205 protein-coding genes, 9 tRNA genes, 3 rRNA genes, 1 other RNA gene and 1 other annotated feature (1 of these 219 cut by a window edge) are annotated in these 230686 nt (G+C 42.2%); of the genes, 116 read left to right on the forward strand and 102 right to left on the reverse strand.

The annotated features are described in order from the left end of the window. The 8 genes from cyoE to LDO73_RS03540 all read right to left on the reverse strand — a co-directional run. Positions 1–373: the beginning of a heme o synthase gene (gene cyoE / locus LDO73_RS03505; protein WP_224060213.1), read on the reverse strand. 515 nt of this gene lie to the left of the window's left edge; the window shows 373 of its 888 coding nt (coding positions 1–373); the start codon lies at positions 371–373; its stop codon lies beyond the left edge, outside the window. A gap of 12 nt (positions 374–385) precedes the next feature. Further along, the gene (locus LDO73_RS03510) at positions 386–718 is read right to left on the reverse strand and encodes a cytochrome o ubiquinol oxidase subunit IV (RefSeq protein WP_224060214.1); all 333 of its coding nucleotides are present in this window, start codon (positions 716–718) and stop codon (positions 386–388) included. Further along, the gene (locus tag LDO73_RS03515; protein ID WP_224060215.1) at positions 719–1333 is read right to left on the reverse strand and encodes a cytochrome o ubiquinol oxidase subunit III; all 615 of its coding nucleotides are present in this window, start codon (positions 1331–1333) and stop codon (positions 719–721) included. Next, positions 1323–3314 carry a cytochrome o ubiquinol oxidase subunit I gene (gene cyoB / locus LDO73_RS03520; protein ID WP_224060216.1) on the reverse strand — a complete coding sequence of 664 codons (1992 nt, stop codon included), beginning with the start codon at positions 3312–3314 and terminating at the stop codon, positions 1323–1325. Before cyoB ends, LDO73_RS03515 begins: the two co-directional genes overlap by 11 nt. A 4-nt stretch (positions 3315–3318) precedes the next feature. Beyond that, entirely contained in the window at positions 3319–4311 is a 993-nt protein-coding gene (gene cyoA / locus LDO73_RS03525) for a cytochrome o ubiquinol oxidase subunit II (protein WP_224060217.1), read from the reverse strand. 426 nt (positions 4312–4737) lie between these two features. Continuing rightward, positions 4738–5511: an outer membrane protein OmpK gene (locus LDO73_RS03530; protein WP_224060218.1), complete on the reverse strand. Its 774-nt coding sequence runs from the start codon at positions 5509–5511 to the stop codon at positions 4738–4740. Between the two features lie 276 nt (positions 5512–5787). Beyond that, positions 5788–7314, reverse strand: coding sequence for a muropeptide MFS transporter AmpG (ampG, locus tag LDO73_RS03535; protein WP_224060219.1), 1527 nt, complete (start codon positions 7312–7314; stop codon positions 5788–5790). Positions 7315–7486: 172 nt separating this feature from the next. Continuing rightward, entirely contained in the window at positions 7487–8068 is a 582-nt protein-coding gene (locus LDO73_RS03540; RefSeq protein WP_224060220.1) for a YajG family lipoprotein, read from the reverse strand. A gap of 262 nt (positions 8069–8330) precedes the next feature. Between LDO73_RS03540 and bolA the strand changes: the two genes are divergently transcribed. From bolA to LDO73_RS03585, 9 genes are all read left to right on the forward strand, one after another. Continuing rightward, positions 8331–8669 (forward strand): transcriptional regulator BolA, encoded by a 339-nt coding sequence (gene bolA, locus LDO73_RS03545; protein ID WP_224060221.1) that lies wholly within the window; start codon positions 8331–8333, stop codon positions 8667–8669. A 333-nt stretch (positions 8670–9002) separates the two neighbouring features. Then, positions 9003–10307 (forward strand): trigger factor, encoded by a 1305-nt coding sequence (gene tig, locus LDO73_RS03550; RefSeq protein WP_224060222.1) that lies wholly within the window; start codon positions 9003–9005, stop codon positions 10305–10307. Positions 10308–10808: 501 nt separating this feature from the next. After that, a complete protein-coding gene (gene clpP, locus LDO73_RS03555; RefSeq protein ID WP_006657219.1) occupies positions 10809–11429 on the forward strand; it encodes an ATP-dependent Clp endopeptidase proteolytic subunit ClpP in 621 nt (206 codons plus the stop codon). A gap of 117 nt (positions 11430–11546) precedes the next feature. Next, on the forward strand, positions 11547–12824 hold the full coding sequence (gene clpX, locus LDO73_RS03560; protein ID WP_006657220.1) for an ATP-dependent protease ATP-binding subunit ClpX: 1278 nt from the start codon (positions 11547–11549) through the stop codon (positions 12822–12824). Positions 12825–13057: 233 nt separating this feature from the next. Beyond that, the gene (lon, locus tag LDO73_RS03565; protein ID WP_224060223.1) at positions 13058–15487 is read left to right on the forward strand and encodes an endopeptidase La; all 2430 of its coding nucleotides are present in this window, start codon (positions 13058–13060) and stop codon (positions 15485–15487) included. A gap of 238 nt (positions 15488–15725) precedes the next feature. Next, positions 15726–16001 carry a nucleoid-associated protein HU-beta gene (gene hupB, locus LDO73_RS03570; RefSeq protein ID WP_181478026.1) on the forward strand — a complete coding sequence of 92 codons (276 nt, stop codon included), beginning with the start codon at positions 15726–15728 and terminating at the stop codon, positions 15999–16001. Positions 16002–16174: 173 nt separating this feature from the next. Further along, positions 16175–18043, forward strand: coding sequence for a peptidylprolyl isomerase (gene ppiD, locus LDO73_RS03575; RefSeq protein ID WP_224060224.1), 1869 nt, complete (start codon positions 16175–16177; stop codon positions 18041–18043). 163 nt (positions 18044–18206) lie between these two features. After that, on the forward strand, positions 18207–18578 hold the full coding sequence (locus LDO73_RS03580; RefSeq protein ID WP_224061127.1) for a ComEA family DNA-binding protein: 372 nt from the start codon (positions 18207–18209) through the stop codon (positions 18576–18578). A 213-nt stretch (positions 18579–18791) separates the two neighbouring features. Then, entirely contained in the window at positions 18792–19220 is a 429-nt protein-coding gene (locus LDO73_RS03585) for an acyl-CoA thioesterase (protein WP_224060225.1), read from the forward strand. A 72-nt stretch (positions 19221–19292) separates the two neighbouring features. Here LDO73_RS03585 and queC read toward each other — a convergent pair whose 3' ends face one another. Continuing rightward, positions 19293–19994 (reverse strand): 7-cyano-7-deazaguanine synthase QueC, encoded by a 702-nt coding sequence (gene queC, locus LDO73_RS03590; RefSeq protein WP_224060226.1) that lies wholly within the window; start codon positions 19992–19994, stop codon positions 19293–19295. Between the two features lie 229 nt (positions 19995–20223). Here queC and LDO73_RS03595 point away from each other — a divergent pair, with 229 nt between their 5' ends. The 3 genes from LDO73_RS03595 to LDO73_RS03605 all read left to right on the forward strand — a co-directional run bounded on the left by LDO73_RS03595 (position 20224) and on the right by LDO73_RS03605 (position 24290). Further along, positions 20224–20685 (forward strand): Lrp/AsnC family transcriptional regulator, encoded by a 462-nt coding sequence (locus LDO73_RS03595; protein WP_224060227.1) that lies wholly within the window; start codon positions 20224–20226, stop codon positions 20683–20685. A gap of 84 nt (positions 20686–20769) precedes the next feature. After that, positions 20770–22515 (forward strand): SmdA family multidrug ABC transporter permease/ATP-binding protein, encoded by a 1746-nt coding sequence (locus LDO73_RS03600; RefSeq protein WP_224060228.1) that lies wholly within the window; start codon positions 20770–20772, stop codon positions 22513–22515. Further along, positions 22512–24290, forward strand: a complete 1779-nt coding sequence (locus LDO73_RS03605; protein ID WP_224060229.1) for a SmdB family multidrug efflux ABC transporter permease/ATP-binding protein — start codon at positions 22512–22514, stop codon at positions 24288–24290. The genes LDO73_RS03600 and LDO73_RS03605 overlap by 4 nt, the downstream gene beginning before the upstream one ends. 157 nt (positions 24291–24447) lie before the next feature. Here the strand turns inward: LDO73_RS03605 and tesB are convergent, their stop codons facing one another. Beyond that, on the reverse strand, positions 24448–25314 hold the full coding sequence (tesB, locus tag LDO73_RS03610) for an acyl-CoA thioesterase II (protein ID WP_224060230.1): 867 nt from the start codon (positions 25312–25314) through the stop codon (positions 24448–24450). A gap of 238 nt (positions 25315–25552) precedes the next feature. On the opposite strand from tesB, the gene LDO73_RS03615 reads away from it, so the two are divergent. Next, on the forward strand, positions 25553–26011 hold the full coding sequence (locus LDO73_RS03615) for a YbaY family lipoprotein (protein WP_224060231.1): 459 nt from the start codon (positions 25553–25555) through the stop codon (positions 26009–26011). Positions 26012–26191: 180 nt separating this feature from the next. Then, positions 26192–26288: signal recognition particle sRNA small type (ffs, locus tag LDO73_RS03620), an RNA gene on the forward strand. A gap of 372 nt (positions 26289–26660) precedes the next feature. Here the strand turns inward: ffs and LDO73_RS03625 are convergent. The 4 genes from LDO73_RS03625 to gloB all read right to left on the reverse strand — a co-directional run bounded on the left by LDO73_RS03625 (position 26661) and on the right by gloB (position 30047). Continuing rightward, positions 26661–26864 carry an HHA domain-containing protein gene (locus tag LDO73_RS03625; RefSeq protein WP_004905417.1) on the reverse strand — a complete coding sequence of 68 codons (204 nt, stop codon included), beginning with the start codon at positions 26862–26864 and terminating at the stop codon, positions 26661–26663. 72 nt (positions 26865–26936) lie between these two features. Continuing rightward, positions 26937–27305: an Hha toxicity modulator TomB gene (tomB, locus tag LDO73_RS03630; protein ID WP_224060232.1), complete on the reverse strand. Its 369-nt coding sequence runs from the start codon at positions 27303–27305 to the stop codon at positions 26937–26939. A 527-nt stretch (positions 27306–27832) separates the two neighbouring features. After that, positions 27833–29212, reverse strand: a complete 1380-nt coding sequence (mltD, locus tag LDO73_RS03635; RefSeq protein WP_224060233.1) for a murein transglycosylase D — start codon at positions 29210–29212, stop codon at positions 27833–27835. An 82-nt stretch (positions 29213–29294) separates the two neighbouring features. Continuing rightward, entirely contained in the window at positions 29295–30047 is a 753-nt protein-coding gene (gene gloB / locus LDO73_RS03640) for a hydroxyacylglutathione hydrolase (protein ID WP_224060234.1), read from the reverse strand. A 34-nt stretch (positions 30048–30081) separates the two neighbouring features. Between gloB and LDO73_RS03645 the strand changes: the two genes are divergently transcribed. Continuing rightward, complete coding sequence (locus tag LDO73_RS03645) at positions 30082–30807, forward strand: class I SAM-dependent methyltransferase (protein ID WP_224060235.1); 726 nt, start codon at positions 30082–30084, stop codon at positions 30805–30807. A 12-nt stretch (positions 30808–30819) separates the two neighbouring features. Here LDO73_RS03645 and rnhA read toward each other — a convergent pair whose 3' ends face one another. Next, a complete protein-coding gene (rnhA, locus tag LDO73_RS03650; RefSeq protein WP_224060236.1) occupies positions 30820–31290 on the reverse strand; it encodes a ribonuclease HI in 471 nt (156 codons plus the stop codon). A gap of 54 nt (positions 31291–31344) precedes the next feature. Between rnhA and dnaQ the strand changes: the two genes are divergently transcribed. From dnaQ to LDO73_RS03715, 13 genes are all read left to right on the forward strand, one after another. Continuing rightward, positions 31345–32106 (forward strand): DNA polymerase III subunit epsilon, encoded by a 762-nt coding sequence (gene dnaQ / locus LDO73_RS03655; RefSeq protein ID WP_224060237.1) that lies wholly within the window; start codon positions 31345–31347, stop codon positions 32104–32106. A gap of 122 nt (positions 32107–32228) precedes the next feature. Beyond that, a tRNA-Asp gene (locus tag LDO73_RS03660) sits at positions 32229–32305 on the forward strand. 1057 nt (positions 32306–33362) lie between these two features. Continuing rightward, entirely contained in the window at positions 33363–33872 is a 510-nt protein-coding gene (locus tag LDO73_RS03665) for a cell envelope biogenesis protein OmpA (RefSeq protein WP_224060238.1), read from the forward strand. Positions 33873–33937: 65 nt separating this feature from the next. Continuing rightward, positions 33938–39379, forward strand: coding sequence for an Ig-like domain-containing protein (locus LDO73_RS03670; RefSeq protein WP_224060239.1), 5442 nt, complete (start codon positions 33938–33940; stop codon positions 39377–39379). 82 nt (positions 39380–39461) lie between these two features. Next, positions 39462–40721 (forward strand): TolC family protein, encoded by a 1260-nt coding sequence (locus LDO73_RS03675; protein ID WP_224060240.1) that lies wholly within the window; start codon positions 39462–39464, stop codon positions 40719–40721. A 3-nt stretch (positions 40722–40724) separates the two neighbouring features. Beyond that, positions 40725–42941 carry a type I secretion system permease/ATPase gene (locus LDO73_RS03680; protein ID WP_224060241.1) on the forward strand — a complete coding sequence of 739 codons (2217 nt, stop codon included), beginning with the start codon at positions 40725–40727 and terminating at the stop codon, positions 42939–42941. A gap of 1 nt (position 42942) precedes the next feature. Continuing rightward, positions 42943–44178, forward strand: coding sequence for an HlyD family efflux transporter periplasmic adaptor subunit (locus LDO73_RS03685; RefSeq protein WP_224060242.1), 1236 nt, complete (start codon positions 42943–42945; stop codon positions 44176–44178). Positions 44179–44661: 483 nt separating this feature from the next. Beyond that, the gene (tkt, locus tag LDO73_RS03690) at positions 44662–46656 is read left to right on the forward strand and encodes a transketolase (protein WP_224060243.1); all 1995 of its coding nucleotides are present in this window, start codon (positions 44662–44664) and stop codon (positions 46654–46656) included. 337 nt (positions 46657–46993) lie between these two features. Next, on the forward strand, positions 46994–48013 hold the full coding sequence (gene epd / locus LDO73_RS03695) for an erythrose-4-phosphate dehydrogenase (protein ID WP_224060244.1): 1020 nt from the start codon (positions 46994–46996) through the stop codon (positions 48011–48013). Between the two features lie 103 nt (positions 48014–48116). Then, on the forward strand, positions 48117–49280 hold the full coding sequence (pgk, locus tag LDO73_RS03700; RefSeq protein ID WP_224060245.1) for a phosphoglycerate kinase: 1164 nt from the start codon (positions 48117–48119) through the stop codon (positions 49278–49280). Between the two features lie 60 nt (positions 49281–49340). Then, complete coding sequence (gene fbaA, locus LDO73_RS03705) at positions 49341–50417, forward strand: class II fructose-bisphosphate aldolase (protein ID WP_224060246.1); 1077 nt, start codon at positions 49341–49343, stop codon at positions 50415–50417. Between the two features lie 198 nt (positions 50418–50615). Beyond that, complete coding sequence (locus LDO73_RS03710) at positions 50616–50891, forward strand: VF530 family DNA-binding protein (protein WP_224060247.1); 276 nt, start codon at positions 50616–50618, stop codon at positions 50889–50891. Positions 50892–50959: 68 nt separating this feature from the next. Beyond that, complete coding sequence (locus LDO73_RS03715) at positions 50960–51373, forward strand: GNAT family N-acetyltransferase (RefSeq protein ID WP_224060248.1); 414 nt, start codon at positions 50960–50962, stop codon at positions 51371–51373. Positions 51374–51492: 119 nt separating this feature from the next. On the opposite strand, the gene LDO73_RS03720 is transcribed toward LDO73_RS03715, so the two are convergent. The 25 genes from LDO73_RS03720 to LDO73_RS03840 all read right to left on the reverse strand — a co-directional run bounded on the left by LDO73_RS03720 (position 51493) and on the right by LDO73_RS03840 (position 76059). Then, positions 51493–51750, reverse strand: coding sequence for a helix-turn-helix domain-containing protein (locus LDO73_RS03720; RefSeq protein ID WP_224060249.1), 258 nt, complete (start codon positions 51748–51750; stop codon positions 51493–51495). A gap of 33 nt (positions 51751–51783) precedes the next feature. After that, positions 51784–53166: an O-antigen ligase domain-containing protein gene (locus LDO73_RS03725; protein WP_224060250.1), complete on the reverse strand. Its 1383-nt coding sequence runs from the start codon at positions 53164–53166 to the stop codon at positions 51784–51786. A 45-nt stretch (positions 53167–53211) separates the two neighbouring features. Continuing rightward, positions 53212–54270: an adhesin gene (locus tag LDO73_RS03730; RefSeq protein ID WP_224060251.1), complete on the reverse strand. Its 1059-nt coding sequence runs from the start codon at positions 54268–54270 to the stop codon at positions 53212–53214. A 15-nt stretch (positions 54271–54285) separates the two neighbouring features. Beyond that, a complete protein-coding gene (locus LDO73_RS03735; RefSeq protein ID WP_224060252.1) occupies positions 54286–54792 on the reverse strand; it encodes a fimbrial protein in 507 nt (168 codons plus the stop codon). Positions 54793–54802: 10 nt separating this feature from the next. Beyond that, a complete protein-coding gene (locus tag LDO73_RS03740) occupies positions 54803–55339 on the reverse strand; it encodes a fimbrial protein (protein ID WP_036953980.1) in 537 nt (178 codons plus the stop codon). Beyond that, positions 55332–55697, reverse strand: a complete 366-nt coding sequence (locus tag LDO73_RS03745) for a hypothetical protein (protein WP_224060253.1) — start codon at positions 55695–55697, stop codon at positions 55332–55334. The genes LDO73_RS03740 and LDO73_RS03745 overlap by 8 nt, the downstream gene beginning before the upstream one ends. Positions 55698–55724: 27 nt before the next feature. Further along, positions 55725–56453 carry a fimbria/pilus periplasmic chaperone gene (locus LDO73_RS03750; protein WP_224060254.1) on the reverse strand — a complete coding sequence of 243 codons (729 nt, stop codon included), beginning with the start codon at positions 56451–56453 and terminating at the stop codon, positions 55725–55727. Between the two features lie 12 nt (positions 56454–56465). Further along, positions 56466–58955, reverse strand: coding sequence for a fimbria/pilus outer membrane usher protein (locus tag LDO73_RS03755; protein WP_224060255.1), 2490 nt, complete (start codon positions 58953–58955; stop codon positions 56466–56468). A 26-nt stretch (positions 58956–58981) separates the two neighbouring features. Beyond that, complete coding sequence (locus tag LDO73_RS03760; protein WP_224060256.1) at positions 58982–59539, reverse strand: fimbrial protein; 558 nt, start codon at positions 59537–59539, stop codon at positions 58982–58984. A 41-nt stretch (positions 59540–59580) separates the two neighbouring features. Continuing rightward, positions 59581–60132 (reverse strand): fimbrial protein, encoded by a 552-nt coding sequence (locus LDO73_RS03765; protein WP_224060257.1) that lies wholly within the window; start codon positions 60130–60132, stop codon positions 59581–59583. 356 nt (positions 60133–60488) lie between these two features. Then, positions 60489–60971 (reverse strand): FidL-like protein, encoded by a 483-nt coding sequence (locus LDO73_RS03770; protein WP_224060258.1) that lies wholly within the window; start codon positions 60969–60971, stop codon positions 60489–60491. Further along, positions 60961–61779, reverse strand: coding sequence for a winged helix-turn-helix domain-containing protein (locus tag LDO73_RS03775; protein WP_224060259.1), 819 nt, complete (start codon positions 61777–61779; stop codon positions 60961–60963). The genes LDO73_RS03770 and LDO73_RS03775 overlap by 11 nt, the downstream gene beginning before the upstream one ends. Positions 61780–61977: 198 nt before the next feature. Further along, the gene (hpaC, locus tag LDO73_RS03780; protein WP_224060260.1) at positions 61978–62496 is read right to left on the reverse strand and encodes a 4-hydroxyphenylacetate 3-monooxygenase, reductase component; all 519 of its coding nucleotides are present in this window, start codon (positions 62494–62496) and stop codon (positions 61978–61980) included. Positions 62497–62515: 19 nt separating this feature from the next. Next, the gene (gene hpaB / locus LDO73_RS03785; RefSeq protein WP_224060261.1) at positions 62516–64078 is read right to left on the reverse strand and encodes a 4-hydroxyphenylacetate 3-monooxygenase, oxygenase component; all 1563 of its coding nucleotides are present in this window, start codon (positions 64076–64078) and stop codon (positions 62516–62518) included. Between the two features lie 449 nt (positions 64079–64527). After that, on the reverse strand, positions 64528–65406 hold the full coding sequence (gene hpaA / locus LDO73_RS03790; RefSeq protein ID WP_224060262.1) for a 4-hydroxyphenylacetate catabolism regulatory protein HpaA: 879 nt from the start codon (positions 65404–65406) through the stop codon (positions 64528–64530). Positions 65407–65717: 311 nt separating this feature from the next. After that, positions 65718–67088, reverse strand: a complete 1371-nt coding sequence (hpaX, locus tag LDO73_RS03795; protein ID WP_224060263.1) for a 4-hydroxyphenylacetate permease — start codon at positions 67086–67088, stop codon at positions 65718–65720. 154 nt (positions 67089–67242) lie between these two features. Further along, positions 67243–68049: a 4-hydroxy-2-oxoheptanedioate aldolase gene (hpaI, locus tag LDO73_RS03800; RefSeq protein ID WP_224060264.1), complete on the reverse strand. Its 807-nt coding sequence runs from the start codon at positions 68047–68049 to the stop codon at positions 67243–67245. A gap of 10 nt (positions 68050–68059) precedes the next feature. After that, complete coding sequence (gene hpaH / locus LDO73_RS03805) at positions 68060–68863, reverse strand: 2-oxo-hept-4-ene-1,7-dioate hydratase (RefSeq protein WP_036954012.1); 804 nt, start codon at positions 68861–68863, stop codon at positions 68060–68062. A gap of 91 nt (positions 68864–68954) precedes the next feature. Continuing rightward, positions 68955–70418: an NAD-dependent succinate-semialdehyde dehydrogenase gene (locus LDO73_RS03810; RefSeq protein ID WP_224060265.1), complete on the reverse strand. Its 1464-nt coding sequence runs from the start codon at positions 70416–70418 to the stop codon at positions 68955–68957. Then, the gene (locus LDO73_RS03815; protein ID WP_224060266.1) at positions 70415–71644 is read right to left on the reverse strand and encodes a Bcr/CflA family multidrug efflux MFS transporter; all 1230 of its coding nucleotides are present in this window, start codon (positions 71642–71644) and stop codon (positions 70415–70417) included. Before LDO73_RS03815 ends, LDO73_RS03810 begins: the two co-directional genes overlap by 4 nt. A 56-nt stretch (positions 71645–71700) precedes the next feature. After that, positions 71701–72084 (reverse strand): 5-carboxymethyl-2-hydroxymuconate Delta-isomerase, encoded by a 384-nt coding sequence (locus LDO73_RS03820; RefSeq protein ID WP_224060267.1) that lies wholly within the window; start codon positions 72082–72084, stop codon positions 71701–71703. Positions 72085–72093: 9 nt separating this feature from the next. Further along, complete coding sequence (gene hpaD, locus LDO73_RS03825) at positions 72094–72975, reverse strand: 3,4-dihydroxyphenylacetate 2,3-dioxygenase (protein WP_224060268.1); 882 nt, start codon at positions 72973–72975, stop codon at positions 72094–72096. 218 nt (positions 72976–73193) lie between these two features. Then, positions 73194–74660 (reverse strand): 5-carboxymethyl-2-hydroxymuconate semialdehyde dehydrogenase, encoded by a 1467-nt coding sequence (gene hpaE / locus LDO73_RS03830; RefSeq protein ID WP_224060269.1) that lies wholly within the window; start codon positions 74658–74660, stop codon positions 73194–73196. Continuing rightward, complete coding sequence (locus LDO73_RS03835) at positions 74660–75427, reverse strand: fumarylacetoacetate hydrolase family protein (RefSeq protein WP_108479481.1); 768 nt, start codon at positions 75425–75427, stop codon at positions 74660–74662. The genes hpaE and LDO73_RS03835 overlap by 1 nt, the downstream gene beginning before the upstream one ends. A 2-nt stretch (positions 75428–75429) precedes the next feature. Next, positions 75430–76059 (reverse strand): fumarylacetoacetate hydrolase family protein, encoded by a 630-nt coding sequence (locus tag LDO73_RS03840; protein WP_224060270.1) that lies wholly within the window; start codon positions 76057–76059, stop codon positions 75430–75432. A 394-nt stretch (positions 76060–76453) separates the two neighbouring features. Between LDO73_RS03840 and hpaR the strand changes: the two genes are divergently transcribed. Beyond that, complete coding sequence (hpaR, locus tag LDO73_RS03845; protein WP_224060271.1) at positions 76454–76906, forward strand: homoprotocatechuate degradation operon regulator HpaR; 453 nt, start codon at positions 76454–76456, stop codon at positions 76904–76906. Between the two features lie 478 nt (positions 76907–77384). Here the strand turns inward: hpaR and LDO73_RS03850 are convergent, their stop codons facing one another. The 3 genes from LDO73_RS03850 to LDO73_RS03860 form a co-directional block, all read right to left on the reverse strand. Next, the gene (locus LDO73_RS03850; protein ID WP_224060272.1) at positions 77385–79391 is read right to left on the reverse strand and encodes a BCCT family transporter; all 2007 of its coding nucleotides are present in this window, start codon (positions 79389–79391) and stop codon (positions 77385–77387) included. A gap of 627 nt (positions 79392–80018) precedes the next feature. Beyond that, on the reverse strand, positions 80019–80486 hold the full coding sequence (locus LDO73_RS03855; RefSeq protein ID WP_224060273.1) for a hypothetical protein: 468 nt from the start codon (positions 80484–80486) through the stop codon (positions 80019–80021). 271 nt (positions 80487–80757) lie between these two features. Then, the gene (locus tag LDO73_RS03860; RefSeq protein ID WP_224060274.1) at positions 80758–81495 is read right to left on the reverse strand and encodes an SDR family oxidoreductase; all 738 of its coding nucleotides are present in this window, start codon (positions 81493–81495) and stop codon (positions 80758–80760) included. A 95-nt stretch (positions 81496–81590) separates the two neighbouring features. Here LDO73_RS03860 and LDO73_RS03865 point away from each other — a divergent pair, with 95 nt between their 5' ends. Then, positions 81591–82415 carry a LysR family transcriptional regulator gene (locus tag LDO73_RS03865; protein WP_224060275.1) on the forward strand — a complete coding sequence of 275 codons (825 nt, stop codon included), beginning with the start codon at positions 81591–81593 and terminating at the stop codon, positions 82413–82415. A gap of 101 nt (positions 82416–82516) precedes the next feature. On the opposite strand, the gene LDO73_RS03870 is transcribed toward LDO73_RS03865, so the two are convergent. Further along, a complete protein-coding gene (locus LDO73_RS03870) occupies positions 82517–82972 on the reverse strand; it encodes a hypothetical protein (protein ID WP_224060276.1) in 456 nt (151 codons plus the stop codon). A 207-nt stretch (positions 82973–83179) separates the two neighbouring features. Beyond that, positions 83180–84889, reverse strand: coding sequence for a phosphoethanolamine transferase CptA (cptA, locus tag LDO73_RS03875; RefSeq protein ID WP_224060277.1), 1710 nt, complete (start codon positions 84887–84889; stop codon positions 83180–83182). Positions 84890–85236: 347 nt separating this feature from the next. Here cptA and LDO73_RS03880 point away from each other — a divergent pair, with 347 nt between their 5' ends. From LDO73_RS03880 to LDO73_RS03905, 6 genes are all read left to right on the forward strand, one after another. Continuing rightward, entirely contained in the window at positions 85237–86415 is a 1179-nt protein-coding gene (locus tag LDO73_RS03880) for an ion channel (protein WP_224060278.1), read from the forward strand. Between the two features lie 33 nt (positions 86416–86448). Beyond that, positions 86449–87066, forward strand: a complete 618-nt coding sequence (gene ccmA / locus LDO73_RS03885; protein ID WP_224060279.1) for a cytochrome c biogenesis heme-transporting ATPase CcmA — start codon at positions 86449–86451, stop codon at positions 87064–87066. Beyond that, a complete protein-coding gene (gene ccmB / locus LDO73_RS03890) occupies positions 87066–87731 on the forward strand; it encodes a heme exporter protein CcmB (protein WP_224061128.1) in 666 nt (221 codons plus the stop codon). Before ccmA ends, ccmB begins: the two co-directional genes overlap by 1 nt. Positions 87732–87796: 65 nt before the next feature. Beyond that, on the forward strand, positions 87797–88183 hold the full coding sequence (locus tag LDO73_RS03895; RefSeq protein WP_224060280.1) for a thioredoxin family protein: 387 nt from the start codon (positions 87797–87799) through the stop codon (positions 88181–88183). Continuing rightward, complete coding sequence (locus LDO73_RS03900; protein ID WP_224060281.1) at positions 88171–88986, forward strand: sulfite exporter TauE/SafE family protein; 816 nt, start codon at positions 88171–88173, stop codon at positions 88984–88986. Before LDO73_RS03895 ends, LDO73_RS03900 begins: the two co-directional genes overlap by 13 nt. Positions 88987–89247: 261 nt before the next feature. Continuing rightward, entirely contained in the window at positions 89248–90252 is a 1005-nt protein-coding gene (locus tag LDO73_RS03905) for a LacI family DNA-binding transcriptional regulator (RefSeq protein WP_224060282.1), read from the forward strand. A gap of 58 nt (positions 90253–90310) precedes the next feature. On the opposite strand, the gene LDO73_RS03910 is transcribed toward LDO73_RS03905, so the two are convergent. From LDO73_RS03910 to LDO73_RS03925, 4 genes are all read right to left on the reverse strand, one after another. Then, a complete protein-coding gene (locus tag LDO73_RS03910; RefSeq protein ID WP_036954045.1) occupies positions 90311–91282 on the reverse strand; it encodes an ABC transporter permease in 972 nt (323 codons plus the stop codon). A 10-nt stretch (positions 91283–91292) separates the two neighbouring features. After that, entirely contained in the window at positions 91293–92777 is a 1485-nt protein-coding gene (locus LDO73_RS03915; RefSeq protein ID WP_224060283.1) for a sugar ABC transporter ATP-binding protein, read from the reverse strand. 170 nt (positions 92778–92947) lie between these two features. After that, the gene (locus LDO73_RS03920; protein WP_423810883.1) at positions 92948–93808 is read right to left on the reverse strand and encodes an ABC transporter substrate-binding protein; all 861 of its coding nucleotides are present in this window, start codon (positions 93806–93808) and stop codon (positions 92948–92950) included. A gap of 175 nt (positions 93809–93983) precedes the next feature. Further along, positions 93984–95057, reverse strand: coding sequence for a zinc-binding dehydrogenase (locus tag LDO73_RS03925; RefSeq protein WP_224060285.1), 1074 nt, complete (start codon positions 95055–95057; stop codon positions 93984–93986). A 555-nt stretch (positions 95058–95612) separates the two neighbouring features. On the opposite strand from LDO73_RS03925, the gene LDO73_RS03930 reads away from it, so the two are divergent. The 10 genes from LDO73_RS03930 (at position 95613) to LDO73_RS03975 (ending at position 104629) form a co-directional block, all read left to right on the forward strand. Continuing rightward, positions 95613–96173: a LemA family protein gene (locus LDO73_RS03930; protein ID WP_224060286.1), complete on the forward strand. Its 561-nt coding sequence runs from the start codon at positions 95613–95615 to the stop codon at positions 96171–96173. 21 nt (positions 96174–96194) lie between these two features. After that, a complete protein-coding gene (locus LDO73_RS03935; RefSeq protein WP_224060287.1) occupies positions 96195–97238 on the forward strand; it encodes a hypothetical protein in 1044 nt (347 codons plus the stop codon). Between the two features lies 1 nt (position 97239). Beyond that, the gene (locus LDO73_RS03940; protein ID WP_224060288.1) at positions 97240–97782 is read left to right on the forward strand and encodes a LemA family protein; all 543 of its coding nucleotides are present in this window, start codon (positions 97240–97242) and stop codon (positions 97780–97782) included. Beyond that, positions 97779–98171: a hypothetical protein gene (locus LDO73_RS03945; RefSeq protein WP_224060289.1), complete on the forward strand. Its 393-nt coding sequence runs from the start codon at positions 97779–97781 to the stop codon at positions 98169–98171. The genes LDO73_RS03940 and LDO73_RS03945 overlap by 4 nt, the downstream gene beginning before the upstream one ends. 819 nt (positions 98172–98990) lie before the next feature. Next, positions 98991–99617 carry a fimbrial protein gene (locus LDO73_RS03950; RefSeq protein WP_224060290.1) on the forward strand — a complete coding sequence of 209 codons (627 nt, stop codon included), beginning with the start codon at positions 98991–98993 and terminating at the stop codon, positions 99615–99617. 75 nt (positions 99618–99692) lie between these two features. Next, the gene (locus tag LDO73_RS03955; RefSeq protein WP_224060291.1) at positions 99693–100352 is read left to right on the forward strand and encodes a fimbrial protein; all 660 of its coding nucleotides are present in this window, start codon (positions 99693–99695) and stop codon (positions 100350–100352) included. A 35-nt stretch (positions 100353–100387) separates the two neighbouring features. Continuing rightward, the gene (locus LDO73_RS03960; RefSeq protein ID WP_224060292.1) at positions 100388–101038 is read left to right on the forward strand and encodes a hypothetical protein; all 651 of its coding nucleotides are present in this window, start codon (positions 100388–100390) and stop codon (positions 101036–101038) included. Positions 101039–101078: 40 nt separating this feature from the next. After that, positions 101079–103493, forward strand: a complete 2415-nt coding sequence (locus LDO73_RS03965; RefSeq protein WP_224060293.1) for a fimbria/pilus outer membrane usher protein — start codon at positions 101079–101081, stop codon at positions 103491–103493. A 35-nt stretch (positions 103494–103528) separates the two neighbouring features. Next, complete coding sequence (locus LDO73_RS03970; RefSeq protein WP_224060294.1) at positions 103529–104215, forward strand: fimbria/pilus chaperone family protein; 687 nt, start codon at positions 103529–103531, stop codon at positions 104213–104215. Positions 104216–104287: 72 nt separating this feature from the next. After that, positions 104288–104629, forward strand: a complete 342-nt coding sequence (locus tag LDO73_RS03975) for a helix-turn-helix domain-containing protein (protein WP_224060295.1) — start codon at positions 104288–104290, stop codon at positions 104627–104629. 125 nt (positions 104630–104754) lie between these two features. Here the strand turns inward: LDO73_RS03975 and LDO73_RS03980 are convergent, their stop codons facing one another. The 7 genes from LDO73_RS03980 to LDO73_RS04010 all read right to left on the reverse strand — a co-directional run bounded on the left by LDO73_RS03980 (position 104755) and on the right by LDO73_RS04010 (position 111699). After that, on the reverse strand, positions 104755–105564 hold the full coding sequence (locus LDO73_RS03980) for a hypothetical protein (protein ID WP_224060296.1): 810 nt from the start codon (positions 105562–105564) through the stop codon (positions 104755–104757). A 30-nt stretch (positions 105565–105594) separates the two neighbouring features. Next, positions 105595–106116 carry a hypothetical protein gene (locus tag LDO73_RS03985; RefSeq protein ID WP_224060297.1) on the reverse strand — a complete coding sequence of 174 codons (522 nt, stop codon included), beginning with the start codon at positions 106114–106116 and terminating at the stop codon, positions 105595–105597. A gap of 53 nt (positions 106117–106169) precedes the next feature. After that, positions 106170–108797, reverse strand: a complete 2628-nt coding sequence (locus LDO73_RS03990; RefSeq protein ID WP_224060298.1) for a fimbria/pilus outer membrane usher protein — start codon at positions 108795–108797, stop codon at positions 106170–106172. 40 nt (positions 108798–108837) lie between these two features. Next, on the reverse strand, positions 108838–109548 hold the full coding sequence (locus LDO73_RS03995) for a fimbria/pilus periplasmic chaperone (protein WP_224060299.1): 711 nt from the start codon (positions 109546–109548) through the stop codon (positions 108838–108840). A 59-nt stretch (positions 109549–109607) separates the two neighbouring features. After that, positions 109608–110186 (reverse strand): fimbrial protein, encoded by a 579-nt coding sequence (locus LDO73_RS04000; protein WP_224060300.1) that lies wholly within the window; start codon positions 110184–110186, stop codon positions 109608–109610. Positions 110187–110278: 92 nt separating this feature from the next. Continuing rightward, complete coding sequence (locus tag LDO73_RS04005; RefSeq protein ID WP_224060301.1) at positions 110279–110578, reverse strand: helix-turn-helix domain-containing protein; 300 nt, start codon at positions 110576–110578, stop codon at positions 110279–110281. A gap of 521 nt (positions 110579–111099) precedes the next feature. Next, entirely contained in the window at positions 111100–111699 is a 600-nt protein-coding gene (locus LDO73_RS04010; RefSeq protein WP_224060302.1) for an FMN-dependent NADH-azoreductase, read from the reverse strand. 103 nt (positions 111700–111802) lie between these two features. Between LDO73_RS04010 and LDO73_RS04015 the strand changes: the two genes are divergently transcribed. The 7 genes from LDO73_RS04015 to LDO73_RS04045 all read left to right on the forward strand — a co-directional run bounded on the left by LDO73_RS04015 (position 111803) and on the right by LDO73_RS04045 (position 118774). Continuing rightward, positions 111803–112714: a LysR family transcriptional regulator gene (locus tag LDO73_RS04015; protein WP_224060303.1), complete on the forward strand. Its 912-nt coding sequence runs from the start codon at positions 111803–111805 to the stop codon at positions 112712–112714. Positions 112715–112906: 192 nt separating this feature from the next. Beyond that, positions 112907–113599: a carbohydrate-binding family 9-like protein gene (locus LDO73_RS04020; RefSeq protein WP_224060304.1), complete on the forward strand. Its 693-nt coding sequence runs from the start codon at positions 112907–112909 to the stop codon at positions 113597–113599. A 183-nt stretch (positions 113600–113782) separates the two neighbouring features. Then, entirely contained in the window at positions 113783–114703 is a 921-nt protein-coding gene (murQ, locus tag LDO73_RS04025) for an N-acetylmuramic acid 6-phosphate etherase (protein ID WP_224060305.1), read from the forward strand. A gap of 53 nt (positions 114704–114756) precedes the next feature. Beyond that, a complete protein-coding gene (locus tag LDO73_RS04030; RefSeq protein WP_224060306.1) occupies positions 114757–116121 on the forward strand; it encodes a PTS transporter subunit EIIC in 1365 nt (454 codons plus the stop codon). Positions 116122–116136: 15 nt separating this feature from the next. Next, positions 116137–116979 (forward strand): MurR/RpiR family transcriptional regulator, encoded by an 843-nt coding sequence (locus LDO73_RS04035; protein ID WP_224060307.1) that lies wholly within the window; start codon positions 116137–116139, stop codon positions 116977–116979. Positions 116980–116985: 6 nt separating this feature from the next. Next, a complete protein-coding gene (locus LDO73_RS04040) occupies positions 116986–117768 on the forward strand; it encodes a sulfite exporter TauE/SafE family protein (protein ID WP_224060308.1) in 783 nt (260 codons plus the stop codon). 457 nt (positions 117769–118225) lie between these two features. Next, positions 118226–118774, forward strand: coding sequence for a hypothetical protein (locus LDO73_RS04045; protein WP_224060309.1), 549 nt, complete (start codon positions 118226–118228; stop codon positions 118772–118774). A gap of 184 nt (positions 118775–118958) precedes the next feature. Here the strand turns inward: LDO73_RS04045 and LDO73_RS04050 are convergent, their stop codons facing one another. The 6 genes from LDO73_RS04050 to fixA form a co-directional block, all read right to left on the reverse strand. After that, complete coding sequence (locus LDO73_RS04050) at positions 118959–119870, reverse strand: nucleoside hydrolase (RefSeq protein ID WP_224060310.1); 912 nt, start codon at positions 119868–119870, stop codon at positions 118959–118961. 632 nt (positions 119871–120502) lie between these two features. Next, a complete protein-coding gene (locus LDO73_RS04055; RefSeq protein WP_224060311.1) occupies positions 120503–121825 on the reverse strand; it encodes an MFS transporter in 1323 nt (440 codons plus the stop codon). Between the two features lie 96 nt (positions 121826–121921). Next, positions 121922–122209, reverse strand: a complete 288-nt coding sequence (gene fixX, locus LDO73_RS04060) for a ferredoxin-like protein FixX (protein WP_154604519.1) — start codon at positions 122207–122209, stop codon at positions 121922–121924. Continuing rightward, complete coding sequence (fixC, locus tag LDO73_RS04065; protein ID WP_224060312.1) at positions 122206–123492, reverse strand: FAD-dependent oxidoreductase FixC; 1287 nt, start codon at positions 123490–123492, stop codon at positions 122206–122208. Before fixC ends, fixX begins: the two co-directional genes overlap by 4 nt. 55 nt (positions 123493–123547) lie before the next feature. Beyond that, on the reverse strand, positions 123548–124489 hold the full coding sequence (locus tag LDO73_RS04070; RefSeq protein WP_224060313.1) for an FAD-binding protein: 942 nt from the start codon (positions 124487–124489) through the stop codon (positions 123548–123550). Positions 124490–124500: 11 nt separating this feature from the next. Continuing rightward, positions 124501–125274, reverse strand: coding sequence for a putative electron transfer flavoprotein FixA (fixA, locus tag LDO73_RS04075; RefSeq protein ID WP_224060314.1), 774 nt, complete (start codon positions 125272–125274; stop codon positions 124501–124503). 527 nt (positions 125275–125801) lie between these two features. Between fixA and caiT the strand changes: the two genes are divergently transcribed. The 6 genes from caiT (at position 125802) to caiE (ending at position 132890) form a co-directional block, all read left to right on the forward strand. Then, positions 125802–127319 (forward strand): L-carnitine/gamma-butyrobetaine antiporter, encoded by a 1518-nt coding sequence (gene caiT, locus LDO73_RS04080; RefSeq protein ID WP_224060315.1) that lies wholly within the window; start codon positions 125802–125804, stop codon positions 127317–127319. Positions 127320–127384: 65 nt separating this feature from the next. Further along, positions 127385–128527 carry a crotonobetainyl-CoA dehydrogenase gene (gene caiA, locus LDO73_RS04085; RefSeq protein ID WP_224060316.1) on the forward strand — a complete coding sequence of 381 codons (1143 nt, stop codon included), beginning with the start codon at positions 127385–127387 and terminating at the stop codon, positions 128525–128527. A gap of 70 nt (positions 128528–128597) precedes the next feature. After that, positions 128598–129818: an L-carnitine CoA-transferase gene (caiB, locus tag LDO73_RS04090; protein ID WP_154604522.1), complete on the forward strand. Its 1221-nt coding sequence runs from the start codon at positions 128598–128600 to the stop codon at positions 129816–129818. Positions 129819–129890: 72 nt separating this feature from the next. Next, positions 129891–131450 (forward strand): crotonobetaine/carnitine-CoA ligase, encoded by a 1560-nt coding sequence (gene caiC / locus LDO73_RS04095; RefSeq protein WP_224060317.1) that lies wholly within the window; start codon positions 129891–129893, stop codon positions 131448–131450. A gap of 27 nt (positions 131451–131477) precedes the next feature. Then, on the forward strand, positions 131478–132263 hold the full coding sequence (caiD, locus tag LDO73_RS04100; protein ID WP_224060318.1) for a crotonobetainyl-CoA hydratase: 786 nt from the start codon (positions 131478–131480) through the stop codon (positions 132261–132263). A gap of 33 nt (positions 132264–132296) precedes the next feature. Next, positions 132297–132890 (forward strand): carnitine operon protein CaiE, encoded by a 594-nt coding sequence (gene caiE, locus LDO73_RS04105; RefSeq protein ID WP_224060319.1) that lies wholly within the window; start codon positions 132297–132299, stop codon positions 132888–132890. A gap of 95 nt (positions 132891–132985) precedes the next feature. On the opposite strand, the gene caiF is transcribed toward caiE, so the two are convergent. The 5 genes from caiF to mutY form a co-directional block, all read right to left on the reverse strand. Beyond that, entirely contained in the window at positions 132986–133378 is a 393-nt protein-coding gene (gene caiF / locus LDO73_RS04110) for a carnitine metabolism transcriptional regulator CaiF (RefSeq protein ID WP_224060320.1), read from the reverse strand. Between the two features lie 376 nt (positions 133379–133754). Then, a tRNA-Phe gene (locus tag LDO73_RS04115) sits at positions 133755–133830 on the reverse strand. Positions 133831–134020: 190 nt separating this feature from the next. After that, the gene (gene mltC / locus LDO73_RS04120; protein WP_224060322.1) at positions 134021–135094 is read right to left on the reverse strand and encodes a membrane-bound lytic murein transglycosylase MltC; all 1074 of its coding nucleotides are present in this window, start codon (positions 135092–135094) and stop codon (positions 134021–134023) included. Positions 135095–135217: 123 nt separating this feature from the next. Next, positions 135218–135487, reverse strand: coding sequence for an oxidative damage protection protein (locus LDO73_RS04125; protein WP_006657365.1), 270 nt, complete (start codon positions 135485–135487; stop codon positions 135218–135220). Further along, on the reverse strand, positions 135484–136551 hold the full coding sequence (gene mutY / locus LDO73_RS04130) for an A/G-specific adenine glycosylase (RefSeq protein ID WP_224060323.1): 1068 nt from the start codon (positions 136549–136551) through the stop codon (positions 135484–135486). Before mutY ends, LDO73_RS04125 begins: the two co-directional genes overlap by 4 nt. Positions 136552–136788: 237 nt before the next feature. Between mutY and trmB the strand changes: the two genes are divergently transcribed. The 5 genes from trmB (at position 136789) to LDO73_RS04155 (ending at position 140782) form a co-directional block, all read left to right on the forward strand. Continuing rightward, positions 136789–137505: a tRNA (guanosine(46)-N7)-methyltransferase TrmB gene (gene trmB, locus LDO73_RS04135; RefSeq protein WP_224060324.1), complete on the forward strand. Its 717-nt coding sequence runs from the start codon at positions 136789–136791 to the stop codon at positions 137503–137505. 2 nt (positions 137506–137507) lie between these two features. Continuing rightward, positions 137508–137837, forward strand: coding sequence for a YggL family protein (locus LDO73_RS04140; protein ID WP_036954142.1), 330 nt, complete (start codon positions 137508–137510; stop codon positions 137835–137837). Positions 137838–137915: 78 nt separating this feature from the next. Then, on the forward strand, positions 137916–138842 hold the full coding sequence (gene glsB, locus LDO73_RS04145; protein ID WP_224060325.1) for a glutaminase B: 927 nt from the start codon (positions 137916–137918) through the stop codon (positions 138840–138842). A gap of 42 nt (positions 138843–138884) precedes the next feature. Then, positions 138885–139616 carry a DUF2884 domain-containing protein gene (locus LDO73_RS04150; RefSeq protein WP_224060326.1) on the forward strand — a complete coding sequence of 244 codons (732 nt, stop codon included), beginning with the start codon at positions 138885–138887 and terminating at the stop codon, positions 139614–139616. A gap of 215 nt (positions 139617–139831) precedes the next feature. After that, a complete protein-coding gene (locus tag LDO73_RS04155; RefSeq protein ID WP_036954223.1) occupies positions 139832–140782 on the forward strand; it encodes a siderophore ABC transporter substrate-binding protein in 951 nt (316 codons plus the stop codon). Between the two features lie 97 nt (positions 140783–140879). Here the strand turns inward: LDO73_RS04155 and hemW are convergent, their stop codons facing one another. The 9 genes from hemW to rsmE all read right to left on the reverse strand — a co-directional run bounded on the left by hemW (position 140880) and on the right by rsmE (position 147707). Then, positions 140880–142019 carry a radical SAM family heme chaperone HemW gene (hemW, locus tag LDO73_RS04160; RefSeq protein ID WP_224060327.1) on the reverse strand — a complete coding sequence of 380 codons (1140 nt, stop codon included), beginning with the start codon at positions 142017–142019 and terminating at the stop codon, positions 140880–140882. Continuing rightward, positions 142012–142605: an XTP/dITP diphosphatase gene (locus LDO73_RS04165; protein ID WP_224060328.1), complete on the reverse strand. Its 594-nt coding sequence runs from the start codon at positions 142603–142605 to the stop codon at positions 142012–142014. Before LDO73_RS04165 ends, hemW begins: the two co-directional genes overlap by 8 nt. 15 nt (positions 142606–142620) lie before the next feature. Continuing rightward, positions 142621–143205 (reverse strand): YggT family protein, encoded by a 585-nt coding sequence (locus LDO73_RS04170; protein WP_154639429.1) that lies wholly within the window; start codon positions 143203–143205, stop codon positions 142621–142623. Positions 143206–143225: 20 nt separating this feature from the next. Beyond that, positions 143226–144047 carry a pyrroline-5-carboxylate reductase gene (proC, locus tag LDO73_RS04175; RefSeq protein WP_224060329.1) on the reverse strand — a complete coding sequence of 274 codons (822 nt, stop codon included), beginning with the start codon at positions 144045–144047 and terminating at the stop codon, positions 143226–143228. A 15-nt stretch (positions 144048–144062) separates the two neighbouring features. Then, positions 144063–144755 carry a YggS family pyridoxal phosphate-dependent enzyme gene (locus LDO73_RS04180; RefSeq protein WP_282560751.1) on the reverse strand — a complete coding sequence of 231 codons (693 nt, stop codon included), beginning with the start codon at positions 144753–144755 and terminating at the stop codon, positions 144063–144065. Between the two features lie 128 nt (positions 144756–144883). After that, on the reverse strand, positions 144884–145303 hold the full coding sequence (gene ruvX, locus LDO73_RS04185) for a Holliday junction resolvase RuvX (RefSeq protein WP_224060332.1): 420 nt from the start codon (positions 145301–145303) through the stop codon (positions 144884–144886). Continuing rightward, positions 145303–145866 (reverse strand): YqgE/AlgH family protein, encoded by a 564-nt coding sequence (locus tag LDO73_RS04190; protein WP_224060333.1) that lies wholly within the window; start codon positions 145864–145866, stop codon positions 145303–145305. Before LDO73_RS04190 ends, ruvX begins: the two co-directional genes overlap by 1 nt. 152 nt (positions 145867–146018) lie before the next feature. Then, positions 146019–146966 (reverse strand): glutathione synthase, encoded by a 948-nt coding sequence (gshB, locus tag LDO73_RS04195; protein WP_154604536.1) that lies wholly within the window; start codon positions 146964–146966, stop codon positions 146019–146021. A gap of 9 nt (positions 146967–146975) precedes the next feature. Next, positions 146976–147707, reverse strand: coding sequence for a 16S rRNA (uracil(1498)-N(3))-methyltransferase (rsmE, locus tag LDO73_RS04200; RefSeq protein WP_224060334.1), 732 nt, complete (start codon positions 147705–147707; stop codon positions 146976–146978). Positions 147708–147984: 277 nt separating this feature from the next. Between rsmE and LDO73_RS04205 the strand changes: the two genes are divergently transcribed. After that, complete coding sequence (locus tag LDO73_RS04205; RefSeq protein ID WP_224060335.1) at positions 147985–148662, forward strand: prepilin peptidase; 678 nt, start codon at positions 147985–147987, stop codon at positions 148660–148662. Here the strand turns inward: LDO73_RS04205 and LDO73_RS04210 are convergent. Further along, positions 148655–149299, reverse strand: coding sequence for a DsbA family protein (locus LDO73_RS04210; RefSeq protein WP_224060336.1), 645 nt, complete (start codon positions 149297–149299; stop codon positions 148655–148657). The two genes, LDO73_RS04205 and LDO73_RS04210, sit on opposite strands and share 8 nt — an antisense overlap. A 119-nt stretch (positions 149300–149418) precedes the next feature. Further along, on the reverse strand, positions 149419–150291 hold the full coding sequence (locus tag LDO73_RS04215) for an MBL fold metallo-hydrolase (RefSeq protein ID WP_224060337.1): 873 nt from the start codon (positions 150289–150291) through the stop codon (positions 149419–149421). 125 nt (positions 150292–150416) lie between these two features. On the opposite strand from LDO73_RS04215, the gene LDO73_RS04220 reads away from it, so the two are divergent. Next, positions 150417–151331, forward strand: coding sequence for a LysR family transcriptional regulator (locus tag LDO73_RS04220; RefSeq protein WP_224060338.1), 915 nt, complete (start codon positions 150417–150419; stop codon positions 151329–151331). Here the strand turns inward: LDO73_RS04220 and LDO73_RS04225 are convergent. Beyond that, the gene (locus LDO73_RS04225; RefSeq protein ID WP_224060340.1) at positions 151311–152246 is read right to left on the reverse strand and encodes a LysR family transcriptional regulator; all 936 of its coding nucleotides are present in this window, start codon (positions 152244–152246) and stop codon (positions 151311–151313) included. The genes LDO73_RS04220 and LDO73_RS04225 overlap by 21 nt on opposite strands. Before the next feature lie 123 nt (positions 152247–152369). Between LDO73_RS04225 and lysA the strand changes: the two genes are divergently transcribed. Further along, on the forward strand, positions 152370–153644 hold the full coding sequence (gene lysA / locus LDO73_RS04230; protein WP_224060341.1) for a diaminopimelate decarboxylase: 1275 nt from the start codon (positions 152370–152372) through the stop codon (positions 153642–153644). 94 nt (positions 153645–153738) lie between these two features. On the opposite strand, the gene fadE is transcribed toward lysA, so the two are convergent. Next, positions 153739–156204 (reverse strand): acyl-CoA dehydrogenase FadE, encoded by a 2466-nt coding sequence (gene fadE / locus LDO73_RS04235; RefSeq protein ID WP_224060343.1) that lies wholly within the window; start codon positions 156202–156204, stop codon positions 153739–153741. Between the two features lie 339 nt (positions 156205–156543). Between fadE and lpcA the strand changes: the two genes are divergently transcribed. Then, positions 156544–157122 (forward strand): D-sedoheptulose 7-phosphate isomerase, encoded by a 579-nt coding sequence (gene lpcA / locus LDO73_RS04240; protein WP_224060344.1) that lies wholly within the window; start codon positions 156544–156546, stop codon positions 157120–157122. 26 nt (positions 157123–157148) lie between these two features. Next, complete coding sequence (locus LDO73_RS04245; RefSeq protein ID WP_154604561.1) at positions 157149–157916, forward strand: class II glutamine amidotransferase; 768 nt, start codon at positions 157149–157151, stop codon at positions 157914–157916. Here the strand turns inward: LDO73_RS04245 and LDO73_RS04250 are convergent. Beyond that, entirely contained in the window at positions 157887–158624 is a 738-nt protein-coding gene (locus LDO73_RS04250) for a L,D-transpeptidase family protein (RefSeq protein ID WP_224060345.1), read from the reverse strand. The two genes, LDO73_RS04245 and LDO73_RS04250, sit on opposite strands and share 30 nt — an antisense overlap. A gap of 416 nt (positions 158625–159040) precedes the next feature. Here LDO73_RS04250 and LDO73_RS04255 point away from each other — a divergent pair, with 416 nt between their 5' ends. The 8 genes from LDO73_RS04255 to nqrM all read left to right on the forward strand — a co-directional run bounded on the left by LDO73_RS04255 (position 159041) and on the right by nqrM (position 166386). After that, on the forward strand, positions 159041–160384 hold the full coding sequence (locus LDO73_RS04255; protein WP_224060346.1) for a Na(+)-translocating NADH-quinone reductase subunit A: 1344 nt from the start codon (positions 159041–159043) through the stop codon (positions 160382–160384). Positions 160385–160388: 4 nt separating this feature from the next. Further along, on the forward strand, positions 160389–161627 hold the full coding sequence (locus LDO73_RS04260; RefSeq protein WP_224060347.1) for an NADH:ubiquinone reductase (Na(+)-transporting) subunit B: 1239 nt from the start codon (positions 160389–160391) through the stop codon (positions 161625–161627). Beyond that, positions 161620–162414 carry a Na(+)-translocating NADH-quinone reductase subunit C gene (locus tag LDO73_RS04265; protein ID WP_224060348.1) on the forward strand — a complete coding sequence of 265 codons (795 nt, stop codon included), beginning with the start codon at positions 161620–161622 and terminating at the stop codon, positions 162412–162414. The genes LDO73_RS04260 and LDO73_RS04265 overlap by 8 nt, the downstream gene beginning before the upstream one ends. After that, complete coding sequence (locus tag LDO73_RS04270) at positions 162407–163036, forward strand: NADH:ubiquinone reductase (Na(+)-transporting) subunit D (protein ID WP_154604565.1); 630 nt, start codon at positions 162407–162409, stop codon at positions 163034–163036. The genes LDO73_RS04265 and LDO73_RS04270 overlap by 8 nt, the downstream gene beginning before the upstream one ends. A gap of 4 nt (positions 163037–163040) precedes the next feature. Continuing rightward, entirely contained in the window at positions 163041–163637 is a 597-nt protein-coding gene (nqrE, locus tag LDO73_RS04275) for an NADH:ubiquinone reductase (Na(+)-transporting) subunit E (RefSeq protein WP_006657396.1), read from the forward strand. A 15-nt stretch (positions 163638–163652) separates the two neighbouring features. Continuing rightward, positions 163653–164879: an NADH:ubiquinone reductase (Na(+)-transporting) subunit F gene (nqrF, locus tag LDO73_RS04280; RefSeq protein ID WP_154604566.1), complete on the forward strand. Its 1227-nt coding sequence runs from the start codon at positions 163653–163655 to the stop codon at positions 164877–164879. Between the two features lie 231 nt (positions 164880–165110). Then, positions 165111–166142 (forward strand): FAD:protein FMN transferase, encoded by a 1032-nt coding sequence (locus LDO73_RS04285; protein ID WP_224060349.1) that lies wholly within the window; start codon positions 165111–165113, stop codon positions 166140–166142. A 16-nt stretch (positions 166143–166158) separates the two neighbouring features. Then, positions 166159–166386, forward strand: coding sequence for a (Na+)-NQR maturation NqrM (nqrM, locus tag LDO73_RS04290; protein ID WP_224060350.1), 228 nt, complete (start codon positions 166159–166161; stop codon positions 166384–166386). Positions 166387–166535: 149 nt separating this feature from the next. Here the strand turns inward: nqrM and LDO73_RS04295 are convergent, their stop codons facing one another. The 3 genes from LDO73_RS04295 to LDO73_RS04305 all read right to left on the reverse strand — a co-directional run bounded on the left by LDO73_RS04295 (position 166536) and on the right by LDO73_RS04305 (position 168395). Continuing rightward, positions 166536–166916, reverse strand: coding sequence for a hypothetical protein (locus tag LDO73_RS04295; RefSeq protein ID WP_224060352.1), 381 nt, complete (start codon positions 166914–166916; stop codon positions 166536–166538). Between the two features lie 14 nt (positions 166917–166930). Continuing rightward, positions 166931–167290 carry a hypothetical protein gene (locus LDO73_RS04300; protein WP_224060353.1) on the reverse strand — a complete coding sequence of 120 codons (360 nt, stop codon included), beginning with the start codon at positions 167288–167290 and terminating at the stop codon, positions 166931–166933. Between the two features lie 208 nt (positions 167291–167498). Then, complete coding sequence (locus tag LDO73_RS04305) at positions 167499–168395, reverse strand: glycerophosphodiester phosphodiesterase family protein (protein WP_224060354.1); 897 nt, start codon at positions 168393–168395, stop codon at positions 167499–167501. 233 nt (positions 168396–168628) lie between these two features. On the opposite strand from LDO73_RS04305, the gene dinB reads away from it, so the two are divergent. Beyond that, positions 168629–169684, forward strand: coding sequence for a DNA polymerase IV (gene dinB, locus LDO73_RS04310; RefSeq protein WP_224060355.1), 1056 nt, complete (start codon positions 168629–168631; stop codon positions 169682–169684). A gap of 88 nt (positions 169685–169772) precedes the next feature. Here the strand turns inward: dinB and pepD are convergent, their stop codons facing one another. Continuing rightward, complete coding sequence (gene pepD / locus LDO73_RS04315; RefSeq protein ID WP_224060356.1) at positions 169773–171233, reverse strand: beta-Ala-His dipeptidase; 1461 nt, start codon at positions 171231–171233, stop codon at positions 169773–169775. A 319-nt stretch (positions 171234–171552) separates the two neighbouring features. Between pepD and gpt the strand changes: the two genes are divergently transcribed. The 18 genes from gpt to luxS all read left to right on the forward strand — a co-directional run bounded on the left by gpt (position 171553) and on the right by luxS (position 189019). Next, positions 171553–172017, forward strand: a complete 465-nt coding sequence (gene gpt / locus LDO73_RS04320; protein WP_108479429.1) for a xanthine phosphoribosyltransferase — start codon at positions 171553–171555, stop codon at positions 172015–172017. A 174-nt stretch (positions 172018–172191) separates the two neighbouring features. After that, positions 172192–173442, forward strand: a complete 1251-nt coding sequence (gene frsA, locus LDO73_RS04325; protein WP_224060357.1) for an esterase FrsA — start codon at positions 172192–172194, stop codon at positions 173440–173442. A 71-nt stretch (positions 173443–173513) separates the two neighbouring features. Next, on the forward strand, positions 173514–173915 hold the full coding sequence (crl, locus tag LDO73_RS04330; protein WP_224060358.1) for a sigma factor-binding protein Crl: 402 nt from the start codon (positions 173514–173516) through the stop codon (positions 173913–173915). A gap of 115 nt (positions 173916–174030) precedes the next feature. After that, positions 174031–175134 carry a glutamate 5-kinase gene (gene proB / locus LDO73_RS04335; protein WP_036954225.1) on the forward strand — a complete coding sequence of 368 codons (1104 nt, stop codon included), beginning with the start codon at positions 174031–174033 and terminating at the stop codon, positions 175132–175134. A gap of 2 nt (positions 175135–175136) precedes the next feature. Further along, positions 175137–176390 carry a glutamate-5-semialdehyde dehydrogenase gene (gene proA, locus LDO73_RS04340; RefSeq protein ID WP_224060359.1) on the forward strand — a complete coding sequence of 418 codons (1254 nt, stop codon included), beginning with the start codon at positions 175137–175139 and terminating at the stop codon, positions 176388–176390. Between the two features lie 134 nt (positions 176391–176524). Continuing rightward, on the forward strand, positions 176525–177022 hold the full coding sequence (gene aroL / locus LDO73_RS04345) for a shikimate kinase AroL (protein ID WP_224060360.1): 498 nt from the start codon (positions 176525–176527) through the stop codon (positions 177020–177022). 126 nt (positions 177023–177148) lie between these two features. After that, positions 177149–179296, forward strand: coding sequence for a bifunctional acyl-ACP--phospholipid O-acyltransferase/long-chain-fatty-acid--ACP ligase (gene aas, locus LDO73_RS04350; protein WP_224060361.1), 2148 nt, complete (start codon positions 177149–177151; stop codon positions 179294–179296). Position 179297: 1 nt separating this feature from the next. After that, the gene (lplT, locus tag LDO73_RS04355) at positions 179298–180500 is read left to right on the forward strand and encodes a lysophospholipid transporter LplT (protein ID WP_224060363.1); all 1203 of its coding nucleotides are present in this window, start codon (positions 179298–179300) and stop codon (positions 180498–180500) included. A gap of 14 nt (positions 180501–180514) precedes the next feature. Further along, positions 180515–181030 (forward strand): nicotinamide-nucleotide amidase, encoded by a 516-nt coding sequence (pncC, locus tag LDO73_RS04360; RefSeq protein WP_224060364.1) that lies wholly within the window; start codon positions 180515–180517, stop codon positions 181028–181030. A gap of 92 nt (positions 181031–181122) precedes the next feature. Further along, positions 181123–182190, forward strand: coding sequence for a recombinase RecA (gene recA, locus LDO73_RS04365; RefSeq protein ID WP_224060366.1), 1068 nt, complete (start codon positions 181123–181125; stop codon positions 182188–182190). A gap of 325 nt (positions 182191–182515) precedes the next feature. After that, positions 182516–185143, forward strand: coding sequence for an alanine--tRNA ligase (gene alaS, locus LDO73_RS04370; RefSeq protein WP_224060368.1), 2628 nt, complete (start codon positions 182516–182518; stop codon positions 185141–185143). 225 nt (positions 185144–185368) lie between these two features. Further along, the gene (gene csrA / locus LDO73_RS04375; protein ID WP_004264815.1) at positions 185369–185554 is read left to right on the forward strand and encodes a carbon storage regulator CsrA; all 186 of its coding nucleotides are present in this window, start codon (positions 185369–185371) and stop codon (positions 185552–185554) included. A gap of 438 nt (positions 185555–185992) precedes the next feature. After that, positions 185993–186085 (forward strand) — tRNA-Ser (locus LDO73_RS04380). An 11-nt stretch (positions 186086–186096) separates the two neighbouring features. Further along, positions 186097–186173: transfer RNA gene (locus LDO73_RS04385), tRNA-Arg, on the forward strand. Between the two features lie 172 nt (positions 186174–186345). Next, positions 186346–186422: transfer RNA gene (locus LDO73_RS04390), tRNA-Arg, on the forward strand. A gap of 102 nt (positions 186423–186524) precedes the next feature. Next, positions 186525–186601 (forward strand) — tRNA-Arg (locus tag LDO73_RS04395). A gap of 185 nt (positions 186602–186786) precedes the next feature. Continuing rightward, positions 186787–188346: a glutamate--cysteine ligase gene (gene gshA, locus LDO73_RS04400; protein ID WP_224060369.1), complete on the forward strand. Its 1560-nt coding sequence runs from the start codon at positions 186787–186789 to the stop codon at positions 188344–188346. Positions 188347–188503: 157 nt separating this feature from the next. Further along, positions 188504–189019 carry an S-ribosylhomocysteine lyase gene (gene luxS, locus LDO73_RS04405; protein WP_224060370.1) on the forward strand — a complete coding sequence of 172 codons (516 nt, stop codon included), beginning with the start codon at positions 188504–188506 and terminating at the stop codon, positions 189017–189019. An 84-nt stretch (positions 189020–189103) separates the two neighbouring features. Here the strand turns inward: luxS and LDO73_RS04410 are convergent, their stop codons facing one another. Together LDO73_RS04410 and LDO73_RS04415 are read right to left on the reverse strand one after the other, a co-directional pair. Further along, on the reverse strand, positions 189104–190390 hold the full coding sequence (locus tag LDO73_RS04410; RefSeq protein WP_224060371.1) for a CNNM domain-containing protein: 1287 nt from the start codon (positions 190388–190390) through the stop codon (positions 189104–189106). 45 nt (positions 190391–190435) lie between these two features. Next, positions 190436–191227 (reverse strand): cytochrome C assembly family protein, encoded by a 792-nt coding sequence (locus tag LDO73_RS04415; RefSeq protein WP_224060372.1) that lies wholly within the window; start codon positions 191225–191227, stop codon positions 190436–190438. Positions 191228–191509: 282 nt separating this feature from the next. Here LDO73_RS04415 and ffh point away from each other — a divergent pair, with 282 nt between their 5' ends. From ffh to LDO73_RS04455, 8 genes are all read left to right on the forward strand, one after another. Next, positions 191510–192871 (forward strand): signal recognition particle protein, encoded by a 1362-nt coding sequence (ffh, locus tag LDO73_RS04420; RefSeq protein WP_224060374.1) that lies wholly within the window; start codon positions 191510–191512, stop codon positions 192869–192871. Positions 192872–193008: 137 nt separating this feature from the next. After that, complete coding sequence (gene rpsP, locus LDO73_RS04425) at positions 193009–193257, forward strand: 30S ribosomal protein S16 (RefSeq protein ID WP_036949828.1); 249 nt, start codon at positions 193009–193011, stop codon at positions 193255–193257. Between the two features lie 18 nt (positions 193258–193275). Then, on the forward strand, positions 193276–193824 hold the full coding sequence (rimM, locus tag LDO73_RS04430) for a ribosome maturation factor RimM (protein WP_224060375.1): 549 nt from the start codon (positions 193276–193278) through the stop codon (positions 193822–193824). 37 nt (positions 193825–193861) lie between these two features. After that, the gene (gene trmD / locus LDO73_RS04435; protein ID WP_036949832.1) at positions 193862–194626 is read left to right on the forward strand and encodes a tRNA (guanosine(37)-N1)-methyltransferase TrmD; all 765 of its coding nucleotides are present in this window, start codon (positions 193862–193864) and stop codon (positions 194624–194626) included. 41 nt (positions 194627–194667) lie between these two features. Next, the gene (gene rplS / locus LDO73_RS04440; RefSeq protein ID WP_006660909.1) at positions 194668–195021 is read left to right on the forward strand and encodes a 50S ribosomal protein L19; all 354 of its coding nucleotides are present in this window, start codon (positions 194668–194670) and stop codon (positions 195019–195021) included. A gap of 443 nt (positions 195022–195464) precedes the next feature. Next, a complete protein-coding gene (locus LDO73_RS04445; protein WP_282560820.1) occupies positions 195465–196559 on the forward strand; it encodes a 3-deoxy-7-phosphoheptulonate synthase in 1095 nt (364 codons plus the stop codon). A 13-nt stretch (positions 196560–196572) separates the two neighbouring features. Next, entirely contained in the window at positions 196573–197694 is a 1122-nt protein-coding gene (gene tyrA / locus LDO73_RS04450) for a bifunctional chorismate mutase/prephenate dehydrogenase (protein ID WP_224060377.1), read from the forward strand. 293 nt (positions 197695–197987) lie between these two features. Then, the gene (locus LDO73_RS04455; protein ID WP_224060378.1) at positions 197988–199544 is read left to right on the forward strand and encodes a methyl-accepting chemotaxis protein; all 1557 of its coding nucleotides are present in this window, start codon (positions 197988–197990) and stop codon (positions 199542–199544) included. A gap of 75 nt (positions 199545–199619) precedes the next feature. Here the strand turns inward: LDO73_RS04455 and pheA are convergent, their stop codons facing one another. The 3 genes from pheA to bamD form a co-directional block, all read right to left on the reverse strand. Next, positions 199620–200792, reverse strand: coding sequence for a bifunctional chorismate mutase/prephenate dehydratase (pheA, locus tag LDO73_RS04460; RefSeq protein ID WP_224060379.1), 1173 nt, complete (start codon positions 200790–200792; stop codon positions 199620–199622). 26 nt (positions 200793–200818) lie between these two features. Continuing rightward, positions 200819–200937: a sequence feature (Phe leader region), on the reverse strand. Positions 200938–201107: 170 nt separating this feature from the next. Continuing rightward, positions 201108–201437: a ribosome-associated translation inhibitor RaiA gene (gene raiA / locus LDO73_RS04465; RefSeq protein ID WP_036949847.1), complete on the reverse strand. Its 330-nt coding sequence runs from the start codon at positions 201435–201437 to the stop codon at positions 201108–201110. 384 nt (positions 201438–201821) lie between these two features. Next, positions 201822–202550 (reverse strand): outer membrane protein assembly factor BamD, encoded by a 729-nt coding sequence (gene bamD / locus LDO73_RS04470; RefSeq protein WP_224060380.1) that lies wholly within the window; start codon positions 202548–202550, stop codon positions 201822–201824. A gap of 137 nt (positions 202551–202687) precedes the next feature. Here bamD and rluD point away from each other — a divergent pair, with 137 nt between their 5' ends. The 9 genes from rluD (at position 202688) to LDO73_RS04515 (ending at position 213168) form a co-directional block, all read left to right on the forward strand. Next, a complete protein-coding gene (gene rluD / locus LDO73_RS04475; RefSeq protein WP_224060381.1) occupies positions 202688–203665 on the forward strand; it encodes a 23S rRNA pseudouridine(1911/1915/1917) synthase RluD in 978 nt (325 codons plus the stop codon). After that, entirely contained in the window at positions 203665–204399 is a 735-nt protein-coding gene (gene yfiH / locus LDO73_RS04480; protein WP_224060382.1) for a purine nucleoside phosphorylase YfiH, read from the forward strand. The genes rluD and yfiH overlap by 1 nt, the downstream gene beginning before the upstream one ends. A gap of 125 nt (positions 204400–204524) precedes the next feature. Next, complete coding sequence (gene clpB, locus LDO73_RS04485; RefSeq protein ID WP_224060383.1) at positions 204525–207098, forward strand: ATP-dependent chaperone ClpB; 2574 nt, start codon at positions 204525–204527, stop codon at positions 207096–207098. A gap of 544 nt (positions 207099–207642) precedes the next feature. After that, positions 207643–209183: ribosomal RNA gene (locus LDO73_RS04490) — 16S ribosomal RNA — on the forward strand. A 65-nt stretch (positions 209184–209248) separates the two neighbouring features. Then, positions 209249–209325 (forward strand) — tRNA-Ile (locus LDO73_RS04495). Between the two features lie 133 nt (positions 209326–209458). Continuing rightward, positions 209459–209534: transfer RNA gene (locus LDO73_RS04500), tRNA-Ala, on the forward strand. Positions 209535–209867: 333 nt separating this feature from the next. Then, positions 209868–212776 (forward strand): 23S ribosomal RNA (locus LDO73_RS04505). 143 nt (positions 212777–212919) lie between these two features. Continuing rightward, positions 212920–213035: ribosomal RNA gene (rrf, locus tag LDO73_RS04510) — 5S ribosomal RNA — on the forward strand. Together the 16S, 23S and 5S rRNA genes with 3 tRNA genes alongside form the textbook arrangement of a ribosomal RNA operon. 56 nt (positions 213036–213091) lie before the next feature. Beyond that, positions 213092–213168: transfer RNA gene (locus LDO73_RS04515), tRNA-Asp, on the forward strand. Between the two features lie 138 nt (positions 213169–213306). Here LDO73_RS04515 and LDO73_RS04520 read toward each other — a convergent pair. From LDO73_RS04520 to LDO73_RS04535, 4 genes are all read right to left on the reverse strand, one after another. After that, the gene (locus LDO73_RS04520; RefSeq protein ID WP_224060384.1) at positions 213307–213651 is read right to left on the reverse strand and encodes a YfiM family lipoprotein; all 345 of its coding nucleotides are present in this window, start codon (positions 213649–213651) and stop codon (positions 213307–213309) included. An 88-nt stretch (positions 213652–213739) separates the two neighbouring features. Then, positions 213740–215095 (reverse strand): CDP-diacylglycerol--serine O-phosphatidyltransferase, encoded by a 1356-nt coding sequence (gene pssA, locus LDO73_RS04525; protein WP_224060385.1) that lies wholly within the window; start codon positions 215093–215095, stop codon positions 213740–213742. A 159-nt stretch (positions 215096–215254) separates the two neighbouring features. Next, positions 215255–217900 (reverse strand): bifunctional acetate--CoA ligase family protein/GNAT family N-acetyltransferase, encoded by a 2646-nt coding sequence (locus tag LDO73_RS04530; RefSeq protein ID WP_282560752.1) that lies wholly within the window; start codon positions 217898–217900, stop codon positions 215255–215257. A 244-nt stretch (positions 217901–218144) separates the two neighbouring features. Further along, on the reverse strand, positions 218145–218846 hold the full coding sequence (locus LDO73_RS04535; protein WP_224060386.1) for a tRNA-uridine aminocarboxypropyltransferase: 702 nt from the start codon (positions 218844–218846) through the stop codon (positions 218145–218147). Between the two features lie 173 nt (positions 218847–219019). Here LDO73_RS04535 and LDO73_RS04540 point away from each other — a divergent pair, with 173 nt between their 5' ends. Then, a complete protein-coding gene (locus LDO73_RS04540) occupies positions 219020–220135 on the forward strand; it encodes a tRNA/rRNA methyltransferase (RefSeq protein ID WP_224060387.1) in 1116 nt (371 codons plus the stop codon). A gap of 83 nt (positions 220136–220218) precedes the next feature. Here LDO73_RS04540 and emrB read toward each other — a convergent pair whose 3' ends face one another. The 8 genes from emrB to nrdH form a co-directional block, all read right to left on the reverse strand. Beyond that, positions 220219–221718: a multidrug efflux MFS transporter permease subunit EmrB gene (gene emrB / locus LDO73_RS04545; protein ID WP_423810884.1), complete on the reverse strand. Its 1500-nt coding sequence runs from the start codon at positions 221716–221718 to the stop codon at positions 220219–220221. 57 nt (positions 221719–221775) lie between these two features. Next, positions 221776–222954 (reverse strand): multidrug efflux MFS transporter periplasmic adaptor subunit EmrA, encoded by a 1179-nt coding sequence (gene emrA, locus LDO73_RS04550; protein ID WP_224060390.1) that lies wholly within the window; start codon positions 222952–222954, stop codon positions 221776–221778. 217 nt (positions 222955–223171) lie between these two features. Beyond that, positions 223172–223690: a transcriptional repressor MprA gene (gene mprA, locus LDO73_RS04555; RefSeq protein ID WP_224060391.1), complete on the reverse strand. Its 519-nt coding sequence runs from the start codon at positions 223688–223690 to the stop codon at positions 223172–223174. Between the two features lie 664 nt (positions 223691–224354). Beyond that, positions 224355–225554, reverse strand: a complete 1200-nt coding sequence (locus LDO73_RS04560; protein WP_224060392.1) for an MFS transporter — start codon at positions 225552–225554, stop codon at positions 224355–224357. Between the two features lie 144 nt (positions 225555–225698). Beyond that, a complete protein-coding gene (nrdF, locus tag LDO73_RS04565) occupies positions 225699–226670 on the reverse strand; it encodes a class 1b ribonucleoside-diphosphate reductase subunit beta (RefSeq protein ID WP_224060393.1) in 972 nt (323 codons plus the stop codon). A 13-nt stretch (positions 226671–226683) separates the two neighbouring features. Next, positions 226684–228834, reverse strand: coding sequence for a class 1b ribonucleoside-diphosphate reductase subunit alpha (gene nrdE / locus LDO73_RS04570; protein ID WP_224060395.1), 2151 nt, complete (start codon positions 228832–228834; stop codon positions 226684–226686). Then, a complete protein-coding gene (gene nrdI / locus LDO73_RS04575; RefSeq protein ID WP_224060397.1) occupies positions 228827–229255 on the reverse strand; it encodes a class Ib ribonucleoside-diphosphate reductase assembly flavoprotein NrdI in 429 nt (142 codons plus the stop codon). The genes nrdE and nrdI overlap by 8 nt, the downstream gene beginning before the upstream one ends. An 11-nt stretch (positions 229256–229266) precedes the next feature. After that, positions 229267–229494, reverse strand: coding sequence for a glutaredoxin-like protein NrdH (gene nrdH / locus LDO73_RS04580; RefSeq protein ID WP_224060399.1), 228 nt, complete (start codon positions 229492–229494; stop codon positions 229267–229269). A 296-nt stretch (positions 229495–229790) separates the two neighbouring features. On the opposite strand from nrdH, the gene LDO73_RS04585 reads away from it, so the two are divergent. Next, positions 229791–230249: a methylated-DNA--[protein]-cysteine S-methyltransferase gene (locus LDO73_RS04585; RefSeq protein WP_224060400.1), complete on the forward strand. Its 459-nt coding sequence runs from the start codon at positions 229791–229793 to the stop codon at positions 230247–230249. A gap of 216 nt (positions 230250–230465) precedes the next feature. After that, complete coding sequence (gene cspE / locus LDO73_RS04590; RefSeq protein WP_006662336.1) at positions 230466–230675, forward strand: transcription antiterminator/RNA stability regulator CspE; 210 nt, start codon at positions 230466–230468, stop codon at positions 230673–230675. Positions 230676–230686 lie beyond the last annotated feature (11 nt).

A 230686-nucleotide genomic window follows, 5' to 3' on the forward strand; every position in this document is an offset into this window, starting at 1 on the left:
GGCTATATAAGCCCACATAAACAATGAAGCCAATAAGTGCAAGGAGCATTGCCAGTGCATTGGCAGCTACGAGTAGCAGTACCATACCAGCAACACCCAATGCAGTTGCGTAAATCAGGCTAACTTTCGGGTCAATCAGCCCTTTAACTAAAGGGCGATTCTTGGTTCTTTCCATGATACGGTCAATATCACGGTCGATGTAGTTGTTAAAAACACAACCAGAGGCAACGACCAATGATACACCCAGCAAAGTCGCAATAAACAGCGGGTAATCAATCGACCCTTTTGAGGCCAGTAGAAAACCGCCGATCACAGAAATCAGATTTCCGAAAATAATTCCTGGTTTGGTCACTTGCAGGTATTGCTTAAACATATCGGCAACTCTTTAGTCGAGCATCATATTGATGTTCAGGTTGTACATAATCCACAGAGAGCCAATAACAACGATACCGACGATTAGCATAGTGAACAAGAATGCTACGAGGTTCCAGCGCTCATCTGATGATGTATTCATGTGTAAGAAACAGACTAAGTGTACAAGGATTTGTACTACAGCCATTCCAACAACAGTTGCTAGAATAACACCTTGTGAAGCCGTTCCATTCATCACCATCCAGAAAGGAATTACCGTCAGGATAACTGACAGAATAAAACCAATCATGTATGTTTTAACGCTACCGTGGCTTGCTCCAGTATGAGCATCTTTTGCATGACTCATTTAAATTGCCCCCAGCAGATAAACAACGGTAAATACACAGATCCAAACCACATCTAAGAAGTGCCAGAATAAGCTCAGGCAGCTCAGACGTGTTTTGTTCACCTCAGTTAGACCACGGCGAGAAATTTGGATCATCATGATAATAATCCAAACTAAACCAGCAGTTACGTGCAGACCGTGTGTTGCAACTAAAGCAAAGAAACCAGATAAAAAGCCACTGCGATCAGGACCGAAACCTTCAGCGATGAGTTCATGGAACTCATAAACTTCCATGGTTACGAAGCCTAGACCTAATAGGAAAGTCGCAAACAACCATAGGTTGACTGATGCAATTTTACCTTTATACATGGCAATCATTGCGAAACCGTAGGTAATACTACTGACTAACAGTAGGAAAGTTTCGCCTAATACGAACTTAAGACTGAAGATATCTTTACCTGCAGGGCCGCCAGCAGTTCCATCAGCAAGAACAACATAGGTCGCAAATAAACAAGCGAACAGAATTAAGTCGCTCATGATATACAGCCAGAAACCAAAGACTTTAGTCCCGCCTGCATCATGGTGCCCATGCTCTGCATGGGCTGTATTATGGTTAGTCATTGTATTAGTTGACATCGTTCACACCTGCCTTACGCAATTCTTCAAAGTGCTTATTCTCGATTTGCTCGATTTCAGCCACAGGTACGTAGTAATCAACATCTTCGTCGAAGCTTTTTGCAATCCAAGTTACGATCATTCCACCGAAACCAACAATTGCGAGCCACCAGATGTGCCAGATCATTGCGAAACCAAGAATCAAGCTAAATCCAGCGATAATCACGCCAGCGCCTGTATTTTTTGGCATATGAATTTCTTCATATGAGGCTGGTTTCTTATGAGCGATACCTTTCTCTTTCATATCCCACCAAGCATCACGAGTTTGAACTGGTGGTTCAATCGCGAAGTTGTAGAATGGCGCTGGAGAAGAAGTTGACCACTCAAGAGTACGTCCACCCCATGGGTCACCGGTTAAATCACGGTTTTCATGACGGTCGCGGATACTGACGATAATTTGGATAACTTGGCAAGCAATACCCAGTGCAATCAGACCAGCACCGAATGCAGCTGCCACTAACATTCCGTGGTAAGCAGGGTCGATATTCTGGCTCAAACGACGGGTCATACCCATAAAGCCTAGGATATATAACGGCATGAATGCTAAGAAGAAACCGGTAATCCAGAACCAGAAGGCGCGGACACCCCATTTCTCATTCAGCGTGAAGCCGTAAGCTTTAGGGAACCAGTAGGTCATACCTGCGAAGCATCCGAATACCACACCACCGATAATAACGTTATGGAAGTGAGCAATCAGGAACAAGCTGTTATGCAGAACGAAGTTAGCACCAGGAACCGCTAATAGAACACCTGTCATACCACCAACAGAGAACGTGATGATAAAGCCGATAGTCCATAACATTGGTGATTTAAGTTCGATACGACCTTGGTACATAGTGAACAGCCAGTTGAAAATCTTAACCCCTGTAGGGATAGAGATAATCATGGTGGCGATACCAAAGAAGGCGTTGACGTTTGCACCAGAACCCATGGTGAAGAAGTGGTGTAACCAAACAACGAATGACATCACGGTAATCACGATGGTCGCCCATACCAAAGAGGTATAACCGAACAGACGTTTTTTGGAGAATGTCGCAGCAACTTCTGAGAAAACACCAAACACGGGAAGAATCAGGATATAAACTTCTGGATGACCCCAAGCCCAAATTAGGTTGATGTACATCATCATGTTGCCACCCATATCATTTGTGAAGAAATGGGTACCTAAATAACGGTCTAAAGTCAGCAGGGTGAGTGTTACAGTCAAGATTGGGAATGCAGCAACAATCAGAACGTTGGTACAAAGCGCAGTCCAGCTAAACACAGGCATTTTCATCATCGACATACCCGGTGCACGCATACGGATAATAGTCGCAATAAAGTTAACACCGGTTAAGAGTGTCCCGATACCGGATATCTGGAGACTCCAAAGCCAGTAATCGACCCCAACCCCAGGGTTGTACTCCAAACCTGACAGTGGTGGATATGCTAACCAACCAGTTTGTGCGAATTCACCTACCCCTAATGAGATGTTGATTAATACAACACCCACTACGAAGAACCAGAAGCTCAAAGAGTTAAGGAATGGGAATGCAACGTCACGGGCACCAATTTGCAGAGGAACAACTAAGTTCATCAGACCAACAACAAATGGAGTCGCCATGAAGAAAATCATGATAACGCCGTGTGCTGTAAAGATTTGATCATAGTGGTGAGGGTTTAAGAAACCTTCTTGACCCGCGGAAGCCAGCACTTGCTGACCACGCATCATGATTGCATCAGCAAAGCCACGGAACAGCATGACAATTGCGACGATGATGTACATGACACCAATTTTTTTGTGGTCAACAGACGTTAACCACTCTTTCCACAACCATTTCCATTTACCGAAGTATGAAATCAAACCGACTAAGCCAAGCCCACCAAGGACAATGGCAATCAGTGTGACAACGATAATCGGTTCATGAAGTGGAACTGCGTCCAGTGTTAATTTTCCAAACATGCCCTTATTCCTCAGCGCCTGCTTGAGCGTTATGGCTCATATGCATTGAATGACCTGTAGATTCTTGCGCCTGAGCAGTTGTGCTCATATGCATAGAATGATTTGCTTCATTATTAGCATCTACAGGAGCGTGACCTTTATGGTGCTCATGACCAAACTTCATAATGATGTCTTCATAAAGTTTAGGTTTCACGCTAGAGAAGTAGGTAACAGGAACGTTAGTGCTAGGTTTAGCAACTTCGTCAAATGCCTGCATCGTGTCCATAGTTTTTGGCGATGCTTTTACTTTCTGTACCCATTCATCGAAGCCTTGACGATCCGCTGTAGCAATAGCGTTAAACTTCATATCTGAGAAGCCGTGGCCACTATAGCTTGCTGAGAAGCCTTTATAGGTACCTGGTTCGTTAGCGATTAAGTGAAGTTTTGTCTGCATACCCGCCATCGCGTAGATCTGTCCACCTAAAGATGGGATGAAGAATGAGTTCATCACAGAATCAGACGTGATTTTGAAGTTTACAGGAACACCTACAGGGAATGCGATTTCGTTGACTGTGGCGATGCCTTGATCTGGATAGATAAAGATCCATTTCCAGTCAGCTGAAATAACTTGAATGGTAACAGGTTCCTGATCACTAACTAATGGCTGATACGGGTCCAGCTCATGAGTCGTCTTCCAAGTGATAGCACCCAGAATAATGATAATAATGATAGGAACTGTCCAGCAGACTAACTCAATTTTGTTAGAGTGAGCCCAGTTAGGACGGTAGGTAGCTGACTTATTGGACTCACGATATTTTACAGCGAAGATAAACGCCATAAAAATAACAGGAATCACAACAAGGAGCATCAAGCCGATTGCAATAAGAATCAGCTCTTTTTGTTTTACGCCAACGGCGCCTTTCGGATCCATCAACACCATATCACAACCGCCTAATAATAAGGCTGCTGCAACTAGTGAGATTGCTCCAATGCTTTTTTTGTAGTTCATAAGTCTCATCCACGACCCCAAATGACAAGAATCTAATTGTCGTTTCATCAGTGCGGGCATTTTACGGTAAGGTTGTGCGAGTGTAAATGATTGTAAGGTAAAGAAACGGAAATGTTAGCTTTTTATGTTAATATGATCACATGTAAAGCTTTTGCTTCTAAAAGGTTAAAATTGCTGCTGATTATAGGTATGTTTTGATAAAACAGTATGAATACTAAATTATCTTGGTCATTTTTCAAAGAAAAATATATACAAAATTGACAAAAAAATATGGAAACTGCTTGGATTGTTAAGAAATTAAGTAGGGGAAATTACTGATTATATTGCCGATAAAGTGAAATTGATGACTTTACCGGCAAAATAATAAAGAAAAATTGTTATATTTTTGAAACTAAAGGAAATATGTTAAAAAAATAAACAATATTTCCTTAGTCACTAGAAGTTATACTTTAATGTATAAATGATCGCATCTTGGTAGAAGTCATCACCTAATTTATTGTCAGCATAACGATATTGAACACCAGCAGCTAAATGTGGCGTCGCGTTCCACCAGAAAGCTAATGCGCCGTTCACGCCATCACGACCACCGTTACCATAACGTTCATGACGTGCAAATTCCATTTCATGCCAGTTAGTGATCATGAAATCTTCTTGGAACATTTTGAAGTTGTAACCCGCAACCCAACCAACCACATAGCCGTTATTACCGGAATAATAGGTTTGGTCAACATAGTGCAATGCAACGAAAGGTTTGAACCACAGATCACCAATCGAGGTGTTATAGCCGATACCATACAGTGTGTTGACTTCGTGGAAGTTGCCGCCATGTTTGTCACCCGGTAAAGACCAAGTACCATAAACGTGGCCGTATAAGTTGAATCCAGTATCTGCGATATAGACGCGAGCTGTTGTTTTCAGCGTATAACGCTGGTTTTTGCCCGGATCTTCATGCTGTTTATTCAATGGATTTTCAACATCAAAGAAACCATACAGCTCACCCCATTTGAAATTAGCGCCACCTTCTAATTCGAAGTAAGCAAAATCTTCCTTATGGGTTGTATTTTTAGATTTATTTTCTGTATGACGGGACCAGTCGAGATAGTTCACGTTGATATCTGCGAAACCATTCTGATACCCAAGAAAATTTTCAGCATTTGCGGTTCCTGCCAATGATGCTAGAGCAGCAGCACAGAGTAGTGTTTTTTTCATAAGACATTATTTTCGTTTATGTATTAATAAAAATTAGTTGCTACGCAAATTTTTAGCTTGTCAACTAACCATCCTCAAACATGTGAGATATTAAGCTTTCAATTTGTAATTAAAAAATATCTTTCAGAGAATGAGTGATCGCAATCACGCTTTTATCAATCTTTAAGCGATATTTGCTAGAGAGATCTAATTTGCGGAAAAAGGAGAGATTCCCCAAATTAATTAGTTTAACTTGGGGAGTTACGGGCTAAATAGAGTGTAAATCAATCAAAAGCATCAGGAAGGTTTATGTTTCATGGCTTTACGGACAGCGAGAAAGTCTAGGGTTCCACCTACAATAAGGCTGATAGCTCCAATGGCTATACCTATGTTAAATATGAGATTCTGATAAGAAGGGAGCGCTAACCACAGGGATATATGGGAAGTAAATAAGTAAACTTTCACCCCTGCAAATGATGTGATTAGTAAACTAATTAACCAAACCGCTAATATAGATGCTGCTGCCATTAGCGCATAAACCGCGATTTTATATTCTCGAGGGAAAAACTCTCTGCGTTGAAACTCTCCCGTATCTTGGGTGTATAACAACGAAGTTCGGCAAGCGAGTAACAATAAAACCCCCGGTACTGCAACGCCGATGGAAATTAAGTAGAACATTGGCCAACCGTAGGTACTGACAAAAATACTTGCAACGGGACCGATATAGACACGACCTACAGCGGATAATGCTGAAAGCAAGGCAAATTGAGTGGCCGATAAAGACTTATTACATAAGGTCATTAATAAGGCGACAAATGCCGCAGTTCCCATTCCTGAAAAGATATTTTCGAGGAATATAATGGACCCCATACTGATAATATTTGGCGGTGTTACTGCGAGGAACCAGTAGCCAATATTCGAACCACCTTGGAGTACGCCGAAGACGAGCAATGCTCTAAATAGGCTCATATTTTTCATCAGATAACCCCCAAATAGGGCTCCGATGATTGTAGCCGCCATACCAACTGTTTTATTTACTGTACCCACTTCGCTTAAACTGAAGCCAAGAGCATTGAGTAAAAAGTTAGTATTTAGCGCCATAACAAACGCATCACCCATCTTATAAAAGATGAGAAGCAACAAAATCAGCCATGCATTATTTCGGCTAAAAAATTCGGCAAGTGGCTCATAAATAGCATCTTTTAACGAAGTCGGTGGGGCGGTGTTTTCCTGGGGCTCTTTTGCGAATAGGGTAGCGAAGACCCCAATAAACATCAGAGCAGCCATGACTAAGTAAAGCTGTTGCCAAGTAAGAAATTTATCAGCTAACCAAAGTGCTAATCCCCCAGAAACCAACATACTGATACGGTAGCCCATGACAGATGTTGCTGCACCAATACCGCGCTCTTCTGCGCTGAGTAAATCTGTTTTATAGGCATCAAAGACAATATCTTGGGATGCGGAACAGAATGCTACAGTGACCGCTAGCGCAGCTAGCCACCAAAGATGTTCCGACGGGTTCATAAAGCTCATGCCTGCAATGCTAATAACAAGCAAAATTTGCGTTGTTAATAACCACCCTCTGCGACGCCCTAAAAATGAAGGAGTATAGCGATCCATCATAGGGGACCATAGAAATTTTAAAACGTAGGCCTGACCGACGAGAGAAAAGAAACCGATAGTTTTGATGTCAATTTTTTCAACGGTTAACCAAGCTTGTAATGTTCCAGCGGTTAATGCCAAGGGCAACCCTGAGACGAATCCCAATAAAATTAAGGTAACATTATTGGGCAGTGTAAATCTGGGTAGTGTCAAACGTGGCATTATTCCCTCATCGCCTGATGTTGGTGTATTACGTTGCGCGAAGAATGGCGCAGTAGAAAGATAAAACAACCCAAGCTAGAAATAACTTGGGTTAGTAGGAGAAAGCAGACTATTTTTTGCAGCCTTCGATGAACCAGACTGATACTAGTATGAAATCAGCCTTGATGCGCGATTAATATCGTGAATTTTGTCTGATAAAATCGGCCAGTTCTTGGTCTTTCGCCATATCTGAAATTAAATCACTTAAAGCAAGGTTAATCGCCGCAGCAATTTTTTCATTGGTTGCAGCTAATGCTCCTTGGGTATTGTAATTACGGCTATAGGTCCGGCTTTTGGTTGAGCCATTTGGCGCGGTAGCATTAACGACAACGCTGGAATTAACCGTAATATTATGGCGTAAACTTCCTTCGCTCACTTGCGTGCTCAATTTGTTTAATTGAACCACTAAGTTGATATTGGCGGGAGAAGTCACCATGAAACCACGAGCGGCCATCTGCTTTTCTACGGCTTCTTGCATTAGATAACGAGGATCGCGAGAGGGATTAAGCACCTCTAAAGTACCGTTTCGATTAATTTCAGCCAATGAGCGATTTGTACGGTTATCAACGCTACTTACGCTAATTGAAGTCGCATTGAGCGTCGGGTTTTTAGCTGGTAATGCAATTTTAGGTTCAAGGGACAGCGTATTAGACGGCGCAGTACAGCCCGCTAATAGAAATAACGCAAATAGTGGAAAACACAGTTTTCTTAACATAATTCTTCCCAGTTCATCTTTCCTAATTGAAAATGTTCCGTTATGGTTCGGGGTGCAATAACTCACACTATTAGACAACAGTTTGAGAAAAAATTCGCATAAATGTGCAGTCGATGAACATTTTGCATTCCCAAACCACAGTTTCAACAATGTAGATGCTATTATCCGCTATTTCTATAATAAGAAGATAGTTGCCAGCAGCGTGATTGGGTGATTTTTTTCAAATGTGCTTTAGCATTTTTTAATTAATTTAGGAGTCTCTATGGACGCCAATATGCCACGAACTATGCAGTCTCGCGTGAGTGAAAAGCTACAGTCTGCATTTGAACCTGAACATATGGAGGTGATTAATGAAAGTCATCAACATAATGTGTTACCCGGTTCAGAGAGCCATTTCAAAGTGGTTTTAGTCAGTGATAAATTTGAAAACAAACGTATGATTGGTCGTCATCGTGAAATCTATGCTATTTTGGCTGACGAGCTTGCAGGTGGGATCCATGCTTTAGCCTTACACACTTACACTCCGAAAGAGTGGGGTGAATTAGTGAGTACAGCGCTAAAATCACCAGCTTGTCGTGGTGTTGGTGGTGTGAATCGCTAATCAAACGTCTTGATGACATATCAATAGTGTGTTTATCGAGTTGCTGTAAGTGAGCGTTTTTTCCTCGATTTGAGAGAGAAAAATGAATTTTTAGTCAGAAAAGTCACAAATAAAGAGGAATGATCGCTTCTTTTATCGGCTTTTCTCGACTCAGAGCGCATGCATCGGTATAATGCTGCGTCTAATTTTCAGTAAGGTTTCGGGACGCTTCTGATATCAGGGATGACCGTTATGAAAGTAACGCCCCCGGTTCTGGAAGGGAGATTGCCGTTATGATTTAATGGCATAACTCTGGAGTAGACCGATCACTAAGATTTATTTTGAGGTAAGAAGATGCAAGTTTCTGTTGAAACGACTCAAGGCCTTGGGCGTCGTGTAACAATCACCGTTCCTGCCACTGATATTGAAAAAGCGCTGAATAGCGAGCTGGTTAACGTTGCTAAGAAAGTCCGTGTTGATGGTTTCCGTAAAGGAAAAGTACCAATGCACATCGTTAAACAACGTTACGGTGCGTCTGTAATGCAAGACGTTCTGGGCGATGTTATGCAACGTAACTTTATCAATGCAATCATTGAACAAAAAATCAACCCAGCTGGCGCGCCAAGCTACAAGCCAGAAATGTTCGAAGACGGTAAAGACTTCGTTTACGCGGTTGAGTTCGAAGTATACCCAGAAATCGAATTAAAAGGTTTTGAAACTATCGAAGTTGAAAAACCAGCTGTAACCGTGAAAGACGAAGACCTCAACGACATGCTGGAAACTCTGCGTAAGCAACAAGCACAGTGGAAAGAAGTTGAAGATGCAGCGGCTGCTGATTCACGTATCACTATTAACTTCACAGGTTCTATCGACGGTGAAGAGTTTGAAGGTGGTAAAGCTGAAGACTTCGCACTGGTTATGGGCGAAGGTCGTATGATCCCAGGCTTCGAAGAAGGCGTTGTTGGTCATAAAGCAGGTGAAGAATTCGATATCGAAGTTAACTTCCCAGAAGATTACCATGCAGAAAACCTGAAAGGTAAAGCGGCTAAGTTTGCTATCGTTCTGAAGAAAGTTGAACAACGTGAACTGCCAGAATTTACTGAAGAATTCGTTAAGCGTTTCGGTATTGCTGACGGTTCAGTAGACGGTCTGCGTGCAGAAGTTCGTAAAAACATGGAACGTGAGCTGAAAAATGCAGTTCGTAACCGTGTTAAAGCACAAGTTCTGGATGGTCTGGTTAACGCTAACGAAATCGAAGTCCCAGCAGCAGTTATTGATGGTGAGATCGATGTTCTGCGTCGTCAAGCTGCACAGCGCTTTGGTGGCAACGAAAAACAAGCGATGGAATTACCGCGTGAACTGTTCGAAGAACAAGCTAAACGTCGCGTAGTTGTGGGTCTGCTGTTAGGCGAAGTTATCCGTACTAACGAGCTGAAAGCTGACGAAGATCGCGTTAAAGCGCTGATCGAAGACATGGCATCTGCTTACGAAGATCCATCAGAAGTTATCGAATACTACAGCAAAAATGAAGAGCTGATGAACAGTGTTCGTAACTTAGCGTTAGAAGAGCAAGCTGTAGAAACTATTCTGGCAGCGGCTAAAGTAACTGAAAAAGAAACTAACTTCACTGAGCTGATGAACCAAGTTCAAGCTGGTTAATTTTTCTTTTTAGCAGTACTCTTCTTTTTAGAAGTACAAAGCAAAACCCGTGGTGTTTCACTGCGGGTTTTTTGTCAATTAGCGTCGTAATATTTAGACTTTGTACAAATCATCTTGAAAATTACATTTAAACCCTAATTATAATAAGAGTTATCAAGATATCGTTCGCTGGATGATGATGGGATTTTTGTGTGGAACACATTTTTCGACAGTATAAAACCGTGTAACTAGATAGACTTGTGTTAAACTCTTTAACAGAGCGTCTTGCCTATCACAGTGTTTCCAACTGTATTCTGGCTTAATTCTTTAGCTACTTTTTAACCAAAATTTAAAAAAGTGACTAAAATAATGAAGTAAGCGAAGAGCATGAGCAAGCAGACACAACTAACTTCGATAGAGTGTTTTTTTAGAAATATTGTTTGTAGCACAATCCCTGCCCAAAATGGCGGACAGACAGCAAATTAGGCGCAAGCACCAGAAAGTTTTTAATAGGAGATTTCGATGTCACATTTTGGCGGTCAGGAGCAGTTAGCATCCCAAATGGCACTTGTGCCAATGGTTATCGAGCAAACCTCTCGAGGTGAGCGCTCATATGATATTTATTCACGTCTATTAAAAGAACGTATTATCTTCCTGACAGGTCAGGTGGAAGATCATATGGCGAACTTAATTGTCGCTCAAATGCTATTTCTTGAAGCAGAAAACCCAGAAAAAGATATTCAACTTTATATCAACTCACCAGGCGGAGTGATCACTGCAGGAATGTCAATCTATGACACCATGCAATTTATTAAACCTGATGTGAGCACTATCTGTATGGGACAAGCGTGCTCAATGGGTGCGTTTTTATTAACCGCAGGTACAAAAGGTAAACGTTTCTGCTTACCAAACTCTCGCGTCATGATCCACCAACCGTTAGGTGGCTATCAAGGACAAGCGACAGACATTGAAATTCACGCTCAAGAAATTTTGAAAGTGAAATCGCGTATGAATGAATTGATGGCCCAACATACTGGGAAATCCATCGAAGAAATTAGTCGCGACACAGAGCGTGACCGTTTCTTATCAGCAAATGAAGCCAAAGAATATGGTCTAGTTGATCATATTTATACCAGCCGTTAATTTGCGAATATTTTGATATAATTAATTTATATCCTAAAGGTTTTGATAATTTCTTGCCTTGTTTTTCTACGAGAGTTAGATAAAACAAGGCATTATAAATATAAGTGAGGTCTACTGATGACAGATAAACGCAAAGAGGGGGCAGGTAAATTACTGTACTGTTCTTTCTGCGGAAAAAGTCAGCATGAAGTGCGTAAGCTGATTGCCGGTCCGTCAGTCTATATTTGTGATGAATGTGTGGATTTATGCCTCGACATCATCCGTGAAGAGATCAAAGAACTGGCTCCGCATCGTGAGCGTAGTGAATTGCCAACTCCCCACGAAATCAGACAGCATCTTGACGACTACGTTATTGGTCAAGAAAAAGCGAAAAAAGTGTTAGCAGTTGCTGTTTATAACCACTACAAACGTCTACGTAACGGCGATAAAACCAGCGATGGTGTTGAATTAGGCAAAAGTAATATTCTGCTAATTGGCCCGACGGGTAGTGGTAAAACGTTATTAGCGGAAACGTTAGCTCGCTATTTAGATGTGCCATTCACTATGGCGGATGCGACCACATTAACTGAAGCGGGTTATGTGGGTGAAGACGTTGAAAACATCATCCAGAAGCTACTACAAAAATGCGACTATGATGTTGAGAAAGCTCAACGTGGTATCGTCTATATCGATGAAATTGATAAAATTTCTCGTAAGTCCGATAACCCATCCATCACGCGTGACGTATCAGGTGAGGGAGTGCAGCAAGCATTACTGAAACTGATTGAAGGTACTGTAGCTGCGGTTCCGCCGCAAGGTGGTCGTAAGCATCCACAGCAAGAGTTTTTACAGGTTGATACCTCGAAAATTCTGTTTATCTGTGGTGGTGCATTTGCAGGGTTGGATAAAGTTATTGGCCAACGTCTGAATACTCGTTCAGGTATTGGCTTTGCGGCGCAGGTTAAAGGTGAATCAGAGAAGGCAACAGAAGGTGAATTACTCACTCAAGCGGAGCCTGAAGATCTCATTAAATTTGGTTTGATCCCTGAATTTATCGGTCGTCTACCTGTGGTTGCCACATTGACTGAACTGAGTGAAGAAGCACTGATTCAGATCTTAAAAGAGCCGAAAAACGCATTAACTAAACAGTATCAAGCTCTGTTTAACCTTGAAGGCACTGAATTAGAGTTTCGTGAAGAAGCATTAACGGCGATAGCGAAAAAAGCGATGGCACGTAAAACAGGTGCTCGTGGCTTACGTTCAATCGTCGAAGCAGCTCTACTTAATACCATGTACGATCTACCTTCAATGAGTGATGTTGAAAAAGTGGTTGTAGATGAAAATGTGATTAATGAACAGTCAGAACCGCTGTTAATCTACAGCAAACCGGATGCCCAAGCCTCTGGCGATAATTAACTTCTCGTCTGTGTTCAATAAGTAATCAAACAAAATGAGGGGTAACCCTCATTTTGTTTTTTATGTTTAACTAACCATTGAATGCTAAAATCTTGTCCCCATATAGTTTATATTCTTAGTTGTGGTTTCCTTATTTTGAAATAGCGCTGTTTATATCACAGTGTTTTACAAGAATTTTTTCTGTTATAAGCAGAAACCCTTAACTGGCGTGTGCTAAACGAAGAGAGAGCTTTATGAATCCAGAGCGTTCCGAACGCATTGAAATACCAGTATTGCCTCTGCGTGATGTAGTGGTATACCCACATATGGTGATCCCACTGTTTGTTGGACGTGAAAAATCCATTCACAGTCTGGAAGCAGCAATGGATCATGATAAGCAAGTGATGCTGGTTGCGCAAAAAGAAGCCTCAACCGATGAACCTGGGGTGAATGATTTATTTACTGTTGGGACAATTGCATCTGTGATTCAGATGCTGAAACTACCTGACGGTACTGTTAAAGTGCTAGTTGAAGGACTGCGCCGTGCTCGTATTACTAGCCTGACTGATAACGGCGAGTATTTCTTAGCACAAGCTGAATATCTGGCGAACGATGGTGCGAAAGCGGCTATTTACGATGACGCATCAAAAGTGCCAAGCACTGCGGAATTGGTTGACGAAAAAGAGCAAGAAGTATTATATCGCACGATTGTTAGCCAGTTCGAAAGCTACATCAAACTGAACAAAAAAATCCCACCTGAAGTTCTGACTTCACTGCATGCGATTGAGCAAGACCAGCTAGATAAACTGGCTGATACGATTGCTTCACACATGCCGTTAAAACTGGCAGACAAACAGCGCGTTTTAGAAATGGCAAACATTGCTGAGCGTGTTGAGTTCCTGATGGCAATGATGGAATCAGAAACTGAGTTGCTGCAAGTTGAAAAACGCATTCGTAACCGCGTGAAAAAACAGATGGAAAAAAGCCAGCGCGAGTACTATTTGAATGAGCAAATGAAAGCCATTCAAAAAGAACTCGGCGAAATGGATGATGCTCCAGATGAAAACGAGTCGCTGAAACGCAAAATCGAAGAAGCGAAAATGCCAAAAGAGGCACAAGAAAAAGCCGAAGCGGAATTGCAGAAGCTGAAAATGATGTCTCCAATGTCAGCGGAAGCGACTGTAGTTCGTAGCTACATTGACTGGATGGTTCAGGTTCCGTGGCATAAGCGCAGCAAAGTCAAAAAAGATTTAGTGAAAGCGCAAGAAGTGCTCGACACAGACCATTATGGCTTAGAGCGCGTTAAAGATCGCATCCTTGAATACCTCGCGGTTCAAAGCCGTGTCAGTAAAATCAAAGGGCCTATCTTATGCTTAGTAGGGCCTCCAGGGGTTGGTAAAACGTCTCTGGGACAATCTATCGCGAAAGCGACAGGGCGTGAATACACCCGTATGGCTCTGGGTGGGGTGCGTGACGAAGCGGAAATCCGTGGTCACCGCCGTACTTATATTGGTTCAATGCCGGGTAAACTTATCCAGAAAATGGCAAAAGTTGGGGTTAAAAACCCACTGTTTTTACTGGATGAAATCGACAAAATGTCTTCAGACATGCGTGGGGATCCTGCATCAGCACTGTTAGAAGTGTTAGATCCAGAACAAAACGTTGCATTCAACGACCATTATCTGGAAGTTGATTATGACTTGTCTGACGTAATGTTTGTGGCAACATCGAACTCGATGAATATCCCTGCACCATTATTAGATCGTATGGAAGTGATCCGTCTGTCTGGTTATACCGAAGACGAAAAACTGAATATTGCTAAGAGACATTTATTATCTAAGCAAATCGAGCGTAATGCCTTGAAAAAAGGTGAGTTATCTATCGATGATAGCGCAATTATGAGCATCATTCGCTATTACACTCGTGAAGCTGGCGTGCGTGGTTTAGAGCGTGAAATTTCTAAATTATGCCGTAAAGCAGTGAAAGCGTTGTTGATGGATAAAAAGCTGAAGCATATTGAGATCACTGCTGACAATCTGAAAGATTACCTAGGTGTTCGTCGCTTTGACTACGGTCATGCTGATACCGAAAACCGTGTAGGGCAAGTTACTGGCTTAGCATGGACAGAAGTTGGTGGTGATTTACTTACCATCGAAACTGCCTGTGTACCGGGTAAAGGTAAGTTAACTTACACCGGTTCTCTGGGTGAAGTGATGCAAGAGTCAATTCAAACAGCATTGACTGTGGTACGCGCTCGTGCAGAAAAACTGGGTATTAACGGTGACTTCTATGAAAAACGTGATATTCACGTTCACGTACCTGAAGGCGCAACACCGAAAGATGGCCCAAGTGCGGGTATTGCAATGTCAACGGCACTGGTTTCTTGCTTAACAGGTAACCCTGTAAAAGCGGATGTGGCGATGACCGGTGAAATTACGTTACGTGGGTTAGTATTACCAATTGGTGGGCTGAAAGAAAAATTACTGGCAGCGCATCGTGGTGGTATTAAAACGGTTCTTATCCCTGATGATAACAAACGTGATTTAGAAGAAATCCCTCAGAATGTGATTGCTGATTTGCAAATCCATCCTGTTAAGACAATTGAAGAAGTTCTTTCATTAGCATTAGTCAATCCTCCTTTTGGGGCTGAAGTGGTCCAAAAGAAAGCTAAAAGAGTGAGCTGAATCAAGAAGTTTGTATAAAATTAAGGCTGACAGCTAATTTAGGGCTTGTCAGCCTTTTTTTTCGTCGCTACTTTAGCGAAGATTCTGATAATGGTTAGCGTGCTATCTGTTTTCTTGCCATTAATATTCAGGATTGATATAACGGCTGCATCATTAATTAACTATACTTAGTAATGTTAACTATACTGTAGTTGGTTAATTAACCGATAAAGTCAAAACTAATATGGGGATGATAATAGTGAATAAGTCTCAACTGATTGAAAAAATCGCTGCAGAAGCGAATATTTCTAAAGCCGCAGCAGGTCGCGTAGTCGACGCTTTCGTTGCTTCTGTAACGAAGTCTCTGAGCAAAGGTGATGATGTTACTTTAGTTGGTTTTGGTACTTTTAATGTACGTCAACGCGCAGCACGTACAGGTCGTAATCCGCAGACAGGTAAAGAAATTAAAATCGCTGCGGCAAAAGTTCCTGCATTCCGTGCAGGCAAAGGTCTTAAAGACGCTGTTAACGGTTAATTGAGTTTAGTTTCGTCTTTCACGCATTTTTGCGAAAACTCAAACTGACGTAATGTCTTTAATCAGCTAATATATAAGCGCGCCATGGAAATGGTGCGCTTTTTTTTCTATCTGAGTTAAAATTAGCGTAATATTAAGAAATTCAACAAAGCAAAGCGGAGTTAAGCCTTTTTATGATGGAAGATCTACGCACGAAGGCGAACAGTCCTTTTATTAAAGTGTTGTTAGCTATTATTATCTTGTCATTCGTGCTGACAGGTGTTGCTGGCTATGTGATTGGTGGCTCAAGTAATAATGCTGCTGAAGTCAATGGACAGCCAATAAGCAAGGAACAATTACAGCAAGCTTTCCAGCAAGAGCGTCAGTCATTACAAGAATACTTAGGAGATAAATTCTCTGAAGTTGCGAGTAATGACAACTACATGAAAGAGCTGCGTACCCAAGCTTTGAATAACTTAATCAATAATCAATTGATTAACCAATACGCTAATGAATTACAACTCTCTGCTAGCGACCAACAAATTGAGCAAGCTATTTTTGCTATGCAAGTTTTCCAAACAAATGGGAATTTTGATAGCGAAAAATACCGCGAAATTTTAAAACGTTACAATATTAATGCCGATGATTTTGCGGCACAAATTCGCCAAGATTTAGTTCGTGCGCAATTAGGTAAATCGTTCACCGGAACAGAATTTGCCCTGCCTTCAGAAGTAAAAGCGTATGCAGAACTGTTTATGCAGGAGCGTGAAGTTCGTACAGCAAACTTGTCATTAGCTGCGCTAGAAGCTAAACAAACCGTTTCTGAAGATGAATTAAAAGCGTATTACGCGGCAAATCAAAACAGTTTCATTTCACCTGAACAAGTTCAAGTAAGCTATGTAGAAATGGATGCGGCATCTATGCCTAAAGCATCTGTGACGGCTGAAGAAGTGAAAGCTTACTACGATGAAAACCTGAAGAATTTCACGAAAGCGGAACAAAAGCTGTATAGCATGATTCAAGTTGCATCAGAAAAAGATGCACAAGCTTTAGAAGCTGAGCTGAAAGGCGGCGCTGATTTCGCAACTTTAGCTACCGAAAAATCCACAGATAAATTCAGTGCAGGTAACAAAGGCGTGATTGGTTGGATGGAAGCAACTTCTACACCAAGCGAAATCATCAGTGCGAATTTAACCGAGAAAGGCCAAGTTTCTGCACCGATCAAAGTCCAAGATAATTATGTCTTATTCCGTTTGGATGATGTTAAGCCAGAATCGATTAAGTCTTTTGATGACGTTAAATCAAGTATTGAAACTAGCGTAGTCCAAGATAAAAGCGTTAAACAATTTTACGATTTACAACAGAAAGTGAGTGAAGCTGCGACTAATGACAATGAGTCATTAGCATCAGTTGAAAGCATTTCTGGCTTGAAAGTTGTGACTACGGGCTGGTTTGATCGTCAAAACCCACCGGCACAACTGAATTTCCCGAAAGTCGTTAACGAAGTATTCAGCGACCGTTTAGTCGATAAAAAAGGTACAACAGGTATCAACTCTGACGTGATCAACGTTGAAGGGGATCGTGCGTTTGTCCTGCGTGTGACTGACTATAAAGCTGAATCAACAGAGCCATTCGAAACAGTAAAAGCGGATATTGAAGCATTAGTTAAGCGTCAGAAAGCGTCTGCCCAATTAAAAGCGAATGGTGAGAAATTACTGGCAGAGTTACAAGCGGGTAAAGGTGATGAAGCATTGAAAGAGGCAGACACCCAATTTGGTGCTGTTCAAACAGTTTCATTCCTTGCTCCTGCAACTGATGTGACTGGCGTTGCGATGAAAATGACACCGCCAACTGACGGTAAACCAACTTACGCAATCGCTTATGACCAAAAAGATAATCTGCTAATTGTACAATTAGATAAAGTGACTTTAGGTCAGCCAACTGCTGATGAGCTGAGCCAGTTATCTAACGAATATCGTGGTGCAATGAGCTCTGCGGTGAATGAAGCGTTAATGCTGAATTTACGCGCGAATGCAAAAATTGAAGTGCAAAGCTTAGAATAAGTTATTTGCATGGAATAATTGCGAAGCGTTTCGCAACTAAGGTTGTAATATCTGTAACTGAAGGCCACCCATTGGGTGGCCTTTCGCATTATATAAACCGAAGAAAAGTTTTTGAAAAAATTCTCTGGCATTGTGATGTTTCAACACACATAGGAGAACAATGATGAAATGGAATAAAAGTATTAAACAAGGATTAGGGACAGCGTTAATGGTAGCAATGTTATGCCCTTTATCGGCATTTGCAGCAGTCAAGAAAGCAGAAACTGAAAAATCTGTAGCGGCGATTGTGCAGCCTCAAAATAGTGATGAAGTAAAAAATGTGGCGAGTTTAACATCCTCTGACCAAGTGAATATTAATCAAGCCACTGCTGAGGAATTAGCTAGAAAACTCAATGGGATTGGTAAACAGAAAGCTCAGGCTATTGTGGAATACCGAGAAAAATACGGCGCTTTTAATACTGTTGAAAATATCCTTGAAGTGCAGGGCATTGGGCCTGCATTTTTAGAGAAAAATCGTAATAAACTTGTCCTATAAGCAAAATAGCCCACTTTCAACGTGGGCTATTTTTTAGGAAATAGAAATTAGCGTTATGAGGTTAAAAACAAATTATGGGTAATATTTATGCTATTTAATTTAATTTAAAGCACGAATATGAGAGCTAAGTCTGATAAGTAATATTTTTTAAGCAGCTCTTTCAAATATTTGTTATTTTTATGTTATTAAACAATTCATCTGGTCGGAGTAGTTATGGCAATACACATAAAAGTACTCGGTTATCACATTGATGTCTTTCAGCATGTCAATAATGCTCGGTACTTAGAGTTCTATGAAGCGGATAGATGGGATTGGATGGGTAAAGCTAATCTTATTGAATGGGCTATCCAGCATAGAATAGTTATGGCGGCGGTGAATATTAATGTTAACTATTTACAAGCCGTTGGGTTGGGCGATGAGCTAACCGTCCATTCACGAATGGATAAAATTGGAGTGAAGAGTGCTGTTTGCTACCAACAAATTATTCGCCATCGTAATGGTGTTGATGAAGTGGTATCCGATGCGTACGTCACGTTTGTCTTTATTGATGGCAAAGTCAATAAAGCTATGGTGATCGAGGATGAACTCCGAGAAAAAATTGAATCGCTGAAAAACAAAACAGATACGTTTATCGAAGTATAGGCAAATTAGAAGTATAGCCAACCAGGAAACTCTAACCAACCAGGAAACTCTAACCATGGTTGGCTTTTAGAATTACTTCGTTGCGTTGAGTTTTTTGAGTAATGAATCCATAACGGCTTGTTTATTATTGAGATAATAATTCAAGCCTTTGCTGCGTAAATGGCAGGCGGCGCATTCGGAACAGCCATCACCTGGAATACCATTGTAGCAAGTGAGAGTTTGAGTGCGGATAGTCTCAAGGTGCCCAAAGTAATCAGCAAGAGCCCAGGTTTGCGCTTTGTCTAACCACATAAGAGGTGTTTCGAAACGAACGTCTTTTGCTAGGCCTAGACTAACTGCATGATTGAGTGCTTTGACAAACTCATCGCGGCAATCAGGGTAACCTGAAAAGTCGGTTTCACAGACCCCAGTGATCACAGCTTCGGCCTGTACTTGGTATGCATAGATAGCGGCGAGTGTTAGGAATAGAATATTACGTCCGGGTACAAAAGTACTTGGTAACCCGCTGGCTTCGCTCTCTTCATAGTCTGGAACTGGGATGTTATCACGGGTTAAGCTACTAACTGCTAGCTCATTGAGCAGGGTGACGTCGAGAACTTTATGCGCTTTTGCACCTAATTGTAAGCTGAGCTTTTGTGCAATGTCGATTTCTAAGCGGTGGCGCTGACCATAATCAAAGGTGACACAATGAACCTCATCATAATGTTTGAGTGCTTGAATTAGACAGGTTGTTGAGTCTTGTCCTCCGCTGAAGACAACAACAGCACGTTTCATGAGTTTCTCCTAAGATTAAATAATGAGGATATTAATTCAGCTCTATGTTAACGAGCAAAGAGGGGAATGAACAGTCTGTTTTTGTACCTTCAACCTCTAAACTAAGCAATTTATGCTATGTTTCGGTTATTTATGCAAAATTATTCTACAATACTAGCAATTTATAACAGCTTTATTATTTCATCATGATAGACTTTTGCTGATAACAGGATTCGCTCAGGGGCTAAACATGCTGGATAAAATAGATAAAAAACTACTTTGCTTATTACAAAATGACAGCAGCCTATCATTAAACTCATTAGCAGAAGCGGTTAACTTAACCTCGACACCATGCTGGAAGCGACTCAAGAGGTTAGAAGACGAAGGATATATTCGAGGACGAGTCACTCTATTAGATAGCGAAAAACTGGGATTGGGACTGACGGTAATTGTCATGATTAAAACCCAACAACATAATAGCGAATGGTATGCGCAATTTGTCTCATTTGTAGAAAAACTACCTGAGGTTTTAGTGTTTTATCGTATGGCCGGTGAGTATGACTATCTGATGCAAGTCGAAGTTCATGATATGAAATCTTATGATCTATTTTACAAAAAATTGGTCAATGGTGTTCATGGATTAATTGATGTAACCTCCAGTTTTGCAATGGAAAAAATAAAATATACAACCGTGTTGCCAATCCCTGATTAACCAACAAGTCATATATTAGCGGAAGAGCGCAAAGTTCCTAATAATAAAGCAAGCAGTCACTAACATCATTCAAGGCAGTAATACGTGCGATTATTTTCACAGTTACGTTGGTATTTTATAAGCGAATGGCGTCGCTATGCTGGCGCTATTTGTTTTCTTGTGGTCATTGCTATTTTACAAATGATCCCACCACGCTTTGTTGGTGTGATAGTGGATGGTATTAGCAAAGGATCGATGACTAATCAACAACTTGTGACGTACGTATTATCCATGCTAGGAATTGCTTTAATCGTTTATGGGTTACGCTACGTTTGGCGTTTATGGCTATTTGGTGCTTCCTATAAATTGGCGGTTCGATTAAGACAACAAGTTTATCAGCAGCTTAGCTTACAAAATCAGCCATTTTATTTGAAATATCGCACGGGCGATCTCATCGCACGTACCACGAATGATGTGGATCGTGTGGTATTTGCCGCAGGCGAAGGCGTCTTAACTCTCGTGGACTCCTTGGTGATGGGATGTGCCGTCTTGATCATGATGAGCATCGAAATAAGTTGGCAGCTAACACTCCTTGCATTGATCCCTATGCCCATTATGGCATTGGTCATTAAGCGTTATGGCGATCAGCTTCATCACCGTTTTAAACATGCTCAAGGTGCTTTTTCATCGTTAAATAACCACGCTCAAGAGAGCTTAACCAGTATCAGAATGATCAAAGCATTTGGTCTTGAAGCTCATCAATCCAATCAATTTGAGCAAGTTGCTACCGAAGCTGGACGCAGGAATATGCATGTAGCAAAGATTGATGCTCGCTTTGATCCAACCATTTTTATGGCGATTGGAATGGCAAATTTGTTAGCCATCGCGGGTGGAAGCTGGATGGTGTTGAATGACACATTAACTCTCGGGGAGCTCACCAGCTTTGTCATGTATTTAGGGTTGATGATCTGGCCGATGCTTGCCCTTGCATGGATGTTTAACATAGTTGAACGAGGAAGTGCAGCATATAGCCGGATTTTAAGCTTATTAGACGAGCCATTAGTGATTAAAGATGGTAACCAAAGTTTGCTTGCGGCAAAAGGCGAGTTAAACGTCAATATCCGAACATTTTCGTACCCCGAAACCCAGCGCCATGCTTTGCATGATATCCAGTTCGACCTAAAACCAGGGGGCTTCCTTGGGGTATGTGGGCCAACGGGATCAGGGAAATCGACATTGCTTACTGTGTTACAACGCCATTTTGATGTGAATGAAGGTGAGATTATTTATCAAAATAAATCACTGAAAGATATTCGACTCGATGAGTGGCGGGCAAGGTTATCAATAGTGAATCAATCTCCATTCCTATTTTCTGATTCGGTCGCAAACAATATCGCTCTTGGGAAGCCTAATGCAACAATGGAGCAAATAGAAGAAGCGGCTCGAGTTGCTTGTGTACATGAAGACATTTTACGTCTACCGGAAGGGTATCAAACCCAAGTGGGGGAGCGTGGTGTTATGCTCTCAGGGGGACAAAAACAGCGAATTTCCATTGCACGGGCGATTTTACAAAATGCTGAAATCCTTGTTTTGGATGATGCGCTATCCGCAGTTGATGGGCAGACTGAGCACACTATTTTGCAGAATTTGAGTCGTTGGAGACAGGGGAGAACGTTAATCATCAGTGCCCATCGTCTATCAGCCTTAGTGGATGCCGATAATATTCTTGTACTATGTCATGGTGGAATAGTTGCCAAAGGTACTCATAAAGTACTCTCCCAGCAATCTGGTTGGTACAGCGATATGTATCATTATCAGCAAATTGAAGCTGCTTTGGACGGCGATCTATGAGCCAGAGAAAGCCGCTTTGGCCTGCATTAAAACGCTTATTATCTTACGGTAAACCTTACCGCGGTACCATGGGGGTAGCGATTGCCATGCTATGGTTGGCTGCTGCTGCAGAAGTTAGTGGGCCCTTACTGATTAGCTACTTTATTGACAATATGGTGGCAAAAAAACAGATCATTATGCCGCTGACCCTGTATATGGTGATTGGGTTTATTGCGCTGCAAATCATTGCTGCACTTCTTCATTACCATCAAAAAATTCTGTTTAATCAAGCCTCTGTTGGAGTGGTGCAAAATCTACGAACTGATGTGATGAATGCGGCTTTGCGCCAGCCATTAAGTGCTTTTGATAAGCAACCGGTGGGGCAGATTATTTCTCGTGTTACCAACGATACTGAAGTGATCAAAGATCTGTTTGTTATGGTGGTACCAACGATCTTTCGCAGTTTGGCATTAATTTGTGCCATGTTAGTTGCCATGTTTTCTTTAGAGTGGCGAATGGCATCCATTGCGGTACTCATTTTCCCAGCAGTTCTGGTCGTAATGTTGGTTTATCAGCGGCTTAGTACGCCAATTGTGCGCCGTGTTAGGGCATACCTTGCAGATATTAATAATGGTTTCAATGAAGTCATTAATGGTATGACGGTTATCCAGCAATTTTTACAGCAAGCCAGATTTGGCAAAAAAATGTTGGAAGTAAATGAAAATCACTATTATTCAAGAATGAAAGCATTGAAATTAGATGGATTACTACTCAGGCCATTGCTGAGTTTGTTCTCTGCCTGTGTGCTATGTGGGCTATTGTTACTATTTGGATTTGATGGTACCAGTACTGTTGGTGTTGGGGTTCTGTATGTTTTCATTAACTATTTAGGCCGTTTAAACGAACCGTTAATTGAGCTGACATCTCAGCAGTCCATGTTGCAACAAGCGGTTGTATCCGGTGAACGTGTTTTTGAGTTGATGGATAGTCCACAACAAGGCTATGGCGAAAATGTTGCGCCATTACAGGGCGGGGCAATTGAGATCAAACACCTCTCTTTTGCTTATCGAGATGATAAAAAAGTCCTCGATGACATTAATTTATCTGTCCAAGAGCACCATTTCGTGGCACTTGTTGGGCACACGGGAAGTGGAAAAAGTACCATTGCAAACTTAATCATGGGGTATTACCCATGGCAGGAAGGGGAAATTTTGCTGGATGGACGGGATTTAAATTCACTTTCCCATCAAGTATTACGAAATGGTATTGCTATGGTGCAGCAGGATCCTGTGGTACTCGCGGCTTCATTTTTTGATAACGTGGCACTAGGACGTGATGTTTCCCAAGAAAAAGTATGGGAAGTCCTTGAAACCGTACAATTAGCTCAGCATGTCCGTGAATTGCCAGATGGATTGGATTCATTGTTAGGTGAGCAAGGAAACACTTTATCCGTTGGGCAACGACAGCTATTGGCAATGGCGCGAGTGCTTGTCATAACACCGAAAATTCTGATATTGGATGAAGCGACCGCGAATATAGACTCCGGCACTGAGCAGGCAATTCAAAAGGCACTACGTGTTATTCGTCGAAACACTACGCTGGTGGTGATAGCTCATCGCTTATCAACGATTGTCGATGCTGACCAAGTTGTTGTTCTTCATAGAGGAATGATCGTTGAACAAGGAAGTCATGCTGAACTTCTCCAGCAGGAAGGCCGCTATTATCAGATGTATCAATTACAACAAGTGGGTGAATCGTTGAACTCTCGTGATGAAGCGGCAGCATTATTAGTTTAGTTAGTGCTTACTGACATACTTTATATTGAATTGACGAATTGATTAAGTTACTACGCAAGAAAAAGCCTCACAGTTAGGGATCCCTATAAAGTTGAGGCTTTTCTTATTTTAAAGTAAGTAAAGACTTACTTTTTTCGGGCTGATATAAATCGGGAAATTATCGAGGCTTTCTCTTGCGAATGACCCCTTCTTGTACCGTTGTTGCCACTAAATCCCCTTGCTGATTATAAATTTGCCCTTTAACAAACCCACGCCCGCCAGAAGCAGAAGGGCTTTCAATGGCATAAAGTAACCATTCATCTAGGCGATAGGGACGATGAAACCACATTGAATGGTCAATCGTTGCGACTTGTAAATCGCGTTCCATGAACCCACGTCCATGAGGCTGTAAGGCTGCGGGAAGGAAATTGTAATCGGATGCGTAACCTAACAAGTAGTCATGTAACTCTGGTGTGTTGGGAAGCTCTCCTTTCGCCTTAAACCAAATATAGCGAAATGGTTCTTGAGGTGCACTATCAAACGGGCTATAGAACTGAATCGGGCGAAACTCGAAAGGATTAGGGCGCAGGGCATATTTTTTGACAGCATCAGGGAGTTGGTCTGCGAAGCGTTGAATGATTTCATCCTGTGAAATTAGTTGCTCTGGCGCGGGGACATCGGGCATTAAATTTTGATGATTAAATCCGTCTTCTTGTTCTTGAAATGAGGCAGTCATAAAGAAGATCGGTTTACCATTTTGAATAGCGCTAATACGACGTGTACTAAAGCTGCCACCATCACGTAAAATTTCTACATCGTAGACAATCGGTTTTTGGCTGTCTCCTGGACGCAGAAAATAGCTATGAAATGAAGTTATGATGCGATCTTCGGGTGTGGTTTGTTTCGCTGCATACATGGCTTGCCCAACAACCTGTCCACCAAAAACTTGTGGTAAACCAAGATCTTCACTTTGCCCCCGAAAAATACCTTCTTCAATTTTTTCGAGTTTTATTAGGTTAATTAAGTTTTGTAATTCAGTGCTCATAGTTACCTTGAAGATGGTTAAAAAATATCAGATGCAGCTATTTTCCCATTAATCCACCGAAATAGGTAGGCAGTTTGTGTACGGATTAATTGACAATCATTTTTGGTTACAATTTGAAATATAATTTCATTATTTAATTTGTATTAGATATAATTTTCTAAGTTTAGATAAACGCTAATATATCAAGATTAATCATATTAAAATGTCTAATTAAATCAAAATATTACAGGTAATTATAATGACATTCTATCGTTACATGATTAGTTCGTTGATACTTATTTTCTTAGTAGGGTGTGAAGGGAATAACGCCAATCCCCCTGAAAAAAGGGTAAAAGGGAAAAGTAGTCGCGAAAATCAGCAGGTAGACATTGGTACGATCAGCGGAAATATCCTTATTGCTAAAAATAAAGGATTATCTGAAAACGTGGATATTACGGTCACTATGGTAGATAACTCATTTGTTGAGTTGCCAGCGCTGATATTATCTCAAAAGCACTATACTAACTTGAACAATCAAGTGACGCTTCCGTATCAGCTGACTTACCACAAAAATGAAATAAGAAACCAAGCTAAAATCACGGTTAGTGCGACGTTACACGCTGATGGAAAATTAGTCTATATTACAGAATCGTCGACGGAAGTGATCAACAATGGTATGGTTGAAAATATTGATTTACTTCTGGTTCCTGCTAACTAGCGGTAGCTTCTTATTAATAATTATTAATTCCTACCAATATTTGTTGTTCATACCAAACTGTATTAAATAGCCCTTCAGATTTTTGTGTAATAAAACAGCACTTGATCGCCACTTTCTTGCTATTTAACTATCTATCAAGCATAATGACCGTGCTTTGAAAGAAGCAATCAATGGGGGCTCTGTTGGTTCTCCCGCAACGCTAACTTGTTAACTAGGTCAGGTCCGGAAGGAAGCAGCCATAGCAGGGGTCGTGTGTGCCGGGATGTCGCTGGCAGGGCTCCCACCCAATATTAAGTTCCCCCCTTTAATCTTCATATCCTCGTTTTTATCAATCAAACGTTCAGTAACAATAGCCATTGTTCTTTAGCTATGCATTCTTGTTATTATCGCGCTTAGTTTAATATATTTTAATAATAAGAAATTGATTACTATTCTTAATTGGTATTTACAATGGTTAAATTGATATCAAAATAGCGATTATCGCATGAAATGTTAAATTAATTGGGATTAGGGAAAAATGAAAATAAAAGGATATAGAGAGTCTGTCAGTATTCGGTGAATACTAACTAAGATAAATAAGGAATTTTCATTGAGCCGATAAAGTATTACCGGCTATAACCATTCACTATCTATGCGCGTAAATAAGTATTTATCTAACAAACTTCCAAACAGATGCTGGGATTTTATCGTAAAGTTTATTCATAGTGAGTTCGGCAAGACGATGATCAGCTGCAGAGTAAAATAACTCTAATTCATCATCAGATAACTCATACTTATTTTTCTCAATGACGCGCTCAAGTGTTTCAATAGTGGTGCATTTTCTTAAACGCATCAGATAATCGGATTTGGTCATAACGCCCTTTCTTTATGTGTCGATAACCTAAAATGTACTATGTGATAGTGAAATTAAAGGTAAATGGTGATTCTATGTCTTACTTGTCAGGCATTTTAGATCATCATCGAGCACGGCGACAAGATTTTGATTCATACTTTCCCAGTCAATGATTTCGTTGAAAGTAATTACTGGGCTGCCAAATAAATTATATGTCTCGTCAAGATACTCTTCAACAAGAGAAATAACGAGATTTTCTTTTGGATACTTGATTTTGAATCGCCAGACAAAAGCTGCAATATGCTCAACGAGCTCATTGAGGCTGATGCTTTGTGCCGAACTAAGATCATTTATCCAATGGGTGTTTGTTTTTTGTAAACTTGATATTGCGTCTCTATTCAAACTGTTACACAGATATTTTAATTCGGCTATATCATGTTTCTTGGGTGAGTATTCATCCATAATCACCTCCATGGGCGAATCTGACTTTTACTTTGTGTATTTTTGTATCAAAAATAATGTCATATCAACTAAATATAAGCATCTGTTTTCAATATAAACAAACATAGTTAGTATATTGATAAATATAAGATTATCACTAATTGAGAGAGTTTTTAGATTGTCACTAATATAAAAGTAATGTTCAAATATAAACTGATTGCTCAGATTGCTTTCGCCACATCAATAATAATAGCACTTTTATTTCATAAGTCACCACCCAATAATGACTTTTTTAAGGTGGGAACCGTAAGGGGGACTAGGAAAAATCGGGCTAATATTTTTTCTATCACACTCTAATGAAGAATGTAAATGGTATTGTGCGGTTTCGGCAATTAAGTGTATTTAGATGATATGTTACAACTCAAATTGTGATCGAGATTGATATCGGGATTAAGCCTAATTAAATAGTTTATTTCTAATCATTGAGTTTTATTTAATATAAAATCCCCTAAGGTTTAACCTTTGTGGGGATTTTTGAAATATTTAATTTAAAGATATAAATTCAATGTAACACCTGGCTTTAAATCTGCCATTTTAACCCCTGAGTTCCAATTCATCAGGTCGTTAAGTTTAATTCCATGGCGCTTAGCAATACTGTAATAAGTATCGCCTTTTCTGACTTTGTAGGTTCCACCTTTACGGTTATTGCTGGTCGGTGTTGTGCCTGAAATTTTTAATGTTTGTCCTGGAACGATGTTAGCTTTAGCTGTTTTTAACCCATTTAGTTGTTGGATATTCTTGGCAGTTGTATTGAATTTTTTAGCAATACTTGCGATAGATTCACCTTTGCGAACTTTATAACTAAAGGTTTTAGCTTGCTTTGAATTCGCTTTTGCTGTCTGAATGTTACTGGCTGCTGCTTGCGCATAACGATTTTGTGCTACCGCGTTGCGAATATCATTTAATACGTCTTGATCCGTCAGTGAAACTTTTAACTGCTCAGCTTTTGCAGTTGGCAACATAATATAATGCGGGCCATTTGGCGACGTAACGCCTCGGGTATAACCCGAATTATAGGTTTTAATGGATTCTTCTGTTAAACCTGTCAATTCAGCAGCTTGAGTCAATGTAATTTGTTGCCCCACATCAACTTGTGTTAACCCTCTATTCTTATTACTGTTCGGTAATCTGACTTGATAGCGTTCTGGTTGTCTTAACACTTGGCTAAGCGCAAGGATCTTTGGAACATATTGTTTGGTTTCTTTAGGTAATTGAAGAGACCAAAAATCTGTTGGTAAGCCAGCTGCTTCATTCTTTTTAATCGCGTTTTGTACGCAGCCTTCACCGCAGTTATAAGCAGCAAGTGTGAGCTCCCAATCGTGGCCGAACATAATATTCAGATTTTCAAGGAGATCTAAAGCTGCTTTTGTGGATGTCACAACATCACGTCGCTCATCAACCCATTGTGTCTGTTTTAACCCATATGAACGTGCAGTAATGGGAACAATTTGCCAAAGACCCGCCGCTTGCGCAGGGGAAGTGGCTTTAGGATTATATGAACTTTCAATAACAGGAATTAAGGCTAATTCCATTGGTAAGTTACGATCATTGATTTCATCTACAATTAAGTACATGTAAGGCTCTGCTCTTACTGCCACATCATAGATAAAACTTTGTTTATTGGAGTAACTATTGGCCATTTCCCGAATTGTTGCGTTTTCGGGGATATCCATCTTCAGTTCACCACTAATATAACCCCAAAGGTCATGATCGACTTTGGAAACCTGTCTACTTGCTGCCTGGTTATGGGATGCAACAGTGTCAATTGAGTGGTTGGCTGAAGATTTTGGTTGCTTAACGGTGACTTTGGAAGTGCCTTGACAGCCCGCAAGCAAAACAATGGCGATGAGGGTCGCGATTATCTTCATTAGCTCTGTTTTTCTTTGTTTTTAATGTTTAAAAGTTGACCAGATAATACTGGCTTTAGCTGTTATTGACAATAATTATACATCAATATTCATCTTTTAATTGGCGTAATAATGTAAAAACTGCTCGTAATGATGGATTTGTCATATTAATGTTCAGTTTTTGTTGCAATTCAGGGTTGTCGCACTGTAAAAAAATGTTGATATTTTTCTCAGTTTTCAATGTGCTAGGTACTGTTGCTTGCTGATTATTGCGCAAAGTTCTTACTTTTTCAGAATAATTCGTAATTGTCTCATTTTCAGGCCAAATATGATGAGCAAATTGTAAATTAGACTGCGTATATTCATGTGCACAGCAGACGAGAGTATCATCAGGAAGTGCTGCGATTTTTTGAATCGATTGATACATTTGAGCGGGAGTGCCCTCGAAGATCCGTCCACAACCGGCTGAAAATAATGTATCACCGCAAAATAGGTAAGGGGCTTGGTAAAAACCGATATGCCCAAGCGTGTGACCTGGGAGACCAATGACTTGAAAATTGAAGTCACCAATGGTGACGGAATCTCCATCACACACCAACTCTGTAGCCCCTTTAACTAAGGTTTCTTGGGGGCCAAATACAGGGATTTTTGGATATTGAGCAATAATTTCTTTTACACCCTGAGTATGGTCGTTATGATGATGGGTGAGTAAAATTGCAACAGGGGTCAATTGGTTAGCCGTTAATATTGAGAGAACCGGCTCTGACTCAGCAGGGTCAACGATGATACACTGATGGCTGTTTGCTAGTAGCCAAATGTAATTATCATTTAACACTGGTACTCGAATTAACTCCATAATCAACCTCGATCTGATTTTTAAGGGGAATGTTATGAAACCTGCGCGTATTGAAGAAAAGATTCAAATGCCCGCCAGTTGGTCTGATATTCCTTTTGGTGAACACTATCGCCAAGCCTTGGAAGCCCAGTTAGCGCCTTGGTGGCAAAAAATGTTTGGTTTTCACCTGCTTAAATTAGGGCATTTGAGTACAGAAATCCACACTAAAGAGTGCATGATCCCGCATCAATTTACGCTAGGTGAAGATCCTCACGTATTTGATGTCGCGGCAAATCCCGAAGCTCTGCCTTTTGCGGATAAGACAATTGATGCCTGTTTAATGCCCCATTTGCTCGCATATAGCCGTGATCCACATTGGATCTTACGGGAAGTTGATCGGGTATTGATCGATGATGGCTGGCTGATTTTATCGGGATTTAACCCATTTAGCTTAGCTGGAATGGCGAAATTAGTACCGATTTTGCGTAAGCAGCAGCCTTACTGTAGCCGTTTTTTCCCTTCTCTTAGGGTATTTGATTGGCTAGGGTTACTCAATTATGAGGTGCTATATCACCGAAATTGCCAAGTGCTTCCTTGGGTCTCATCGGAAAAACAGGTCAATAAACGTTGTGGTGGAATTGGTGTGATCAGCGTGATTGTTGCAAGAAAACGTACGTATCCATTAACACCAACGCCCCTGAAATTTAAGCAACCTAAAGTGAAAATTTCAACAGCGTTGGGTGCAACGAAAGAAATCAGTAAATCGAAGCAACTTCGTTAAATCTGAACCTGACTATTCTTGAGTAGGTTGGTAGCCTGTATCTTCTTTTGTTGGCGCATTGGCTGCAGCGCGAGCTAATTCATCACATTTTTCATTTTCAGCATGACCCGCATGACCTTTTACCCAGCGCCAATCGATAGTATGGCGCGTAATTGCTTGGTCGAGTCGCTTCCAAAGATCTACATTGACCACTGGCGATTTATCCGCTTTTTTCCATTGGCGGCGTTTCCAATTGTGGATCCACTGAGTGATCCCTTGGCGTACATATTGGCTATCGGTAGTCAGGATAATATCGCATGGTCGGGTAAGTGACTCTAACGCGATGATTGCCGCGAGTAATTCCATACGATTATTGGTGGTGAGGAAAAAACCATCACTGAGTGTTTTCTCATGTTGCTGATAACGAAGTACGATACCGTATCCGCCGGGTCCTGGGTTACCTAAACAAGACCCATCAGTGAAAATTTCTACCTGCTTTGTCATTTCTGTTACACTCTTCCTTATTCATCAACTTCTAGTTTGACACAAAAAAACATTATGAGCACGGCGATAACCCGACAAATTGTCCTCGATACTGAAACCACAGGTATGAACAAGCTTGGTGTTCATTATGAAGGGCACAATATCATTGAAATTGGTGCTGTAGAGGTGATTAATCGCCGCTTAACAGGACGCAATTTCCATGTGTACATCAAACCAGACCGTCTCGTTGACCCAGAAGCTTTCGAAGTCCACGGAATCAGTGATGAATTTTTGCAAGACAAACCGGTATTTGCCGATATAGTCGATGAGTTTATCGAATTTATTCGCGGTGCAGAACTTGTCATTCACAATGCACCCTTCGATATTGGCTTTATGGACTACGAGTTTCGTAAGCTCAACAGAGGCATTCCTCCAACTTCAGAATTTTGCACTATTACCGACAGCTTAGTATTAGCTCGCAAGATTTTCCCTGGTAAACGTAATAACTTAGACGCCTTATGTGATAGATACCTTATCGATAACTCCAAGCGAACATTGCATGGCGCTTTACTCGATGCTGAGATCCTCTCTGACGTCTACTTAGCGATGACTGGAGGGCAGACCTCGCTTGCATTCTCAGTGGACTCTGAATCCAGCAATACAGAGCAAGGCAATGAAATTCAACGTATTGAGCGTCCAGCCAGTGGGTTAAAAATTATTTATGCTTCTGATGAGGAAATTGCAGAACATGAATCCCGCTTAGATATCGTGGATAAAAAGGGTGGGAAACCTTGCTTATGGCGGCAAACTGAGCAAGATGACGAAACTCTTCATTGAGACCGACAGTTTTGTGAGCTGACAAGGCTAAAAACTGCTCAACCGTACGATTTTTCAAGAAAAAGAGTTGACTGTCATATCAAGTATTCGTAATATGCTTGGCGTTCCCAGTAGGGAACTTCGGAGCGGTAGTTCAGTTGGTTAGAATACCTGCCTGTCACGCAGGGGGTCGCGGGTTCGAGTCCCGTCCGTTCCGCCAATTTATTAAGCCCTGAGTCTAACGACTCGGGGTTTTTTTTTGCTTTAAAATCACCGGTTACATGGTGTTTCCTGCCTTTGGATGTACATGCCTCGAATCGCTCTCACTCTTCAGGGGAAAGCTAGATGGCTCATTACAACCTACTTTGTTTACTGTATTCTCGGGAACATATTTATCTTCAGATGATTTATAGGAACGAGAATTAATCTTATTATATATACATTGGTATTTCCGATTATTGAAATAGGAATTAGCAATGTATTTAAATTAATATTTCTTTTTATGAACTAAGAATAATTCCTAGGTGAATTAGGAATTATAAGGGAATATTCTTAGTTTGTATTCAAACATAGTATTTAAGTGAAATTATGAAAATTAATAGATGATATATATTGCTAATTATGTGCTCTGACTATTTTGAAGGTGATTAAATGATAAAGGTATTTAATTTGCATGTTATAAATCTATATTATACACGCGGTGGGAGTATTTCATGATAATAAGTTTTTTACTCGCATTAAGATATTTTTGCCAGAATGTTAATAGCCATTAACATAGCCTATAGCCCCCTCTTTTAGAGAGGTTTTTACTTAGGTGTAAATGCTTGGTATTTATATATATATAGAATAAAAATTTTATTTTTATCAATTTTATGGTTTTTATGCTCACACACTATATGGGTTAGAAAAATAAATAATCTTTTAACATGTAAATTATATCAATAAAAACAATTAATTATGAATTGATTGATAGAATAGCGACTGAAATTGATAGCATTTCTTTGGATTGGTAAAATCAAGGGGGGTAAAATTGACGCATATCAACTTTGAACGATATAATGCTGAAGTTTTCATCATGTAACAAAATGCTTCGTGCACTCACTTAATGGGTTAAATTGAAGCGAAAATAACTATAAATATTTTATTTTTAAGCTGAAAACTCAATGATTTTCAGCTTTAGTATTTATTCAAATCACTGCGATATTTATTCTCTCTAATATTAAGTAGAGGGATTTTGCTTTACACAAATTAAACACCATAGCGTTGAAAGGATTAATATGAAAAAGTTCACTGGCGTTGTAATACTATTATGTATTGCAGCATTGACGGGTTGTGTACGTAATGAAGGATTGCACGGATATAATAACGAAACATGGAAGAATAAGAATATTCTTAAAGAAAACAAAGAAGTCGAAAGTAATAAAGCATTAGTTTCTTTCTATAGAATAGATAATCAAGTTGAAGGGAAAACAATTAATATATTCGTGAATAAACAGTACCTCACTTCATTAGAGCCTAATGCGACTAAACAAATTAAATTATGCTCTGGAAACAACAATTTTACTGCATATAAAACAGATGTCAGCGAACGCTATAATACTAAATTAAATGAAATCGATAATAAGCCACTAGAGCCAGGCAAATCTTATGCGTTCTTGGTCACTGAAACCAATGGAACAGTATCATTAAAACCAATGACAGAAAAAGAAGTTAATGAATTTAAAGGGAATGTTAGCACCCAGGTTCATACTTTACCGCGTGTGGATGTAGCTCAAAGCTGCCAATAATTAACACAATTTTAAACTAAATTTAATTCAATAAATAATTGTCCGATACGAGGCAATGGATAACTATGTCTATTAAAAAAATATCAATTAAAGTTAATAATAGCAAAGAGACGATCGAGCAATATTCTGTTACTGGTGGGGAAAACGGTGCAGGAAAATTAAAACAACCACTGCATATTAATGCACAAAAAGATGTAAACTATTTATTAATCGACGAAAATACACAATTTGCACCAGAAAACATCGCGGTTAAGCGAGTTGATAAAAATCTTGTCATCGCATTTGAAGGCGGCGATGTAGAAAGCCCTGATTTAATTATCGAAAATTACTTTGCTGAGAATGGTGCCATTGGTTACCAAGACGGCGATGCAAACCTCATTATTGGTCAATATGAAAATGGCCAATATTTCCCATACGTTCCTGAAAGTGCGGTAAAAGCTGACGCCATCAGCCAATTAGCCGATGGCCAAGCGGCCGGGCAAGCGATTGGTGGTGATGCATTACCTCCATTATGGGCATTTAACCCATGGTGGTTAGCTGCACTGGTTCCTCTTATTGGTATTCCTGCAGTTGCAATCAGTGGCGGCGGCGGTGGCGGCGGTCATTCTAAAGTTGTTGACCATGCACCTATTGCGGGCGATGACTCTGCACATGCAAAACATAATACGCCAGTCACTATCCATGTTACTGAGAATGACAGTGATGTTGATGGTGACTTAAATCCAAATTCTATTCGTATTGTCAAAGAAGGTTCTAAAGGAACCGTGACAATCGGTAAAGATGGAAAGATTATCTATACACCAAACAAAGGTGAATATGGCGTTGATACCATCACTTATGTGGTGAAGGATCGTGCAGGTCACGAGTCGAATGTTGCGACCATTACCGTAAAAATTGACGCGGCTCCAGAAGCGAAAGACGATTCTGCGGCAACCAAAGAATCCAAGCCTGTCACCATCGATATGGAAAACAACTACTCCGACAAAGACGGCGATGTTGACCATAGCTCTTTAGCGGTTAAAACCAATGGTGGCAAAGGTTTCGCGAAGTTTGTTAATGGCAAGCTAGTGTATCAGCCGAATAAAGGCGAAGTGGGTACTGATACCATCACTTATACCGTGACAGATAAAAACGGTAACATCTCTGAAGATGCGACGATCACCATCAACATCGATGCACCGCCGGTAGCAAACGACGACTCAGCCAAAGCCAATAAAGCAACGCCAGTTGAATTAGATGTTTTAGGCAATGATACCGATCTCGACGGTGATATTGACCCAACCACATTAGAAGTTGTGGGTGAACCAACCAAAGGCACCGTAAAAGTTGTCGATGGCAAGTTGGTGTACACCGCAAACCCAGATGCAACAGGCCAAGACACCATTACGTATCTGGTTAAAGATAAAAATGGCAACGTGTCCAACAAAGCGACCGTGACTATTGATATCACAGAGCCGCCAGTCGCGAACGAAGATAAAGCCGATACTCGCCACAATACCCCAGTGGAAATTGATATCACCGCGAACGACACCGACCTCGACGGTGATTTAGATAAAAACAGCGTAGTGATCACTCAGCCGGGCACCAAAGGCACCGTGACCATCGGCGAAGATGGCAAGCTGATCTACACCCCAAATAAGGGCGAGCACGGCACCGACACCATCACCTACACCATCAAAGATAAGAACGGCAACGTGTCGGAAGAAGCGACCGTGACCGTCACTATCGATGCACCGCCAGTGGCAGCGGACGATAACGCTCACGCCCACCACAATGAAACCATCACCATTGATGTGCTGGCGAACGACGACGATGCGGACAAGGATTTAGATCCAAGCTCGGTGAAGATTGTGGACGGTGGTAATAAAGGGACAGTGGCTATCGGTAACGATGGCAAGCTGATTTACACCCCGAATAAAGGGGAGTACGGCACCGACACCATTACTTATCAAGTGTTTGATGCACACGGTAACGTCTCCAACGAAGCAACGGTGACCATAACCATCGATGCCGCACCAATCGCGGAAGACGATAAAGGCACCACACTGCAAGGTAAGCCTGTCACGGTGGATTTAAGCGACAACATCAGCGATTTAGACGGTGACTACGATCTTTCCACCCTGACAGTCGTCAGCAACGGCAAACAAGGTGTTGCGACCATTGGTGCCGATGGCAAGCTGATCTACACCCCGAATGAGGGCGCGCACGGGACGGATACCGTCACCTACCAAGTGTTTGATAAGCACGGTAACGTGTCGAACACGGCAACGGTGATTATCACCATCGAAGCGGCACCAATTGCGGAAGACGATAAAGGCACCACGCTGCAAGGTAAGCCTGTCACGGTGGATTTAAGCGACAACATCAGCGATTTAGACGGTGACTACGATCTTTCCACCCTGACAGTCGTCAGCAACGGCAAACAAGGTGTTGCGACCATTGGAGCCGATGGCAAGCTGATCTACACCCCGAATGAGGGCGCGCACGGGACGGATACCGTCACCTACCAAGTGTTTGATAAGCACGGTAACGTGTCGAACACGGCAACGGTGGTCATTACCATCGAAGCTGCACCAATTGCAGAAAACGACAAAGGCAGCACTGTGCAAGGTAAGCCAGCGATTGTTGACTTGAGTGATAATATCAGCGATTTAGACGGTGACTACGATCTTTCCACCCTGAAAGTTGTCAGCAATGGCAAACAAGGTGTTGCGACCATTGATGCCGATGGCAAGCTGATCTACACCCCGAATGAGGGCGCACACGGGACAGATACCGTCACCTACCAAGTGTTTGATAAGCACGGCAACGTGTCGAACACGGCGACGGTGGTCATTACCATCGAAGCGGCACCAATTGCAGAAAACGACAAAGGCAGCACCGTGCAAGGTAAGCCAGCGATTGTTGACTTGAGCGATAATGTTAGCGATTTAGACGGTGACTACGATCTTTCCACCCTGAAAGTTGTCAGCAATGGCAAACAAGGTGTTGCGACCATTGATACCGATGGCAAGCTGATCTACACCCCGAATGAGGGCGCGCACGGCACTGATACCGTCACCTACCAAGTGTTTGATAAGCACGGCAACGTGTCGAACACGGCGACGGTGGTCATTACCATCGAAGCGGCACCAATTGCAGAAAACGACAAAGGCAGCACCGTGCAAGGTAAGCCAGCGATTGTTGACTTGAGCGATAATATCAGCGATTTAGACGGTGACTACGATCTTTCCACCCTGAAAGTTGTCAGCAATGGCAAACAAGGTGTTGCGACCATTGATGCCGATGGCAAGCTGATCTACACCCCGAATGAGGGCGCGCACGGCACTGATACCATCACCTACACCGTGAAAGACAAAAACGGTAACGTTTCCAATGTCGCCACCGTAACCATTGAAATCGACGCTGCACCAGTAGCAACCGATGATCGCGGTATTACCTTAAAAGATACGCCAGTAACGGTAGATCTGAGTGACAACATTAGTGACTTAGATGGTGACGCTGACCTTTCCACATTAGAAATCGTAGCTAATGGTAATAAAGGAAAGGCCGAGATCGATGCAAATGGAAAACTGATTTACACGCCAAATCCGGGTGTAACAGGCACTGATACCATCACTTATAAAGTATTTGATAAGCATGGTAACGTTTCAAATACAGCAACCGTCACTATCTCGATTAAAGAGAAAGGATCTGAAGCGGTTGATGTTTACGAAAAAGGCTTAAGAACGGATGGTACTGCAGGGGATTCTCAAATCCTTGCGGATGGAAAAATCATTCTCGCAAACCCAGAAGATAAGCCAGTTGCTGAGCAAGATATTCAGATCACTAAGCCAACAACGGAATTAACCTCTGGTGGTAAGCCTATCACTTGGGAAAGTACCGATAATGGTTTCGTTGGTAAAGACGCTGACGGTAAAGAAGTGATTACGCTGACAGCGAATAGTACAACCGATAATGGTCAAACGACTGTTGACTACAAAGTTGAGCTCAAAGGCCTTGTCGATCACCCAGCAGGCAAAGACTCTTTGAATATTGAGTTTGGTGTGAAGAATGGCACCGATGAAGTGAAAACTGAAATCGTGGTTCATGATGATAAGCCAAGCGCTGCGGATGTTGAGTTAACGGTAGATGCTCCTGAAGAAACGTCGTTCTATGCCAACGTCATTATCTCTCTGGATTATTCAGGAAGTATGTGGACTTATGACAGTGGGCTACCAGATAACACTTCTGATGGTCGTGATGGAAAAATGAGTCGTTTTAATGCGGCATTGAACTCCATCGAGACCTTACTGGATAACTATCAAGAACGTTTAGATAGTGCTGATACAGGTGAAGTGCGTGTTAGCTTGAACGCGTTTGCGGAGAAAGCTACCGCAATTGGTACATCCTCACAACATAACTATGGTCAGGCATACTGGTGCTCAATTGATGAAGCCAAATCCATTATTGCTGATTTGAGAAAAACACAGTGGGCACCGCCATTCCTTAAAGATATCGGTGGTAATACTAACTATGATGCGGCGTTACAGCAGATTGTCAGTATATACAAAAACAATCCAAAATCAGGTGAGCCGATTAAAAACGATAGTGCTGACAATACGTTCTACTTTATCAGTGATGGTATCCCGAATATGGGGAACCAAGAAGGTGGTAGAGGCCATGGAATTGATGCAACTTCACCGGGTGACTTCGTGCCTGGTAGTCCGAACTCCGATATTGGAGAAGATAAATGGACTCAGTTTTTAGCTACAAATGGAATTCGTTCTGTCGCTATTGGTATTGGTCAGGATATGGCGTTGGAGTCAGGCGGAAAGACAGGTAAAGACTACCTAGAATCCGTTGCTTTTGATGGCCAAAAAGGCGAAAACAACGATGCTAACGACGTTATCGTTCTGAAAGATATGAGCTCTTTAGGCAATATTCTGAGCAAATATGTCCCGAACGAAAACACCATTGAAAGTAGCTTTTCGAAAAATGGCAGTGACGAGAAAACACTGAGCTTCGGCGCGGATGGAATGAAATCTATCAGCATTGAAGTGGATGGCCACACTTACAAATACGATCCAACTACCAAGGGAATTACATCGGATAACCTTGATAAGAGCATGTGGGTTGATTTTGGTCAGGGTGAGTTAGCCGTTAAAACAGATGCGGGTGGTTTACTCTCTATCTCTTTAGGCGAGAAAAACTTCGGTCACTTAACCTATCGTCCGGGGGCTACACGTCCAACGGGAATGGAGAAAGAGACCTTTACGCTGACGTTAACTGATAACGACGGTACTAACGGTAAGTCATCAATTTCAGTGGATATCAGTAAGTTAAAAGAGTCAGGCAACACTGGCTTAAATGATACTGATTTAACAGCTCTGAAATTGTTCTCACCAGAAAGTGCAATGGAGTTACATGGAGTAGACACCGATGTCAATGCAACATCAAGTCACTCTACTGGTTTCATGAATTCATCGTTAGATGCATTACAAGAAACTCAGAGCGCCATTATTTAAGGCTAATTATTGAGGGTTACCATGGGTAGCCCTCAATATTTTATTTCGCCAACACCAGTTTTATTTACTTTGTGCCAACTTTATGAAATCTCTAATTAATAGCATCTTAGCGTTATTCTTCGTGAAGATGCTTTCCCTTTCTGCTGTGGCAGATGTGGTTGAATTAAAAAACCTATTAAAAGATTCACTCGATAATGCCCCAGAAGTCCAAGAGGCTTATGCCAATTATCAAGCGGCACAAAGCAACGTTAGTGCAGCGGAAGCTGGGCATTACCCTGTCGTCAGTTTAATGGGAACTCAGCCTCTTGCGCAGCAACACAAATACGAAAGTAACGCGATGGAATCAGGGTTTCACCTTGGTACTAAAGCGACAATGAACATTTATGCTTGGGGCGGAATTGAAGCGGGTGTAGACCGCGAACAATCCAAGCAAAGTTACTATGAAAACCAATATATTCTTTCTCAAGAAGATATCAGTGTGCGTATTAGCCAGCTTTATTTGCAGGTTTTGCGCCACAAAGAAACTCTTGATGTGATTGATGAAAACCTAGCTCGCCATCATCAAATTGAAAAACAACTGACCACGATCGTTCAGCATGACTCAGGCCGAATGAGCGAATTAACGCAAGTGAAAGCGCGCACCTTAAAAGTGGAAATGAGCCGCGCCGAAACAGAGCGAAACCTAAATTTAGCCCTGAGCCAATTATCGATTTTGACTCAGCGCCAGCTAACCGTTGACCAATTTGTTGACCCTTTCAGAGCGACAACTAGCGGTGCGATTTTAGCCAAATTTCAAGAAAATAATCTAGAAAATAACCCGAGTTATAAAGCCCAAGTGGCTGATGCCCAAAGCCTTGATGCCGAAGTTAAAGTGGCCAGCGCGATGAGAAAGCCAGCACTGAACTTGGAAGTTAATGCAACGCCAGATAATAGCGAAGTTTTCTTACGTGTTTCTTGGAATATTTTCGACCAAGCGAGCTATTACAGCCAAGCGCAGAAAGAGTATGCGCTGTCCGCAGCCAATGAGCGTATTAAAAAGACATTTCGTGAAATTAAAGAGATGAGCCAATCTGCGGCGATCAACATGGCGCAAAGTGAAAAGCAAGGCAACATTGCGAAAGCCTATATCGCAGAGCAAAAAGTGGTGATCAGCAACTATGAAAAGCAATTCACGATCAACCGCCGCACGTTGATAGATCTGCTTGATGCGTATAACGAGCTAGCGAGCATTCAAACCAGCGCCGTTATTTTACAAAACGACTTCCGTGACGCGACACTCAATTACCTCAGTGTGCAGGCAAAAATGTCTGCATGGATGAACCAAGAATTGGCTTCCAGATAAATTATGAATATTATTAATAACCTATCTTTAGTTACCAAGCGTTTGGGTTATACCCTTTCACCAGAAATTTTATTAGCACAAACTAAACGCACAGAATCGAAATCTTTCGATTATGCCTCGTTAGTGAATGTGTTGAATTCCCACCAATTTGATAATCAGATCATTGAAATTGATCTGCGTAAGATCCCGACGATTGCCACACCGTTTCTGGTGCTGTTGGCAAACAATGAATCGGTAGTGATCAGCAAAATTGAAGATGGCGAAAATGGACGCCATTTTGAGATCTTAACGGAAGAAGGTTTACGTCAAACATTAAGCGTGCAAGATCTGGCAATGAACTACAGCGGCTATAGCTGGTTTATTAAACGCAATATTCGCTCAGAAACTCGTTCAGAAATTGATAAATACGAAACCAGTGGTTTCTGGAAAGTGATTTGGCGTTATAAAAAATATTACTACCAAGTGATCATCGCATCGTTTGTGATCAACTTATTAGCCTTAATCAGCTCTCTGTATGTGATGAACGTGTATGACCGCGTAATCCCAAACCAAGCTTACGAAACCTTATGGGTACTGACCATCGGTGTTGTGCTGGCAATTAGCTTTGAATTTCTCGCTAAAATGCTGCGATCTTACCTATTAGATATCGCAGGGAAAAAAGCGGACATTGTGATCAGCGCCATGCTATTTCACCGAGTGATGGGGATCCGTCTCGATAAGCGCCCAGCTTCATCAGGATCGTATGCCAACAATTTACGTGACTTCGAATCCATTCGCGAGTTTATGACCAGCGCGAGTTTACTCGCTCTCGTCGATCTGCCGTTTGTTTTGCTGTTTATTGGTGTGATCAGCATGATTGGTGGCTACTTAGCATTGGTGCCACTGACCATTATCCCGATTGTAGTGATCGCGGGTATTTTGATCCAAAAGCCATTGGCGAAAGGGATCAATGCCTCAATGAAAGAGACCTCTCAACGTCAAGGCTTAGCGGTGGAATCCATTGAAGGGATCGAAACCTTAAAACTGAATAATGCGGTGAATTGGGCCCAACAGCGCTGGGAAATGCTGACAGAGAAAACGGCATTTTCATCCATTGCAGTGCGTAATCTAACCAACTTTATGGTCAACTTCAGTGCGGCGATGCAGCAGCTTAATACTGTGGGTTTAGTATGTTTAGGGACTTACCTGATCCATGCGAACGATGTGAACTCGCGCATTACGATGGGAGCGCTGATCGCTAGTGTGATCTTATCCGGTCGTGCGCTAGCACCGCTTGGGCAAATTGCAGGGCTAGCAACACGTTTCCAATCAGCGCGCATGGCATTAGCCGGTGTGCGAAATATCTTTAGCCGTCCTATTGAACGTGAAGATCATAAAAAATACATTTCACCGACTGCAGTTCATGGAGCATTACGACTGGCTAATGTGACCTATCAATATAATAAAGATGGGCAACCCGCATTAAACAACATTAACTTAGAGATCAAAGCCGGAGAGAAAGTCGCGATCCTCGGTAAAATTGGTGGTGGGAAAAGTACATTACTGAAGCTACTGACTGGCTTGTATGAGCAACAGCAAGGGAATATCAGCTTAGATGATCTCGATATTCGCCAAATTGACCCGATTTTCCTGAGAAGCAAGGTGGGCATGTTGACGCAAAAGCCGCGTTTATTCTTCGGGACTTTACGTGAAAACTTAGACTTGGCGCGTCTTGATGGCTATTCCAGCGATGACGATTTAGTACGTGCGCTCAAACGCTTCCAGCTCGATAAAATCATTCGTCAGCATCCAGCAGGGCTTGATATGCCCCTTGGTGAAGATGGTTTAGGGCTTTCAGGCGGGCAAAAACAGATGGTGGCACTGGCTCAGTTAACCCTGCATAACCCAAATGTGGTGTTACTGGACGAGCCAACCACGGGCATTGATGTGGATACTGAAAAACTGGTGCTCGATGCGCTAGAAGCGTGGACGAAAGATAAAACGCTGATCGTCGTCACCCACAAATTGCCAATTTTACGTTTGGTTGACCGTATTATCGTGATGGATGAAGGCAAAATCTTAATTGATGGTCCGAAGCAGAAAGTCTTAAAAGCTTTAGGACAAACGGAGCAAGCCGCTGGCACAGTTACGACGGATAAACCCGCTCCACAGCCTGCGCCACAAGTGCGAGTCGTTTCACAGGTTAGACACGTAATTAATAAAGAAGAAGGGGCGATTTAAAATGGATCAATATGGTAAAGCGCCAAAAGAGCATCGCACTTTTTCCAATGACTTTTCTCACGATTTAGAATCGGTAATGAGAAAAGAGCGCAGTAACTTACTGTTTTTGCCTATTATCTTTCTGGCGCTGTTACTGACGATTTTTGTGATCTGGGCCTATAACAGTAACTTAGAAGAGATCATTCGTGGGCAAGGAACCATTATTCCAAGTAGCCGTGAACAAGTGATCCAGAGTATTGACCCTGGCAATATCCAAGAGATGTACGTTAAAGAGGGGGATATTGTCGAAAAAGGGCAAATTTTGCTGAAGTTGGATGATGTGCGCAGTATGGCATTATTGCGTGAAAGCCAAGCGCGAGTGCAAAACCTTGAAGCCATCTCCGCGCGTTTGCAGGGAGAATCTCGCAACGAAGTTCCTGATTTTTCAAAGATAGTTGATCAAGAATTAGTCGCGCGTGAAACCAACGCCTATAACGCGAAAAAAACGCAGCGTGACCAAGCTATTGCAGGCTTACGTCAAAGCAAAGGATTATTAGACCGAGAAATTGCTATCACCAAACCGCTGGCGAAAGAAGGGTTAGTTTCCAATGTGGAAATTCTGCGTATGGAAAGACAATCGGTTGAATTAGCGACACAAATTAACGAACGCATGAATAACTACCTTGCGGAAGCAAACGCTGAATTGGTGAAAGTGGAATCGGAGCTAGATCAAGCGGAAGAGTCGATGAGTATGCGTGAAGACCCTGTCGCGCGTTCGGAGATCCGCGCACCCGTTCACGGCATTGTAAAAAACATTAAGATCAATACTATCGGTGGCGTGGTGAATACGGGGCAAGACATCCTTGAGATTATTCCCCTCGATGACAAATTAATGGTGGAAGCTTATATTCGCCCACAAGATGTGGCTTTCTTAAGACCGGGAATGCCAGTGGTGGTTAAAGTGACTGCCTATGATTACGCTATTTATGGTGGTTTAAATGGGGTAGTGAAATTAATCAGCCCAGACACCTTAAGTAATGATACTCGTCGCAGTGAGTTAAAACTCAATCCAGATGAGACGTTCTACCGCATTCTTGTCGAAACGGATACCAATTACCTGTTAGATAAAAATAACCATAAAATGGAAATTATTCCGGGTATGGTGGCATCGGTGGATATTAAAACGGGCGAGAAAAGCGTTTTTGATTACCTGATTAAGCCTATCACGCGGATGAAACAGGCGATGACAGAGCGTTGATCCGCTAGTGGAATAACGTAGTGTGATAAATTATGTAATAAAGGGCGCTAATATATGCGCCCTTGTTGTTTTGTGTGGATTTTCCAGCAAAATATTTGCCAAATATCACTAATATTGTGGCTAATTACTCAAGAAGCATAAATCACCTTGATCCTAAGTGGTGAACTCAGGTTTAATAAGGTTAGGCAATTGCGCAAAACGAAGAGCTCAAAGGGATATTTTGCGCAATGGAAAGGATTCAGCTTGACGGTTGCGATAAAGATCCGCAGTCTGCTGTCATATTGTTTCAAATAATTGCTGTATGGATGAAATTGCGCTAGTTTCGTAGGGTCTCATCGCTAAACTTCAAGTTGTGGGTAGGTCTAATAAGCTTTTATGCACCTGCGGCTCGAATTATTGAGGCTAACTCTATAAACCGCAATGATTCCCTATTGCGTTGTGAATATTGGTTTAAGTACGTTCTATCCTACTTGGAGTATACTAATGACGACTCGTAAAACCCTTGCTAATGCTATCCGCTTTCTAAGTATGGATGCGGTTCAAAAAGCAAAATCAGGGCACCCTGGCGCACCAATGGGCATGGCTGATATTGCTGAAGTTCTTTGGCGCAACCATATGAATCATAACCCAGCAGATCCTCATTGGGCTAACCGCGACCGCTTTGTACTGTCTAACGGTCATGGTTCAATGCTGATTTACAGCTTGCTGCATCTGACAGGTTATGACTTATCTATTGATGAGTTAAAGAACTTCCGTCAATTACATTCTAAAACCCCAGGTCACCCAGAATATGGTTATACGCCAGGCGTTGAAACCACTACTGGTCCTTTAGGCCAAGGTATTGCAAACGCAGTCGGTTTTGCGATTGCAGAACGTACTTTAGCGGCACAATTTAACCGCCCAGGGCATGACGTTGTCGACCACCACACCTATGTGTTCATGGGTGACGGTTGTATGATGGAAGGTATCTCCCATGAAGTGTGCTCATTAGCAGGTACTCTGAAATTAAATAAACTGGTCGCATTCTACGATGACAACGGCATCTCTATCGATGGTGAAGTTGAAGGCTGGTTTACTGATGATACTGCAGCACGTTTCGAAGCATACGGTTGGCACGTTATTCGTGACATCGATGGTCACAATGCAGACCAAATCAACGCTGCAGTGAACGAAGCTCACAAGCAATCAGACAAACCAACGCTGATTATGTGCAAAACCGTTATCGGTTTTGGTTCACCAAACAAAGCAGGCACCGAAGCGGTTCATGGCGCACCTTTAGGTGATGCAGAAATCGCAGCAACTCGTGAAGCACTGGGTTGGAAATTCGGTCCATTCGAAATTCCAGCGGATATCTATCAAGCTTGGGATGCGCGCGAAGCGGGTAAAGAAAAACAGCATTCTTGGAATGAAAAATTTGCGGCATACGCAAAAGCACATCCAGAATTAGCGAAAGAATTCGAACGTCGTATGGCGGGTGAACTGCCAGCGAACTTTGATGCAGAAGCGAAAAAATTCGTTGAAAACCTGCAACAAAACCCTGCGAACATCGCAAGCCGTAAAGCATCTCAAAACGCGTTAGAAGCATTCGGTAAAGTATTACCTGAATTCATGGGCGGTTCTGCGGACTTAGCGCCAAGTAACTTAACCATGTGGTCTGGCTCTAAACCTCTGAATGAAGACAAAGCGGGTAACTACATCCATTACGGTGTTCGCGAATTCGGTATGTCCGCTATCATGAACGGTATCGCTCTGCACGGCGGTTTCATCCCTTACGGCGCAACATTCTTAATGTTCGTTGAATACGCACGTAACGCAGTACGTATGGCAGCGCTGATGAAAATTCGCAGCATCTTCGTTTATACCCATGACTCTATCGGTCTGGGTGAAGATGGTCCAACGCACCAACCAGTAGAACAACTGGCAAGCCTGCGTGTGACTCCAAACATGAGCACATGGCGTCCATGTGACCAAGTGGAATCGGCGGTTGCATGGAAATATGCCATTGAGCGTAAAGATGGCCCAAGTGCACTGATTTTCTCTCGTCAAAACCTGGAACAGCAACCTCGTACCGCTGAGCAATTAGCGAATATCGAGAAAGGGGCTTATATCCTGAAAGATTGCGCAGGCACACCTGAGCTTCTCTTTATTGCAACCGGTTCTGAAGTTGAATTAGCGGTGAAAGCGGCTGACCAACTGACTGCGGAAGGTCGTAAAGTTCGCGTGGTTTCTATGCCTTCTACGGATGTATTCGACAAGCAAGACGCGGCTTACCGTGAAGCTGTTCTGCCTGCAAACGTAAGTGCTCGTGTGGCTATCGAAGCGGGTATTGCAGATTACTGGTTCAAATACACTGGTCTGAATGGCGCTATCATTGGTATGCACTCATTCGGTGAATCTGCACCAGCGGATCAGCTGTACAAAGAGTTCGGTATTACGGTTGAAAACGCTGTTAAAGCGGCAAAATCGCTGCTGAAATAATTCATTTTATACCTTGAGGTGCATTCGGAATAAGCGGCTGCACCTCTGAAAATAAAGTGAATTAACCTAATTTACGCCTCAATATCAAGTTTGGTATTGGGGCGTTGTTTTTTTGTGCACCGTTTCTTGTTTTTCTATTGCGTTCTCTAAATATATCCCTTAATCTAAAACTCAACAAGCTGAACCGTTTCAGTTGTATTTGGAATAATGTAAATAAATTTTAAAAATGTCGAGTGAAGCACACTTTTGATGTTTGACAGTTAAAATGAGCAGTAGAGTTGGTGGTAGTCAGTTATCCTTAGCAACCGTGTGATTTTGCTCAGATACAAGGTGTAGAATGGCAATCAGGGTAGCAATAAACGGCTTCGGTCGAATTGGTCGAAGTGTTCTCAGAGCGTTATATGAATCAGGTCGCCGGGCAGAAATTGTCGTTGTTGCGGTCAATGAATTAGCGGAACCAGAAGGTATCGCTCATTTGCTGAAGTATGATTCAAGTCACGGACGCTTTGCGTGGGATGTTCGCCTCAATGGCGACCAGCTACAAGTTGGAGATGACAGCATGCGTCTTTTCCATCAAGCGGATATCAGCAAGCTACCTTGGAAAGAGTTAGGTGTGGATGTGGTGTTAGATTGCACGGGCGTTTATGGCTCTCGCGAAGATGGGTTAAAGCATCTGCAAGCCGGCGCGAAAAAAGTGCTCTTTTCCCATCCGGGAACCGATGATCTCGATGCGACCATTGTGTATGGCGTCAACCATGACAGCCTACAAAGAAGCGATAGCATCGTTTCCAATGCATCTTGTACCACCAACTGTATTATTCCAGTCATCAAAGTGTTGGATGATGCATTTGGTATCGAGTCGGGCACAGTCACCACCATTCATGCATCCATGAATGATCAACCTGTGATTGACGCCTACCATAAAGATTTACGCAGAACGCGCGCAGCGAGTCAGTCGATTATTCCTGTTGATACGAAACTAGCAGCGGGGATCACGCGAATTTTTCCAAAATTCCAAGGCAGCTTTGAAGCGATTTCTGTACGCGTTCCAACTACCAATGTCACGGCCATTGACTTAAGCGTCACTGTGGATGCGCATGTTTGTGTTGATAACGTCAACAAGCTATTACAGAGCGCCGCGCATGGGCATTTTCGTGGTATAGTAGACTATACTGAACTACCGTTAGTCTCGATGGATTTTAATCATGATCCGCACAGTGCGATTATTGATGGCACGCAAACACGAGTTAGCGGCAAGAACTTAATCAAAACCCTGGTTTGGTGTGATAACGAATGGGGGTTTGCTAACCGGATGCTAGATACAACCCTAGCGATGGCAGCAACAGGTTTAAATTAATTGGCGTCTGACAGACCGCGAGGCACAATAGATAAATACGCTATTGACCACCTTGCACAGTCGCTAATGAAAACTTTATAGAGAATCAACAAGAGGATTCACCATGTCTGTAATTAAGATGACCGATTTGGACTTAGCGGGTAAACGCGTTTTCATTCGTTCGGACCTAAACGTTCCTGTTAAAGACGGTAAAGTTACTTCAGATGCACGTATCCGTGCTTCATTACCAACAATTGAATTAGCGCTGAAACAAGGTGCTAAAGTCATGGTTACTTCCCACCTCGGTCGTCCGACGGAAGGTGAGTACAATGAAGAGTTTTCACTGCAACCTGTTGTTGACTATCTGGCAGAAAAATTAGACAACCCAGTTCGTTTGGTGAAAGACTACCTGAACGGTGTTGATATCGCTGAAGGCGAATTAGTGGTTCTGGAAAACGTTCGCTTCAATAAAGGCGAAAAGAAAGACGACGAAACCCTGTCTAAACAGTATGCAGCACTGTGTGATGTCTACGTTATGGATGCATTCGGTACTGCTCACCGCGCTCAAGCATCAACTCACGGTGTGGCTAAATTCTCTCCAGTTGCGTGTGCAGGCCCTCTGTTAAGCAACGAATTAGAAGCATTAGGCAAAGCGTTAGGTAACCCAGCGCGCCCAATGGTTGCTATCGTAGGCGGTTCTAAAGTTTCCACTAAACTGACTGTATTAGATTCCCTGTCTAAAATTGCTGACCAACTGATTGTTGGTGGTGGTATCGCGAATACTTTCATCGCAGCAGAGGGTAACAATGTGGGTCGTTCACTGTATGAAGCTGACCTGATCCCTGAAGCGAAAAAATTACTGGCTCATTGCCAGATCCCTGTACCAACAGACGTTCGTGTTGCAACTGAGTTCTCAGAAACTGCTGAAGCAACCCTGAAAGCCAGCAACACCATCAAAGATGATGAGCAAATTCTGGACTTAGGTGATGAATCCGCAGAACGTCTGGCTGAAATTCTGAAGAATGCGAAAACCATTCTTTGGAACGGCCCAGTGGGCGTATTTGAATTCCCTAACTTCCGTAAGGGAACTGAAATCGTTGCTCGTGCTATCGCAGACAGTGACGCTTTCTCAATCGCTGGTGGTGGCGACACCCTAGCGGCGATCGATTTATTTGGTATCGCTGATAAGATTTCATACATCTCTACTGGTGGCGGTGCTTTCCTTGAATTCGTTGAAGGCAAAAAGCTCCCAGCTGTTGTGATGCTAGAAGAACGTGCTAAAGCGTAATTAATTTGTTCATACACAACAGGCAGCGTAGGCTGCCTGTTCACCACAGGACCTTTTCACATGTCTAAAATTTTTGATTTTGTTAAACCAGGTGTTATCACTGGTGATGATGTACAGAAAGTTTTCGCGGTTGCCAAAGAAAATAACTTTGCATTACCAGCTGTGAACTGTGTTGGTACTGATTCAATTAACGCCGTACTTGAAGCGGCAGCAAAAGTACGTGCTCCAGTGATTATTCAGTTCTCTAACGGTGGTGCTGCATTTATCGCAGGTAAAGGCCTAAAAGCTGAAGGACAACAAGCGGCGATTTTAGGTGCGATTTCTGGCGCTCATCACGTCCATCAAATGGCAGAGCATTACGGTGTTCCAGTTATTCTACACACTGACCACTGTGCGAAGAAATTGCTGCCATGGATTGATGGTTTGTTAGATGCGGGTGAAAAACACTACGCGAAAACCGGTAAACCACTGTTCTCTTCTCACATGATTGACCTGTCAGAAGAATCTCTGGAAGAAAACATTGCAATCTGTTCTAAATATTTAGAGCGCATGGCGAAAATCGACATGACTCTGGAAATCGAATTAGGTTGTACTGGTGGTGAAGAAGACGGTGTTGATAACACTGGCATGGACAGCTCAGCGCTGTACACCCAACCAGAAGACGTGGCTTATGCTTATGAAAAACTGAATGCTATCAGCCCTCGTTTCACTATCGCAGCCTCTTTTGGTAACGTACACGGTGTTTATAAGCCAGGTAACGTACAATTAACGCCAAAAATTCTGCGTAACTCCCAAGACTACGTGTCTGAGAAATTCAACCTGCCACACAATAGCTTAGACTTCGTATTCCACGGTGGTTCCGGTTCAAGCGCTGCTGAAATCAAAGAAGCAGTTAGCTACGGTGTTATCAAAATGAACATCGATACCGATACTCAGTGGGCTAATTGGGATGGTATTTTACAGTATTACAAAGCGAAAGAAGGCTACCTGCAATCTCAGTTAGGTAACCCAGAAGGCGATGATAAGCCAAACAAAAAATACTACGATCCACGTGTGTGGCTGCGTAAATCACAAGAATCTATGGTTGTTCGTTTAGAGCAAGCATTCAAAGAACTGAACTGCGTAGACGTTCTGTAATTTACGAGTTTGTCTTGTGAATAAATCATCCCCCAGCAGGGTAGCTTGCTGGGGGATTTTTTATGTTTTCAACTAACGAGCCTGTGACTTGCCCGTATTGATTGCTAGCGTCTTGCCCGTATTGATTGCTAGCGTCTTGCATTTCTTGTAATCTTCGCGTGCTTTGAACAATCAGAAATGCCCTATAAGGTAATGCAAATGACTGAACACACATCTAAAGACCCATTGCATGGGGTCACGCTTGAAATGCAGGTAACAGAATTAGTTAACCATTATGGTTGGGCAAAATTAGGCAGCATTATCAAAATAAACTGCTTCAATAAAGATCCAAGTGTTAAATCAAGCTTAAAATTCCTACGAAGAACACCATGGGCGCGGGCTGAAGTTGAAGCTCTCTATCTTGATATGCGAGAAGACGATTCAATGGATGAAGCCAATTTGTCTGATGACCCGTGGGGCAATCACCGGATTTAATATCTTACATCCCGTCGCGCTATGATCTCTATCTATGGATCGTCACTACGAATGGAGAATAAACCACCATGCTTATTCGCCTTGCTACTTTGCAGGACATTGCCTCACTGCTCAATATTGATACCTATATCATGGTTGACCCTATGCGTGGGCAGCAAATTCAAAATTGGGTTACAAATCAAAGCTGCTATCTTGCGGAGGAGGAGGGGGAAGTGCTGGGGTATGGGGTATTAAATTACCATTTCTTTGGTTGTGGTTTTATTGAAATGATTATGGTTGCTGAGCGGTTTCGCCACCGAGGCATTGGCCTTGCGCTGTTGAAGGCTTTACAGGAAATTTGCCATCACCCTAAATTATTTACATCGACCAATCAATCCAATTTGTTGATGCAAAAATTACTATCAAAATCGGGTTTTATTCCTAGCGGACAGATTGATAATCTCGATGATAATGACCCTGAAATTATTTTTTATCATAAATAAAAATCATTGATATCAGTTTAGACTGCTTTTATGAATGAAAACGCCCCCTAAAAAGATGCTTAGAGGGCATGATTACGTAGCGATTAAGTTAGGCTGTAGGTGGTATAAATACAACGGCATTACAGATTAATCGGTATTATTACCGAAGAATTTCTACGCTCTAAAAAGTAATTTAAATCGCACTGAAGTACATTGGCAAAAATACATAATCGGTGGATCGTGAAATTTTGAGTTCCGCGCTCATAGCGAGAGATCTGTTGTTGGCTTAAGCCGGTTTTCTTACCAAGAATACTGGCACTCCAGCCTAATAATAGTCGGCGTTTACGAACTTTTGCACCAATATCGGTATTGGAAATTTGGTTGTCGTAGAGAGTCATTATGCTGTCCTCGTTTATCTTTTAATTTTCTCATTATGCAAATGAGAAAATATTGGTGTGAAAGAAAGATTGACCATTAAATAAATTTAATCCAATAATAAAAACGCTTAGGCCAATAATAAAAGTGCTAAAACTAAATAATAAAGATAAATGCTTGTTAATATAGAAACTGGATTGTTCTTTTAATGGGAATGACGCATCTGCAAATGATAAAAACAGTATAATAATTCCCCAGTGTAATACTGATTGTAAAAATGGGTGCTCTAAGTTGCTGTTAATAACCACAGGTGTTAATGCTAATACCAAGGATATGGAATATCCGTTACCATTTTTTTTGTATTTAATAATTGACTGGTAAATAACATATATTCCACCTGTTATTAGTAATGACATGAAAATAAGGTTAATAAACCCGCCAGTCATAATCCAACGTAATATCTCATTATAAACATGTGGCACAATATAATTTTCTGAACTTAAAAATGGGAGCTGGTTTTTCTCCATGCTCGCATTAAGCATTAAAGGTTGTTCCCAAACTTCAGCTGAAGGGTAGATAAACAGTGAAATAGAAAACCGTAACATTTGCTTAAGGTGAAAGCGGTTGATTATCTCATTGTCGATATACTTTGGGCATAGCTGAATAAGGTAAACTCCAATAAATACAGCAACAGCAATAATGAAATAGCTGGCACTCACTCTTACTTTATTTTTTTGATAAAACAAGCAGATAAAAACAAATGCACAAACTGCAAAACTCAGTGTAGTGGTGATAGATTGTAAAACAACCAGTGTCACCGTAAACAAGAAAATGCAAAGGCTTAATAGCGTGATTCGGCATTTCTCTTGAATGAACGATGCAAGTTTAAATTGCGATAACACTAGGGTCATCAACGAAAACATGCAGCTCATTGCCATGTTAACCGACAAAATGGTAATTTGTTGCGTCAAACCATATGATCGCATATCAGTTGCAAAATAAAAAATAGTGGTTTCAAAAAAGTATTGATAAATAGTAAATAAACACTGAATAACATTAATCGCGATAAAACAATAAATACAAAAAGATTGAATTAACCACTTCTCTCGTATTTGCAATCCGACAATATACAGTATGACTCCTGCACTAATACCAGACCAATACCAAAATATAATGTTATGACTTTCTTTTATATAAAAAAGGTTGATGCTTAATATGGCTAATGCTAAACAGAAACACATTGCAGGAATAGTAATGAAAATTCGATTTTTTCTATAAAACACTGTAAATGCAATGATGGAAATGATTAATGCAATCGCTAACCAGCTAATAATATTTTGAGGCAGCGATTGCCTTAAGCTACCTAAATTATCAATATAAATTATGCTGGCGAGATTCCAAATAATAAAAATACTAATAAATACAGCACGAGAAAGCATAATCATAAAATTTTACTGCATGTTAATTATAAAATAGCATGTTAATTATAAATAAGTCGCAATTAACCACGCGTTACCGGTGTATTTTCCTGGCTCAGCATCTAGCCCATAAAGGTGGCTTTCGATTTCAATATTTTTCACTTTATCAATGGTAGTCTCGATGGTTTTACCCCGTTGATTACTTTCTGCATCGTACAGTGATAACTCAGAGTAAATCGTGTTATTACCTGACTTCAGCGGCACACGTTTTTGCGGATCGTTATCCATAACGTAATCTAAGGCAAATTTCACTCTAACCCCCTGACTTCTATCACATTGATAGGTCGCAGTACGGGTTTGTTTACTATCAAATTCAATGGCATCCAATGTATTGTGGTTAATATTTAGATTATCAATATTGGATTTGCAGTTTGATGGGTAGTTAATTACCGACTGAGTTAAATCTAGTTTTACACTCGCTTTATCCGCGGGAACGAACACATCAGGTGTACCTGGATATTGGAACATTCGGGTATAGCCTGCAATCATTGCAGGAGGGATGACAACCTTGCCATCTATCGGAATATCTTTTACATAAATACGTACTTCAAATGGGAATTGAACGGTGAAGAACCCAGCATCTAATGGCCCCATTTCTTCGGAAGAACATCCACGCCCAGAAATGTTTTTCCAACCCTGAGTAATTCCATTGTCTGAATACAGTGTGAAGTAAGTATTTGCATTAATTTTATAAGCGGTGAGCCCCTTAATGTTAAAGCCCGCTTCTGGCATATAAGCAAAAACACGATGAAAGGCATAATTCCATGCCAGTCCGTTTTGGTAGTTACCCGCTAAAAAATTCACTTTGCAATATACAGTACCGTAAGGTTGCGATGAATTAGCATCGATCACGATGCCCTCTTTGTTTGGTGGAGCGACAGAATAGTATTTTGCACCATCGCTACCAATGGTCGGTGTGCTCGCGATGACCGAGTTATTAGAGACAAGATTCATTCTATAGCCACCACCACTGGATGAGTAGCGAGTTAACCCATGAGACACTTGGCTATATAAAAACAGTGACATAAACACTGCTATTAACGAAATTTTGGATGTTTTTTTCATTGTCGTTACCTAACTTTAAAGATAATCAATCATCACTGACAGTGCCGCATTAAACGGGCCGACTTCAAGTGTTTCGGGCACTTGATTCGTAACTAATTGTGACTGCAAGGTCAATGTGGCGGTGTCACCACTCACTGACGGGAAAATGGGCTCCCATTTCAGTAGATTGATAGCGGTATTTCTATTGGCTTGGGAAAAGCGGATCCCTAAGCCTTGAATCGTGGTGCTTAATACCGTTTCGTTATTAATCGTGAGGGTGGATCCCTCTTTTGGGGATAAGTAAACCCGTAAATTTTTGCGCAGATCGCACTGTTTAATTAGGATCCCAAAGTTGTATTTTTCTTCGGTTAAGCGGTCTAACGCCACATTTTGAAAATTCACGTACAGCTCTTTATCGCCATTTTCATTGGTGATCACACAGGATGGACGCACCAATGTGGTTTCCAACGTAATTAAAATATCAGCCAGTGAAAAGCTGCTCATTAGTAGGCAAATCGCCCCTAAAAAACCGGATATTTTCATCTGCATTCTCCTACTGGTAGTCCAGATTGAAAGTGACTAAGGATGAGAAACTCCCTGTTTTGAGTCGTCCGTTAAAGGGCTTTTGCGCATATACCCCAAACTGGAGTGGGTTAATAGAGCCTTTTCCCGATTCCGTGACGGTACTGATATCAATCGGGGTATTAAATTTCAAAGGTTGAGCATTCTTGCCATCAGTTAACGCGAGTAACACATTGGACTCGCCGGTCGTTTTCAAATAGGTGACGCCGTTATGGGTTTCAGTATCTTGAGTGTTTAGCGTAATTTTGATGGTTTTATTTAATGCCGCCGTTGAGCAATCGACGATATCCAACTGAAAAGGTTGAACATCAGAGCGCCCCAGATTTTCAAGTTCAGAAAAGCGCAGACCCGATAAGTAAACCGTTTTCTTCGTGTCATCGTCAGATAAGCGACAACCAATAGGCACCAGCGTCCCTTCAAAATAGACAGATAAACTATTTGCCAAGCTGCCGTAGCTGGTAAATAACAAGCTACTCATGCCAACCATAAGTGCGAATGTTTTAGTCATAAATCATCTCCAAACGGCGTGCTGAATTCTCGGCTGGAAGTAAAAAGGTCATACTCTTATTTGCCTGCGGTTTTGAGAAAACATATTGCTGACCTGCAAATTTCAACGTGAATGGCGTCCACGGTTGGTTATAAGTACGGGTGGCACAATGGGCATAACTCACTGTAAATTGATAAACAGGTTCATTGACATGGTTGACCGCTCTTGTCATCGTCACATTGGGCTGGCAAGGCGTTATGAGAAAACGCGCATGAACATAAACAGTGCCTGTTGTTTCCAATAATGAGGGTTGCGATGGCGTTTCTGCCAATACAGGCATGGCGAACATGAGAGATAACCCAAAGTGATACAGTTTCATGTTGATATTCCTGTTTATCCGTTACGTCTATGGTGTGACTGTGCACTGCGATGCTTGGCACTTAAACGCCAGTGAAGGTTTTCCACCATAATCATTGATATAGGTGAGATATGGCGTTGCGAATTTCGCTGATTTTAGGTTATGTGTTGATTTCGGTGGCACCATAACGGCATCAAAATCACTCTGCTCAGACTGCTTTTGGCTGTTACCAATGCCGATAACGGTCAGATAAAAACTTGTTGGGTTATTTAGCTGATAACCATTGGCAGTTGGGGTTAACGTCACCTGTTTTGTCCACTCTTTTTTGCTATCAGCCACAATCGCTTCTGGACGATAAAACAGTTTTACACGGCTTTGCAGGGCGATTTGTAGAACACCTGCTTCTGTGGATTTCGGTGGAATTTCACGCAAGTTATAGTAAAACAGAGACTCTCTATCTTGAGGTAACTTACTGATATCTGGCGCAGAGCTTAAACGAACTAAGCTGGTGGATTTTGGCTCCATACGCTGAATGGGTGGCGTCGCGATAATTGGGCCAGCTTCCAATTTTTTCTCTGCCGCATCTTCCAACCATGATTGTGCTAAGTAAGGCAATTCAGGGTTATCATTGCGAATAGTGATGTTAATAGACTGCTGATCACCATCAAAAATAATACGAGTACGATCCAGTGTGACTGCGGCGTAAGTGGTGCCCATTGCACCGATAGCGGTCAATAAGACACTGGTGCGAAGTAAATTAAAAATATTTGATTTCATTTAAATTGTTTCCTAATGACAAATTAATACAGGGTAGCTTTCTGCACTGTTTTTAAACTCAGTGACTTGCGTGCTGCATTGCAATTTATTTCCCCAGTAAAGGTTAAGCAGGTCATTTGGCATCACGCCGACAATCCATGTGATCCCTTGCTCACCCACAATACCGAGCTCAATGTTATTTTTATTACGCACACTGGCACCAAAGGGTGGGTAAGTGCCATCAGCCAGTTTTAAACGGGCAAAGGTTTTTTCCCCTTGAATAACATTAAGGCTGCGATAACCGATGGCCCCACGAGTTAATGTGGCTTCGGTAACACTCTCTAACGCTTCGATATTGTTTGGTAATTTACTGGTATTAATTGATGCTGTTGTTTTGCGATAGCTACTCACGTTAGGGAGCACAGTTAAGCCAAAGCGGTTAGTTTTATAAACACCGCCGTTTAATGGCACGTTGCTCGCTCCCGGGGTTTCAACGACTAAGCGTGTTCCACCATAGGCTGCCTGATGCAGTGCGATTCCTTCTTTAACCAATGTGATCCCACCGTTAATCGACCCACCAATGGTGTGGTACTCGTTGGGAACATAACTGGCATTGGCCGAGAGTGATGACGTTGGGAAATTTTGGCTCAAATAACCACTAAAACTGGTTTGTGAGTCTTGGTACTGTCCCGTTTGATAACCCACATTCAGGTTATAACTACGCTGATCGTTGTAGCCGCTATAGCCCACGTTATGGGTTGAAGAGCGACGTCCATTTTGGTCGCGTGTATAGCCCTCAGAGAAACTCATGCTGCTGCCCATAGTAAGGGGAACGGTGACATACAACGTAATGGCATCATCCTGATATCCCGCTCTTTTTGAACGTGTTGCAGATGCTGTTAAGCTGATATTTTTTAATCCTAAATAGGCAATATTGAAGGCGGTGTTGATATAGGCCCCAAATTGCTCTTCCGTTTGGCTATTCCAATACGTGTTGTACTGGTAGTTTCCACCCAGTGAGAACGCATCAAAATATTTATTAATATTGACCTGATAGCTCTCTTTATGTGCTTGGGTTTCAATCCCTGTACAGCGTTCGTCCAACGTTTGCTGTAATGAACGATAGGTTTCATCCGAGAATCGATAACCTGCGAAGGTAATGTCGGTTCTCGCCTCATCAAACGATTTTGAGTAACTTAAACGGTAACTGCGCCCTGTTAATGTGTTGCTGAGTAACTTTGCATGGGACTGTGTTATGTCAAATGACAAGCTCCCGAAGGTAAATAAGTCACGCCCAAAACCGGCTGAAAATGCTTGGTAGTTTTTGGATAAAATCGAACCACCATAAATAGACCAAATATTATTAAGTCCATAAGAGAGTTCACCCGAAGCGGTCATATCCCCTTCAAGGTGACGCCCATCGTAACGAGGTTTACCAACGGCAAACTTATAGCGAACTTGCCCAGGGCGCGTTAAATAAGGCAGCGCCGCGGTAGTTATGCTGAATTTCTGTTCTTCACCATTTTCTTCACGCACCGTGACATCTAAGGTTCCACGGATTGAGCTATCCAACGTTTGGATCTGGAATGGACCTGCGGGAACAGTAGTCTCTAAAACAATTCGGTCATGGCTTTTGACGATCACCGTAGCGTTAGTTTGTGCAATCCCGATGATCTCAGGTGCATATCCCGTCAATTTTGGCGGTAGCATGTTTTCGTCGGTTTCTAATGACAAACCGGTAAATTGCCAAGAGTCAAAAATGGCGGAATAGAAATAGTTTTCCCCCACCGTGAGAACCGAGGCGATATTCGTTAATGAACGATAAGCATATAAACGGCTGAATATGGCATCGCTATATTCATTGTTATAGTTACCCGATGATTTACGATAGTTCGCTTGGTAATCCCCACGTAAGCGCCACGCACCGAGGTTTAACCCTGTGGTTCCGTTCGCAGATAAATAGGATTCTTTTGTTCCGCTATCTCGACGGGTAAAGGAGCCGGTCAAGGTGTAGTCGAGTAAGAAGCCGTTAATACCATCTTCCCAGCGAGAAGGTGGCACCCAGCTAGGATCGGTATATTCCAGATAACTTTGTGGGATCAAAATTGTCAGTGTTAATGTGGATAAATCCACGCTCATGGTACTGCCTTCAAGCGCAGACAAATCGATACACTGATCGTTATCGCGATATTTAATTAAGCGAATAGCTTCTGGTTTTAAGCCGAGCTGATCTGCAATGGTTGCTGGAACACAGACAACGCTAAATAATGAATCTTCAGCAGAAGTTGGTGCACCCACCGTAATATCGCGGGCATTACCCAAACGTTCATTATTGACTTTAATCGTTAGATGATAATTTCCAGGCATAACAAATCCGGCCTGAGAAAACTGGCTAAAGTCAATATTCTGAGTATCTTTGGTATCAAGCATATCTGTATTAAATTCAACAGAAAAAGCGACAGTAGGAATACTGGATAAGCAAGATATAATAATTAACTGGTGAAAAATATTAAATTTAGCCATAGTGTTCTTATCATTTAAAATATTTATTAGTCGTAACTTACATTGAATTTAATCGTGGCAAAGTAATTTCCGGGTTCAATCTCATTATTAATTGTGTCAATTTCTGTTTCATATTTCAAAAAGCTTATTTTTGTTTTGCTATCAAAGTAAATAGCGCTGTTTGAAATAGAATACGATTTATTCGGAGTGACTAAATTGTTATTGGTGTCATAAATATAGACAATGACACCATCCGTGGGACCTGATAGTTTTATTGCGTTATTGTAGAGGTCACTATTGGCAAAGAATTTAATTTTTATACCTTTTTTATTATCTTTGTCATACTCGCTAATACAGTTGTTCAATTTAATATTAAATGTTTTTCTATTATTATTTTTTGCTTCTTCTGTATCGATATTATTTTTAGATACAAGGTCATAATTAATATATTGGTATTGGCTATCTGTTTCTATTGAGCAGGGCGCAGCAACAATATATCCACGCATAACAGTTTCACCACGAATACCGCCATCAACCGTATATTCCGCATTTGAAATAAAAGGAGCTAATAATAGCGTTGACCATAAGAAAGATAAATTTCGCATAATGAACCTTTTTATTGGGAGGGTTTCCCCTCCCATAAAAATTATTCGTAAGTGATTTTGAAGTCAGCGATAGAGTTGAATTCACCTTCAGTTACTGGAGTAGCAGCATCAACACGTTTTGCTAATGCAGTAAATTCCAGAACGTTTTCACCTTGTCTGTTACGAATTTGGTTCAGTACAGATTTAGCTTCATCAAATTTAAAATCTTTAATTTGAATACCAACGTTATTCGCAGTACCTGTTACGCCTAAGAATTCTTTATTAGTACCCACGTAGTTTTTACCACCGAAAGTGATTTTGATATCTTTAACTGCAATCCATTTACCTTCAGTATCCTTACTGAATTCGTCGAAGTTACACTCTTTTAATTTAATGGAGATATCTTTCTCTGCTGCATTACCTGCTTCTAAAGAAGCACGAGACAGTTGACCAAATGGAACTTCTTGTTTGGTGCTTTCAGATTCGATATTACATGGGGAGTTAACAACTTGACCGCTAAAGTGTAATTCACCCGTGTTGCCGCTAGCTAAAACAGATGCAGAAAGAGTAGAAGCTGCAAATAAAACAGCAACAGATAATTTATTTAATTTCATGTGATAGATCCTTAAAGATAAGTAATTTTTAGTCCCTAAAGTGAATGCAAATTGCCTAGTGCATCCATGCGTCGGCTTTTGTGTAAGTCATTTCGACGAAAACAATTTTATCCATCAGGAGAGTTTTTTGAAATAAAGTATTGATATTTTAATAAAGTAAAATATTTAATTCTGATATTAATGTTTTTAATGTGGGTTTTAATGTTTTTATTTTGGCGTGGTAATGTATGGGATTTTTAATCACTTTTGCTTTAAGGTAAATTAATAAGTGATTTTTAAAAAATAAAAAAATAGAGCATTAAATGTCAGAATTTGATGCTCTATATTTGTCGTAATGAATTGTTTGCTGATTGAAATTAAATTGTGCAAATAAAAAGAGGGGAAAAATTTTCTTCAAAAATATAGTTTTTTTCACTCAAACGCTTTATGTTAACAAAATAAATCTGCCCCTCTTGTGGAATACCCCGTATTTTTATTTTATTTTGAGCCTGGTCATTAGGATCAATAACAACCCGTTCGACTTGTGAGAAAAAATGCCCGCCTTGGTAGACATATTTCATGTAAAACTTGCGAGCAATAACATAACTTTTACCATCATTGTTGATGGTTCCATTCATGACAAAGGTATGATGCTCAGGGTCATTCTCATTTGGAATAATGCTAAGTAGGTAATAGCCTTTTAAGTCTGAACGGCTGTCTGATATATCAATTTTCAATGTTGCTCTGCAACTGGGGACAATGGCGGTGCTGTTTTTATAATAAACATAGCTACTAATGAAGACTAAGATGGTTGAAATAATCAGTAGCCAAAAAGCCCTGACAGATTTCTTATTTGACATAAAAATTCTCACAACTCACTGTTGTACTATCTTTGGGGGTGTTAGGACAATAAGATAAAAATAAAAAGTTATCATAGAGATTTTTATCATTCGTGACGATCCCGACATTGTAATAAAATAACGTAGCCGGTTTTTTGCAATCAATATTTAATCGAGTTAACTGGTTCTGTAAATCAGTAAAACTAATCGTCGTCATATCGGGTTTATGGTAGCTATTAATATAGCGTATGCTGCACTGGTCAATGCGACCCACTTCAGGGTATTCTGTTCGTGTAGCAAAAAAATAGCTTTTAAAAAGATATAGTAAGCAAAAAATAATAATCACAACTAAGGCTAGCTCAATAAAACGGTTATTGAGAATGTAACTTTTTTTCTTTACTGTTTGTGCTTTTTCTTTCGGTGCATTTTCTATAATCGGTGTTTTCAGTGGCTCACTAAGTAATATTTCTAGAGGTTCTTCTTGCTGGGTATCTTGATTTAATTCTGATGATAACGACTGCAACTGCGCATTAAGCTTGATACCAACTTTAGGTATAGTCGTAATTATTTCACCATCACAAAATGAGGATAAATGGCGGCGTAAAACAGAAATGCTACTGTTGAGATTATTATCGGATGCAACTTGGTTATGTTCATCCCACACTCTGCTTAATAATGTTTCACGATCTAAAACCTCACCATTATTTTGCACTAACACCAATAATAAGCGGTTTAGTGTGGTAGTCAGTTTAATTGCATCGTCGATATTATCGCGATATAACAACCCCTGATGGCTGTCATAAATAATATTATTAATAAGATATTTCATATTCTGTTTATTTTTATTTATTTGGGTGTCATATAAGTATTTTTCCAGTGTATACCTCTAATTTGGTTGGTGTCAATTAGACTGGAATTGCTTGATAATGGATTTGATTTAAGAAAATTACATTAGATAGATATAATAAAAAAGCCCCTAAATGATGAATTTAGGGGCTTAGAATAGCGTAATAAAATGGAGGTTAAATTAGGCTGTATGCTCTAAGATTTTATGCAAAACGGGATGGAATTTACGTTTAAAATAAACTAAGCCATGTCCATCATCGCTAACAATAATCTTTTTCATCTCAACCATATAGACAGAGTGAGTGCCAATATCTTGTACTTGGGTAATTTCACCTTCAAGATTCGCAAGGGCATTTCTTAACAGTGGTTGCTCTAAAATGCCTTTATCCCACATGTCCCATCCAAAGCGCTCATCCATTGTCGAACCTTTCATACCGGCAAAGTGACAAGCTAAATCTTCTTGATCATGGTTGAGAACGTTAACGCATAGGCGGCCATTCTTTTGAAAAACCGCATTCATAGTACTATTGCGGTTAACGCATACCATCAAAGTCGGTGGCGTATCAGTCACAGAACAAACCGCAGTGGCAGTAATACCACAACGACCTTCTGGACCATCCGTGGTGACGATGTTAACAGCGGCACCGAGACTTGCCATCGCATCTCTGAAGCGTAAGCGATGTTCATTTTCTAAAGACATTTTGACCTCCTGCTGCCGATTACTTCAGCAGCGAATCTAACAGATTAATATCGTTGTTGTTGTGCAGGTGAGGACGCTTCCAGCCGTGCTGGTCGTAGTCAGATAGGCAGCGATCAACCATATCTGTCATGGCTTTCATATTGCCAGAACCTTGAGCATGACGCAGACATTGCAGACGAATTTCATCTTGGCTTCCTGCGTAGTTAATCTCATACAGTTCATGGCGACCACCGAATTCACTGCCGATAGCATCCCACATTAATTTTAAAATTTTAATACGTTCAACGTGATCCATCCCATTTGAACCGCGAACATATTTTGCCAGATATTTGTCAATCTCTGGGTTATTCATATCACGTACGCTTGATGGCAGATAGATCAAACCACTCGTTACGTTACTTTCGATGATATTTTTGATTTTGGTGTAGGCCATTGGTGCCATAACACGATATGTTTGGATGGCTTGAGTATCAGGCAGGAATGCACCGCCTTCCCAAGCTTTTGCTTCTGAACACATAGCATCAGTCAGTGACCAGAACAGGTTACGCCAAGCGACAACTTCACCGAGATCCGCTTGAACACCACGGAAATCAATAACACCGGTACATTCAAGGCTCTTTTGTAGAAGACCTGTAATGAAGTCTAATTTGACCGCTAAACGCACACAAGCTTGCAATGGGAACAGGCGAGCAAAGCCACCTTGCACTGCCCAGTTACGAGCACGGTCGAAATCACGATAAATCAGCACGTTTTCCCATGGAATTAACACATGGTCCATAACCAGAATGGCATCATTTTCATCAAAACGGCTAGATAAAGGATAATCAAATGGCGAGCCAGTTGCACCTGAAACTAATTCATAAGATGCGCGAGAAATTAATTTCACGCCGTCTGCATCCATAGGAGCAACAAACATCAGCGCAAAATCAGGGTTATCTCCCATGACTTGTGCGGAACCAAAACCGATAAAGTTATAGTGTGTCAATGCGGAGTTAGTCGCGACCACTTTTGCGCCGCTGACGATAATACCTGCATCAGTTTCTTTTTCTAGTTTTATATAAACATCTTTAACTTCATCAGCAGGCTTATGGCGATCGATAGGTGGGTTAACAATCGCATGGTTAAAATACAATCCGCTCTCTTGAACGCGTTTGTACCAGTTGCGTGCGTTATCGGCAAACTGTCCATAATATTCTGGGTTAGCTCCTAAACAGCTGGCGAATGCCGCCTTATAGTCTGGAGTGCGTCCCATCCATCCGTAGCTTTGGCGTGACCAATCTGCGATGGCATCGCGTTGTTGGCGTAAGTCATCTGCACTTTTTGCGAAGCGGAAGAATTTGTGTGTGTACCCGCCGTTGCCTGTATCTGTGCCCCAGCAAAGCTGGTCATGAGTCGATTTATCATGAAGCGCATCATATAACTGTCCTATAGAAGCTGCTGAGTTACGAAAAGCAGGGTGCGTGGTGACATCTTTAACACGCTCACCATAGATATAAATCTCGCGTCCATCTTGCAAACTTTTTAGATATTCTTGGCTATTAAATGGGCGCTTAGCATCGGAACGAAAATCTTCTGGTTTCATGTCTACCTCGTTTTAGAACAAAGAGGGCTTGCGGGTTATCGGCGTACAAAGTTGCAAGCTTGAATATTGTTAATTTTATGTTTGTTTTGTGTTTACTAATTGAATCGTTTTCTGTGGGGTTTTAAAAGAGACTTTCCAAAGGAACGCTGGTACTTTTCGTTGGTGAGATGGTTTTATGAAAGAAATGTGATCTTATCGATATTTTAATATTAATGTCATTTCATTATTTATTAATAAATTATTATTTATCAATATATTGTGGTTTATTAAAAACTTAATGAAATTTATTTATCGCTTTTTTATTGGTTGTTTTTTGATCTTATTATTCACTTTTTGTTTGCGACTAATAGTACAAGTTGTAACTTTAAAAATAAAAATGCAAGACATCAAAAATGTTTGCATTATGTAAAATAATTTAAGGGGGATACTAAAATTTTAATATCCACGATTTAGTGGATATTTTGCTCGCGCCATTGGCTTGGAGAGGTCCCCTCAGAGCGATTAAAAAAGCGGGCAAAATAGGCTGGATCTTTAAATCCAAGTTGATAAGCAATTTCAGAAACGGAGATATCGCAAAATAGCAGCATGCGTTTTGCTTCACGTAACATTCTATCGAAAATGAGCTTCTTCGGTGGGCGGTTGGCGAATCGCCGGCACATATCTTTTAAGCGAGATTCGGTGACGCCGAGTTTATCCGCATAGTCAGGGACAGAGAGATGCTCGCGATAATGCATATCAATAAGCTGGTTAAAACGTTGGAATAATCGATGTTCACCACGAACGCCGCTAACATGGTGCTCATCAAGAGGGACAGAGCGCAGTAAAAAGGTAAATAAGGCTTGGGCAAGTGAAGATAACACTTGGTCTCGACCAATATAGTTATTAGCAGATTCCCGCGCCATTAAATCCCAATAATGATTAAAAGTTTCAATATCTTGGGGTTTATCCGCGACAGATAAACAAATCGCCGGAATATCGACTCTGTCCAGATTGGCAGAATAAAGAGATTCCAACAGTGGCGAAATTAAATCTTGCCGCACGGTTAATACATGCCCGTCAGTATCTTCTTGGGTAAAAAATGCATGGGCGACAGAAGGGGGCGTCAGAATAAATAACGGTGCCTGCACAGAATAACGGGACTCATCCAGCTGGAGCGTAATATGCCCAGTCACTAAATAGTGTAATTGGAAATAGCCATCGTGACGATGAGCGGGCATGTCGCGGCCGAAGAAGGCGGCGAGTTTGCCGAAGGTTTGGTAGTGGACGTCGTCGTTGCCCAGGACTTCATCGTAATCCTTCCCTATATCTATGTTTGTAATGCCTGTCATAATTGCTCTTCATTCTTCAAGCCGCAGCGTTGTTGGCTTCACAAGCTAATCCTAGTCACATACTTGTGTATGCTCCCCGAGATTCCCTCACTTGCCGCCTAGCTACAACTCGAATTGTTCTTCATTCTTCAAGCCGCAGCGTTGTTGGCTTCACAAGATAACCCTAGTCACATACTCGTGTATGCTCCTAGGGATTAGCTTGCTTGCCGCCTAGCTGCAACTTGAATTATTTTGAACAATATTTAGGGGGAAGCTTAAATAAATTCAATATTTTCAATTTGTTGCAGCACTCATTTCTTCAATTCTACCGTTTACGGTGTGGCTCTTGGTCTTGAGTTTTTCATTGGGATAGCGATGACCAGAAGGGCACCGACCACCAGCAAACCGGCAACAAAATAGAGACCGGAGTTGAAGCTACCCGTTTGATCCTTCAGCCAACCGATTAACAGTGGGCTGACCGCGGAACCTATATTACCGGTTGCGTTGATCACTGCAATACCAATAGCGCGAGCGCGTAAACTGATCGACTGATCTGGCGTGGTCCAGAAAACCGCCATCGCGGTAAACGAACCGGTGGACGCCATAATGATCCCCAATAATTGGATCATCGGCTGATGAGTCATCGCAGCGATCACCCAACCTGCCGCTGCAAACAAATACGGTAACGCGGTGTGCATCTTACGCTCTTGCAAGCGATCTGAACGGCGACTCCAATAAATCATCCCCAAAATTGTACAGAACTGAGGGATCGCAGTTAATAGCCCAATCATGGCATTACTGCTGCCCTGATTAAAACTCTGCATAATTTGTGGCGTCCAAATATTAATGGCGCTCAACGTGTTAGTTAGACAGAAATAGGCGACTGTGTACATTAAGATCACAGGGGTGAAAATCTCTTTCCATAAACTGGTGTTTTGCAATGCGGTTTGGCTTTTTGACCCGTGCGGTTGCACTAACTCCAACTGGTCTTTATCCATCATCTCTTGCAGAGTATCTTTATCTTCCTGAGTCAGCCATTTTGCTTTCTTCGGAGAATCATCCAAATAGAACCAAACTAACACACCGAGAATAACCGAAGGGAAGCCTTCTAATAAGAATAACCACTGCCAACCTTTAAGATTTAAAACGCCATCTAAGCCCAGAATATAGCCAGAAGCTAAAGAACCAAACGCCATGGTAACTGGCATTGCAATCATAAATAACGCATTAGCACGCGCACGGAAATAGGCAGGGAACCAGTAGGTTAAGTAAACGAGAATCCCCGGTAAGAAGCCCGCTTCAGCGATACCCACCAGCATACGCAGAATATATAAACTGGTCGGCCCGGTGGCAAACATCGTGGCAGTGGAGGCGATACCCCACAACACCATAATAGTGGCAATCCAGCGACGAGCGCCCACGATCCCCAGCATGATATTACTTGGAATACCGAAAATAACATAAGTGGCGTAAAACAGCGTGGCAGCCAGACCAAACATGGTAGAAGAGAGACCAATGTCTTTCCCCATGGTCAGCCCTGCAAAGCCGATATTGATACGATCTAAAAATGAAAAAACAAATAGAACGAATAAAAAGACGATCAATCGTTTAAATAATTTATTGATGACTCGCTGCTGAGGTTCAGTGAGGTTTTTATGTTGATCAGCCGGGTTATTGCTGGCAACACTTTGTGGATTACTCATGATAATGCCCTCTAATTACAATTTATTATAGGTACAAGGGTCTACTAGGCAGTCATTTGGGCTGCCTTGTTGTGGTTGCGATTTTATTGCTTACTATCTAGGTCGCCCATGAGCGTAGGGTAAAATTGAACGACCTAGAGGAGTTCAGATTGCTTTAGTACACGCTAGATGCGCTGTTATCCATATCGGAAACCGTTTTACCAAATTTCGCGGCAAGGGCTTCAGCGGTACGCGCTAATAATGTGGTATCCACACCAACGGCGACAAATAGGGCTCCGAGCTTAATATAGTGTTCCGCGATATCCGGCGCTGCCATCAAAATTCCCGGTGCTAAGCCTGCTGCTCGAATTTGCTTAATGGCTTCTTCTATGACGGCTTTGACTTCAGGGTGATTTGGATTGCCAGAAAAGCCCATATCCGCACTCAGATCCGCAGGACCGATAAATACCCCATCAACTCCTTCAACTTTGAGGATTTCAGGGAGATTTTTGATAGCTTCGCGGGTTTCCACTTGGACAATTACACACATTTCATCGTTAGCGCGTTTTAAATAATCAGGGATGCGATTCCAACGAGAGGCGCGAGCTAAGGCGCTTCCCACCCCACGAATTCCCGCTGGTGGATAACGGGTGGAGCGTACCGCTTGCTCCGCTTGTTCAGCATTTTGCACCATTGGCAGTAATAGCGTTTGTGCGCCGATATCCAGCAATTGCTTGATAATCACCGGCTCATTCCACGCAGGGCGAACCACTGGTTGTGATGGATAAGGGGCAATTGCTTGTAATTGTGCTAAGGTCGTTTGCACATTGTTTGGTGCATGTTCACCATCGATCAACAGCCAATCAAATCCAGCGCCAGCAACCAGTTCAGCACTGTATGGGCTGCACAATCCTAGCCATAAACCAATTTGTGGTTTGCCTGTTTTCAGGGCTTTTTTGAATTTATTTTCTAACAGATCCACAGTGAACTCCTTATGCAAAGCGGCAGCTAATTGAGCCCATCACGCCGTAGTCAACGTGGAAAACATCCCCTTTACGAGCAGGAACAGGGCGAGTGAATGAACCGCCAAGGATAATTTGTCCCGGCTGTAGCTCTACATTGTGCGGCGCTAATTTATTGGCTAACCATGCCACGCCATTGGCAGGGTGGTTTAGAACCGCCGCTGCAACGCCAGATTCTTCAATCACGCCGTTACGATAAAGCAGGGCGCTGATCCAACGCATGTCTAAATCGCGAGGTTTAATCGGACGCCCGCCTAAGATCACCGCGCCGTTTGCCGCGTTATCTGAAATGGTGTCGAACACTTTACGCGGACGGTTAGTGTCAGGATCGATATTGTGGCAACGGGCATCGATCAGCTCTAAAGCGGGGATCACATAGTCCGTGGCGTTATACACATCAAATAAGGTGCAGTTAGGGCCGCGAAGCGGTTTTGCTAATACGAATGCCAGTTCAACTTCGATACGCGGAACGATAAAGCGATCAGTTGGAATATCACAGCCATCATCAAAGAACATATCATCGAGCAGTGCGCCATAATCAGGCTCATCAATCTGGGAACTGGCTTGCATCGCTTTGGATGTCAGACCGATTTTATGCCCTTTTAATACGCGCCCTTCCGCCAGTTTTAAGCCAACCCACTCTTTTTGAATGGCATAGGCATCTTCAATGGTCATTTCGGGATGATCCAGTGAGATTTGACGGATTTGCTGGCGGCTTTTTTCCGCTTGGTTTAGGCGTTGAGCGATTGTTGAAATAGTATCTTGTTGCAACATGCTTAAAATGCTCCTGATAACTCTTTGCCCTTCGCATCATTGCGTTATTGCATTAACGCGAAGGGGGAGAGTATGGCTAAATCGGCTATAGTTAGTGGGATAACCCACCGAAACAGAGATATTTCACTTCCAGATAATCTTCGATTCCGTAACGGGAGCCTTCACGACCAAGTCCTGACTGCTTAATGCCACCAAACGGAGCCACTTCATTTGAAATAATGCCCTCGTTAATACCCACCATGCCGCTTTCTAAGGCTTCAGCAACGCGGTAGATACGCCCGATATCCCGTGAATAGAAATAGGATGCCAAACCAAACTCAGTATCATTGGCAAGGTCGATAGCGTCTTGTTCATCACGGAATTTAAACAGTGGCGCTAATGGACCAAATGTCTCTTCTTTCGCTACTTTCATGGATTCAGTCACATTGACTAATACCGTCGGTTCGAAGAACAGACCGCCAAGGCTGGATGATTTACCGCCCGCAGCGATAGATGCACCTTTCGAAACGGCATCCGCGATGTGCTCAGACACTTTATCCACGGCAGCTTGGTTGATGAGCGGGCCTTGCTCTGAATCGGCTTGGGTCGCTGGACCAATTTTTAATGCGCTCACGGCTTTCGCGAGGCGAGCTGCGAACTCATCGTAAACACCTTCTTGGACTAATATACGGTTTGCACACACGCAAGTTTGTCCGCTATTACGGAATTTAGCCGCTAATGCCCCTTGAACTGCGGCGTCTAAATCGGCATCGTCAAATACGATAAACGGTGCGTTACCGCCTAATTCCAATGACATTTTTTTCACGGTATCGGCGCACTGTGCCATCAGTAATTTACCCACGCGGGTAGAACCGGTGAAGGTCAGTTTGCGAACAATTGGGCTTGAAGTCATGACCGCACCAATCGCTTTGGCATCGGTACCTGGAACGATATTGAATACGCCTGCTGGAATACCAGCTTCTTCACCTAACGCGGCTAATGCCAACGCAGATAATGGGGTTTCAGCCGCAGGTTTTAATACCATGGTGCAGCCCGCTGCTAGAGCAGGACCGACTTTGCGGGTGATCATCGCATTTGGGAAGTTCCAAGGGGTGATAGCTGCGACCACACCCACAGGCTGCTTGATGGTCACTAAGCGGCGACCAGGTAGTGGGGATGGGATAGTCTCGCCGTAAGTACGTTTACCTTCTTCGGCAAACCACTCAATAAAGCTGGCTCCGTAGGCAATTTCGCCCATGGATTCATTGATGGATTTACCTTGCTCAGTACTCAGGATCTGCGCAAGTTCTTTTTGGTTTTCCATCATTAAACGGAACCATTTGTTCAGAATTTGGCTACGTTCTTTAGCGCTTTTGGCACGCCATGCTGGCAATGCTTTTTCGGCGGCTTCAATGGCTTGTTGAGTTTCAGTGGCCCCCACATTACTGACGCGAGCAATCACTTCTCCATTTGCTGGGTTAGTCACATCAAACTGGCTGCTGTCTTGGGCATTCACCCATTGACCATTAATGTAAGCCTGCTGGCGGAATAATTTAGAATTGGTGTTTAAGCTCATTTTTCGTTGTTCTCCGAAGACACTGAATGAACGTGTGCGTGGACATTTTTAGCGGACAAGCGTTGGCTTGAAAAACTCAGTCCGGCACAAATCGCCATTACGAGTGCCATAGCAAATGGGGATTCATCTTGTAGTATGGACACTGCAACACTGGCAAGGGCTGCCAAGGCAAACTGAATTGAGATGGCGAGCGCACTGGCGCTGCCTGCGATTTTCCCGCGGTGTTGCAGTAACAGTGACAAACTGTTGGTGCCGATAGCATTCACCATCGATAGGAACAGGACCACTAGGATAACAATAATTGGTAGGCTTTGTTGATAGAAAATTAACAATAGGACACCAAAAATCAATTGGATACCGCTTTGCATGCCCAAAATTCGTGGCAGGCTATACACCTTGAGCAATCGGACGTTAAGCAGCAACATGGCAATCATACCTAAAATATTGCAGCCAAACAGCAGCCCATAATACTGTTCAGAAACACCAAAGTAGTTGATATACACAAACGGTGAACCACTGATAAAGGCGAACATACCGGCAAAAGAGAATGCCATGGTGCCAATGATACTCAGTGCTTCTCGGTCTGTGAGCACCAACCGATAATTATGAAAGGCGACACTGACTAAATTGCGGGATTCACGCTGATGAGGCAAGGTTTCAGGTAGCAGTAAGAAAATCGCTGAAACAGAGCACAGCCCCACGGCCGCAAGCACATAGAAAATCACCTGCCATTCAAAATGAATTAATAAAAAACCGCCCACTAATGGCGCTAATAATGGGGCTATCATGGTGACTAGTGTCATCAGTGACAGTACTTTTGGCAGCTCGCTAGAAGGATACACATCACGGGCAATGGCGCGCGCCATCACTATCGCTGCACCACTGCCAAATGCTTGCAACGCTCTAAAGGTAATTAAGGCATCTGAGCTGGTGGCTTGGGCGCATAGCAGGCTGGCGAGGGTAAAAATGACCAGCCCACTGAGTAACATTTTACGGCGACCCAGCAGATCGCTCAGGGGACCATAAAACAGCATACCGACGCAGAAACCCGCAAAAAATGCCCCGAGGGTGTACTGCATCTGTCCTTGGGTTGCATTCAGCGCTTGCGCCATTTTTGGCAAGGCTGGCAAGTACATATCAATCGATAGGGGGCCGAACGCCACCAGTGAGCCCAGTAACGGGATCAACCAGCGCGGTATCGGCCTATTGGTAAATGAAATTGGCATATTGCCCCCTATCGATATTCATCAATCACGATTTAAATTTTTATGACTTAAGCTTTTTATGATTTAAACAGTGCATGCACATTGTTCTGCTTGTAGTTCAGAACAGGATCAAGCTCTTCCATAGTGAAAGAGAGTGCCAAGTAACGCTTTTCCATCAGAGAGGCAAAATGGGTTTTGATCAGAGCAAACAGCATTTCCCCGGTTTTTTGGCGATCTTCAAGGGAGCGACCTGCGCCAATTTTTAAGGTCATATGCACAAACGCGTAATCGTGTTTGCCATCCGCCATTTGCCAAGTATCCAGCCAGATTGCGCGGCTACGAATGCCCCCTAATGGGAAAATTCCTGTGCCAGCCAGCGCGCTGTTGACCTTAGCGAACAGCTCGGGTAGGGCGGCTTCTTCACGAATATTGTCGGTGCATTCAGCATAAAAATGAGGCATATCCGCTCCTTATGCGTTGGCCGCTTGTTTATCGGCAATAAATTTTGGTAGTGGGAAAATCGCGTTGATTTGCCCTGTACCAGAGCTTGCAAAGAGATCAGTTAATACTTCCACTTTCTGGTCATATTTATCCCAGCCTAATAGACCTAATAACATCACCGTGTCATGCATGTGACCTTCGCCGTAGCAGTAATCCGCATATTCAGGCAGCATTTTGCAGAACTCAGCAAAACGGCCTTCGCGCCACAGTTTGACGACACGTTTATCCATTTGCTCATCAAATTCACGGGTATAGCTATTCATCCCGTTTTCAGCCAGTTGGTCATCAATAAATCGGTGAGACAGTGAACCACTCGCCAGCACCGCGACAGTACCGTCGTATTTTTCAATCGCAGTCAGTACGGCTTCGCCTAATTTGCGGCTATCTTCAAAGCTATGAGAAGTACAAAATGCAGAAATGGAGATCACTTTAAAGTGGCGATCACTGTTCATATAACGCATTGGAACCAGCGTTGCGTACTCCAAAGTTAGGCTTGGAATTTCATGAGCTTGAGCGCGAACACCTAACTTGCGAGCTTCTTCGCCGATCATCTGACCTAATACAGAGTTGCCGTCATACTCATATTCCATATCGCGAATAAAGTGTGGCAGTTCATTACTGGTATAGATGCCTTTGAAGTGATCGGCGCAGTTAATGTGATAAGCGCTGTTGACCAGCCAGTGAGTGTCAAAAACAATAATGGTGTCAACGCCGAGTTCACGACAACGGCGGCTAATTTCTTTGTGACCATCAATGGCCGATTGGCGACAACCGTGGTTTTTACCCGGTAGTTCAGATAGGTACATTGATGGGACGTGTGTTATTTTTGCCGTCAAAGCCAGTTTACCCATTTTATTTCCCCTTATTCGTCATACTTCACGTTGTAGCTGTGTTGGCTTTACTCTGTCACTCGGGTCACATACTTATGTATGCTCCCCGAGATGTCATCGCTTGCCGCCTTGCTACACCGCGAATTATTTAGAATAAGTAGCTGAATTAATTATCATTGATTCAAAATTACTTAAAATAAAGAATGGTGTAGCTTGCTACGGAATCATTTTGCTTTTTATTACACACCCCAGCGTGGGATGTTGTGGTCGCCGTAGGAGATGCAAACATTCTTCATTTCGGCGAAGACTTCGAAGCTATACTCGCCGCCTTCACGACCGACGCCGGAGGCTTTTACGCCGCCGAATGGTTGGCGTAAATCGCGCACGTTTTGGGTGTTAACAAACACCATGCCTGCTTCGATATTGCGAGAAAGACGCAGGATCTTGCTGATATCCTGAGTCCAGATATACGACGCTAGGCCGTATTCAATATCATTTGCCATGCGCAGACCGTCTTCTTCAGTCTTGAATGGGATCAAACAAGCGACTGGTCCGAAAATCTCTTCTTGAGCAACGCGCATGCGGTTATCCACATCCGCCAGAACTGTTGGACGTAGGAAATGACCATTTTTCAGATGCGCAGGGAGATCCGTTGGTTTGTCTGGGCCACCCGCTAGCAGGGTTGCGCCTTCTTCCATACCAATACGGATATAACCAGACACTTTGTTCCAATGCTGTTGACTGATCAGTGCGCCCACTTGAGTTTTCGGATCCGTTGGGTCGCCGACGATCAGGCGATTTGCTCGCTCAGCAAAGCGTTTTACAAATTCTGGGTAAATGCTTTCTTGGATGAAAATACGTGAACCCGCAGTACAACGCTCGCCATTGATAGAGAAAATGGTGAACAGCGCGGCATCCATTGCACGTTCAATATCAGCATCTTCAAAAATCAGAACCGGAGATTTTCCGCCTAATTCCATGGAATATTTTTTCAGACCCGCGTTTTGCATAATGGCGCGACCGGTTGCGGTACCCCCTGTGAAGGAGACTGCGCGAACATCATGGTGTTTCACCAGAGCGTCACCCGCTGTTGCACCATAACCTTGCACCACGTTCAGTACGCCCGCTGGAATTCCGGCTTCAAGGGCTAATTCACCTAAACGGTTTGCAGATAGCGGAGATAATTCAGACATTTTCAGAACCGCGGTGTTACCCAGCGCTAAGCAAGGTGCTGTTTTCCATGTTGCGGTCATAAATGGCACGTTCCACGGAGAAATTAACCCGCAGACACCCACTGGTTGGATCAGGGTGTAGTTCATCATTTTGTCGTCAACCGGATAGGTGCGACCGTTCATTTGCTGGCAAATTTCAGCAAAGAATTCAAAGTTGTGTGACGCGCGAGGGATCAGCACGTTTTTAGTTTGGTGGATAGGTAAACCGGTATCGTTGGTTTCCATCTCAGCAATTTGCGGTACGTTTTCGTCGATCAGTTCACCTAAGCGGCGCATTAAGCGTGCGCGCTCTTTCATTGGGGTGTTTGCCCACTTAGGGAAGGCTTCTTTTGCCGCAGCAACCGCTTGGTTGATCTCGTCTTGGCCGCCTGATGCCACTTCCGCTAATACTTCACCCGTTGCTGGGTTAGTGGTTTCGAAATACTCTTTGCTTTCAACGTTTTTGCCGTTGATCCAATGGTTAATCTTAGTCATCACACTCGCTCCTCATACTCTTTTTCGCTGATGATGGTATTGATCAGCCTGCCTACACCTTCAACTTCCACGATCACTTCGTCACCCGGAACTACGTCAGAAAGTCCTTTCGGCGTGCCCGTTGCGATCATATCGCCCGGTTGCAGTGTCATAAAATCACTCAGGTAGGCAATTAAAAATGGGATATTAAAAATCAGATCCGCGGTGGTGCCTTTTTGACGCAATTCACCATTAACGTAGGTGTACAGTGCGAGATTGTGTGGATCTTTAATATCTGACTTGTCTACCATCCATGGGCCGATTGGCGTCAACGTATCGCGGCTTTTGACGCGCAGGTTTGGACGGTAATAGTTCTCTAAATAGTCACGGATCGCATAGTCATTACACACGGTGTAACCCGCGACATAATCCATGGCATCTTCTTGAGAAACTTTGTGAGCCGCTTTACCAATGATCACCACCAGCTCAGACTCATAATGCATGTATTCAACATTGTCTGGGCGCACGGATACTTGGCGGTGACCTGTTAGGCTATTTTCTGCCTTGATAAAAATAAGTGGTTCTTCAGGTGGCTTAAATTCTAATTCAGTGGCATGGTCGGCATAGTTCAGACCTAACGCGAATAAGGTACCTTGTGCAGGTGGTAGCCACTCAACATCTGCGCTATCGCCAGAAATCACGTTGCCGTTTGGCAGCTTGATGGCTTCGTTGTCACCGACAGTGACAGAATATTCAGTGCCTTGATAACGAATTTTTGCATGTTTCATGATTATTGTCCTCCTGCCGCAACAACACTGTTCTTGAGGCTTGGGAAGCCAGCTGCTTGGATCTCAACCTGATCACCCGGTTTGATGGTGACGCGCTGATGAGGGGTACCCAGTAAAATCACATCCCCTTGTTTTAGGGTGGCAAAATCGCTCAGTGCAGCCACTAATTCGCTTGCGCTACGAACAAGATCCTTGGTTGACCATCTGTCAGCTTCTTGACCGTTAATCAGTGTCACGATCTCAACAGGTGAAGATAATGACGTTTTCACTAACTCGCCAATTGGGCAGAAAGTATCACGGCATTTTGCTTTAATCGCAGGGCGGTAGAAGGTGTCTTCTGGCAGGCTAACTTCATTCGCCAGTGCAAAGCCAGCAATGAACTCCAACGCATTTTGTGCAGTCACTTTGCGTGCATCTTTACCAATCACTAGCGCTAGCGTTGCGCCGCTTTGTACTTCTTCTCCAGCAGGATGCAGGATGTTATCCCCGGAATTAATGCGTGTATTACGCGGCTTAATAAACCACACAGGTGTTTTCGGTGGGGTTTTATAAGGGGCTTGCTGGAACGCCTCGAGCCAATGATCAAGCTGGCTTTGATGGTTGAGGGCAACGGCAAAAACAGTGCCTTTCATTGACAACTCCTTATTAAAAATAATCTATTCTGGGTAATTATTAATATATTAATAAAGTATTATTTTGCAATAAGCAATAGCTTTATGGAAATGTTAATTTTAATTGTGATCTTATTAACATTATCTAAGGTTACATATGTAAGTTGCTGTTATTAATCTTATTATTATTTTTTGAATTTTTAAAAATTCACAATAAATTAACTTATATTTTTTAAATAAGTTTATTTACTCATTAATATTTTAGGTTTTTTCTTTGAGATTGTTATTGCTGCATGCTACTCTTGTATTTAAGATAATAAAGGGTGTTTGTTACTTGACGTAACTGGCACGGAGGCTAATTAAACACTCTTGCGAGTGCTTAATAACGTTAAATTAAGTGGTGAGTTTTAAGCTTATGCATGAATCATTGACAATTGCATTATTACAGGCACGAGAGACCGCAATGGGCTTCTTTCGACCAATATTAAAGTCCTATAATTTGACCGAACAGCAATGGCGTATCATTCGCGTGCTAGCGGATAATCGCTCTATTGATTTTCATGAATTATCAGTGCAAACCTGTATTTTGCGTCCAAGCTTAACGGGGATTTTGACCCGTATGGAACGCGAAGGGCTTATTTTCCGTTTAAAGCCATTGAATGACCAACGTAAACTGTATGTCTCGCTGACCCCTACAGGGCAAGAGTTGTATGACAAGGCGCGTCAGGAAGTTGAAGAGGGCTATCAAAAGATTGAACAGGCTTTCTCTCAAGAGAAAATGCAGCAATTGACGGCTCTGCTTGATGAGTTGATTGCTCTGGAAAGCCCGGATTACAGCAATATTATGGATAGAAATAAGACAGCCTAGATATGCTCGTCATACTTTGAACCGCAGCGTTGTTGGCTGCGCTCAGCTACTCGGGTCATATACTTATATATGCTTCCCGAGATAGCTTCTCTTACCGCCCTAAATACTCGTCATACTTTGAACCGCAGCGTTGTTGGCTGCGCTCAGCTACTCGGGTCACATACTTGTGTATGCTCCCCGAGATAGCTTCTCTTACCGCCTAGCTGCAATTCAAATTATTTAGAGTATTGCTTGTGGCATGCTTTGAACCGCAGCGTTGTTGGTTGCGCTCAGCTACTCGGGTCACATACTTGTGTATGCTTCCCGAGATAGCTTCTCTTACCGCCTAAATACTCGTCATACTTTGAACCGCAGCGTTGTTGGCTGCGCTCAGCTACTCGGGTCACATACTTGTGTATGCTCCCCGAGATAGCTTCGCTTACCGCCTAGCTGCAATTCAAATTATTTAGAGTATGCATTTGGGGCATATTTTTAGCGATTACTTGCCGAGCAAGTGCAAGAAATGAATATGTTTTTCATATTGGTCGAGGATGTCATGAATGATTTGCTCTTTCGCCCAGCCCATCACGTCGTAATCCTGCCCACCTTCTTTTAAGTGAATTTCTGCGCGGTAGTATTTTTGCTCTTCACTGCGCTCTTCATCATTTTCTGTTCCCATACCTGCAAGGGCAAAGGCCGGCTGAATATAGTAACGTAGGCGAACTTCATAGAAAAAGTTCATATCTTCGCCTAAATCCACCTCAAATCCGATCCTATCGTCTTTATCTGTATGGATATGGCAAACCGTGCCCTGTTTGGCGAGTTCCTCAGAAACCATCTCCATGGATGGCTTCACGGACTCTTCCATAAAACGTTTTACATGAGCGCGTTTTGGGAAGTAGACAATATTACGTAAACGGCGTTGCCATGGAATAGGGTTACGGCTTGCGGTTGGTGCAATGGTAGCTAATTGCTGGCTATCGCGTTTATAGGCATCCACGCGCAAGGCTTTAAATAATCCATAAATAGAGATAAGTAATACGATAACAAACGGTAGGGCACTAGCGATTGTCAAGGTTTGCAAGGCTTGTAGGCCGCCAGCAAGTAACATGACGATTGCCACAACCCCCATTAAACCCGCCCAGAAAATACGTTGCCAGACAGGCGTATCGGAATCGCCTCCTGAGGCGAGGGTATCGACCACCATGGCACCGGAGTCTGCGGAGGTAACAAAGAATACCACCACCATCAACATGGCGAAGAAAGATAATACCGTTGAGAACGGGAAGTAAGTTAGAAACTCAAATAGGGCGAGGGAAACATTAGATTGAACAGTTTCGGCTAAGCGAGTTGCACCTTGATTTTTAATTAAATCAATGGCGGTATTTCCAAAGAATGTCATCCACATCAGTGTGAAACCAGCCGGAACAAACAGCACGCCAGTGACAAACTCACGAATGGTACGGCCGCGAGAAATTCTTGCGATAAACATCCCAACAAACGGTGACCATGATAGCCACCAACCCCAATACAGTAGTGTCCAGCCCCCTAGCCAATCACTGGATTTGGGTTCGTAGGCATATAAATTAAACGTTTTGCTGACGATCTCTGAGAGGTATCCCCCAGTATTTTCCACAAAGGATTTTAGCAATAATACCGTGGGGCCTAAGATCACAATTAGCAACAATAGGAGGAAGGCAAGACCGAGGTTCAGCTCAGATAAAATGCGGATCCCTTTATCTAACCCAGATACGACGGATAAGGTCGCGAGAGCCGTGAAGGTGATAATCAAACCAACTTGCACGGTCTCATTCACCGGTAAACCGAACAGGTGGTTCATTCCCGCGTTAACTTGCAGTACCCCAAAGCCTAGAGAGGTCGCGACACCAAACACGGTACCGACCACCGCAAACACATCTACAGCATGACCTAAAGGACCATAAATTCGGTCACCAATAATCGGGTATAGGGCTGAGCGTAGGGTGAGTGGTAAACCGTGGCGATAGCTAAAAAAGGCCAAAATTAAAGCGACAATGGCGTAGATAGCCCAAGCGTGTAATCCCCAATGGAAGAACGTTAGGCGCATGGCTTCTTTGGCGGCTTCTACGGTTTGTGGATCCCCCACTGGTGGGTTGAGATAGTGCATGACAGGCTCGGCAACGCCGAAGAACATCAAGCCGATCCCCATACCCGCGGAGAACAACATGGCAAACCAAGAGACATAGCTGAAGTTGGGCTGTGCGTGGTCAGGACCTAATTTTATCTGTCCATAACGCGAGAGTCCCAGATAAGTCACACTCAACAAAATGATGGCTACAGCAAGAATGTAGAACCAACTGGCGTTGTTAAATAGGTTCTTTTGAAGATGACTTAGATGAGATTCTGCCATTTCAGGCATTAAGGCGGCAAAACCGACGATAAGCATAATAATGATAGCCGAACTGTAAAATACAGGGGGGCTGATTTTGGTACGTAATTTTTTGTTTTCAGTCACGTTTTGACTCATAACGACCTTCTTTGATTTTTATTTTATTTTTTGCATACCAATCTTAAGGGGGCATGCGGCGAGCTGTCCTTCTGAATGAAACAATAGGCTATTGCGAAAGGGTTTCCCTATAGGAAACGAAATAGAAAGAACAATAAAATGGCTAAATTGTGAGCGTTGATAACGGTGATTTACGGCTGAATTATCAACAAAAATTGGTAAGTGGTGACCCCCTTTGAACCCGGTTATGAACAAAAAACGAAAGGGTATACTGCCATGGTAGGCATCAATGATCAACCTAGGGATAAAAATGAGATATATTTAAGGTTAAAATATCATGTTATTTATCATGCGATTGCAATTTAAATGTGGTAAATATTGAGATTAATAATATGAAGTAAATCAGATGAGTAAAATCCTCGGTTATGTCTGTAAAAATTGATAACAATTCAACGATCTATAGAGACTGTTGAAGATAATTATTTACCATTATTTAGCGGATATGCAGCCACTTAACATAAGTGCAGTACATAAAAATTAAAAATCGAATAGCTGGCATAATAATCCTTTGAATAATAAAATATTATTCGAAAATAAAAGTTAAATAGGGGGTGTTTTCCCGTATTTAACTTTTAATTAAACGCGTATTTAGAACTTATAAATACCATCAATTTGTTTGATCCACCAAAGACCATTGGCATCTTTGACTAGGTCAATACTTGAGCTTTCTTCGAGCCATTCGGTAGGACTATGGCGAGTGACATAAGGCAGCTCAATACGGTAATAATAGGTACGAGCAGTGTCATGCTTATCTTTAGTCATCTCTCTCATTTTCAGGTTTTTATAACCGCCCCCATTTTTGATGTATTTACCAATATTTTCAACGGCAACAAAAATAAGGCTAGCTTCTGGATCTTCATTTATTTCAGTTAATTCACTTGGTAATAAAATATTTTTTATTGTATTTGAGTTACCGGTATAGAAAGCTTCAATGTAGGTTTGTGCTACGGAATCAGGGGATGTTTGGTCGGCTTTTTTCCCAAAACCAGGTAAGGATGCACAAGCTGATAAGAAGAAGATAAAGATAAATACAGTTGCCACTCTCAATGAACGCATAATATTTCCTTATTTTTATTTCCTAAAATGAAACAGCATAATAAGATTAAAAAATAGACAAGCTAAAGAGGAGTAATCTTAATTCGAGTAATCTCAGTCAGTGGAGCTTTATTTTAAATAAATGAGAGAAACTAATATGATTGAGTCGTGTATTGCTTGAATTGTTGGTCGCTATCGGTATTTATTATTTTATCTTTAGTGGGAGTTGACTAAGGAGATAAATTGACTCCCCTTAGCCATGATTATTTTGATTTATTTAGTCATCAAAAACTCAAGCACCTTGGCGGGTTGCCGCTAAAACAATTTCACGGATACACACACTTTGTGGCTGGGAATAAGCAAATAGGATTGCATTAGCGACATCTTCTGGGGCTAAAACTTTTCCACCCATATCTTGTTTCCATGATTGGTAACCAGCTTTAATATCATTGTTGGTTGTATGGCTTAATAGTTCAGTCTCTACAGCACCAGGAGCAATGACGACAACTCTGACATTATGGGGTGAAAGTTCTTCTCGTAAGTTTTCAGATAACCCATGTACCGCAAATTTTGTCCCCACATAAGCCACATGGTTTGGGAATGTCTTACGTCCAGCGACAGAACTGATATTAATAATTGTGCCTGCATTACGCTTAATCATGCCATCGGTGACGGCATGAATTCCATTCAGAAGTCCTTTTACATTCACATCTAACATTTGTGTCCATTCATCAGGATTTTGATTTTCAATATTACCAAGTAGCATAATACCGGCATTATTGATGATGGCATCGACGGGACCAAATTGTTGCTCAGCGTCTTTTACTGCAGCTTGAAATGATTGACGGTCTGTGACATCAACAGCTCGACATAATGTATTGGGTAAATTAAGTGCTTCCATTAACTCAACACGACGGGCTAATAACAGCAATGCATGACCCCGCTCAGAAAGTAATTTTGCAGTAGCTTGACCAATACCCGAACTTGCACCAGTGATCACGACCAGAGGTTTGCTATTTTGTATGTTCATTTTTTCACCTATAAATATAATTGATGTGTATACTTTAAAATCGAATTAAAATGAAAAAAAATAGTTTATTTTTCTTACAGGCATAAGAAATATCTATGGATAAGCGACAACTGAGAGCATTTATTTGTGTATTTGAAGAGCGGAATATCACACATGCCGCTGAATTGCTGCATGTCACACAACCTGCATTATCCTCAACAATAAAAGCGCTTGAAGATGAACTGGATACGCAATTGTTTATCCGTAAGCCTCGAGGTGTTGATGTCACTGAGCATGCGCGGATGTTGTACCCCCATGCTTGTCGAATGATTAATGATATGGATGTGCTTGCCTCGCGTTTTTCAAAACGTCAAAGCCAAACCGAGTTAACGATCGGTATTGAACAAGATATACCATCCTCTTGCTTAAGCTATCTTTTAGAGGCAATACAACATAATTTAGACCATATTCAATTAACATTAGACCCAGGCTGCACGGGAAATATTCGTTTAGGATGTGAAAGTTTACGCTGTGAAGATGAATTATTTATTACGCTTTTTGATGATGACTATGCGCTCGCTTATCCTGTTGACCACCCTATCTCTCAAATAGACGAATTAACGTTAGCACATCTTTATAATCAGAATTGGATTCTGTACCCAGAGTCTGATTTTCATCAACGGTTTCAATTATTTTATGATTCATCCGTGGGTGGAAATAGCACCAATGCGGGGTCATTTTCTTTAGCGTTAGATCTCGTTGAGGCGGGTTTTGGGTTAACGATAGCGCCATCTCTGCTTATTAAATCCCGTTGTCATTTAGCGTATCGACAACTGCCCAGTTATCCTCTGCCACATAGAATCGGTATTTGCTATACCATTCAAGCATTAGAAAATTATGGGGTATCGCAATTACTGAGTATTTTAAATAAAAGTGTGTAGCAACAAATTCAAATAAATAACGTGCAAGGGAATGCTCACTTGCACGTGGGATTGACCACTATTTTTTTGTATTCGCTCAAACTTAATCTGACAGTTGCCAGTTATTTTTTCGCATCATTCTGCGATTTTAATGCTTCAGTTTTGTTTTTCGCATCAGTAGCGAGTTCGTCAGCTTTGTTAATGGCATCTGTTTTCATGTCTTGCGCTTTTTCTGAAAACTCACTAGATGCTTTGTCATACTGTTCTTTGAGTTTATCGGCGGAGTCGGATGCATCTTGTTTCAGCTCATCCGCTTTTTTCTCACCTTGGTCAGCTAACGCTTTGGCTTTGTCTGAGAGTTCAGATGTTTTGTCAGAAACATCGTTTTTCACATCTTGCGCGGTGGCTTTTGCGCTATCAGATAACTCAGTCGCTTTTTGCTCAGTCGCGTCTTTTAACTGGGTAGCTTTTTCTTCGACTTGTTGAACCGCGCTGTCTTTTTTGGATGAGTCATCACAGCCAGCAACAAGAGTTAATACGCCAGCAACAACAAGAGAAGAAATGATTTTATGTTTCATTATTAATTCCTTAACAGGTCATGTTAGAAAAATACTAATTAAACGGTAAATTCACTTGGGGCTAAAATACCGACATAGACACATCAAAATGTAGCACATGAAATGGCGAAAGATCCATGTAGCGTCTGTAAAGATGTGTGGGAAGGAGCTTGTGTTAGACGGAGATAGTGCGCAAGTGAGTAAACACCCACTTGCGCTGATTGAGGGTTATTTCTTTAAGTCATCATACAGCATCATGGATGCTTTATTTTCTGGGTCACCAATCCAACGAGGTTGTGGTTGGTACTCATTGTTAATCAGACTTTTTTGTGGCTCAAATCCGGTGTATTTCAGACCCGCTAAATCAGACCATGTATAGATAAAATCCATATTGCTGTATGGGCGAGCGGTTTTATCTTTCAAGTCAAATTGATGAGTCTGTAACCATTCTGGCGACTGCCAAACTAAGAATGGTACGTTGTACATCACTTTGCTTGGCTTGCCTTCGCTACGGCCTAACATTTCATGTGGTGGCGTATCGTAAACATCTTCACCATGATCGGAGAAGAAGACCAAGAAGCCATTTTCTTTTGAAGAATCGAAATCTTTAATCAGCGTAGAGACCACAAAGTCATTGTAATGCTGAGCATTATCATAGGCATTGTAATCTTTGATTTGGTCGCCTTTTAAGTTAGTTGGTACTGGGCTATTGCTATCGGTAAAGATAGTTTTATCTTCAGGATAACGGAACTCATAGCGCATATGGGTACCAAGTAGGTGCACCACAATAAATTTCTTCTCAGCAGGATCGGCAAGCGCTTCTTTAAATGGGTCTAATACCACGTCATCATAGATACGTGAGCTTTGAGCCATGTCATTATTCAAATAATATTGCTTATCAGTTTGACGAGAGAACGCCGTTAACAGCGTATTTCGCTCAGTCATGGTTTGCTGGTTAGTGATCCAGAATGTTTTAAAACCTGCTTGCTTCATCATATTCATGATAGATGGGCGGGAATTAAACAGATCAGGCTCCGTCTCTGAAGCAAAAGTTAAAATTTGCTGCAACGCTTCGATGGTATAAGGACGTGGCGTAACCACATCATTAAAGACCGCCAAGTTGTTTGGATACTGTTTTTCCAGTTGATCAAGCTCTGGCGTTGTTTGGCGAGAATAGCCATACAAGCTCATTCTGTCGCGGCTGGTGGATTCACCAATCACCAAAACAAACGTTCTTGGGGTATTGCCATTGGCATCGGCAAAGTTTTCTAACGGTGGAATTTTGCTGTTGTCGCGGATTAATTCTTCCATGTTTGCCAGTTGGTTCTTATACAGGAAGTAACCACTTACAAACTGCCATGGTGCGGCATACGCTAATTTACTGTTAACGTAGGAAACGACGTTCTCAAAAGGACGCTGCTGTTTGATGGCTTTATTGTAGTAAGGCACACCAAATAGCACGATCAGAACGAGCGCAGACACAATCACGCGCCCTGGCACTGGCAACGTGACGGGTTTCAAACGTGTCCATAGGAAAATAGCACCGAGGGTGTAAGCCAAAATCACCGCAATCACTTTAAAGCTCAGATATTGGCGTAAGAATTCACCCGCTTCGTTGGTGTTGGTTTCGAACATCACAAACATCACGCTTTGGGATAATTGATGCCCATACACCACGAAATAAGCCAGAGCGACGACCGAGGATAGCCATAAAACAATCCCGATTAAGCCTGCCACCAGTTTGATTTTTCGAGGGAAAAATAGCGCGGGAACGAGCCAAAGTGAGCTATAGAGTAAAGAATCTCTTAACCCGATGGTGTTACTTTGTCCCGTAACAACCACGTACAGCTGCAGTAAAGATGAAAAATACCAGAAAAATATTAACAGCCAGAACAAGGACATCCAGCTAAACTTTCCTGCTTTTATCGAATTAACCATAAATTTTTAGCTCTTAATTATTAGTTTCGTTAGGTAACAATCAAAACATAGTCGAAAAATCGTTTTTTAGATAGATAGTTATCGAGTAAGTTCAAATTATATTAAGAATGCATTCATTGTAGATAAGGACTAATTTATTACACTGTTTATCAATGATTTTTAAATCACGTATAAATTTTTCTTTTAGGCGCTCATTTAATGATTAACTCATTAAGAAATGAAGCTTTCCTTCACATTTTTCATTTATTGCATAAGCAATGGAATTGATATTATTCTTTGTTAATCTATTAGCTGGAAATATTGATGGCATTTAATTGATAGGGGATGCTTAATGCGAGGCATAAACGATGCTAGATAACGCCTTTGTGGCTTTTTTGAAATCTGCTTTAGCCGTGAGAATTCTGCTCTCCATTTTGATTATTGTTGATGGCGGACTCATCTTGAAGCCCATCTTAAGTGCTTACACGGACTATATCGATTGGCGTCAAAGTGGATTTACCGAGTGGTTAAAATCCTTAGGGTTTATGAAACTGTTGGATATTCCCCGCTTCTTGCTGGGTATCTCGCTTATTTTTCTTTCGTTATTTATGATCAATGGCGCGCGCATCGCCTGGGTTTTCGCGCTCTTGTTATTGGCAATCATTGCCTTTGTTGATTTAAAAGTGGCAACGGAACATGTGCGCCAAGGTTATTTCTCTTTTGGCTTGTTGGTGGCATTAACACTCTTTTGGAAACTGTACCCTCGGCACAGTATCAGTAGCGCAGGGTTTGTTGCGCTCACCTGTATTATTTCATTATTGCTTTATTCCATTTTCGGTACGTTGTATATCGGCGATGAATTCTTGCCCGTTGTGAAAGATGGCTCCACGGCATTTTATTTTGCGCTGGTGTGCATGACGACAGTAGGATTTGGCGATATTGTTCCTGTCTCTATGGATGCTAGAGTCTTTACGGTAACGGTGATTATTTTAGGGATCACCATTTTTACTACCTCCGTGGTGTATGTGGTGGGCGTATTAGCCAAAGGTACCAAAGAGATTGTTCGCAAGAGGTTTTCATATATGAAAAGTCATTATGTGGTGATTGGTAGTACACCGATGGCGGTCAACGTCTACCAAGCACTGAAAAAACGGGAGCTGCCTGTCGCCGTGATTTGCCAAGAAAGTCACCGCAGCCACTATCCCGAAAAAGATAATATCGTGACAGGCGACCCAACAGACTCCGCTTTATTGGCAGAAGCCAATGTGAAACAGGCGAAATGTGTGCTGATCATGACCGATAGCGATTCATTAAGCACCTTTGCCTTACTCGGTGTAAAAGCGCAATCGGGCAGTAAAAGCGAAGCGAAAACCGTGGTATTGGTGAACCAAGAGTCAAACATGGATAAAATCCGTTTGCTGAACCCGGATATGCTGTTTTCACTCTCATCCCTTGGCTCGGAAGTTTTGATGCAAGTGCTTTGCGGTGAAACAATTTCTAATGACAGCATTAGTGATATGCTGCTGAACAAAATTACAAAAAGCTAGCGACCTCACGGATGTTAAAAGGAAATCAGCCTTATGTTAAGTGCGGATAAAATTACCTGCCATCGACAAAATAGAACGCTATTCCGGCAGCTAGATTTTTCGGTTTTGCCGAATCAAATTTTGCAGGTCGAAGGGCCTAATGGGGCAGGGAAAACCACACTGTTACGCATGATGGCTGGGTTATTAAACCCAGATGAAGGCGAAATTTTATGGCAGCAGCAATCCATTGAAAAGCTTAAAGAAGAGTTTACTCGCTACTTGCTGTATCTGGGACATAAACCGGCCGTAAAGTCACTGCTAACCCCTTATGAAAACCTGAAATTTTATTACCAAATGCACCACAAAGAACCCGAAGGCGACAAAATCTGGTCTGCGCTCGAAGAAGTCTCTTTGATGGGATATGAAGATATTCCTGTCGGGCAGCTTTCAGCAGGGCAGCAGCGCCGAGTCAACCTTGCTCGCTTATGGTTAAGTGATGCACCACTGTGGATTTTGGATGAGCCATTCACGGCCATTGATGTGGCGGGGGTCAATCGTTTAACTGAGCGTTTTCATCAACATGCAGAGCAAGGCGGCATGATTTTATTTACGTCACACCAAGCGATGATGGGGCACTTTGGGACATTAAAACTGACAGGCGGGTACGAGTGATGTTTTGGCTATTAATAAAAAGAGAACTCAAAATTGCCTTTCGTAGCTTCTCCGAATTGGTTAACCCACTGTGGTTTTTCTTAATCGTCATCACACTATTTCCGTTGAGTATTGGGCCTGAACCGCAATTGTTGGCGCGAATTTCCGTAGGGATTTTCTGGGTGGCCGCCATTTTATCGTCGCTGTTATCGCTAGAACGCTTATTTAAAGATGACTATCTAGATGGCTCGTTAGAGCAATTATTGCTGGCACCAAATCCCCTGTTCGTCACTGTTTTAGCCAAAGTGATTTCCCACTGGCTAGTGACGGGGCTGCCGCTGGTGCTACTTTCCCCTGTTGCGGCGGTAATGCTATCAATTAATGGGGAGACATTATTGGTGTTGGCGGGCACGTTATTATTAGGAACACCAGTATTGAGCTTTATTGGTGCGATTGGTGCGGCGCTCACCGTATCCTTAAAAAAAGGGGGCGTGCTGGTCAGCTTACTGGTGCTGCCGCTGTATATTCCGGTGTTAATTTATGCGACTGGCACTATGGAAGCATACAGTTTTAATATGCCACTTGGCGGATATTTTGCGATCCTCGGCGCACTGTTCGCGGCAAGCATAACCTTTTCTCCGTTGGCCATTGCTGCTGCATTAAAGATCAACGTGAGTAACAGCTAGGGGAGATTTTTTCCAACTGAGCTGATACAGTCGGTGAAGTGATGCACAGTGTAAAAGGAAGAAACATGCCCGCAGTTCCCCTTATTAGTAGCGATAATTTTAGCCGGCTGTTATCTGACCCGATGCAGCCGAGCGGGCAATGGGCGTTAATCTATTTTTATGCATCATGGTGCCAGCCATGTAAGACCATGCAGCCTATCTATTTACAACTCACGGATTACTTTTCTGATAATGGCCCGCATTTTGGTGGCAGTATAAATTTTGGTGGTCGTATAAATTTTGGAATAGTCGATATTGCCCAATCCCCGACAATAGCTCCTCAGTATGGAATTAAATCCGTGCCTTCCATTGCGCTTTTTCACGATTCTCGTCTCGTGGATTTAATGGCAGGGGAATTTCAACTTTCACCGCTAATTACCCAAATAGAAAATAGGCTGCTATGTTCACGTTAATATTAGAAGGCTTGGTGATTGGCTGCCTATTAGGATTAACGGGCGCTGGCGGCGGTATTTTAGCGGTTCCTGCATTGATGACATCTCAAGGATGGGGCGTCGCACTCGCTGCGCCAGTGGGATTATTGGCGATTACATTGGCGGCATTCATAGGTGTTATTCAAGGGCTTATTCAGCAGAATATTCGTTATAAAGCGGCTATTTGGATTGCGCTAATTAGCATTCCCACCGCTAAATATGGCGTTTATTTAGCAGAAATTATTTCACCCCAATGGCTGACTTTAGCATTTAGCCTCGTGATGCTGGTGGTTGCATATCGTGTTGTTTTTAATAAAATAATTAAAGATGATGATGCTCCGTGTAAAATAAATCAGCAGACAGGAAAATTTATTTGGAATATCAAAACGGCATCTATATTAGGGGGGATTGGATTAGTTGCCGGATTACTCACCGGTTTATTAGGCGTAGGTGGCGGGTTTATTATTGTGCCTGCGATGAAAAAGTTCACCAATTTAAATCTTAAAAGCATTATTGCCACCTCACTGATGGTGATATTCCTCATTGGCAGCATTAGTATTTCAATTAATATATTGAATGGCTTTGAATATCCACTAGAGGTGAGTACAACCTTTATTTTAGCCTGCGTTTTTGGGTTGATTTTTGGGCAATTTCTGATTAGCTATATCCCTGTTAATATTGTTCAGTCTATATTTTCATTGTTGGTTGTTTTTGTTTCATTTTATTTATTATATTCAATATTTGTTTTTATTAATAATAATGGGATCCCCAGTTTGTTAATATAATAATTTCATTTCCATTACTCATTTACTCGTGGGTTTTCAGTTGATTTACTTTCAAAACAATTTTTTATATTTGGCTTGATTCAAATTAAGAACATTAGGCATAAGGTGCTATTGATTTGATGTATAAGAAAGAAAACTGATTTATCTTCAATGATAAATAGGTATAATGGATTAATCGCAATTCTTATTCAGCAGCGACATCAACAGAACACGCCATACCCTACCAAATACAATAATCATTACAGGTTGACTAGCATAAATATGACTAAACAAGATAGTTCAACAACGATCATTGATATCGCCAAGCGCGCGAATGTGACGGATATTACGGTATCTCGAGCTTTTAATCACCCAGAATTGGTAAAAAAAGAGACGCGAGAAAAAATACTCGCTATCGCGCAAGAGTTAAATTATGTTCCCAATGTATTTGCACGGAATTTAAAGAATAAAAATAGCCGTATTATTGGGGTTGTCACGGACAGTACCTTTAACCCATTCTATGTGGTATTAATCCAGACGGTTTCTCGTTTAGCGAAAGAGAAAGGGTATCAGGTGATGATCTTTGATACCGATAGCGATGAAAAAGCCGAACAAACGGCGATTGAGACCTTAGTCAGCTATAAGGCCAGTGGAATTTTACTTTCGCCAGTACGTGACGATAAAGCCTATCAACCGAGTTATTTGTCGCTGATTGATCAGCATAAAGTCCCACTGGTTTTTGTTGACCGCTCTATTTATGGCAAAGATTACCCAGGGCTATTTTTGAAAAACTTTGAAATTGGGGCATTAACGGGTAAATATCTCAATCAGCAACGCAGTGAAAATACCTTAATTGTTTCAGGGCCTGAGCATTCTGAAATTAGTCTTTCACGTTTAGCAGGTATTTATGATCAATTTACCAGCCGTAAAAATATCCATGTCCTGTACAGCAGTTATATATTTAGTAAGAAAGATGAAGCGTATTTAAGAGAAAAAATAAAAGAACTCTATACACCAAATATGTATATCGTGGGATTAAACGGAATTATTACCGCGGGGATGTACAAAATCATTTCTGAACTTGGATTATCTTGCCGTTATTTTTCAGTGGACTTACCTCCTTATGCTGATACTTATCATTTATCAATTTCAGGCGTTCACCATGATTCAGTTTATTTAGGTAAGCGAACAGCGGAATTACTGTTTGCAGAGATAGAAGGTGGCTCAACGAAAGAAACTGGCTCCAAGCAAATTTTCGTCAATGGAAGACTGGTGACTTATGATTAAAAAAATAAGGATTTCATGATGAAATCCTTATTTATTGTTTTTTATCAAAGCGTAAAAATTAACGTTTCATTGAGCTAATTAAGGTTGCACCCCAGATAATTAAGCCTTTTACAATATATTGAACATACGGTGAAATACCCAACAAGTTCAAGCCATTATTCAGTACGCCTAAAATCATTGCACCGATCAATGTACCGATGATCATCCCGCGACCACCTGCGATAGATGCACCACCCAAAACCACGGCTGCAATGGCATCAAGCTCAAAACCTACACCGGCATTAGGCTGACCGCTCATTACGCGAGAGGTAAAAATCAGCCCGGCAAATGCCGCAGTGAAACCACTGATGACGTACACCAACATTTTGTAGCGCTCAACGCGGATACCACTTAAACGCGCTGCCTCTTCGTTACCGCCAATCGCATAAATATAGCGACCGAATGGAATATGATTAAGCACCACATAAAAAATTAGATACAGACCCAGCATTAACAGGATAGGTACCTGAATTCCCATCAATTCTTCACGTCCCCAAAAAGCAAACTCTTGAGGTAAGCCAGAAATAGGGTAGCCACCAGTGTAAATTAGCGCTAAGCCTTTCGCGATGATCATTGCGCCTAAGGTCACGATAATCGGCGGCATTTTACCGTAAGCAGTTAAAATTCCATTAATAAATCCAAATGCGATACCAGATAGCAGACCCAGTGCAATGGCAATGGAAGGGTCCATACCATAATATTTCATTAATCCAGCCATCAATGTACCGGATAGCGCCATAACTGCCCCAACGGAAAGATCGATCCCTCCGGTTAAGATGGCGAATGTCATCCCGATAGCAATGATTGCGTTAATAGAAACTTGGCGGGCAATAGTAGATAAGTTATTTACCGTTAAAAAATGCTCATTAAAAATGGACATACAAGCAAATAAAATAATTAACCCAACGAGAGGTAAAAATGCCGGTATCTTGGTTAATTTGGCAAAATTAAATTTATTCTTTGCCAGTGGAATTGTACTTTGGTTAGACATAGTCATGATCCTATATAATATTGCCGGCAGCATGTAACATAATTTGGGTTGAGTTAATCTCGTCCCCACTTAATTCAGCAGCAACTTCACCATCTCGAAACACCAAAACACGATCGCTCACGCCAATAACTTCAGGCAGCTCTGAGGAGATCATAATAATTGAGACCCCTTTTTCGGTGAGTGAACGCATTAATTGATAGATTTCTGATTTTGCTCCGACGTCGATACCTCGTGTAGGCTCATCGAAAATAAGAATTTTGGCTTGTTTATTCAGCCAACGTGCAATTACCACTTTTTGCTGGTTTCCACCGCTAAGTGTTGAAACTGCCGTATCTGCTTCTGGTGTTTTTACTTTGACTTGCGAAATTAAATCAAGAGATAACAAATGTTCTTTTTTATTTTGAATTAAGAACAGTTTTTGAGCGTGGTTATTTAGCCAAATATTCTCTTTAACTGAGAATGGCAAAACCAAACCTTGAGTTTTACGGCTTTCAGGTAAAAGTCCAATACCTAACTGGAGCGCTTGCGCTGCAGACTTCACTTTGACGTCTTTCCCCTCTAGAACCACTTTTTTCTTGTAGGCTTTATCTGCACCTATCATGGCGAGAATATTTTCAGTGCGGCCAGAGCCGACTAAGCCTGCAAGACCGAGGATCTCGCCTTTTTTCAATTGAATGTGGTTGGTTGGGCTAGAAGCAAACCGTTGAATTTGAGCATCGAGAATGATCTCTTGCTCATCAAAATGACGTTTTGGTGGATAGATATTTTCGACTTCACGACCCACCATCATTTCGATGATCACATCAAGGTCTGTGTCATCCACTTTGCGGGAGCCAATATATTGACCATCTCGCAATACGCTAATGGTGTCGCAGATTTCATAAATCTCTTCCAAGTGGTGAGAGATAAAGAACATGCCGACGCCTTTCGCTTTCAGGTCACGCATCACATCAAATAGGTGATTGGCTTCTTTGGGGGTTAATGTCGCCGTTGGCTCATCTAATACCAATATTTTGGCATCCAGAGAGAGCGCTTTGGCAATTTCCACAAATTGCTGTTCAGCAATACTTAAATGGCTAATGGGTTCATCAATATCAATATTAACGCCCAACTCAGAGAGGATTATCTGCGCTTTTTCACGCATAAGTTTTCTATCTAATAAGCCAAATTTATTTTTAATTTCCCGGTTTAAAAAGATATTTTCAAAAGCATTTAAATAAGGGATTAACGAAAACTCTTGGAAAATAATACCGACACCCGCTTTAATGGCATCACGATAATTATGGAAAGTGTGTTCTTCACCTTCGATAAGTATTTTCCCGCTATCTGGTTTATGAATTCCACACAGCACTTTCATTAGCGTTGATTTACCCGCACCATTTTCACCCAGCAGTGCGTGTACCTCTCCTTTTTCTAAAGAGAGATTAATATTATCTAGCGCCTTAACCCCAGGGAAAGTTTTACTGACATCTTTTAATGCTAACAATTGCATCATGTTGCTTCCCTTATTTTCTTTACCGCTTAAAAATGGGTAACAAAGCGAGTTGGAAAGATAAACGCTTTCCAATAAACAGAGTGTCATTCATTTTTATTAAGAGTATTGCGCCAGGGAATAATCCACAGACGCAATACTGAGTTCGACTTATTTACTTTATTAATCGCTGATTACCAATGGAAATCTTTAGCATTGGTTTTGTCGATTAACTTAACATCCAGAGGAACTTCTTTAGGCACGTTAGCTCCCCAGTGTTTTGCTAAGCCCATGGCTAAACCAATACGTACTTGGTCACGCGGGAATTGTGCGGAGGTCGCGATAAATGGCGAATTACCTTTGGCAATTTCAGCGACGGCTTCAGGGGAGCCATCAACACTCACCAGTTTCACATCACGACCCGCAGATTCGATTGCCGCTAATGCGCCTAAAGAACCCACATCGTTCACACTGAAGATACCATTCAAGCCAGGGTTAGCTTGCAGCATGTTTTCAGTGACGTTCATCGCAGTATCACGCTCTTGTTTACCATTTAATTTGGTCACAATCTTGATGTTTGGATACTCTTTCATGGCAGCTTCAAAACCACGAACACGCTCAAGGATTGGCACGACAGGGATACCATCAAGGATAGCAACTTCACCTTTACCACCTAACGATTCACCTAAACGTTTACCCGCCATTAGACCCGCTTCATAGTTTTTAGAACCCACGAAAGAGTCTATTGGGCCGTTAGCTTGCGCATCGATTGCAATCACCACGACACCCGCTTTTTTCGCTGCTAATACAGCGGTTTCTGCACCTACGCTATCTGCTGGGTTAATCAGCAGGATATCGATTTTCTTTTGCAGCATATCTTCGATATCGCTTGTCTGTTTTGAGACATCGTGAGCCGCATCGGAGATATAAAGCTGAGCGCCCATTTCACCCGTTGCGCTTTCTAAAGCCTCTTTCATGGTTACGAAATATTCGTTATTCAGTTCTTGAAACGACATTCCGACAGAAACAGGTTTTGCTGTCGCGTTAAAAGCCATGCCCAGTGTTAAAACGCTTGCTGCAACAGCTAACTTTTTAAATTTACTCAACATAAGATGTTCTCCTAAAGAGTCTTTAGTGTTATAGGGTACTGTTAATTTTATGATTATTAATGACTTACTTTAATTATGCTGATATTGCATTTCATTATATTGATATTGCACTAAAACAGCATTATGGCTTGATAACGACCTTGATAGAGTCCGCTGATTTCGCCATAACAAACGCCTCTTCCCAATCATCGATTGAGTAGAAGTGGGTAACGATATCGTCAGCACATACTAACCCGCGGCTAAATAGGTCAATGGCGACCTCGTAGCTGTAAGGGCCTAAGTGAGCACCTCTAATATCTAACTCTTTACGGTCACCGATAATTGACCAGTCTACGGTGGTTTCTTTACCGAAAACGCTGAACTCGACGAAGCGACCCAGTTTACGGATCATTTCTAACCCTTGAGTCACGCCGATTGGAGCGCCAGTCGCTTCGATATAGATATCGCAACCGTAACCTTCGGTCATCTCTTTAACCAATTTGATTGCATCTTCTTTCAGTGGATTAATTACCACATCAGCGCCAAATTTCTTCGCTAATTCAAGGCGTTCATCGATAGCATCGATAACGATTAATTTTTTCGGGGTTTTGAGTTTTGCGACTTGGATCATGCACAGACCCAGTGGACCCGCACCTGCGATAACGACAACGTCATTTAAATCGATATCACCGCGGCGAACGGTATGGATGGCGCAGGCCATTGGCTCGATTAATGCGGCATCTTTTTCTGAAAGCTCATCAGGGATTTTGTGAATAATGGCACGTTCAGAAAAACGCATATATTCAGCCATCCCTCCATCGGCAACCTCTTTTTGAAAGCCATAAATATCGTGGGTTTCGCACATCCAATATTTGCCTGACTTACAGAAACGGCACTCCCAGCAAGGCACGATTTGTTCCGCTAAAATACGATCGCCCACTTTTAGACCATATTTCTCACCAGAACCTTCGCCCAGCTCAGCAACACGTCCGTAAAATTCGTGTCCCGGTACGACAGGGGCTTTGATCCATGGGTTTTCACCCCAGAACATTTGAGCGCCATCATTCGCTTTACAGTCACCTGCGCAGATACCGCATCCGTCGACTTTAATGACCACTTCACGAAACCCTGGTATTGGTCTTTTAATCGCTTCAAAGCGGTAATCATGGGGACCATGACATACAACAGCTTTCATTTTTTCAGGTAGGGTACTCATATTCTAATAACCTCATTCTGGATGTTGGCTATAATGTTGACGTCAACATTTAACGTTGCTTTTGTAACTAAACCGTTCTCTTTGTAACGCTTGACGGCTAAAAATAATAATGGTGTGAGAAAAGTGATGCTCTATTGTTATAAATAAATTGTTTGGTTTTTAATATGACGACGTCGTCATTTTTGAGAGATGCTAAATAAAAAAGTGATAATTGTGATTCAAATCCTATTTTTTATTTAAAAACTCTTTTGTTTATGAGGTTTGTTTGACAGATAAAATGCAAACTATAGTGGATGCGATGATTTTCGAATGAGTATAATTAGTTTCGTTATTTTCAGAAGTGAAGAATCTTTGAAAAAACATTTCAGCTAACACTTTAAGGTGAAATTTGAATTAGTTTGCGTCATTAATGTGATCACGATCGATTTAGTGTGGCGTGTAAATCTCTATTAATCCTTTTCTTTGCTATTTTTCCGATTGAATAAAAAGTGTTATCTCGATAACTTAAATTAAATACCTCAGCATTAATGATTTTTTTAATTAAAAGGCATAAAAATGGCAACGACAATGATTGTTCTTCTAGTTTTACTGTTTATTTTAGCAGGATGGGGAATTTCTATTTATAACCGCTTGGTGAGCACTCGGAATCAAGTGAGCAATCAATTTGCCAATATTGATGTGATTTTAAAACAGCGCGCTGACCAAATTCCCCAATTAGTCACGATAGTTGAAAAAGCCATGGAGCATGAAAAAGCGTTATTTACCTCATTGAGTGATGCTCGCCAGAATTATTTTAGCGCTAAAAATGTGAATGAAAAAATAGCGGCATCGAATGAAATGGATAAGGCACTAAAAAGCCTCGTCGCGGTTGCTGAAAACTACCCAACGCTAATATCGGGAGAGCAATTTACCCAATTACAAATTGCACTAAGCGAAGTGGAAGATAAAATTGCTCAGCGTCGTGAAGGCTTTAATGATGCAACAACACAATACAATACGGCGATCCAAATGTTCCCAGATAGTCTTTTTGCCAGTATTTTTGGTTTTACTGCATTGCCTTTATTGGAAATCTCCGAGGCTGAGAAAAAATATGATGGTATTCAATTCAAATCGTAATCACCGTTAAAGGTATCATCAGTGAATATCTACTATTTTCTAGGTGCCGCATTGGGCGGCATTCTTTTTTATTTAGACAGAAAATTTTCCAAAAAGCGTAAATTAAATTGGGGCGTTATTCTTTTTACCTCGGTGCTATTTGGGGCATGGGAAACTATTTCGCCAAAACCTGGCGAATACGAATACTACTTTTTCTATGCAGTAGCTGTAGGGATGGCTTTTGCAGCTAGTCGCATTGTCGTTGGAATAACGCAAAGCGCTTATAAAAATTATCAACGGTTGCAAAAGGAAGGCTCCTCAAAATTTACCGCATTATTAAAAACCCTTGTTGGGACTGCATTAGCAGGATGTTTAACCATGGGGTTTTTTATCGACATTCGCCTCTTTTTTGTGGCTTTCGTCTTATTATTTGTTTTCAGTTTTATTCAAAATACCCCCGAAAAACGCTTTCTAAAGTTTCAAAAGAACCTCGCTACTTCAAAAATTCGCTCAATTGCGATGGGACTCGTGGAAGTAGAAGGGAAAATAACATCAGGAAAGGAAGTCAAAAGTAAGTTGGGTAATCGAAGCTGTTACGGTGCTTTCTATTACGAGTACTCCATCTCTACGGATAAAGAGGGTAAAAAAAGTTATACCCTCAGAGATAGCAGCGCACAGTTATATAATTTCACCATTACGGATGATACTGGCTCAGTTAATGTGATTTGTGACCCAGATTATTTTGTCCACACCGGGTTATCCCCCCATATGGATTATGAAAGTGGCAATCGTCGTTATAAAGAGTATTTGCTTGAAAGCGGCATGAGTTACTTATTGATTGGTTCGGCGGACAGTGAGAATGGCAAAGTGGTGATCACCCGTAAAGCCCCTCATATGTTATTAGGTGTTTCGCCATCAGATTATGTGACTAGCTGGAATAAATCTGCGCCGATGCGTCGGAATATCGGGGTGACAGCAATGATTGCAGCTATTTTGATTGCGTTAATATTAATGACGCCAGTGAGTTATCAAGATGGGTATTTAACGCTCCATTTTAACCAAATTTCGTTATCTGACAGTGAATGATATGAATCAGATTATCTTTTGGATCTTTGTCGCCGTGATAGGCACCATTTTGGTTCGCTATATTGTGGGGATCTACAACAATATTATTTTCTTGAAAAATAATTGCGAAAAAGCGTTTGCCAATATTGATGTGCTTCTAAAAAAGCAGGCAGATCTAATGCCTCAATTGACGGTGGTTGCAGAAGGGGCAATGACCCATGAAAAGCGTTTAATTAGTGAATTACTGCAAAGTCGTCAGCACTATTTATCCACGCAACAGCTCGATGTTAAAGTGGATTCCGCAAACCAATTTCGCTCACATTTAAAACCGATTTTTTTACTGGCTGAAAAATACCCTAAGTTGATTAGCCAGCAGGCGTTATTAACATTACAAGCGTCAGCAAAAGGGCTTGAAGACCAAATTGCGGATCGCCGTGAATTTTTTAATCAAACGGTCACGTTATACAACACCAATATTCGCCTTTTCCCGAATCTCATTTTTACGCTCTTATTCCGTTTTAAGGATATTCCCTTGCTGTATCTTCAACAGGAGTCTGCATCATGATCACAATTCCTTTTTCATGGTTTGGTTTCACCGATTGGTTGGTAAATAAAGGGGAACCGGGGTTGATCGTGATGTTTGCCACATTTGGAATGATCCCAGCCTGTATTGTTTTCACATTGGTGATGAGAATGATCGGGATGAAGAAATTTATCGCCCCCGTGGCATTAGGCATGATTAGCTCGATGTTTATCAGCATGATGGTGCTTATTCCACTGTTATTAATCTTTCGCTTTGGTGATATTCCAAAAGCGATGTTGGTTTGGATGGTCGTTCTGGGAAGTTGCATTGTCTTTTTCCTAATGAATATGAATTACATTGAGATTTGGTCATCAAGCCGAGAAGACAAAAAGAAAAAGAGTGTGACGGTGAGAAAGAAACGGAAAAAATAAAAAGCGGTTTTTTACTATTGCTTACATTATATCTGACTGTTTTATAGCGCAGGTCAAAAAATAAATTATTAAACTGTTAGACAATGGCTTTATGATCCACCAACTAAAAATGAGTTACTAGGATAAAATGTAATGGCAAATAGCTACTGTCATATATAGATAGTTAAAATATGACAATTAAAAAAGATAGAAAGATAAAGCCACTATTATAACTCTTCATTGGTGTAACAACTTGGTTATGATTTTGGTGTAACTTAACAAGTTTGTATAGTTTCTTTAGTTTACTGTTTATAAGTGTGAATGGCTCGTTAAATTATTTATTTCTATCTTATTGATTTTTAATTAAATAAAAACATCACTGTCTTTATTTGTCAATAATCGATCTTTTATTTTTACTCTGTATGTGTGTTAAATTGTAATTCTTCACTAATCGGAACAAATAAAAAGTATATTTGATATAAAAAGCTGTATTTGCATTCTTTTTATGACGATTCTAGGTTTAAATATATTCAATGGATAATCTTAAAACGAGTAATTGAGTTTACTTATTTATTTTCTATGATGAAACATACTGAAATACTTTGTAATAAAGCAAAGTTGAATAATTTGCTTTATTTAGGCTAATTCAAATCCTAAAAATATATGCTTATAATAGCTCCATCGAGTTAATTAGGCTGATGAGATTCATTAGCATTAAATCGATATTGAAAATAAATAAAACCAACTAAATATCTAAAATATTCTTGTTTTGAATTTAAAGTTCAAATAGGAGGGGTTTTATTCGTTTAAATATTATTTATATTTTATAGGACTTATTTCATGTTTAAGAAAACCATAATTGCATTATCTTTAATTTCTGCTTCAAGCGCGACATTAGCAGCGGCACCCGTTGCTAATTTAAAAGTCACAGGTTCAATTACACCACCAACCTGTACTATTAAAGGACAGAATGAAGTTGACCTAGAATATGTATTTGATGTGTCACCTGGAATGTTCCCTGTTTCTGGTAATTTAGGACTTGACGCAAAAACAAATAGCATTGAAGTAATTTGCGATGCAGCGACTTATTTAACCTTCTCTTCAACTGATAACCGTGCAAGTTCTGTATTAACCGCGGGTGCTGCTAACTTTGGGTTAGGTTTATATGATACGGATAAAAAAGTTGGTTTATATACTATCCAGATGAAGAATGCGACAGTCAAAGCGGATGCAGCAAGCGTGGCTCAAGCCGTAGGGGTTACCAATGGTACGACTTATGGAACCGCATTATATGTTGATAAAACGAAAAAAATGGGGTGGGCAACAGCGGTGAGCACATTAAGATCAGGGCAGATTTTTGCAGCAGACTTTGATGTTCGTCCAACATTGAATGCAGCCTTAAAAACAAGTTCGGGTGATGCGAAATTAGATGGTCATGCAACATTAGCATTTGCTTTTTCTCTCTAATTTTTTAGTTGAAATTAATTTTATAATTGAAATGAATAGATATAATCTTATATCTATTCATTATGGAATTGAACGATGATTAAAAAAATAACACCATTAATACTATCGACTGTATTAATATCTCCAGTTGTATTTGCTAATACAACTGCAAATATAAAAGTATCAGGTGAAGTTAAAAAACCAACTTGTTTAATCAATGGAAATGAACAGTCAGATGTTATTTTCGAACTGGCAAAAACATCGCCAAGATATTTGAGCCAAACAGTATATACGGTATTACAATCACCGGTTAAAAAGAATGTCACTGTGACTTGTGATGCGGAGACATATTTAACCTATCGGGCAACAGATACATATCAAAATACGCCATGGCCTACAGCATCTGGCGATAGCTATTTTTTCATGGTGCATTCGGATAGTCCAGATAAACCCGTCGGTGCAGTGATGTTTGCGGTTTCTGATGTCACTATTGATTCTAAAACTGCTTTTATTGCAAGTGATGGTGTTACAGCAAATGATTCTATCATGACTAAAAAAATACTTAATGGTTTTGGCACAAAGAGCTCAACAATATTCGCCAATAAATTAACAGCAGGAAAAGTATTCTCTGCAGATTTTGTAACAACCAGCGTTTATCTTAGTTCAATCAGCCAATTAACGGCAGCCGGGATCGATTTAACGTCTAATGTTGATTATCAAGCAGAAGCTGTGCTGGCTTTTAACTTTGGTATTTAATTAAATTCGAATGAGATGTGTTTCTTGGGGAATATATGCGTTTATTTGTCACTCCAGTAACTAAAGCTACATTGTTATTGACATATTGTAGTCTGTTTTTTAGTGAAGCAGTTTATTCGCATACTTTTCAAAATAGAAATATTATTGAACAGGTTGAGTCCCCACCTACGTGTGAAATCGTTATCCCTGATGGCGGGCAATATCAGTTTAATCAATTGCATGCTCGCCAGTTTAATGCAGCTAAAGCGACGGAAATACCCGAGATTACCAAAACATGGCAAGTATCGTGTAATACGCCAACTCAACTGCTTGTTCAATTCTCGGATAACCGAAGTGATTCATCACAGTTGGGAAACGAAGATTACTTTGGACTAGGGAAAGTGAATAATCAAGGGCGATTAGGGAATTACCAGCTGATACTAAACCAACCTAAAGTGGATGGCCAAGTGGTTGGGATCGGTGCAGTGGATGGCGCAGGACCATTTCAGCGTATTCAAGGAGCAGTCTTAAAAGGGAAAAAATACGCATGGTTTACAAATGAAAACGTATTATCCAGTGGGAAAAATTTCACCGTTAATATAGCCGTTAAGCCTATATTAAACAGCCTTAAAGAGACCAATGGCCCAATTATTGAGGCAGTGGAATTAGATGGTAGTGCAGATATTATATTTTCATTTGGAATATAGTTTTAATTCTTAGTAATTTATATTGGAAATAAAAATAATAATGAATAAGAAAAATAAATTTTCTTATTGCCAACTATTTTTAATTTTTGTCGTACTGCATGTGAATAATTCCGATGCATCTGAATCAATAAAGAGTGGAACAGGATCGTCAATTAATTTTGATATCGACTCTTTAAAAGCACTAGGGTATGGAGCAGAGGTCGCTGAATTCTTTATGAAGGGTAATCAGTTTTTACCCGGAAATCATGATGTCACCATAAAATTAAATGGCAGTAATGAATATACTGCGAATATTGAAATCAATGAAAACGGTGAGCTTTGCCTGACTGACGAGTTAATGAATAAGTTGAGGTTAAAAAAAGTTAACTTAACGGACGGATGTAATACATTCGAACAAATTTACCCAGACGCAAAAATTGCATTACATCCTAGCTCCTACCAAATTGATATGGTGGTTGCCGAAGAGAATTTAGACCCAAAGCTACAAGGCAATGAATTAACTTACGGTGGTTTTGGTGTTGTCAGTAACTATCAATTATATGGTATGCATATTAACGGTAATTACAGCCAGCGTTTCTATCAAGGAGAGTTTGAAACAGGCATTAACTGGCAAAATTGGGTTCTGCGAAATAACAGTAGCCTCTCTGCTGGAGATTCAAAATCACAATATCAGTTTAATGAAACCGTACTGTCAAAAAGCATCGAGCCTTTGCAGTCTTTATTAGATATTGGGCAACTTAATACACAAGGCGCATTTTTTGGGGGAACACCGCTGGATGGTGTGCAAATTTACTCAGATAGCTCTTTGCAAGGTTCGAATATTTTAGTTGTTCCGGTGACTGGGTTTGCAAGTACACCCTCAACGGTTGAAGTTCAGCAAAATGGACGACTGCTATATCGAACGATGGTACCTGCAGGGCCTTTTGAGTTAAATCGTATTAATAATGTGGTGATTGGCTCGCCTTTGGATGTCACTGTTTTTCAAGATAACGGTGAAAAACAGCAGTTTCAGGTGGTAACAGCTAACCAACAAACTGTAGTTTTGCCCATGAGTTATCAATTTTCAGCGGGGCGTTATCGTAGCCAAAGTGATCTGCGAACGGATAAACCCATTATTGGCAGTGCCGAAATAAGCCAGCAATATGGGATGTCAAATTATGGCGCAGGCGTACTTTATTCAAATCAATTTCAAGCGGTGAGTGGACGATTTAACGCTTATTTTGATTTCTCAACGCCGGTTTCTGCGGGGATTGGTGTTCAAAGTGCGAGAAATAATGAAAAGCGCGGGGAGCAGATCGATTTTAATAGCAATATTGCATTTGAAAAAATGACATTCGGAGCATCTGTTTTATATCGCACGAATAAATTTCCAACTTTGGATAGCTCATTATTAAAAAAGCAACCCGCTCAGGATGAGCAAGAAAATACGAATGGATGGTTTAGTGGAGAATTACAAACCACCTCTTCGTTATTTGCAAGTTGGGGCGATGTTACATGGGGGCGCTTTAGCGCTAACGTTAACCATAATCAATTTTATGGCGATAAATCTGATGCCGTTTTTTATTCAGCAGGCTATAGCCGAAAAATTGCAGATATTTCGGTGAATGTGAATTACCAAACGGGTGATGACCAAGATAGTCGAATTTTTATTAATGCATCGATGCCATTAGGTAAGAAAAAAAGTATCAGTATGCAGAGCCAATATTACCAAGATAAAACTATGGTAATGGCAAATTACAATCAGCAAGTTAGCGATAATTTAAGGTATTCCGTTGGCGCTGGCCGTAATGATGATACTAGTGTGGTGAATGGCAGTATTAATAATGCCAATGCGTATAGCAATATTTCGCTGAGCGGTTCGATGTCCCAGAATAATACACACTCAGTCACAGTCTCTGCATCAGGTGGAATGGCGTATTCCGATGGGTTATTTGCAACGTCATCGGTACCTTTAGGAGACACCTTTGGCATCGTGTATGTACCGGATGCGCCAGGGGTTAGAGTCAACACGATGGGCAGTGGCACCACGATAACCAATCATTTTGGTACGGCAGCGATTTCATCGTTACCAAAAAACCAAAAGTCTACGGTGCAGCTAAATACAGAGAAATTGCCTCTGAATGTTCGTTTGGATACAACATCGTTTGATGTTGCGGCGGCGAGAGGTACTGTCATGACAAAGCGCATTCAGGCAACCACAATGCGGCAATTATTATTGAGCATCAAAATGTCCAATGGCGATGACGTTCCTTTTGGAGCCAGTGTGCTTAATAAAAAAGGTGATTATATGGGCGTCATCATGGGGGAAGGTAATTTATTACTCAGTAATGAGCAAATTGGTGATGACATTATTTTACGCTCACCTAACTCTGATGATTGCATTATTAAATATAACGTACCGGAAGTTTTTTCCGCTGAATCACTTTATGAAGAGGCAGAGGCTATCTGCCAATAATCTTAATATTATTTGAATACAAGTTTGAGGTTTCAATGAAAAAATTAATTTATATCGCATTTTTAAGTTTAATGGGCTTAATGAGTGTATCTGCAAAAGCGAGTTTCCAATTAGAAACGATGACCGTCATTTTAGATGCAGATGAAGAGCGCAAAGTATTTAGTGTAAAAAATACATCGAAAGAGCCTATCTTATTATCAACAAAAGTCTCTGATCTAGATGGTTCTCAGCCTATGGCTAAAGATGTTATGGTATCTCCGCCTATTGTTAGAATTGAACCAAATGAAAGCCAGCAAATTAATTTTGTTTTAAAGAAAGGGTTAGATTTAAAACAAGAAGCGATTTTGCGTGTTTCTTTCCAAGGTGTTGGTGCCGTTAAGCAAAACTCAGCAAAAATGCCTATTCGCCAAGATGTCGCCATGTTGATTACTCCTGCAAATAGTGTATTAAGCCAAACACCTTGGAAAAATATCACCGTTAATCAAAAAAATAATCAACTGACGTTGACGAATACAGGGGATCAAGTTGTTCGCTTATCACCTTCAGTCACGGCATTACCGAGCAATGACGCTTATAGTATTGATCAATTCTATTTAAGACCGAATGAAAGCAAAACTATCAATGTGAAAAATACAGTACAGGAGTTAGTGATTTCACCATTAAGTCGTTACGGTTTTAAAACTCAAAATAATGACACTATAAAAGTCACTCATAATGGATAATTTCTATCTATCAGTAGGATCGAAAATTAAATCTTTAATTTAATCGTTCCTGTACAGGGAAATATATAAAATATGAAGAGCATAGATGAAGATAGTAAACCTGAAAATAATGTTTACTCCGTAATAATCGGCAAAGAACTGAAACGGATTCGTAAAATAAAAGGTTTCTCAGGCACCAAGGTGGCTAACCAGCTAGGTATTTCACAGCAGCATTATTCACGATATGAGTGTGGGAAATGCCGTATTTCTGTTGATACATTATTAAGTGTTCTTTTTATTTTAGATTATGATTTTGGGGACTTTTTCAGTGAATTAAGGTTTCAGCTGAATAATGATTATCACGGTGAAATTCCAAATGTGAAGCTAAGTGATACTCACAAGGATATTGAAAGCTATTTTGAAAAAACAAGTTAGATATCAATTTGATATTATTAATATCTTTTATTTGTTTATTCTTTTCTACATTCATCATGAGTGTAAATCCGCCCTCAGGCGGATTTTTTATATTAGTGAGTGAATAATGGAATGCGAAATCAAGTTTATTGAATAGTCGTAATGTATTCTGCATTCCAAATATATTCTCCTGCTTGACTTGGGCATTTTCCTTTTAGGTGAGTTTCAATCTGTTTCTCTTTTTGCCCTGCGGGCATTTGAATGACTTGGGGCTGAGTATTAAGAATACTTTGGTTATCAAGAACAATATCAAAATCATCAGGCAAATCATGAGATCTTACGGTTAAATCCATTTTTTTACTTTGCCCCATATATCCCACAAAGCCTACAGTTAATGGAATAACCGTTTCTAGATTGTCATTGGGTGAGCAGGTTTTTAAATCAATGACAGCAGGTGCGCTGATATGAGGAAATGCAATGCTCGATGCATGTAATTTAATAATGGTATAGGTGACACTTGTCGGTCTAAATAGTACTTGGCTAGCGGAGTTTGTAACTATAGAACAATAAAAAAGCCATGTTTCATTGTCAAATCCTGAGAGGCTGTTTATATATGCAATTCCACTAATTGAATTATCACCGCCAAAGAAATCTTTTACGCTTGCACTTCCATTAAGTTTAATTTTTCCATCATTAAAAGTTTCTGCATAGAAACCCAACCCTTCACTATAGAAATCATTTTTCATTTCCTCAATGCTTGACCAACATGCTGTTCGTAATGGGCCTGATGTTCCATTAGGATTACTGTAATCTACCATAAACGAGAGTGAGTTATTTCTCCCTTGAGCTTGAATATCTTCAATATATTCATTTTTAGTTTCTTTTAGAATAAATGTCGTCTCCGCATAAAAAGACAGTGGGAATAACGAAATAACAAAAATAAATAACTGGCGCAATGTTGTTGACCTTACTGGTTAATCTGCAATTTACATCGGCTCGATAGTGACAGTAATCTGTCCATTAACATCACCAACAGGGGTACTTGAGGTAGAGGCCACCTGAGGAACGACAGTGATTTCTGTCTCATTCCCATCTTTGGTGCTATCTCTTTCCAAGGTTGCTGTTGTCGACGATAAATCAAGATAATCATCATTGAATTTTAAGCAGTAGCGCATAAAGTCAGCATCCGTTTTAATACAGGAACCATCAGCCTGATTTGCTTTGAAGGTGTATTTATATTTATCGGTACCTGAACAGGTAGCGGTCAACGTAAATGTTTTAGAATAAGTGTCTAGGTCATCTCCGGTTAATTTATTATTAAATGCAGAACTCGGAATCTTATCTAAAGAAACCGTATCGGGTGCATCAAGTGAGCAACCCGCTAAAACAGTCGCTTTTATTTTAACTAACGCACTTGCACTTTCAGCGATAGCTAAATTGATATTTATGCCACCAACAAAGGTGACAGCCAAAATTAATTTAAAGATTTTATTGGTAATTAAGTTCATATTAAGCCTGTTGTTTGAATAAATAATTAAATATTTCTGTTATTGACCAATGGTTATTGGCAATTAACATCAAATCGAATTAATGATTGCAGATCTGTATTTTCAGGTAACGAGTATGTGGCTTGGCACTGGTTTTCATCGTCATATCCCCATTTGGCGGTTAATTCGCCAGAAGATTCGAGCCCAGATAAATAAACCTGCCCATCATCATTCACAATTGCCGTTTGGTGCCCAATCGAAACTAAGGTGCCGAAAGGCAAATTTTTGCCATTTTTTACGATGTGAACCAGTGCGCGAGCACCTTGGCGAGTCACAAAGTTTGCTTTGACGATAGCGCCACGAGTAGGCACTGTCGTCAGAACGCTGTTTTCAATTTCCGTCTGTTCATCTAACTCGCTGCTATCTAGTGCAATACGATTTAAACGATAGGGCGTTGCGTAAGGCTTGATGGTGTAACCGAACCAATCCGTTTTCACACCACTGGTATGTTCAACGGGAATATCGCTCGCTCCCGGAGCGGAAATCAGAATGTTGGTCTCACCAAGGGGTTGACTAAAAATGACACCATCGGAGTGCAGGGTCATTGCACCAGAAATACCCGTTGAAACTTTACGGTAATCCTTACCATAGCTATAACCGATTTGAGTATTTCCATAGCCGCCTTGGTAGGCTAAGTTGATATTCCCGTCATTCCCATTACTCGATGAATAACCTTGAGCAACATTCCAATTAAGGTTTTGCTGAGCCAGTAAACTTCCGCTTAAACTGGTCTGCTGGATTAACTCTCCTTGGCTATCGTGGTTAACACTATAAGAGGCATATATTGACGGCGCTCCTTGAGGTAACCACTTCTGTAACGGGATGGATACCGTTAAGAAAATATTCCTATCAGTCGTTTTTACGTCGTATTGATCAACATTTTTATTTAATCCATACGAGAGCGTGTAATTAATATCGCCAATTTGGCTGCTTAATCCTGATTGTATGGAAACCGAACTGCCATTTCGCTCCCAAAAACTCTGGCGGACACCAGTTAAATAAATGGAACCAACCCCCGTTATCTTTTGTGAAATATTGGTCTGTATTCTTTCACGCTTATTATCGTAAAGATTAAAATAGTCGGTATTGTTGGTTTTCAGTTCCCCATTGGTATCAAGGGTTTCATTTTGCGATAGCCAACCAGACATCCGGTTTAACGATGTTTCTTGTAGGGTATAGTAGCCTCGGGTTGAGTATCGATACCCAGTCAGTTGGAGATTAGTACCCGTTTCAGGGAAGGCTCGTGCGTATAGAAATCGCAGTGACTGCCCTTGATAGCGACTCCCATCGGTTAACTGGCTATTGGCATGGGTAATATCGGCTGAAAATGCCCCCCATGTCCCTAAGTTAAAGCCAGTACCGACTGCTCCTGCCAGATAATTTTGGGCATATTGAACTCCGCCATAGAGCGTTGTTAATGAAGATGCTCCCCAGATAAGCGTGGTTTCTCCAAATTGAGTTGTATCATAATGGCTGTTATCTGAGCGAAACTCACCCGCGGTCAGGCTATAACTAATTCGACCTTCTCGTAATAACACCGGAACAGAGGAATAGGGCACGATAAAAGATTGAATATCGCCGTTAGCTTCAAGAATACTGACTTGCAAGTCACCACTCGAACTCATGGCGTTTAAGTCGGTAATGGCAAACTCACCAGGTGCGACATTAGCTTGGTAGATTAAATAATCATTTTGGCGAATTTCAATGGTCGCATTACTGTTTGCCACACCGCGGATAATCGGCGAAAACCCTTGTTGACTCGACGGATACATACTTTCGTCCGTTCGCAATTGCGCACCGCGAAAAGTTAGCGAATCAAAAACGGTGTTATTGGTTGAACTGTCCCCTAACACTAAGCGGCTTCGCCAAGGGATGATCCCTCGCTCGACATAGCTGTTGAGATATTGCCAGTTACTTTCTTGATTATGTTTGCTTTTATAGCTGGTCCATGTGCGATTATCACGGTATCTCCAGCTTCCTAAATTGACGCCATTTCTTAGATTCAAGTAGATGTTTTTACTAAAATCGTGCTTATATTGGTTATCCGTGACACCTAATGTATAGCTGGTAAATAATGCATTGATTCCTTCATCCCATTGGTTAGTTGGAATTTCATCTTTGGCTAAATTATTTAATGCTATCTGCGGAATACTGATATTTAATTTCATTTTCGGAAAATCAAACTCAGTGCTCGCATTAGAGATTAATTGCGCCAGAGGAATACATTGATGAGTGTCGGATTGCAGCATTGGAAGGCTATCAATATTGACCCCCAGTTCAGCCAGTTCATGCGGAGTTAACAGTGGAGTTAACCCTGTTTGGTCTGCTACGAATTGGGGTAATTGGTCATCGTGCTTTTGGCAATCTTGTGCTTTGACAAAGGTAATATTTCTTCTGTACTTGAGATTGCCATTTAAATAAACATCAACGTCATAGGTTCCTGGTAATTGTGAACCTTGGCTTGCGAAAGTACTTAAATCAGCAATATGCTCTGAATCGATAGATATCAAAGAAGGTGGAAAATAGTAATTTTCTCCCTCTTGGGCATTAGTGCTTTGAATTACAAAAAGGCAGATAAATAAGTATGAGGGTCTCAAATGGTTATTGATGATTTTTTTGTATTTTTTTAGTGAAACGAACATAGAAAACCTTATTTCCATTTGAAATAAAATAGATTAATTCTTAATTGAAAACGGCTGACTGTGGCGAAGTGACGCCACCAAAATCATTGATTGAACTAAACGTCAATTTACTGGTATCAAATCCGACAGGGGAGTTAACATGAATATCGCTAAATGGCGCGATCATGACAGTTGGTAGTTCTTTCTTATCTGATTTAAGATCAGTTAATGTCATGTAATACGGTGATGGGTTTGATATTTTAATTTTTTGGTTATCAATCTTGCTAAATCGGATAAGATTTTCAGCTTCCTTTGGTGTGATCTTTAATCCTTTTGGTCGAACGAAAAGTTTAACTCGAGTTACAGCTGCAAGAATTAATGCATTCTTATCAGCTAATTCATTTCGATCAATGGATGGAATGGCTTTTACATTAAAATAAAATAGAGATTCCTTATCGTTCGCTAGTTTTTCCCCTGCATAAACTAATCGAATAGTATTTTCATTCCTAGGTGCACTAGTAAATAATGGTGGCGTGGAAATGAAATCGCTTATTTTATTTCCTTTGGAATCTTCAATCCAAGTTTGAACTAGAAAGGCTGATTTATCTGAGGTATTTCGAATGCCGGTGGTAATTTGCTTACTTTCTTGTGGATAAATAATTCGGGTGCTATCAAGTGTAACTCCACCAGCTAAACAAAGAGAAGAAAAACCAAAATAGAATAGCGTAATTAGCCATTTATAATAATGACTTACTTTAGGTAACGAAAACATAAAAACTCCAGATATACATAATGCGCACCCGCTATGACACGGGTGCTAAGACGGAAATATTACTGATAAGTAATAGTGAAATCGGCAGATGCGTTAGCTGAACCCGCAGTAACTTCATCCGCTAATGCGATGTACTGTGCTTGGAAGCGTAATGTGCTATCACCTTCATTCATCTTAATTACATCTGTCGCTTTCAGGCCATCAACGTTGACTAATTTACTGTTCTGTAAAATTTGGATACCCACGCCAGTTGCTGTTGTTTGCCCACTTTGAGAAGCTACAGGAGCTAGGATTTTCTCTTCGTCAGGAACGGTAATACCCGCGAAAGTCAGAGAGACATTTTTGAATGTTTCAGTTGCACATCCGGTTAATTTAATATCAAAACCGACAGGGGAAGAAACAGATGATTTGCCTGTGAATGCATCTTGACGATATTGACCTAAATTAACAGTTTGTGAAGCATCATCATTATCAATAACGCAAGGGGTATTCACAATGGTACCTGCAAAATTAACAATACCACCGCCAACAGTCACAGGGGTTAATTCTTCAGGTACTGAAGGTTCTTCATTTGCAAATGCATTTTGAGATAAGACTAAAGAAATAGGTAGTGCGATAGCGATTAACTTAGATTTCATTATATTACTTTCCATTAGATAAAGTTTTAAAAGGATTTATTTCTTGTTTGGTGCTTGCATTTAAAATAAAGCATGCACTCCGAAAAATACATTTATGTATTTTTGAGATTGCCTACATGAATTACACCATCAGTTTCTAACTCGTCAATAAGTAAGTTGAAAAGTCTATTTTGTTCTGGCTTTATTACCATGCTACTAAATTCGTCGAAGTGGATATTTAATGCATTTAAAATTCTTAATATATTTTCAATACTTAATGTTGATATTCCTCTTTCATATCTTGATATTTGTTGCTGGCTGACTGATATTAAGGATGCTAATTCTTTTTCAGATAACCCTTTGCCTATCCGTGCATTTCTAATAAATCTTCCTATTTTTTCATTTAGTTTCATTATATTGATAATTAGTTAATTACCTAGGTTGGTTAAAAATGAATTGTATAATTGGGTGATTTCAAAGCGAGGCGAATTGTAGATAGGTTAAATAATTATGTAAATACTCAAAATATGATGAAATATAATGTTACATTCAAATTAAATAAAAAAAATATAAAACAGGGTATTGAATTACTCTTTTTTTGAGTGGAATTTTAAATGAAATAAAAGAATTATTGAATAATGATGTAGATCAATAAATAAAATCTATTTATTAATCCTAAAATGAAACAAAATGATACAATATATAATATTTACTTTCATTTTGTGCTTTTGATTACTCAATATGAGAGTTATTGTGGTGTGCTATATTGAGATATGGTGCATTTTCATAAAAAAATAAGTTCTTTAAATATTAACTAATACAATCCATTAGCTGACAATTAACAATTGTAAGCGAGTATTGATAGATGATTTTTTGAAAACGAAATCCCCACGAATTAAATAATTTAGAGTGGGGATTTATTTTATTATGAAACTTAATGATGAATGAGATGCATTAATTGTTGTTGAGCTTTGGCGAGTCCAGCTTCATAGCCTTCAGGTTTCATATCTAACCCTTCTGCGTAGACAAATTGAACATGATTAATGCCCATTAAACCTAAAACAGATTTCAAATAAGGCGTAATCGCATCGGTCTCTTGCCCGTAATGAATGCCGCCTCGAGCGCTAAATACCAGAGCCTTAACATTTTCAACTAAGCCAAGCGGATATGTTGCGGTATAGCGAAAAGTTTCTCTGGCACGAACCACTAAATCAAACCAATTTTTCAATTCAGTTGGTATATTGAGATTGTACATTGGCGCACCGAGGAGCAGTAAATCACTCTCTTTGAGTTCTGCAATGAGTTGGTCAGAAAGCTCAGATGTATTCTTTAAATCAGGGTTGCTAATTTCCGCGCCTCTTAAGGCTGCAAAACGAGCTTGATTGAGAACGGGTAATGGATTTTCTGCCACATCACGCTCGATAACACAGTCTTGGTAGCCTTGGGCTTTACGTTCATCCAAATATTGCTGAATTAAGGTATTTGTCTGAGATTGTGTACCGTTAATACTGGATTTGATCACTAAAATATTCATGGAATTGTTCCTTATCAATTTAGGATGTGGTCAGTATATCCGGCTTGATAAGTTGACAATGAGTGATATTCTTTCCTTATATTGTTTCCATTTGAGCACCAATATGAACAAGTTAGATTTGAACTGTTTACCTATTTTTATTGCTGTGGTTGAAAGCGGAAATTTTACCGCAGCATCTGAGCGGCTACATGTAACTCGCTCGGCAGTGAGCAAAAGTATTTCGCGCTTAGAAAATAGCCTAGGTGTTGCATTGTTTCAGCGTACTACCCGTCAGCAAGCATTAACGGATGATGGAATGGTACTGTATGAATATGCGAGTAAGGCACTGAATTCTCTGCAAGAAGCTTCGAATTTCTTGGAAAGCGGCAAACGTAATGTCGAAGGGAAAGTCTGCATTACCGCGCCTCGGCTATTGGGAAACTTATATGTTGTTCCACTACTGATTGAGTTAATGAGCCTTTACCCTAAATTGGAAATTGAGACGCTATTGAATGACCGAAATGTAGATTTACAGCAAGAAGGGATTCATGTTGCAGTGCGAGTGGGGCAACTTGCTGATTCAAACCAATTGATTGCACATGAAATTGGCCACCATAAAATGATTTTTTGTGCCTCACCGGATTATTTAACGGTAAATGGTACGCCGATGGCACTCTGTGAATTAGAAACGCATCAGCTTATTGCCTACACGCAGGGTGGTCACATTTTACCTTGGAAAGTGCATGACCAAACTCAGCAAGAACACCACTATTTACCCACCAGTAAATTGGTTATGGACGATATGCAAACAATTATGTTGGCGACAATTCAAGGGGCGGGAATTGCGTATTTACCGCAGTGGTTGGTGCAAGAAAAAATAAACTCGGGGCAGCTTGTTGAGATTTTATCTGGTTATCAAAGTGCTTGTTACCCAATTTCTGTCGTGTGGGTTGCTACGTCCTTTCTACCACTAAAAATAAGAGTGGTGATCGATGCGATTCGTGAAAAGTTAGCCTTAAGTCTAAGGTCAGAATAGCGAAATTATAAACAGTGAGCCTCTTCACAATGTGAGGGTTTTTATTGAACATGCCTTGCTCTTGGTGAAATTTTAATTCTATATTCGTTATATGTTATGAAATTTTATTTCTTAAATAATCATAACGATTCCGTTATAAAAAACACCATGATGTTATTCGCACATTATAAAACCGATAAAGTGAGGCAAGGCATGAAATTAACTACCCTATTTGCAGCAACAACCTTGTTAGTAACCGCCAGCGTGGCGGCAAAAGAGTACCCTATTCATCATACTGCGCAGATTAATTCCCTTGAAGATGCTCAAAAAGCAGCTGTCTGGGAGCAGGCTGAAGTGCTCACTGACTTTATTTATCCGTGGGAAAATGAGACACCGCCAAAAACCGATTTCCGTGCATTATGGAGCGATAATGCGCTCTATTTTCGTTTTATTGCTGACGATAAAGATATCCAGCTAGGCAAAGATGCAGATAAAGATCAGGCTGTATTGGACTCAGATCGTGTGGAGTTATTCTTTGCAACCAGCCCTGAGTTAAAACCGTATTACACAGCTGAAATGGATCCATCAGGGCGTACATTTGATGCGAAAGCCAATTTTTACCGTGAAGTCGATCCAAGCTGGAATTGGCAAACACTAAAAACGGTTGGACAAATTACCCCTGAAGGTTATGTGTTAACGGGGAAAATCGATCTGGATGAATTCACCAAGCTGAATCTTTGGCAAGATAGTGACAAGAAAACCTTGATGTGCGCCATTCTACGCGGTGAGTTTAGTGCTGGCGAGCCTAAGCAAGTGCGTAAATGGATCAGTTGGATCAAGCCGGATTCCGTGAAGCCAGACTTCCATATCCCTTCCGCTTTCGGAAGCTGTAAGCTCGTCAAATAACCCTCATCCGGTGGCAGCCTTAAACGGTTTATAAAGTTGCCACCGATTCTTTCTCACGTTGTTTGTTGTTGTGAGACCAATCACGTAATTCATCATCAGTGAACAATTTGTTACGATTAGAATTGAAATTAAAATTCATAAATAGTATTTTTTGATGAAATATAGTTTCAGTTGAGGTGTGCCATGTCAGTAACCGAAAATACGCTTAGCGATTGTTTGAACAATGAACTTAATCAGGACACATTGCAGTTTTCTCGCTTAGATACCTTATCCATGTTAACGGTAATCAATCAGGCAGATAGCACGGTAGCAACGGCATTGCAGTCTGTATTGCCGGAACTCGCCAATGTGGTGGATGTGATTGCGGATCGTTTAAAACAAGGCGGGCGGATCTTTTATGTGGGGGCTGGAACCAGCGGGCGACTGGCGGTATTAGATAGTGCAGAGTGCCCACCAACATTTGGCACATCGCCAGAAATGGTGCAATCGATTATTGCGGGCGGTCATTCGGCCATGTTGAAAGCCGTTGAAAATATTGAGGACTCAACGGAGGCATCGGTGGAAGAGTTACGGACACGCGGCGCAACGGAAAAAGATGTGATTATCGGCATTGCGGCAAGCGGGCGAACGCCATTTACCTTAGCGGCGATTGAATATGGTAATCAAATCGGGGCATTAACTGTGGGGGTAACCACTCGTGGACACTGTTTACTGAGTGATTTAGCCCAGTATGCCATTGCGCCGGATGTTGGGGCGGAAGTGCTTTCTGGCTCTACGCGCATGAAAAGCGGGACTGCACAGAAAATGATTTTAGGCATGCTAAGCACCTGTGTCATGGGGCGCTTAGGGCGAATTCATACCAATTTAATGGTCGATGTGATAGCGAGTAATATTAAATTACTGCGTCGTGCTGAACGCATTGTTGGGGAAGTGTGCGGGATTGATGTAGACACTGCGGCAGCATTATTGCAGCAAGTGAATTACCACCCGCGTCGCGCCATTTTGATGTATGAATTGAATATTACTGCACAACAAGCGACAGAGATTGTTCAGCGTAACCCAAACACCAGTTTGGATTCGATGCTAAACAGTCACAGTGAATAGCGTAAAACATAACATAAACAGAGTCATAACTCAGTCGACACCGGGGAAATCCTATGGCTAATAAGATAGAACATCTGGAAGTGCTCGCCAGAGAAATAGAAAAATACGCGGGCGGGTTTGAAAACGTGGGCACTTTAACTCACTGTATGACGCGTATCCGTCTGGTTTTAAAAGATAATAGTAAATTTGATGCGGATGCACTCAAACAAGTGGAAGGTGTGAAGGGCGTTGTCTTTAACGGTGAACAACAGCAAGTGATTGTGGGCATGGGGACGGCGGCAAAAGTCTTCTCTGTGATGAATAAAAGAATGCAAAACAGCGGCGTGGCGAGTGATGAAAGTACGCCATCAGCGCCGGAGAAAAAACCGTTCTCTATCCGCCGTATGCTCAATACATTAGCCGCAATTTTTGTCCCAACCATTCCTGCGTTAATTGGTTGTGGTCTGATTATGGGGCTGATTAATATTGTGCGTTTAGTGGCACCGGGAGTGGTTGAGCAGTTCCCGGAGCTGTTTAAATTATTAAAGTTGATTGGTAGCGCTGTGTTTACTTATTTATCCATTATGATTGGGGTAAATACCGCAAAAGAGTTAGGCGCATCCACTTCGATTGGTGCAGTAATGGCGGGGCTTTTAGCGATGCCGGGTTTAGCGGATATCACGCTATTTGGTGAAAAACTCCAACCAAATAGCGGCGGAATTTTCGCGGTGCTGATGGTGGTGGTGTTCTCCTCTAAATTTGAAGTGTGGTTTAGAGGCATTATCAAGGAGAGTTTGGATCTGATTGTGACGCCGTTTGTGACGATTTTAGTCTCTGCAATGGTGGCATTAGTCGTCTTCCAACCAGCGGGTCATTATCTGAACCAAGTGCTGGCGCAAGGGGTTTCTGTAGCGCTGCTGAGTAGTGGCGGCGGGGCAGTAGCAACGGGCGGTATCTTAGGCGGCAGCTTCTTGTTCTTATTACTGACTGGTTTGCACCAAGGTTTGATCCCAATTCATGCGGAAATCTTACAAACGTTTGGTTTGAACTATTTATTCCCTATCTTAGCCATGGGCGGCATGGGGCAAGTGGGTTCATGTTTCTGGGTGTTCCTGAAAACCAAAAACCAACGTTTAAAGAAAACCTTAGTGGGGGCATTACCCGTTGGCATCTTCGGCGTGGGTGAGCCATTACTGTTCGGGGTTTCCTTACCGCTGGGTAAACCGTTTATTGCAGGCTGCATCGGTGGTGCCGCAGGCGGTGCGCTGATGGCGTTCTTCCATGTGGGTATTATCATTCCATTTGGTACCGCGGGCTTATCCTTAATTCCGCTGGTGGGTGATGGGCAAATTCTGGATTTTCTGATTGCGGTAGCAGGCGCATGGATTGTCGGTTTCATTGCCAGTATGATAATAGGCTTCAACGATCCAGAAAAATAATAAGAAGGTATAGCCATGTCAGCACTGACAGTAAAATTGGAAAGCTTATTGACGAGAGGCAAAGGCACAGAGCAGCGTATTGCGAAGTTTTTGCTGGAATATCGCGATAGCCTTGTAGCAATGAATGCCGCTGAATTGGCTCGAGAAGCCGGTGTGAGCAGCGCATCCGTCATTCGTTTTGCAAGGCAAATGGGCTACCGTGGCTATCCTGAATTTAAAGTCGATTATTTATCTGACGAGAAGCAACACAAAGCGGAAAGTTTGTATGGCAATCTGAGCCGTAATGACGATACGGCTCAGATTATCGCTAAATCTGGGCAGTTATTTATTAGCGCCATTGAAAAATCCTTAGAACTGTTAGAGCCCGCCGCGGTTGATGCCGTCGCGCAAAAATTGGTTGAAGCCAAGCGCATTGTGCTATTTGGTATTGGCTCGTCAGCGATTGTGGCGAATGATATTTTCCATAAACTTATTCGCGTTAATAAATCGGCATTATTTAGCCCTGACTTACATGTGCAACTGAGCTATTCAGCAAATTTAGGTGAAGGGGATCTCGCCATCGCCGTGACGGCAAGGGGGAATACGCCAGAAGTTAACCGAATGCTGAAGTCAGCCCATGAAAATGGCTGCACGACGATTGCTTTAACGCGCTTTGGGCAAGATGACGCCGCGCGTCTCGCAGATTTAACACTGCCATATTACTATGATGAACAACACTCTCAGTTGGGGGTGATCACCCCTCAAGTGTTGCAGATGGTGATATTCGATACACTATTTTTCAAATATTTAACCCTTGCCAATGAAGATGCTGACATCGCATTGCAAAAAGGTCGACAAGCCGTTACTCCGGCAGGATAAACCACCATGATTGTCACAGAGTTAGCCATCGGCGCACTGATTGGCTTGATTATAAGCACAACCGGTGTGGGCGGTGGTGTGATTGTTTTACCCATATTGACCTACTTTTTTGGGCTTAATGCCTTAGCAGCAGTGGCAACTGCCAACTTTCTCTCTATGTTGATGAAGGTCTCTTCGTCATATATGCATTTTCGATTAGGCAATATTCCCTTAAAAGGGGCGATGATTGTCTTGGCGATTATGTTGCCAAGTACGTTTTTATCCAGCCTATTTGTGACGTGGCTAGGCAGCATTCCTGCTTATGAAAAGCAAGTGGAGTGGGGCATTAATGTTTTAGTCTCCGCTGCCATTATTTTTTCGTTGTATTTATTTATTCAACGGATGTTTTTTGCCAATCCGCGTAAAAAAGCTGCCGTGAAAGAAAACCAATTGAAAGCGATGGCGATCCCAGCGGTGTTGGCGGGGATTGTGTTAGGCGCAACAGGGGTTGGTGGCGGAGTCGTGGTTCTGCCAATGTTATTGCGTTATATGGATTTAAATATCAAGCAAGCCATTGGCACATCGATTGTGGTGACGACCGTATTATCAGGCTCTTCGGCGCTGGCTTATGCGCAAGATGGTTACACGGATTTAAAACTGGCATTAATTTTGTGTGCAGGGGCACTGTTAGTGATGCCGCTGGCAAAATATTTACTGGTGAAATTGTCTGAACGAACTTTCCAATATATTACGTTATTGCTGATTTTATGCAGCGCTGTCATGATGACTTGGAAAGTGATTATGCCTTAAAGGTGAAATGACTTTTTCTTGCTCGGCTACTTTATTTCATTTGTCTGAGGTTGATAGTTTAAATATAGCTATATTTAAACTATCAATATTAGTTTCCATTCAATCCCCATCTAAAAAAGAAAATCAATTTCTAATGGAATTATAAATATAATTGATTTTTTTGTTTTCTAAATTGAAAAATATTATCATTAATAAAATGTTGGACTATAATAAATTTTTATTAATTGAAAATGAATCTATTTTTGATTTTCATTGTTAAATTTTAAAATATGGCGCTATCTTTTTTGTATAGGTAATAATTGATGTTGTTTTTTTTGCTTTAAACAATTGATATTGAAGTGGATGCTCTTATAAAGATACGGTTTGTAATTAATTTTAAATTGCGATTTATATTTTGGAAAACACATTATTTGTTTTTCAAGAGTATTGAATAGCATCAATCCCAAATGATTATATTATGAAATATCAGTTAACACATACGTATAGCCAATCAAAGCAGTTTTATGGTGTTGAAACAAACTTAAGCCTAGAGCAATTTCAACAAGCTTGTGCTTATATTCAGTTAATTAGAGATAAACTACCTAGTTTCTCATCTTCAGATGATTGTCTCGTTGAGTGTGAAACTCTGTTTCTTCTTCAGATGTTTTATGGTTTTATGCCATTATATGAAAATAGTGAAGTGGATGCGATTGTTGATGTTCATCATAACTGGGAATGTTATGTAATTGGTGGAAACTTGGCGTTAATAAATCAATATGCGATATGTAATGCAAGCATTATTATGCTGGAATTTCTTCGCTATAAATTACAGACAAAACTCAATACGTATTTTAATGAGAAAATAAAGGTTGATTTAGCTCGGCTAGATTCCTTATTAAGTGGCCATTTTTTAAAAAAAGAATGGGCACTGAGAGATGTTTATGGAAATGATCTTACGGGTGTTCAATTTTTAAGAAGTGATAAAGTTGAATTAATATCTAAAGAGTCTGTAGAAGCTGAAATGTAGCCAGGTGAATTTTTTAGTTTGCAAAAAGCAATAAATCGTCACTAGATGAAGTGACCCCCAATAGTTGAATAACTAATTGATGGGGGCTTTTTATGTCAAAATAGAATCGTGATGTAAAAATTATCATTGCAATAGATGCTTATCAGGGATTCTGAGTATTTACCCTGTTGAGGTAAGCTTTATCTCAAAGAGTTAAAATACGCTCTGCAATTAAAGACATCAATTTCGATGTATTGACATCAGTAATGATTTTACAATTCATCGTTTCCGAATCGTAATGGGTGGAATTGGATGTGGTAGCAAAACTATGGCCAAATAATCTCTTGGATTCATATTCAATAGTAATTGAACCATCAACACCTGAAAAAATTTCAGGTTGAATGAGGTAGGCAATAACGCAGGGATCATGAAGAAAAGGATCAAATTCGGCATATCTTCGGCACATTTCTGCCACATTCTGGGCAATAACACCACCTTTTTCCAAAGCAGTGCACAAACCCGCTCTTATATCAGCTTTACTTGTTACATCCAAACCAAGCATAGTAATATGCCGCGCACTATCAAAAACAATATGAGCAGCATGGGGGTCTACATAAAAATTAAACTCAGCGGCTGGCGTTATATTTCCCTGCGTAAATGCAGCTCCCCCCATGACGACAATATCTTTTACATTATCAATTAATTTTGGTTCTTTAATGATAGCTATTGCAATATTAGTGAGAGAGGCTATTGCGCATAATGTTATTTCACCAGGATTTGACATTACAGAATCAATAATAAAGTCTACCGCGTGGCCAGAATCATTGTGGTATTCAGGTTCAGGTAGGAGAACTCCAGCTAGCCCATCAGAACCATGAACACTAGTTTTATTTCCAGTTTTGGTCATCAATGGACGATCACTGCCTTTAGCTAGAGGAATATCTAGCCTATTCGCTAATGTAAGTAATTTTTTTGCATTACTGTGAACCTTTTCTAACTCTACGTTCCCAGCGACTGTCGTTATCCCGATTATTTCTATTTCTGGTGACGCTATAGCGAGAAAAATAGCCACTGCATCATCAACTCCAGGATCACAATCTATTATTATTTTATGCATTTTTGCTCCTTTATTTATATTTTATTAATTAGAAAATCGAAAGTATTAATAATTAAATCTAAAGTTTATATGTAAATAATCTAGTTTTAGAGCATATGAAAGCTAAAGATAGAAGAATTGTAAGAATCAAAATAGAGAAAATATATTATTGACATTGTCAAAAAATATCTTTCTTATGAAATTTTTTTGGTTAAAATTGCGATTTTAATAAGTTATATAGGTTATCAAAAACTGAATTTTAAAATTAACTGTTATTGCATAAGTAATTGAATGAATAATTAAAACTTAGAACTGTGGAAATACAATAATCTAAAGCACGCTGCTTTGTTGAGCATTTTTTAAAAGATAACACTAGAAATGTGAATTTCATCGCATTTATAAACTATTTATCAGGTGTAATTGTTTTTTTATGAAAAAAGGAAAACTTAAATCAAGAGAAATTAAACAGTACTATATTTTGTTTTTATTAGAAGTTTTAATTAATCAGTTGGGTATTTTTATTAAAAATAGAGGTGCGTTGCATATTTACCAATTTTTTACAAAGAATACTCTTTTTACATTCACGTTCGTTCGTAGAAGAATAAATAGCATGTCTTTTTCTGATTAATTGGTCGTAATAACCCACAAAAAGGTTATTTTCTTTTCATTATGCTCATCTTGGATGTTTGCGCTAAGGTTAACCCTTTGGTTTCTGGCGCAAACAGGATGGAAACCACTAAGCCTACTAATGAAACGCCTGCCCCCATGAGTACCACATGGCTAATGCCATATTCGTGAATAAAGACGGGCAGTGCCCACGTTGAAAAAATAGTTCCGATGCGGCTTATGGACATAATCACGCCAACAGCGGAAGCGCGAATATCGGTTGGAAAAAGTTCGTTCGGATATAACCATTGTAAAATTCCAGGGCCGCCAGAAAAGAAAGCGTAAATACCGAACATAATGATCACCAAGCAGATCCCCAGATTGGAGAATAAACCGAGGATTGTCAGTGCACAGGTCATAATCGCAAAGCTGCCTATCAGTAATGGTCTTCTGCCCATTTTATTGAGCCAGTACATTGCTGGTACGCAACCTAGCATAAAGAATAAGCTAATGACGACATTGCCGAGTGCGGCATTTTTCCCTTGATCCCAACCCAGTTCCCCGACAATTTGTGGGCCAAATGTGTAAATGGCAAACATGGGGATCACTTGGCAAGTCCAAATCGTCGCTGTGAATAAGACAAAGGAGAAGTGTCGTTTGGTAAAAATATCGATAAAGCGAGTTTTCTTTTGTTCTTCTGCCTCAAATACCACGGGTTGACCAAATAATTTAGTCATCATCTTTTGGCACTCTTGATGTCGGCCTTTGCGGATCAGCCAGAGTGGCGACTCAGGTAAATCAAAGCGACCGATTAAAATTACGATGCAGGGGATAGCGGCACTACCGAGCATCCAGCGCCAGCCATCTTCAACATCGTATAAAACATAGCCCACAAGGTTGGCGCAAGTGGCACCGACGTACCACATAGCCGCAATAAACCCGACAGCAAAAGCGCGCTGTTTAGTATTGGAGAATTCGGTGATCATCGACGTGGCTATCGGGTAGTCAGCCCCGATGACAATGCCAATTAAAAAGCGCATTAGTAGAAGTTGTAAAGGCGTTGAAACAAACATCGTGGCGACTGAGATTGCACCAATGGCCACAATATCAATCAAGAACATTTTACGGCGACCTACTTGGTCGCAGATATAGCCAAATAAAGAGGTACCGATAAACAGCCCTGCTAACGTGGCTGCACCGAGTAAACCAATCCACTCATTACTTAAATTAAGCACAGGAGTGAGCTGCTCTAAGGCAACGCCAATGAGGACTAATACGTAACCGTCAAGAAAAGGCCCACCGCTGCCCCACAACATAATGCGGCGGTGGACTGAGGAAAACTGGATGTCATCAAAGCTTTTAGGTTGCATAGTCGTTACCTGCATTAGCGCAATAAAATAAAAAAAGCTCTCGAAGCAATATAACTTTATGGGATAACTTCGCTTCGAGAGTAAGCGCTAGCTATATCAGCCGTATCGAAACTCAATACCAAAGGTACCGCGTGGATATTCCCATTTTTCCAGTGCGCTACCGAGACCAAGAATGCGGCATGTTCCACATTCAAGACAGCCGGCATAATCAAAACGCACCGAGCCATCATCTTGTTTTTTATACAAACCTGCTGGGCAGGCTTTGGTTAATATTTCGAGTACCGCCATATCAGGTTGCTCTTTGATAACGATATGGGGGATCTCTTCATCGACATTAAATTTGTTAATACCGAGTTTGACATCAACGTTTACGGGAGCACTCATATCGCTCTCACTCCTTTAATTCCGTCTTTAATTAAATTCATAAAGCCGACTTTTTTCGCATGTTGCAGCATGGTTTTGCGCAGAGGCACAGGGGCTTCATCTGAAATGGTGAACAGTTTTTTGGCAATACCGAGCGCCATCTCTGGGTATGCGGTAAACATGCGCGGGTTATCTAAGAATTCAGGCATTTTTTGGTAGGCTTTCATATCGCGCAGTGGGCCTTTTTCCAGCAAGGAGAGGTATTCACTTAGGCCTTGCTTGCTAAAGTCCTCTTTTTTCATTGCGCTGAGTACGGCTTGAGCGGCGGCCTCACCCGAGGCAACGGCTAAATCCATACCGCGGATGGTAAAGCCTAAGTTCATGCACATACCTGCGGCATCACCAGCAACCAGCACGCCATCTCGAACCAGTTCAGATTGCATTTTTAAACCGGCCTCAGGCACCACATGGGCGGCGTACTCAATCATTTTTCCGCCTTCAATTAATGGCGCAACAGAAGGGTGCTGTTTGAAATCTTCGAGCATTTGTGGAACGGATTTTTTGGCGTCTTTGATGTGGTGCAGACCACACACGAGCCCTAACGAAATTGTATCTTCGTTGGTGTAAAGAAAACCACCACCCATCAAACCATCGGTGGGCGAGCCTGCAAATAACCACGCAACACCTTCGTTACCTTGAAGGTTAAAGCGGTTTTGTAAAACGTCTTTTGGCAGCTCAATCAGTTCTTTGACGCCAACAGCGACGTGCTCGGCATTAACGCGTTTTGTCATGCCCAATTGTTCTGCTAGAAGGGAATTTACGCCGTCGGCGAGGATCACCACTTTGGCTTCGAGTACATCTCCGTCAGCTTCGACACCAATGACTTTGCCATCACGTTCAACCAGCTTATCAACGCGGATCCCTGTGATGCATTGTGCGCCTGCATTTTCAGCTTGCTCAGCTAACCATGGGTCCAGTTTTCCACGCAGGATGGACCATGAGGTTTCTTCGGGTTTCTGTGGGTCACCATTTTGGTAATCCACCGTCATTGCACCAGTTTCGGTCATAAAAGAGAGCTTTTCGTGGGTGATCATGCGCTCAATAGGTGCTTCTTTGGTAAACCCAGGAATGATCCGCTCTAAACTGTGAGCATACATTCGCCCACCTGTTACGTTCTTGCCGCCCGCATAGTTTCCTCTTTCAATTAGGAGAACTTGAGCACCTTCACGGGCAAGTACCAGTGCAGCAACTGAGCCAGCCAGACCAGCTCCTACTATGATTGCATCAAAAATATCATCGGACATAGTGTCTCCAAACTTAATACAGTAGTGAGGGAGTTTCCCCCACTACTTAGGATGTTTATTTGGCCAGTTGCTGAGTCAGTGCTGGAAGAATTTTAAAGAGATCCCCAACAATTCCGTAGTCTGCAAATTGGAAGATAGGGGCATTTTTGTCTTTGTTGATGGCAACAATCGTTTGAGCACCATTAGCGCCAACCATGTGTTGGATCTGCCCTGAAATACCGACTGCAAGATACAGTTCAGGTTTGATCATCAGGTTGGAAATACCTACATAGCGTTCATGCTCCATCCATTTTTCGTTTTCAGCCACAGGGCGGGAACACGCAATTTCAGCACCAATGGAATCCGCTAATGCTTTAGCAATGGCAATGTTTTCTTGGCTACCGATGCCTCGACCCACACTGACCACAAGGCGTGCTTTGTCTAACTCAACAGAGTTACCCGCTTTTTGCTGAACCGAGGTACGTACAACAGGCTGTTTGGGTTCGATCCATTGTGCAACTTGGGCTGTTCCGCTAAGTGATGCATTACTTGATGCGGCATCAAAAGTCCCAGTCGCCACTGTGGCGATGGAAAATGAGCTGCTTAATGTTTCACTGCCGAACGCCAAGCCGCCATAGACCATGTGTTTGATAACCGGTTTGTTATCTTCAATGACGACAGTGGCTGCATCATTCGAGACTGCGGCTTGTAGTCTTGCGCCTAAACGTGCCGCCAATAGTTTTCCACGACGTGTATTTGGCAGTAATAGCAGTCCAGTATCACCATGTTGCTTGATCACATCGACGATGGTATCTGCATAATCTTCGATAATGCGGTCATCAGGTTTGCCAGATAATTGAATAACTTGGTTCGCACCGAGCTGAAAAGCTTGCGTGGTTTGCGCGTCATCCAATGCGATAACATTGACATGTTCACCAAGAGTCTGTGCGCCGCCGATCAGTTCAGGTAAGCGAGAAGTCATGTCACTCAGTACCCAAACGGTTGATAATTTGCTCATAACTCCCCCTATTATTTAATGATTTTTCTTAAGTGTTCAGCGAACTGTGCAACTTGGTCATCGCCATCGCCTTCAATAATGATGCGCTGACGAACTTTTTGTTTTGGTGCAGCAATCGATTGAGCCGATAACGCCGCCACATCACCAAGACCAATATCAGCAGCCGTCCATGCTTGAACTGGTTTTTTCGCAGCACCTAAAATGGCTTTCATCGATGGAATAACAGGGACGTTAATGTCTGAAGTCACCGCAATAACGGCAGGCAGTGGAATGGATAACGTTTCGATTTCGTTTTCAAGTTCACGTTCAACAACAATGGTATCTGGCGCAATAGAGAGGATTTTTTTGACCCCATTAATGGCAGGAACTTGTAGCTCCTCTCCCATTAAAATGCTGACTTGCTGGGCGTTGAGGTCGGCTGAGCCATCACCGCATAGAATCAAATCAAAACCCACTTTTTTGGCTGCAGCACTAAGCGCAATAGCACTTTGATGCGGCAGGGCATATTCAAATTGGTCTTCAACTATCACGACTAATTCATCGGGACCACGGGATAAAACGTCTTTACGACCTTTTATATTGGTCAGCGCTTTGCCACCAATACTTAACGCAATAATTTTACTTTCAGGTTGCTGCGCTTTTATTTGATTCGCAGCTTCAATGGCATTTAAATCATATTGACTAATTTTAGTGTCGGCGCGAGAAAAATCTAAAGAACCCTCTGAGCTATTAACAACAATATCTTGTTCATCAGGAACAGATTTGTAGCATGTAATAATATTCATTACATCTCCTAGAATAAAATAAATGGAACAGTTGCGGTTTAATATTTATATGAGTATCACGAAATTTATATTTAAAAATAAAACCTATATCACCAATATTGAAAGCCTTAAATTAAAGCGTGTTTAAATATTCATACTGTTACATTACTCACCAATACTGTAAAAATCATCAAGTTAGCAAGCTAATGTTCAATATTGCTATCTTAATCACCAATACTGAATGAGTTTAATAACATTAAGCTAACATTATATTTCACTGCTTTGTTTTTATTGGTTTATTTTTTGATTTTTAAAGTGAAAGTTAATAACAAATTTTTATCACGAATAATATTGTGACCTTAATAACAGAATTGTTATTGGTGAGCCGACATGATTCAAATAGTAAATAAATTAATTAATCTTTAATTGGTTATTGATAATAAGTAATTGGGCATATTTAAGAGGCATTTATTTGGCGGTCATTAAATGAATGTTAAATATTTATTGTTTTAAAACTTATGTATTAAATAATAAATTGGAATAGACCTATGAGCAAAGAAAATAAAAAGGTCGGAATAGAACCGAAAGTTTTTTTCCCGCCGTTAATTATTGTTGGGTTACTGTGCTGGCTAACAGTACGTGACCTTGATGCATCAAACGAAGTGATTAACCAAGTCTTTAGCTATGTCACCAATGTCTGGGGATGGGCATTTGAATGGTATATGGTCATTATGTTTGGTGGTTGGTTTTGGTTAGTTTTCGGACCTTATGCGAAGAAACGTTTAGGGGATGAAAAGCCAGAATTTAGCCGAGCGGGCTGGATTTTTATGATGTTCGCATCTTGCACTTCAGCCGCGGTGTTGTTCTGGGGATCGATTGAAATTTATTACTATATTTCATCACCGCCGTTTGATTTTGCGCCATATTCTAATGAAGCCAAAAGTATCGGGTTAGCTTACAGCTTGTTCCATTGGGGGCCGCTGCCGTGGGCAACTTACAGCTTCCTCTCTGTCGCTTTCGCTTACTTTTTCTTTGTTCGTAAAATGGATGTGATCCGCCCAAGTAGTACGCTGGCTCCGCTGGTGGGTGAGAAGCGTGCCAATGGCTGGTTTGGTACCATTATCGACAACTTCTATTTGGTTGCATTGATCTTAGCGATGGGAACCAGTTTGGGTCTGGCAACACCGCTGGTGACTGAATGTATTCAATATCTGTTCGGTATTCCACATACCTTGCAGCTCGATGCGATCATTATCTTCTGCTGGATCATCCTCAATGCAGTGTGTGTGGCATTTGGTCTGCAAAAAGGGGTGAAAGTCGCGAGTGATGTACGCAGCTATTTAAGTTTCTTAATACTTGGATGGGTGCTTATTGTCAGTGGCGCGAGCTTTATCGCTAACTATTTTACAGATTCTGTCGGCGTATTATTAATGTATATGCCACGCATGCTGTTCTATACCGATGCAGTTGGCAAAAGTGGATTCCCTCAAGGTTGGACCGTGTTCTACTGGGCTTGGTGGGTTATCTACGCGATTCAAATGTGTATTTTCCTCGCACGCATTTCTAAAGGACGTACTGTTCGTGAATTGTGTTTAGGTATGGTTGCAGGCTTAACCGCAGGTACCACCTTAATTTGGACAATTCTCGGCAGTAACACGCTCCAACTCATTGATAAAAACGTCATTAACATTCCTAAGTTGATTGAAGAGTTCGGTGTTGCACGAGCCATCATTGAAACTTGGGCCGCTTTACCTTTGAGCACTGTAACAATTTGGGGCTTCTTCATCCTCTGCTTTATCGCCACAGTCACACTGATTAACGCCTGTTCATACACTCTCGCTATGTCGACTTGTCGCGCAGTGAAAGATGGAGAGGAGCCACCGTTATTAGTGCGTATTGGTTGGTCCGTTCTTGTTGGCGTGATTGGCATTGTCTTACTGGCATTAGGCGGATTGAAACCAATTCAAACGGCGATTATTGCCGGAGGATGCCCACTTTTTTTCGTGAACATCATGGTAACGCTCTCCTTTATTAAAGATGCAAGAGTGCATTGGAAAAACGATTAATTTTACTCAGAAAAAATTTTATTTAGAAACAATATTTCAGAAACAACATTGAAGAGGTTATTGATATGGATTTTAGATTGAATGATGAGCAGGAACTGTTTGTCGCAGGGATCCGTGAACTCATGGCAAGTGAGAACTGGGAAAGCTATTTCGCTGAATGTGACCGCGAAAGCAAATACCCAGAGCGTTTTGTAAAAGCCTTAGCGGATATGGAAATTGATAACCTGCTGATCCCTGAAGAGCACGGTGGCTTAAATGCGGGTTTTATTACGGTTGCTGCTGTGTGGATGGAACTAGGTCGCCTTGGTGCTCCTACTTATGTTCTGTACCAATTACCGGGTGGTTTTAATACGGTTTTGCGTGAAGGAACTCAAGAGCAAATCGACAAAATAATGGCGTTCCGCGGTACAGGTAAGCAGATGTGGAACTCCGCTATTACTGAACCGGGCGCGGGTTCTGACGTTGGTAGCTTACAAACCACATATGCTCGCCGGAATGGAAAAGTGTACTTAAACGGTAGCAAATGCTTTATCACCAGTAGTGCGTACACCCCATACATCGTGGTGATGAGCCGCGATGCGGATTCACCGGATAAACCTGTTTTCACCGAGTGGTTCTTAGACATGAGCAAGCCGGGTATCAAGGTGAACAAACTTGAAAAACTGGGTCTGCGCATGGATAGCTGCTGTGAAATTACGTTCGACAACGTGGAACTTGATGAAAAAGACATGTTTGGTCGTGAAGGCAACGGCTTTAACCGTGTGAAAGAAGAGTTTGACCATGAGCGTTTCTTAGTGGCATTGACCAACTACGGTACAGCAATGTGTGCCTTTGAAGATGCGGCACGTTATGCCAACCAACGTGTTCAATTTGGTGAAGCCATCGGTCGTTATCAATTAATTCAAGAAAAATTTGCACATATGGCGATCAAGCTCAATTCGATGCGCAACATGTTATATGAAACTGCATGGAAGAGTGACAACGGTTTAATCACCTCTGGTGATGCGGCAATGTGTAAATACTTCTGTGCAAACGCAGCATTTGCAGTTGTGGATTCAGCAATGCAAGTCCTTGGTGGTGTAGGTATTGCAGGTGAACACCGTATCGCACGTTTCTGGCGCGACCTGCGTGTGGATCGTATATCGGGCGGTTCAGATGAAATGCAAATACTGACATTAGGTCGTAGCGTACTGAAACAGTACCGCTAATCGAGGTTTGTCGTTGGTTGATCTCCTGAGACTTTTGGGAGATCACTTTAGTTTCACAGGAGATGAGAAAATGGCAGAGCATTTACCAATGCCCGAGTTTGGCCCGCTATCTGGGGTTAGGGTGGTATTTTCAGGGATTGAAATTGCAGGCCCATTTGCCGGACAAATGTTCGCTGAATGGGGCGCAGAGGTTATTTGGATCGAAAACGTCGCATGGGCTGATACTATTCGCGTTCAACCTAATTACCCGCAACTATCTCGCCGCAATCTACGGGCGCTATCGCTGAACATCTTTAAAGATGAAGGCCGAGAAGCGTTCCTTAAACTGATGGAAACGACGGATATTTTTATCGAAGCCAGTAAAGGTCCAGCTTTTGCGCGCAGAGGGATCACCGATGAATTATTGTGGGAGCATAACCCGAAATTAGTGATAGCCCACTTATCAGGTTTCGGGCAATACGGCGACCCGCAGTACACCAACCTTGCGGCGTATAACACCATTGCGCAAGCATTCAGCGGTTATTTAATTCAAAACGGTGATAAAGACCAGCCAATGCCGGCATTCCCGTATACCGCAGACTATTTTTCTGGCATGACCGCCACCACCTCCGCTTTAGCGGCACTGTATAAAGTCCAAAAAACAGGTAAAGGCGAAAGTATTGATATTGCCATGTACGAAGTGATGTTGCGTATGGGGCAATATTTCATGATGGACTACTTTAACGGTGGCGAAATTTGTCCACGAATGACGAAAGGGAAAGACCCATATTATGCCGGTTGTGGTCTCTATAGCTGTAAAGACGGTTATATCGTCATGGAGATTGTCGGTATTACTCAGATCCAAGAAATCTTCAAAGATATTGGTCTTGCTCACTTATTGGGTACACCGGAAATTCCTGAAGGTACGCAGCTTATTCACCGGGTTGAGTGCCCGTATGGCCCACTTGTTGAAGAAAAATTAGATGAGTGGCTAGGTGCGCGTGACATTGATGTCGTTTTAGCGCGTTTAGCGGAGCTGAATATTGCCAGTGCCAAGGTGCTTACCATTCCAGAATTAGAGACCAATCCACAATATATTGCCCGCGAATCCATCACCAGTTGGCAAACCATGGACGGGCGTACCTGTCGTGGTCCAAACGTGATGCCAAAATTTAAAAACAATCCGGGGCAAATCTGGCGCGGTATGCCATCTCATGGCATGGATACGTCGGATATTCTGCAAAATATTGGTTACAACGAAAATGATATTAGGGGGCTGGTCGAGAAAGGGCTGGCTAAAATTGTTGAGTAATTCAATGGCTATTCAGTTCAATCATTCCTGTTGGGCTGAATAGACATTAGGGAAATGATGGGATAACAATTAATGGATGTAATCGGTAAACAAAATTTGCGTCAAATGTGGGATGATTTTGCGAAAACTCACGGTAATAAAAAGGCGCTTATCTTTGAATCCTGTGATGGCGATGTGCGTGAATTCAGCTATTTAGAAATGAATCAGCAGATTAACCGCACTGCCAACCTCTTTTTAAGTTATGGCATCCAAAAAGGGGATAAAGTTGCGTTACATTTAGATAATTGCCCAGAGTTTTTCTTTTGCTGGTTTGGTCTTGCCAAAATTGGGGCGATCATGGTGCCGGTCAACGCGCGATTTAAGTACGAAGAGAGCGCGTGGATCATCCAAAACTGTCAACCTCGGCTGGTTGTCACTCGCCCCCATTTTGCCGACATTTACCAAACTCTTGTCGATGACAAAGCAACAGCGCTCGAACATATCTTCTTAATTTCAGACACTCAATTACCAATACAGCAAGGTATGACTGACTTTTCCGTTGAGTTGGGACAACAATCGATAGTGTTGTCCCAACAAGTTGAACTCAGCGTGGATGATACCGCCGAAATTCTGTTCACCTCAGGGACGACATCTAAACCAAAAGGGGTCATTATCACCCACTATAATCTGCGCTTTGCAGGTTATTACTCCTCTTGGCAATGCGCATTACGCTCTGAGGATGTCTATTTAACGGTAATGCCCGCTTTTCATATCGATTGTCAATGCACAGCGGCTATGGCGACATTCTCCGTCGGGGCAACCTTTGTTCTTCTTGAAAAATACAGTGCTCGGCGTTTTTGGCAACAGATTGTGAAGTATCGTGCGACGGTAGCGGAGCTGATCCCAATGATGATCCGTACCTTACTGAGTCAACCGGTTGCTGACAATGAGCAAGCGCACTGTTTACGGGAAGTGATGTTCTATCTCAATTTAAGCGATAAAGAAAAACAGCAGTTTATGGAACGCTTTGCAGTGACTCAATTTCTCACTTCGTATGGCATGACTGAAACTATTGTTGGGCTGATCGGTGATAGACCAGGGGACGAACGACGCTGGCCCTCCATTGGACGCCCTGGATTTGGGTATCAAGCTCAAATTCGAGATAAACATAATCAATCGTTAAAAACAGGGGAAATCGGCGAGCTATGTGTAAAAGGCGAGCGGGGTAAAACTGTATTTAAAGCCTATTACAACAATCCTGAAGCCACAGAGAAAACCTTTGATAGTGAAGGGTGGATGCACACTGGCGATTTTGCTTATCAAGATGAAGATGGATTTTTCTACTTTGTTGATCGTAGTAGCAATATGGTCAAACGAGGTGGAGAAAACGTCTCTTGCAGCGAAATTGAGAACATCATTGCATCCCATCCTGTTATTGCGGATGTCGCGGTTATCGGTGTAATAGATGCTATTCGTGATGAGGCTATTAAAGCGTTTATTGTGCTGGAGGAGGGGGCTACGCTAACTCAAGAAGAGTTTTTTGCTTTTTGCGAAACAAAAATGGCGAAGTTCAAAGTGCCCTCATTGGTGGAAGTCCGTCAGGGATTACCGCGTAATTGCTCTGGTAAGGTGCTGAAAAAACATTTGAAATAATCGAATATCAACCTAAAGGTTTAAACTATGAGCGAATCATTAAAAATTACCCGTCATGGTGCCGTGCTAGAAATTGTACTCGATAGACCTAAAGCTAACGCCATTGATGCAAAAACCAGTTTTAAAATGGGGGAAGTTTTTCTTAATTTCCGTGATGACCCAACGCTGCGAGTGGCTATTATTACGGGGGCTGGAGAACGTTTCTTCTCTGCAGGATGGGATTTAAAATCTGCGGCGGAAGGGGAAGCCCCTGATGCTGATTTTGGTCCGGGTGGTTTTGCGGGATTAACTGAGATTTTCAACTTAAATAAACCCGTGATTGCGGCAGTAAACGGTTATGCGTTTGGCGGTGGTTTTGAGTTGGCGCTGGCGGCAGATATGATTATCTGCTCTGAGAATGCCAGTTTCGCGTTACCTGAAGCGCAGTTAGGTATTGTGCCCGATAGCGGTGGTGTTTTGCGCTTACCAAAAATTCTGCCTGCGCCTATCGTCAATGAAATGGTGATGACAGGGCGCAGAATGGATGCTCAAGAGGCGCTGCGCTGGGGTATTGCGAATGAAGTGGTACCTATCGAGAATTTAATGGATAAAGCTAGAGAGCTGGCTGAAAAAATCACACAAAGCGCACCGCTAGCGGTTGCTGCCCTGAAAGAAATATTCCGTGCAACTGGAGAATTAACGGTGGAAGAGGGCTATAAATTGATGCGCAGTGGCGTGCTAGAAAACTACCCTGCTGTATTGCACTCTGAAGATGCAACGGAAGGCCCTTTAGCATTCTCAGAGAAGCGTGAGCCAAACTGGAAAGGACGCTAATCCTACGAGTGATTGGATGACTGCGAGGTTATTATGAGTTTTTACAGCTTTGAAGGGGTGACGCCCGTGGTGCATCCAACGGCCTACGTTCACCCTTCCGCCGTAGTGATTGGCGATGTCATTATTGGTGCCAATGTGTTTGTTGGTCCAAATGCCTCACTGCGGGGGGATTACGGGCGTCTAATTATCGAAAAAGGGGCGAATATTCAAGACGGTTGTATCGTGCATGGCTACAGTGATGTTGAGACTATTGTGCGTGAATCTGGGCATATTGGTCATGGCTCAATTTTACATGGCTGTATTATTGGGCGTGATGCACTGGTCGGTATGAATAGTGTGGTGATGGATGGTGCCGTCATCGGTGACGAGAGCATTATTGGTGCGATGAGTTTTGTTAAGGAGGGTTTCCAAGGTGAGCCAAGACAAATGTTGATTGGTGCACCTGCGCGTTTTTTTCGCCATGTGAGTGATGAAGAGCTTCATTGGAAACAGCTAAATACCAAAGAGTATCAAGATTTAGCGGGACGTTACCTTCAAAGTTTAGAAGAAGCCATACCGCTAACTGAGATAGAGCCGAATCGGCCTCGGTTGCAGGGAACCACGGATGTAAAACCGAAAGGCCAATGATGCCGATGTGCAAAAATCGTCAATAATACTTTGTCAGTAACCTTAACGCAGGCTTTAAGCCTGCGTTTTTTGTTATGGCGTAGATGAAGATAATATTAACGACGCTGGGCTTTAGATAGCATCCATTGCCATTTTTGCTCACGATTAAGTTCTGTTGGCGGGACGAGATTGTTTTTCACTGGCGACTCAATCGTTATCTTCTCGGAAGTGTAATTTTTTAGGCGAGAATAAAGCTGACTGTCAATTTTAGTCACTTTAATCAATCGTTGGCATTGGCAGCCTCGTCCCGATAGTTTATTCGGGATCATTTTGACTTCACACTGTATTTCTGCCACATCCGAAAGAATATAAGAGACAATATTCACCGCATTGGTATGCGGAATTTCAAAGTTATTCGAGATTTCTCTGGCGGTGATCCAGCGACCCTGTTTCATTACCCAGTTTGCAATGGATAAATACATCGGGCTTTTCACTGATTCTTTACACATAAGCGCTCCTTCAGCTCATTGCTTAAAAGTGATTAAGGCAATAAGAAACTATACGCCAATCTTGTTGTTATGATGTTTTGTATATTTATTAGACTATAAATAGCCATGATTAATGATTAAAAGTTGGTTAAAAACGTTGAGAGAAGATTAACTCTAGGTTGTTTTTTTGTTGTTTACCAATAGGTTACAAAACAACTTTTATCATATAGTTATTTATACGCTATAAAATCAACGCAAATGTGGAGCTAAATCAAATAAGATCTGAATTTATGAAATTTAGATTAAGTTAAGATGGTTGGTAAGTAGATTCTGGTTGAATAGGTTTAGAAAGGCCAGAAATGCAAAAACCCGCCACTAGGGCGGGTTCTTTAAATAGTGGTGCCCGGACTCGGAATCGAACCAAGGACACGGGGATTTTCAATCCCCTGCTCTACCGACTGAGCTATCCGGGCAACGGAGCGTATTAAACCTGATTTAAGAGGGTGAGTCAAGGCGGTTTCTAAAAACTTTTGATTGAATGCGTTTTTTTTCAGCGTTTCAATTAATTTTTAAGCAAATCAATGCAAAAACTCACAAAAAGTGAAAAAAATGCCAGTAACTGTGATGGTTTACTGGCATTTTTATCGCTATTTTAAGGTGTCATTAGCGTAGATATTTTTTCTGCGCCTTATTCACTTTAATAAGATAGTTACGAGATTCCGCCGCAGGGTGCTTGGTAGAAAGCGTTTCGTAAACTTCCCCCGGTTCGAGGTTGTTAATACGCTGAGCCGCTTGTTTTTTATCATTGTGGAATACGCGTAGCACGCTGCCTGCGCCGCCGTTATAAGCCGTAATAACCGCATAGCGACGTGAAGTTGGGTTACTGATATCCCCCAAATAACTATTTTGTAAGATAGCTAAGTATGCCGTCCCCGTATCAATGTTTTGCTCAGGGTCAAACAGATAACTGCGGCTTGGTACCCCAGATTTACCTTGAGAGCGGAAGACATCTTTACCGGCCGTGTTTGGCATAATTTGCATCAAGCCTAGCGCATCAGAACGGCTAACCGCGTATGGGTTGAAGCTCGATTCAATCTGCATAATTGCCAGAATCAATGATTCATCCACACCGTATTTCGCGGAAGACTTCTTAATATATGGTAGATATTTATGAGCGCGTTTATCTAAGTGGTTTGGTACCAATTGCATGGTGATCGACCAAACAATATTCATACCAGACTGTCTGCGCTGCATTTTATTGCTGATCAGATAATCTGCAAATTTAGTGGCTCGCCACTCCCAGCGAATCGGTTCGCCCGTATTATCCATCACCTGACCAAACAGGAATGGCTCTTTGCTGTAGGGAATGTCGTTAATATCAGAATAGAGGTCGATGGAATTCGGATCATCGCCCATCAATAAAGTGGTGACAATGGCTTTTTTCAGGTGTTCTGACGGCTCAACAGCGGAGATGGTCTCAACCGTGATAGTCCCTGCATCAAAGTTAATGTGGCTACGGGTACGATACTCATCGGTATATTTCACATAATCTTTTGGCCCTGCAATGAGGACTTCTTTGATCCCCCATATATTTTCGATGTTATGAGCAAACTGCCCCATCAAAATATCAAAGCCATTGGTATCTTTGACGTAGTCGGGATTAAAGTCAGATTTCTGATTACTGGAGCAAGAAACAATCAGGGGAATCAACAATGTGAGTGCAAATAATTTTTTCATACGATCCACAGTATTAATGCAAGCTAGATACTTATTTGGTCGTTTACTCTAAAACATTCAAGTTGCAGGAGGTTAGCAAACCGAGCCATGCAACTTGAGGTTTGATAGGTATAGACCTAAAAACTACTTTTCTGGGGTATAGCCATCAATTTGAATATCGTGACCTTCAAATAAGAATTTCACCATTTCTTGTTCCAGCATTTTGCGATCGTCTGGGTTCATGGTGTTTAACTTCTTTTCATTGATCAGCATGGTCTGTTTTGTCATCCATTGACTCCATGCTTCTTTCGAAATCTCATTAAAAATACGCTTTCCTAATTCGCCTGGGTAAAGTTGGAAATCTTGCCCATCAGCATCACGTTGTAAGAAAGTGCAAAAAATGGTTCTACTCATTTATTTTTTCCTCGAATATCAGGTAGTAAGGCAAGTTGTTTTAGTAAACTTTCAACCGGAGTTGCGAGCCCAACGGTTGCGCCTAGGTGTAAGTTATACCAGAGTCCGTTGCCTTCATCCATGGCAGAGTTAAATGCCTGAATATTAACTTTTACAGGGATAATATCTAAATGGAAATGGCTAAATGTGTGGCGAAAAGCAATTAATTGTTCTGGCGTGTCATGTTGCAGACCAGAATCAGCCAGCCACTGAGCCAGTTGCTCATGGCTTTCAAATTGTGGGAATGCGAATAAACCACCCCAAATACCGGATGGGGGGCGCTGCTCTAGCCAAACATTATCTTGATGCTGAAGGATCAAAAACCATGCACTTTTTTCTGGAATTTTTTGCTTAGGTTTTTTCCCTGGATATTCTTGCCAAGCGTGATTAGCGTAAGCAATACAGCCGGTATTGAGTGGGCATAGTTCACATTTTGGTTTACTGCGAGTACACACCATAGCACCAAGATCCATCATGGCTTGGTTAAAATATTCAACCTCCACTTTTGGGGTGACGTTGGTGCTGATTTCCCACAGGCGATTTTCTACCTCTTTCTTTCCCGGCCAACCCGCGACAGCATAGCAGCGAGCAAGCACGCGTTTTACGTTACCGTCCAAAATTGGGTAATGTTGCTTTTGAGAAAGAGAGAGAATGGCACCTGCTGTTGAACGACCCACTCCTGGAAGCGCATTCACTTCCTCAAAGGTGGTAGGAAATTCACCATTATATTGGGTGGCAATCACTTGCGCGGCTTTATGTAAATTGCGCGCTCGTGCGTAATAGCCGAGCCCTGTCCATAAATGCAGAACTTCATCAAGGGGCGCATTCGCCAGCGCGGTCACATCGGCAAAGCGTTGGGTGAATTTTTCAAAATAGGGGATGACTGTGCTGACTTGGGTCTGCTGCAACATGACTTCAGAGAGCCAAACATGATAGGAGGATTTTTCCTGCTGCCATGGCAAGGTTTTACGACCGTATTTGTGATACCACTTGAGCACTGCACTTGAGAATTGTTGAGCTTCCATTATTTATAATATTTTTATCGCGATTTCAGTCATGGAGAGGATTGCAACATAGACGGTGATAGCTGTAAACCGCTTCTTGTGTAAAGTTATCCAATTATCAACTGCAAGATCCTTGAAGTTTTGCTAAACTCCCTTTCCCACCATACTTAGATATTAATTAATTAGGTATGTTTGGTTTTTTTTATACTCTTGTTGGCACATTATCTAACTGGACAACGAATTTTTTAGAACTTTATTATGATCAATAACGTTATCTCCCCCGAATATAATGAAGAAGGGCGGGTTATGCGCCGTGTCCGTAGTTTTGTCCGCCGTCAAGGGCGTCTGACAAAACGTCAGGAAGAGGCATTAGAAAGCGAATGGGCAGAAATGGGGATCGATTTTGTTAACGAACCCTTTGATTTCGCAAAACTATTTAATAATTCAAATCCAGTCACTCTGGAAATTGGATTTGGAATGGGCACCTCATTAGTGACGATGGCAGCACAAAACCCAGATCAAAACTTTCTGGGGATTGAAGTGCATGCACCGGGCGTTGGGGCTTGTTTGGCATCAGCAAAAGAAGAGAACATCACCAACCTACGCGTGATGTGCCACGATGCCATTGAAGTTTTAGACTTCATGATCCCGAGCGGCAGCTTAGCAATGGTTCAGTTATTCTTCCCTGATCCTTGGCATAAAGCGAAACACAATAAACGTCGTATTGTGCAGGTGCCTTTTGCAGAAAAAATTCGCAGTAAATTAATTGATGGTGGTGTATTCCACATGGCGACAGATTGGGAACCTTATGCAGAACATATGCTTGAGGTAATGACCAGCGTGGCTGGGTATGAAAACGTATCCACGTCAGGGGACTACGTTCCTCGTCCAGAATCAAGACCAGAAACAAAGTTTGAAAAGCGCGGCCAGCGGTTAGGGCACGGTGTATGGGATTTAATGTTTAAGAGGGTTTAATCATGGCTAAACAACAACGTAGTCGCCGTTTACGTAAAAAAATGCGTTTGGACGAGTTCCAAGAATTAGGTTTCATTGTTAAGTGGAACTTTAAAGAAGGCACGCCAATCGAAGAAGTGGACAGCGTCGTTGACCAACTGATTGCTGAAGCTATCGAGCCAAACGGTCTGGCATTTGAAGCTAGCGGCTACATGAACTGGGAAGGGATTGTTTGCCTGCAGAAAATTGGTAAATGTACCGAAGAACACCGTCAAATCGTTGAAAACTGGCTAAAATCAAAAGGGATGAACGACGTTGTTGTTTCTGAACTGTTTGATGTTTGGTGGGAATAATAACTAGTTTGATTATTAATAAAGGCATCCAATTGGATGCCTTTGTTTTCTAAAGTAATCCATTCTGGAGCAAAACACTTGAGCACCCAGTTTTCTGACCAATTACTGCATGATATTTTGGAGCAAGTCCGCCCCCTGATAGGTCAAGGGAAGGTGGCAGACTACATACCGGCGCTTGGCGGTATTTCTTCACATCATTTGGGGATAGCGGTTCATACCGCTGAGGACGATATTTTCACTGCTGGAGATGCAAGAAAACGTTTCTCAGTTCAATCCATTTCTAAGGTTCTGAGCTTAACCTTGGCAATGACGCGCTACGAAGAGCAAGAAATTTGGAGTCGTGTTGGTAAAGAGCCATCAGGACTGCCGTTCAACTCATTGATTCAGATAGAAATGGAGAAGGGCATTCCTCGCAACCCCTTTATCAATGCCGGCGCGATAGTGATTGCCGACATGCTGCAATCTCGTTTGAGTGCACCAAAACAGCGGATGCTGGAGTTTGTCCGAAAACTCGCTTGCGAACCCGACATTAGCTACGATATAAATGTCGCTCGCTCAGAAATGGAACATGCTAGCCGTAATGCGGCTATCGCGTATTTAATGAAATCTTTTGGCAATTTTGATAATGATGTTTTAACGGTTTTAGAAACTTATTTTCATTATTGTTCTCTAAGTATGAATTGTGTCGAACTGGCTAGGTGTTTTACCTATTTAATGAATCAAGGTGAGTCGCCTTGTTCGATAGACCCAATTATCACGCCGCTACAATCTCGACAAATCAATGCGTTAATGATGACTTGTGGTATGTACGATGGTTCCGGTGAATTTGCGTTTCGTATTGGAATGCCCGGTAAATCAGGCGTCGGTGGCGGTATTGTGTGTGTGGTTCCTAACCAATTTACGGTGGCAGTATGGTCACCGGAATTAGATTCAGCCGGAAACTCTTTGGTTGGTTGCGCCGCCTTGGAGCTTTTATCGAAACGAATTGGACGTTCTGTTTTCTAATTACCTCTCAACAAATATAGAGGTAATCGACGAGGAGATTTTATGTTACGCCGTACTTTAATTGCGTTTTCATTACTGGCCTGCGCCACCAGCCAAGCGGCGGATTACAACTGCTCGGTAACCCCTAAAGACGACATTTTTATGACGCCTGATAATGTTCAAGTCGTCGGTCGTAGTGGGGATTTAAAAATCACCCCAAATGGTGATGTCACGCTGAATGGTCAAAAAGTTGCACTGACCTCTGAGCAACAACAGCAAGCATTGCGTTATCAATCGGCCATCCGCCAGGATTTACCGTGGATCAAAAAAGAATCTGAAGAGAAATTAGCGGCATCGCGTAAATCCCTCGATAAAGTGGTGGTTAAAGTGATTGGTAGCGATAGCAATATTCGCAACCGCTTGACTAAGCTTGAAAAAGATTTAAACGGTCAAATTAACCAAATCATTGAGACTCGTTCAAACGGCTATGCTTTCTACCATGAAGGTATCAAGAAAGTGGAAGCTTCGGGGCGTGAATTAGTCAATGAAAGCTTAGGTGGGATTTTACAAGACAGTATCAATGAAATGGGGCGCAAACAGTTACTTGCTGGCGGTGATACCAACAAAATGCTGCAAGGTATGCTAGGTAGCCTTGGTGGGTTACAGCAAGAAATTGATAGCGAATGGAAAAATCAAGAAAACAGCTTCCAGCAGTTTGGTCAGCAAGTCTGTTCTAAAGTCACTTCATTAGAGCAGCAACGTATTAGCTTACTGAATTCAATTAACGGTAAATAATTCAGATAGTTTGATATGCCCTCAAAGCTATCATCCGTAATGAAAGGCAGTAATAGGGAGACTTATTGCTGCCTTTTGCATTAAAAACCTCTTCAAACCATGACAGCATTAACATAAATAAAAACAATATTAAGAATCATTATCATTTAATTGACTTATGAGTAACTCTCCTTAGAATGCAGGTTTGGCTTAACGACTAAATGGGTGTTATTCATATGAAAAAGTTTATTCCAGCGGTACTGGTTTCGATCCTGTCATTCTCCGCACCTTACGCACTGAGTGCTGAATCAGCTGCATTTACGCCAAACGCAATCACTGCACAAGGTGCTGAAAAAGTCACGGTTAAACACCTTTCCGGTGAAACGGAAGTGGTTAAAAAACCACAGAAAGTGGTTCTGTTTGACTTCGGTATTTATGACTCAATGCAAAAACTGGGGTTAGGGGACAAGGTTGTTGCTCTGCCGATGGGTAATGCACCTGCTTATGTAAAAGCGGGCATTCCTGCGACAGTCAAAAATGCAGGCGGCATGAAGGAACCAAACTTAGCTGAGATCGCTGCACTGAAACCCGATTTAATCGTGATCACGGGTCGCCAAGGTAAATCTTACGACGCATTATCAAAAATTGCCCCGACGCTGAATTTAGGCTCTGACAGCAAAAATTATATTGAGTCCGTGAAAGCCAACATTCGTTTAATTGGTGATTTATACGGTGACCAAAAAGCGGTGGACGAGCAACTGGCTCAGTTGGATAAAACCATTGCAGAAGCCCAGAAAAAAGCGGCTGCATCCAATAAAAAAGTGCTGGTCTTACTGCACAATGACGGCAAATTAATCCCAAATAACCAAGCGGTTGTTTACGATGTGGTTAAAGCACAGCGTGCAGAATTACCCGTTCAAGCAGATGCAGACAAATCCAAACGCCGTGTGGTGGATACAAAAACTATCGCACAAGCGAACCCTGATGTGATTTTGATTGTGGATCGCAGTGAAGCGATTGGCGCAGGTAAATTGGAAAAAACGGTGTTTGAAGACCAAAATATCCAAGAAACCAAAGCGTATAAAGATGGCAAAATTACCTATTTGCAATCTGATTTGTGGTATCTCTCCGGTGGTGGTTTAGTCAGCCTCACCGAGCAAATCGATGCAGTCACCAAAGCACTGTAATCGGTAGATTGTTATTTTCGTTTATTACCCCTGTTTATTATCTTTAGTAAAAAGAAAAGCCAGCATTAAGCTGGCTTTTCTTATGGAAAAATAGAAATCACTCTTCCCCTAAAAATAGCTCCAGTAGGGAGTTTAAGAATAATTTTCCATGTTCGGTAATTTGCCATTCATCAGCGGTTTCTGAGATATAACCTTTGGCTAAGGCTTCATCGATAGCAGGGCGAACCACAGACTCTGCCAGACCGGTATATTCAGTAAATTCACGGCGAGGCATCGCTTCAAGTAACCGGAAACGATTCATAAAATACTCAAATGGGCGGTCTTCGTTCTCAACATTATATTGATTATCAAGATAACGACCTTCCATATAACCTCGTGGATGTTTGGTTTTGACAGTTCGTAAAATCTGCCCATCGGTTGAGGTAATTTTACCGTGTGCGCCACAGCCGATACCCAGATAATCCCCAAAACGCCAATAGTTAAGGTTATGTTCGCACTGATAACCCGCTTTGGCATAGGCGGAAGTCTCATATTGCTGATAGCCTGCCGCTGCCAGTAATTTATGCCCTTCGGTGTAGATATCCCATAGGGTATCGTCATCCGGCAAACGCGGCGGGCGAGAACCAAACTGCGTATTCGGCTCAATGGTTAGCTGGTACCAAGAAAGGTGAGGCGGAGCGAGTTCGATAGCTTGGCGTAAATCTGATAACCCTTCGTCGCGAGTTTGTGATGGTAAGCCGTGCATTAAATCCAAATTAAAACTGCGTAGATTTAAGTTGGTGGCGAGCTGAGCGGCGCGCTTGGCTTCGTTGGGACCATGAATGCGCCCCAACATGATCAGTTTGTCGTCTCCGAAGCTTTGCACTCCGATGGAGATGCGGTTGATCCCCGCGGCTTGGTAGCCTGCAAAGCGGTCAGCTTCCACGGTGCCGGGGTTGGCTTCCATGGTGACTTCCGCATCAGGGTCTAAATTCACCCGCTGACGAACGCCATCCATCAACATCTGCATGGATTCAGCGGTTAATAAGCTCGGTGTACCGCCACCAATAAAGATAGTTTTGACGGGACGGATGCCAATCAGCGCCGCATCTTTATCAAGGTCGCTAAGCAAGTGTTCAACATACTCAGTTTGGGGAATTTCTCCTTTAAGAGTATGTGAGTTGAAATCACAATACGGGCACTTTTGTACACACCAAGGAATGTGGATATACAAGCTTAATGGAGGAAGCTTAAGCATTTTTTAGGGCATCCAACATCATCGCAAGGGCTTTACCGCGGTGTGATACCGCTTGTTTTTCGGCTTTGGTCAGTTCTGCAGAAGTGCAACCTAATTCTGGCACGTAGAAAATTGGGTCATAGCCAAAGCCACCTTGCCCCTTCGCTTCACGGGTTAATACGCCGTGCCAGCGACCATGAAACACTAACGGCGTCGGGTCTTCCGCATGGCGCAGATACACTAACACGCAGTTAAATTGCGCTTGGCGTTGGTCATCCGGTACATCTTTCATGGCATCGAGCAGCTTATCGAGGTTTTGCTGGTCGGTCGCATCTTCACCCGCATAGCGCGCAGAGTAAATCCCCGGCGCACCACCTAAAGCATCCACAGAAATACCGGAATCATCGGCGATGGCGGGTAAGCCTGTTTGTGCCGCAGCATGGCGAGCTTTTAATATTGCGTTCTCGATAAAGGTTAATCCGGTCTCTTCCGCGGACTCAACGCCAAGGCTGGTTTGAGCGACGATATCCATGCCGAATTCGCGAAGTAAATCCGCTAATTCATTAACTTTGCCCGGGTTACCTGTGGCTAATACAACTTGTTGCATCGTTTCTCTCTTCCCTTACATAATGCCGACAGAGAACAGCATGGCGGTTAACGCAGGGTCAATCATTAAAGAGACATCGACACGTAAGTAGTTCAGGGCGATCAAAATAAACATCACAATCATCGCGGAGAAATCTAACCCGCCCATGGCTGGGATAATGCGACGAATCGGTGCCATTAATGGTTCAGTTAATTGGAACAGTAAATAATCGACAGGATTACGGCCTTGGCTGACCCAGCTTAAAATGGCGCGAATTAAGATCATCCAGAAAATCAATTTACCGATATAAGTCAGTAAGAGAATTAATCCCATAGGCAGTAAGGTCAGACCGATGGCCGGCAGCATGTTGGTGGCCCACATACCAAAGATAATGTCAGCAATTGCCAGTATAAATGCCACCAGCAGGGTTGCGGTATCAATGGAGCCAACGGATGGAATTAGGCGACGTAAAGGCCCTACGATAGGCTGAGTGGCTTTAACCACAAACTGTGAGAACGGATTATAGAAATCGGCGCGAACGCATTGCATCCATACTCTGAGCAGAAGCACAAAGATGTACAGTTGAATCAGGGTGGTAACAACAAAAACGATAGTCTGCATGGCTTATCCCAAAAAATAAATTAAAAAAGTTTTTCCATTTCTTCCGCACGGTCAATCGCGCTTTGCATAGCGCTGGCGACGGTTTGCGGTAGATGACCTTGGTAAAATTGCTCTAAAGCCATTGCGGTGGTGCCGCCTTTAGAGGTGACTTGCTCACGCAAGGTTGAAAATGGGGTATCCCCTTGTGATTTCGCTAACGCCACGGAGCCTTCAATGGCATTAAGAACCAATTCGCGGGCTTGTTTTTCATCATAGCCAAGCTGCTCGGCTTTTTGCTGCATAGATTCCATGAACAAGAAAAAGTAAGCGGGGGAACTACCAGTTAACGCAATGATATTATTGATTTCGCTCTCTTTGGCGCACCAGGTTGTTGAACCGACGCTTTCCATCAATTGCTGAGTAAATTGCTTATCATCTTCAGAAACATTCGATTGAGCAAACAAGCCGCTAACGCCTTTGCCCACCAGTGACGGGGTATTTGGCATAATGCGCACTAAACGCAGCGAATGGGCAAAATAGTCATTATAACGAGCTGCAGGAATACCCGCTGCGATGGTTAAAATCAGCTTGTTTTCTAAGTTTGTGAGTTGTTGAAGAGGTTCACAAACGTCTTTCATCATTTGCGGCTTGACGGCAAGCACAATCACATCTGCTTGTTGGGCGGCAGTGAGATTATCATGGGTGCTAATGATGCCGTAGTCTTGCGCCATTTTGTCACGGCGTACAGGGGTTGGTGAACAGACGGTAATCATCGATGCAGGATAGCCATGAGCCACAAGACCCGCAATAATGGCATTCGCCATATTTCCCGCGCCAATAAAGGCAATTTTGCGATGTTGCATGTTGTTCTCCTAAGATTAATTATGGTACTGACGGGCACCAAAAATGGCGGTACCGATGCGGACAAGTGTCGACCCGCAGTGGATAGCGGCGCGCATATCGTCGGTCATCCCCATGGATAAGGTATCCACAGTAGGATAATTAGCTTTCAATTGCTCGAATGCCTGCTCCATTTGGCGAAATGCTGCGCATTGGCGCTCATAATCGGTTTCTGGGGCTGGAATGGTCATTAACCCACGCAACATTAAATTGGGTAATTGGGCGACTTGAGCCGCAAGCTCATTCACTTCCTCGAGGGTTATCCCCGATTTGCTATTTTCATCGCTAATATTAATTTGGATCAGCACATTTAGTGGCGCTTTATCTTGAGGACGTTGCTCATTTAAACGTTGGGCGATTTTGGCGCGATCTAAAGTATGGAACCAATCAAAATGTTCTGCCACTAAGCGGCTTTTATTGGACTGTAGTGGACCAATAAAGTGCCAAACTAGGTCGGTTTTTTCTGCAAAGTGCTGGATTTTTTCAACACCTTCTTGCACATAGTTTTCACCAAATTGGCGTTGACCTGCCTCGATAGCTTCCATAATGGCTTCACAAGGTTTAGTTTTGCTCACAGCTAACAGGGTAATATCTTGAGGGGAGCGGTGACACTCGGTTGCAGCAAGATGAATACGCTCAGTGACATCAGATAGGTTTTTTTGAATGGTCATGTTATTCAATACCGTTTTTCAGTTGCTTTCGGTGAATAGTGAGAATTAACCCTAGTGTAAAACATATTAAGGGCGAACGGCACCTTTGCAGCAACTGAATGGGGAAAATAAACGTAAAGATGCGCCTTTTAGTAATTTTGTTCAAACCAACTTTCTAAAATTACCACCGCAGAGGCGGAATCCACTTTTCCTTTACTTAATGCACGATAGCCACCTTGTTCAAACAGTCCCGCTTTGGCTTCTACGGTAGACAGTCTTTCATCGTGTAGCTTGACTTGCACACCAAAGCGCCCGTGAATGCGGTTGGCAAAATTACGTGCTTGGCTAGTGACGAGCTGCTCAGTGCCATCCATATTTAAAGGAAGCCCGACTATCACCAACTGCGGCTGCCACTCTTTGAGCAATTTTTCAATTTGTGACCAGTCGGGTCTGCCATCGCTGGCTTTTAATGAGGCTAATGGGCGGGCGGTGCTGGTGATCTCTTGACCGACAGCGACACCAATACTTTTCGTTCCAAAATCAAAGGCGAGTAAAGTTCTTGCTGACATTAAGCGTGCCCCGCTTGCATAGAGATATTATGGATGTTGATACCTAAAAGGTTGCCTGCGGCTTTCCAGCGTTCGTTCAATGGCGTATTAAAAATCAGATTAGGGTCTGCTTTGACGGTCAACCAGCTATTTTCCATAATTTCACTTTCTAATTGTCCAGGTTCCCAGCTTGAATAACCGAGAGTGACTAAGGAATTCATGGGATGCTGATCGCTGCCTAATGTCTCTAAAATATCTTTAGAGGTGGTTACCATAATGTGGTCATTAAGACGCAAACTTGCGGCATAACCCGTAACAGGGGTATGGATAATAAACCCGTGCTCTTCAGAAACAGGTCCACCCGCAATCACCATCTTTTCAAGATTTCGTGTGTTGGTATTGTCAGACACGTCAATTTCGAGTTTTTTCAGCATGGTCGCGACGGAAAAATCCTCAATAGGCTTGTTGATCACGAGGCCCATCGCGCCATTTTCATTATGTTCGCAGATATACACCACGGAATGGTCGAAATAGGGATCCGTCAGTGAAGGCATGGCAATTAAAAAATGATTCTGTAAGTTCATAAATGGCAAGCTCAGGGGTTATGTTCCTATTCGTTGGGATAACATTATGGGTTAAAACAAAAACTATGGGCTAAAAAAATAACGCCAAAGGCAACCTCGAAAGGCTGCCTTCTGGAGACTTATCTGTTAACAGACGCTATTTTTCATAGAGACTATTTTTTCAGGCGGCGCTCAATCGCATCCATCAACATACCGGTGATGGAAATATCAAATGCAGCTTCAATTTCACGGGCGCAAGTCGGGCTCGTGACGTTAATTTCAGTCAAGCGATCACCGATAATATCCAGACCCACAAAAATCAGACCTTTTTCTTTTAAGGTCGGTGCGACAGCGCGAGCAATCGCCCAGTCACTTTCTGTTAATGGACGGGCTTCACCACGACCACCCGCTGCGAGGTTTCCTCGGGTTTCCCCTTGTGCAGGAATACGTGCAAGGCAATATGGCACAGGTTCACCGTCAACCACTAGCACACGTTTATCACCGTCTTTGATAGCAGGTAAGAAGTTTTGCGCCATGCAATAACGGGAATTGTGCTCCGTTAACGTTTCGATGATAACGCCAACGTTCGGGTCTTCTTTCTTCAAACGGAAAATAGACGCGCCGCCCATACCGTCCAACGGTTTAAAAATCACGTCGCCGTGTTTTTTATGGAATTCACGCAGTTTTTCAGAACTACGGGTTACTAAGGTATCCGGCGTTAACTCAGGGAACCATGCCGTAAACAGCTTCTCGTTACAGTCACGCAGGCTTTGTGGTTTGTTGACAATTAAGCTGCCCGCTTGTTCTGCGCGCTCAAGGATGTAAGTCGCGTAAATGTATTCAGTATCAAATGGCGGGTCTTTGCGCATTAAAATGGCATCAAGGTCGCTCAGGGCGATGTCTTGCTCTGAGTGGAACTCATACCATTTGGTTGGGTTCTCTTCGACTGTCACAATCTTTGTGGTTGCACGGGCTTCGCCTTGGTGCAGGTACAGGTCGTTCATTTCCATATAATGGATTTCATAACCGCGGCGTGCAGCTTCCAGCATCATTGCAAAACTGGTGTCTTTCTTGATTTTAATGGATGAAATAGGATCCATTACTATGCCGAGCTTGATCATTTTATCTCCTTAACCCAAGTCACCTAAACGCACTTGTAATGCCGTTATTGCGGTTAGCGCGGTCGTTTCTGTTCGTAATACTCGTGGCCCTAACAGGATATCAGTAAATTGATAGTCGGCTGTCATGGCAATTTCGTCAGCAGATAAGCCGCCTTCTGGGCCTATCAGTAATCTTACGTGCTTTAAATCAGCGGGGAGCGTGTTGATGCTCTCACTTGCCCGAGGGTGTAAATTAATTTTAAACGCGCCGTCATTTTCTACGCACCATGCTTCAAGGGATTGAACGGGGCGAATTTCAGGGATGCGGTTGCGACCACTTTGCTCACAAGCGGCAATGGCAATTTTTTGCCACTGCTGTAATTTTTTCTCTAAACGCTCGCCTTCAAGGCGTACACCACAACGCTCTGAAAGCAGAGGAGTAATGGTATTGACACCAAGTTCAACGGATTTTTGAATGGTAAATTCCATTTTTTCACCGCGGGACATGACTTGCCCAAGGTGAATATCTAATGGGGATTCACGGTCATCCAATGTGCTGTCTTGGATAGTCACAAACACATTTTTTTTCGTTGCTTCTGTAATTTCAGCGCGGAATATATGGTTGCTTCCATCAAATAATTCTAGCTGTTGTCCGGCTGTCATGCGAAGAACTCGGCCCACATGGTTGGCTGCATCATCACAAAGCGAAATGGTGGTGTTAATTTGGAGTGGCTCTGGGTGATAAATGCGTGGAACGCGCATGATTTTTCCTTAGTCCAATAATTAAGATAACTGATGCAGGATATGGGGGCAAAATCTCGAAAAACAAGAGGACGGACTGAGTTTATAACTAAAAAGAGGGATTTTTTAGTTCGTCTGTGCCTTGCATTTCACACTCTCATATCTACGCTAAATTTGTCGATAAAACCGACCCAAAACCACGAAATTATAGTGTTGGTTTCTGAATCCATCACCGTATAGTAAGCCCTGTGTTTGTCGAGTAAACCCCGCTTTAGCGCTCATGGAAAAGGAGAACGCCATGATTGATGCTGTAAATGGATTTTTAATACCTATATCGCTAATTACAGTATTGTCCCTCTTGTCAGCTTGGCTGACAACTCGGTTACTGAGGGAGATTCCCACCCGCTATTTTGATTTACCGAGTATTACCATTGACGTCAATCGGGTATGGGGTGGTTATTGGGTATTGGGAACAGTGATTGCGTTCCTTGGTTATCCCCCTTCGGTTCTTGCTTTATTATTTCTGTTTTTTAATTTGGTTATTCCGTTAGGTTTAATCGATCTCAAAACGGGTTATTTACCGAATGTCCTCAATTATCCGTTATTGGTTTTTGGTCTGTTATTTCAATGGGGAATGCCTGCGGGAAATTTGTTATCCGCTATTTATGCGCTGCTGTTCAGTTACATTGGGTTAGTGGCTATCACTACGTTAGTGGAGAAAATTCGTCGGCGACCGCAAATGGGGAGAGGGGATTTTAAATTAATTGCTGCGTGCGCGACGTGGCTCGGTGTATTCAATCTCCCCTATTTTCTAGGGCTTGCGGCGAGCTTAGGTTTACTGCATTTTCTTTGGTGCGCATGGCATGGCAAATACAAAAGGCGAGGCAAACAGAAATTCGTGCAGAGCATTCCGTTTGGTCCCGCCATTATTTGCAGTGCCAGTTTTTGGCTGCTGCTTAGCTGGCATCCTAATTAGCCGCTTTTACCAGTGAGTCTAAAAATTGTTGCCATTTTTCCGGCTCGCCAAGGTAGTTTTGCAGTGGTACGCGCAGCCATTTGCCTTGCTGCTCGATTAGCAACGTTGGGAATCCAGATGAGCCGGATTGACCAAGCAATTGCTTACTCTGGGCAATGTGAGCGTCAGTTTCAGTTTGTGCACATTGGTCATAATCATGTTGGAACTGCTCAACATTCAAACCAATTTCTTGCGCCACTTCCGTTAAGATTTCTGGCTGTTTAATCTGGCGTCCCGAAACGTAATGGGCTTTTTGCAATGCTTTGAGCATTTCAACGCCTTTGCCCTGTTTTGTTGCGGCCAAAATGGCGGTTTGTGGTGGCGCGGAATCCATCACGACGTTTGGCTGATGCAACATCGCAATGTAATCATCACCAAAAACTTGCCCCGTCATTGCAGCAATGCGTTTATCTGATTGCAAAATATATTGACGGAATTGGTCATCAAGATGCAGGCGAGCATCACCCGCAAGCATTCCTCCTCCGTGTAATTCTAGGTGAATATTTGGGTGATTGGCTGCAATCGCAATTAAAGGTGCCGCGGCATAACACCAGCCACAGTAAGGGTCATAAATATAATGTAGGGTAATTGTGTTCATGGTTTTTATTCTCTCTAATTATTGATTTTATCATTCTATTCAAATCGCTGAAAAACAGCGAACTGACGGAGAATAGCTAGCGCTATCTCCGTCACAATTGGTCTTAGCGTATTAGTGACTTATTGTGGCCACTGCATTTCGCCTTTTACCACTTTAGCGCCTAATTCTAAGCTGGATTTATCATCCAAGCTTGGGTAGCGAGTTTCCATTTTCTTGATAAGTTCTGCGGAATTTTTACTTTGGCTGTTAGCTTTTTCAAAGTCCGTTAAATATTTCTGGGTAAAGGTCACACTCGCCAGATCCATTTTGGATTTACCCGTAAAGTGCCCCGGAACAACAACGTTTGGTTTCAGCGCTTTGATGCTTTCTAGCGTTTGTTGCCAATCTTGACGTGATTGCTTGGTTTGTGTGTCGGCAACCCAAACGTGGATATTGTCAGAAACAACGACACCCCCGACAACAGCTTTGAGTGAAGGTACCCACACGTAGCTTCTGTCTGGTGATGCACCATCTAACCCTTTAATTTCTAAAGCTTCACCATCCACAGTGAAGTGATTGGTTTTGATAACTTCAGGCACTACAACTTTGCTTGGTGCTTCATTTTTTAAGACGCCGCCCCAGTAAGCCAGTTTGCCATCTTTAGTGGCGTTAATCGCATCAACGGTTTGTTGTGTCGCAACCACTTTGGCATCAGGGAAGGCTTTTGTCAGCGTTTCTAAACCAAAATAGTAATCTGGGTCAGAGTGGCTGATATAAATGGTGGTCAGCTTTTTATCCAGTTTTTTGATTTTGTCGACCAGTTTCTGCGCATCATTGTTTTGGAATTGTGCATCAATCAAAACCACTTCTTTATCGCCGCTGATAATTTCAGAGGAGACAGGGAACACGCTGTTATTGCCTGGGTTATAAACATCTAAGGTTAAGTTAGCAGCCTGAGCAAAGTGAGTGACAGTAGCAAAGGCGGTTGCAGTTAATACGGTCGATAATTTCATTTTCTTATCCTAATGTTGAGTCATGTTGTGTGCCTGATTTGGCTTGGTGTGTATATTAAATTGCAATTAAGGTGAGAAAAACGCCATAATCAGGTCATCTTTGTTGCATAAATCGGTCGAATGATATGGATAGATTAAAAGCTGTGCAGGTGTTCATTACTATTGTAGAACAAGGTAGCCTCAGCGGTGCGGCTGATAAATTGGATATGTCCCGTGCGATGGTGACGCGCTATTTGGCAGAAATGGAGCAGTGGGCGGGGGTGCGTTTGCTTAACCGTACTACGCGGCGCTTAAGTTTAACGTCAGCGGGTGAAGGGGTTTATCAGCAATCATTGCAGCTAAATGCTATCTCTTTAAGCGTTCCGGTTGAGCAAAAACATGATACGAAAGCGTTAGCGGGCTTGGTGAGGATTAGTTGCTCTCAATCCATCGCTCAAAGTGCGTTGTCTCTAGCCATTTCTGAGTTTTTGCAAATGTATCCCAATATGATGATTGATATGCAGATCTCGAATAAGTCGGTGAATTTAATCGAGGAGCGAATCGATCTGGCTATCCGTATCACCAATCAGTTAGAACCGAATTTAATTGCCAAGCCACTATCGATCTGTCATTCCGTGATTTGCGCTTCGCCGACGTTTCTACAAGGTAAAAACTTACCCACTAAGCCCGAAGATTTGGCTCTGATGGAATGCCTAACTTACAGCTTTTTTGGGCGTAGCATGTGGAGCTTTGAAAAAGCAGGGGAAACCTCGACAGTGTTGGTGGATGGACGTCTGAGTGCCAATGAGTCAGTATTTTTAATGGAGGCAACATTAAACGGTGCGGGCATTGCGATGCAGCCTTACTATTCAGTGGCGAGCTATTTGAAATCGGGGAAGTTGGTTCAGTTGCTACCGGATTACACGCCGATGCCACTTGGTATTTACGGCGTCTATACCAGTCGGCAGCATATGCCAACACCATTGCGTGCAGTGATCGACTTCCTTGCTAACTGGTTTAAAACGTCCCCAGACTGGCTCTCATTGATGCCGCAGCGCTAAGGCGAGGTCATGCTCAATTTGTACAAAGGTACGTTGCAAATGTTCAGTGAAAATATGGGTGATCTGCGAAGATGGGCGGTGATTCGGCGTAATTAAGCTGACAGTAAAGGGGATAGAAAAACTGAGAGGGCGGATCACCAGTTTGCCTGCTGATTGCTGATAGAAATCCAATGCAGTCAGTGGGTTGACGATAGAGACGCCAATTCCTTTTAAGGTCATGGCGCAAATAGAAGAAGCTGAATGGGTTTCCATCACCATTTTGCGCTCAACTTGATGCTCGGCAAAGGTGGTATCAATGATTTGCCGATAGCTATCTGTGAGGGAGAGGCTAATAAAACGCTGTTGATGAAAATCTTGTGGAGTGAGGACTTTTTTCTGCTCGAAAGGGTGCCCAACGGGTAGCACGCAAACTTCATTTAATGAACCCAATGTCAGTTGTTCCGTGCCTGGCGGGGTTTGTAAGTGCTCAGTTAGCCCCACATCATAACGCTGGGCGGATAACCACTCTTCTAGCACGGGGGACTCTTGCGGGATCACCGTTAAGTTCACCTCGGGGTAATTTTCCATAAAAGCTTGGCAAACTTGTGGCAGTAAAGATTGTGCAAATGCAGGTAAGCAGGCAATGGAAATTTGAGCGTGTTCAAAGCGTCGAATAGTTTCTGCTGAGTTGCGAATACGCTCCAAACCATAATAGGAGTGTTCGACTTCTTCATGAAAGCGTAAGCCTTGCGCCGTTGGGTGTAAGCGACCTTTGACTCTATCGAATAATTTAAACTGTAATAAATGCTCGAGTCGCGCCAGTTCTCGGCTGATGGTTGGCTGAGAGGTATTTAGCAATGCTGCTGCTTCCGTGAGGTTGGGGGTGGTCATTACCGCACGAAAAATTTCAATATGTCGCCAAGAAATTGCCTGCATGATTGTTCCTCTCGTATTTCTATATCAAATATGAATAGACTTTAGCAAAAAGGATATTTTTTTTCCCGTCTTATTCGTCTAATAATCGAACTTACTATAATAAAACTTGCCAACGAGGTTCCGATGACCACATTCGCCAACACCACCAGCCAGTATCTCACTCCTGAACATTTACGTGCACTGCCTGAGCAGTTTGGTACGCCTGTCTGGGTTTATGATAGTGAAGTGATTATTGACCGTATTGAACAATTGAAAGTGTTCGATACCGTTCGTTTTGCTCAAAAAGCCTGTTCCAACATTCATATTTTGCGCCTGATGCGTGAGCAGGGCGTGAAAGTGGATTCGGTGTCATTGGGTGAAATTGAGCGTGCGCTAGTGGCGGGTTTTCAGCCGGGTCGTGAAAAATCGGAAATCGTGTTTACGGCGGATGTGTTAGATCCAGCAACGTTGCTGAAAGTGACCGAATTAGATATTCCTGTGAATACGGGCTCTATCGATATGCTGCAACAAATTGGTGAGCATAAAGCTGGTCACCCAGTTTGGCTGCGTATCAATCCGGGCTTTGGGCATGGCCATAGCCAAAAAACCAATACGGGCGGAGAGAACAGCAAGCACGGGATTTGGCACCAAGATTTACCGGAAGCATTAGCGAAAATTCAACAGTACAACCTGAAGTTAGTGGGCATTCACATGCACATTGGCTCCGGTGTGGACTATCAGCATCTTGCCAATGTGTGTGATTCCATGGTGGAACTGGTGATGTCTGCGGGCGTGGATATTGAGGCTATCTCGGCGGGTGGTGGTTTATCAACGCCTTATCGTGAGCACGATGAAATCATTGATGTTCAGCACTATTACAGCCTGTGGGATAACGCGCGTCAGCGTATCGCGCAGCATCTTGGGCATTCGATTGAATTAGAAATTGAGCCGGGGCGCTATTTAGTGGCGGAGTCGGGTGTTTTACTGGCGCAAGTGCGTGCGGTTAAAGATATGGGCAGCCGCCATTATGTGCTGGTAGATAGCGGTTTTAACGATTTAATGCGCCCTGCGATGTATGGCAGTTATCACCATATTTCGGTATTGCCTGCAGACGGCAGCAGCGCTGTTTTTTGTTCATTAGGCAATCAGCCATTAAAAGAGACCATTGTGGCGGGGCCATTGTGTGAATCTGGAGATGTATTTACCCAGCTAGAAGGTGGCATGGTGGAAACTCGCTTGCTGCCAGCAGTCAACGTTGGGGATTATTTGGTTTTCCATGACACTGGGGCTTACGGCGCGTCGATGTCATCGAATTATAATAGCCGTCCATTATTGCCAGAAGTTATGTTCGTTAATGGAAAACTCACATTAATTCGTCGTCGTCAGACTATCCAAGAGTTATTAGCCTTAGAACTGTAAATTAATTCATATTAATAAATGAACATAAATCAAGGGAGCCAATGGCTCCCTTGTTGTTTTTAGCGTGACGACAATTTTTAGCGCGTTAGCTTAATTAAGCCGCTTTTTTCTTTTTAGACTGAGATTCATCCTCTGACTCAGTGTGTGGCTTTTTTGATGGAACCACACCTAAATCATCGAAATCAAACTCATCGACATTAATAGTACGTAAGCGGCTGGCTTCGGCTTTACGTAAAATATCGGCTTCTTCTTGGGTGATAATGTTTTCTGGCAACATTTGGTCAGCTAATTTATCCAAACGCGTAAAGCTGAATTTACGCTCTTTTAAGCGGCAAATACGTTCGAAAATTGGCTCTGCAGCAATGATGTCATACAGTGCTTGGTTCACTAAGCCGTGCGGGTTGTTCTCTACAGGGGTTAGGAATTGACCACGTCCAATTCTGTCGCGTGTTTCCGATGGCTCCATCATCAACTGTGCCAGCTTGTGATCCAGTCGGTCAGATGGCATCGACATTGCACGGCCTGTCGGGAACAGAACAATGCGTAATGCGCCAGCAACCAAGCGATTAGGGAAGTTTTTCAGTAAATCGTCCATCGCTTTTTCTGATTGATACAGACAATCTTCAACTGCCCATTTCACCAGTGGTAAATCCGCTTTTTGTCGACCTTCATCTTCATAACGTTTTAAGGTTGCAGAAGCAAGGTACAGATGACTCAGAATATCCCCAAGACGGGCGGAGATACGTTCACGACGTTTTAAGCTACCACCGAGAACCCCCATAGAAACATCAGAGAGTAGGGCTAAGTTAGCACTGTGGCGGTTAAGCATTTGGTAATAACGGCGAGTTTCATCTTTAGTTGGTGCGCTGCTACCGCGTCCATTGGTTAAACCTAACCAGAAACTACGACACTTATTACTGATCACATGACCAATATGACCGAATACTGCTTTATCGAATTTGTTTAGGTTATTGTCTTGGGCTGCTGCCATTTCATCAAGTACATATGGATGGCAACGGATAGCGCCTTGCCCAAAGATGATCATACTACGGGTTAAAATGTTGGCACCTTCAACGGTAATGGCGATAGGTGCGCCTTGGTATGATCTGGCAACGAAGTTGGAACTTCCTAAACAGATGCCTTTACCACCCGTGATATCCATCGCATCAATAATTGAACGTTGGCCACGATGGGTACAGTGATATTTCACAATGGCGGAGAGCACCGCTGGCTTTTCGCCCAGCATGATGCCGGCGGTAATTAAGGTGGCTGCGGCGTCCATTAAATAGGCGTTACCAGCAATACGGGCAAGAGGCTCTTCAATACCTTCCATTTTTCCGATAGGAAGTTTGAACTGACGGCGGATATAAGCATAAGCACCCGTTGCCATTGCGACACTCTTCAAGCTACCTGTTGAGTTGGATGGCAAGGTGATCCCACGCCCTACAGACAGACATTCCACCAGCATTCTCCAGCCTTGTCCTGCCATTTGTGGACCACCGATGATGTAATCGATAGGCACGAAAATATCTTCCCCACGAGTTGGACCATTCATAAATGGTACGTTCAATGGGAAGTGGCGATGGCCAATTTCAACACCTGGGGTGTTTGTTGGGATCAGGGCGCAGGTAATACCGAGGTTTTTCTCACCACCCAGTAGCTTATCTGGGTCAGTTAATTTAAAGGCTAAGCCTAATACAGTCGCGATTGGCGCAAGGGTGATATAGCGTTTGTTCCAAGTTAAGCGCATGCCTAATACTTGCTCACCTTGCCATTCTCCCATACAGACAACACCAGTATCAGGGATTGCTCCTGCATCGGAACCCGCTTCTGGACTGGTTAATGCAAAACATGGGATCTCTTCACCAGTAGCTAAGCCCGGCAAATAACGATTTTTTTGCTCATCCGTACCGTAATGTTGCAGTAATTCACCCGGACCTAATGAGTTTGGAACACCCACAGTGATAGCAAGAATACCAGAAACGCCCGCCAGCTTTTGTAATACTTGAGATTGCGCGTAGGCTGAAAATTCTAATCCGCCATACTCTTTTTTGATGATCATGGCGAAGAAGCGGTGATCTCGTAGGTATTGCCAGACTTCTGGTGGTAAATCTGCGAGTTCATGACTGACTTCAAAATCATTCACCATACCGCAGACGGTTTCCACTGGACCATCAATAAAAGCTTGTTCTTCAGCGGTGAGTTGTGGTTTTGGGTAATTATGAAGTTTGTTCCAATTTGGTGCCCCACGGAACAGGTCACCTTCCCACCAAGTGGTTCCAGCATCAATCGCTTCTTTTTCTGTGCTAGACATCGGTGGCATCACTTTCTGGAACATTGTCATCGCTTTTGATGAAAACAGAGATTGGCGAATTGGCGTGATGACAAATGGTAGTAAAACCAGAGCGACGGGTAACAGCATCCAGTAGCTCCAGACATTGGCGGCTCCCATTGCTGCGGTATAAGCCAGTAATATAATAGCGCTCAGAATGAGTGAGCTTTTGTGGTAGCTCAGCACACCGATTAACGCAATAAATAAAACAATACTGAGAAGGATCATAGTGAAACTCCTGTCTACTTGTAAGAGGTCTGACCTGTTTGTTTTATTAATCTATATCTAGTAATAAACAATTAGCAAGGCATTTACATCTTAATTACAACTTGGCTCACAAAATCATCAGTTCATTTTGTAAAGGGGCGGCGGATGAAAAATAGCCAGAATTTAGCTAGCCGTAGAGCAGAAGCGCACTGTTGGAGATTTCGCCAACCATACCCCATACGGTACAATCAAAAGTAGAAACAAAATGTACCCTGTGCAACAATCGAGAAATCAAAGATAAATTACCTATAAAGGCGTAATTATCTCCATCAAGCATTCGTAAAAATTAAGGGGAAACTCATGTACCAAGATTTGATCCGTGGTGAGCTGACTGAAGCGGCAGAGACGCTATCAAACTTTTTAAGTGACAATGCAAATCTGCAAGCGATTGAGAAGGCTGCAGTATTGCTGGCGGACTCTTTTAAAGCGGGTGGTAAAGTTCTCTCTTGCGGTAATGGTGGATCCCACTGTGATGCAATGCACTTTGCGGAAGAATTAACGGGACGCTATCGTGAAAATCGACCTGGTTACCCAGCGATTGCTATCTCTGATGTTAGCCACATCTCTTGCGTGAGCAATGACTTTGGTTATGAATTTGTGTTCTCTCGCTTTGTGGAAGCGGTAGGGCAAAAAGGCGATGTGCTGCTTGGCATTTCGACTTCAGGTAACTCTGGCAATATTATTAACGCTATTGAAGCGGCACGAGCGAAAGGCATGAAAGTGATCACCCTGACAGGGAAAGATGGCGGGAAAATGGCGGGAAGCGCAGATGTTGAAATCCGTGTTCCACATTTTGGTTACGCTGATCGCATTCAAGAGATCCACATCAAAGTGATCCATATTTTGATCCAATTAATTGAAAAAGAGATGGTTAAGTAACCATTTTAAGTTGTAGGAGACTTTAAATGTGTGAGTTGCTTGGCATGAGTGCCAATGTACCAACAGATATTACGTTTAGTCTGAGTGGGCTGATTTCCCGAGGTGGGCAGACAGGCCCACATAAAGATGGTTGGGGGATCACTTTCTACGAAGGTCTAGGCTGCCGCACATTTAAAGATCCTCAACCTAGCTTTGTCTCCCCTGTAGCGCGTTTTGTGCAGGAATATCCCATCAAATCGGAAAGCATTGTGGCGCACATTCGTCAGGCGAACCGAGGGGATGTTTCACTGGTGAATACCCATCCGTTTACACGGGAATTATGGGGACGAAACTGGACTTATGCACATAATGGGCAATTGAAAGGATTTCGTTCATTAAAGACGGGGCACTATCGACCAATCGGTGAAACTGACAGCGAATGGGCATTTTGCTGGATTTTGCATCAACTGAATCAAAAATACCCAAGAAAGCCAACAAACTGGAAAGCCGTTTTCCGTTTTATTGGCACACTTGCGCAGCAACTGCGTGAAAAAGGGGTGTTTAATATGTTGTTATCCGATGGGCAATATTTGATGGCGTTTAGCTCAACAAAACTGCATTGGATCACGCGCAGAGCACCGTTTGGTAAAGCGAAATTGCTGGATCAGGATATCGAGATTGACTTTCAACAGTGCACAACGCCTAGTGATATTGTTTCTGTCATTGCCACAGCGCCCTTAACAGGCAACGAGACGTGGCAAAAAATCGAACCCGGTGAATTTGTGCTATTCCACCGTGGTCAACGTATACTGTGATTTAGATCCCAATAATTTAGTGGGCGTTTCTGGCATGCTGTTAACATGATATTTACCTAATGTTACTGATATTTCAGCAGGTTTGCCGGTTCGCTCAAAATAATCATAAGCAGGTTGAAGCTGTTTCCAAAAAGCATAATGCGTTGAATTGCGATAACGCAGCATATTCATTTTAGTCATGCGAAATGGATAAATACTCACATCAACGGCAGGTTGACCATTTTGAAGTGCTTGTTCCACGGTTTGATAAATTTCACCCATGGATTTATCTGTCATTGCATAACACCCGACAGACACACAGCTACCGTGAATCATCAGATAGTTACCTGAATATCCCTGCGTCTTATCGAATTCATTAGGAAATCCAAGATTAATAGATCGGTAATATCGACTATTTGGATTGAGTTGTGAGCGCGTGATCTGATAAAACCCCTCAGGGCTTTTTAAGTCACCTTCTATCTTTTTAGGGCCTAGTCCACCAGAAAACTTACAGATAGGGTAGGTTTTGACTAATTTATACTTTCCTACGGCTGTTTTTTGGTAGAGCTCAAGCACACCCTCTTGCTTAAATATTTGAATAAATATCGATGAGTCAGGCTGAACAGTTGGCTTATTATTAAAGGAAAATAATGTATTTTCTTTTTGCGCAAATGCAGGTGCTGCAAATGTGAAGAGTAAATAGACACCGATAGTTTTACTTATATGCATAATTAAGCCAAATGTTGAAAAATAAGCTGATTAAAAATGGACCAAATTCAACATATATTAGACGAATGGAACAAAATTTAATATATCAAGTTAATAATTTTCTAATGAATCATTATTGACTACAAATTAATCGACACTCGATAAATGTGAGCCAACATGTAGGTATTTACGAGTTGTTGCAACAAAATTTTAAATTTTATTGCGATTTGCTTGAACTAGGTCACTTCTATAACCGGACAGAGGACGAGGGAACTGATAAAATTGACCTCGGCAGAAGAAGAGAAAGTGTAGCAATATTGTTAGATTTACTTACTCGAGTGGCGAAAGCAACTTGAGTTATTTTTTATTATTGAGTCGCTATCATTCATTGCTGAATCGTTAGCTTAGGGTTTAACTGATAAACTTGTGCAGATCTTATGATTAAAATTAAAAAAGGCCTTAACCTTCCAATAGCAGGTGAGCCAGCCCAAGTGATAGAAGACGGCCCGAAAATTCAACACGTAGCGGTGCTAGGTGAAGAATATGTCGGAATGCGTCCTTCGATGCTGGTGAAAGAAGGTGAGCGTGTAAAAAAAGGGCAGGTTCTTTTTGAAGATAAAAAGAATCCTGGCGTGATATTTACTAGCCCAGCCTGCGGTAAAATTATTGCTATTCATCGCGGTGAGCGTCGTGTATTTCAGTCCGTTGTTATCGAAATCGATGGTGACGAACAAGAGACTTTCGAGTCTTATTCTACCGACCAACTCCCATCACTGACGAAAGAGCAGGTTGAACAAAATCTTTTAAGATCCGGTTTATGGACTGCTTTAAGAACGCGCCCATTTAGTCGTTCTCCAGAGCCAGGTTCATCCCCCGCAGCGATTTTTGTGACTGCAATTGACACCAATCCTCTTGCTGCAGATCCTTCGATTATTATTGGCGAAAATGCGCAAGCCTTTACTGACGGTCTCATCGTTCTGAGCCGACTGACTAAAGGCAAAGTGCATGTTTGTCATGGTGTGGGCGAGCTTCCGAAACAAGTCGCTAATGCACAAATCACATATACACAATTTGCAGGACCACATCCAGCAGGCTTAGCAGGGACTCATATTCATTTCCTTGAGCCTGTAAGTATTCGCAAAAAAGTGTGGAGCCTCAATTACCAGGATGTGATTGCCATCGGTAAATTATTTACCACTGGTCATCTTTATACTGACCGAATTGTCTCTGTCGCCGGCCCGCAAGTTGAGAAACCTCGCTTGCTGCGTACTCGTCTTGGCGCGGATATCTATGAATTAACCAAAGGTCAGCTCAAAGCAGGTGAGAACCGCATTATTTCTGGTTCTGTGCTGTGGGGAGTGACTTGTGATGATGCTCATCATTATCTTGGCCGTTTCCATAACCAGGTTTCTGTATTAGCGGAAGGTCGTGAAAAAGAGCTGTTTGGATGGATTATGCCGGGCGTGAATAAGTTCACTATCACGCGTACCACCATCGGGCATTTCTTGAAGAATAAACGCTTCGATTTTACCACGACGATGAATGGCGGTGAGCGTTCAATGGTACCAATTGGTAACTATGAGCGTGTCATGCCTCTCGATATTATGATCACCCACTTACTGCGTGATCTGCTTGCAGGGGACACCGATACTTCTCAGGAACTGGGTTGTCTGGAACTCGATGAAGAAGACTTGGGACTGTGCACCTATGTGTGTCCAGCTAAGTATGAATATGGTCCAGTGCTGCGTGATGTCCTGACCAAGATTGAGCTAGAAGGGTAATTCCATGGGTCTGAAAAATTTACTTGAAAAATATGAGCACCAATTTGAACCCGGTGGAAAATTAGCAAAATTCTATCCATTGTATGAAGCTGTTGCGACAGTCTTCTATACACCGGGCACGGTGACAAAAGGTCGCTCACACGTACGCGATACTATCGACCTCAAGCGCATGATGATTTTAGTCTGGCTTGCGGTTTTCCCAGCGATGTTCTGGGGTATGTATAACGTCGGTAACCAAGCTATTCCCGCGCTGCATCATTTATACAGTGGCGCTGAACTACAACAAGTTTTAGCGAGTGACTGGCACTATTCTCTGGCACAGTTATTAGGCGCTTCTTTAGCACCTGATGCTGGCTGGGGCAGTAAAATGCTGCTAGGTGCGATTTACTTCCTGCCAATTTACTTAGTGGTATTCTTGGTCGGCGGTTTCTGGGAAGTGTTGTTTGCCATGATCCGTGGTCATGAAATCAACGAAGGCTTCTTTATCTCCTCTATCTTATTTGCGCTGATTGTTCCGCCTACCATTCCATTATGGCAAGCGGCGCTCGGTATCACTTTCGGTGTAGTTGTCGCAAAAGAGATTTTCGGTGGTACAGGTCGTAACTTCCTTAACCCTGCGTTAGCGGGTCGTGCTTTCCTTTTCTTTGCTTACCCAGCGCAAATTTCAGGTGACTTAGTTTGGACTGCTGCTGATGGATTCTCTGGTGCAACGCCTCTGTCCCAATGGGCGACGGGTGGTGTGAGTTCACTGGTAAACACAGTAACTGGCGAGCCAATCACTTGGATGCAAGCCTTCTTAGGTAACATGCCGGGTTCAATTGGTGAAGTTTCTACCCTGATGATCTTCATCGGTGGCGCATTTATCATCTTCTTCCGTATCGCCTCTTGGCGCATCGTGGCGGGTGTGATGCTGGGTATGATTGCCATGTCTTACCTGTTCAACTTTATCGGTTCAGACACCAACCCACTGTTTGCTATGCCATGGTGGTGGCACATGGTCTTAGGCGGATTTGCTTTCGGTATGATCTTTATGGCGACAGACCCTGTTTCAGCTTCCTTTACCGATAAAGGTAAGTGGGCTTACGGGATTTTGATCGGCGTAATGTGCGTACTTGTCCGGGTTGTGAACCCTGCATACCCTGAAGGGATGATGCTCGCAATCCTGTTCGCCAACCTGTTTGCTCCTCTGTTTGACTATATGGTCGTTCAAGCAAATATTAAACGGAGAAAAGCCCGTGGCTAATGATAAACCAGTAAATAAAGATGGCGTCGGCAGAACATTTATCGTTGTTTTCATTCTCTGCTTAGTCTGTTCCGTCGTTGTTGCCGGTGCTGCGGTTGGTCTGAAACCTCAGCAACAAGAACAAATGATGTTAGATACTCAGCGTAATATTTTGAGTGTTGCAGGTCTGTTGCAGCCTAAAATGAGCGCCGAAGAAATTCAAAAAGTGTATGGCGAACGTATTGAGCCTAAGTTGCTGAGTTTCAAAACGAATGAGCTATCCAACAGCGAAAGTCGTTTTGACTTAAATAGCGAACTGCGTAGCGAAGAGACCAGCATCGCGTTATCCCCAGAAGAAGACATTGCGAAAATTCGCCGTCGTGCTAATAGCGCTGAAATTTATCTGGTCAAAGATGAACAAGGGAAAGTGACCCAAGTGATTCTGCCTGTTTATGGTTCAGGCTTATGGTCAGTGATGTACGCCTTTATCGCAGTGGATATCGATGGTGTAACCTCTCGTGGTATTACCTACTATGCGCATGGTGAAACGCCGGGTCTGGGTGGTGAAGTTGACAACCCACAATGGAAAGCGCAGTGGCCAGGTAAAAAACTGTTCAATGAGCAGGGTATCCCTGCAATCAAAATCGTGCGTGGTGGTGCCACCGATAACCCATTTGGTATCGATGGTCTTTCAGGTGCAACGCTGACTTCAAACGGTATTCAACATATGTTTGATTTCTGGCTAGGCGATAACGGTTTTGGTCCGTTCCTGAAAAAAGTTCGTGAAGGAGCGCTGAATAATGGCTGATTCTAAAGAAGTAAAACGCGTCCTACTTGGACCATTGTTAGATAATAACCCGATTGCATTGCAGGTTTTGGGTGTGTGCTCCGCATTAGCGGTTACCACTAAACTTGAAACTGCATTGGTGATGACCATCGCAGTAACGCTAGTTACCGCGTTCTCTAACTTTTTTATCTCATTAATTAGAAATTACATTCCAAGCAGTGTTCGTATTATTGTTCAAATGGCAATTATTGCATCATTGGTAATTGTGGTTGACCAAATCTTACGTGCCTATGCCTATGAAATTTCGAAACAACTTTCCGTATTCGTTGGTTTGATCATCACCAACTGTATCGTGATGGGGCGTGCTGAAGCGTATGCGATGAAAGCACCACCAATCGAAAGTTTTATGGATGGTATCGGTAACGGTCTTGGTTACGGTGTGATTCTGGTACTGGTTGGCTTCCTACGTGAGCTATTTGGTTCAGGTAAACTGTTTGGGATTACGGTATTTGAATCACTGCAAAATGGTGGTTGGTACATGCCAAACGGCTTATTCCTGTTAGCGCCAAGTGCATTCTTTATCATCGGTATGCTGATTTGGGGTCTACGTACTCTGAAACCAGCTCAGATAGAGAAGGATTAAGAGCATGGAACATTATATTAGCTTGTTTGTAAAAGCCATTTTCATCGAAAACATGGCGTTAGCTTTCTTCTTAGGGATGTGTACATTCCTTGCGGTATCGAAGAACGTAAAAACTGCTTTTGGATTGGGTATTGCGGTAACCGTGGTGCTTGGGATCTCCGTCCCTGCGAACAACTTAGTGTACAACTTAGTGTTACGTGACGGCGCGCTAGTTGAAGGCGTAGATCTCTCATTCCTAAACTTCATTACCTTTATCGGTGTCATCGCGGCATTGGTTCAAATTCTGGAAATGATTTTAGATCGTTACTTCCCATCACTGTACAACGCATTGGGGATCTTCTTACCGTTGATCACCGTAAACTGCGCAATCTTTGGTGGTGTATCTTTCATGGCTCAGCGCGACTATAACTTCACTGAATCCATTGTTTATGGCTTTGGTTCAGGTATTGGTTGGATGTTAGCGATTGTCTTAATGGCCGCTATTCGTGAAAAGATGAAGTATTCAGACATTCCAGCGGGTCTAAAAGGGTTAGGCATCACCTTTGTTACGACCGGTTTGATGGCATTGGGCTTTATGTCCTTCTCCGGTGTGCAGCTATAAAGGCGAGAAGAATTCATGGATATTATTATTCTAGGCGTAGTTATGTTTACCCTGATTGTCTTGGCGCTGACAGGTCTGATCCTGTTTGCAAAGTCCAAGTTGGTCAATACAGGGAACATTAAAGTTGAAGTCAACGGCGATCCTGATAAGAGCTTTGATGCTCCAGCAGGTGATAAGCTGTTAGGTATGTTAGCAAACCAAGGTATCTTTGTTTCTTCTGCCTGTGGTGGCGGTGGTTCCTGTGGTCAGTGCCGTGTAAAAATCAAAGAGGGCGGTGGTGACATCCTGCCAACTGAGCTTTCTCACATCAATAAACGTGAAGCGAAAGAAGGTTGCCGTCTGGCGTGTCAGGTTAACGTAAAACAAGATCTGAAAATTGAATTACCTGAAGAAATTTTCGGCGTGAAAAAATGGGAATGCGAAGTTATCTCCAATGATAACAAGGCGACGTTCATTAAAGAGCTGAAGTTAAAAATTCCTGAGGGAGAAGTGGTCCCATTCCGTGCGGGTGGTTTTATTCAAATTGAATGTCCGCCTCATGTGGTGAAGTACTCAGACTTTGATGTACCTGAGGAATACCGTGAAGATTGGGATAAATTCAACTTATTCCGCTATGTTTCGGATGTCAAAGAAGAAACAGTACGTGCTTACTCAATGGCAAACTACCCAGAAGAGCGCGGTATTATTATGCTGAACGTGCGTATTGCAACGCCACCGCCGCGTAACCCAGATGTACCGCCGGGAATTATGTCATCGTATATTTGGTCATTGAAACCGGGCGATAAAGTCACTATCTCTGGTCCATTTGGTGAGTTCTTCGCGAAAGAAACGGATGCTGAAATGATCTTTATCGGTGGTGGTGCGGGTATGGCACCGATGCGTTCCCACATTTTCGACCAATTACGACGTTTAGATTCTAAGCGTAAGATCAGTTTCTGGTATGGTGCACGTTCTAAACGTGAAATGTTCTATACCGAAGATTTTGACCAGTTAGCCGCAGAGCATGACAACTTTACATGGAATGTTGCACTTTCTGACGCTTTGCCTGAAGATAATTGGGACGGTTACACAGGATTTATTCATAATGTCCTGTATGAAAACTACCTCAAAAATCACCCAGCGCCAGAAGATTGTGAGTTCTATATGTGTGGGCCTCCGGTCATGAACGCTGCAGTCATTAAGATGTTAAAAGACCTCGGTGTTGAGGACGAAAACATCTTACTGGATGATTTTGGTGGCTGATTAATTGCTGTAAATTATCTATTAAGCGCTCAGGAAACTGGGCGCTTGTTGATTAAAAAGAGGAAAAAATGGGTTTTTTTCCTCTTTTTGGTTGTAAACTGTGAATCGCCAAATAGGCAATTCAATTTTTAAACGTGAGTATTCTCTAGATTTGTGAATGTTGAGTTTGTTAGACGTCTCAGCACCTACTCTTTCTCTAGTGGGCGCTTACAATTAACGCTGAGAAAATTTATGCTAAACAGAAAAGTATTTGCTCCTGTGCTGCTATTCGCAGCCACTCTCCTTCTTGCCGCATGTGGTGGACCTGAACAAAAAAATCTTCAGGGACAAACCATGGGAACCTATTATTCTGTTAAGTTCGTGGCAGACTCTTCAGAGCCTTCATCGGAAGCTATCCAAGCCGAAATAGACAAGCGTTTGGAAGAAGTGAACGACCAAATGTCGACCTATCGTCCAGGTTCTGAATTAAGTCGCTTCAATCAATCCAATGAAGTTAATGTGCCATTCCCTGTTTCTGCTGCGACGGCCAAAGTGGTCAGTAAAGCTATTGAGATTAATAAATTAACGGATGGCGGTCTGGATGTCACCGTTGGCCCACTGGTTAATCTGTGGGGGTTTGGTCCAGAGGGACGAGTCACAAAAGCGCCGACAGACGAAGAGCTTGAAAAACGTCGCGCATGGGTGGGTATCGATAAGCTCTCTGTACAAGACAACAACTTAATCAAAACCATTCCTGAGCTGTATGTTGATTTATCTTCCATCGCTAAAGGTTATGGTGTTGATGTGGTGGCTGAATATTTAGAGTCCATCGGTATCAATGATTATATGGTTGATATTGGTGGTGAAGTCCGTACAAAAGGTAAAAATGGCAAAGAGACACCATGGCGTATTGCGATTGAAAAACCTGCAACGGATGGTGTGAGTCAAACGGCACAGGAAATTATCGAGCCGGGAGATTTATCTATCGCCACTTCAGGGGATTATCGTAACTATTTTGAACAAAATGGTGTGCATTTCTCTCATACGATTGATCCCAAAACAGGTAAGCCAATTTCCCACAATTTAGTCTCAATTACGGTATTAGCCGACGATTGCATGAGTGCGGATGGGCTATCAACAGGCTTCAATGTGATGGGGCCAGAAGCGGGTCTCGCACTTGCTGAAAAAATGAATATTCCTGTTTTTATGATTGTGAAGACAGATAAAGGCTTTGAAGAGCGTTACACTAAAGCATTCGAGCCATTTTTACAGAAAAAACAGTAACTAGGAGGAACGCAGAATGTTGAATGTTTTTCTTGCAGCCTTTGCCTTATTTTTGTTGGCATTTCTAGGAATGTCTCTTGGTTATATTATCAAGCGTAAAAGTATCCAAGGTAGTTGCGGCGGTTTAAGTAGCATTGGGGTAGAGAAAGTGTGTGACTGCCCCGAGCCTTGCGATGCGCGTAAAAAACGTATGGCACGCGAAGAAGCACGCCAAAAAATGCTAGAGAAAAACCGCATCATTTAAGTTAAAAATAGATATTCATGCCTTAGCTGATTGGATATTGGCTAAGGCAAAATCATATAGTAATACAACATGATTTAAACAATTAGAAACGTTCTAGTCATTCATTATGGATAAATATGACTAATAATATTGTATGCGAGTAGTCTATTTTAGTTTTTACCGTGATCTTGTATGATATCCGTAGAGCATGATCTTCCTGATGCAAAATTAGTGAATAAACGTTTGGATTCGCCATTAAGGCGCAAGATGACTTTATGGTGATCTTCTGGCTTTATTGAACAAGAAAAGCCAATTGCGGATCTCAATTTTTCGCCTGACTTAGTTATAAAATGAACCACCCAGTAATTTGGTCCTTCAACTCGGTAATAAAAGGATGTTGCTTCAGGAATAATTTGCTTATCTTTAACATCATATAAATACATCTGCTTTGTAGGAATATTAGAGGTTATTTCATCAGTAAGAATTAAAACGCTCTCTAAGTCTTCCCCCCAAAAATTTTCAAATCCTATTTGGCAACGCTCTATAGTCATTATTTACCTCCTATTTAAACTGTGTACATTTCTTTTGAACATGAAATAGAAACTGGGTAATTAACAAACATGCTTTTAGTATTACCGTTAAAACTAATAGTAACTTTACCATTATCTCTATCATTTATTTTGCAAAGTAAATAATCGCCACTACTCCATTTCATTCCTGAAACTGTCGTTATATTCCCCTTCCAGTGACTATTCTCTGTTGTGGAAAATGTAAATTCAGCGGAATCAATAAGTGTTTTTCCATTCGCTACATTATAAAAAATAAATGCATTTTCATATTCATTGCCATTATTTTGAAAAATAATTTCTATTTTTTTTATATCTTCATTCCACATGTTCTCAATTGATAAGATACCTTTTGACATAGCCAAATTTTTTCCTCTATGAATAGTTGGATTTTAAATATCATGGCATTTTTAATTGATAGTGTAATTAATGTTGAATGTTATTAACTATTAAAAAAGGGAGAAAGATAAGATGGAGAAATGTATGTATAGAAAAGAGAAATAATAAAAATAAGCTACTTAAATTGAATAAATCATTATCAAAATAAAGTAGCCTAATAATTAGTGTTTATTTTTTGAAAGCTTTTGGTGAATCAACCATAACGGCATCAGCACCAATTTCTTTAGCTAGTTGATAATCAATATCGTTATTTACACCAAATACAATGATGTAAGCGTTGCCATTTTTTCTAAAGCAGTCGATAGCTTCTTTATCCCATGAGAGCGTTGCAGGGGAACGTGCTTCACCAAGGGTATATTTCTCAACGACTTCAACTTTACGATGCAGCTCAAAACCATACCAGCGAGTCGCAGATTTATCATTCTCCAGCGTACATTGATGGCTCATTACACTGTTTGCGAGCATAGTGCGAGTTTCATCACGGCTTTCAAATAACTGCAACTGAGTAGAAAGAGGCTTAAGCGCTTTTAAAAATGCGTCGTTAGTGGAATAAAAACGGACTTGGTTAAATGTGTTGGTTTTATTCAGTAATGCCACAATAGCTTGAGCTTGAACATTAGGATCAGCGTCTGGCGATTTTAAGTCGATATAAAAAATCGTATCGGGGTATTTTTTTAAAACATCTTCTAGTGTGACGATAGTGGTTTGCGCAGCGGGCAGTTGCTGGTTATTTTTCTGATTAAATTTATACGCCGCATTTATCTGGCTTAATTGTTTGGCGGAATAATCAGAAATAACACCGCTTTTATCCGTTAAAGCATCTAAATCACTCGGGCGATACAGAACTAATTGATTATCTTTACTGAGCTGAACAGTTAACCAAATTGCATCAGCTTTATTGCTTTTGGCTTGTTCGATTGCATAAAGGGTATTTTCAGGGGCATCTGCGGTACCCGCGCGGTGTGCCACAATCTGCGGCATTAATGCGGAAGCGGATTGGCTAACCAAAAGCAGTAAGCCTATCGCGGCGGATTTTTTGAACACTGACGTTGATATAATTTGCATTTGTATAATCCATAATAATAGAAAATTCAATGAACTAACATGAGATTGACCGAGTGGTTGTTGTAATATGTTTCATCCGTTTTGTAAGCAATGAGCCTATAAATTAGGAGTAACTTTTTACTTTTTCGGTTATTTACAGTATTTCAGGAATACATTTCAAACAGATGAATAAGTTGCATGGCTAATAAAACAACTGTATATTTACTCAGTAATTATTGGTTGAGGTGGCTATCATGCGTAAAATTATTCATATTGATATGGATTGCTTTTTTGCAGCGATAGAGATGCGTGATGACCCCAATTTGCGCAATATTCCACTGGCTGTCGGAGGAAGTGCAGACCGGCGCGGTGTGTTGAGTACCGCAAATTATGAAGCAAGACGCTATGGTGTTCACAGCGCAATGTCGACGGCATTGGCATTGAAATTATGCCCGCATCTGAAAGTCGTACCCGGTCGTATGGCGGTCTATAAAGAAGTTTCCCATCATATTCGCCAAATATTTGCACGCTATACCGATCTTATTGAGCCGTTATCTCTCGATGAGGCTTTTTTGGATGTGACTGATTGCCAGCAACTTCACGGTTCGGCCACTCTCATCGCCGAAGCTATCCGCCAGCAAATTTTTGATGAACTGCAACTCACTGCTTCTGCGGGAATTGCTCCGATTAAATTCCTCGCCAAGATTGCCTCTGATATGAATAAACCCAATGGGCAATTTGTGATCACGCCACAGGAATTGCCAGCGTTTATTGCCACACTGCCATTAAAAAAGATCCCCGGCGTTGGAAAAGTAACAGCGCAAAAACTTGCGGACATGGGGTTATTAACCTGTGCAGATGTTCAGTGCTATGACATGTTGGCATTGGTAAAGAGTATGGGGAAATTTGGACAGGCGTTATGGGAGCGCTGTCATGGCATTGATGAGCGGGCAGTGAATCCTGAACGCTTACGTAAATCTGTTGGAGTAGAGCGCACACTCGCTAAAGATATTCATCAATGGGATGAGTGTTTGCCTTTACTCGATACTTTATACGATGAGCTACATTTTCGCTTAGAGAAAGTGAAGCCAGATCTGCGTATTGCTCGCCAAGGTGTGAAATTAAAATTTGAGGATTTTCAGCAAACGACGCAAGAACATGTTTATCCCATTATTGATAAACATGATCTCATTCAGCTAGCAAAACAGGCTTGGGAAAATCGACGAGCAGGGCGAGGTGTCAGATTAGTTGGCTTGCATGTGACATTGCAAAATCCGCAAATTGAAAGGCAGCTTTCATTACTTTTATAGGCTAAAAAATACGAAATAAAAAATAGGGTCATAAACTGTAGTTTATGACCCTATTTTTTAGCTTAAAGTCTACTTAGTCTTTTACTACTTAGTTTTTCACTGGGATAGCTTTTAAGATAGCAGTTAACAGTGTCCAGTATTGACCCACGCTCTCAATGTGAACGCGCTCATCTGGTGAGTGTGCACCACGGATGGTTGGTCCAATGGATACCATATCCATTAATGGATAAGGCTTTTTGAACAGACCACATTCAAGACCCGCATGGATAACCATGATGTTTGGAATTTTACCAAACAGTTTTTGGTAAGTGTCGCTAACAATATGCATGACTGGTGAGTCTGCATCTGGTTGCCAACCTGGGTATCCACCTTCTGCACGGTGCTGAGCTTTCGCCAGTTTTGTCAGTGATGTCAGCATGTTAACTACGTAATTTTTACCTGAATCGATCAGTGAACGGATTAAGAAGATAACTTCCGCTTTGTCTTCGGTCATTTTTACAACGCCTTCGTTCAGCGAAGTTTCCACAACCCCTTTCACCACATCACTCATACGGATAACACCACTTGGCGCAGAGTTCAGGAAGAAAACTAAACGTTGTTGGCAATCATCAGTCAGGGCTTTTAAATCACTCGTCGTTTCATCTAAGAGTAAAACTAAGTTAGGTTCTACAGCGGCTAATTCATTTTGCAGAATGCCTTCATAGCGAGTTCTTAGTGTGGTTAATTCAGCCACTTTATCAGCCGGTACTGCGATAGTAGCATGGCCTTCGCGTGGAATTGCGTTACGCAGTGTACCACCAGTGAATTCCAGTAGTTTTAAGCTTAAGTCTTCAGCGTGACCCGCTAAGAAACGTGCTAACAGTTTGTTTGCATTACCTAAACCTAAATGAATGTCGCCACCAGAGTGACCGCCTTTAAGGCCTTTTAAGGTCATGGTGAAGGTTTTATAACCTTGTGGTAATGCTTCACGGGTTAAATCAAATGTGGCCGTGAAATCAACGCCACCTGCGCAACCCATGTAAATTTCGCCTTCTTCTTCTGAATCGGTGTTGATCAGAATATCAGCTTGTAACCAGTTTGGTTGTAAACCGAAAGCGCCGTCCATGCCAGTTTCTTCGGTCATGGTCAGTAACACTTCCAGTGGGCCGTGTTCAACGCTGTCATCCGCTAATACCGCTAATGCGGATGCCATACCGATGCCGTTATCTGCGCCTAATGTTGTGCCTTCGGCAGTGATCCACTCACCATTAATATAAGGGCGGATAGGATCTTTAGTGAAATCGTGCTCTGTGTCGTTATTTTTTTGCGGCACCATGTCTAAGTGAGCTTGCAGTACAACGGGTTTGCGGTTTTCGTAACCTTTAGTCGCCGGTTTACGGATTAAGATATTACCAACTTGGTCGCGCTCAACGTGAAAACCCTTCCCTTTAGACCATTCCATGATGTGAGCGGCTAAAGCTTCTTCGTGTTTTGATGGGTGAGGGATGGAGCAGATTTTAGCGAAAATATCCCACAATGGTTGTGGTTTTAGCGTTGATAATTGTGACACGTTCTTCTCCTTGGCACTTTGATCGTAATCTTTCCGTCATATTTCAAGCTGGGGATTAGCTTACACCCAAAACAATTGACTGACGGCGTTGGTCGCTTAATTCAAGATTGCACTTAAGTGTAATAACTCAGGTTTTAAGCGGTTTTAAGTATTGATTCAGCATAACACTTTCTATCGAATAATGGAGAGCGTTAATAAGAATAATTCATTTAGTGGGATGGTTTCACTGGTTTTTCCTGCGCCAAATCACTATAATCTCGCGCAACCTTTTTTCCGCAAGACACATTTCTGTTTTACTCACCTTCGGGACCCGAATTTTATGAGCGAAAAATATGTCGTAACGTGGGATATGTTGCAAATACATGCCCGTAAACTCGCACAACGTTTATTACCAGCAAAACAATGGACTGGTATCATCGCAGTTAGCCGTGGTGGTTTAGTCCCAGGCGCACTGCTAGCGCGTGAGCTGGGTATTCGTCATGTTGACACCGTTTGCATCTCTAGCTATGACCATGATAATCAACGCGAATTGAATGTAATCAAACGCGCTGAAGGCGATGGTGAAGGCTTTATCGTGATTGACGATTTAGTGGATACTGGTGGCACAGCGAAAGCTATCCGCGACATGTATCCAAAAGCACACTTCGTGACTATCTTTGCAAAACCAGCAGGTCGCCCATTAGTGGATGATTATGTGGTTGATATCCCACAAAACACATGGATTGAACAGCCTTGGGATATGGGCGTTGTGTTTATTGATCCTCTGTGTGAACAAGATAAGTAGTCTGAACTCAATAATTTAAATCTGTTTAGCCGTCATAGGTCACGTTTGTTTGATAAAAACAACACATTATTACCTAAGTGATTTGAGCTAAACACGATATGATAGAGGGGAGTGCGAAATGCACTCCCTTTTTGTTTATGTGACAGATTTAATAGGTAAAAGTAGGGAACCCACATGACTCAGCAAAATTTATCCGAAAAACTCTTTAAACCTCGCGTTAGACAAGTTGAAACATCAACGTTGGTTTCTTATTCCTCCCATACTCTGTCCCAATTAGAGAACCACAGTGTATTAAGTGGCTCTTCGCATAATCATTGGTATCGTACTCTCAACCGTTTAATGTGGATCTGGCGTGGTATTGATGCGATTGAAATTGAAGAAGTTTTAAGCCGTATTGCCATTTCAGATGCTAAACGCAGCCGTGAAGAATGGCTTGATACTGTCATAGGTAATCGTCGCGGTAATTGGTGCTTTGAATGGTCCCATCAAGCCATGCACTGGCAGCAAAAAGCGTTAGAATTTGAAAAAGGTCAGGAAGCGTGCGATGCGTGGCTGCGTGCCGCTAACTTATACAGCATTGCGGCTTACCCGTTTATTAAAGGGGATGAGCTGGCGAATCAAGCGATTGTGTTAGCCTGTAAAGCTTATGATAGCGCGGCTAAATTTTCACAGTACCAATTGAAAAAAATTCCATTTAAAGTTGATGGTGGCAAAGAAGTCTGTGGCTTTTTACATATTCCATCAAATGTCCAAGGTCCTTATCCAACCGTGATGGTTTGTGGCATGCTTGATAGCTTACAGACAGATTACAGCCGCTATTTTCGAGAATATTTAGAGCCTCGTGGTATAGCGATGTTAACTTTGGATATGCCATCCATCGGTTATTCTGGCAAATATAGCCTTTCACAAGAAACCAGCACATTGCATGAACAGATTGTTCGCCAACTCGACACCATTCCATGGATTGACCACACGCGATTCGCAATAACAGGGATCCGTTTTGGCGCGAATATCGCCGTTCGCTTAGCGTATATGTGCCCGGATAAAATCAAAGCTGTTGCGGTGATTGGCCCTATCGTTCATAGCTTATTGCATGAAGAGAAATATCAGAAAGATATTCCCCGTATGATGCTGGATGTTTTTGCTAGCCGCTTAGGAATTTATCAAGTTGATGGTCAGTCATTACGTCATGAACTCAGCTGTTATTCACTGCGTAATCAAGGTTTGTTGGGGCGACGTAACCAGGTACCGATGATGTCAGTATGTTTTAAAAATGATCCCTACAGTCCGAAAGCTGATTCCGATTTAATAGCACGTTCATCTATGGATAGTCATTTATTGACATTGCCAAGTAGCCCTATTTTAGAGGCTTTTGAGCGATCTATGTCAGATACAACCAAATGGTTAGAAAGTAAAATATTATAATTGTATTGAATAGCTTGCTTATTTTTTAACATTTGCTAAAAAGGGATCTTCCCAAGAAGGAGATCCTTAATATGGCGTTACCGACTGATTACACAAATGGAAAATTTTTAAAGAAATTTGCTGCGATAGGGCCTTATTTACGTGAGCAACAATCTATCAAAAACTGCTACTTTTTTGATAGCTTAGTTGTCTGTGTTAATGCGAATATCGTGCCTGAAAAACGTGAGTTTTGGGGATGGTGGTTAGAATTAGCCTCCACGGATGATGGGTTCGAATTTGCTTACAAGTTAGGGATCTACAACAATCAGGGAAATTGGCAAGCAAAAGCCTTAAAGGATGCAGCAACGACGGATGCTGTCGAAAAGAACCTACATGCCTTCCATCAACGCCTTACCCAGCAATTATCTGCTCTAGAACTAAGCTTGTTCCCATCCCCCTTAATGACAGAATTAAAGCTGGAATTAAGCGCATAAAATTGTTTTAAACCAACTTTTGTTTAATTTTGCGTTATGCCTGTTGGCATAACGCGCATCTCCTGATAAAACTGATACCCACTTTGTATTTATTAATCCTAATGGCAGAAAAATGATGAAAAATAGCCAAACACTCGTGGTCAAACTTGGCACAAGTGTTTTAACAGGGGGCTCACGTCGTTTAAATCAAGCTCACATTGTTGAGTTAGTTCGACAGTGTGCGCAGCAATATGAAAAAGGTCACCGAATTATTATTGTCACGTCTGGCGCAATTGCCGCAGGGCGTGAACATCTCAATTACCCCGAACTGCCAGCCACCATTGCATCTAAACAGCTGCTGGCGGCGGTTGGTCAAAGCCGTTTAATCCAATTATGGGAAAGGCTTTTTTCCATCTATGGTATTCACATCGGGCAAATGCTATTAACGCGTGCGGATCTTGAAGATCGCGAACGTTTTTTAAATGCGCGAGACACACTGCAAGCGCTGTTAGATAACGGTATTATTCCGGTGATTAACGAAAACGATGCGGTGGCGACAGCAGAAATCAAAGTGGGGGATAATGATAACTTATCCGCACTTGCCGCTATCCTTGGTGATGCAGATAAGTTACTGTTATTAACTGATATTGAAGGCCTATACGACGCGGATCCACGCAGTAATCCGAACGCAAAATTAATCCCTGAAGTTCACGGCATTAATGATGATTTACGCCGTATGGCAGGGGATAGCGTAACGGGCTTAGGCACTGGTGGAATGGCAACAAAATTACAGGCGGCTGATGTTGCTGGTCGTGCTGGGATTGATGTGTTCATTGCCGCGGGCAATAAACCGGATGTCATCAATTCAGTGATTGAAAATATCCCTGTGGGAACCCGTTTTTACGGGCAGAAAAACCCAATGGAAAACCGTAAGCGCTGGATTTTTGGCGCTCCAGCGGCGGGGGATGTTTATATTGATGATGGCGCGCAATTGGCGATCACTGAAAAAGGCAGTTCGTTATTGCCAAAAGGCATTAAGAAAATTGAAGGGGATTTCTCCCGTGGCGCAGTGATCCGTATTCGCAATATGGCAGGTAAAGATTTGGCACATGGCGTAAGCCACTATAATAGTGATGCGCTCAGAATGATTGCCGGTCATCATTCCCAAGATATTGGTAAAATCCTTGGCTATGAACATGGCTCAGTAGCCGTTCATCGCGACGATATGATAGTGAGTTAATTATGTTAGAACAAATGGGTAAAGCGGCGCGCGAAGCGTCATGGCAGTTGGCTCAATTCAATACCAAACAAAAAAACAGTGCGCTTGAGCAAATTGCTGACCTCTTAGAGCAAAAGAGTGACAGTATTTTAGCGGCTAACCAACTAGATATGGCTCAAGCAGAACAAAGTGGTATGAGCGCGGCATTACAAGATCGTTTATTACTGACTCAAGCTCGTTTAAAAAGTATTGCGGATGATGTCAGAAAAGTGTGCCAGTTGGCTGATCCAGTAGGGCAAGTCCTTGATGGTAGCGAGTTAGATAGCGGATTAAATTTACAACGTCGCCGTGTTCCATTAGGGGTTATTGGGGTTATCTATGAAGCTCGTCCTAATGTGACTGTGGATGTCGCTTCTTTATGTTTAAAAACAGGAAACGCAGTCATTCTACGCGGTGGAAAAGAGACGCATAATACCAATCTTGCTGTGGTAGAGGTTATTCAGCAAGCGCTGAAAAATAGCGGGTTACCAGCCAATGCGGTACAGGCAATCAACAATCCTGATCGCGAATTAGTGACTCAATTATTAAAATTGGATCGCTATGTGGATATGCTGATCCCTCGCGGAGGCGCAGGTTTACATAAATTATGTCGTGAGCAATCTACGATCCCGGTAATCACTGGCGGAATTGGTGTTTGCCATACTTTTGTAGATGACTCTGTGGATTTTGATAAGGCACTGAGTGTCATTATCAATGCTAAAGTTCAGCGTCCAAGTGCATGTAATTCATTGGAAACACTGTTGGTTCATGAAGATATTGCGGCGAGTTTCTTACCGCGTTTAAGTGAAAAAATGGCTCAGCAGCAAGTGACATTACATGCCAGCGAGAAAGCAATGACATTCTTGAAAGATGGTGCGGCGAAAGTGGTGCCTGTTCAAGCGGAAAATTTAGTTGATGAATGGTTATCTTTGGACTTGAACGTTGAGATTGTTTCAGGGATTGATGCCGCTATCGAGCATATTCGCCATTATGGTACCGCTCATTCTGATGCCATCTTAACGGAATCTATTCGCCAAGCGGATTACTTTGTACAGCGTGTGGATTCAGCTGCGGTATACGTGAATGCCAGCACCCGCTTTACCGATGGTGGACAGTTTGGACTAGGCGCGGAAGTGGCAGTGAGTACCCAAAAACTCCATTCTCGTGGACCTATGGGGTTAGATGCTCTGACTACTTATAAATGGATTGGTTACGGTGATTTTTTAAGTCGGCCATAATTTAATCATAATAATTTCGAGCCACACGATGTTGTGGCTTTATTTTTTTAGACTATTCGCCATTTTGGCTAACCTGCTTGAAGCATGTGTATGGCAAATTTATCATAGTAATCATGATGATGGGATGAATATAGATGTTCTACATAATTGGGCCTAGAGGCTCAGGAAAAACAACGATTGGTAAGAAGCTCGCGGAAAAAACGGGTTACCAGTTTATTGATACCGACAAACTTATTTTAGAACACGCGGGGATGAGCATCGCTGACATTGTCCAGCAACAAGGTTGGGACTATTTTCGTCAGCTTGAAAGCCAAATCCTTGCTTCAATCGAACCACAAAAAGCCATTGTCTCAACAGGGGGCGGTATTATTTTAGCCTCTGAAAATCAGCAGGTTATGCGAGATAATGGAACAGTAATTTATTTACGTTCAACCCCTGAAACCCTCGCACGGCGGCTGGCGGCAGAGCCTCAAGCAGAACAGCGGCCGAGCTTAACGGGAAAATCAATGCTCGAAGAAATTGAAGAGGTGATGGAGCAGCGTGATCCTATCTATTTATCGACTGCGCACCATGTTATTGATGCCAATCAATCCATTGATGCTATCATTAACCAGATCGCAAATTTGAGATAAATATTAGGTATACCAGTGTCTTTAGGAATAAACCCCTAAATGAGGTGCAGTGGTCACGAGATAATTATTGTAGTATCTAATTGTTAATCAATAGATAAAATTATCACCATAAGAAAGGGAATCATTATGTTGGCAAAGATAATAAAAAAAGTACTGAAGTTTTTGTTTCGTGTCGAAGTCATTGGCAATCCAAATGAGTTCAATCAAGACAAATGTATCATTACGCCAAACCATGTCTCTTTTCTTGATGGTGTGTTGATTGCGCTATTCTTACCTGTAAAACCTGTATTTGCCATGTACAGCACAGTGGCAACACCTAAGATGGTCAAGCGTCTTAAGCCATATGCCGATGTTGTTGCATTAGATCCAAAGAATCCATTAGGCCTCAGACACCTTGTTCGTGAAGTGGACAAAGGTCGCCCAATTGTTATTTTCCCAGAAGGCCGCATTTCTGTTCATGGCTCTTTAATGAAGATCTATGAAGGTGCTGCATTCGTCGCTGCCAAATCAGGGGCAAAAATTGTCCCTATTCGTATTGATGGTGCTGAACGAAGTTACTTTGGGCGCTTAAAAGGGGTTATCCCGTTAAAGTGGTTTCCAAAAATCAAGTTACATATCCTACCTGCTGAGGCCATTCCTATGCCAGATGCGCCTCGTGCTGTTGAGCGCCGCGCATTAGCGGGTGAACACCTTTACCAAATTATGAAAGCGGCACGTATGGCAAGCCGCCCACAAATGACGTTAGTTGAAGCCTTTATTGACAGTATTGAACGTTACGGGCGTCGTTCTCGCTGCATTGAAGATATCGCCTTTAAAGAAGATCACTATCAAGGATTACTGAAAAAGTCCCTTGGTGTAGGGCGAATTATCGAACGCTATACCCATGAAAATGAACGTGTAGGGTTATTGCTACCCAATGCGACAGTGACAGCGGCGGCAATTTTCGGCTGTTTAATGCGTGGGCGAGTACCTGCGATGCTGAATTACACGTCGGGAAGTCATGGGATCAGTAATGCATTGAAAGCGTCAACGGCGAAAGTGGTTTTCACCTCAAGACAATTTTTGGAAAAAGGGAAGCTCACTCATATTCCTGAGCAAGTACCTGAAGCCACATGGATTTACCTTGAGGATTTAAAAGACACCGTCACCTTGCAAGATAAGTGGTGGATTGTTAAACACTTATTTTCACCACGTAACGCTATTGTTCCCCGTAATGTGGATGACGAAGCCATTGTATTGTTTACCTCTGGTTCTGAAGGAACGCCAAAAGGCGTAGTACATAGTCATCGTAGCTTAATGGCGAACGTTGAACAGATCAAAACCATTGCCGATTTTACGCCGCGTGACCGTTTTATGTCGTCACTGCCGCTATTCCATGCATTTGGATTAACGGTTGGGTTATTTATTCCTTTGTTTTCGGGTAGCCGTGTTTTCCTATACCCAAGCCCACTACATTACCGAATTATTCCTGAGTTAGTGTATGACCGAAATTGTACCGTTCTGTTTGGAACCTCAACGTTCTTAGGTAATTACGCGCGTTTTGCCCATCCGTATGATTTTGCAAGGGTACGCTATGTTGTGGCTGGAGCAGAAAAACTGTCGGATAAAACCAAGAAAATTTGGTACGAAAAATTTGGTATTCGTATTCTTGAAGGCTATGGCGTGACCGAGTGTGCGCCGATTGTTTCTATTAATGTCCCGATGGCGGCGAAAGAAGGCTCTGTAGGGCAGATTTTACCTAGTATGGAAGCTCGCATTATCCCATTGCCGGGGATTGAACACGGTGGAAAACTTCAGTTGAAAGGCCCGAATATTATGAAGGGCTATTTACGTGTAGAAGCGCCTGGCGTGTTAGAAGAGCCAAAAGCAGAGAATGCTCAGGGCGAGTTAGAGCCTGGCTGGTATGACACTGGGGATATTGTTGAGTTAGACAAGAAAAATTTCTGCACCATTAAAGGACGAGTGAAACGCTTTGCTAAACTGGCTGGTGAAATGGTTTCTCTTGAAAGTATTGAACAAATGGTGGCAGAAATTTCTCCAAGTTGCGATCACGGTGTTGTGACTAAACCCGACAGTAGCAAAGGAGAAGCGTTGGTATTATTTACCACGGATAAGGATCTTGACCGCGGTGCATTATCTGCCGCAGCGAAAGGTAAAGGTTTAACAGAATTGGCGGTTCCACGGGATATCCGTTGGGTTAAAGCTTTACCAGTATTAGGTAGCGGAAAAACGGATTTCGTGACATTGAAACAGATGGCGTTAACAGGGGAATAATATGCAGGAGAGCACACCAAACACGCCACTGTTAAGTACCGGAATGAAGGCAGTTCTGGCCTCTCAGTTTCTTTCTGCATTTGCGGATAACGCGTTATTATTCGCGATATTAGCTCAGCTAAAAGCGGAGTTTTACCCAGAATGGAGCCACCCAATTCTACAAATGGTGTTTGTCTTCACCTATATTGTGCTGGCACCATTTGTGGGGCAAATTGCGGATAGATTTTCTAAAGGCCGGGTGATGCTGTTTTCCAACATATTTAAATTTGTTGGGGCATTGGGGATCTGTTTAGGGGTAAATCCATTCCTATGCTATGGGTTAGTCGGTGTGGGCGCTGCGGCGTATTCCCCTGCAAAATACGGTATTTTGGGTGAGCTGACTGGTGGCGATAATTTAGTAAAAGCCAACGGTCTAATGGAAGCCTCAACGATCGCAGCGATTTTAGTCGGTTCTGTAGTGGGCGGAATGCTCTCTGACATTAACCTATTGCTGGCATTAGGTACCTGCTCTCTACTGTATGCGTTAGCGGTTATTGTTAATTTCTTTATTCCTCACTTAGCGGCCGCAAGACCGGGAACAGGATGGAATTTCAAACTGTTGCTGACAGATTTTTTCTCCGCCTGTCGTATTTTATGGGCAAACCAAGAAAGCCGATTCTCCCTTGTGGGCACCAGCATGTTTTGGGGCGCAGGGGTGACATTACGTTTCTTGCTGGTGGCATGGGTGCCAGTGGCTCTTGGCTTGCAAGATAATACAACTCCGACCATTTTGAATGCGATGGTGGCAGTTGGTATTGTGGTGGGCGCTGGGTTAGCGGCGAAATTTATCACCTTAAAAACGGTTTATCGCTGTATTCCAGCAGGGATCGTAATTGGGGTTATGGTGGTTTTCCTTTCATTGCAAACCAATATTATTCCTTCATATTTTATTTTGATGGTATTAGGGATTTTCGGGGGACTATTCGTAGTTCCACTGAATGCTTTGCTCCAAGAGAAAGGCAAAGAAACGGTTGGAGCAGGTAATGCCATCGCAGTACAAAATCTCGGTGAAAACAGTGCGATGCTATTAATGCTAGGGTTATATTCTCTGGCAATAAAGGTCGGATTCTCTGTCGTGAGTGTGGGTGTTGGTTTTGGCGTAGTGTTTGCAATTGCGATTGCAGGGCTGTGGATTTGGGATCGCGCTCGTAAAAAAACAGCATAATGGTGAATAACCAAATGATAGATGAGAAGCAACTCGAAATATTAAGTATTCAGTTAGGACAGCGTTTACTGCAACTTGATAAAACAGTGACGGCGGCAGAATCCTGTACTGGTGGATGGATTGCCAAAGTTTTGACGGATATCTCAGGCAGCTCAGCCTATTTTAACCGTGGGTTTGTGACTTACAGTAATGAAGCCAAACATCAAATGATTGGGGTAACGAACGACTCATTAACGCGCTTTGGTGCAGTGAGCCAGCAAGTTGTTCAGGAAATGGCGCTTGGGGCACTAAATGAAGCTCAGGCAGACTTTGCGATGTCAGTCAGCGGAATTGCCGGCCCGGGTGGCGGAAGCAAAGACAAACCAGTCGGGACAGTTTGGTTTGGTTTTGCATTAAAGCAGCCCAATGGCACTGTGGATGTTGTGACTCGTCATCAGAGATTCGAAGGTGATAGGTATCAAGTTCGTTTGCAATCAACAGGTTATTCGCTGGAAACACTTTTACAGTTAATCGCTGAAAAATTTTCTTGATACTGTATGATTATACAGTATACTTAGTTCCATCAAATCGAATTCAATCGTTTTATTCGCAATGGTTGTCACCATTGCCTTAGGGAGTAAACATGGCTATTGATGAAAACAAACAAAAAGCACTTGCTGCGGCATTAGGTCAAATCGAAAAGCAATTCGGTAAAGGTTCTATTATGCGTCTTGGTGAAGACCGCACAATGGATGTTGAAACTATTTCAACAGGTTCTTTATCTCTTGACGTTGCTTTAGGTGCGGGTGGTTTGCCATTAGGGCGTATTGTTGAAATCTACGGTCCTGAATCTTCAGGTAAAACGACATTAACTCTGCAAGTTATTGCTGCAGCTCAACGTAGTGGTAAAACTTGTGCGTTTATTGATGCTGAGCACGCCCTTGACCCTATCTACGCGAAAAAATTAGGCGTTGATATTGATAATCTGCTGTGTTCTCAACCAGATACTGGTGAACAAGCGTTAGAAATCTGTGATGCATTAACTCGCTCTGGTGCGGTAGACGTGATCATCGTTGACTCCGTTGCAGCATTAACACCAAAAGCTGAAATTGAAGGCGAAATCGGTGATTCTCATATGGGCCTTGCGGCGCGTATGATGAGCCAAGCAATGCGTAAATTAGCGGGTAACCTGAAAAACTCAAATACCTTGCTGATTTTCATCAACCAGATCCGTATGAAGATTGGTGTGATGTTTGGTAACCCAGAAACCACAACTGGTGGTAATGCACTGAAATTCTACGCTTCTGTCCGTTTAGATATTCGCCGTATTGGTGCGGTGAAAAACGGTGAAGAAATTGTTGGTAGCGAAACTCGCGTTAAAGTTGTAAAAAACAAAGTTGCGGCACCATTTAAACAAGCTGAATTCCAAATCCTTTATGGTGAAGGTATCAATACCTTCGGTGAGCTAATTGACTTAGGTGTTAAACATAAGCTGATTGAAAAAGCGGGCGCTTGGTACAGCTATAACGGCGACAAAATTGGTCAAGGTAAAGCGAACTCGACGACTTACCTGAAAGAACATCCTGACGTTGCACAAGAAATTGATAAAAAGCTGCGTGATTTATTATTAAACCACACAGGTGAATTTAACAGTGCAGCGACTGATTTTATCAGTGATTCTGATGAAGAAGAAGTTCCAGAAGAATTTTAATTCACCGCTAACTTGTTGAAATAAATTGATATCAAAAGCGCCATTCTTAATTGATTGGCGCTTTTTTGTATCTGCCTATCACAATAATAGTTTATTGCACAGTTTTTCTGTGGAAAAATACCCTAGCCAGAGGTATAAACATACTTTCAGAAAATATTCAGACGCTTTACAATGAAAGCCGCGAATGGATGTATCTATATTTTACTTCTATACAAAGAGACTTTATCTTATCAGTCACTTTTTAATCGGAGAGTTGATTAGAGGTGATGTTACATTCCATCTCAACAATTCGTAATTCTGTTTCCAGCTTGATATCGGGATAAATATGAGTAAAAGCACCGCTGAGATCCGTCAAGCGTTTCTCGACTTTTTCCATACGAAAGGTCATCAGGTGGTAGCCAGCAGTTCGCTAGTGCCAAATAATGACCCAACACTATTGTTCACTAACGCAGGGATGAACCAGTTCAAAGATGTATTTCTTGGTCTGGATAAACGAGCATATTCCCGAGCGACAACCGCACAACGTTGTGTACGTGCAGGTGGTAAACATAACGACTTAGAAAACGTGGGCTATACCGCTCGCCACCACACATTCTTTGAAATGTTAGGTAACTTTAGCTTCGGTGATTACTTTAAACACGATGCTATTCGCTTTGCATGGGAACTTTTAACCAGCGAACAGTGGTTCAACCTGCCAAAAGAAAGACTGTGGGTTACTGTATACGCGACTGACGATGAAGCTTACGATATTTGGAACAAAGAAATTGGTGTTCCTGTCGAGCGTATTATTCGTATTGGTGATAACAAAGGTGCTCCTTACGCGTCTGACAACTTCTGGCAGATGGGTGACACAGGGCCTTGTGGACCTTGTACCGAAATTTTCTTTGACCATGGCGATCATATCTGGGGTGGTCCTCCAGGAAGCCCAGAAGAAGATGGTGACCGCTATATTGAAATCTGGAACCTCGTCTTTATGCAGTTCAACCGTCAATCTGACGGTACCATGGAACCACTACCAAAACCTTCTGTAGATACAGGTATGGGGCTGGAACGTATTTCTGCGGTTCTGCAACACGTGAATTCTAACTATGAAATCGATATTTTCCGTGAACTGATTGCAGCAGCAGCAGAAGCGACAGGTGCAACTGACCTGTCTAACAAATCTCTGCGCGTTATTGCTGATCATATTCGTTCATGTGCGTTCTTGGTGAGTGATGGTGTTATTCCATCAAACGAAGGTCGTGGTTACGTTTTACGTCGTATTATTCGCCGTGCGGTACGTCATGGTTACATGCTGGGCGCGAAAGAAACGTTCTTCTATAAATTAGTTTCTACTCTAATTAAAGTGATGGGACCTGCAGCGGAAGAGCTACAGCGTCAACAATCTTTAGTTGAGAAAGTATTAAAAACTGAAGAAGAACAGTTTGCGCGTACTTTAGAACGCGGTCTGCAATTATTAGATGAAGAGCTGGCATCATTAAAAGGCGATACGCTAGATGGTGAAACGGCATTCCGTCTCTATGATACTTATGGATTCCCGTTAGATTTAACGGCTGACGTATGCCGCGAGCGCAATCTCAAAGTGGATGAAGAAGGCTTTGAGCGTGCAATGGAAGATCAGCGCCGTCGTGCGAGAGAATCAAGCGGCTTTGGCGCAGACTATAACGCACTGATTAAAGTTGACAAACACAGTGAATTCTCAGGCTATCAGCATGATGAACAACAAGCGACTATCACTGCATTATATAAAGATGGTCAGCCAGTTGATTCCCTGCAAGCGGGGGATGAAGGTTTAGTTATCCTCGATAAAACCGCATTCTACGCAGAATCAGGCGGTCAAGTTGGTGATACTGGAGTCCTCAAAAATGACAGCGCGAACTTTACTGTTACTGATACCCAAAAATATGGTCAAGCAATTGGTCATGTGGGTAAGGTTGAATCCGGTTCATTAGTTGTTAACCATCGAATTGCAGCTATAGTCAATAGTGAAAGACGTAATGCTATTCGCCTTAACCACTCGGCGACTCACTTATTACATGCAGCATTACGCCAAGTCTTAGGCGAGCACGTTTCTCAAAAAGGCTCGTTGGTGAATGACAAGTATCTCCGTTTTGACTTCTCTCATTTTGAAGGGATGACACAACAGCAACTGCGTCAAGTGGAAGACATTGTGAACGCGCAGATCCGTCAAAACTCAGAAATTGAAACTGAGTTGATGGATTTAGAGGGTGCGAAAGCGAAAGGGGCTATGGCATTATTCGGTGAAAAATATGAAGAACGCGTACGTGTTCTGAGTATGGGGAATTTCTCCATCGAATTATGTGGTGGAACACATGCTAGCCGCACAGGGGATATTGGCCTGTTCAGTATCTTAAGTGAGTCTGGTACCGCTGCAGGGGTTCGTCGTATCGAAGCGACAACCGGCGCAACTGCAATGGAGCACTTACATGCTCAGTCAGAACAGCTTTCTGCAATTGCTCACCTATTAAAAGGTGATGCAAATAGCCTAGTTGAGAAAGTTAAAGCTGCATTGGATAAATCACGAAATCTTGAAAAAGAGATTTTGCAATTAAAAGATCAGCAAGCCTCTCAAGAAAGTGCTTCACTAGGTAGTAAAGCGAAAGATGTTAAAGGTATCAAACTATTAGTTAGTCAATTAAGCGATACGGATCCTAAACTATTGAGAACAATGGTCGATGATCTAAAAAATCAGCTGAAATCGGCGATTATCGTGCTTTCAACCACAAGTGGTGATAAAGTCAGTATAATTGTTGGTGTGACTAATGATTTGACTGCTAAAATTAAAGCAGGTGATTTGGTATCCTATGTTGCAGGACAAGTAGGCGGTAAAGGTGGCGGTCGACCAGACATGGCGATGGCTGGAGGTACTGACGTAAGCGCATTACCAACAGCGATGGAAAGTGTCGAACAATGGGTTGATTCTAAACTGTAATTGCTGTGAAGTTACCCCATTTTAGTGGGGTAACTTTAATCTGTTGCAGCATTGTTAATATGTTGCCGGTAGTGTTATATTTTGCTTGTAAATAATTAGAATTATTGCCTTGATGGCATCAATGCTTTAGGTGAATGTCATTGCTTTACGTTTTCACGGTGTGTGATGGACAATAGCGGGGAATACCTAGAGACCCGACTCTTTTAATATTTCAAGGAGCAAAGAATGCTTATTCTGACTCGTCGAGTTGGTGAAACACTCATGATAGGCGATGAGGTAACAGTGACCGTATTGGGCGTAAAAGGCAACCAAGTACGTATTGGTGTTAATGCCCCAAAAGAAGTTTCTGTTCACCGTGAAGAAATTTATCAACGGATCCAGGCCGAAAAGACTCAACCAGACAATCAATAATAATGAATAAGCGTCCAGTGAGTTATCACACAGCAATAATGGGCGCTTGTCTTTCTCTTTTTTATCTTTATTCACTTCCTAATCTTTCTAATCTTTAATTGGCTTAACACATTATGTTAGTGTTGAGCATTATCTCTTTGAATGAATCCGCCTTTCTTTCTGTGCTATTTTTATACTGCTAAGCTACACGCTATCAACTTTCTTTATTTTTTCCTGAATTTTTTATAGTAAGAGTGAAGATAATAAAAGGGCAAAAAAGCACGGAAACATTGCTTTTTCGGTGTTAAACTAATCATCTTGCTTGTGAAATGTGCAAACGATCATTGGAATGCAAAAAGTTTGGAAAAATTGTTTGACTTCTAAGTCTAGGAAAGTAATATGTGCGCCACACAGAGACGAGATGTTTAAACAAAAACAAATCGTATGTGACTAAAATATGGTGAGGTGGCCGAGAGGCTGAAGGCGCTCCCCTGCTAAGGGAGTATGCGGTCAAAAGCTGCATCGAGGGTTCGAATCCCTCCCTCACCGCCATTTTAGGCTCTGCATCCGTAGCTCAGCTGGATAGAGTACTCGGCTACGAACCGAGCGGTCGGAGGTTCGAATCCTCCCGGATGCACCATTTTCTACCTTATGAGTAAAGCTGATAGGGTGATGTTTTAGTTTATAGCGAACTAAAGCAAAAGTAGTTTAGATTTAATATGGTCTTAAAGTTAACAAAATTTATAACCATAAATATTGAAGTAGATTTTGATTAAGCAGTATTGAGAGAGAAGTACGTATTGCACTAAAATGCATCCGTAGCTCAGCTGGATAGAGTACTCGGCTACGAACCGAGCGGTCGGAGGTTCGAATCCTCCCGGATGCACCATCTCTTAAACATTTCTGTCAGTATCAACAATTCTGTCATCAATTTCATAAATCCAAATTACTGCTGTAGGCATACAGCATCGATTGATAATCGACAAATTCTGCATCCGTAGCTCAGCTGGATAGAGTACTCGGCTACGAACCGAGCGGTCGGAGGTTCGAATCCTCCCGGATGCACCATCATTAAGAAACTCCTCAATCTGAGGAGTTTTTTTTTGCCTAAAATCCTAACTTGCTATCTTCTTTCCTTTTCTTTCTGTTTTCTCATCGGGTAAACCACACATCTAGACAGCGACAATTTATGTGATTTAAGCTAAAGTAATCACCTTATTAAAATAAAACTAAATCACAGGCGGGAGGTCGATTTGATCCCGGACGTATCAAAAGCGCTCTCATGGTTAGAAGCGCACCCGGAAATTCTCAATGGCATTCAACGCGGTATTGAGCGTGAAACATTACGCGTGACACCTCAAGGTGCGTTAGCCGAGACATTACATTCAGATGAGCTGGGGAAAGCCCTTACCCATAAATGGATCACCACGGATTTTGCGGAATCCTTACTTGAATTTATTACTCCTGTAGATAAAAGCATTAGCCACAACTTGGCTTTTTTGCGAGATCTGCATCGCTATACGGCACGTCATTTACACGATGAAAGAATGTGGCCGTTAAGTATGCCTTGCTTTATTGCAAGTGAAGATAAGATCACACTAGCGCAATACGGTAGCTCCAATGTGGGGCAGTTTAAAACGCTGTATCGCGAAGGGTTAAAAAACCGCTATGGGGCATTAATGCAAACCATCGCGGGCGTTCACTATAACTTCTCATTTCCAATCGAGTTTTGGAAAGCGTGGGCGGGTGTTGAAGACGCAGAAAGCGGAAAGGAAAAAATTTCTGAAGGCTATTTACGTCTAATCAGAAACTACTATCGCTTTGGTTGGGTGATCCCATACTTATTTGGCGCATCTCCCGCTATTTGCGGCTCTTTTTTGAAGAACAGAGAAACCTCACTGAATTTCAATAAAACTGAGTGCGGTACTTATTACCTGCCTTATGCAACTTCATTGAGAATGAGTGATTTAGGTTACACCAATAAATCTCAGAGTGATTTAAATATTACGTTTAACCACCTTGACGAATATGTGGAAAATCTGAAGAAAGCCATTCATAAGCCTTCCGCTGAGTTTGAAAAGCTGGGCGTGAAAAAAGATGGTAAATACGTTCAGTTGAACACTAATGTGCTACAGATCGAGAACGAGCTGTATGCGCCAATTCGTCCAAAGCGTGTACCTCAAGGTAACGAATCGCCTTCTGATGCTTTATTACGTGGCGGTATCGAATATATTGAAGTTCGCTCCCTCGATATCAATCCATTTAGTCCGATTGGTGTTAACGAAACTCAAGCCCGCTTTGTGGACTTGTTCCTGATTTGGTGTGTACTTGCAGATGCTCCTGAAATGAATGTTCAAGAGTTGGATTGCTGCCGCAAAAATTGGAACCGGGTTATCCTTGAAGGTCGCAAGCCGGAGCAGGTGATTGGCTTTGGTTGTGGTAGCGAGCTCAAACCATTGGTCGAAGTGGGACAAACACTGTTTAAGGATCTGATCCGTGTGGCTGAAGTTTTAGATACCTGCTGTGATGCCAAATACAAAGATGTGTGTCATCAGTTTGTCGCCATGTTTGAAGATCCAAACTTGACCTATTCAGCGCTGGTGATGGACGAAATGCTGGAAAAAGGTATCGGTGGCTATGGGTTAGAATTAGCTGAAAAATATTATCAGCAGTTAATTAATGAACCTTATGAAGTGATCACTGAAGAACAGTTTGAACAAGCACGTTTGGCTTCAATTGAGAAGCAGAAGCGAATGGAGCAAGATCAGAGCGAAAGCTTTGAAGAGTATCTTAAGATCCACGCAGGACGCTAAAAGAAAATGGCCACAACGAGGTGGCCAAATAAAAAAATCTTTTAAAGAATTAGGGATGATAACAATTTGCGCGTCTTTCATATATTAAGACTCTGCATTTTTGGATTAGTTTCATTTTTTTCAAAATTATTTTTTTTATTTTTATGGAGGTCATGAAATGCCGTTATTAGACAGTTTTACTGTGGATCATACGCGTATGGCTGCTCCTGCTGTTCGTGTAGCGAAAACGATGACAACGCCTCATGGGGACACTATCACCGTATTCGATTTACGCTTTACAGTTCCAAATAAAGAAGCAATGACAGAAAAAGGAACACATACCCTAGAGCACCTTTTTGCTGGCTTCATGCGAGATCATCTTAATGGTAACGGTGTTGAAATTATCGACATTTCGCCAATGGGATGCCGTACAGGCTTCTATATGAGCTTGATTGGTCAACCGGATGAACAACGTGTTGCAAAATCCTGGAAGGCCGCTATGCAGGATGTGCTGCATGTGCAAGACCAAAATAAGATCCCAGAGCTTAATGTGTACCAATGCGGTACTTACATGATGCACTCTCTTGAAGAAGCCCAGCAAATTGCTCGAAGTGTGCTTGCGAAGGATATTCTCGTTAATAAAAACGATGAACTTGCATTGCCTGAAGAAAAGCTTGCCCAGCTTCACGTTTAGTTGTTGAAAAAAACAGACTAAAAAGCCTTAAAATCACAGATCAATTGATCAGGTTTTTAAGGCTTTTTTCTTTGAAATGAATAATTAAAACTCAGGAACTTGTGAGTCAAAACCGAGTGGGGTGATTTTTACCTGCTTGATAATATTATCGTTGATCACTAAAACTTCGATAACATAGTGACCAATAACAATTTGTTCTTCAGGCTGTGGAATATCACCTAATACCTCTAAAACCATCCCATTAACGGTTCTAGGACCATCAATAGGGAGGTTCCAATCAAATGCTTTATTTAGGTCACGAATGTTTGCTGTTCCATCCACAAGGACGCTACCGTCGCTCTGAGGCATGACTTCTTCAGCCAGAGAAGGCGACATTGACGTTGTGAAGTCACCGACAATTTCTTCTAAAATATCTTCCACAGTGATCAAACCTTGGATCTCGCCATATTCATCAACGATGATGCCAAGCTTCTCTTTTTTATGCTGGAAATTAACTAACTGAACGTTGAGTGGCGTACTATTGGGAATGAAATAGATACTATCGGCGGCTTTGATTAAATTCTGTTTGTTAAACTCGCGTTTTTCTACCATCAATCGATAAGCTTCTCGCACACGCAAAATACCAATCAAATCATCCAGAGAATCACGATACAGGACAATACGTCCATGAGGGGAGTGGGTGAGCTGCCTAACAATCGACTTCCAATCATCATTAATATCGATCCCCACAATTTCATTACGTGGCAGCATAATATCGCCAACGGTGACTTTGTCTAAATCAAGAATCGAAATCAGCATATCTTGATTACGGCGGCTTAGCTTGTTTTTGGACTCATGAACAATGGTGCGTAACTCTTCTTTGTTGACTGCATCATTACGAGTGTTTGAGACTTTTATCCCACAGCAGCGCATAAAAAGGGCGGAAATAGTATTAAACGCCCACACGACAGGTAACATGATTTTTTGCAGTGGCGTAAGAATAAAGCTACTAGGGAAGGCAATACGCTCTGGGTACAGTGCCGCGATGGTTTTTGGCATCACTTCTGCAAATAACAAAATAACAAATGTGAGCACACCAGTTGCAATGGCGACACCCATATTGCCATATAAGCGTATTCCAATAATGGTCGCGAGAGCAGAGGCAACAATATTGATTAGGTTGTTACCAATCAATACTAAACCTAGTAAGCGGTCGGGATGGCGCAGTAGTTTTTCAACGCGGATAGCGGAGCGATTACCTTGTTTCGCTAAATGTTTTAACCGATAACGGTTCAACGTCATCATACTGGTTTCTGACGCTGAAAAATAAGCGGATAAAAAAATTAAAACAATCAGTATGATGATTAGAGTACCAGTAGATACTTCATCCAAAACAAGGTTCCTTATTGATAACGGTCGTTTAAGACTAAAATGGCGTTACACCATGGTTAATTGCTGAATTAATCGATTACCAAAAAACGCTAAGGTAAGGATAAGTGAACCGCCCACATGGAAAAAGAGGACGCGTTTGCCTCGCCATCCACCATGAAAATGTCCCCACAGCAAAATAACGTAAACAAACCAAGCAATGACGGAGAGTACGGATTTGTGGATATTTTCTTTATCAAAGATGTTATCCATATAAATGAAGCCCGTACACAGCGTTAAGGTCAAGAGAATGACACCAACCTGAGTGACGTGAAACATTTTGCGCTCAATGACCATCATTGGCGGCATATCAGGGCTAAATTTCAGAATTTTGTTTTTAAGTTGGTAGTCAATAATGGCGACTTGAAACGCATATAATGCCGCGATAAGCAACGTAGCATAGCTTAATAATGCTAAGCCAATATGGACAAATAATGGAGTGCTTGCCTCTAAATGAGTAATAAACTCACCAGGCATAATCGTAGATAAAGTCAGGTTAATAATCGCGAAACTATACACAATAGGGGTTAAGTACCACGCACGCCCTAAATAAGAAACCACCGTCATAATTAAACACATTAAGAGACTGACAGAGGAACCTAAATTTAAGAGGGTGAGATTTTGCCCGCTGGCTTCACTAAAAATTTGTAATTTCAAAGTGATTGCGTGAGTAACCATCGCCACGATAGCTAATAAAATAGCCAATCGACGATAAAGAGCTTGCTTGCGCACTTGTCCGGGAACGATCAGCAGCAGACTGACCATGTATGTACAAACTGCTATGACTGCAAATACGGGCATAGTATAGTGTCGTTATTCATTTTAAGTGGATAGTAATTAACTAGTATAACCCGTGCAAGTGTAGGCTCCAACTATTGGTATGATGTATCGCTGTATATTCTTTACTAATCGCTTATTTAGGCTAACTAAACGAAGCAGCGAAACCCCATCAAGTGTGATACAATCGGCGACCAACACAGCGTTGAATTGTGCCGTGGCTATCTTAGTTTGCCCTTGAAATACAGCGCGCGAGTAACCAAATAAGGCTACATATAGGCCCATAACAGAATTGAGCTAAGACACATGTTTGATAATTTAACTGACAGACTATCGCGCACTTTGCGCAATATCAGCGGGCGTGGACGTCTGACTGATGACAATATTAAAGATACATTACGCGAAGTTCGCATGGCGTTACTGGAAGCTGATGTTGCTTTGCCAGTCGTCCGTGAATTTATTCAAAAAGTCAAAGAAAGCGCTGTTGGTCAAGACGTTAATAAAAGCCTAACACCGGGTCAAGAGTTCATTAAAATTGTTCAAAATGAACTGACCCGCGCAATGGGTGAAGAAAATCACCAGCTGAATTTATCTGCTCAGCCACCGGCTGTTGTGTTGATGGCAGGTTTGCAAGGTGCGGGTAAAACAACCAGCGTTGCAAAACTGGGTAAGCTGTTAAAAGAAAAGCAAAAGAAAAAAGTCTTAGTCGTTTCTGCCGACGTTTATCGCCCTGCGGCGATCAAACAGTTAGAAACCTTAGCACAGGCGGTTGGCGTTGATTTCTTCCCATCTGAAGTGCAAGAAAAGCCAGCGGCAATTGTTCAAAAAGCTTTAAAACACGCACAATTACAATTCTACGATGTATTGTTAGTGGATACCGCCGGCCGCTTACACGTTGATGAAGCGATGATGGAAGAGATCCAAGAAGTTCATCGTATTATCAATCCAGTTGAAACCTTGTTTGTGGTCGATGCCATGACGGGGCAAGATGCGGCAAACACAGCGAAAGCCTTTAATGAAGCATTACCATTAACCGGGATTGTCTTGACCAAGGTTGACGGTGATGCGCGTGGTGGTGCTGCATTATCTATCCGCTCTATTACAGGTAAGCCAATCAAATTCTTAGGGGTTGGTGAAAAAACTGACGCCCTTGAGCCATTCCATCCTGAGCGCGTGGCTTCACGTATTTTAGGTATGGGGGATGTGTTATCTCTGATTGAAGAGATTGAACACAAAGTTGACCGTGATGAAGCAGAGAAGTTAGCGAAAAAGCTGAAAACAGGGGATACCTTTGATTTCAATGACTTCTTAAACCAGCTAAAACAGATGCGTAATATGGGCGGAATGACTAGCATGCTGAGTAAGATGCCAGGTATGTCCCAGTTACCGGATGCGGTTAAATCCCAAATGGATGACAAAATTACCATCCGTATGGAAGCGATGATCCAGTCCATGACGCGTAAAGAGCGCGAAAAACCAGAGATTATCAAAGGATCGCGTAAACGTCGTATTGCTGCGGGTTCTGGAACCACAGTACAAGAGGTTAATAAACTCTTAAAACAGTTTGATGATATGCAGCGCATGATGAAAAAGATGAAAAAAGGCGGTCTCGCCAAGATGATGCGCGGCATGAAGGGTATGATGCCTCCGGGTTTCCCGGGGCGTTAAGCAATAAAGCCTGAAACAAAAGTGTACTTTTGATTGATTTTTGCGTCAAAATGAGTAAACTTTTCGGGCTTTTTATATGACAGCCGGACTCTATCCCTCGATGGAGTCTGGTTGTTTTGTTAACTAATGAGGATGTTATGGTAACAATTCGTTTATCTCGTGGCGGCGCTAAAAAACGTCCGTTCTACCAAATCGTTGTAACCGATAGCCGCAATGCGCGTGACGGTCGTTTCATTGAGCGTATCGGTTTCTTCAACCCGATCGCTGCAGGTCAAGCAGAAGAACTGCGTTTAGACCTGGACCGTATTGAGCATTGGGTTGGCTTAGGCGCAACTGTTTCTGACCGTGTTGCACAACTGGTCAAACAAGCTAAGAAAGTAGCTTAATCTGTCACGGTGGTAACAATGAGCAAGCAAACTAAACTACTGCCTCCTGCAAACCCAATTGTATTGGGCAAATTAGGCGCGGCGTACGGTATTCGTGGTTGGCTCAAAGTTTTTTCCTCCACCGAACATGCTGAAAGTATTTTTGATTACCAACCTTGGTTTATCCAACGCTCTGGTCAATGGCAACATATTGAAATAGAAGATTGGAAACATCATAACAAAGATATCATCGTCAAGCTCAAAGGGGTCGAAGACCGCGATGCAGCTGCTCTATTAACCAATTTTGAAATTGTGGTTGATTCAACCCAACTTCCTGATTTGGACAACGACGAATACTACTGGAAAGACCTTATGGGTTGCCATGTAGTGACGTCTGAGGGCTACGACCTTGGTACTGTCATTGATATGATGGAAACTGGTTCGAATGATGTTCTAGTACTCAAGGCAAATTTAAAAGATGCATTTGGCATCAAGGAGCGGTTGGTTCCGTTTCTTGATGGGCAGGTTATCAAGAAAGTCGATCTCTCCGCCAAAATTATTGAAGTGGAGTGGGATCCTGGTTTTTAAATCTCCGGTTTACCGGTTTTTATGAGTGGGATAAATCATGTGGATTGGGGTAATTAGCCTGTTTCCCGAAATGTTCCGCGCAATAACCGAGTACGGGGTAACTGGTCGGGCAGTGAAAAATAGCCTGCTAACGGTTGAGTGTTGGAATCCGCGAGATTTTACTCACGATAGACACAAAACTGTTGATGATCGCCCCTATGGTGGTGGTCCTGGCATGCTGATGATGGTGCAACCGTTAAAAGATGCAATCCACGCAGCAAAAGCTGAGGCCGGTGATGGTGCAAAAGTGATTTATCTATCACCTCAAGGTCGCAAACTCGGTCAAGACGGAGTTTGCGAGCTGGCAACAAATGAGAAGATAATTCTTGTTTGTGGTCGTTATGAAGGTATTGATGAGCGGATCATTCAAACCGAAATTGATGAAGAATGGTCAATCGGTGATTACGTTCTCAGTGGTGGGGAGCTCCCTGCTATGGTGTTGATAGACTCAGTCTCTCGGTTTATTCCTGGAGTACTAGGTCATCAAGCTTCAGCTCAAGAAGATTCTTTTGCGGATGGCTTGTTAGATTGTCCTCACTATACCCGACCAGAGGTGTTAGACGGCATGCAAGTTCCTGACATACTACTTTCAGGAAACCATGCCAAGATCGATAGCTGGCGCATGAAGCAGTCACTCGGTCGTACCTGGCTTAGAAGACCTGAGCTTCTAGAAAGCCTAGCTCTGACTGACGAGCAGAGGATGTTGCTAGCTGAGTTCCAACGGGAATTTCAGGCTGAGCAACCAGTGAATCCAGACAATTAATTGTCTAAACATATCAGTTTACCTAGGGTAAGAGAGTTATTATGAGCAACATTATTAAACAACTTGAACAAGAGCAGATGAAGCAGGACGTACCTTCATTCCGTCCGGGTGACTCCGTGGAAGTTAAGGTATGGGTCGTAGAAGGCTCTAAAAAACGTCTGCAGGCATTTGAGGGCGTGGTTATTGCTATTCGTAACCGCGGTCTGCATTCTGCATTCACTGTTCGTAAAATTTCTAACGGCGAAGGTGTTGAGCGTGTATTCCAAACTCACTCCCCAGTCGTAGATAGCATTGCTGTTAAACGCCGTGGTGCTGTTCGCAGAGCTAAACTGTACTACCTGCGTGAGCGTTCTGGTAAGGCAGCTCGTATCAAAGAGCGTCTGAACGCCAAGTAATACGCTTTCGCTACATCCGAAAGTTAAAGGGCCCGCATCTGCGGGCCTTTTTTATTCTTTATATTTCAAGTTCTCGCGGTGTTGGCTACGTTCATTCGCACTAGTCACATACTTATGTATGCTCCTAGCGACTCATTCTCTTGCCGCCTAGCGACAACTCGAACTATTTCGAATATACCATCCAAAAAATCACTAATTGTAAACTTATCTTTACTTTTTTATTCATGTTTTGCTTTTCAATATGAAATTTCTCTCTGGTTGTTCATTAATATAATTAAAATTCAATAATATAAAATAATGTAATTTTTTATGTACATCTAATTGAATTATTTTACAGTTTTGGATTGAAATCTTTACGATGCATGATATGTTATCTCTCACGCACCAAACACAAGATCGATAAATAACATCACTAATAAATAATAAGCTAAATAGGTAATCAAATGATCATGCAAAAAGATGTACTCAATAACGTGAATATTCAAGACGAGCAGGTTCTTATCACCCCTGAAAGTCTGAAACAAAAATACCCATTGAGTAACAGCAACCTGCATGCCATTGCGACATCGCGTAAAGTGATTGCTGATATTATTCATCAGCGTGACCCGCGCTTACTCGTGGTATGTGGTCCTTGTTCAATCCATGATGTAGATGCTGCCATCGAATACGGTGAGCGTTTACAGAAAATTGCCGCTGAGTTAAGTGATAGCTTATATATTGTGATGCGCGTGTACTTTGAAAAACCACGTACAACCGTGGGTTGGAAAGGCTTAATTAGCGATCCATTCATGGATGGCAGCTTTGAAATGGAAAAAGGGCTGCACATTGCTCGTGATTTATTGACTAACTTAGTGAATATGGGATTACCACTGGCGACAGAAGCGTTAGATCCTAATAATCCACAATACTTAGGTGATTTATTCAGTTGGTCAGCAATCGGAGCGAGAACTACGGAATCCCAAACTCACCGTGAAATGGCATCCGGCTTATCAATGCCAGTCGGTTTTAAAAACGGCACAGATGGAAGTTTATCTACTGCCATCAATGCGTTAAAAGCTGCTGCAATGCCACACCGCTTTATGGGAATCAACCAATCAGGTCAGGTTTGCTTGCTGCACACCAGCGGTAATAAAAATGGTCATGTAATCTTACGCGGCGGTAAAACGCCAAACTATGATGAGCAAAGTATTGCAGCTTGTGAAGTTGAAATGAAAAAAGCAGGGCTAGAACCATCATTAATGGTGGATTGCAGCCACGGTAACTCAAATAAAGATTTTCGTCGTCAGCCACTGGTGGTTGATTCAATTATCGAGCAAATTGTTAATGGTAATGAATCAATTACAGGTATTATGCTTGAAAGCCATATTAATGAAGGCAATCAGTCATCAGAACAGCCTCGTGAAAATATGAAGTACGGAGTCTCGGTGACAGATGCATGCATTAACTGGGAAGAAACTGAGTCTGTGTTGCGTAATTTACACCAAGCATTATCACCAATGCTTGAGCAACGCGGGCAGAAATTAAGCAAAGTGAGCTGAGCAAGGGATTGGTATGTCTGCTGAATTATCCCATTTACGGGAACAGATTGATGAAGTTGATAAGTCATTATTAGATTTGTTAGCCAAACGACTTCAGCTAGTGGCAGAAGTCGGTGAAGTCAAAAGCCAACACGGATTACCTATTTATGTGCCTGAGCGTGAATCTAGCATGTTGGCTGCTCGCCGAGCAGAAGCGGAGCGAATGGGAATTCCGCCTGATCTAATTGAAGATATTCTTCGGCGAGTTATGCGTGAATCTTATGCCCGCGAAAATGATAAAGGATTTAAAACACTGAATCCTACCGCCGGTCCGATCGTGATCGTCGGTGGGAATGGGAAAATGGGGCGGTTATTTCATCGTCTACTCTCCCTATCTGGTTATCAAGTTAAATTGCTGGGTGAGCAGGATTGGGATAATGCGGCGTCAATAGTCTCTGGTGCGAGCGTTGTGATGGTCAGTGTGCCTATTCACATTACTGTTGATGTTATTAAACGTTTACCCACTTTAGATCCAGAAACAATTTTAGTGGATATTGCTTCTGTGAAGCAAAAGCCTCTCGAGGCCATGCTGTCGGTGCATCAAGGTCCAGTATTAGGATTACATCCGATGTTTGGTCCTGATATTGGCAGCGTTGCCAAGCAAGTTTTTGCATTCTGTGATGGGCGAAAGGCAGAGTCTTACCAGTGGCTGCTAGAGCAGCTACAAGTTTGGGGCGCGCGCTTGAAAGCAATTAAGCCTGAAGAACACGATCGTAATATGAGCTTTATTCAGGCGTTACGCCATTTTACGACGTTTACTTATGGGCAAAATTTAGCGAAAGAGCAGGTTGATCTACAGCAGTTGTTGGATCTCTCTTCCCCGATTTATCGTCTTGAATTGGCAATGGTAGGACGCTTGTTTGCACAAGATCCACAATTATATGCAGATATCATTATGTCTTCGGACGAAAATGTTGAATTGATCCGCCGTTATTACCAGCTTTTGGGGCAATCCATTGAAATGCTGGAGCGTAAAGATAAAGCCGAATTTATTCGACAATTCGAGCAAGTTAGCCAGTGGTTTGGTGAAGATGCTCATCATTTCATGAAAGAAAGCCAGTCTCTATTGCAACGGGCGAATGATAACCGTAAATAGTCTTTTTAGCCATTATTTTATAAATCTATAAAGTAATGGCTATCTTTATGCTAAAAGTGCTAAATGCATTTCCATTATTAATTTTTATAATAAATAAGTAATTGTACTTATTTCTGTAGTTTATCCTAAATTTATGGCTCAACTTCTTTCTTGAGTAGTTTTATCTACTAATTAATTAGAAATTAATCAATTTATAATGTCGATATTTATAAATTAAGCGATTTATCTAATAAAGATCCCTCATCATCGACCGATAACACTAATCATTAAATGATGATAAGTGTGGTAAACCTATGTCTTTTAAGCACCTCAAAATTAGTTTGAAATTAACTATCGCGTTTGGCGTTTTCATCACGCTAATTGTTTTAAGTTCTCTGTTTTCATTAGTGAATATGAATCGTGCAAATGAAAGCATTCAGAACGTTATTTTTAAAAGTTACCCAATAACCGCTAATGCAAACTCGGTGATGGATAACTTTTATTCTTATATTGGTATTCAAGAATTGATTTTATTGGATGACCGAGGGAGTGATAAACGCAAGGAAGAGCTGGTTAAAATTAGCCAAAATATTTCTGACCTTCTGGATGAGTTGGACCGAGGTATAACCGATAGCCGTTCTCGTGAAGTGCTTGATAATATCCAAGAGGTGAGAGCTAAGTTTATTAGTGCTCAGCAACAGATGATGGCGTTTATGAATCAGGGCAACCGCCAAGCTGCGATTGAAATGATGATGACAAAAACATCAGCAATTCAGCGGGAATATCGTGAACAAGTCCAAAACCTGATTGCTATCCAAAATATGTTAATGCAAGAAACGGGTTATCAGGTGGAAGATGACTATAAAGCGAATCGTGTTTTATTAGCATTTTTATCCATCATTAGCATTGTTGCGGGTTGCGTTATGGGGTGGTACATCACACGTATTATTACTAAACCTTTAGAGCAAGCAGTTGATTTTGCTAAATCGATTGCGAGTGGTGATTTAACCCAAAATATTCAAGCACAATCTAAAGATGAAACCGGGATCTTACTTGAGTCGCTCAGTGAAATGAAAGGTCATCTACTTGAGATTGTCCAAGAAGTTCAAAATGGATCTGAGAGTATTTCTGCGGCAGCAGGGCAAATTGTCGCGGGAAATCAGAACTTAGCCGCTAGAACGGAAGAGCAAGCGGCTTCTGTTGAGCAAACGGCGAGTTCGATGGAACAAATTACATCAACGGTACAGAACACCACTGAACATACCCATGAAGCGACAATGTTAGCCGACAATACAGCGGTAACAGTGAAAAATAATGGCCAGATGATGATTCAGCTAACCGATAAAATGCGTGCAATTAATGGTTCGTCTCAAAAAATGACGGACATTATCAACCTCATTGACTCTATTGCTTTTCAAACCAACATATTAGCGTTAAATGCATCTGTTGAAGCCGCGAGAGCAGGAGAGCATGGTCGTGGGTTTGCGGTCGTGGCGGGTGAAGTGAGATTACTGGCACAAAAAAGTGCCGCATCAGCCAGTGATATTCGTTCATTAATCGAAAACTCCTCTTCACAAACTCAAGAGGGGATGGAATTAGTTGAACAAGCTAGCCAGCAGATCCACGGTATGGTCGCGAGTGTTGATGAGATGAATGCGCTACTGCGTGAAATCGGTCAAGCGAGTAGGGAGCAGAGCGATGGTATTTCGCAAATTAACAGCGCCGTGGGGCAATTGGATTTAACAACACAACAAAATGCGGGACTAGTTGAGGAATCGGTAGTGGCCGCTGATTCGCTTAATGAACAAGCCTACCATCTACAACAGTTGGTCAGTTACTTTAAATTGAGTGCGGTAGTACAAAAGTTGTAATTGATTAAATCAGTTTATTGAGTCGGAAATAACACAGGCTAATTACCTGTGTTATTTTTTATCATGAAAAGAAAGTTATGGAGCCACCTTTTCTGGTTCTACAGGAACGATATTTTCTGATGGGTAGCAGCCAAGAATTTTAATTGACCGGGTGATCTCCGCTAACTCTTTCAGTGCTTGTTGCATATTATCTGAACGCAAATTAGCGTGAACATCTACATAAAACATCTCTTCCCACGGCTTGCCATTAATTGGGCGGGATTCTAATTTACTCATCACTATCTTATTATTTTTTAAGATAATTAGAGCATCTACTAATGCACCCGCTTGTTGACCTGTAGTGATCAATAACGTCGTTTTCGCTGGAACTTGTTCAGTCACTTCAATCGCGCGTGGAGCCACAACAATAAAGCGAGTCATATTAATTTGCTGATTCGCTAAGTTATGCTCTAGCACATTTAAACCATACAATGCACCGCCGGCTTCACTACCTAATGCAGCTACATTCGGGGAATTATGTTCTGCCACTTTTTGCATTGCTGTAGATGTACTGTCGCAATATTCAATTTTCCAATGAGGGAATTGAGATAAATATTGGCTACATTGCTGGAAGGGCTGAGGGTGGCTATAAACCGTATCAATCTTGCTTAATTCACTACCTGGCATGGTCAACAAGCAGTGGTTAATCGGCAAACGAATTTCACCGACAATAGATAATGATGTATTTTGCAGTAAATCGTAAACATCATTAATTGCTCCTGAGCTGGTATTCTCGATAGGTAAAATACCGTAATCTGCTTGACCACTTTCAACGAGTGAAAAGATATCTTGGAATTTATGGCAGCTGCATTCAACAAGTTGGTCAAAATGACGAGCTGAATATTGGCGAGCGGCAACATGGGAATAAGAACCTTTCGGCCCTAAAAATGCAAATCTTGCAGTATCGCTTGGTGTTAGGTTTAAATGTTTTTGCAAGATAGCTTGTTGAGTCAGAACAGAATCCTCAATGATCATCTGAAACAAGCGTGTAATATAAAAACCATCAAGACCGAGAGGCGTGCCTTTATTAATTAATACATCGAGTAATTGGCGCTCGCGCTCTTTGTCACGGATTGGGCGGTTATCATCAATTTTGGTTTCAGCAACTTCAATTGCATAGCCTCGACGCTGTGCTAAAAGATTCAATAATTCGCTATCCAATTGACTTATCTTTTCTCTTACTTTCAATAGATTAGTGCTGTTTTTCATTCTGCTCGCCCTGTAAATATCGTGATATAAAAAAAGCCCCCTAACCGGGGGCTTTCTAATCTTGTCTTCTTTTTCTCGAACGACAAAGCCCCTTAATTAAGAGTAGCTAAAAAAGAAGAAAAAAAAGACAAAATTGAAATTCATACTCAACACCTATTATTAGACCTGTATTAAATAGACCCGATAGCTAATGAGAAGTCAATAAAAAAGGCGTATAAATACAAAAAACGCGCCCATGATGAGCGCGTTTGGAAGGTTTCAAGATAAGTGGATTGATAATATAAAAATATAACGTAACTACTTAAACGCAACTGATTACAACGTTTCTAGATTCGCTTCTTTTACACTATTAGTTGCCCTTCTTGATTCTCCTTTATGTTGCACTTTGTTTAACTGTCTTTCGAGTTTGTTGATAAGGTCATTTATTGCAACGTACATATCTTCATGCTTAGCACTTGCTACCAACTGTCCGGTAGCGGTTTTTATGTTGGCATCAACCATAAAACCTTGAGGCTCTTTCGATAGCACCACATGGGGGCTAATCAAGGAAACTTGCCATTTATCGAGTTTTGCTAGACGGCTTTCAATGTGTTCACGAATTGCAGGTGTGATGTCCATTTGTTTGCTAGTAATGTTAACTATCATATAGTTACCTCTCATTGTTTCCGTCTTTGATGAATTCAGAATACCGATATCTAGGAATAAAAAAATGACCTAGATCACACTTAAATTATGGAGGAGGGGGGACCCACCTGAAGTGTGATTTTGGCTAAAAAAGGCAGGTAAAAGGATTGCCAAAATAACTATATTGAGGGAGACTGAGAAAGTTGGCTATCGACACGGTAAATAGCCGGTACTTTTTTTGGGTAAAATTTTAGGCTATGAATTTTAAAAGAAAAAATTCAAAATGATCTATCACTCGCTTTAGTCTTCAAACCCACAGCATTTCAAATCATGATTAGTATTATCAAAAAAAAACAGCAGCCTAAGCTGCCGTTCTTACTTTAATCGATAGCGTTAAAATGCAATTTATTGGTTTGCTGCAATAATGCTGCCGACTTTATTTGCTTCTTTGTCTAAGCCCATCTCTTTATAGGCGATTTCCATATATGCCAACGCTTGGCGCGTAGCTTCGGTATCGGGATAATCTCTTAACATTTGTTGGACACGATTAACAACCGCGACATAGGCCCCTCGTTTGTTGTAATATTCAACGACGGAGAGATCAAATTTTGCCAAACGATCTTTTAAGTAAACTAATCGTTTACTTGCATCGTTGGAATATGCGCTGTTCGGATAGTAACGAACTAATTGGCTCAAGTCTTTGAAAGCAACCAGTGCGTGCTGTGGGTCTCTGTCAGAGCGGTCGATACCAAAGAAACCTTGTAACATGCTGTCATCTAACGCCATTGCCGTTAAGCCACGCATGTAAAGTACGTAGTCAATATTTGGATGAGTTGGGTTTAAACGCATGAAACGGTCAATCGAAGCTATCGCCATTGGTAGCTCAGCTGATTTATAATAGGCGTAAATCAGGTCTAACTGTACTTGCTGCGCATATGGACCAAACGGGTAGCGGTTATCCAACGCTTCAAACTGTTTAATTGCCGCGTTATAGTTACCGTCCTGTAATTTTTGCTGACCTGTACTATAAATCTCAGCTGGGGAACTATCGGGGCTGACTTCGTTATTGCTGGAGCATCCGGCAAGAGCCAGGCTCAACGTGGCAGCTGCCACCAGATATTTCATACGTATCATCACGTGTTGGTTATCCTCTGACTGTATCGAGGGAGCCTATCCGTAAGGCTCCCGGCAAAATTCGAGTTACAATAGCATACATTTTAAATGAAACGGCAGCGCCGTCAAAACACAAACACCAAAAAGTAGATTAATTTATGGCTCAACAAGTACAATTAAGTGCAACTATCGCTGAATCACAGCTTGGTCAACGTTTAGATCAAGCTTTGGCTGAATTGTTCCCCGATTATTCACGTTCCCGAATAAAAGAATGGATTTTAGACGATAGAGTGCAGGTTAACGGCAAAGTTATCAATAAGGCAAAAGAAAAAGTTTTAGGTGGTGAACAAATTTCCATCGATGCCTTAATTGAAGAAGATACCCGTTGGGAACCTCAAGATATTCCACTTGACGTTGTTTATGAAGATGAAGATATCCTAATTATTAATAAACCGCGTGGTTTAGTTGTTCATCCGGGCGCAGGTAACCCGGACGGAACCATTTTAAACGCATTATTGTATCGTTATCCTGAAATCGCTGATGTACCAAGAGCGGGTATTGTTCACCGTTTAGACAAAGACACAACCGGGTTGATGGTTGTCGCTAAAACAGTTCCTGCACAAACTCACTTAGTGGATGCGTTGCAACGTCGTGAAATTACGCGTGAATATGAAGCGGTAGCCGTAGGTCGTATGACCGCTGGTGGTATGGTTGAAGAACCAATTTCTCGCCATCCAACCAAAAGAACGCACATGGCAGTTCATCCAATGGGCAAGCCTGCAGTGACTCACTATCGAGTAATGGAACATTTCCGTGCCCATACGCGTTTACGTCTACGCTTAGAAACCGGAAGAACACATCAAATCCGTGTTCATATGGCGCATATCAACCACCCATTAATTGGGGATCCATTATACGGTGGCCGACCACGCCCACTCAAAGGAGCAACGGAAGCGTTCCTTGAAGTGATGCGAGGTTTTGATAGACAAGCACTGCACGCAACAATGCTGCGTCTTTATCACCCAATTACCGGAATTCAAATGGAATGGCATGCACCATTACCTGATGATATGGTGAAATTGATTGAAGCACTGAAAGCCGACTCTGAACTTCATAAAGACGATATGGACTGGTAATGAATACGTTGATTTTCCCTGACTGGCCGCAGCCTAAAAATATTTCAACATGCAGTACAACTCGTGCTGGTGGAGTGAGCCTTCCGCCTTTTGATAGCCTAAATTTAGGTGACCATGTTGAGGATTTGCCTGAGGCAGTCAGTGAAAATCGTCATCGTCTTGAAAAGCTTGCTCAATTGCCACAGCAACCCGTGTGGCTTGAGCAAGTACATGGTACTCATGTTCTGCATTTAACGGGAAGCGAGATTAAAAATCGCCAAGCGGATGCGGTGTATACCAATCAAGTTGGTCAAGTATGTGCCATTATGACGGCGGATTGCTTGCCAGTATTGTTTTACAGCCGCGATGGTAAAGAAGTGGCAGCGGCTCATGCTGGATGGCGAGGTCTCTGCAATGGCGTATTGGAAAATACGCTAGCGGCATTTAATGCACAACCGAGTGACATTATGGCGTGGATGGGGCCAGCTATTGGTCCTGAAAAATTTGAAGTCGGCGTAGAGGTTAAACAAGCATTTACACGTCAATCTACCGATCTTACGGATGCGTTTACTCCTCACAATGACAAATTTCTGGCAAACATCTATTTACTCGCGCGTAAAAAGCTACAAGCCGCGGGGGTTTCAGCCATTTATGGCGGTGAATTTTGCACAGTAAGTGATGAAAACAGATTTTTTTCCTACCGACGTGAAGGGCAAACGGGAAGAATGGCATCCCTTATATGGATAAATAACTAGTTAGTGGAATAATGTTCCAAATTAACAAATATTGAAAAAATAATCCCGCCTAAAACTTGAATATTTAAAAACAGACCGCATCTTATCTCCAGTAGCAAATTTAATCATATTCTATTGGAGGTGTTATGCGTCTGGATCGTTTAACTAATAAATTCCAGCAAGCTCTCGCTGACGCCCAGTCATTAGCCCTTGGGCGCGAAAATCAGTTTATTGAACCAATTCATTTACTCAGTGCTTTGTTTAATCAAGAAAGTGGCACTGTGCGTCCATTATTGACGACGCTCGGCGTGAACGCAGTTGCGTTCGAAAACAAAATTGAAGATGCATTGGCTAGACTCCCTCAAGTGCAAGGTGTCGCTGGGGATGTACAACCATCAAGTGACTTAATGCGTCATTTGAACTTATGTGACCAGCTTGCTCAGAAAAATGGGGATGACTTTATCTCCTCTGAATTATTTCTGCTCGCTGCTTTAGAAGCCAATACAACCCTCGCTGATATGTTAAAAGCAGCGGGTGTTAATAAAGACAATTTGAAAAAGGCAATAGAACAGATGCGTGGTGGCGAAAAAGTGAATGACCAAAGCGCTGAAGACCAGCGCCAAGCTTTGAAAAAATTTACCGTTGATTTAACCGAACGTGCAGAACAAGGGAAATTAGACCCTGTGATTGGTCGTGATGAAGAAATTCGTCGTACCATCCAAGTATTACAACGTCGTACTAAAAATAACCCAGTATTAATTGGTGAACCTGGTGTAGGTAAAACGGCGATTGTTGAAGGGCTAGCACAGCGTATCGTCAATGGTGAAGTCCCTGAAGGATTGAAAAATAAACGTGTTTTATCACTGGATATGGGCGCACTGATTGCAGGGGCGAAATATCGTGGTGAATTTGAAGAGCGTTTGAAAGGTGTTCTGAATGACCTTGCTAAACAAGAAGGTAATGTCATTCTATTTATCGATGAATTGCATACTATGGTTGGTGCAGGCAAAGCTGACGGCGCGATGGATGCCGGTAACATGTTAAAACCTGCACTAGCTCGTGGTGAACTGCATTGCGTGGGGGCAACAACCCTTGATGAATATCGTCAATATATAGAGAAGGATCCTGCGTTAGAGCGTCGTTTCCAAAAAGTATATGTTGCAGAACCATCAGTAGAAGACACCATCGCTATTTTGCGTGGTTTGAAAGAACGTTATGAATTGCACCATCATGTGCAAATTACTGACCCAGCTATTGTGGCGGCAGCGACGTTATCGCACCGTTACATTACTGACCGTATGCTGCCAGACAAAGCTATCGACTTAATCGATGAAGCGGGTGCCAGCTTACGTATGCAGATGGATTCAAAACCAGAATCTTTAGATAGACTGGAAAGACGTATTATCCAATTAAAACTGGAACAACAGGCACTGAAGAAAGAGTCTGATGATGCCAGTAAAAAACGTCTGGAAATGTTAGAAGAAGAGCTGGCGGAAAAAGAGCGTGAATATTCTGCATTAGAAGAAGAGTGGAAAGCAGAAAAAGCATCATTAACGGGTACTCAACACATTAAAGCTGAGTTAGAAAATACGCGTATAGAGATGGAAAAAGCGCGTCGTAATGGTGATTTAGCAAAAATGTCTGAGTTGCAGTATGGACGTATTCCTGAATTAGAAAAACAGTTAGAAGCGGCGACGAAAGCAGAAGGTAAAAGCATGAAGCTTTTACGTAATAAAGTTACTGACGTCGAAATCGCAGAAATCTTGGCTCGTTGGACAGGTATTCCAGTATCAAGAATGCTGGAAAGCGAAAGAGAAAAACTGTTACGGATGGAACAACAGCTGCACCAACGTGTGATTGGTCAAGATGAAGCGGTTGTGGCCGTGTCGAATGCTATTCGTCGTAGTCGTGCAGGATTATCGGATCCTAACCGTCCAATTGGTTCGTTTATGTTCTTAGGCCCTACAGGGGTAGGTAAAACTGAATTATGTAAGGCACTGGCAAACTTTATGTTTGATAGTGACGACGCCATGGTTCGTATCGATATGTCCGAGTTTATGGAGAAACACTCTGTATCTCGTTTAGTTGGTGCACCTCCTGGATATGTGGGTTATGAAGAAGGTGGATATTTAACTGAAGCAGTAAGACGCCGTCCATATTCAGTTATTTTGCTGGACGAAGTTGAAAAAGCGCACCCAGATGTATTTAACATCTTACTGCAAGTATTAGATGACGGTCGTTTAACTGATGGACAAGGTAGAACGGTAGATTTCCGTAATACCGTGATCATTATGACTTCAAACTTAGGTTCCGATCTTATCCAAGAACGATTTGGTATGATTGATTATTCAGAAATGAAAGATATGGTGATGGAAGTTGTCGCTCATAACTTCAGACCTGAATTTATTAACCGTATTGATGAAGTAGTGGTATTCCATCCATTAGGTAAAGAGCAAATTACGAATATTGCGAATATTCAGTTGGCTCGTTTATATAAACGTTTGGAAGAACATGGTTATGAAGTCACTGCAACGGCGGCTGCATTAGAGAAAATTGGTGAAGCTGGTTTCGATCCAATCTTTGGTGCTCGCCCGTTGAAACGTGCAATTCAGCAAGAGATTGAAAACCCACTGGCACAAGAAATTCTGTCAGGTAGGTTAATTCCAGGTAAACCAATTACTCTGGATGTTGAAAACGATGAAATCGTAGCGAAGCAGTAAGTAAGCGCTAGGTTATTATCGAAATGTAAGTAAAAAGGCGACCGTATGGTCGCCTCTTTCATGTATATCTTGCCAAAAATGGCATTTTTTGTTGAAAAAATACACTTGAAGTATAAAGGATAATCAGTTGGAAATTATTTTGCAAAAAACACTTGCCAGATTTTTCTGACTCCCTATAATGCGCATCCACTGACCGGGAACAAGCCAACGCAAAGCGCGATGGACACTGAACCGGCAGCGAGAGAATCTGAAAAGATTAAGTAAAAAAATACTTGACTCTCACTGAGGAAAACGTATTATACGTCACCTCGCGACAGCGACCTAAGTTGATAAAAACTGAGTCGAATTTCTAAAGAAATGTCGCAACGCTCTTTAACAATTTATCAGACAATCTGTGTGGGCACTCACAGGACACTATCAAAAAAATATTTGATTTTAAGTCTTGAAGAGTGACTAACACGTTAATTCATATATATGAACTAATAGGTAATTTGGTTTCTTCGGAAATCAAACGACAGTAACATTCTTTGAGCATCAAGCTTTTTAATTGAAGAGTTTGATCATGGCTCAGATTGAACGCTGGCGGCAGGCCTAACACATGCAAGTCGAGCGGTAACAGGGGAAGCTTGCTTCTCGCTGACGAGCGGCGGACGGGTGAGTAATGTATGGGGATCTGCCCGATAGAGGGGGATAACTACTGGAAACGGTAGCTAATACCGCATAATCTCTCAGGAGCAAAGCAGGGGAACTTCGGTCCTTGCGCTATCGGATGAACCCATATGGGATTAGCTAGTTGGTGAGGTAATGGCTCACCAAGGCGACGATCCCTAGCTGGTCTGAGAGGATGATCAGCCACACTGGGACTGAGACACGGCCCAGACTCCTACGGGAGGCAGCAGTGGGGAATATTGCACAATGGGCGCAAGCCTGATGCAGCCATGCCGCGTGTATGAAGAAGGCCTTAGGGTTGTAAAGTACTTTCAGTTGGGAGGAAGGCGTTGATGCTAATATCATCAACGATTGACGTTACCAACAGAAGAAGCACCGGCTAACTCCGTGCCAGCAGCCGCGGTAATACGGAGGGTGCAAGCGTTAATCGGAATTACTGGGCGTAAAGCGCACGCAGGCGGTTGATTAAGTTAGATGTGAAATCCCCGGGCTTAACCTGGGAATGGCATCTAAAACTGGTCAGCTAGAGTCTTGTAGAGGGGGGTAGAATTCCATGTGTAGCGGTGAAATGCGTAGAGATGTGGAGGAATACCGGTGGCGAAGGCGGCCCCCTGGACAAAGACTGACGCTCAGGTGCGAAAGCGTGGGGAGCAAACAGGATTAGATACCCTGGTAGTCCACGCTGTAAACGATGTCGATTTGGAGGTTGTTCCCTTGAGGAGTGGCTTCCGGAGCTAACGCGTTAAATCGACCGCCTGGGGAGTACGGCCGCAAGGTTAAAACTCAAATGAATTGACGGGGGCCCGCACAAGCGGTGGAGCATGTGGTTTAATTCGATGCAACGCGAAGAACCTTACCTACTCTTGACATCCAGAGAATTTAGCAGAGATGCTTTAGTGCCTTCGGGAACTCTGAGACAGGTGCTGCATGGCTGTCGTCAGCTCGTGTTGTGAAATGTTGGGTTAAGTCCCGCAACGAGCGCAACCCTTATCCTTTGTTGCCAGCACGTAATGGTGGGAACTCAAAGGAGACTGCCGGTGATAAACCGGAGGAAGGTGGGGATGACGTCAAGTCATCATGGCCCTTACGAGTAGGGCTACACACGTGCTACAATGGCGTATACAAAGAGAAGCGACCTCGCGAGAGCAAGCGGAACTCATAAAGTACGTCGTAGTCCGGATTGGAGTCTGCAACTCGACTCCATGAAGTCGGAATCGCTAGTAATCGTAGATCAGAATGCTACGGTGAATACGTTCCCGGGCCTTGTACACACCGCCCGTCACACCATGGGAGTGGGTTGCAAAAGAAGTAGGTAGCTTAACCTTCGGGAGGGCGCTTACCACTTTGTGATTCATGACTGGGGTGAAGTCGTAACAAGGTAACCGTAGGGGAACCTGCGGTTGGATCACCTCCTTACCATTGAAGTGTTTTTGTGAAGTGCTCACACAGATTGTCTGATGAAATAGAGTAACGGTATCGATAGGCTTGTAGCTCAGGTGGTTAGAGCGCACCCCTGATAAGGGTGAGGTCGGTGGTTCAAGTCCACTCAGGCCTACCAAAATCGAATTGATGCTTCGTTATAACTCAGCTCGTTTACCAAATGTAAACGTCGCCAAGTTATGCCTTGCCTAAATTCAATTTAACTCAAAATTCTTTCTTAGTGAGAGAATCGATACTGGAAATACCTTTATGGGGCTATAGCTCAGCTGGGAGAGCGCCTGCCTTGCACGCAGGAGGTCAGCGGTTCGATCCCGCTTAGCTCCACCATAAATTTTTCTGATTATTCAGAATAGATTAGAAATAGTCTATTGCGAATAATTATGCTCTTTAACAATCTGGAACAAGCTGAAAATTGAAAACAACGCACATTGTTTATCGCTTAAACAATGTGAGAGTCTCTCAAAAATCTCAACTTGAAGGTTTCATCAAAACGAACCGCAAGTGGCATGAGCGAGCAATCAGCAATTCAAGGCGGACAGCGCACAGCTAGCGCAACGTACATAAGTACGTGAGCATAGCGAGCACTGCCCAACACAGAATTGATGTCTGCGCAGCCATGACGCCGAAGCTCGTCTGATACGAAACATCTTCGGGTTGTGAGGTTAAGCGACTAAGCGTACACGGTGGATGCCTAGGCAATCAGAGGCGATGAAGGACGTGCTAATCTGCGAAAAGCGTCGGTAAGGTGATATGAACCGTTATAACCGACGATATCCGAATGGGGAAACCCAGTGCAATTCGTTGCACTATCGTTTGATGAATACATAGTCAAACGAGGCGAACCGAGGGAACTGAAACATCTCAGTACCTCGAGGAAAAGAAATCAACCGAGATTCCCCTAGTAGCGGCGAGCGAACGGGGAGCAGCCCAGAGTCTTAATCAGCATTAGCATCAGGAGAACGGTCTGGAAAGGCCGGCAGTAAAGGGTGATAGCCCCGTATCTGAAGATGTTAGTGTTGTGAACTCGACGAGTAGGGCGGGACACGTGTTATCCTGTCTGAATATGGGGGGACCATCCTCCAAGGCTAAATACTCCTGATTGACCGATAGTGAACCAGTACCGTGAGGGAAAGGCGAAAAGAACCCCGGCGAGGGGAGTGAAATAGAACCTGAAACCGTGTACGTACAAGCAGTGGGAGCCTTGATTTATCAGGGTGACTGCGTACCTTTTGTATAATGGGTCAGCGACTTATATTCTGTAGCAAGGTTAACCGTATAGGGGAGCCGTAGGGAAACCGAGTCTTAACTGGGCGAATAAGTTGCAGGGTATAGACCCGAAACCCGGTGATCTAGCCATGGGCAGGTTGAAGGTTGGGTAACACTAACTGGAGGACCGAACCGACTAATGTTGAAAAATTAGCGGATGACTTGTGGCTGGGGGTGAAAGGCCAATCAAACCGGGAGATAGCTGGTTCTCCCCGAAAGCTATTTAGGTAGCGCCTCGTGAACTCATCTTCGGGGGTAGAGCACTGTTTCGACTAGGGGGTCATCCCGACTTACCAACTCGATGCAAACTACGAATACCGAAGAATGTTATCACGGGAGACACACGGCGGGTGCTAACGTTCGTCGTGAAGAGGGAAACAACCCAGACCGCCAGCTAAGGTCCCAAAGTCATAGTTAAGTGGGAAACGAAGTGGGAAGGCTCAGACAGCCAGGATGTTGGCTTAGAAGCAGCCATCATTTAAAGAAAGCGTAATAGCTCACTGGTCGAGTCGGCCTGCGCGGAAGATGTAACGGGGCTAAACTATGCACCGAAGCTGCGGCAGCGATATGTAAATATTGTTGGGTAGGGGAGCGTTCTGTAAGCCTGTGAAGGTGTGCTGTGAGGCATGCTGGAGGTATCAGAAGTGCGAATGCTGACATAAGTAACGATAATGCGGGTGAAAAACCCGCACGCCGGAAGACCAAGGGTTCCTGTCCAACGTTAATCGGGGCAGGGTGAGTCGACCCCTAAGGCGAGGCAGAAATGCGTAGTCGATGGGCAACGGGTTAATATTCCCGTACTGGTGATAATTGCGATGGGGGGACGGAGAAGGTTAGGCTGGCCGGGCGACGGTTGTCCCGGTTTAAGGATGTAGGCAGGTGAATTAGGCAAATCCGGTTCACTATATGCTGAGGTCTGATGACGAGTCACTACGGTGGCGAAGTAGCTTATACCCCGCTTCCAGGAAAAGCCTCTAAGCTCTAGATTATCATTAATCGTACCCCAAACCGACACAGGTGGTCAGGTAGAGAATACTCAGGCGCTTGAGAGAACTCGGGTGAAGGAACTAGGCAAAATGGTGCCGTAACTTCGGGAGAAGGCACGCTGGCATTAGGTGAAATGGTTTACCCATGGAGCTGAAGCCAGTCGCAGATACCAGCTGGCTGCAACTGTTTATTAAAAACACAGCACTGTGCAAACACGAAAGTGGACGTATACGGTGTGACGCCTGCCCGGTGCTGGAAGGTTAATTGATGGGGTTATCCGTAAGGAGAAGCTCTTGATCGAAGCCCCAGTAAACGGCGGCCGTAACTATAACGGTCCTAAGGTAGCGAAATTCCTTGTCGGGTAAGTTCCGACCTGCACGAATGGCGTAATGATGGCCAGGCTGTCTCCACCCGAGACTCAGTGAAATTGAACTCGCTGTGAAGATGCAGTGTACCCGCGGCAAGACGGAAAGACCCCGTGAACCTTTACTATAGCTTGACACTGAACATTGAGCCTTGATGTGTAGGATAGGTGGGAGGCTTTGAAGCGTGGACGCCAGTCTGCGTGGAGCCAACCTTGAAATACCACCCTTTAATGTTTGATGTTCTAACGTCGCCCCGTTATCCGGGGTGCGGACAGTGTCTGGTGGGTAGTTTGACTGGGGCGGTCTCCTCCCAAAGAGTAACGGAGGAGCACGAAGGTTGGCTAAGCATGGTCGGACATCATGCGGTTAGTGCAAAGGCATAAGCCAGCTTGACTGCGAGAGTGACAGCTCGAGCAGGTACGAAAGTAGGTCTTAGTGATCCGGTGGTTCTGAATGGAAGGGCCATCGCTCAACGGATAAAAGGTACTCCGGGGATAACAGGCTGATACCGCCCAAGAGTTCATATCGACGGCGGTGTTTGGCACCTCGATGTCGGCTCATCACATCCTGGGGCTGAAGTAGGTCCCAAGGGTACGGCTGTTCGCCGTTTAAAGTGGTACGCGAGCTGGGTTTAGAACGTCGTGAGACAGTTCGGTCCCTATCTGCCGTGGGCGTTGGAAGATTGAAAGGGGCTGCTCCTAGTACGAGAGGACCGGAGTGGACGCACCACTGGTGTTCGGGTTGTCATGCCAATGGCATTGCCCGGTAGCTAAGTGCGGAAGAGATAACCGCTGAAAGCATCTAAGCGGGAAACTTGCCTTGAGATGAGTCTTCCCTGACTCTTTAAGGGTCCTAAAGGAACGTTTAAGACTAAGACGTTGATAGGTTGGGTGTGTAAGCGTAGCGATACGTTGAGCTAACCAATACTAATGAACCGTGAGGCTTAACCTGACAACACCGAAGGTGTTTTAGAGATTGAGAGATTAAGTTGATTCAATAGCGAGTGAGAAGCCGAAAGGTGAAGGACACAGCAGCTTGTTCAGGATTGATATTCTGGTTTAAGAAAAAACTTAAACGGGAATAAACAGAATTTGTCTGGCGGCAATAGCGCGGTGGTCCCACCTGACCCCATGCCGAACTCAGTAGTGAAACGCCGTAGCGCCGATGGTAGTGTGGGGTCTCCCCATGTGAGAGTAGGGAACTGCCAGACATTAATTTAAAGCTTATTGCGAAGCGATAAGTTGCCGAAAGGCAAAAAGAATAAGTGGAGCGGTAGTTCAGTTGGTTAGAATACCTGCCTGTCACGCAGGGGGTCGCGGGTTCGAGTCCCGTCCGTTCCGCCACTTATAGCAAGCCCCGTGATGAAAATCACGGGGTTTTTGTTTTTCTACAATAGAATAACTTATATTTGTCTTTTGCTTTCTACCATTTTGCTACCTTTGTTTTTCTAGTTCTATCTACTTCTCATTCGTTAATAAATACTATTTAAAGTTTTGGTATAGAGTATAACCTGCCATTGCACCCGCTACATCATAAGCAAAATCTTGCCAACTCCAGCCAGTGCCTGCTGGCCGGCTATCATAAAGTTCTTTCGCAGCGCCTAAAGAAATCGAAAATAACATACCGAATTGTGCCGCTTGCCGATGTTGCATGTTCTGCCTATCCGCATAGGCATTACCAGCAGCAGCCATTGCAGCAGAGAAGGCAAAGTGCTGCGCCTTATCTTTTCCCTGCCAGTTATCATTTGACCAATGGAAGCCTGAACAGCCAGTCATGACTATTAACGAGCAACTTAAAGCTAATGTTTTATAAGAGAGATTTGGCATGTATCTTGAGCCTCTACAGCAACCGATAAGTTAGAGTTCACTAGATAATAAAAAGCGCCACATGAGCGGCGCTTTAGAGAGTCGATAATTAAAGTATTCGACTAATGAGACGATCAACTCGGATGCGTCGCAATCGACGGATCAGTTTTTTCACTTTAACTGGGTAAGTTTGGATGCTATCCAGCTCGCGATAGTGATGAACAACTTTGGTATGGACTCGAATGCAATCCAGTTCGTGTTGGCGTTGTTCTTGGAGCTGTTGTTTTGGATCGTGGATCAACACCGCATTTTCCAAGTCTAACCCCCAAGCTCGTGGATTCAGGTTATTACCTGTAATCAGCTGCCATTGATTATCAACCCACATTCCTTTCAGGTGATAGGTGTTGTCACCATCTTTCCATAAACGAACTGTCAGTTGTTCACTATCAATAAAGCGCTGCAAACGGCTAACAAACTTACGCAAATTTATTTCATAGAGATAAGGCAAAGCACCGATGATTTTAAAAGGTTCTTCAGGTGGAATATAGAAATCGTTAGCGGTTTTATCACCAATAATGATTTCAACTTTCTTTCCATCACGCAGTAACTTGCTGATAATTCTAACCAAAACTGCAGGTAAATTAAAATATGGCGTACAGATAGTTAGCTTTTTAGCTGTTGAGCTCATCAAATGGCTGATAGTCCGATTTAACTCGTTCTTTTTACCTAGACCAACAAATGGAGTAACGGCGAGCTCATCATTAGATGCATTACCTGAAAATTGGTAATTAACGCCTCTTAATGACAAACGAAATTGCTTGATTAACCCTTTAAATTCCGCTGTTTTTGGTCTCTCAGGCGTATTGAGTAGATGAATAGCGTCCGATGATAAAAGAGAATCATCAATGAACTTTTTCATTGTCGCGGTGAGCTGGCTATTTTTGATGAGATGATATCTATCGTAGCGGTATTTTTCATGGCGATGCAGATAGACATCATTGATACTTGCCCCGCTATACAGGAGCGTATCATCAAATAAGAAACCTTTTAAGTGCAGTACCCCTAGTGCTTCACGCGTATTTACGGGGATCCCGAAAACAGGGATCTCAACATCAGGGTATTGCTGAGAAACTTCATAATACCAATCGGCATTAGTCAGATTAGCAGCTGCGCCAATTCGACCGCGCTGAGCTCGGTGCCAATCAACTAGAATTTTAATATCTAGATTAGGATTTGCTTGTTTAGCGGCATATAGAGCATGAAGGATGTCTTTACCTGCATCATCTTTTTCTAAATACAGAGCCGTAATGTAGACTGTATTTTTAGCTTGCGAGATCTGTTCAAGCAGAGCACCACGAAAATCTTCCGTCTTATAGAGCGTTGTAACATCATCAACCGACTGAGACAATTTAGGCATGCTTGCCAAGTGTTGTTGATGTTTTGCTTGTTTTAGTTTTGACAACATCACAGTGTGAATTTTCTCTTGTTAGTCTAATAGCAAATCGCTTTATACAAATATTTAAGCGAATGATCTGTCGATGATATCATATTTACACCATTCATTAGGAATAAATTGACCATTGGTTTACTTACTATACAGATTGCAGTTTATTCCTAACGCTAATTATAGATGCAGGGTGAGATTTACGACACCATCCTCAAATTGAACATCAATTTGGAACCCTAATTTTTTTGCTAAGCTGATCATATTACGGTTTTCCGGCATGGTGATCGCTGTCAGCTTCTTAATACCATGTTCGCGGGTGTAGTTGAGCAGTTTTTGCATTAATTGATAACCGAGTGTTTGCCCTTTCATATCTGAACGAACTAAAACGGCAAACTCGGCTTCTTGGTTATCAGGATCTGCCATTGCACGAGTTACACCGATAATTTCAGGTTGTGTATCACTATTTTTAACAGCGACAAACGCCATCTCTCGGTCGTAATCAATTTGCGTCATATTCGCAAGATCATCATGAGTAAATTCACTTATTTCACTGAAATAACGGTAATAAAGGTCTTCTTTAGTGACTTGCTCAATAAAGGATTTTAAGAGTGGTTCATCTTCAGGAAGAATCGGTCTTAACAAGCAAGTTAGGTCATCTTTAAGGTTAATGGTTTCTTCAAGTTCATTTGGATAAGGGCGAATGGCAAGCCGAGTATTTGGATTGTCATTTGTAGGGGTCAATGTCATTGAAACATCAAGTAATGTGAATTCATCACCAGTGGCAAGCAGTGGGTGTATGTCTAATCGGCTGATGTTAGGGCAATCAATGATCAAGTTAGAGACTCGAACTAATAAGCTGGCTAGCCCCGGAATATCTAATGGTTCTAGAGCACTACGGGCTTTAATTTTATGTCCTTTGATCGCATTAATAACCAAGTAACGTGCTAGCGCTAAATTTAGTGGAGGAAGGGCTACGGCTGCCTGGCTCTCTTGTTGCCACTCTATGCCACCTTCGCCAAGCATGATCAATAAACCAAAAATAGGATCAAGTTCAACAGCAATTCGTAGCTCCTGAGCGCCTGCGCGATTCGCCATGCTTTGTACTAATAAGCCTTCAATTCGTGCTTGTGGGTAGTTGGTCGAGACTCGTTCAATAATGGCATTGGCGGCTTCAGCGACTTCTTTGGCATTCCTTAAATAGAGCATAACGCCCTGAACTTCTGATTTATGCACAATATCAGGAGAACGTAATTTTAGTGCAACGGGATAGCCAATCTTTTCTGCAATTTCAACAGCCTGTTCGCTGGAATGAGCAATCCAGGTCGGTAAACTGTTTAAGCCATAAGCTTTTAAGATAGGCTGAACCTCATGAGTATCTAAATGCAGCTTGTTATTTTCAATGGCTTGCATGATACAGGTATGTGCCTGCTGAGTATTTGCGGTTATCCCGACAGGCAGCGCAGGGGTTTCTTTTAACTGTTTTTGGTTACGACGATATTCCACCATATGCATATAGGCGGTGATTGCACCTTCAGGCGTTCGGTAAGTTGGGATCCCAGCTTCGCTGAAGAGCCTTCTCGCTTCTTGAGATGAATATTCCCCGCACCAGTTTGTAAGGATGGTTAACCATTTACCTCGAGGATGCTGCTTAATGGTTTTGATCACTTTTTCTGCCATTGATTTACTTTGTGTAATAGCGCTTGGTGTGTGGATCAAAAGCAGTGCATCATGATCGTGGCTATCGAGCATTTTGTTTAATACGTTGAGATACCTATCTACGGTAGCATCGTCGCCGAGGTCAATCGGGTTTTGAGTAGATAAATCTAATGGCAATAGAGAGCTCAGTTCGTTTTCAGTTTCTACACTGAGTTTTGCAAGCTTCCCATTACGTAGTAGTAGCTCATCGAGTGCCATTGCGGCAGGTGCTGAGCCGTTGCTCATAATCGATAAGCGTTCCCCTCGTAGCGGAGTCATATAGCTGAGAGTTTCTACCGCAGAGAACATTTCGTGGGTATCTTGGACTCGAAGTAAACCTGCCCGTTGGATCGCAGCATCATAAGCGGCATCTAAACTCGGTTTTTCACCGAGAAGCTCTTGAGCTTTACGTGTTCGCCCACTTTTGATGACAAGGATCGGCTTGTTACGCGATGCACTACGGGAAGATGATAAAAAGCGTCTAGCATCACTAATGTTTTCTAAATAAAGCAAGATAGCGCTGGTTTTGCTGTCTCGTGCAAGGTAGTCCAGTAGGTCATCAATATCGATATCAATGCTATCGCCAAGGGCAATAAAATAGGAAAAACCAATATCGCGATGTCGTGCCCAATCTAAGACTGTATTTGAGACTGCGGCAGATTGTGAAATAAATGCCAGTTTGCCTTTCAAAATAGGGATTGGGGAAAAGCTGGCATTTAACCCTTGCCATGGTGCAAAGAAGCCTAAGCTGTTAGGGCCCAATAAACGAATTTGGTATTGCTGAGCCACCTTTTTCAATTCATTAAATTGAATAGAAGGGGACGATAAGATAATGACTACATTACAGCCAGACTCTCCAAGCTGCCGGAGGCATTCAACATTCCGAGAATAGTGAGTGCAGATCACTGCAAGGTCTGGCTTGAGTGGGAGTTTATCAATTGAGGGATAAGCAAGGACGCCAAGAATGGAGCTTCTGTTTGGGTTAACGGGCAGAATAGGGCCTTTAAAACCGCTGCTGAGTAAGTTTTTCATCATCACTGAGCCTGCTCGGCTAGGATCTTCTGAAGCGCCTACGACAACGATAGATTTTGGCCTAAACAATGACTCTAGCTGACTCACTAACCCCATGGCGGTAAACCTTTTTGTGGTGAGCGAAAACCCGCTCAATTGATTTTGAGTTCGTAAGCAACGCGATACGATACCGCAATACTATGTCGTATATTGTGCCGTATATTGTGGGAAGCGCCAGTTTATCGGGGGAATTTTATTGAATATTACAAGCACCCTCACGTTTTGCTGTGAAGGTGATTTTCAAAACAGAAATTGCTGGAAAGCGTGACGTATAAATAACGTAAAAAATGCCTATAAGGAGTTATTCCTGAGGTTGAGACAAGAGCATTTGAGCGGTTGGATGATGTGGTTTTCCCTCTAAGTATTTACGGCGAAACAGATTGAAATGCGTAAATAACGCTTGGGATGCGTCAATATCGCCAGCTTGCTCTAGCACAGTAGCGGCCACTTCCACAGTGCAGTGTTGCTCTTCCCGCGATGGGGTACGCAGCAGGTAGTCGGTTCTCGCTTTCGTATTAATAGACAACATTGGAATTTTATCCAAATAAGGGCTTTTGCGGAACATTTTACGCGCTTCTGGCCAAGTGCCATCTAGCAGAATAAATAATGCAGGCTTGTCAGAAAGCGTCGGCTTATTGACAACAATGCGATCAGCTTGCGCGTAGCTTTCTGGGAAAATCAAATAAGGTTGTCTACTCTTATCTTGCAGTGCAGCTAATAGCTGGTTGTCAGGATCGGTTCTTGACCATTGATATGCCTGAGTATCAGGAAGCACATCGGCAATGAGTTTTCCGGTATTGCTCGGTTTAAAGACTTCTCCATCAAACATAATCAGACAAAATTGGCTTTTTGCTTGCGCAGAAACTGTTTCTTCGCACAGACACTGTGGAACAGGAAGTAAGCAATGCTGACAGCGTTTTACCCGGCAACCTCTTGCTTTAAAAGGTTTTGTAGAAAGGGCTAAGCGTTGTTGACGCAGATGATAGACAGCGTTCTGACTCATGGTTGATAGGGCACTTTTCGTTGCGACAAAAATAAGGGGCACATTGTACGCAAAACGATTTGTCTACGATAGAAGTATATTCAATAACTTTTCGGTGAGATAATAGCGCGGATCGGTAGCGTAGCTTTGCAACTTCATGTAATCTTCGCGCCATAGCTTAGTAGGGGATAGCGATGAACGACACGAATGATTTTAGTGGTAAAAACGGCAAAGTAAAAGTGATGTATGTCCGTAGCGAAGAGCAGGACAACAATAAAGGTAATGATAAACGCCGTGGCGGTCGTGATGATAAGCGCGATGATAGACGCGGTGATAAACGTTCAGGTGGGCGTAACGACCGTAATGATCGCAACGACCGTTCTGGTCGCCCAGAAGGTGGTCGCTCAGAACGCCGCTCTGACAACGACAGACGCTCAAGTAATCGCGATAGCGCACCTCGTGGTGAGCAGTCACCATGGCGTACAGTTTCAAAACCGGGTAGTGATGAATTAGAAAACGACCACGGTGGTATTTCAGGAAAAAGCCAAATTGATCCTGAGCAGTTACGTAAACAGCGCCAAGAAGAGACCCGTATTTACGGTGAAAATGCTTGCCAAGCGATGTTTAAAAACCGTCCAGATGGTATTGTCCGTGCGTGGTTCTTGCAGTCTGTCACTCCTCGTTTTCGTGAGGCATTAAAATGGATGGCGGCAAACCGCAAAGCGTACCATGTTGTTGATGAAGAAGAGTTAACAAAAGCGTCTGGTACTGAGCACCACGGCGGCGTGTGCTTTATCATCAAAAAACGCGGTGGTATGACAGCAGAAACCTATTTAGAGAATGCAGTCGATACCGATTGTGTTTTAGCACTGGAAGATGTTGGTAACCCGCATAACCTTGGTGGGATCATGCGTAGCTGCGCTCACTTTGGTGTGAAAGGTGTGATTTTACAAGATGCCGGAATGCTGGAGTCAGGTGCGGCAATTCGTACCGCTGAAGGCGGCGCAGAGCACATTAAAGCCATTGATGCGGATGGTTTCACACCAACACTGAATAAATTCCGTGAAGCGGGCTATACCATCGTTACAACATCAAGCCATAAAGGTAGTCAGGACATTGCTAAGGTTCAATTACCGAAGAAAATGGTGTTGGTGTTAGGTCAAGAGAGTGATGGTTTAAGTGACAGCACATGGGATCAGGGTGATATGAGCCTGTATATTGGCGGAACAGGTAAAGTTGAAAGCCTGAACGTCTCTGTAGCAACAGGGATCATGCTTTCTCAGTGGTGGTCACAAAATAAAGTTAAGTAATTACTTACTGACTTGAGCTAGCCTAAAGAAAAAACCATACGCAAAATTGTGTATGGTTTTTTTTCGTCTGGATTATATGCCTGTTAGTGAGCGCCGCCACCGTCTTTTGAGCCAGCTCCGAATGGGGGTTTTGCAAACCAGACAATCACCATCAATAGAATAAACACGCCTGCGGACATCCAGAAAATTTCATTAGCAGAAATAATTAACCCTTGCTCAGTAATTGAGCGCGCAATATACGCGGCACTTTGCTGCTCATTCATCCCTATTTGTGCCAATTCACTGTACATATGTTGAGCGTTTGGATTGTATGGGTTAACAAACTCTGTCAGATTTTCATGGTGCATTGCTTCGCGCTGCGTCCATAAAGTGGTGGTGATCGAGGTACCAATTGCACCGGCTAAGGTTCGCGTAAAGTTAGATAAGCTGGACGCTGATGCCATTCTTTCCGGTGGTAAACCCGATAATGTAATGGTAGTGAGTGGCATAAAGAAACAGGCTATCGCTAAACCTTGAACGAACTGAGGCCACGCAGCGGCGGCAAATCCCATTCCAGGTTCAAAGGTGTAAGCTCGCCAGTAATAGCACACGGCATACATAATAAAACTGAATGTCACTAAATAACGCATATCAATACGGTTACCAAAGCGACCAATAATTGGCGTGATCAGCAGAGGCAAGAGACCGACGGGGGCAGAGGCTAATCCTGCCCATGTTGCTGTGTAGCCATACACTTCTTGTAGCAACTGAGGCAATAGGACAATCGTACCGAAATAGAGCATATACGCCAAACTGAGAGCCAAACAACCGATAGTAAAATTACGCTCTTTAAAGAGGGAAAGGTCGATGACGGGATGCTCATCAGTCAGTTCCCAAACAATTAAGAAGGCTATCGCGACAACGGCGACAACAGTCAGAACGATAATTTCAGTCGAGTTAAACCAATCGAGCTCCTTCCCTTGGTCGAGCATAATCTGTAATGCACCAATCCCTACAACCAGTAAGACAAGCCCCACGGTATCAATCGGCTTGATTGCGATTTGAGTTTCACGTCCTTTAAGCGTTCTCATAATGGCAAAAATAATGGCGATACTAAACGGAACGTTGATAAAGAAAATCCAGCCCCAGTGGTAGTTATCGCTAATATAGCCGCCAAGAATAGGCCCACAAATCGGCGCGACCACAATGGTCATCGACCACAGTGCAAGAGCCATACTGCGTTTGGCTGGTGGATAGTTATTGAGTAATAGACTCTGAGACAAAGGAATGAGTGGGCCTGCAACCAAACCTTGCAGAACGCGGAATAAAATCAGCATTTCTAAGCTGTTGGAGATCCCACACAACCATGAGGTAAGGGCGAAAAGCCCGGTAGACCATAAAAAGAGGCGAACTTCACCAATACGACGAGCTAACCAGCCAGTGACTGGAATGGAGATAGCATTCGCAACCCCAAACGATGTGATCACCCATGTGCCTTGTGAGTTAGATGCACCCAAGTTACCCGCAATAGTGGGGATAGCGACGTTAGCAATGGTCGAATCCAAAACTTGCATGAAAGTCGCCAAAGATAACGCAATGGTCATCCAAGCCAGTTTTGAACCTGTTAACGGTGCATTTGTCACGTTAATGTCTCCGTTTACTTATTTGCCAGAGTTATTCTGAATAATCTCAGCAACAATTTTGTCAGCAGGAGACATATCAACCGCTAAAGCGGTTGTGTGATAAGCCGGCGTATCGCGAAGGCCTTTGGATAATACTTTGCCGTCTTTATTGGCTGTATCAACTTTGACTTCGGTTGAAAGCCCAATACGTAGAGGGTACTCGTTAAGTTGGGTTTCATCGAGGGCGATACGTACCGGAAGGCGTTGGACCACTTTGATCCAGTTGCCGCTCGCATTTTGAGCAGGTAATAATGAGAAAGCGCTTCCTGTTCCCATATCAAGCCCAACCACGGTACCGTTGAAGATGACATCTTTACCGTAGAAATCTGTGGTCACTTTAGCGGGTTGACCAATACGCATGCTAGCTAATTGTGTCTCTTTAAAGTTAGCATCAATCCACATTCCGCTGGATGGCACAATTGCCATTAATGGGGTATTTGGTGTGATTTGTGAACCGACTTGCACACTACGACGAGAAACATAACCATCTACTGGGCTAACAATCTTAGTACGTTGCAGGGTTAGCCATGCATTTCGCACTTGGGTTGCAGCTTGTTCAACAAGTGGTTGTTTTTCTAAGGATGTGTTTAGCACAATAGCTTGGTTCGCATTGTACTGTTCAATTGCGACATCTAATGCACTTTTAGCGCTAATAACCGCTTCTCTAGCATGTTGCAGTTCTTCTTTACCAATTAAGTTGCTACTACCAAGAACTTCGCGGCGTTTTAAATCATTTTGTAAGCGGGATAGTTCAGAGCGTTTAACATCAATATTTGCTTGAAATTGTCGGCTATTGATAATGTGCTGTTGGGATTGTCGAACGTTGTTAGCAAGTTCAGTTTTGGCTTTTTCAAGAGCCAGCTCTGCATCTCGCGGATCGAGTTCTACCAGTACGGTTCCACTTTTCACAAAATCGGTATTATCGACGTTGACTGTCATGACGCTACCGGATATTTGCGCTTGGATTTGAACTTGATTTCCAGCAACGTAAGCGTTATCTGTCGATTCGTAATGGCGTAAGACCAGATACCAGTATGCAGTCCAACCGATGCCAATCGCGACAAAAATAACGGTTAGGAACATTAGGGCATTTCTGCGCTGTCTTTTTTTGTTTAATGGTGGCGTTTGCGTTTCAGGCAGATCCTCGCGGGCGCTCATACTGGTGGTTCCCCATATTGAATGGATAAATAACGACTGTTTCCAGCAGTTAATGTTAACTACTGGAAACTAAGACGACAATTGATTTCGTTGCTCGATGGGATGTAGCAATATATAGCTGAAAGGATAATGAAATATAAAGGAGTGAAAAGTATTTTTTTCCTTTCAAGGGCTAGAATGCCTCAAATACATTAACCTTTATAAGTGTATGGTTTTTTTAGCCAGCTTTGATGTCGTCTAATTTTATAAGCAAGGTACGTAGTAATTGTTCGAACTGTTTTTTACCCTCATCATCAAAAGACGACCATATCTGTGTAATCGCGTGATGTTGAGGTGGCAGCAGTTCATTTAAAAACTCAGAACCTTTTTCAGTTAAATGCAGATGTAAACAGCGTCTGTCATTGTGGCTTTCTTTGCGTTCAATCCACCCGTGTTTTTCTAATTCATCAGCGATTCGTGTTGCATTAGTGCGAGATGAGCCTAGTGCTGCACTTAGTTCTGATGGCTGTATACTGCGAGATTCTTTAGTATCAAGGATCATTAATGCCATAAACAGTGTTTCATTTACACCTTGAGCTTTTAGCATGTGATTACGCGACTCTAATAATTTTCCATGAACATGCATAGACAGCCGTGTTAATAAAATTTCTTGATAAGGAATCGGTTTTCCTTTGGCATTTTGTTGCTCATTGCGAGCGTTAAGTAAGTCTTCTGTCGGTGTAAATGAACTTTCCATTATTTGGATACCTTATTAGTTTCAGTTGGTAAGATTTCAACTGTAATCAACCATGCGAATGGTATATTAAAAGATAGAATTAGCAATTATACTTAATTAATTTCATCCACTTTATTTTGACAATGATACATCATTCATAAATTTTATGAATGTGTTTTAACGCATTTAGTATAGTTCAATTAACAATCACTGTTTTCTTACTATCATGTAGGTAAATAGATAAAAATATAATTGCGTTTTATACGACAAATAAAATCATATAAAACAATATATAATCACATCGCATTAACTCAATACCATTTTTTTTATTACTCAATAATTACAAGATAGAAGGATCTTTCTATTTGTTGAGGTAAATTCCCTAAAAAGGCATCTAGAGTATTGAGTTATAGCGAATTAATATTTTATGGGCAAGAAGTATACCATTTGATGAAGATATACTTTTTGCTTAACTGTGTCACTCATTAACTTTTTCTAGGTAAATTATACCTTGAACCAATTATTTATCATTGTTAGCTATTCAACATGATGATTATTATCACAGTGCCATAATAATAGGCTAAATAATGGACGCATGAATAATAAATGAGATATTAAATGAGTGGAGAGTTCTATAGCAGCCAAATAGACGACCGCTATAGATAGGTATTAATGAATGAGGGAATTACTGCTCTGAGGTAATTGTTGGATCGAATCGAGCTCCGATTGCCCAAATGATTAAACTGATACCCGTGATAATAACGCCTGAAATAGCCACGCCTATCCAACCTGCATGCTCATAGGCATAACCTGAAAGTAATGAGCCTAGTGCTCCACCAATAAAATAACTGGTCATATAGCCGGCAGTTAAGCGATTTCGAGCCTCAGGCATAATACGATAAAGCGTACTTTGGTTAGTAACATGAACGCCTTGGATGGCCAGATCAAGTACCAAGATACCGATAATAAAAGCGATGAGTGAATATTTTGCTAGACCAATCGGGATCCATGAGAGCAACAATAGAACTAGCCCTAGGGTGGTGACTAATTTGCCTTTACCTTTATCCACTAAGCGTCCTGCTTGGGTTGCCATTAATGCGCCTGCTGCACCAACCAGACCAAATAACCCGATAGTGCCCTCTGAATAATTAAAAGGTGGGCTGGCTAATAAGAATGCCATCGCTGTCCATAATAGTGCAAAGTTAGCGAAAGTGAGCGCGCCAAGTAGTGCTCGAGTCGCTAAAACTGGCGTAGTAAAAAACAGGCGTCCGATAGAGCCTATGAGTTGAAAATAGTTAAGCTCCGTTTTTTGGTGATAACGCGGTAATTTAAGCGCCAAAATTAGGATCAGGATCATCATTAATCCAAAGGCAACCCAGTAAATAGCTCGCCAACCGCCTATCATTGCTACGCCACCGGAGATAGTTCGGGCGAGCAAGATCCCAAGGAGTAACCCACTCATAATGGTGCCTACCGCTTTGCCCCGCTGATGAGGTTTTGCTATAGAGGCAGCCATAGGAACAAGAACTTGGGCGACAACGGAGAATAGCCCTGTGAGGGCAGTACCTAGAAGAATTTGCCAAATATTGTCAGAAAGCGCGGTGATCAATAAACCACTGGCCGACAATGTCGTCATCACAATGATCAATTTTTTGCGTTCAAAAAGATCACCAAGAGGAACGAGGAAGAGTAACCCAGCGGCATAACCTAATTGGGCAGCGGTCACAATAAAGCCGGCCATATTGGTCGTTAGGTTGAATTGGAGTGCGATAGTGTCTAACAGAGGCTGCGCGTAATAGTTACTGGCAACGACAAGCCCAGTGGCGATAGCCATTAAGAGTGTTAAGCCCGTAGTCAGTTCCGCTTGTGGTGTTTTCATGCTCATTATGCTTCGGATATGAATGTTATTTTATGATCCTGTGGGTAGGCATTAAGCCTATCCCACTATGACCGTTTATAGTATTAATGATTTAAGTGATTTTATTATTTTTTTCAAAAGATTGATGCGAGATATTTTTGTTGATGTTATTCAAAAAAGCCAATCATCATCTTCAGTACTGACCGCTTTACCGATTACATAGGATGAACCTGAACCTGAGAAAAAGTCATGATTTTCGTTGGCATCAGGAGAAAGCGCCGACAAAATCTCTGGGCTAACTTGGGTTATTGAGTCAGGAAAAAGTGCTTCATAGCCCAAATTCATCAAGGCTTTATTCGCATTATAGTGAAGGAAGCTCTTCACATCTTCACTCCAGCCTACGCCATCATATAGCTCTTGGGTGTATTTGATTTCATTTTCATATAAATCAAACAATAACGAAAAAGTGAAATCCTTAATTTCATTGCGTTCTTGTTCAGAATAATGGACAAGGGCTTTTTGAAATTTATAGCCAATATAGTAACCATGAATAGCTTCATCGCGGATGATCAGACGAATTAAATCGGCGGTATTGGTGAGTTTTCCACGGCTTGACCAGTGCATGGGTAAATAAAAACCCGAGTAAAACAAAAATGATTCTAAAAAGACGCTGGCGATTTTTTTCTTCAGTGGATGTTCATCGCAGTAGTAAGACAGAATAATTTTGGCTTTATTTTGCAACGCACTGTTTTCTTCGCTCCAGCGGTAAGCTTCATCAACATCGGAAGTGGAACACAGTGTTGAAAAAATAGAGCTGTAAGAGCGAGCATGCACCGCCTCCATAAAGCTAATATTGGAGAGAACGGCTTCTTCGTGAGGCGTTTGAGCATCTCCCATCAAACACGGTGCGCCAACGGTATTTTGGATGGTATCCAGCAACGTTAGCCCGGTGAAAACGCGAATGGTGAGTTTTTGTTCGGCAGGCGTCAGTGTGTTCCAAGAAACCGTGTCATTAGACAGTGGAATTTTTTCGGGCAACCAAAAATTACTGGTCAACCGGTTCCACACTTCGAGATCTTTATCATCTTGGATGCGGTTCCAGTTTATTGCTTGAACAGGGCGATAGAGCATGCTGGTGGTCATTATCTTTTTCCTTTTACAGTGAGCAGGAGACGCAGCCTTCGACTTCGGTGCCTTCAAGTGCAGTCTGACGTAATCGAATGTAATACAAGGTTTTGATCCCTTTTCGCCATGCGTATATTTGGGCTTTATTGATATCGCGTGTGGTGGCATTGCCATCGAAAAATAGGGTTAGTGATAAGCCTTGGTCGACGTGTTGGGTGGCTTCGGCATAGGTATCAATAATTTTCTCAGGACCAATCTGATAAGCATCTTGGTAATATTTGAGATTTTCATTAGTCATAAAAGGGGCTGGGTAGTAAACACGCCCAATTTTGCCTTCTTTACGAATTTCGATAGGTGCTACGACGGGATGAATGCTGGAGGTGGCATTATTGATATAAGAGATAGACCCTGTAGGCGGAATGGCTTGCAAGTTTTGATTGTAAATACCCTGTGTCATCACGGACTGTTTTAATGCCTGCCAGTCCGCTTGTGTCGGTATTTCGATGCCCGAACGTCGGAATAATTCCTGCACGGTTTGGGTCTTTGGTGACCAAGTTTTGTTGATATATTTATCAAAATACTCGCCGCTAGCGTAGGTGGACATTTCAAAGCCATCAAAGGTTTGTTGGCGTTCGATAGCTAATTGGTTCGAGGTTTTTAAGGCATGGAATGCCACGGTGTAAAAGTAGATATTGGTAAAATCTAACCCTTCTTCAGAACCATAATGAATATGTTCACGGGCTAAGAAACCATGCAAATTCATCTGCCCTAAACCAATAGCGTGGGATTGTTGGTTTCCTTTGGCAATAGACGGAACGGAACGAATATTGCTCATGTCAGAAACGGCGGTTAGTGCGCGAACGGCAGTATCAATCGAACGGGCAAAATTAGGGGAGTCCATAGTTTTGGCGATGTTCATGGAGCCTAAATTACAGCTAATATCTTTACCAATATGTTGGTAGCTTAAATCTTCTTCATAAATGCTAGGCTGGTTTACCTGTAAAATCTCAGAGCACAAGTTACTCATATTGATTCGACCTGCAATCGGATTGGCGCGGTTAGCCGTATCTTCAAACAAAATGTAGGGATAGCCAGACTCAAATTGAATTTCAGCGATAGTCTGGAAAAACTCTCGCGCATTAATTTTGAATTTCTTGATGGCTTTGTTATTCACCATTTCATGATATTTTTCTGTCACGCTGATTTCAGACATCGGTATCCCATAGACTTTTTGGATGTCATAGGGAGAAAACAGGTACATATCTTCATTGTTTTTAGCGAGTTGAAAGGTGATATCGGGGATCACGACCCCAAGTGAAAGCGTTTTAATACGAATTTTTTCATCCGCATTTTCCCGCTTGGTATCTAAAAATCGCAGGATATCGGGGTGGTGAGCATGAAGATATACCGCACCTGCACCTTGTCTAGCTCCTAGCTGATTGGCATAGGAAAAGGCATCTTCCAGCATTTTCATCACCGGAACCACGCCAGACGATTGGTTTTCTATCTGTTTAATCGGCGCGCCTTGTTCGCGCAGATTACTCATCAAGAAAGCGACGCCGCCACCACGTTTAGATAGCTGCAACGCTGAATTCACGGAGCGCCCGATAGATTCCATATTATCTTCTATACGCAGTAAAAAGCAGGAAATAAGCTCGCCTCGCTGTTTTTTGCCGCCGTTAAGGAACGTGGGAGTGGCGGGTTGAAAACGTCCGCTAATGATTTCGTCCACTAAGAGAGTCGCAAGGGATTTTGAGCCTTGTGCTAAAGCGAGTGCAACCATACAAACACGGTCTTCATAACGCTCAAGATAGCGCTCGCCATCAAAGGTTTTTAGGGTATAGCTGGTGTAATACTTAAAGGCACCCAAAAAGGTTTGGAAGCGAAATTTGTGGGCGTAGGCTTGCTTGAAAAGCTGTTTAATAAATGGGAAATCGTATTGTGCGAGCACCTCTTCTTCGTAGTAATTTTCATTGACTAAGAAATCGAGTTTTTCTTTTAAGTCGTGAAAGAAGACCGTATTTTGATTCACATGCTGGCGGAAATAGAGGTGGGCGGCTTGTTTGTCTTTATCCAGCTGTAAGCGGCCTTCACTATCATAAAGGTTCAGCATCGCATTGAGCGCATGGTAGTCCGCATTGTTATTATGATTGTGATTATTATTGTGCTGTGGGTTATCCATTGATTTGCTCCTTTGTGTGAGCCCAGAATGTTTTTAATCCTTGTTTTACAGATTGCACATCGCGTTCTGTGCCTAATAATTCGAACCGATAGAGGAAGGGGATTGTACATTTTTGAGCGACAATGTTGCCGGCAATGGCATAAGCCTCGCCAAAGTTGGTATTACCTGCTGCGATAACACCGCGAATTAACGCACGGTTTGCCTCGATATTGAGAAAGTGCACCACTTCTTTAGGCACGGCACCATGAGCGGTTCCACCACCATAAGTCGGCAGCAACAGTACATAGGGCTGTGAAGCGAGAAGGGCATTTTCAGGTAGATGACCGATAGGAATGCGAGTGGCAGGCAATTGCAATTTCTCGATAAATCGGTGGCAATTACCAGAACGACTCGAAAAGTAAATTAGCGGCTGAGTGGTCATTTCAATCTCACTTACTCAATGAGTGAATTGATTTTATCGGGGCGGAAGCCAGACCAATGCTGCTCTCCAACAATCACGACGGGAAGCTGCTGATATCCAAGTTTTTTTATAAATTCAATAGCTTGATCATCTTCAGAAAGGTCGATAATGGTGTACGGTAGTTGCTTGCGCTCGAATGCTTGGTAGGTGGCATTACATTGGACGCAGTTGGGCTTACTATAAATGGTAATCTCAGTCATTTTTTTCACCTTAACATTTTCAGAACGTGGTAGTTACGTAATGGTGGTGTATCGAATATGACAGGATACTATATATTGATGAAAAATATTTCAACCATACAATATATAGTGATTTGTTTGTTTGAATGATAATCATTCGAATAATTGTCTATGCTGTTATTAACACTGGAAATAAAAAATTCAAGGGGAGATGATTCAGTTAGCTACACTGAGAAAAAATATCATTGCAAAGTAGAAATAATTTACCTTATAACTGTATATACAATCAGGTAAATGAATCCTTTTGAGGAGATGTTATGTACCATCAATATTTAGTAGCACCAGAAAACTTTCCGAAACCGTGGATCCATATTACGGCTGATGATGAAGGTGTGACGAGTATCTATTTTGTTGATGAAAAAACGGAGAAAGAGTCGAAAAACGAATTCTCAAAGCTGTGTGCGAAAGAACTAAAAGAATATTTTAATCATAAACGGAAAGTATTTTCGGTTGCATTGAATCCACAAGGTACTGAGTTTCAGAAAAAAGTCTGGAAACATTTGTGCGAAATTCCTTATGGTGAGCGCTGGAGTTATAAAGATCTCGCCTTAAAATTGGGCTCGGTTAACTATTGTCGAGCAGTTGGTATGGCCAATTCACGCAACCCTATATCTTTGATTGTGCCTTGCCATCGTGTCTTAGGACATGACGGAAAGCTGGTGGGTTATACTGGAGGATTGGATATTAAAGATTGGTTACTTATTCATGAGAAGTAAACGCTAAAAAATTAACCATGAGTAATACTTACCTTTGCATTAATTACTATTATTAAGAATTATCCCCGTTTTCTGGGCGGAAGAGGTGGATAAATAATATTTTTTTATCATTTAAATCAATTTTCGTGATCTAGGTTGTAGACAAGCTAGTTATATATTTGATGTACTGAGCTTGATACAGATGGTGTGTCTATTTTATTTTAAAGGTAATATTTGATGTCTAAAGTTAAAGGTAACGTTAAGTGGTTCAATGAGTCCAAAGGTTTTGGTTTTATCACTCCAGAAGATGGTAGCAAAGATGTTTTTGTTCACTTCTCTGCGATTTCTGGCGACGGTTTCAAAACCTTAGCAGAAGGCCAAAAAGTTGAATTTGAAATCACTGAAGGCGCGAAAGGTCCATCAGCTGCTAACGTTGTCTCTTTGTAATTAAATACTTA

It is taken from the genome of Providencia alcalifaciens (genome assembly GCF_915403165.1).
Taxonomy (GTDB): Bacteria; Pseudomonadota; Gammaproteobacteria; order Enterobacterales; family Enterobacteriaceae; genus Providencia; species Providencia alcalifaciens_C.

Coding starts and splice junctions, on each gene's coding strand:
- LDO73_RS03985 (WP_224060297.1), bottom strand. CDS start 106,116: ATGAACTTAATTACCAATAAAATCTTTAAATTAATTTTGGCTGTCACC.
- frsA (WP_224060357.1), top strand. CDS start 172,192: ATGACTCAGCAAAATTTATCCGAAAAACTCTTTAAACCTCGCGTTAGA.
- LDO73_RS04215 (WP_224060337.1), bottom strand. CDS start 150,291: ATGAAATTATCGACCGTATTAACTGCAACCGCCTTTGCTACTGTCACT.
- LDO73_RS03975 (WP_224060295.1), top strand. CDS start 104,288: ATGAAGAGCATAGATGAAGATAGTAAACCTGAAAATAATGTTTACTCC.
- ccmA (WP_224060279.1), top strand. CDS start 86,449: ATGTTAAGTGCGGATAAAATTACCTGCCATCGACAAAATAGAACGCTA.
- LDO73_RS03680 (WP_224060241.1), top strand. CDS start 40,725: ATGAATATTATTAATAACCTATCTTTAGTTACCAAGCGTTTGGGTTAT.
- ppiD (WP_224060224.1), top strand. CDS start 16,175: ATGATGGAAGATCTACGCACGAAGGCGAACAGTCCTTTTATTAAAGTG.
- tyrA (WP_224060377.1), top strand. CDS start 196,573: ATGTCTGCTGAATTATCCCATTTACGGGAACAGATTGATGAAGTTGAT.
- murQ (WP_224060305.1), top strand. CDS start 113,783: ATGTCAGTAACCGAAAATACGCTTAGCGATTGTTTGAACAATGAACTT.
- bolA (WP_224060221.1), top strand. CDS start 8,331: ATGGACGCCAATATGCCACGAACTATGCAGTCTCGCGTGAGTGAAAAG.
- lpcA (WP_224060344.1), top strand. CDS start 156,544: ATGTACCAAGATTTGATCCGTGGTGAGCTGACTGAAGCGGCAGAGACG.
- LDO73_RS03960 (WP_224060292.1), top strand. CDS start 100,388: ATGCGTTTATTTGTCACTCCAGTAACTAAAGCTACATTGTTATTGACA.
- nrdE (WP_224060395.1), bottom strand. CDS start 228,834: ATGGATAACCCACAGCACAATAATAATCACAATCATAATAACAATGCG.
- ccmB (WP_224061128.1), top strand. CDS start 87,066: ATGTTTTGGCTATTAATAAAAAGAGAACTCAAAATTGCCTTTCGTAGC.
- tesB (WP_224060230.1), bottom strand. CDS start 25,314: ATGAGCACTGAATTACAAAACTTAATTAACCTAATAAAACTCGAAAAA.
- LDO73_RS04245 (WP_154604561.1), top strand. CDS start 157,149: ATGTGTGAGTTGCTTGGCATGAGTGCCAATGTACCAACAGATATTACG.
- LDO73_RS03625 (WP_004905417.1), bottom strand. CDS start 26,864: ATGACCAAATCCGATTATCTGATGCGTTTAAGAAAATGCACCACTATT.
- LDO73_RS03685 (WP_224060242.1), top strand. CDS start 42,943: ATGGATCAATATGGTAAAGCGCCAAAAGAGCATCGCACTTTTTCCAAT.
- LDO73_RS03910 (WP_036954045.1), bottom strand. CDS start 91,282: ATGTCTAACCAAAGTACAATTCCACTGGCAAAGAATAAATTTAATTTT.
- recA (WP_224060366.1), top strand. CDS start 181,123: ATGGCTATTGATGAAAACAAACAAAAAGCACTTGCTGCGGCATTAGGT.
- LDO73_RS04180 (WP_282560751.1), bottom strand. CDS start 144,755: ATGACCATTCAAAAAAACCTATCTGATGTCACTGAGCGTATTCATCTT.
- LDO73_RS03605 (WP_224060229.1), top strand. CDS start 22,512: ATGAGCCAGAGAAAGCCGCTTTGGCCTGCATTAAAACGCTTATTATCT.
- ffh (WP_224060374.1), top strand. CDS start 191,510: ATGTTTGATAATTTAACTGACAGACTATCGCGCACTTTGCGCAATATC.
- LDO73_RS04250 (WP_224060345.1), bottom strand. CDS start 158,624: ATGCATATAAGTAAAACTATCGGTGTCTATTTACTCTTCACATTTGCA.
- nrdI (WP_224060397.1), bottom strand. CDS start 229,255: ATGACCACTCAGCCGCTAATTTACTTTTCGAGTCGTTCTGGTAATTGC.
- LDO73_RS04220 (WP_224060338.1), top strand. CDS start 150,417: ATGGATAGATTAAAAGCTGTGCAGGTGTTCATTACTATTGTAGAACAA.
- LDO73_RS04005 (WP_224060301.1), bottom strand. CDS start 110,578: ATGAAACTAAATGAAAAAATAGGAAGATTTATTAGAAATGCACGGATA.
- LDO73_RS03770 (WP_224060258.1), bottom strand. CDS start 60,971: ATGTCAAATAAGAAATCTGTCAGGGCTTTTTGGCTACTGATTATTTCA.
- LDO73_RS03900 (WP_224060281.1), top strand. CDS start 88,171: ATGTTCACGTTAATATTAGAAGGCTTGGTGATTGGCTGCCTATTAGGA.
- lon (WP_224060223.1), top strand. CDS start 13,058: ATGAATCCAGAGCGTTCCGAACGCATTGAAATACCAGTATTGCCTCTG.
- LDO73_RS04165 (WP_224060328.1), bottom strand. CDS start 142,605: ATGCAACAAGTTGTATTAGCCACAGGTAACCCGGGCAAAGTTAATGAA.
- tkt (WP_224060243.1), top strand. CDS start 44,662: ATGACGACTCGTAAAACCCTTGCTAATGCTATCCGCTTTCTAAGTATG.
- LDO73_RS03710 (WP_224060247.1), top strand. CDS start 50,616: ATGACTGAACACACATCTAAAGACCCATTGCATGGGGTCACGCTTGAA.
- LDO73_RS04415 (WP_224060372.1), bottom strand. CDS start 191,227: ATGCCCGTATTTGCAGTCATAGCAGTTTGTACATACATGGTCAGTCTG.
- ampG (WP_224060219.1), bottom strand. CDS start 7,314: ATGCCACGTTTGACACTACCCAGATTTACACTGCCCAATAATGTTACC.
- rsmE (WP_224060334.1), bottom strand. CDS start 147,707: ATGCGCGTTCCACGCATTTATCACCCAGAGCCACTCCAAATTAACACC.
- LDO73_RS03745 (WP_224060253.1), bottom strand. CDS start 55,697: ATGAAACTGTATCACTTTGGGTTATCTCTCATGTTCGCCATGCCTGTA.
- cptA (WP_224060277.1), bottom strand. CDS start 84,889: ATGGTTAATTCGATAAAAGCAGGAAAGTTTAGCTGGATGTCCTTGTTC.
- hpaA (WP_224060262.1), bottom strand. CDS start 65,406: ATGACAGGCATTACAAACATAGATATAGGGAAGGATTACGATGAAGTC.
- LDO73_RS03950 (WP_224060290.1), top strand. CDS start 98,991: ATGTTTAAGAAAACCATAATTGCATTATCTTTAATTTCTGCTTCAAGC.
- csrA (WP_004264815.1), top strand. CDS start 185,369: ATGCTTATTCTGACTCGTCGAGTTGGTGAAACACTCATGATAGGCGAT.
- mutY (WP_224060323.1), bottom strand. CDS start 136,551: ATGGAAGCTCAACAATTCTCAAGTGCAGTGCTCAAGTGGTATCACAAA.
- rpsP (WP_036949828.1), top strand. CDS start 193,009: ATGGTAACAATTCGTTTATCTCGTGGCGGCGCTAAAAAACGTCCGTTC.
- LDO73_RS03515 (WP_224060215.1), bottom strand. CDS start 1,333: ATGTCAACTAATACAATGACTAACCATAATACAGCCCATGCAGAGCAT.
- LDO73_RS03540 (WP_224060220.1), bottom strand. CDS start 8,068: ATGTTAAGAAAACTGTGTTTTCCACTATTTGCGTTATTTCTATTAGCG.
- nqrE (WP_006657396.1), top strand. CDS start 163,041: ATGGAACATTATATTAGCTTGTTTGTAAAAGCCATTTTCATCGAAAAC.
- LDO73_RS04210 (WP_224060336.1), bottom strand. CDS start 149,299: ATGAACACAATTACCCTACATTATATTTATGACCCTTACTGTGGCTGG.
- LDO73_RS04255 (WP_224060346.1), top strand. CDS start 159,041: ATGATTAAAATTAAAAAAGGCCTTAACCTTCCAATAGCAGGTGAGCCA.
- rimM (WP_224060375.1), top strand. CDS start 193,276: ATGAGCAAGCAAACTAAACTACTGCCTCCTGCAAACCCAATTGTATTG.
- hemW (WP_224060327.1), bottom strand. CDS start 142,019: ATGCTTAAGCTTCCTCCATTAAGCTTGTATATCCACATTCCTTGGTGT.
- LDO73_RS03945 (WP_224060289.1), top strand. CDS start 97,779: ATGATCACAATTCCTTTTTCATGGTTTGGTTTCACCGATTGGTTGGTA.
- LDO73_RS03940 (WP_224060288.1), top strand. CDS start 97,240: ATGAATCAGATTATCTTTTGGATCTTTGTCGCCGTGATAGGCACCATT.
- nqrM (WP_224060350.1), top strand. CDS start 166,159: ATGTTGAATGTTTTTCTTGCAGCCTTTGCCTTATTTTTGTTGGCATTT.
- LDO73_RS03840 (WP_224060270.1), bottom strand. CDS start 76,059: ATGAAAGGCACTGTTTTTGCCGTTGCCCTCAACCATCAAAGCCAGCTT.
- LDO73_RS04520 (WP_224060384.1), bottom strand. CDS start 213,651: ATGCCAAATCTCTCTTATAAAACATTAGCTTTAAGTTGCTCGTTAATA.
- LDO73_RS03725 (WP_224060250.1), bottom strand. CDS start 53,166: ATGCTTTCTCGTGCTGTATTTATTAGTATTTTTATTATTTGGAATCTC.
- mltC (WP_224060322.1), bottom strand. CDS start 135,094: ATGAAAAAATTATTTGCACTCACATTGTTGATTCCCCTGATTGTTTCT.
- cyoB (WP_224060216.1), bottom strand. CDS start 3,314: ATGTTTGGAAAATTAACACTGGACGCAGTTCCACTTCATGAACCGATT.
- pssA (WP_224060385.1), bottom strand. CDS start 215,095: ATGTTGTCAAAACTAAAACAAGCAAAACATCAACAACACTTGGCAAGC.
- LDO73_RS03970 (WP_224060294.1), top strand. CDS start 103,529: ATGAAAAAATTAATTTATATCGCATTTTTAAGTTTAATGGGCTTAATG.
- mltD (WP_224060233.1), bottom strand. CDS start 29,212: ATGAAGATAATCGCGACCCTCATCGCCATTGTTTTGCTTGCGGGCTGT.
- nrdF (WP_224060393.1), bottom strand. CDS start 226,670: ATGACCACCAGCATGCTCTATCGCCCTGTTCAAGCAATAAACTGGAAC.
- LDO73_RS04170 (WP_154639429.1), bottom strand. CDS start 143,205: ATGCAGACTATCGTTTTTGTTGTTACCACCCTGATTCAACTGTACATC.
- caiC (WP_224060317.1), top strand. CDS start 129,891: ATGGATGTAATCGGTAAACAAAATTTGCGTCAAATGTGGGATGATTTT.
- rnhA (WP_224060236.1), bottom strand. CDS start 31,290: ATGACAAAGCAGGTAGAAATTTTCACTGATGGGTCTTGTTTAGGTAAC.
- LDO73_RS03810 (WP_224060265.1), bottom strand. CDS start 70,418: ATGAGCTTAAACACCAATTCTAAATTATTCCGCCAGCAGGCTTACATT.
- LDO73_RS04045 (WP_224060309.1), top strand. CDS start 118,226: ATGAAATATCAGTTAACACATACGTATAGCCAATCAAAGCAGTTTTAT.
- LDO73_RS03990 (WP_224060298.1), bottom strand. CDS start 108,797: ATGTTCGTTTCACTAAAAAAATACAAAAAAATCATCAATAACCATTTG.
- cspE (WP_006662336.1), top strand. CDS start 230,466: ATGTCTAAAGTTAAAGGTAACGTTAAGTGGTTCAATGAGTCCAAAGGT.
- LDO73_RS04535 (WP_224060386.1), bottom strand. CDS start 218,846: ATGAGTCAGAACGCTGTCTATCATCTGCGTCAACAACGCTTAGCCCTT.
- LDO73_RS04020 (WP_224060304.1), top strand. CDS start 112,907: ATGAAATTAACTACCCTATTTGCAGCAACAACCTTGTTAGTAACCGCC.
- proB (WP_036954225.1), top strand. CDS start 174,031: ATGAAAAATAGCCAAACACTCGTGGTCAAACTTGGCACAAGTGTTTTA.
- caiE (WP_224060319.1), top strand. CDS start 132,297: ATGAGTTTTTACAGCTTTGAAGGGGTGACGCCCGTGGTGCATCCAACG.
- LDO73_RS03965 (WP_224060293.1), top strand. CDS start 101,079: ATGAATAAGAAAAATAAATTTTCTTATTGCCAACTATTTTTAATTTTT.
- cyoA (WP_224060217.1), bottom strand. CDS start 4,311: ATGAGACTTATGAACTACAAAAAAAGCATTGGAGCAATCTCACTAGTT.
- LDO73_RS03730 (WP_224060251.1), bottom strand. CDS start 54,270: ATGAAAAAAACATCCAAAATTTCGTTAATAGCAGTGTTTATGTCACTG.
- trmB (WP_224060324.1), top strand. CDS start 136,789: ATGATCAATAACGTTATCTCCCCCGAATATAATGAAGAAGGGCGGGTT.
- LDO73_RS03585 (WP_224060225.1), top strand. CDS start 18,792: ATGGCAATACACATAAAAGTACTCGGTTATCACATTGATGTCTTTCAG.
- LDO73_RS03615 (WP_224060231.1), top strand. CDS start 25,553: ATGACATTCTATCGTTACATGATTAGTTCGTTGATACTTATTTTCTTA.
- LDO73_RS03530 (WP_224060218.1), bottom strand. CDS start 5,511: ATGAAAAAAACACTACTCTGTGCTGCTGCTCTAGCATCATTGGCAGGA.
- LDO73_RS04040 (WP_224060308.1), top strand. CDS start 116,986: ATGATTGTCACAGAGTTAGCCATCGGCGCACTGATTGGCTTGATTATA.
- LDO73_RS03765 (WP_224060257.1), bottom strand. CDS start 60,132: ATGAAATTAAATAAATTATCTGTTGCTGTTTTATTTGCAGCTTCTACT.
- LDO73_RS04070 (WP_224060313.1), bottom strand. CDS start 124,489: ATGAGCAAATTATCAACCGTTTGGGTACTGAGTGACATGACTTCTCGC.
- nqrF (WP_154604566.1), top strand. CDS start 163,653: ATGGATATTATTATTCTAGGCGTAGTTATGTTTACCCTGATTGTCTTG.
- luxS (WP_224060370.1), top strand. CDS start 188,504: ATGCCGTTATTAGACAGTTTTACTGTGGATCATACGCGTATGGCTGCT.
- hpaC (WP_224060260.1), bottom strand. CDS start 62,496: ATGTCTTTAGAAAATGAACATCGCTTACGCTTCAGAGATGCGATGGCA.
- caiT (WP_224060315.1), top strand. CDS start 125,802: ATGAGCAAAGAAAATAAAAAGGTCGGAATAGAACCGAAAGTTTTTTTC.
- LDO73_RS03595 (WP_224060227.1), top strand. CDS start 20,224: ATGCTGGATAAAATAGATAAAAAACTACTTTGCTTATTACAAAATGAC.
- hpaX (WP_224060263.1), bottom strand. CDS start 67,088: ATGAGTAATCCACAAAGTGTTGCCAGCAATAACCCGGCTGATCAACAT.
- LDO73_RS04035 (WP_224060307.1), top strand. CDS start 116,137: ATGTCAGCACTGACAGTAAAATTGGAAAGCTTATTGACGAGAGGCAAA.
- hpaR (WP_224060271.1), top strand. CDS start 76,454: ATGCATGAATCATTGACAATTGCATTATTACAGGCACGAGAGACCGCA.
- hpaE (WP_224060269.1), bottom strand. CDS start 74,660: ATGACTAAGATTAACCATTGGATCAACGGCAAAAACGTTGAAAGCAAA.
- epd (WP_224060244.1), top strand. CDS start 46,994: ATGGCAATCAGGGTAGCAATAAACGGCTTCGGTCGAATTGGTCGAAGT.
- LDO73_RS04000 (WP_224060300.1), bottom strand. CDS start 110,186: ATGAAATCTAAGTTAATCGCTATCGCACTACCTATTTCTTTAGTCTTA.
- aas (WP_224060361.1), top strand. CDS start 177,149: ATGTTGGCAAAGATAATAAAAAAAGTACTGAAGTTTTTGTTTCGTGTC.
- LDO73_RS04260 (WP_224060347.1), top strand. CDS start 160,389: ATGGGTCTGAAAAATTTACTTGAAAAATATGAGCACCAATTTGAACCC.
- nrdH (WP_224060399.1), bottom strand. CDS start 229,494: ATGACTGAGATTACCATTTATAGTAAGCCCAACTGCGTCCAATGTAAT.
- crl (WP_224060358.1), top strand. CDS start 173,514: ATGGCGTTACCGACTGATTACACAAATGGAAAATTTTTAAAGAAATTT.
- LDO73_RS04445 (WP_282560820.1), top strand. CDS start 195,465: ATGATCATGCAAAAAGATGTACTCAATAACGTGAATATTCAAGACGAG.
- pncC (WP_224060364.1), top strand. CDS start 180,515: ATGATAGATGAGAAGCAACTCGAAATATTAAGTATTCAGTTAGGACAG.
- clpP (WP_006657219.1), top strand. CDS start 10,809: ATGTCACATTTTGGCGGTCAGGAGCAGTTAGCATCCCAAATGGCACTT.
- LDO73_RS03675 (WP_224060240.1), top strand. CDS start 39,462: ATGAAATCTCTAATTAATAGCATCTTAGCGTTATTCTTCGTGAAGATG.
- LDO73_RS03645 (WP_224060235.1), top strand. CDS start 30,082: ATGAAACCTGCGCGTATTGAAGAAAAGATTCAAATGCCCGCCAGTTGG.
- caiB (WP_154604522.1), top strand. CDS start 128,598: ATGGCAGAGCATTTACCAATGCCCGAGTTTGGCCCGCTATCTGGGGTT.
- caiA (WP_224060316.1), top strand. CDS start 127,385: ATGGATTTTAGATTGAATGATGAGCAGGAACTGTTTGTCGCAGGGATC.
- LDO73_RS03860 (WP_224060274.1), bottom strand. CDS start 81,495: ATGAACATACAAAATAGCAAACCTCTGGTCGTGATCACTGGTGCAAGT.
- LDO73_RS03775 (WP_224060259.1), bottom strand. CDS start 61,779: ATGAAATATCTTATTAATAATATTATTTATGACAGCCATCAGGGGTTG.
- LDO73_RS03835 (WP_108479481.1), bottom strand. CDS start 75,427: ATGAAACATGCAAAAATTCGTTATCAAGGCACTGAATATTCTGTCACT.
- LDO73_RS03510 (WP_224060214.1), bottom strand. CDS start 718: ATGAGTCATGCAAAAGATGCTCATACTGGAGCAAGCCACGGTAGCGTT.
- LDO73_RS04155 (WP_036954223.1), top strand. CDS start 139,832: ATGAAAAAGTTTATTCCAGCGGTACTGGTTTCGATCCTGTCATTCTCC.
- LDO73_RS03870 (WP_224060276.1), bottom strand. CDS start 82,972: ATGAAACATAAAATCATTTCTTCTCTTGTTGTTGCTGGCGTATTAACT.
- hpaD (WP_224060268.1), bottom strand. CDS start 72,975: ATGGGTAAACTGGCTTTGACGGCAAAAATAACACACGTCCCATCAATG.
- LDO73_RS04285 (WP_224060349.1), top strand. CDS start 165,111: ATGCTAAACAGAAAAGTATTTGCTCCTGTGCTGCTATTCGCAGCCACT.
- pgk (WP_224060245.1), top strand. CDS start 48,117: ATGTCTGTAATTAAGATGACCGATTTGGACTTAGCGGGTAAACGCGTT.
- LDO73_RS03750 (WP_224060254.1), bottom strand. CDS start 56,453: ATGAAATCAAATATTTTTAATTTACTTCGCACCAGTGTCTTATTGACC.
- caiD (WP_224060318.1), top strand. CDS start 131,478: ATGAGCGAATCATTAAAAATTACCCGTCATGGTGCCGTGCTAGAAATT.
- trmD (WP_036949832.1), top strand. CDS start 193,862: ATGTGGATTGGGGTAATTAGCCTGTTTCCCGAAATGTTCCGCGCAATA.
- LDO73_RS04205 (WP_224060335.1), top strand. CDS start 147,985: ATGATTGATGCTGTAAATGGATTTTTAATACCTATATCGCTAATTACA.
- fixC (WP_224060312.1), bottom strand. CDS start 123,492: ATGTCCGATGATATTTTTGATGCAATCATAGTAGGAGCTGGTCTGGCT.
- fbaA (WP_224060246.1), top strand. CDS start 49,341: ATGTCTAAAATTTTTGATTTTGTTAAACCAGGTGTTATCACTGGTGAT.
- LDO73_RS04530 (WP_282560752.1), bottom strand. CDS start 217,900: ATGGGGTTAGTGAGTCAGCTAGAGTCATTGTTTAGGCCAAAATCTATC.
- LDO73_RS03905 (WP_224060282.1), top strand. CDS start 89,248: ATGACTAAACAAGATAGTTCAACAACGATCATTGATATCGCCAAGCGC.
- LDO73_RS04055 (WP_224060311.1), bottom strand. CDS start 121,825: ATGCAACCTAAAAGCTTTGATGACATCCAGTTTTCCTCAGTCCACCGC.
- LDO73_RS04140 (WP_036954142.1), top strand. CDS start 137,508: ATGGCTAAACAACAACGTAGTCGCCGTTTACGTAAAAAAATGCGTTTG.
- lplT (WP_224060363.1), top strand. CDS start 179,298: ATGCAGGAGAGCACACCAAACACGCCACTGTTAAGTACCGGAATGAAG.
- LDO73_RS03920 (WP_423810883.1), bottom strand. CDS start 93,808: ATGGCTTTTAACGCGACAGCAAAACCTGTTTCTGTCGGAATGTCGTTT.
- LDO73_RS03665 (WP_224060238.1), top strand. CDS start 33,363: ATGAAAAAGTTCACTGGCGTTGTAATACTATTATGTATTGCAGCATTG.
- LDO73_RS03735 (WP_224060252.1), bottom strand. CDS start 54,792: ATGAAAATATCCGGTTTTTTAGGGGCGATTTGCCTACTAATGAGCAGC.
- LDO73_RS04030 (WP_224060306.1), top strand. CDS start 114,757: ATGGCTAATAAGATAGAACATCTGGAAGTGCTCGCCAGAGAAATAGAA.
- emrA (WP_224060390.1), bottom strand. CDS start 222,954: ATGAGCGCCCGCGAGGATCTGCCTGAAACGCAAACGCCACCATTAAAC.
- LDO73_RS03580 (WP_224061127.1), top strand. CDS start 18,207: ATGAAATGGAATAAAAGTATTAAACAAGGATTAGGGACAGCGTTAATG.
- LDO73_RS03915 (WP_224060283.1), bottom strand. CDS start 92,777: ATGATGCAATTGTTAGCATTAAAAGATGTCAGTAAAACTTTCCCTGGG.
- emrB (WP_423810884.1), bottom strand. CDS start 221,718: ATGACCATTGCGTTATCTTTGGCGACTTTCATGCAAGTTTTGGATTCG.
- LDO73_RS03755 (WP_224060255.1), bottom strand. CDS start 58,955: ATGGCTAAATTTAATATTTTTCACCAGTTAATTATTATATCTTGCTTA.
- LDO73_RS03670 (WP_224060239.1), top strand. CDS start 33,938: ATGTCTATTAAAAAAATATCAATTAAAGTTAATAATAGCAAAGAGACG.
- dinB (WP_224060355.1), top strand. CDS start 168,629: ATGCGTAAAATTATTCATATTGATATGGATTGCTTTTTTGCAGCGATA.
- LDO73_RS04455 (WP_224060378.1), top strand. CDS start 197,988: ATGTCTTTTAAGCACCTCAAAATTAGTTTGAAATTAACTATCGCGTTT.
- proC (WP_224060329.1), bottom strand. CDS start 144,047: ATGCAACATCGCAAAATTGCCTTTATTGGCGCGGGAAATATGGCGAAT.
- LDO73_RS03815 (WP_224060266.1), bottom strand. CDS start 71,644: ATGCCAATTTCATTTACCAATAGGCCGATACCGCGCTGGTTGATCCCG.
- LDO73_RS03820 (WP_224060267.1), bottom strand. CDS start 72,084: ATGCCTCATTTTTATGCTGAATGCACCGACAATATTCGTGAAGAAGCC.
- LDO73_RS03955 (WP_224060291.1), top strand. CDS start 99,693: ATGATTAAAAAAATAACACCATTAATACTATCGACTGTATTAATATCT.
- clpB (WP_224060383.1), top strand. CDS start 204,525: ATGCGTCTGGATCGTTTAACTAATAAATTCCAGCAAGCTCTCGCTGAC.
- fadE (WP_224060343.1), bottom strand. CDS start 156,204: ATGATCCTTCTCAGTATTGTTTTATTTATTGCGTTAATCGGTGTGCTG.
- LDO73_RS04190 (WP_224060333.1), bottom strand. CDS start 145,866: ATGAACTTACAGAATCATTTTTTAATTGCCATGCCTTCACTGACGGAT.
- gshB (WP_154604536.1), bottom strand. CDS start 146,966: ATGATCAAGCTCGGCATAGTAATGGATCCTATTTCATCCATTAAAATC.
- yfiH (WP_224060382.1), top strand. CDS start 203,665: ATGAATACGTTGATTTTCCCTGACTGGCCGCAGCCTAAAAATATTTCA.
- LDO73_RS03895 (WP_224060280.1), top strand. CDS start 87,797: ATGCCCGCAGTTCCCCTTATTAGTAGCGATAATTTTAGCCGGCTGTTA.
- pheA (WP_224060379.1), bottom strand. CDS start 200,792: ATGAAAAACAGCACTAATCTATTGAAAGTAAGAGAAAAGATAAGTCAA.
- LDO73_RS03930 (WP_224060286.1), top strand. CDS start 95,613: ATGGCAACGACAATGATTGTTCTTCTAGTTTTACTGTTTATTTTAGCA.
- mprA (WP_224060391.1), bottom strand. CDS start 223,690: ATGGAAAGTTCATTTACACCGACAGAAGACTTACTTAACGCTCGCAAT.
- aroL (WP_224060360.1), top strand. CDS start 176,525: ATGTTCTACATAATTGGGCCTAGAGGCTCAGGAAAAACAACGATTGGT.
- LDO73_RS04010 (WP_224060302.1), bottom strand. CDS start 111,699: ATGAATATTTTAGTGATCAAATCCAGTATTAACGGTACACAATCTCAG.
- LDO73_RS04050 (WP_224060310.1), bottom strand. CDS start 119,870: ATGCATAAAATAATAATAGATTGTGATCCTGGAGTTGATGATGCAGTG.
- LDO73_RS03760 (WP_224060256.1), bottom strand. CDS start 59,539: ATGCGAAATTTATCTTTCTTATGGTCAACGCTATTATTAGCTCCTTTT.
- LDO73_RS04015 (WP_224060303.1), top strand. CDS start 111,803: ATGAACAAGTTAGATTTGAACTGTTTACCTATTTTTATTGCTGTGGTT.
- LDO73_RS03715 (WP_224060248.1), top strand. CDS start 50,960: ATGCTTATTCGCCTTGCTACTTTGCAGGACATTGCCTCACTGCTCAAT.
- LDO73_RS03855 (WP_224060273.1), bottom strand. CDS start 80,486: ATGCGTTCATTGAGAGTGGCAACTGTATTTATCTTTATCTTCTTCTTA.
- raiA (WP_036949847.1), bottom strand. CDS start 201,437: ATGATAGTTAACATTACTAGCAAACAAATGGACATCACACCTGCAATT.
- gpt (WP_108479429.1), top strand. CDS start 171,553: ATGAGCGAAAAATATGTCGTAACGTGGGATATGTTGCAAATACATGCC.
- rluD (WP_224060381.1), top strand. CDS start 202,688: ATGGCTCAACAAGTACAATTAAGTGCAACTATCGCTGAATCACAGCTT.
- hpaB (WP_224060261.1), bottom strand. CDS start 64,078: ATGAAACCAGAAGATTTTCGTTCCGATGCTAAGCGCCCATTTAATAGC.
- caiF (WP_224060320.1), bottom strand. CDS start 133,378: ATGTGTAAAGAATCAGTGAAAAGCCCGATGTATTTATCCATTGCAAAC.
- queC (WP_224060226.1), bottom strand. CDS start 19,994: ATGAAACGTGCTGTTGTTGTCTTCAGCGGAGGACAAGACTCAACAACC.
- LDO73_RS03995 (WP_224060299.1), bottom strand. CDS start 109,548: ATGTTTTCGTTACCTAAAGTAAGTCATTATTATAAATGGCTAATTACG.
- dnaQ (WP_224060237.1), top strand. CDS start 31,345: ATGAGCACGGCGATAACCCGACAAATTGTCCTCGATACTGAAACCACA.
- LDO73_RS03720 (WP_224060249.1), bottom strand. CDS start 51,750: ATGACTCTCTACGACAACCAAATTTCCAATACCGATATTGGTGCAAAA.
- LDO73_RS04540 (WP_224060387.1), top strand. CDS start 219,020: ATGAACGACACGAATGATTTTAGTGGTAAAAACGGCAAAGTAAAAGTG.
- LDO73_RS04225 (WP_224060340.1), bottom strand. CDS start 152,246: ATGCAGGCAATTTCTTGGCGACATATTGAAATTTTTCGTGCGGTAATG.
- rplS (WP_006660909.1), top strand. CDS start 194,668: ATGAGCAACATTATTAAACAACTTGAACAAGAGCAGATGAAGCAGGAC.
- LDO73_RS04125 (WP_006657365.1), bottom strand. CDS start 135,487: ATGAGTAGAACCATTTTTTGCACTTTCTTACAACGTGATGCTGATGGG.
- tig (WP_224060222.1), top strand. CDS start 9,003: ATGCAAGTTTCTGTTGAAACGACTCAAGGCCTTGGGCGTCGTGTAACA.
- clpX (WP_006657220.1), top strand. CDS start 11,547: ATGACAGATAAACGCAAAGAGGGGGCAGGTAAATTACTGTACTGTTCT.
- LDO73_RS03880 (WP_224060278.1), top strand. CDS start 85,237: ATGCTAGATAACGCCTTTGTGGCTTTTTTGAAATCTGCTTTAGCCGTG.
- fixA (WP_224060314.1), bottom strand. CDS start 125,274: ATGAATATTATTACATGCTACAAATCTGTTCCTGATGAACAAGATATT.
- lysA (WP_224060341.1), top strand. CDS start 152,370: ATGACCACATTCGCCAACACCACCAGCCAGTATCTCACTCCTGAACAT.
- LDO73_RS03865 (WP_224060275.1), top strand. CDS start 81,591: ATGGATAAGCGACAACTGAGAGCATTTATTTGTGTATTTGAAGAGCGG.
- tomB (WP_224060232.1), bottom strand. CDS start 27,305: ATGGATGAATACTCACCCAAGAAACATGATATAGCCGAATTAAAATAT.
- LDO73_RS03925 (WP_224060285.1), bottom strand. CDS start 95,057: ATGAGTACCCTACCTGAAAAAATGAAAGCTGTTGTATGTCATGGTCCC.
- hpaH (WP_036954012.1), bottom strand. CDS start 68,863: ATGTTGCAACAAGATACTATTTCAACAATCGCTCAACGCCTAAACCAA.
- ruvX (WP_224060332.1), bottom strand. CDS start 145,303: ATGTCAGCAAGAACTTTACTCGCCTTTGATTTTGGAACGAAAAGTATT.
- LDO73_RS03850 (WP_224060272.1), bottom strand. CDS start 79,391: ATGAGTCAAAACGTGACTGAAAACAAAAAATTACGTACCAAAATCAGC.
- LDO73_RS04150 (WP_224060326.1), top strand. CDS start 138,885: ATGTTACGCCGTACTTTAATTGCGTTTTCATTACTGGCCTGCGCCACC.
- LDO73_RS04270 (WP_154604565.1), top strand. CDS start 162,407: ATGGCTGATTCTAAAGAAGTAAAACGCGTCCTACTTGGACCATTGTTA.
- proA (WP_224060359.1), top strand. CDS start 175,137: ATGTTAGAACAAATGGGTAAAGCGGCGCGCGAAGCGTCATGGCAGTTG.
- LDO73_RS04300 (WP_224060353.1), bottom strand. CDS start 167,290: ATGTCAAAAGGTATCTTATCAATTGAGAACATGTGGAATGAAGATATA.
- LDO73_RS04560 (WP_224060392.1), bottom strand. CDS start 225,554: ATGAGCATGAAAACACCACAAGCGGAACTGACTACGGGCTTAACACTC.
- LDO73_RS04305 (WP_224060354.1), bottom strand. CDS start 168,395: ATGCAAATTATATCAACGTCAGTGTTCAAAAAATCCGCCGCGATAGGC.
- LDO73_RS04295 (WP_224060352.1), bottom strand. CDS start 166,916: ATGACTATAGAGCGTTGCCAAATAGGATTTGAAAATTTTTGGGGGGAA.
- bamD (WP_224060380.1), bottom strand. CDS start 202,550: ATGATACGTATGAAATATCTGGTGGCAGCTGCCACGTTGAGCCTGGCT.
- gloB (WP_224060234.1), bottom strand. CDS start 30,047: ATGGAGTTAATTCGAGTACCAGTGTTAAATGATAATTACATTTGGCTA.
- fixX (WP_154604519.1), bottom strand. CDS start 122,209: ATGAGTGCTCCCGTAAACGTTGATGTCAAACTCGGTATTAACAAATTT.
- alaS (WP_224060368.1), top strand. CDS start 182,516: ATGAGTAAAAGCACCGCTGAGATCCGTCAAGCGTTTCTCGACTTTTTC.
- LDO73_RS04585 (WP_224060400.1), top strand. CDS start 229,791: ATGTACCATCAATATTTAGTAGCACCAGAAAACTTTCCGAAACCGTGG.
- LDO73_RS03740 (WP_036953980.1), bottom strand. CDS start 55,339: ATGACTAAAACATTCGCACTTATGGTTGGCATGAGTAGCTTGTTATTT.